This is a genomic window from Enterobacter sp. 5-4 (assembly GCF_000612205.1).
Taxonomy (GTDB): domain Bacteria; phylum Pseudomonadota; class Gammaproteobacteria; order Enterobacterales; family Enterobacteriaceae; genus Enterobacter; species Enterobacter roggenkampii.
The window spans coordinates 57,672-288,357 of record NZ_JFHW01000036.1; the positions used below are offsets into that span (position 1 = coordinate 57,672).

Sequence of the window (230,686 nt, forward strand, 5' to 3'; positions counted from 1 at the left end):
GTCTGGCTGTTTGAGCAACTGCTGGGTCCGGAAGGGCAGCAGGCCAATCCTGCGCTGGTGGAAAAATGGCTGGCGCACCTGCAGATGTCGCACAAGCTGGAACTTCAGGACGGCAAGATCCTTAACCTCAAACTCTCCAAAGGGCAGAAAAAACGCGTGGCGCTGCTGCTGGCGCTGGCGGAAGAGCGTGACATCATTCTGCTCGACGAGTGGGCGGCGGATCAGGACCCGCACTTCCGCCGCGAGTTTTATCAGGTGCTGCTGCCGCTGATGCAGGAGATGGGCAAAACCATTTTCGCCATCAGCCACGACGATCATTACTTTATTCACGCTGACCGCTTGCTGGAGATGCGCGACGGCAGGCTGAGCGAGCTGACCGGTGAAGCGCGCGATGCGGCCTCGCGTGACGCGGTGGCGCGAACGGCCTGATGCCCGTGTGCCGGGTGGCGGCTTCGCCTTACCCGGCCTGGGATTTTGTAGGCCCGTGCAGCGTAGCGCCGCCGGGCACAATGATTTGCACGATATGCCGCTTTTTTCTCCATCCCGGCCCGTTGTTTATTCTTATTTACATATCCTCGCGCTATGCTTAATACCAACTTATTTCATGGATTTATGATTGATGTCGGTATTAAAGAAAAACAGCGCCAGACAGCGTGACCAGGAACGTGCGCGACTGATCTGGCTTCTCACGACCGATAAAGCGGTCACGTCTACGCTATTAGGCAAACTGACCCTGGCTGAGCAATATGATGTCGGCACGTTAGCCGACGATATTGCTGAGGTAGGTGCGCTGGTTGCTCACTTACCCCCGCCGGATCTGGCGGACACCCTTGAAGCGCTTCCCTCGGAAGAGCGTCATGCCCTGTGGAGGCTGGTGCAGGATCACGAGCGCGGACAGGTGCTGCTTGAGGCCTCGGAAAACGTCTGGGACGACCTGATCGATGAGATGAGCGATCGGGACATCCTCGACGCCCTGCAAACGCTGGATATCGACGAACAGATTTACCTGGTTCAACACCTGCCGCGAAACCTGACCGGCCGCCTGCTGGCGTCACTGCCTGCCGATGAACGCGCGCGCGTGCGTCAGGTGATGCATTACGAGAAAAACAGCGTCGGCGCGATTATGGAGTTCGGCGTTATCACGGTGCGCCCGGACGTGACGCTCGGCACCGTGCAGCGCTATTTGCGCCGCCTGGGCAAAATGCCGGATAACACCGATAAGCTGTTTGTCACCTCCCGGGATAAAACCCTCCTCGGCGAACTGGAGCTGAAAACCATCCTGCTCAACAGCACCCAGCGGAAGGTGAGCGAGGTGATGGAAAACGAGCCGATGGTCTTCTCCCCGGAGGACGATGCGGAAAAAGCGGCGCGTACCTTCGAACGTGATGACCTCGTGAGTGCCGCCGTCGTGGACTCCGTCGGCAAACTGATGGGGCGTCTGACCATCGACGAGATCGTTGACGTCGTTTATGAAGAAACCGATAACGACCTGCGTGCGCTGGGGGGGATCAGCGCGGAAGATGACGTCCATGCTTCCGTCGGCAAGGCGGTGAAAACGCGCTGGGCGTGGCTGGCCATTAACCTGTGTACCGCGTTTATCGCCTCCCGCGTGATTGACGGCTTTGAACACACCATTTCGCAGCTGGTGGCGCTGGCCTCGCTGATGCCGATTGTGGCCGGGATTGGCGGCAATACCGGCAATCAGACTATCACGATGATTGTTCGCGCGCTGGCGCTGGAGAATATTCAGCCCGGCAACTTCGCCTTTCTGATCTTCAGAGAGATGGGCGTGGCGCTGATCAACGGCCTGGTGTGGGGCGGCATTATGGGCGGCATCACCTGGTGGCTGTATGACGATATGGCGTTAGGCGGCGTGATGATGCTGGCGATGGTGCTGAATCTGCTCGTGGCATCGATGATGGGCGTCATTATCCCGTTGACCATGACCAAACTGGGGCGCGACCCCGCGGTGGGGTCGAGCGTGATGATCACCGCCATCACCGATACCGGCGGTTTCTTTATTTTTCTTGGGCTGGCGACGATTTTTCTGCTTTAAGCCGACGCTTAATGCGGGCGGGAAGCAGCACCATGACGATAATCCCGCCCAGCACGCCAATCGCCAGATTGCCGGTTGATACCGTGGCGGCAACGGTCACCAGCATGACGACCGTTTCTGCAATCGGGGCCGTTTTCAGCGTGGCCGGCTGAAGGCTGTGCCAGCTGAAGGTTTTAACGGCGACGATGGCCATAATGCCCGCCAGCACCGCCATCGGGATGTTGGCCATCACGTCGCTGAGCGCCGTCACCAGGATCAGCAGCACGATGCCCGCAGCGAAGGTTGAAATTCGGCTTCGGCCTTTCCCCATCTCTACGTTAACGATGGTTTGTCCGATCATCGCGCAGCCCGCAATCCCACCGTAAAATCCGGCCAGAATATTGCCGACGCCTAATCCAATGCTTTCGCGGCGTTTACTTGACGGCGTCGCGGTCAGCTCATCCACCAGCTTTGCGGTCAGCAGGGATTCCAGCAGGCCGACAAACGCGATGCTCAACGCGCACGGCCAGATTATGCTCAGCGTCTGTAGATTGAGGGGGACCAGAAGTTCGCTAAGACCCGGCAAGCCGCCGCTCATGGCGCCTTCATCGCCCACGGTCGGCAGGTTTTGCCCGGTTGAAACGGTAAACAAGGTTAACAGCACAATCGCAATCAGTGGGGAAGGGATGCTTTTGAAATAGCGCGGCACCCACAGCACGATCAGTACCGTCAGCACGAACAGGCCTACAATCAGCGGGCTTCGGCTCCAGAAATGCGGAACCTGCGCAAAGAAAATCAATATCCCGAGGGCGTTAACAAACCCGGTCATGACCGACTGGGGAATAAAGCGCATCAGCCTGGCCATGCCCAGCACGCCAAACAGAATCTGAATTACGCCAGCCATGAGCACGGCGGGAAGAATGTACTGTACGCCGTGCTGATGCACCATGGGTCCAATAACCAGCGCCACGGAACCGGCCGCGGCCGTGACCATCGCCGGGCGACCACCCAGCACGGACAGGGCAAGACACAGCACCACGGAAGCGATCAGGCTGACCTTCGGGTCAACGCCCGCCACCACCGAAAATGAGATGACCTCGGGGATCAGCGCCAGGGCGGTAATCACGCCAGCCAGCGTTTCACGCGTCAGCTGTTTAGGGGAACGCAGCACGCTGGCGACACGGTTTTCGGGAGAGACAGCAGAATGGGGTAGGGACATAACGTTTCGCTGGTTAGGGCAGGCTTCCGTGCGCGCGATCACAAAACGCAACATACTAGCCAGTTAAACCGCGCTTTACCAGACGCTTCGATAATTCCTCACAAACAATCCATCATTAAATTTCACAATTACAATAATTTCGTAACCTTTAAACAATATTTAAAAGTTGTTACCGTGCCCCCGCAGCTTGTTTCACCTGCAATTTCCACGCATCAAGCACTTTTACACTAAGGCATAAATTATGAAAAAAATGACTGCCATGCTCTTTTCTCTGGCCGTGGGGCTTAACACCGTCTCTATGGCGGCGAAAGCTGACGCACCAAAAGAGCAGGAAACGGACGTCCTTTTAATCGGTGGCGGTATCATGAGCGCCACGCTGGGAACCTATCTGCAAGAACTGCAGCCGGACTGGTCAATGACCATGGTCGAGCGCCTTGATGGCGTGGCGCAGGAGAGTTCGAACGGCTGGAACAACGCCGGTACCGGCCATTCGGCACTCATGGAACTGAACTATACGCCGCAGAAAAAGGACGGTTCCATTAGTATCGAGAAGGCGGTAGAGATCAACGAGGCGTTCCAGGTATCTCGCCAGTTCTGGTCTCACCAGGTCAACAGCGGCGTACTGCACGACCCGCACTCTTTCATCAACACCGTACCGCACATGAGCTTTGTGTGGGGCGAGCAGAACGTCAACTTCCTGCGCGCGCGCTACGCCGCACTGCAGCAGAGCACGCTGTTCCGCGGAATGAAATACTCTGAAGACCACGCGCAGATTAAAGAGTGGGCTCCGCTGGTCATGGAAGGTCGTGACCCGAACCAGAAAGTGGCGGCGACCCGTACCGAAATTGGTACCGACGTCAACTACGGTGAAATTACCCGTCAGCTGGTGACGTCACTGAAGAAAAAAGAGAACTTCAACCTGCAGCTCAGCACCGAAGTGCGCGGTTTCAAGCGCAACGCGGATAACAGCTGGAGCGTGACCGTTGCCGATCTGAAAAACAACGAAGCCGAGCACGTCATCAAGGCGAAGTTTGTCTTTATCGGTGCGGGCGGTGCCGCGCTGAAACTGCTGCAGGAGTCCGGTATTCCGGAAGCGGATGACTACGCGGGCTTCCCGGTGGGCGGTCAGTTCCTGGTGTCCGATAACCCGGAAGTGGTGAATCGTCATCTGGCAAAAGTGTACGGTCAGGCTTCCGTGGGCGCGCCGCCAATGTCTGTTCCGCACATCGATACCCGTATGCTTGACGGCAAACGCGTGGTGCTGTTTGGCCCGTTCGCGACCTTCTCCACTAAATTCCTGAAAAACGGCTCCCTGTGGGATCTGCTCAGCGCAACCACCACCTCTAACGTCAAGCCGATGATGGACGTGGGGCTGGATAACTTCGATCTGGTGAAATACCTGATTAGCCAGGTGATGCTCTCTGACGACGACCGTTTCGAAGCGCTGAAAGAGTACTATCCTGAGGCGAAGAAAGAAGACTGGCGTCTGTGGCAGGCGGGTCAGCGCGTGCAGATCATCAAGCGCGATCCGAAAGAGGGTGGCGTGCTGCGTCTGGGCACCGAAGTGGTGAGCGATAAGGACGGCACCATCGCCGCGCTGCTGGGTGCGTCACCGGGTGCGTCTACCGCTGCGCCAATCATGCTGCACCTGATGGAAAAAGTGTTTAAAGATAAAGTCGCCAGTCCGGAATGGCAGGCGAAGCTGAAAACCATTATTCCATCCTACGGCACGAAGCTGAACGGTAACGTGAGCGCGACGGAGCAGGAGCTGGAATACACCAGCCGCGTACTGCAGCTGCAGTACATCAAACCGCAGGCTGCGGATGCTGCGCCAAAAGCGGAGCTGAAGCCTCAGCCGGAAAACAAACCGGTTGCGGATATCGCGCTGTAAGGTAAAAAAGCCGGGTGGCGCTGACGCCTACCCGGCCTATGTTCGGTGTTGTTTTGTAGGTCGGGTAAGGCGAAGCCGCCACCCGACTTAATTTCAACGTACGACAGCCTGCTCAATCTTCTCTTCAGCCTTCCACACGCGATACTTCACTTCCACATTTTCAGGCGTATAAACCACGATCGGCAACTTGCTGTTGTAGCGCAGCAGGCTGTTGTCGCCCAGATAGGCGGTCACAAATTTCTTCTCTTTCTTGCCATCCGGGCAGGACATCATGGTGGAGACCGGAGAGGTGACTTTATCAAAGACGTAGTAGTCGTAACCCCAGCCTTCCAGCGTTTTGCTTTCCAGCTGACCACCCAGACGATGCTGGTTGCAGTCCACTTCCAGCGTCTTGCCAATTAACAGCTCCACTTTGTAGTTCGCTTCATCCTGCTGAACCGGAAGCTGAATCACCTGACGCGTCATCCCTTTATCCGCTTTCGGATACGGGGCGACTTTTTCCAGCGGCTGCGCTTTAGGTGTTTCGCTGGCGAAAGCGCTGGTGCTGACGCACGCGGCGGCGATGAGTGCGATGGCAAATTTAGGTGCGTTTTTCATTGTCATTCCTTTATGTCAAAACGATCTTGCACAGGTTAACATAGCGACTGTGAATGATTGGTGTTATTTACTTACATTTTCAATATTAATAGCGTAATAAACCATATATTTGCCACTTAAGTGGAGATTTGTACTGGCGTGGAGTCCGGCAGGCGTTTGTGTTATTTTAGACCCTCTATAATGTTATTCATCTGTAAAAGGGAAGAGAGATGGTTCGTGCAAAACTGAAAACGCCTGAAGGCCGCAAGTTCCTCCTGGCGCTGCTGGTCGTGTTTATGATTGCTGCCGCGTGCGTGGGGCGTGCCACGATTGTTGGCGTCATCGAACAGTACAACATTCCTCTCTCTGCCTGGACAACCAGCATGTACGTCCTGCAGTCGGCGATGATCTTTGTCTACAGTCTGGTATTCACCGTTCTGCTGGCCATCCCGCTGGGCATTTTCTTCCTGGGCGGACGTGATAAACACTAGACGCCGATTTGCGATATCGAAGCCATCCTGCGGGGTGGCTTTTTTTATGCCTGATAATTTTTATTCGCCTTTCCAGGATATTCTGTTGAGAGCACCTTTGTTTACAGAAAGCAGGAGAGGCTTAATGCAATCCCGGTTTGCCACGCTCCGCCAGATCCCAAAAGGTGTCTGGGTGGTCGGTGGAGTAAGTATGTTGATGGATATCTCTTCGGAGATCATTCACAGCCTGCTGCCATTGTTTATGGTCACGACGCTGGGCGCCAGCGTCATTTTCATTGGTTTGATTGAAGGCCTGGCTGAGGCCACTGCGCTGTTTATCAAGGTGTTTTCCGGTGCCATCAGTGACTATCTGGGCAAGCGTAAAGGGCTGGCGGTTCTGGGCTACGGTCTTGGCGCGTTGAGTAAACCGTTGTTCGCTATCGCCTCTTCTTCCGGCATGATTCTGGGGGCACGCTTAATCGACCGGGTCGGGAAGGGGATCCGGGGAGCGCCGCGCGATGCGCTGGTTGCTGACGTTACGCCGCCGGAACTTCGCGGCGCGGCCTTTGGGCTGCGTCAGTCGATGGACACCATCGGCGCATTTCTCGGGCCGCTGCTGGCCGTAGGATTGATGCTGCTGTGGAACGATGATTTCCGCACGATTTTCTGGATCGCGGTGATCCCCGGCGTGCTCGCCGTGGCGCTGCTTTTCTTCGGCCTGCATGAGCCGAAAACGCCCGTCGAACATAAACGCACGAACCCCATCAAAAAAGAGAACCTCAGGCGTCTCGGGAAAGGCTGCTGGTGGGTTATTGGTCTGGGGGCCATCTTCACGCTCGCACGCTTCAGTGAAGCCTTTCTTGTTCTGCGCGCACAGCAGTCGGGGGTGCCGCTGGCGCTGATCCCGCTGGTGATGGTAGCCATGAATCTGCTCTATTTCCTCTCTGCCTATCCGTTTGGCAAGTTATCGGACCGGATGAGCCACACCCGGCTACTGCAGTGGGGTCTGGTGATGCTGATTGGAGCAGATATTGTGCTGGCGCTGAGCACCCACTGGGCTGGAATGCTTCTGGGCGTTGCGCTTTGGGGAGTGCATATGGGGATGACGCAGGGGCTGCTGGCGGCAATGATCGCAAAAACGGCGCCTGCGGATCTGCGCGGTACCGCCTACGGCATTTTTAGTCTGGTCAGCGGCGTGGGATTGTTAGTCGCCAGCCTGGGGGCAGGAGCCATCTGGGAAACGTTTGGGGCGGAATATACGTTTTATGCCGGGGCGGTGATTTGTCTGGTAACGCTTGTGTACCTGCGCAAAACGCCGGACGAGGCGAAATAAAAAACCAGCCATAAGAGGCTGGTTTTCAATGTATTTTTGGTCGGCACGAGAGGATTTGAACCTCCGACCCCCGACACCCCATGACGGTGCGCTACCAGGCTGCGCTACGTGCCGACGCATAGAAAGAATACTACTCGATTCCGTTTTGAATGCAAGGAAATCCGTCGCTAACTGGTTTATTATTAATCAGTTAGCGACAAAACGCTTCTCATCCGTCAGGACCTGCAGCAGCAGGCTCAGCTGCGGTTTCTGGTCTTTCAGCCGCTCACCCTGCAGGTTATACGTCTGATAATTCCCGTTGCTGTTCAGCACCAGCGTCAGCTTCGGCGTGGTCACCACCAGCGTATTATTCCCTGCTGCCGTAACCCAGTTATGGCGGCGCGCGGCGCTGAAGAGATCCTGGCCCTGCGAATACTCGTTTGCCGGCGTGCTGACGTGCAGCAGGCGTTGCATCAGGGTGGTCATCACATCTTTATGCTCGGTAAGCATAGTGATGCGCTGCGCCGGGGTGCCCGGCCAGTGGATGACCAGCGGAACCTGCAGGTTAGGGCGTGACCAGCTCATGCTCTTCGTCTCGTCACCTAACGGGACGCCATGGCCTGCCGTCACGATCACCACGGTGTTGTCCAGCTTGCCGGACTCACGTAGCGCGTCAAGCACGCGGGCAATCTGCGCATCAACATCACCCGCCGCGCGGCCGTAGCGGCGCGCGAAATCACTCTTGTTGCTGTTAGCAAGCGTTGTACCGTTAAAGGCAACCCATGAGAACCAGCGGTTATCTTCCTGGGCATAGCGCTGCAGCCAGTTTATCCATTGGCTGGCGGTCTGCGCATCGGACTGATTCTGTGCCGCCGGCAGTGAGAAATCAGACAGCAGCGCCTGGCGGTAGAGCGGGCTGTTAAAGCCATCGGATGAGAACAACCCTAACTGATAGCCCTGCTGATTCAGCCCGGTGATCAGCGCCGCAGGCGTGCGGGTAGAGAGTACGCCGTCCATGTATCCGGCTGAAATGCCATAGAAGAGGCCAAAGATGCCCGCGTCGGTTGTGTTACCGGAGCTCATGTGCTGAGTAAACGTGACGTTTTGACTCGCGAAATTGGCCAGGGCTGGCATCTGCTTCTCATAACGGGAATAGTTCAGGCCGTCGACGGTGATGAGCAGGACGTTTTGCCCGCGGCCCATATCGCGATAGCGCAGGTCGCTCAGAGGATACTGCACGCTGACGGCTTCCGGGTTACCCTGCTCGATAAGACGGCGCTGGTACTCCTGCGCATCAAGCAGGCCATGTTTCTCGAGGAAGCGACGGGCCGTCATCGGGTACGAGAGCGGCAGGTTCGCGCGCTGCATAGTAATAGGACGATAGAAGTTCGCATCCGCCCAGATATACATGATGTGCGAACTGATAAAGGAGACGAAGAAGAGCGCGGCGACGGGCTTCGCGTAATGGCGTCGGCGGGTCAGGCTACGCAGTTTTTGCCAGCTCCAGGTGGCAAACAGCATCTCAATCAACAGGATCACCGGGACGCTGATAAACATCAGCTGCCAGTCGCGGGCCGTTTCGTTCTGGTCGGGGTTAATCACCAGCTCCCAGACGATGGGGTTGAGATGCAGGTGGAAGCGGGTGAACACTTCACTGTCGATAAGCAGCAGCGTCATCCCCACAGTCGCAAGGATGGCGGACAAGAATCGCATCAGACGCTGCGACATGACGATAAACGTCAGGGGGAACAGGATCAGCAGATAGGTGGCGAAAACCAAAAAGCTAAAGTGACCGACAACGCTTATCCAGGAGTAGATACGCCCGGTGAGCGTTGTTGGCCAGTCTGCGACAAACAGATAACGACAGCCAATGACCGTCGCCAGCAGAATGTTGAACAGGGCAAACCAGTGCCCCCAGCTGACCATCTGGGAGACTTTTTCACGGTAGCGCTGACGATTCGTCACCATAAACTGTTGTTCGTATCCCTTAATGGGCCGGGTCGTTGCTGACGGACGACTGTAAAGCCTGGGCGAAAGATTTTGCGATCGCCTGACGCTGAGCCGGAGCAACGCTGGTGTTAATCAGGTTGGTGACCATATTTCCCAAAACCATCAGGGAGAGATCGGTCGGCGTTTTATGTTTTTCCAGTACGTTGACCAGCTCACTGAGCAGTTGTTCAACGTGTTCATCACTGTAGCGGGAATGTTGTGGCATAAATCAAAATCAGTTTGTTGATGAAAGGGCAACATATTACCGTAGCAACAGCTTTTTTTCCCCTTTTTTATCTGTTGTTGCACACATGTCCTGGTGGTGGTTGAATACCGCCCGGTCTAAAAGGAGAGTTTATCATGAGTCTGGAAATCAACCAGATTGCCCTGCACCAGCTTATCAAGCGCGATGAGCAAACCCTCGAAGTGGTGCTACGCGATTCGTTACTGGAACCTACGGCGACCGTTGTGGAGATGATGGCAGAGCTGCATCGCGTCTACAGCGCCAAAAATAAAGCCTATGGGCTGTTCAGCGAAGAGAGTGAACTGGCCGATAGCCTGCGCCTGCAGCGCCAGGGTGAAGAGGATTTCCTGGCGTTTAGCCGTGCGGCAACCGGGCGTCTGCGCGATGAGCTGGCAAAATATCCGTTCGCCGACGGCGGGATCGTGCTGTTCTGCCACTACCGCTACCTGGCGGTCGAGTACCTGCTGGTTACCGTGCTGAATAACTTAAGCAGCATGCGCGTGAACGAGCAGCTGGATATCAGCTCGACGCATTATCTGGATATCAACCATGCGGATATCGTGGCGCGTATTGATTTGACCGAGTGGGAAACCAACCCGGAGTCGACCCGCTACCTGACTTTCCTGAAGGGACGCGTGGGCCGCAAAGTGGCGGATTTCTTCATGGACTTCCTCGGTGCCAGTGAAGGGCTTAACGCCAAAGCGCAGAACAAAGGGCTGCTCCAGGCGGTTGACGATTTCACAGCCGAAGCGCAGCTTGATAAATCTGAGCGCCAGACGGTGCGCCAGCAGGTTTACAGCTACTGCAACGAACAGCTGCAGGCTGGGGAAGAGATTGAGCTGGAGTCGCTGTCAAAAGAGCTGGCGGGCGTCAGCGAAGTCAGCTTCCAGGAATTTACCGCAGAGAAGGGCTATGAGCTTGAAGAGAGCTTCCCGGCGGATCGCAGCACGCTGCGTCAGTTAACCAAGTTTGCCGGCAGCGGCGGCGGGTTAACCATCAACTTTGATGCGATGCTGCTGGGGGAACGTATCTTCTGGGATCCGGCCACCGATACGCTGACCATTAAGGGGACGCCGCCGAATCTGCGCGATCAGCTTCAGCGCCGCACCTCGGGCGGTAAATAACAGGCACAAAAAACCCCGCAGAAGCGGGGTTTTTTTCGACAGGTTTGCGATTACGCGCGAACGAAGTCGATGTGAGTCAGTTTTGGCTTGAACGCGTGACGCTGAACAGCCTGAACTTTCACTTTTTCTTCTTTACCGCCAACAACGATGGTCAGAACTTCGCTGTAGAATTCAGCTTTGGTCTGCAGGTTCCACAGTTTGTCGTGATCCAGTTCGATTGCAACTGGAGCAGCTTCGCCACCGTAAACGATAGCCGGGAACTTGTTAGCGGTACGCAGGCGGCGGCTCGCACCCTTACCCTGCACGTTACGTACTTCTGCTTCGATAGTGAACATTGATTTCTCTCTGTATTTAAAACCCTACTACAGGCGACCCAGCAGCAGGTGAGTGTTCTGCCTCACGGATGTGAAGCGGGCGGCATTTTATACTCAAATGCCCCTCACATCAATGAAAAGTCCCGCTAACCGCGCAATTCGTTGGCGCGACGGAAGCGACCTTCGTAGTCAAAGAGCTTCTCGCGCACCTGCCAGTACTGGCCTTTCTTACGGGCGACGACAAAATCCGGATGGCGCAACAGCACCTGCTGGCGCACGATATCGGCCACGGTGATCCAGCGCAGGGGCACGCCCGGGGTGCGGGTGTGCGGGCGAATAAACAGCTGTTCGAAGGCCGTTCGCTGGGCAGGCGTCTGGACCCGGAAGCGCTCGCTGACGTCCGCCCCGTCCTCGTCGTAATAGGTGATTTTCAACCATTCGCCTTTTTCATCGGCGCCGGGCTGTAGCGCCATGCCGGAACAGCGCAGCACCAGCGCATCTTTCAGCTTTAGCGCCGCTTTCAGCATGTCGTCCGGGTCAACCAGCACCGTGTCGCACTCCCGACAGCGGCGAGCGGCAATGTCATTTTCGGCGTTGCACTGCGGGCAGTTTTTGAAGCGGAAACGAAAATCGCACTGCTCGCGATGCCCTTCATCATCTTCAAACCAGCCCTGACAGCGGCGGCCAAAATGTTCGATCAGCGTGCCGTCGGCGGTGGTTTTGCCCCAGAAGGTGTTGGCAAACCCGCAGGCAGGGCAAAAGACCTGCACGGGCACGTTGTCGCTTTTTCCTTTTGGCGCGCCGACCTCAGGCGTATAGAGATCGTGCGGGTTACCGGCATAATCCAGAATCAGGCAGTCGGTTTTCCCCGGCGCCAGACGCAGGCCGCGGCCAACAATTTGCTGATACAGACTGACCGATTCGGTCGGGCGCAAGATAGCGATCAGGTCGACGTGCGGGGCGTCAAAGCCGGTAGTCAACACCGACACGTTAACCAGATAGCGGAACTGCTGGGCTTTAAAGGCCTCAATCAGGCGGTCGCGCTCCGGGCCGGGCGTCTCGCCGGTGATGAGCGCCGCGTCGCCGGAGGGCAGTAACCCGGTGATTTCGCGCGCGTGCTCAACGGTGGCGGCAAAGATCATCACCCCTTTACGCGTCGCGGCGAACTCCTCAATCTGGCTGATGATATGCGGCGTAATGCGCTTTTGCTTTTTCAGCTCCAGGTTAAGATCCGCTTCGCTGAATAACCCGTTGCTCTGCGCCTGCAGGCGGCTGAAATCGTACTGCACCACCGGCATATCCAGCCGTTCAGGTGGCGTCAGGTAGCCATGTTTAATCATGTAGCGCAGCGGAAGCTCGTAGATGCAGTCGCTAAACAGGGCCTTGTCATCGCCGCGCACCATGCCGTGATAATGGTAACGATAGATCCAGCCTTTACCCAGACGAAACGGGGTCGCCGTCAGGCCCAGCAGGCGCAGGTGAGGGTTCACGTCTTTCAGGTGCGTCAGGATTTGCTGATACTGGCTGTCGTCGTCATCGCTGATGCGGTGACACTCGTCGACAATCAGCAGCGAAAATTCGCTGCGAAACAGATCCAGATTGCGGGCCACCGACTGCACGCTGCCAAACACCACCTTGCCGTGGCTCTCTTTACGCTTTAGACCGGCGGCGAAAATGTCGGCTTCCAGTCCAAGTGCACAATACTTGGCATGGTTTTGCGCGACGAGCTCTTTAACGTGCGCCAGCACCAGCACGCGGCCACGGGCCAGACGCGCCAGTTCGGCAATGACCAGGCTTTTGCCTGCACCGGTCGGGAGCACAATCGCCGCCGGCTCGCGATGTTTACGGAACCAGGCGAGGGTGGCGTCAACGGCTTCCTGCTGATAGGGACGAAGTGTAAAAGTCATGGTGTCTCGGTTTCGTTATTCCGCACATATACCCGTCATACTTCAAGTTGCCTGTGCGTTGGCTGCACTCGTTCACCCCGGTCACTTACTTATGTAAGCTCCCGGGGATTCACTCCTTTGCCGCCTTCATGCAACTCGAATTATTTAGGGTATAGATAGTATGCCACGAAACTTTTTCCCTTGAGTGGCGCAACCAGACCATTATACTGAACCGTTCCAGACTGCTTCTATTTTCGGACCTGTTGTCCGACTTCCTGCACCATTAAGGCTAAAAAGATTTCATGCGACTTGATAAGTTTATCGCTCAGCAACTCGGCGTAAGCCGCGCTATTGCCGGGCGCGAAATTCGCGCCAGCCGCGTTACCGTGGATGGCGACATTGTGAGAGACAGCGCGTTCAAACTGCAACCTGACCATCAGGTGGAGTACGACGGCAATCCGCTGACCCAGCAGCACGGTCCTCGCTACTTCATGCTCAATAAGCCGGAAGGCTACGTCTGCTCAACGGACGATCCGGATCACCCGACGGTGCTCTATTTCCTCGACGAACCGGTGGCGCACAAGCTGCATGCCGCAGGCCGCCTCGACATCGACACCACCGGTCTGGTGCTGATGACCGACGACGGTCAGTGGTCGCATCGCATCACCTCTCCACGCCACCACTGCGAGAAAACCTATCTGGTCACGCTGGAGTCACCGGTGTCGGATGACACGGCTGAGCACTTCGCGAAAGGCGTGCAGCTGCATAATGAAAAAGATCTGACTAAACCGGCGGTGCTTGAAGTCATCACCCCGACGGAGGTCCGTCTGACCATCAGCGAAGGGCGCTACCATCAGGTGAAACGTATGTTTGCCGCGGTGGGGAACCACGTTGTTGGCCTGCATCGCGAACGGATTGGTGCGATTGAACTCGATCCCGACCTTGCGCCAGGCGAATACCGTCCGTTAACGGAAGAAGAGATCGCCAGCGTCGGTCTGCCTTCGCACTAATTTCAGGAGAACCCTGTGACCATCAGGCCACACTCGTCGTTCAAAATCGTCTTCATTCTTGGCCTGCTGGCCATGCTGATGCCGCTGTCTATTGATATGTACCTGCCCGCGCTGCCGGTCATTTCCGCGCAGTTTGGCGTCCCGGCGGGCAGCGCGCAGATGACGCTCAGCACCTATATTCTCGGCTTTGCCCTTGGCCAGCTGTTTTATGGCCCGATGGCGGACAGCCTTGGACGCAAGCCCGTCATTCTGGGCGGGACGCTGGTCTTTGCGGCCGCTGCGGTTGCCTGTGCGCTGGCCCAGACCATCGATCATCTGATTATCATGCGCTTCTTCCATGGTCTGGCGGCGGCAGCGGCAAGCGTGGTGATTAACGCCCTGATGCGCGATATCTACCCGAAGGAAGAGTTCTCCCGCATGATGTCGTTCGTGATGCTGGTGACGACGATTGCGCCGCTGGTGGCGCCAATGGCGGGTGGTGCGGTGCTGGTGTGGTTCAGCTGGCATGTGATTTTCTGGATCCTGGCCCTGGCCGCGCTGCTGGCCTCGGCAATGATCTTCTTCTTTATAGATGAAACGCTTCCCGTCGAGCGCCGCCAGAAGTTTCACATCCGTACCACCATCGGCAACTTTGCCTCGCTGTTTCGCCACAAGCGCGTGCTCAGCTATATGCTGGCAAGCGGGTTCAGCTTTGCCGGAATGTTCTCTTTCCTGAGCGCCGGGCCGTTTGTCTACATCGAGCTTAACCACGTGTCGCCGCAGCACTTCGGCTATTACTTTGCGCTTAACATCGTCTTCCTGTTCATCATGACCATCATCAACAGCCGCTTTGTCCGGCGGGTGGGGGCGCTGAACATGTTTCGCGCGGGGCTGTGGATCCAGTTTGTGATGGCGATCTGGCTGGTGGTGAGCGCGTTTCTGGGCGTGGGCTTCTGGGCGCTGGTGGTCGGCGTAGCGGCCTTTGTCGGCTGCGTGTCGATGGTGTCGTCCAATGCGATGGCGGTGATTCTGGATGAGTTCCCGCACATGGCGGGGACCGCCTCTTCCCTGGCGGGGACGTTCCGCTTCGGCATCGGCGCTATCGTTGGCGCGTTGCTTTCTATGGCCACCTTTACGACGGCATGGCCCATGCTGTGGGCGATGGCTTTTTGCGCAACCAGCTCGATACTCTTCTATCTTTACGCCAGTCGACCGCGAAAAGCGGCCCACTAAAACACAGAGAAGGCCCGGCAGGGCCTTTTTTGTTGATGCATATCAACCAAACCCCCGTTCGTTTATGCCGTGTTTGTTTATTTTATGTAAAATCTATTTGTGTAAAAAGTCACATCATTGTATTCAAAAAGGTTGAGTTAGATCGCAGAAACGGGTACATATAGCGCCGACGCGAGCCTGAATACCGATAAAAAAGTGCTGAATAGTGCAGGCTGGCGATGATGTGTTACTATAAATGTAAATAAATTGTGAAGTAAATTTTGCTTCCGGGGAACGAACGTGAATACATTACAACTTTCTATTGTCCATCGCTTGCCCCAGAGCTATCGCTGGTCGGCGGGTTTTGCTGGTTCGAAAGTTGAACCGATTCCGCAAAACGTCGCGGGCTGTGAAAACTGCCTGGTGGCGCTCAAGCTGCTGAGCCCGAGCGATGAAAATGCATGGCGGGTGATGGAGCGTCTCAGTCAGGCCCTGACGGATATCGAAGTGGACAGCTCCGTGCTGGAATGCGAAGGGGAGCCGTGCCTGTTTGTGAAAAGCCAGGACGAGTTTGCTGCCACCTGCCGCCTGAAAAATTTTGGCGTTGCTATTGCAGAGCCTTTCTCCGGCCAGTATCCATTCTGAGCGCTAGTCTGACGACAACAGCTGGCGCGTGTAGCGCTGCGTTGGCGCGTTAAATACGCGCTTGCACTCTCCCTGCTCGACCACCTCTCCCTGTCGCAACACAATCACCTGATGGCATAGCGCCCGCACCACCTGCAAATCATGGCTGATAAAGATATAGGCCAGCCGGTGCTTTTCCTGTAGCCCTTTAAGCAGCGCCAGGATCTGCGCCTGTACGGTCCTGTCCAGAGACGACGTCGGTTCATCCAGAATAATTAGCTCTGGTTTCAGGATCAGCGCGCGGGCAATGGCGATACGCTGGCGCTGCCCGCCGGAAAATTCCGCAGGATAGCGGTGGCGCGTCTCGGGATCTAAACCCACTTCAACCATTACCCGCATGACCTCCTGCTCGCGCTGCTGCGCGCTCAGGCCGGGCTGATGGACGCGCAGGCCCTCTTCGACAATCTGTAACACGCTGAGCCGCGGGTTAAGCGAGGAGTTGGGATCCTGAAAGACCACCTGCATGCGAGGACGTACGGGCAGCATCTGCCGCCGGTTCCAGCGGTGCAGCGGCATGCCGTCAAACAGAATTTCGCCCTGTGAGGCAATTAAGCGCAGCAGCGCCAGACCGGTGGTGCTTTTACCCGAGCCGGATTCGCCCACCAGCCCGAGGGATTCGCCCGGGCGCAGCGAGAAGCGGATATTTTTTAACACCGGGTTGCGATCGACAATGCGGCGCAGAATACCTTTGCGGATCGGGAACGAGACGGACAGATCCTCAACGCGCAGCAGCGGCGTGCTGTCAGCGTCGAGGGGAACCGGGTCGCCGGAGGGTTCGCTGTCGAGCAGGCGCTGCGTATAGGGGTGTTGCGGCGCGCTCAGCAGCGTGGACGCCGCATTCTGTTCAACACAGCGGCCGTTTTGCATCACCGCGACGCTGTCGGCCAGCTTTCTCACAATGCTCAGGTTGTGCGTGATAAACAGCAGGCTCATGTTTAGCTCGTCACGCAGGTCCCGCAGCAGCGTCAGTATTTGCGCCTGTACCGTCACGTCCAGCGCCGTTGTGGGCTCGTCGGCAATCAACAGCTCGGGGCGCGTCAGTAGCGCCATGGCGATCATCACGCGCTGGCGTTCGCCGCCGGAGAGCTGATGCGGAAAATCATTCAGCCGTTTGGCCGCATTGCGTATGCCTGTGCGTTCAAGACAATCCAGAATTTCTCCCCGCGCGGCCTCTTTGCGCATCCCACGGTGCAGGGAGAGCACTTCATAGAGCTGTTTTTCCAGGCTGTGCAGCGGGTTAAGCGACACCATCGGCTCCTGAAAGATCATCGCGATTTTGTTGCCGCGAATGCCGCGCAGGGTCTGTTCGTCGGCGTGCAGCAGCGAACGGCCGTGAAAAAGGATATCCCCTTGCGGGTAGCTCACCGGCGGAGAAGGCAGCAGCCGCAGGATGGAGAGTGCCGAAACGCTCTTGCCTGAACCCGACTCACCCACCAGGGCCAGCGTTTCACCGCGCTGGATCTGCAGCGTCAGGTCGCTGACCACGGTGCGCGTCTCGTCCTGTTTTGAAAAGGCAATCGACAGGTTATCAATACGGAGCAGGGGCTGGGTCATTTTAAACCGCCTTGTTCGGATCAAAGGCATCGCGCACGGCTTCGCCAATAAAAATCAGCAGCGACAGCAGCACGGCCACGGAAAGAAAGGCGGCGATGCCTAACCACGGCGCCTGCAGGTTGTTCTTGCCCTGCAGCAGCAGTTCGCCGAGCGACGGGGAACCCAACGGTAGCCCGAAACCGAGAAAATCCAGTGAGGTGAGGGTGGTGATGGAGCTGCACAGAATAAACGGCAGGAAGGTGAGCGTTGCCACCACGGCGTTGGGCAGCATATGGCGGAAGATGATCCCGCGGTCGCTCACGCCAAGCGCCTGCGCGGCACGAATATAGTCGAAATTACGGGTGCGCAGAAACTCGGCCCTGACCACACCGACAAGCGCCATCCAGCCGAACAGGACGGTAATGCCTAATAACCACCAGAAGTTGGGCTGTACGACGCTGGAAAGCAGGATGATCAGAAAGAGCGTCGGCACGCCTGACCAGACCTCAATCACCCGCTGGCCCCAGAGGTCAATTTTCCCGCCGTAGTAGCCCTGAATGGCACCCGCCACGACGCCCATCACGCTGGAGAAGATCGTCAGCATCAGCCCAAAGAGAAGCGAAATACGCGTGCCATACAGGATGCGCGCCAGCACGTCGCCGCCGTTTGCATCCGTTCCCAGCCAGTTTTGCGCGGAGGGCGGGGAAGGGAAGGGGGTCGTGGTGGCGAAGTTAATGCTGTTTGCGCCAAAACGCACCGGCGCCCAGAGCGCCCAGCCGTGCTGCTCAATCTGCTGGCGAAGCCACGGATCCTGATACTCCGCCGGCGTCGCAAACGGGCCGCCAAAGTCGCTTTCGTTGTAATTGGCGATGACCGGCACGTACCAGCGATCGTTAAAATGCACCAGCAGCGGTTTATCGTTAGCGATCAGTTCTGAAAACAGGCTTAAGACAAACAGCACGGCAAAAATCCACAGCGACCAGTAGCCGCGGCGGTTGTGGCGAAAGCGGGCCCAGCGGGCCTGGTTGACGGGGCTTAAACGCGGCATCATCGGCCCTCAAAATCGATTCGGGGATCGACCAGCGTATAGCTGATATCGCTGATGATATTCAGCAGCAGGCCAATCAGGGTGAAAATATAGAGCGTGCCGAACATTACCGGATAATCACGCGACACGGTGGCCTCATAGCCCAGCAGGCCCAGACCGTTAAGCGAGAACATCACCTCTATCAGCAGCGAGCCGGTAAAAAACATACTGATGAACGTGGCCGGAAATCCGGCGATCACCAGCAGCATGGCGTTGCGGAACACGTGCTTCCACATGATCTGCTTTTCGCTCACGCCTTTAGCGCGGGCCGTGACGACGTACTGTTTACGAATTTCATCGAGAAAGGCGTTTTTGGTCAACATGGTCAGGGCCGCAAACCCGCCAATGACCGTGGCCAGAACCGGCAGCGTGATATGCCAGAGGTAGTCGGTGATTTTCTGGTACCACGGCAGGGAGCTGAAATCGGCGGAGACGAGCCCCCGCAGCGGGAAGAGATCAAAATAACTGCCCCCGGCAAAAAAGACGATCAGCAGAACGGCGAACAGAAACGCCGGGATGGCATAGCCGATAATGATGAACGTGCTGCTCCAGATATCGAACCGGCTGCCGTTGTACACCGCTTTGCGGATCCCAAGCGGTATAGAGACCAGATAGATGATCAGCGTACCCCACAGCCCGAGCGTGATCGAAACCGGCAGGCTTTGCTTGATCAGCGTCAGCACTGACGCACTGCGAAACAGGCTATCGCCAAAATCAAAGCGGATGTAATCCCAGAGCATCTTGAAATAGCGCTCGTGAATCGGTTTATCAAAGCCGTAGCGGTGGGTGATCTCGGCGATCACCTCCGGATCCAGCCCGCGTCCGCCGCGGTAATGGCTTTCGCTGATATTCCCTACGCCGGTTCGCGCATGGCTGGCGCCCATCCCTTCACCGCCGCCGCCCGGCATGCCGCCGCTGTTGCCAAATTCTATGGCGGCAATGGCCTGATCGACCGGCCCACCGGGAGCGATTTGCACAATAAAAAAGTTAATCGTGATGATGGCCCACAGGGTGGGGATGACCAGCAGCAGACGGCGGAGAAGATAGGCACCCATGATAATTCCTTATCGCCGCTCAGCGGGAAGTCTGGCGGCTTTGTTAACGTCATACCACCAGGTGTCAAAGCCCAGAGAATAGACCGGGCGCACGGCAGGCACGGAGAACTTATCCCAGCGCGCAAGGCGATCTTCGCCCATATACCACATCGGCAGCATGTAGTAGTTCCAGGTTAAGACCCTGTCGAGGGCGCGCCCGAGCGGCACGAGCTTGTCTTTATCCCCCTGCGCCGCCACGATTTTCGCAATCAGCGCATCAATCGCCGGGCTTTTTACCCCCGGCGCATTGTACGAGGAGTCGATGTAGCTGGAGGCCCAGGAGATTTGCAGGTCCGAGCTAGGCCACGGCTGCGCGGGCCACAGGCGCTGCATCATGTCGTAATCACGGCTGCGCATGCGGCTGGTGATCTGCGCGTTATCAACCTGGCGAATGTTCATGGTCACGCCCAGCCGCTCAAGGTTGTGCTTAAACGGCAGCACCCACTGGTCGTTGCCCCCGGACGAGAGCAGCAGTTCAAAGCTGAGAGGCTTGCCCGTTTTGGCATCCACACGTTTTTGATTCTTCAGGTGCCAGCCTGCGTCATCCAGCAGCTTGCTGGCTTTGAGCAGGTTGTCGCGGTCGTAACCGTCACCCTTCGATGCGGGCGGCTGAAACACCGTTGTAAACACCTCTGGCGGTACCTCTGCTTTAAGGGGGGCCAGCAGAACCAGCTCGTCGGCTTTCGGATAATCGCGCGCGGCGTATTCGGTATTCTGAAAATAGCTGTTGGCGCGGCTATAAGCCCCGTAAAACATCGCTTTGTTCATCCACTCAAAATCAAAGGCCAGGGAGATGGCTTCCCGCACCCGGCGGTCATTAAATACCGGACGCTGAATATTAAACGCCAGCCAGCGGGTGTCCTGGGCAGATTCATTTTTGTGTTCGTCTTTGACGATATAGCCTTTGGCGAAATTTTTGCCGATATAGCGGGTCGCCCAGTTTTTGGCGCTGCTCTCGACGCGCAAATCGAATGCCCCGGCTTTGAACGCTTCAAACGCCACGTTATCGTCGAGGTAGTAATCATAGCGAAGGGTGTCGAAGTTCCAGCGTCCGCGGTTGACCGGCAGATTGGCCGCCCAATAGTCTTTGACGCGGGAATAAACGACATATTGCCCCATTCGCCAGTCGGTAATGCGGTAGGGGCCGCCAGCCAGAGGAGGCGTTGAAAGCGGGTCGCTCAGCTTATGATTTTTCCAGAACGATTCCGGCATCACCGGCAGCGAGAACAGGCTGAGCATATTCTCTTTGTTCGGTTCGTTCAGCTCAATGCGCACAGTGAGCGGCGCGATGGCTCTGACCGACGCGCCTTTATATACGATGCGGAACTGGGGGACGCCTTCGGTCATGAATTTATGGAAGGTGAACGCAACGTCGCTGGCCTTCACCGGTGTGCCATCGTGAAAACGTGCCCGCGGGTTCAGCGAGATTTCCGCCCAGGCGAAGTTATCGGCGTAACGCACGTTCTCGGCAATCAGCGGATAGTAGCTGCCGGGCTCGTCATCGGAGGTGACAAAGAGCGTATCGTAAAGCGATTCCGTACGCGCGGCCGCCACGCCGCGCAGGGCGTAGCGGTTGAAGTTGTCGAAGGTTCCCGTGGCGGAAAGCGTGACCTTACCGCCTTTTGGCGCGGCAGGGTTGACGTAATCGAAGTGCGTAAAATTGACCGCGTATTTCGGCTCGCCAATCACCGCGAAGGCGATATTCTCTTTGATGGTTTGCGCCTGGCTGGACAGGCTCGTGAATGCCAACATCAGCAACATAAAGCGCATAAGCATCTCGCGGCAGCTCCCTCTCTACAGACCGGCTCGGTTAAGCTGAATAATAAGTGACGTCACGGGCAATGTGAAATTAATCGCCTTCGGGCGAAATATCAGGCCGCCATTCGCGGAACTGCGCCAGCGGCATCGGGCGGCTAATCCAGTATCCCTGCAGGAAGTTAACGCCGTGTTCGCGCAGCCAGGCCGCCTGTTCCGGCGTCTCTACCCCTTCGGCGACGGTCGACATATTCAGTCGTCTTGCCAGCGTCAGAACGGCATCCAGCACCGGCGACGTCACGGTCTCGGTACCGATCGCATTAACAAAACCACGGTCGATTTTGAGATAGTCCATGGTGAAATGCTCAAGGTAAATCAGCGCGCTGTGGCCGGTACCAAAATCATCAATGGCGATTTCAAACCCTTCGTTATGCAGCCATTCGAAAAGGGTGTTGGCCTCCCGATGGTTGAGCATATCGCGCTCGGTAATTTCCAGCACGATCTGGAAGTAATCCGGCGGCAGCAGGGCTTTGAAGGTGCGCATATCGTCCTTGAAGCTTTCCGCATGCAGATGCCCCGGTGCAATGTTAATACCCACCTTTGCGCCCGGAGGTAACAGCGTTTGTAACACGGGCGCATCGTGAATGATAAGGTCAAAGAGATGCAGCGTCAGCGGGACAATCAGCTTCTGTGCTTCGGCAAAATTGATAAACGCGTCCGGCGGAATTTCCCCCATTGTCGGGTGTTTCCAGCGCATCAGGACTTCAAGCCCGGTCATCCTGAGCGATTTGGCATCGACGACGGGCTGATAAACCACATAAAACTGACCGCGCTTTATAGCGCTTAAAATTTCTTTACCCGGGTTGAGCCGAATGCTGAGGATGTAGTAGTTAAGCGATCCGGCACAAATCCCGCATACCAGCCCGAAGAACAGCGCGTAGAGAATTTCATCGCTGGTCCATGCGTCCGCATACAGGTTGATGGTCAGGGGGAGGTCTTTCAGCGTCGCCGTGCGGACCGGGATGTCATGCAAGTCGCGGGTATGAACCAGCGTGCTGGACCGCGTCGACAAGGCGTTATCGCCGATAATGATAGCGATACCCGCGAACTCGTCCTGGCGCTCAGTATAAAGCAGGTAAGGCGTCAGATTAATATTCACAGAAGTGAACACCCCGCCGTCCTTCACTAATGGGTTGCGGTACCAGATCGCAATCGCAGGTTCATCAGGCAGCATGGGGGTACCCGGAAGCAACGCCATATCGATCTGTTTATTGATGTTCAGCTCAGGTATGAGCGTCTCCATCGGGGCATTCATCGGGCCTGTTGCCGAGGAGCAGAATGCCATCTTGTCCCGGACCAGCAGGAAGGCGCGAACGTTAATGCTGAAGGCCGCGCGTGAGGTGAGTTCCTGGTTGACGTCCTGGCACGTGTTCAGCGTGAGAGGCTGGAGGACATTGACCGCTTTTTTTAGGTCTTCGAAATAGCTCCCCATGTAGGCGCTCACATCATTCACCAGGGTGTCGAATTTGACTTCCCGCTTGTGGTAACTCCACGAAAATTGCAGGGAACCCAGGAGCAGGGCGGTGATGAGACCCGTGATAATACTGAGGATCAGTATTTTACGATTACTGGAGAAGTAGCGGGTGAGCATAGACGTCGTGATTCCTGAAAAGCCGCTTGATGTATTCAGTGTAACGGGCAAAAAAAAACACTGCCGAAGCAGTGCTTTTTTTCATCATATCGCCAGCCAAGGGATAACCAACGATACAATAGTTATATTAACTGCGGGTCAGTACGCGGCGCGCTTCGTTATAACGCTTCTTCCAGTACGGTTCGTTCATGCTGGAAATGGTCACACCGCTGCTGGTGGAGGCATGTACGAACTGGTCATTACCAATGTAGATGCCAACATGTCGACCTGTAGACCCCGCGCGGAACAGAACTAAATCGCCGGTGCGCAGTTTGGTACGTGAAATCGACTTGCCCATCTCCTGCTGTTCATAGGTTGAACGCGGAAGATCTAACCCAAATTGCTCGCGGAACGTACGCTGTACAAAACCGGAACAATCAATACCTGTTTTCGTGCTGCCGCCAAGACGATAACGCACGCCTTTCCAGTCAGCATACTGGTCCATAATGCGGGATTTCACGTCCAGATTACGTACCATATTTTCAAATTCATCCTGAGAGGCTTGCAGTGAAGAGGAATCTTCCATTCCCACAACACGCGTCTCAGGATGCATATTCTTCGCGGTGTTCGATGTACTACATGCAGATAACAGTACCGCGACTGCTATCGCCGGGATCCCCCGCAAGATATATCTCAGAAACGGTTGAGATTTGACCATTTTGTTTATTTTCCCTTGAAGTCCTTAACGACAAATATCGTTATAAAAATGCCAAACGTGACGAGACTAATTATCTGTTCACATCGAGACAATTCTTTCTGGTCACATTTGTGGCATAGCGCACAAAATTATTCACCATCGAAATAATTATCCCTATGGGGCAAAACGAGTTCGAGATTAACCGATTGCCAGGGGTATTGCGAGTAAAAAAAGCCTTTTTTTTATAAGAAAATGTGATACAGAAAGTAAAAATCCGTAATTGCTTAAAATGCGGTCAGATCCGACGCGTGATCGCGCAATTGCTTCATTTTTATCATGAATGTGATGACAAGAATATGACAGAGGGAAAAGATCGTGGCGGGAAGGCTATCGGGGATCATGTCGATCCCTGATAGCTCACGTTAATTTAGGTTAGTTATTTGTTTAATTGTTGTTGCGCTCTACCGGGAAGATAGCGATCGAACAACGCTATTATCCTGTCGCTCAGCGGGGTCATTAAACACCACGGCAGCGCAATCAGCGCAACGGAGAGCGAACCGACAGCAATATCGGTGAACCAGTGAGCGCCAATCATTACGCGCGGGAAGGCAAAAACCACAAAAATAATCAGGGCTATGGCAAACGCTTTTCGGCCGAAATAGCGAAGCATGACTGCGGAAAAAATGAGCAGCATCATGCCGTGATCGCCGGGGAAACTGTCCTTCGACGCATCTTTTGTTGGAATATGCAGCAGCTCACTGACGCGATAAATATCGGTGAAAAAGAGCGTAGGGCTGGAACGCTTAACCGGAATTATCGCGGTAGCCAGCTGATTAATGACGACAGCAAACAGCAGCATTACCAGACCGATAATCAGAATACGCCGACGTCCCGCTTTATCCTCTTTCAGCCAGAAAGAGAGCATCAGGCAGCCCATGGCCAGCAGCGAGAAACCGTCGAAGGCGCGGTTGTTGGTGATGGCCACCAGCCACAGGAATGCGTCGCTCTTCACCAGCGCCTGGTTGAAGAAGTGAAAGATGCCAGAATCCAGGGGGAACCAGAAACCATGATTCGCCGGGATATACCAGGAGAAGAAAAGCGCCAGACCGGCGACATTAAGCAGTAATATCAGGGGAAATCGAGTTGTCATAACGTTCTGCATAGAGTGAAAACTGGGGCAACGTTAGCCGCCCGAACTTAAACGAATCCTCAACAGGCTGGACTGGAGGGCATTCCAGTCGGCGTTAACCGCACTAATTAACTCTATTCGGCTGTCAGGCGGCGCCACGTTCTGCGTTTCAATGAAGAAATCGTCGCCCTGGCGGTTGATCCGCACCAGTCCGTCCGGCGTGCGCATGATCCCTTTCACGCGATCGACGGGCGCAAGGCGGGCCCACTCCAGAATCCCGATAGTATCGAAAACGGTCTCAGCATCGAAAATCCATCCGCAGGCCTGGTATCCCTGGCCGCTGTTCAGGTTACGACGCCAGCGCTGGTGCTCCGGCAGGCTCAGGGCTGCCAGACCCTGCTTAACCGGATGGCTGTGCGCATGATCCGCGCTGGCAGGCAGCTCGGTGAGGTTCAGACGAGGCAGGTCAAGCAGGGTGCTATCAATATTCCCCTGGGTGGTCTGCACCCGCGTGCGATTGCCGCCAAAATGTTGCCACCACGCCTCCAGCGCGGCCTGGCTTTCAGGCGTGGCGCGATCTTCCTTGTTGGCGACGATAACGTCCGCCGAGGCGAGCTGATCGCGGAAGTTCTCGTTGGCCACCGCCTTGTCATCCAGAAGCTGACGCGGATCGAGCAGGCACAGTGTGGCGCGCAGATCGATCCACGGCTCGTAAACCGGGGCGGTCAGTAAATCGAGGATCTGCTTCGGGTGGCCCAGCCCGGTGGGCTCAATCAGCAGGCGGTCGGGTTTGCCCTGACGCAGCAGGGTATTGAGCCCCACCTGCATCGGCAGGCCATTGACGCAGCACATGCATCCGCCGGGGATCTCTTTAATCATCGCGCCGCTGGATGACAGTAACGCGCCGTCAATGCCCACCTCGCCAAATTCATTGACCAGCACGGCCCACTTCTCGGCCGGATCTTTATTCGCCAGCAGGTGGAGAATTGAGGTGGTTTTACCGCTGCCGAGAAAACCGGTGATGAGGTTGGTTTTGGTCACGTGCGCTCCGGATGAGAATGATGATGCGATAACACTGTTCTCTATCCTGGCGAAAAACGTGACCTGTGAGAAGGGGAAGGGCGAACGAAGGCTTTATCCGTTCGCGTTAAGCGCAACAATCGTTAAATATTTAACGTTTCGATAACAGCCTGACGTGCGCCGTGACGGGTGATGCGCTGATAGGCCTGGCTAACAGCCTCAACAAAAACACGATTGTGCGCGAGATCGTGACCAAACACTTCGCTCAGCCCCAGCAGCGCGGGGACGCGGTCGATGTCGCTGCTGGCGTTGACGATCGTGCGGATTTTATCGCTGAGGGGATCGCGAACGTCAATCGCGTTACCGCGCTCGTCGGTGCCGCTGACGTAGCGTATCCAGCCTGCCACGCCCAGGGCCAGCAGCGACCACGGCGTGTTTCGCTCAAGATGAACGCGGATCCCGTCCAGCATTCTTTGCGGAAGCTTCTGGCTACCGTCCATCGCGATTTGCCAGGTCCGATGCTGGAGGGCCGGGTTGGCAAAGCGTTCGATTAGGCTATCGGCATACGCGGTGAGGTCGACATCCTTAATCCGTAACGTGGGGGCCTGCTCGTTCAGCATCAGCCGACGGGCGGCTTCTCGGAACGCTGTGTCCTCCATGCATTCATTAATATGCGCGTAGCCGGCAAGATACCCGAGATACGCCAGGAAAGAGTGGCTGCCGTTGAGCATGCGTAATTTCATCTGCTCCCACGGCAGAACATCCTGCACCATCTGGACACCCGCCACTTCCCACTCGGGACGGCCGGCGACAAAATTATCTTCTATTACCCACTGAATGAACGGCTCGCAGCTGATGGCGCACGGATCTTCCACGCCGAGCGCGTCGGTGATTTCCGCCAGCGAGGCCTCCGTCGCGGCGGGAACAATCCTGTCGACCATCGTTCCGGGGAAGCTTACGTGGCTATCGATCCATTCAGATAACCCTGCGGAACGTTTTTGCGCCATGCCCAGCACGGCGTTTTTCACCACGTGCCCGTTGTCGGGGATATTGTCGCAGGAGAGCACGGTAAAGGCGGGCAGGCCGCGCTCGCGGCGGCGGTGGAGCGCTTCGACCAGGATCCCAGGGGCGGAATGTGGCTCTGAGGGGTTTTCAAGGTCTTGGACGATCCGGGGGTTATTCAGGTCGAGTTTCCCGGTCGCGGGATCGATGCAATAGCCTTTCTCTGTGATGGTGAGCGAGACAATCGCGACCTGAGGCTCGCAAAATTTCTCAATAATGGCGGGCAGGGAGTCCAGCTTTGCGTTCAGGCATTCATGGACGGCACCGACGATAATCGCCTCATTTCCTTCAGCCCCTTTTTCCAACACGGTGAACAGATGATCCTGCGCGCGCAGCTGGCTCATCAGCACGTCGCCGCTGAAGAGGCTAATCTCACAAATCCCCCAGTCGCCGCCTTTTTCATTCAGCACCCGATTTGTTAACAAGGCCTGGTGCGCACGGTGAAACGCGCCAAAGCCAAAGTGGACGATGCGGGAGCGCAGTTGCTGACGATCGTAGCGCGGTTGCTGAACCCGGGCAGGAAGGGCGGTGGAGGCAATTGTCTTCATGAGATACACCTGATTAACCATTAATTAACAATGCCAGTGTAAAGTTATATGACAGCAAATGAAATTGGTGAGCCGTAAATATCCCCGTTATGTGAGTTTGATCAATCAATGTGTGGCGGTGTATTGACCCTTCACGGCAAACATGTATGGTAGTCGTCATTACAGTAACGCATATTGGTATAACAACTTAAGAGGGTGAGGCAATGGAACAAACCTGGCGTTGGTACGGGCCGAACGATCCGGTTTCTCTTGATGATGTGCGTCAGGCTGGCGCAACGGGTGTCGTCACGGCGCTGCATCATATTCCTAACGGTCAGGTCTGGCCGGTAGAGGAAATACAGACGCGTCAGGCGCTGCTGGCGGAAAAGGGATTAACCTGGTCTGTGGTGGAAAGCATTCCGGTTCACGAAGACATCAAAACCCATTCCGGCGAGTATCAGACCTGGATTGCCAACTATCAGCAGAGCATCCGTAACCTCGCGGCCTGCGGTATTGATACCGTTTGCTACAACTTCATGCCCATTCTGGACTGGACGCGTACAGACCTCGAATATCAAATGCCGGACGGCTCAAAAGCGCTGCGTTTCGATCAGATTGCCTTTGCGGCATTCGAACTGCACATTCTGAAACGCCCTGGCGCAGAAGCGGATTACACCGCTGAAGAGCAGCAGCAGGCGCTCCAATGGTTCAATGCCGCCAGCGACGCGGATATCGAAAAGCTGACCCGTAATATTATTGCGGGCCTGCCGGGTGCCGAAGAGGGGTATACGCTGGATCAGTTCCGCGCCCGCCTGGCGGAGTACGGCAATATTGATAAGCAGCAGCTGCGTGAAAACATGGCGTATTTCCTGCGCGCAATTGTGCCGGTCGCGGAAGAGGTGGGGGTTCGCCTGGCGGTACATCCGGACGATCCCCCGCGTCCTATCCTCGGCCTGCCGCGTATCGTGTCTACGATTGAAGATATGCAGTGGCTGAAAGAGACGGTCGACAGCATCCACAACGGCTTTACCATGTGTACCGGCTCCTACGGTGTGCGGGCGGATAACGACCTGGTGCGGATGATTGAAACCTTCGGCGATCGCATCCACTTCACGCATCTGCGCGCGACCTGCCGTGAAGAGAATCCAAAAACCTTCCACGAGGCGGCGCACCTGGGCGGTGATGTGAATATGGTCGCGGTGGTAGACGCTATTCTGGCGGAAGAGGCGCGTCGCAAGCAGGCTGGCGATGTGCGTCCTATCCCGTTCCGTCCGGATCACGGACACCAGATGCTGGACGATCTGCGTAAGAAAACCAACCCGGGCTATTCGGCGATTGGCCGTCTTAAAGGGATGGCGGAAGTGCGCGGCGTTGAGCTGGCGCTGAAGATGACGAAGTATCCGGAGCTGCTGTAACCGGAATTGCCGGGTGGCGGCTTCGCCTTACCCAGCCTACAAAAACACAAAAACCGGCTTCTGGGCCGGTTTTTTCGTAGGTCGGGTAAGCGTAGCGCCACCCGACAAACGCCGCAATCAGTCAGCGCGACCCATATAGCGTTTTTCTTCGATATGGATGCGGATTTTCTCGCCAGCAGAAAGGTATTCCGGCACCTGCACAACCAGGCCGGTGGTCAGGGTAGCCGGTTTGTTGCGGGCACTGGCGGATGCGCCTTTGATGCCTGGTGCGGTTTCAACGATTTCCAGATCGACGGTCTGAGGCAGTTCCAGCGCCAACAGCACGCCGTCCCAGGTCAGAACCTGCATATCAGGCATACCGCCTTCCGGGATGAACAGCAGCTCTTCTTCAATCTGGTCTTTGGTGAAGATATACGGGGTGTAATCTTCTTTGTCCATGAACACATATTCGTTGCCGTCGATGTAGGAGAAATCAACATAGCGACGGGTCAGGGTCACGGTATCGACGATATCGTCACCTTTAAAGCGCTCTTCCACCTTCAGGCCGGTACGCACATCGGCGAAACGCATTTTGTACAGCGTAGCTGCACCACGGGCGCTTGGTGCCTGAATATCGATATCTTTCACAATCAGCAGTTTGCCGTTGTAATTCAGTACCATACCTTTCTTAATTTCGTTCGCTCTTGGCATTGCAGTAATCCTGTTTACGGGAGGTAAAAAATATCGCGCCAAATTACTCGCGCGCGGCCTTTCAGGCAAGAGGAATTCGTGGCTTTTGCTATCAATACACAAAAGGTGTTACTGTGCGCGCGATGCCCGACCGTACGGGCATTCGCCAGCGGAAGAGAGCATTTATGGATTGTCGTCCCGATTGTGGCGCGTGCTGTACTGCACCGTCCATTTCAAGCCCCATTCCAGGAATGCCCGAGGGCAAGCCTGCCAATACCCGCTGCGTTCAGCTCTCGGAAACGAACCTGTGCATGATCTTTGGCTCACCGTTGCGCCCGAAGGTCTGCTCCGGGCTTCAGCCCACGGCTGAAATGTGCGGCAGCACGCGAGAGCAGGCGATAACGTACCTTCTTGAGCTGGAAGCGCTCACCGCGCCTTAAACGTCTTTAATCCTCGCCAGGCAGCCAATCGTCAGCGTACACATCACCAGCGCAATCCAGAACACCGTGTGATAATTCCAGATTTCGGCCACGACACCGGCCATTGAACCGGCAATAATCCAGCCCACGCGGGTGGTATTAGTATAAAGGGTGGTGGCAGAGCCTGCCTGGCCCGGCATCAGATCCTGGAAATAAAGCATGCCTATCCCGGCGAGAATACCAATATAGATTGCGTTCAGGAGCTGTAACGCCAGCAATAGCCCAGGCGTATGTACCGTCAGCATGCCGAGATAGAACAGCAGACCGGCGACGGCGGCGATGCGCATTAAAAAACGCTTTCCGAAGCGCTTAGCGTAATAGCCCGCGATCAGCATGGTCGGGATCTCAAGCCCGGCTGCGGTGCCCATCATGATCCCCGCCAGCTTCTCCGGCAGGTGCAGTTCATTAATGATAAACAGCGGCATATTGATGATATAGAGGCTATTGGTGCCCCACATCAGCGTGCAGATCGCGAACAGGAGCAGGGCATCGCGGCGGTTACGGCGCGGCGCTTCCAGCACGCCCGTTGCCACCTTGGGCTCTTTGCGCATGGACGGCAGGAAGAACCACACCAGCGCGCCGCACGCCACAAACGCGACTGCCGCGCTCAGGTACATCACCGTAAAGCCAAAACCCATCGCCAGCCCGTAGGCCAGCGGCGGGCCAATCACCCACGCCAGCGACACCTGCGCACGCAGGACAGAGCTGAACATCACCGCTTCACGTCCGGTATGGTCGGCGTGTTCGCGGGCAAGCGCAAACAGCTGTGGGTTAGCCGTCGAGCCAAAGCTGCTCAGGAATACCCCGACGAAAAGCAGAATGAAGTAGTTGCGGTTCCAGGCAAAAAGAACGCAGGCCATGACCCCCAGCAGGCAGCAGAAAACGATCAGGCTTTTACGATCGCCTTTTCTGTCGGATCGCCCCGCCAGAAATTGACTGACCAGGATGCCGATGATGGCGCTTCCGGTAAAAAAGAAGCCAACCAGCGCCGGACGAACATGAACCTCATTGGTCAGAAATAAGCTCAGCGTCGGCGTCTGTAACGCACCGGCAATGCCCGTGAAAAATGCAACAATCAGGAAGGCCGCTGAGGTCAAGTCAAAGGGCTTCGGCGAGGCAGCCGCAGGGATGTTATGCATGTTTTATAATTAGCGAGTAGCAGAGAGGGGCGGAGTGTACGCCGTCAGCTAAAAAATAAACAGTGGGTGCGGTCAATGATGCCACGAAAAATCAAAATGGCATTTCAACTTGCCTCTCACGCTGCTGACCTTAGCTGAAACTGACTTGCTGAACTTCAGCAAAATTCAGCTCAATGAAGAAGAAATGTGCTGTATCTCTAAATTCTGATATCAGAAAGACGAGTTTACTTGCAAGGCACAGCAGAAAGCGCAAGACTTTTTGAAACGTTTCAGCGCTATCTTGTTTTAACAAACGGAGCAGGCTAGCGCATTTTTTCTCATTAAAGCTGAAACGATTCAAGTTCAGCAGGAGTGGAGAACCATGTTCCAGTTATCTGTTCAGGATATCCACCCGGGCGCTCAGGCCGGGGATAAAGAAGAGGCTATTCGCCAGGTTGCCGCTGCGCTTGTGCAGGCGGGTAACGTCGCGGACGGCTATGTCAACGGCATGCTGGCCCGCGAGCAGCAGACTTCAACCTTCCTCGGCAATGGCATTGCCATTCCGCACGGTACCACCGACACCCGCGATCAGGTGCTGAAAACCGGCGTTAAGGTGTATCAGTTCCCGCAGGGCGTGCTCTGGGGCGACGGTCAGGTGGCCTATGTGGCCATCGGTATCGCGGCCAGCAGCGATGAACATTTAGGTCTGTTGCGTCAGCTGACGCATGTCCTGAGCGATGACGCGGTGGCTGAACAGCTTAAATCCGCCACCACCGCGGAAGAGCTGCGCGCCTTGCTGATGGGCGAAAAACAGAGTGAAGCGCTGAAACTGGATAATGAAACGCTGACGCTGGATGTGGTTGCTTCCGATCTGGTGACGCTGCAGGCGCTGAACGCGGGTCGTCTGAAAGAAGCCGGCGCGGCGGATGCCACCTTTGTGACGCGCGTGATTAACGATAAGCCGTTGAATCTGGGTCAGGGCATCTGGCTGAACGACAGTGCTGAAGGCAACCTGCGCAGTGCGATTGCCGTGAGCCGTGCTGCCTCGGCGTTTGAGGTAGAAGGCGAGCGCGCAGCCATGCTGGTGACCGTCGCGATGGCTGATGAACAGCCGGTTTCCGTGCTGAAGCGTCTTGGCGATCTGCTGCTGAACAACAAAGCTGAAAAACTGCTGAACGCTGATGCGTCCACCGTGCTGGCACTGCTAACCAGTGATGATGCGCTGACGGATGACGTGCTAACCGCGGAGTTCGTGGTGCGTAACGAGCACGGCCTGCATGCCCGTCCGGGCACCATGCTGGTGAATACCATTAAACAATTCGAGAGTGAGATTACCGTGGCGAATCTTGACGGCACGGGCAAACCGGCCAACGGCCGTAGTCTGATGAAAGTGGTCGCGCTGGGCGTGAAGAAAGGCCACCGTCTGCGTTTCACCGCGCAGGGTGCCGATGCTGAACAGGCGCTGAAAGCGATTGGCGATGCCATCGCGGCGGGTCTGGGGGAGGGCGCATAATGAGCAGACGTGTTGCGACTATTACGCTGAACCCGGCTTATGACCTGGTGGGGTTTTGCCCGGAAATTGAGCGCGGCGAAGTTAACCTCGTGCGTACCACCGGCCTGCATGCTGCGGGCAAAGGGATTAACGTCGCGAAAGTGCTCAAGGATCTCGGTATCGATGTCACCGTGGGCGGATTCCTCGGTAAAGACAACCAGGATGGTTTCCAGCAGCTGTTCAGCGAGCTGGGCATTGCCAACCGTTTCCAGGTTGTTCAGGGCCGTACCCGTATCAACGTTAAGCTGACGGAGAAAGACGGTGAAGTGACCGATCTGAACTTCTCTGGCTTCGAAGTGACGCCGTCAGACTGGGAACGCTTTGTCAACGACTCGCTGACCTGGCTGGGCCAGTTCGACATGGTGTGCGTCAGCGGCAGCCTGCCGTCCGGCGTCAGCCCGGAAGCGTTTACCGACTGGATGACGCGCCTGCGCAGCCAGTGCCCATGCATTATTTTTGACAGCAGCCGTGACGCGCTGGTCGCGGGCCTGAAAGCCTCGCCGTGGCTGGTGAAGCCGAATCGCCGCGAACTGGAGATCTGGGCGGGCCGTAAGCTGCCAGAATTAAAAGATGTGATTGACGCTGCCCATGCGCTGCGCGAGCAGGGTATCGCTCACGTGGTGATCTCTCTTGGTGCAGAAGGCGCGTTGTGGGTTAACGCGTCTGGCGAATGGATCGCCAAACCGCCGTCAATGGAGGTTGTGAGTACCGTTGGCGCAGGGGATTCCATGGTTGGCGGACTGATTTATGGTCTGCTGATGCGGGAATCCAGTGAACATACTTTACGTCTTGCCACTGCCGTTGCTGCCCTGGCCGTCAGCCAGAGCAATGTCGGTATTACCGATCGTACCCAGTTAGCCGCGATGATGGCGCGCGTTGACTTAAAACCTTTTAACTAACAGCAGGAGAGGAATAATGAAAACGCTGCTGATCATTGACTCCGGTCTCGGACAGGCACGCGCCTATATGGCGAAGACCTTGCTGGGAGCGGCGGCGAACAAAGCACATCTCGAGATGACTGATAACCCGGGCGATGCCGAACTGGCCATTGTCCTGGGCGACAACATCCCGGCTGACAGCGCGCTGAACGGCAAAAAAGTGTGGCTGGGCGATATTAATCGCGCGGTGGCACATCCGGAACTGTTCCTGAGCGAAGCGAAAGGCCACGCGTCTGTCTACAGCGCGCCTGTCGCGACGGCACCGGCTGCGGCCACGGGCCCGAAACGCATTGTGGCGGTGACGGCCTGCCCGACGGGGGTGGCTCACACCTTTATGGCGGCTGAAGCCATTGAAACCGAAGCGAAAAAACGCGGCTGGTGGGTAAAAGTTGAAACGCGCGGCTCCGTCGGTGCCGGCAATGCCATCACCCCAGAGGAAGTGGCGGAGGCCGATCTGGTGATTGTGGCGGCAGATATCGAAGTGGACCTGGCGAAATTTGCCGGTAAGCCAATGTACCGCACCTCCACTGGCCTGGCGCTGAAAAAGACCGCGCAGGAGTTTGATAAAGCGCTGGTGGAAGCGAAGCCGTATCAGGCAACCGGCGCGCGCCAGACCGCGACGGAAGGGAAGAAAGAGTCAGCAGGCGCCTATCGCCACCTGCTGACCGGCGTGTCTTACATGCTGCCGATGGTGGTCGCGGGCGGTCTGTGTATCGCGCTCTCGTTCGCGTTTGGTATCACCGCGTTTAAAGAAGAAGGAACGCTGGCGGCAGCGCTGATGCAGATCGGCGGGGGCTCAGCCTTCGCCCTGATGGTGCCGGTACTGGCGGGCTTTATTGCCTTCTCCATTGCTGACCGCCCGGGTCTGACCCCGGGTCTTATCGGCGGTATGCTGGCCGTGAGCACCGGTTCCGGCTTTATCGGCGGTATCATCGCGGGCTTCCTCGCCGGTTACGTCGCGAAGCTGATTAGCTCGAAGCTGAAGCTGCCGCAGAGTATGGAAGCGCTGAAGCCGATCCTGATCATCCCGCTGATTTCCAGCCTGGTGGTCGGCCTGGCGATGATTTACCTGATTGGTAAGCCGGTTGCGGGCATCCTGGCGGGTCTGACCCACTGGCTGCAGACCATGGGCACCGCGAACGCGGTTCTGCTGGGTGCAATCCTCGGCGGCATGATGTGTACCGACATGGGGGGGCCTGTGAACAAAGCGGCGTATGCCTTTGGTGTGGGCCTGCTGAGTACCCAGACCTACGCGCCAATGGCGGCGATCATGGCGGCAGGCATGGTGCCTCCTCTGGCGCTCGGCCTGGCGACGATTATTGCCCGTCGTAAGTTCGATAAAGCGCAGCAGGAAGGTGGTAAAGCCGCGCTGGTGCTGGGTCTGTGCTTCATCACCGAAGGTGCGATTCCGTTCGCGGCGCGTGACCCAATGCGTGTGCTGCCGTGCTGTATCGCGGGTGGTGCGGTAACGGGTGCAATCTCCATGGCGATTGGCGCAAAACTGATGGCACCACACGGCGGTCTGTTCGTGCTGCTGATCCCTGGCGCCATCACCCCGGTACTGGGCTACCTGCTGGCGATTGTTGCCGGTACGCTGGTGGCGGGCCTCTCTTACGCGGTGCTGAAACGTCCGGAAGCGGAAGTTGTGGCGAAAGCAGCGTAAGCGGTAAGCAATAAAAAAGCCGGGTGCTAATGCAACCCGGCTTTTTTTATGCCGCCTGTTCAGCGGTTTGCTGTGCCTTCAGCCAGGCAATCTCTTCTGCCCAGATGTCCGGATTGATGGTTTCAAGCACCATCGGAATACCGTCGAAGCGGGCGTCCTGCATAATAAAGCGGAACGCATCGTGGCCAATGTTGCCTTCGCCCAGGCTGTGATGGCGGTCAACGCGGCTACCAAAGGCGCTTTTCGCATCGTTTAAGTGCATTCCACGCAGGTATTTAAAGCCCACAATGCGCTCGAACTCATCAAACGTGTTTTTTGTTGCCTCGGTGGTGCGCAGGTCATAACCGGCGGCAAACGCGTGGCAGGTATCAATGCACACGCCGACGCGGGATTTGTCCTCCACGCCGTCGATAATCGCCGCCAGATGTTCGAACTTAAAGCCGAGGTTGCTGCCCTGACCAGCGGTGTTCTCAATCACCGCCGTCACGCCTTTGGTTTTATCCAGAGTGATGTTGATGGACTCCGCAATGCGCGCCAGGCAGGCATCTTCGTCGATCTGCATCAGATGGCTGCCCGGATGGAAGTTCAGCAGCGTCAGCCCCAGCTGTTCGCAGCGTTGCACTTCATCCAGAAACGCCTCGCGGGATTTTTCCAGCGCTTCTTCAACCGGGTGACCGAGGTTGATCAGGTAGCTGTCGTGGGGGAGGATCTGGCCGGGCCCGTAGCGGTATTTCTCACAGGCGGCTTTGAAATCATCAATCACCTCAGCGGTGAGCGGTGCGGCGCGCCACTGGCGCTGATTTTTGGTGAACAGGGCGAAAGCGGTCGCCTCAATTTCGGCGGCACGAATGGCGGCATTCGCAAGGCCACCTGCAGCGCTAACGTGCGCTCCAACATATTTCATAAAGGGACTCCTGTTAACCCGAAATGCCTATGATAGCGGGTTAACAGGAGAAGGATGTAGTGGTTTATGCCATCAGGCTATGGACCGCGAGGTTAATTGCGCCACCGCCGACAATCAGCCAGATGAAGAGCACCAGCGCCATCAGCAGCGGTTTCGCACCGGCTTTTTTCAGCGCGCTGACGTGCGTGGTCACCCCCAGCGCCGCCATGGCCATCGCCAGCAGTACGGTATCCAGCGTCACCAGCATATCCACCACCGCTTTCGGCAGCAGGTGGAAGGAGTTAAAGATAGCGACCACGATGAACAGGATCGCAAACCACGGAATGGTGATTTTGCTCTTCTCGCTGCCGCCCGCCGGAGCCAGCTGTTTAACCCGTGCGGCCAGGAAAATCAGGAACGGCGCCAGCATCATCACGCGCAGCATTTTGGCAATCACCGCCGCGTTTTCAGCGTCCGGGTTAATGGCGTGTCCTGCTGCGACCACCTGGGCCACTTCGTGCATGGTCGAGCCGATATAGATGCCGTAGGTTTCCGGGCTAAACCAGTGGGCGACCAGCGGATACATGGCCGGGTAGAGGAAAATCGCCAGCGTACCGAAGATCACCACCGTCGCGACGGCAACCGTTACCTTGCTGGCTTCGGCTTTCACGACCGGCTCCGTTGCCAGCACCGCCGCTGCGCCACAGATACTGCTCCCGGCACCGATCAGCCAGCTGGTTTGCCTGTCCAGGCCAAACACTTTCTGACCGATAAAGCAGGCCAGTAAAAAGGTGCTGGTCAGGGTCAGAACGTCGATGGCGATCCCGCTCGCACCCACATCCGCAATCTGCGAAAAGGTGAGACGAAAGCCATAAAGAATGATCCCAAGACGCAGCAGATGCTGCTTGGCAAAGATTACGCCGCCGTCGCAGGATTTCCAGATATGTGGATAAACGGTGTTACCCACGACCATGCCGAGCAAAATGGCGAGCGTCAGCGCGCTGAAACCTGCGCCTGCGATGGCTGGGATGCTGCCGCCCCATAGCGCTATGGCGGTCACTGCGGCGCTGAGCGCAAGACCCGGCACGAAGTGCCACACTGTACGATGATGTTGTAAGGTGATTTCTGACATAACCTTCTCCTTTGTCTGGCTAAAGGTTACGGCGGTCTGGCTTAAAAATAAAATTGATTATATACTTATAATCAATCTATATAAGTGGTAAGTAACCATGCACATTACTTTGCGTCAGCTGGAAGTGTTTGCCGAGGTGCTGAAAAGCGGCTCGACGACCCAGGCGTCACAAATGCTGGCGCTCTCGCAGTCTGCGGTCAGCGCGGCGTTGACCGATCTTGAAGGACAGCTGGGCGTTCAGCTTTTCGACAGGGTAGGGAAGCGTCTGGTGGTCAACGAACACGGTCGTCTTCTTTATCCACGCGCGCTGGCGCTGCTGGAGCAGGCTATCGAAATCGAACAGCTGTTCCGCGAAGATAACGGCGCGATCCGCGTCTACGCCAGCAGCACCATCGGCAATTACATCCTGCCGGAGGTGATCGCCCGCTATCGTCGGGATTTCCCGACCCTGCCGCTGGAGATGAGCGTGGGCAATAGCCAGGACGTCATCAACGCGGTGATCGACTTCCGCGTGGATATCGGCCTCATCGAGGGGCCCTGCCACAACGTCGATATCATTGCCGAGCCCTGGCTGGAAGACGAGCTGGTGGTGTTTGCGTCCCCGGCCTCGTCGTTATTGCAGGGCGAGGTGACGCTGGAGCGGCTGGCGCAGGCGCAGTGGATCCTGCGCGAGCAGGGCTCCGGCACGCGTGAAATTGTCGATTACCTGCTGCTGTCCCATCTGCCGCATTTCCAGCTGGGGATGGAATTGGGAAACTCAGAGGCGATTAAGCACGCGGTGCGCCACGGGTTGGGTATCAGCTGTCTTTCCCGGCGCGTTATTGCCGAACAGCTGGAAACCGGATCGCTGGTGGAGATTCCCGTTCCGCTTCCGAAACTGGTGCGCACGCTGTGGTGCATTCATCATCGCCAGAAACACCTTTCCAGCTCCCTGCAGCGTTTTCTGCGCTATTGCGAAATCTGACAGCGTCCCTCACCCCAAAGGGGAGAGGGAAAAATTATGCTTTACTTATAATCCTGGCCGCGTCATGAAGCTCTCTTATAACTGAGTATTTCTGCCGGAAGGAACGCGGATCGTCTGCTACAATCGCGCCTCATTTATTAAATGGACAGCATTTTCATATGGTTTCAGAAATTAAAACCACAGAAGCGCCCACGCTACGTCGTGAACTCAAGGCGCGTCACCTGACGATGATCGCCATTGGCGGCTCCATCGGTACAGGTCTTTTCGTTGCCTCTGGCGCAACGATTTCGGCAGCCGGCCCGGGTGGGGCACTTTTCTCTTATATCCTGATTGGCCTGATGGTGTACTTCCTGATGACCAGTCTCGGCGAACTGGCCGCGTACATGCCGGTATCCGGTTCGTTCTCGACCTATGGTCAAAAATACGTTGAAGAAGGCTTCGGCTTCGCGCTGGGCTGGAACTACTGGTACAACTGGGCGGTCACCATCGCCGTTGACCTTGTCGCCGCACAGCTGGTGATGAACTGGTGGTTCCCGGATACGCCGGGCTGGATCTGGAGCGCCCTGTTCCTGGCCGTCATCTTCCTGCTGAACTACATCTCCGTGCGCGGTTTCGGCGAAGCGGAATACTGGTTCTCTTTGATCAAAGTGGCAACCGTCATCATCTTTATCGTCGTCGGTGTGGCGATGATCGTTGGTATTTTCAAAGGCGCTGAACCTGCGGGCTGGAGTAACTGGACAATAGGCGATGCGCCGTTTGCCGGTGGACTGTCGGCAATGATTGGCGTGGCAATGATTGTCGGCTTCTCTTTCCAGGGAACCGAGCTGATTGGCATTGCTGCCGGTGAGTCAGAGAACCCGGAGAAGAATATTCCGCGCGCGGTTCGTCAGGTCTTCTGGCGTATCCTGCTGTTCTATGTGTTCGCGATCCTGATTATCAGCCTGATCATTCCGTACACCGATCCAAGCCTGCTGCGTAATGACGTCAAAGACATTAGCGTCAGCCCGTTCACGCTGGTCTTCCAGCATGCCGGCCTGCTTTCAGCCGCAGCGGTGATGAACGCCGTTATCCTGACCGCCGTACTTTCTGCCGGTAACTCCGGGATGTACGCGTCCACCCGTATGCTCTACACGCTGGCATGCGACGGTAAAGCACCGCGTATTTTCGCGAAGCTGTCCCGTGGCGGCGTACCGCGCAACGCACTGTACGCCACAACGGTGATTGCCGGCCTGTGCTTCCTGACCTCTATGTTTGGCAACCAGACGGTGTACCTGTGGCTGCTTAACACCTCCGGGATGACGGGCTTTATTGCCTGGCTGGGGATTGCCATTAGCCACTATCGTTTCCGCCGTGGCTACGTCAAACAGGGTTATGACGTTAACCAGCTGCCGTATCGCTCAGGGTTCTTCCCGCTGGGTCCCATTTTCGCCTTCATTCTGTGCCTGATTATTACGCTGGGACAGAACTATGAAGCGTTCCTGGCGGACACCATTGACTGGGGCGCCGTCACGGCAACCTACATTGGTATTCCGCTGTTCCTCGTCATCTGGTTTGGCTACAAGCTGACGAAAGGAACACACTTCGTTCGCTACAGTGAAATGGAATTCCCGGAACGATTTAAACAATAATCGCACTTCCTCTCTCTTAGCCCGCTCGTTTGAGCGGGCTTTTTTATTCCCGCCCCCTGTAACAAAGATATATTTCTTAACAATTTAATTGATAATAATTATCGTTTGCTTTATCGTTATCAAAAATAAGCGTGTCACCGACCCACCGGAGATGTGGGCGGCAAGGAAGACGCTGTGAGCAATGATGATTTGATTGAGTTGTATTTACCTCATGGAGATATGGAATGTTTAGGTTGAATCCCTTCGTCAGGGGAGGACTTTGTGCGTCCGCAATGTCCCTGGCCCTGCCTGTTATCGCAGCGGAATCCGGCGACACAATGGTTGTCACGGCTTCCGCGACCGAGCAAAACCTGAAAGACGCACCGGCAAGCATCAGCGTGATTACCCAGGAAGATTTGCAGCGCAAACCCGTTCAGAACCTGAAAGATGTGTTACGGGATGTGCCGGGCGTGCAGCTCACGAGCGAAGGGGACAACCGTAAAGGGGTAAGTATTCGCGGGCTGGACAGCAGCTACACGCTGATCCTGATCGACGGCAAGCGCGTCAATTCCCGTAACGCAGTGTTCCGCCATAATGATTTCGACCTCAACTGGGTGCCGGTTGACGCCATCGAACGAATCGAAGTCGTGCGCGGGCCGATGTCCTCGCTTTATGGCTCCGATGCGCTGGGCGGCGTAGTGAACATTATCACCAAAAAAATCGGCCAGAAATGGACGGGCACCCTGAGCGCTGATTCCACAATTCAGGAACATCGCGATCGTGGTGATACGTACGACGGCCAGTTCTATACCAGCGGTCCGCTGGTGGACGGCCTGCTAGGGCTGAAAGCCTACGGTAGCCTCGCGAAGCGTGAGAAAGACGGTCAGCAGAAGTCCTCTACCACGGCGAGCGGTGAAACACCGCGCATTGAAGGCTTCACCAGCCGCGATGCGAATGTGGAGTTCGCCTGGACGCCGTCTGAAAATCACGACTTTACGGCGGGCTACGGTTTCGACCGACAGGATCGTGACTCGGATTCACTCGACAAAAACCGCCTTGAACGTCAGAACTACTCTCTCAGCCACAACGGCCGCTGGGGCGTCGGCAACAGCGAGCTGAAGGTTTACGGCGAGAAGGTGGATAACAAAAACCCGGGCAACAGCAATCCGATCACCTCCGAGAGCAACGCGGTAGACGGGAAATACGTGCTGCCGCTGGGCGACATCAACCAGCTGATGACCTTCGGCGGCGAATGGCGTCACGATAAGCTGAAGGATCCGGTCAACCTGACGGGCGGCTCCAGCAGCAGTACGTCGACAAGCCAGTATGCCCTGTTCCTGGAGGACGAGTGGCGTATTTTTGAACCTCTGGCGCTGACCACCGGCATCCGTATGGACGACCATGATACCTACGGCGACCACTGGAGCCCGCGCGCCTATCTGGTCTACAACGCGACCGATACCGTCACGGTGAAAGGGGGCTGGGCGACCGCGTTTAAAGCGCCGTCACTGCTGCAGCTGAGCCCGGACTGGGTCACCGGCTCGTGCCGCGGTGCCTGTGAGATTGTCGGTAACCCGGATCTGAAGCCGGAAACCAGCGAGAGCTTCGAATTCGGCCTGTACTACAGCGGGGAAGAGGGCTGGTTAGAGGGCGTGCAGGCCAGCGTGACCACCTTCCAGAATAACGTCGATGACCGCATCAGCATCAGCCGTACGGCCAATGCGAAGCAGGCGCAGAGCTACCCTAACTACGTTGGCCTGAATGCGGACGGTGAGCCGATATTCCGCTACTACAACGTCAACAAGGCGCGCATCCGCGGGGTGGAGACCGAGCTGAAATTCCCGCTGGCGGACGACTGGAAAGTGACGCTGAACTACACCTACAACGACGGTCGTGATATCAGCAACGGCGGCAACAAGCCGCTGTCCGATCTGCCGTTCCACACGGCCAACGGGACCGTTGACTGGAAGGCGACGCAGGACTGGTCGTTCTATGTTCAGGGCAACTACACCGGTGAGAAACGCGCGCTGACCAGCAGCGACCCAACGCCGGGTGGCTATGTTATCTGGAATACCGGCGCCGCGTGGCAGGCGACGAAAAGCGTGAAGCTGCGCGCGGGCGTGCAGAACCTGCTGGACAAAGATCTGAGCCGCGACGATTACAGCTACACGGAAGATGGCCGTCGCTACTTTGTCGGCGTGGATTATAAGTTCTGATTCAGCCATGTGCCGGGTGGCGGCTGCGCCTTACCCGGCCTACATAAGGGCACAGGCCCGTAGGCCCGGTAAGCGAAGCGCCACCGGGCAAAACAGGCGGTGCTTATGCAAATAAATGCTCCGCATGGAAGCGGAGATGATCCTCAATAAAGGACGCGATGAAATAATAGCTGTGATCGTATCCCGGCTGAATGCGCAGCGTCAGCGGCCAGTCTTTCTGGCGTGCCGCTTCTGCCAGCACCGCAGGCTGCAGCTGTCCGGCGAGGAACTGGTCCGCATCACCCTGATCGATAAGGGTGGGAATGGCTTCTTCAGCTTTGCTGGCCAGCATCAGCGCGCAGCTGTCCCATGCCTGCCATTTTTCCGCATCCTCACCCAGATAGTGTGTGAAGGCTTTCTGCCCCCACGGCACCTGCGTTGGGTTCACAATCGGTGCAAATGCCGACACGCTGACGTATTTCCCCGGATTTTTCAGCGCCATGATGAGCGCCCCGTGTCCGCCCATTGAGTGGCCGCTGATCGCGCAGCGCTCGCCAACCGCAAATTGCGACTGCACCAGCGCAGGAAGTTCATCGCGAAGGTAATCATACATGCGGTAGTGGCGCGCCCAGGGTTGCTCGGTCGCATTGAGATAAAACCCGGCGCCTTTGCCCAGGTCGTATCCGGCATCGTCGGCCACATCGTCGCCACGCGGGCTGGTGTCTGGCATCACCAGCGCAATGCCCAGCTCGGCGGCAATACGCTGCGCGCCGGCTTTGGTGGTGAAGTTTTCGTCGTTACAGGTCAGGCCGGAAAGCCAGAACAAAACCGGCGGGTTTTCCGTCGGCGGCAGGAAAATGCTGAACGTCATTGCACAGTTCAGAGAGGTGGAGTCGTGCCGCCAGCGCTGCTGTCGACCTTCAAAACAACGGTGCTCTTCGAGCAGTTCCATGCAGGGCTCCTTAATGAGAATGCGTATTCATAAAACCCATAATACAGCCTTTTCATTGACCTGTGAGTAACTTTCACTTTCGCGAGGCGGCGAGATGCTGCATCATAAATTTACTTTTCTTTAACAATTGGAGCGGTCATGGCGCTGCGTATTGCGCTCAGTGGGTTTGTCGTTCTGGTGGTGGCGATGGGGATAGGGCGCTTTGCCTTTACGCCTCAGGTGCCGCTGATGATTGCTGTCGGACAGCTTACGCTGACCAGCGCGGGTCTGGTGGCGGCGATGAATTATCTGGGCTATCTGGTGGGGGCGTGGGATGCGATGCGTGCGCACCGCTTCGTTGAAACGCGCCTCTGGCTGGGCATCACCGGCGCGGTGGCGCTGACGCTGCTCTCCGCGGCAGCGGATAACGCCGTCGTGCACGGCCTGCTGCGCTTCGTGATTGGCTGCATGAGCGGCTGGTCGATGGTACTCATTGCCGCCTGGACCAACGAACGGCTGGGGCAGCTGGGTAAACCGGGCCTGAGCGCTGCGGTGTTTGCCGGACCGGGGGCGGGCATTGCCCTGAGCGGGCTGCTCGCCGTCTATATTCAGGCGAAGTCCCTGTCGGCCGGGGCGGCATGGCAAATCTACGGCGTACTGGCGCTGGTGCTGATTGCCCTGGTGGCGCGCTACCTGCCGCGATCCGGGCAGCTCCATCGACCCGGCACCGCGCCGGAGCCGCTGGTGCTGACGGCGGATTTAACGCGTCTGGTCTGGAGCTACAGCCTGGCCGGGTTTGGCTATATCCTCCCGGCGACCTTCCTGTCGCAAATGGCGGCCGTGCGTTTTCCCGGCAGCCTGTTTGCCCAGTTTGTCTGGCCGATTTTTGGTCTCGCCGCCGTGGTGGGGATTGCGCTCAGTATTCTGTTACGCCATACCTCAACGGCTAACCGCAGGCTGGCGATCGTACTGTGGTTACAGGGCGCAGGCGTGCTGGCGGCCTGGCTGCTGCCGGGGATTGGCGGTTTGCTGACGGGTGGGCTGCTGGTGGGCGGCGGCTTTTTGTGTGCCGTGCAGCTCTCTCTTTTATACGGCCGCGAGCTGGCGCCAAACCACACGCGCTATATGGCAGGCCTGCTCACCACCGGGTATGCGATTGGGCAGTTGATTGGTCCGGTCACCTCGGCGTTATCAACCTGGCTTACCCACCGGCTGGAGCCCGCGCTGGGGCTGGCGGGCATTGCGCTGTTTGTTGGAGGAGCGCTTGTCTGGAATCGTCACGCTGAAAGGCAACAGCAATCGCAATAATTATCGTCGTGAATACTGGATTATGTGTGCCGCCTCACGCACAATGAACGCATACTTTTGCCACAACGAGGGCAAAAGACGCCACACCTGCAGGAGAACAAAATGTCATCACTCAGTAAAGAAGCTGCCCTGGTCCACGAAGCCCTGGTTGCGCGCGGTCTTGAAACGCCACTGCGTCCGCCCGTACAGGATTTGGACAATGAAACCCGCAAGCGTCTGATTGCCGGTCACATGACCGACATCATGGAGCTGCTGAATCTCGATCTGAGTGACGACAGTCTGATGGAGACGCCGCACCGCATCGCGAAAATGTACGTCGACGAAATTTTCTCCGGCCTGGATTACGCCAACTTCCCGAAAATCACCGTCATTGAAAACAAGATGAAAGTGGATGAGATGGTAACGGTCCGCGATATCACGCTGACCAGCACCTGCGAACACCATTTCGTGACCATCGACGGTAAAGCGACCGTGGCGTATATCCCTAAAGACACGGTGATTGGCCTGTCGAAGATCAACCGCATCGTGCAGTTCTTCGCTCAGCGTCCGCAGGTGCAGGAGCGCCTGACCCAGCAGATCCTGACCGCGCTGCAAACGCTGCTGGGCACCAATAACGTGGCCGTCTCTATCGACGCGGTTCACTACTGCGTGAAAGCGCGCGGCGTGCGCGATGCCACCAGTGCGACCACCACAACCTCGCTGGGCGGTCTGTTTAAATCGAGCCAGAATACCCGCCAGGAGTTCCTGCGCGCCGTACGTCACCACAACTAAGTCTGACAGGGCAGGGACCATGGAGCGAAACGTCACGCTCGATTTTGTTCGCGGCGTCGCCATTCTCGGTATCCTGCTGCTTAATATCACCGCCTTCGGTTTGCCGAAGGCGGCGTATCTCAATCCCGCGTGGTATGGCGACATCACCCGCAGTGATGCCTGGACCTGGGCAATACTCGATCTCTTTGCGCAGGTCAAATTCCTTACGCTCTTCGCCCTGCTGTTTGGCGCAGGCCTGCAGCTTCTCCTCAAACGCGGTACGCGCTGGATTCAGTCGCGCCTGACGCTGCTGGTTATCCTCGGTTTTATCCATGGCCTGTTCTTCTGGGACGGCGATATTCTTCTCGCGTATGGGTTAGTCGGGCTCATCTGCTGGCGCCTCATTCGCGATGCGCACAGCGTTAAAAGCCTGTTCAACACCGGCGTGATGCTCTATGTCATGGGGCTTGGGGTACTGCTGCTGCTGGGGATGATCTCCGGGGAGACGACGAATCGTGCCTGGATCCCGGATGCCGCTAACCTGCAGTACGAACAGTTCTGGAAGCTGAAGGGCGGTACGGAAGCGATAAGCAACCGCGCGGATATGCTGGGGGATAACCTCCTCGCGCTGGGCGCGCAATACGGCTGGCAGCTGGCGGGCATGATGCTGATGGGCGCGTCACTGATGCGCACCGGCTGGCTGAAAGGGGAATTCAGCCTGCGTCACTATCGTCGCACAGGCGCCGGTCTGGTGCTGCTCGGCGTGCTGATTAACCTCCCGGCGGTGATAGCGCAGTGGCATATCCACTGGGATTACCGCTGGTGCGCGTTCCTGCTCCAGGTGCCGCGTGAACTGAGCGCACCGTTCCAGACCATCGGCTACGCGGCGCTGATCTACGGCTTCTGGCCCTCGCTTTCTCGTCTGTGGATGGTCAGCGCTATCGCCTGCGTGGGACGCATGGCATTAAGCAATTACCTCCTGCAAACGCTGATCTGCACCACGCTTTTCTATCGCTTTGGCCTGTTTATGAAATTCGACCGACTTACGCTGCTGGCGTTTGTTATTCCGGTCTGGGCAGTAAACCTGGCGTTTTCTGTTCTCTGGCTACGCTATTTCCGCCAGGGACCGCTGGAGTGGGTATGGCGTCAGTTAACCGCACGTGCTTCAGGGATATCATTGAAAAATACATCCAGATAACGATCTGGATCACAATCATTAACAAAACGGATGTAAGCGTTTTCATGACTGTGAGCTTCTTCACGTAGTCCCCTTTCTCTCGCTGCCAAAATAGCCACCTTGCTAAACACAGGGGGTGTCTGTGAGTTGCTGCAATCCTTTGAAGGATGGTGAATATGATCACCATTCGTGACGTCGCCCGTCAGGCGGGCGTTTCTGTGGCTACCGTCTCACGCGTGCTCAACAATAGCGCGCTGGTCAGCCCTGAAACCCGAGAAACCGTAATGAAAGCCGTGACCCAGCTCGGGTACCGGCCAAATGCCAATGCCCAGGCGCTTGCGACGCAGGTCAGCGACACCATCGGCGTGGTGGTGATGGATGTCTCGGATGCCTTTTTCGGCGCACTGGTGAAAGCGGTCGATATGGTCGCCCAGCAGCATGAGAAATATGTCCTGATCGGCAATAGCTATCATGAGGCGGAAAAAGAACGCCATGCCATTGAAGTGCTGATCCGCCAGCGCTGTAATGCCTTGATTGTTCACTCAAAAGCCTTGAGCGATGAAGAGCTAACCGGATTGATGGAGCAGATCCCGGGCATGGTGCTGATCAACCGCATCGTCCCCGGCTATGCCCACCGCTGCGTCGGGCTGGATAACGTCAGCGGCGCCATGATGGCCACGAAAATGCTCATTAACAACGGGCATCAGCGGATCGGTTATCTGGCCTCCAGCCACGCGATTGAAGATGACGAACTGCGGCGCGAGGGGTGGCAAAACGCCCTGAAAGAGCATGGCATTACGCCATCCGAAAGCTGGGTGGGGACCGGCACGCCGGACATGCAGGGCGGTGAAGCGGCGATGGTAGAGCTGCTGGGCCGCAATCTGCAATTGTCTGCGGTGTTTGCCTATAACGACAGCATGGCGGCAGGCGCCCTGACCGCGCTGAAGGATAACGGCATTGCGGTGCCACAGCATTTATCACTCATTGGTTTCGATGATATTCCGATTGCCCGTTACACCGACCCGCAGCTGACAACCGTGCGTTACCCGATTGCCTCTATGGCGAAACTGGCGACTGAGCTGGCGTTACAGGGGGCCGCAGGCATGCTGGATCCGGGGGCAACACACTGTTTCATGCCGACTTTAGTGCGCCGCCACTCCGTCGCGGCCCGGCAAATTGTGGTTCCGATCACTAACTGATTACATGTGGTGATGTAACCGTTTTCAATCTGTGAGTAAATTCACAGTATCTTAACAAGGCGCTGACTATGATGTCAGCGTTTTAGGGGCTGAAACGCTATGTAACAGTGATTATTCACTTTCACTATAGCCAATGTGCCGCAAACAACGAATAAAACGCATTTCTGGAGCGTTACCGAACACGGAAGAGAGAAATTTTATAAGTGAACCTCGGCTGTCAGTAACGTTTTATTAACATCTGCCCGCCGCTCGTTATTCACAAGAACTACCCTGCATAAAAAAAACCGGAGATACCATGAATAAGAAGGTGTTGACCCTGTCTGCTGTAATGGCAAGCATGCTTTTTGGTGCAGCAGCGCACGCTGCGGATACCCGTATTGGTGTGACCATCTATAAATACGACGACAACTTCATGTCTGTTGTGCGTAAAGCGATTGAGAAAGATGCGAAAGCAGCGCCAGACGTTCAGCTGCTGATGAACGACTCCCAGAATGACCAGTCCAAACAGAACGACCAGATCGACGTTCTGCTGGCGAAAGGCGTGAAAGCCCTGGCCATCAACCTGGTTGACCCGGCTGCAGCAGGCACGGTTATTGAAAAAGCGCGCGGCCAGAACGTGCCGATCGTCTTCTTCAACAAAGAACCTTCCCGTAAGGCGCTGGATAGCTACGACAAAGCATATTACGTCGGTACCGACTCCAAAGAGTCCGGTATTATTCAGGGCGATCTGATCGCGAAACACTGGGCGGCGAACCCGAACTGGGACCTGAACAAAGACGGTCAGATTCAGTTCGTGCTGCTGAAAGGCGAACCTGGCCATCCGGATGCTGAAGCGCGTACCACCTACGTTATCAAAGAGCTGAACGACAAGGGCCTGAAAACCCAGCAACTGGCGTTAGATACCGCGATGTGGGATACCGCTCAGGCGAAAGATAAAATGGACGCGTGGCTGTCCGGCCCTAACGCCAACAAAATCGAAGTGGTTATCGCCAACAACGATGCGATGGCAATGGGTGCGGTAGAAGCGCTGAAAGCACACAACAAATCCTCTATCCCGGTATTCGGCGTAGATGCGCTGCCAGAAGCGCTGGCGCTGGTTAAATCCGGTGCGATGGCCGGTACCGTGCTGAACGATGCCAACAACCAGGCGAAAGCCACCTTCGACCTGGCGAAAAACCTGGCCGATGGCAAAGGTGCGGCAGATGGCACCAACTGGAAAATTGACAACAAAATCGTTCGCGTACCTTACGTGGGCGTAGACCAGTCCAACCTGGCTGAGTTTATCGGTAAATAAAAGAGTTAACTTGTCTTCACTGGGCGCAGCGAGTTGCGCCCTTTTATAACGCGATATGCGAGGCCAACAAGGTATAATTATGGTCAGCACAACAACTCAGTCATCCGGTGAATACCTGTTGGAAATGAGCGGTATCAACAAGTCATTTCCCGGCGTTAAGGCACTCGATAATGTTAATTTAAAAGTGCGTCCTCACTCTATTCATGCATTAATGGGGGAGAACGGTGCGGGTAAATCAACATTATTAAAATGTCTTTTTGGGATCTATCAAAAAGATTCTGGCAGCATTCTTTTTCAGGGGAAAGAGATCGATTTCCATTCAGCGAAAGAAGCACTGGAAAACGGTATCTCGATGGTTCACCAGGAATTAAACCTGGTGCTGCAGCGTTCAGTCATGGATAACATGTGGTTGGGGCGTTATCCCACCAAAGGTGTTTTTGTCGATCAGGACAAAATGTATCGCGACACCAAGGCGATTTTCGACGAGCTGGATATTGATATCGATCCGCGCGCCCGCGTGGGAACATTATCCGTCTCCCAGATGCAGATGATCGAAATTGCCAAAGCGTTCTCCTATGATGCGAAAATTGTCATCATGGACGAACCGACATCCTCATTAACGGAAAAAGAGGTTAACCACCTTTTTACCATTATTCGTAAGCTGAAAGATCGCGGCTGCGGCATTGTGTACATCTCCCACAAAATGGAAGAGATCTTCCAGCTGTGCGATGAGATCACTATCCTGCGCGACGGCCAGTGGATCGCCACGCAGCCGCTGGAAGGGCTGGACATGGACAAGATCATCGCCATGATGGTCGGCCGTTCCCTGAACCAGCGCTTCCCGGACAAAGAGAACAAGCCGGGCGAAGTGATCCTGGAAGTGCGCAACCTGACCTCGTTACGTCAGCCGTCTATCCGCGATGTCTCCTTCGACCTGCACAAGGGTGAAATCTTGGGGATTGCTGGCCTGGTGGGGGCAAAGCGTACCGATATCGTGGAAACCCTGTTTGGCATTCGTGAGAAAGCCGAAGGCACCATTACGCTGCACGGTAAGAAAATCAATAACCACAACGCCAACGAAGCCATTAATAATGGTTTTGCGCTGGTGACGGAAGAGCGTCGTTCGACCGGTATTTATGCTTATCTGGATATTAACTTTAACTCGTTAATTTCTAACATTCGCAATTACAAAAACAAAGTCGGGCTGCTGGATAATTCCCGCATGAAAAGCGATACCCAGTGGGTGATTGACTCCATGCGCGTGAAAACGCCAGGCCACCGCACCCAGATTGGTTCGCTGTCAGGCGGTAACCAGCAGAAAGTGATTATTGGCCGTTGGTTATTAACGCAGCCCGAAATCCTGATGCTGGATGAGCCGACCCGCGGTATTGACGTCGGCGCGAAGTTTGAAATTTATCAGCTGATTGCCGAGCTGGCGAAAAAGAATAAAGGGATCATTATTATTTCTTCCGAAATGCCGGAACTGTTAGGGATCACGGACCGTATTCTGGTTATGAGCAATGGTCTCGTCGCCGGTATTGTTGACACCAAAACGACAACGCAAAACGAAATTTTGCGTCTTGCGTCTTTGCACCTTTAAGATCAGGGGCTCCTCATGAGTGCGTTAAATAAAAAAAGTTTTCTCACTTACCTGAAAGAAGGCGGTATTTACGTTGTTCTTTTAGTCTTGCTGGCAATCATCATTTTCCAGGACCCTACGTTCTTAAGCCTGCTGAACCTGAGTAACATTCTGACCCAGTCCTCCGTGCGTATTATCATTGCGCTGGGCGTGGCGGGCCTGATCGTGACCCAGGGGACGGACCTTTCTGCCGGTCGTCAGGTGGGTCTGGCGGCGGTTATCGCGGCAACCCTGCTGCAGTCGATGGAAAACGCCAACAAGGTCTTCCCGGAAATGGCCACCATGCCGATTTTCGTGGTGATCCTGATTGTCTGCGCCATCGGTGCGGTGATTGGTCTGATCAACGGTATTATCATCGCCTACCTGAACGTGACGCCATTCATCACCACCCTGGGCACGATGATCATCGTTTACGGTATCAACTCCCTGTACTACGACTTCGTCGGTGCTTCGCCCATCTCGGGCTTTGACAGCGGCTTCTCGACCTTTACGCAAGGGTTTATCGCGCTGGGCAGCTTCCGCCTGTCGTATATCACCTTCTATGCGCTGATTGCGGTCGCCTTTGTCTGGATCCTGTGGAACAAAACGCGCTTTGGCAAAAACATCTTCGCTATCGGCGGTAACCCGGAAGCGGCGAAAGTCTCCGGCGTAAACGTTGCCCTGAACCTGCTCATCATCTATGCCCTGTCCGGGGTGTTCTACGCCTTCGGCGGGATGCTGGAAGCGGGCCGCATCGGCTCTGCAACGAACAACCTTGGCTTCATGTACGAGCTGGATGCGATCGCAGCCTGCGTGGTGGGCGGCGTCTCCTTCAGCGGCGGCGTGGGTACCGTACTCGGCGTGGTGACCGGTGTGATCATCTTCACCGTCATCAACTACGGGTTGACCTACATCGGCGTGAACCCGTACTGGCAGTACATCATCAAGGGCGCCATCATTATCTTCGCGGTTGCGCTGGATTCACTGAAGTACGCCCGTAAGAAGTAATCGTCACTCGCCATACCCGGCCCGCTCACCGAGCGGGCTTTTTTATGCCCTATGCCAGATGGGACTCCTCCTGCGTCACAATCCGCTCAAACCAGTCGAGTTCAGAAAGCTTGCAGGCGACCCACTGTTCGGAAAAGGCGTCGCCCAGGCTGTCGGTGAGATACTGACAGCGGGCAAAGGCCTCAATCGCCTCCTGCTGGAACAGCGGCAGTTCGGGTTGGTCGTGCTGCGGCTCAGGGAGATCCCCCTCGTCGATATGTTCCAGCCCGTACAGCATGCCTGTCAGGATAGTGGCTGTGACCAGATACGGATTCGCATCTGCCCCGGCCAGCCGGTACTCAATGCGACGGTTGCTCTCATCCGAGCAGGGAATACGCAAGGCGGCGGAGCGTGTGTTATAGCCCCAGGAGTTAAAGACGGGTTCCGTCAGGTTTTTACGCAGGCGACGAAACGCGTTGACCCCCGGCGCAAGAATGGCGACGGAGGCGGGCATCAGCGCCAGCTGGCCCGCTATGCACAAGCGCATCATACTGCTCAGCGCGTTCACCGGCGAGGCAAAAACGTTTTCGCCACGGCTATCGTTCAGGCTGAAATGGATGTGCAAACCGCTGCCGGAGAGCTGGCTGAACGGCTTAGCCATAAAATTGGCCTGAAGACCATGCTTTTCAGCGACATAGCGGGTCAGGCGGCGCAGGGCCAGCACGTTATCACAGACCTCTACGACGCGCTGGCTGTGCTTCAGGTTTAATTCGTACTGTCCGGGCTCGGCTTCCGCTACCACCCCTGACAGCGGGATGCGCTGCAGGTGCGCCAGCTGTTCCAGCTCGTCAAACAGCGCCGCGTGCGCCGACGAGGTATCCATATGAAAACAGCCATGATTTTGCGGATCGCGATCGCCCTGTCCCGTCAGATAGAACTCGATTTCCGGGGCAATCACCGGGAAGAGGCCGTGCTGGTGGAAGCGGGCCACGACGTTCTGCAGTATCGCGCGCGGCTCAAGCGGGCAGGGGTTACCGTCGCTGTCTTTCATCGTCAGCAGGATCTGCGCCGTGTGCTCTGGATCCTGCGGACAGGGACGCAAAGAGCCGGCGACAGGGACGCACAGCCGGTCGGGTTCATCATAAAGCGGGGCGGCGATGTTTCCCTTCTGATCCATTGAGTAGACGGAAAGCGGAAAATAACAGCCTTTTTCCAGGCTCAGCATGCTCTCTACCGAGAGGCGCTTGCCGCGCATCGTGCCGTTAATATCGTTCAGGTAAACGTCTACATGTTTCGTCTGCGGGTAACGTTCCAGATAATCGGCCACTTCCACGGCAACGTTGTGCTGCAGGGCGTCAATTTTTTCATCCAGCCAGAGGCCAGAATTAAGTGCGCCAGGGAGTGATAAGCCGGGAAAGTTAAAGTACGGGCGGAGACTTTTGAGGAAAAACGCATTCATTATCGAGTTCATAGTCATTCTTCAATGAAGCCGTAGCGGCAGTGAACTCAGCTTAAAAGAGCCGACGTAAAGGGGAGATAAAAAGCGTCAGGCCCGGCGTAAAGAAAGTATAAAGGCGGCTCTGTTATTTCTCTTTTTTCTGCATATCCAGCAGCTGCTCGGGCGTGACGGCCGGATAACCCTGCGCGTCTTCCGGCACTTCGTGCATCGCCGGAATCGGCACCAGCGGGCCTAAAAAGCGCGGTTCGCGCTTAAAGATATACAGATCGGCCAGGGCACCAAAGCGGGCGCCGAACTCGCGGACGCGCACGCTCAGCATATCTTTTGGCGACGGCACCGCGTAGCACTGCGCCTGAATGCCCATGTGCAGGGCGATAAACAGCGCGCGCTCGCAGTGGAAGCGCTGGGTGATGATGATGAAGTCGTTGGTGTCGAAGACTTTGCGCGTGCGGACGATGGAGTCCAGGGTGCGGAAGCCCGCGTAGTCGAGCACGATATCGGCAGGATCCACGCCCGCGGCAATCAGGTCCTTACGCATCGTCACCGGCTCGTTATAGCTTTGCAGGGCATTATCGCCGCTCAGCAGCAGGTAGTTCACCTTGCCGCTGTTGTAGGCGTTCAGCGCACCCTGAATGCGGTAACGGTAATACTGGTTGATGACGCCGGTGCGGTAGTACTTGGCGGTGCCGAGCACCACGCCAACCTGACGATAGGGCAGGTCCTGCAGGTCGTCAAAGATATAGGGGGCGGTTTTCCAGCTCATCCAGCGGTCGAGGCCGAGCACGATCAACAGCAGTATGCCGACCAGGACAGACAGGCTGTAAAAAACGCGCTTTAACATGCAGATGGCTCGTACCGAAGGTGAAATTTAACTCAGGCTACTTTACCCGCCTGGTTAGCGCAAGAAACAGCGACTCAACTGAGGGGTTTTTCAACAAACTGGCGGGCATTTCTGCCCGCCGGAAGGGTTACGCCAGCAGCACGCGGTCAATCGTTGTACAGCCCAGCGCTTTAAGCGTTGCGGCAGTGGCATCCCACTGAATCAGCGGCGCATCGGCAATTTCTGCCAGAATGGCGCGCTGAATGTCAGGATAATCATAGCCGTTCAGGCTCAGCAGGTTGAGTGCGCCCTGCAGCGGCGGCAGCGTTGGGTTAAACGCGGCGTTTTCCGCATAGCTGCCGGTGAAGATGCGGCCATCGCGACACTGCAGCGCCACGCCGCTCGGGGACGTGCTGTACGGCGTGTGGCTCTTGTTGGCGGCGGTAATCGCCGCCTGGCTCAGGTCATCGCCGGACAGGGCGAAACCGTGGTCCTGCTCGTCCATCAGCAGGGTTTTGATCTCCAGATCTTTCGGGCCAAACGCGTCAGGCAGGTAATCCGCCAGCGTGTGCGGCGCGCGACCCGGCAGATTGATGCGCAGCTGCAGCCCGCTGTTCAGCTCGTTCATAAACTGACGGCAGTGGCCGCACGGAGTGTAGTTAACGGTTATGGCGCTCAGGGCTTTTTCACCGCGCAGCCAGGCGTGGCTGATGGCGCTCTGCTCGGCGTGCACGGTCTGCTGCATGGTTGCGCCCAGGAACTCCATGTTGCCGCCGAAGTACCAGGTGCCGCTGACGCCGCGCGCAATGGCCCCGACGTTGAAGTGGGAGAGATCGGCTCGCGCGCAGGCGGCAGCCAGAGGAAGCAGTGCGAAAGCCAGCGCGTCTTCGTCCAGTCCCGTTGCCTGTTTCAGCATCGTGACCTGCTCCGCGGTCAGCAGGGCGGGGAAGTGCGCATCTGCCAGAACGGGAGCAAGGGCTGACTGCAAATTCTCTGCAAGCTGGGCGAAAGCAGCTTGAAAACGTGGGTGCATGGCGTTTGCCTCATAAAGGTTAATGGATCGGTAGTTTACGGAGCCGTCAGGGCTTTATATGTGATCCACATCTCATTATGTATGCAACTTATGAAATCAAAATGAAATTTGCGCGACGCATCGCAAATTTTAGCCCATCACTGCCAGAATCAGCGGGAAAATGAACGGGGCCAGCAGGGAGGTAATAATCCCGCAGATCACCAGCGCCAGGGAGCTAAACGCCCCTTCCTGATAATCCAGCTCCGCGCAGCGGGCAGTGCCCAGCGCGTGCGAGGCGGTGCCCATCGACAGCCCCCGTGCCGCCTTAGTATGAATACGCATCGCGTTCAGCAGGGTGTGGCCAAACACCGCGCCGAGAATACCGACGAAAATGACGCACATCGCGCTGATGGCCGGAATGCCGCCGAGGCTGCCCCCAACCGCCATCGCGATAGGCGTGGTCACCGATTTAGGCAGGATTGACGCCGCAATCTGTGGGGAAGCGCCCATCAGCAGCGCCACTGACGTGCCGGTGATCATCGCCACCAGGCTACCCACAAAACAGATGGTAATGATGGATTTCCAGCGGGCGCGGATCTGGTGCAGCTGCTCGTATAAAGGAAACGCCAGCGCCACGACGGCGGGTTGCAGCAGGTCGTTTAAGATTTTGCTGCCGGCAAAGTAGCGTTCGTAAGGAATGCCGGTGAGCAGCAGGAACGGAATTATCACCACCATCGCCACCAGCAGGGGGTTCAGCAAGGGCATTTTGAAACGCGCGGCAAGCTTACGTGCGGCGAAAAAGACTGCAAGGGTGAGCGGCAGGGACCACCAGATATTGTCCATCATTTTTTTGTTTTCTCCCCAATCACGTTACGTTCGCCATGCACCAGATGTGAACTCCAGCTCACCACCAGGAAAACCACCAGCGTACTCACCGCGCAGGAAACAACAATCGGGCCGAACTGGGCTTTGAGCAAATCAAAATACTGCATGACCCCGACGCCGATAGGCACGAAAAGCAGCGCCATATAGCGAATGAGGACGAAGCAGCCGGGATTGACCCACTTTGCAGGCAGGATTTGCAGCGCCAGCAGCACGAAGAGGATCAGCATGCCGATAATGCTGCCGGGAATGGTGATGGGCAGCAGCGACGCGATGAAAATCCCGGCATACAGGCAGGCGTAAATCAGGACGAATGCGCGCAGATATTGCCAGATAACGTTCAATGATTTGCTCATGGTGATAGTCCTTGCTGAAACGCATTCATCATACAATTAAACCTAAAAATGTGCCACGGATCACATCATGAATTTTGAGCATACCAGACATTCCGGAATGGAACGTCTGGTATCACCTTACTGGTGCAGGCTACAGTTTAGAGGAAAGGGGTTGCGCTGGCGAAGTAACGCGCCAGAGAAGGCATCAGCGTCAGGCGGTCAGCTTATCGAGAAAAGAAAACAGCACCTGGTTCATTTCGCGATAATCATGCGAGCGGAGTTTTTCCGCCGTTTCGACAAAACGGAATTCACCCGCACGGCGAAGGTCATTCTGCGAATGCTCAATCAGCAACTCTACCACCTCCGGCGTCAGCTCCATATGGCACTGGAAACCGTAAACCCGTTCGCTGTACTGCACGATCTGGCGGGGACAGCCCTCGCTGTAAGCCAGAACCTTAGCCTGCGGCGTCAACCCAGGCATGTCGTTATGCCAGTGACCGACGTTCAGCACGCTGCCAAAGCCCTCAAACAGCGGGTTCGCCTTGCCTGCATCTGTGAGCCTGACGGGAAATTTGCCGATCTCTTTTTCCGGGCTGTGGCAAAACGCGGCGCCCAGCGCTTCGCCGATAAGCTGTGAGCCCAGACAAACGCCTATCACCGTTTTACCTGCCTCTATCGCGCGGCTGATGAGTGCCTTTTCCGCCTGCGCATCAAACCAGGGGCATTCCTCACGCGTGGTGGCGGGGGACTGCGGGCCTCCCATGATGATAAGCAGGTCTGTGCCCCCCAGCTCCTCAGGTAACGAATCGCCCTGATACACTCTGGTATAGCTCAGACTGCAGCCGCGACTTTTCCCCCAGATTTCATAGGCGCCTGGCGCCTCGAAATGTTCATGAATAATAAAATGGATGTGCATTGCGTCTCTCTCTGGTTACGTGTACAAGCAGCATCATAAGAGGAAGGGGGGAATGTGAAATGCCAACCGTTATCGATAAAACGCCAATTCACGACGATGCTATCGGATGGTCAAGAGGGGCAATTCGCTATACGCGCGGCGAAGTCGATCCGCCTCACCAGCATTCGCAGGGACAACTTTTGTTTGCCATCAAAGGAGTCATGCTGGTCGAAACCGGCAGCCAACGCTGGGTCATACCGCCGCAGCGCGCGCTGTGGATCCCTCCCTTTCAGGAGCATACCTACAGCGTGTTATCCGCAACGGAGCTTCGCGCGGTCTGGTTTAGCCCGGCACTGATTTCGCAATGCGAACCTTTTAAGCGGAAAGACGAGGTTCACGTGATTATGGCCACAGCGTTGTTCAAAGAGCTGATTGCCGGGCTGTTCAGCGCGGAATACCGGCCGGCAAGCCAGCGCAGCATGGCCGTTTTGCTGCTCGACATCCTCAGCGAGACGCAGCAGATTTCTGCCGAACTGCCGATGCCCGTGGATGAGCGCTTACATCGCGTGGCCTGTGACCTCATTGCCAACAATCTCTGGGATCTCTCTCTGGAAAGGCTGGCGGAACGGGCCGCGATGTCTGAACGCACATTTTCACGTGCGTTTATCAACGATACCGGCTTTAGCTTCCGGGCCTGGCGACAGCGCGCAAGGATTTGTGCCTCGCTGGATCTTCTCGCCAACGGATACCCGGTTAAGCAGGTGGCCTGGATGCTGGGGTTTTCCGGCCCGGCGGCATTTGCGGCGGCGTTTCGCGCCATTGTTGGGGCAACGCCGGGTGACTTTCTGCCTGAACAGAAGCGCTTCCCAGCGATATAGAGAGCGGCTACTATAGCGCGTCTTTTTTCACAGGTACTGCTATGCGTGTTTTACTGGCCCCAATGGAAGGCGTGCTCGACTCCCTCGTGCGCGAGCTTCTGACCGAGGTGAACGACTACGATCTCTGCGTGACGGAGTTTTTGCGCGTGGTCGATATGCTGTTGCCGGTAAAATCCTTCTTCCGGCTTTGCCCCGAGCTGCACAACCAGAGCCGGACCTCTTCCGGCACGCTGGTGCGGATTCAGCTCCTCGGCCAGTATCCGGAATGGCTGGCGGAAAACGCCGCCCGCGCGGTTGAGCTGGGCTCTTACGGGGTGGATCTCAACTGCGGCTGTCCGTCTAAGCTGGTGAACGGCAGCGGCGGCGGGGCGACGTTGCTGAAAGATCCTGAGCTGATTTACCGCGGCGCGAAAGCCATGCGCGAGGCCGTGCCCGCGCATTTGCCGGTGACGGTAAAGGTTCGGCTGGGATGGGACAGCGATGCCCGACAGTTCGAGATTGCCGATGCGGTGCAGCAGGCCGGGGCCACCGAGCTGGTGGTGCATGGCCGCACTAAAGAAGATGGCTACAAAGCCGATCGCATAAACTGGCAGGCGATCGGTGAGATCCGCAAACGCCTCTCCATTCCGGTGATCGCCAACGGCGAAATATGGGATTACGAGAGCGCGCAGGCCTGTCTGCAGGCCACCGGCTGCGATGCGGTCATGATCGGCCGCGGCGCGCTGAATGTGCCCAACCTCAGCCGGGTGGTGAAATATAACGAACCGCGTATGCCGTGGGCAGATGTCGTCACGCTACTGCAAAAATACAGCCGTCTGGAAAAGCAGGGCGATACCGGTTTGTATCACGTCGCGCGTATTAAGCAGTGGCTGAGTTATTTACGCAAAGAGTACGAGGAAGCGCTGGGGTTATTTCAGGAGATTCGTACATTACAGACGTCGGCTGATATTGCCCGGGTGATTCAGTCCAAATAATAAGCGTTAAATTGCTCACACTTTTTTAAAACAGAAAACAGTTCAGGTTTTCAACGTGGCGCGACGGTGTTAAGGTGCCACTGTTTTCAACGCAGGATTGTGACTGGTTAACAGGCAAAACCTAAGCGTTCCACAGCATTTTCGCTGTGGGGCGCTTAGGTTTTTTTTTGCCTGTCATTTACGCAGGAGAGATATTTGGCTTAGCGCTTTTTAATGATTTTAAAAAAAGAAATAGCGACAGGAAATGGAAAAATTTCCTGCGGCCGGTTACGCACTCAATACTCAATCACAGGTTGTTATCATGGCATATAAAAATAAACTCTATGCGTTCGCCTTATTGGCGATATCCCCGCTGTCGATGGCGCAAGACTGGAACGGTACGGTATTAGGGTTTGAAGCTCCGCCGGAGCCTGTGCTGGGCGAAATGCTCGGCATACGTAAAATCCTTAACGATAACGGTTTTACCTATAACCTCGGATACCTGAATGAAATTGGCTGGAACGGCGGTGGCGGATATAACCACGACTCCCACGTGGCCTATATTGACCAGTTCGCGCTGACCTTCAACCAGGACCTGGAGCGCTGGACCGGTATCCCGGACGCGCGTATCGAGGGGAACATCGTCAACCGTAACCACAATGACGATCTCACCACCAAACGCGTGCAAGACCCGCGCGTCAACTTCAACGATCTGACCCAGGAGAGCTGGGGCGGGCAGTCGATTACCCGTCTGGGCTGGCTGACCTTTGCCCGCAGCTTTGACGACCGGCGTCTGACCTGGCGCATCGGGATGATGAACAAGGTGCAAACCTTCGATCAAATTATCCCTTGTGATTTCCAGCTGCTGTCCCAGTGCGGCGGGAAGTCAGCCAACTCGCTGACCTGGAACAACTGGAACGTACACACCTGGGGCACCACGCTTGCCTATAAACTCACGCCGACGCTGACCTTAAAAGGCGGTGTGATGGAGCAGAATCCGCAGGCCGCCAGCCGCAGCCATGCCTGGAGCTGGTCGACGAAGGGCAGCAAAGGGGTCTTACTGCCGGTTGAAATCGAAGCGCGTCCGCTGATTAACGGCCTGCCGGGCGCGTACAACCTGGGCGTGGTGTTTACCAACGCGCCGCAAACCGATCTCTATCGCGGCAAATCCGGCGGGGCGGGGGCGACGGACTCGGACGGATTCGATACCCACAGCCGGACCTGGTTCATGTACGCCGGGCTGAACCAGCAGCTTACTCAGCATCAGGATGACCCGAATCGCGGGTTGAGCACCTCGTTCAGCATGAGCCTTGCGGATCAGCGCAGTAACTACATGCACCAGGTTTACGCCGCCTCGCTGCGCTACCGCGGGCTGTTTGATGCCCGACCGGAAGACTGGATTGGCTTTGGCTTAACCTGGATTGATATGAGCAGCCAGTACGCGCGCAACCAGCGTTACCTGAACAGCCTGAGCGGCGTAAGCGATTATGACAATCCGGCATATCACCCGGTGCCGGGCCATTCCCTGAACGGCGAGTTTTACTACCGCTTTCGTCCGGTGTCATGGCTTGAACTGCAGCCTGGCATTCAGTACTGGCACCATCCCGGCGGGGTCAGTCGCACCCAGGATGCCTGGGTCACCGAGCTGAAAACGGTGGTGACCTTCTGATATCACGGTAGCAAGTTCGATCCGCGTCACGTTTCTGACGCGTGACGCATTGAGGCTACGAATGAAACTGTTAGAGTGCCAGAACTGGATTGTTACTGCTTAGGCAGGCAAAACCTGATTTTCTGGCATCTGCCGGAGGTCAGGTTTTTTTGTTTCTGGGGTTCAGATGAAAATCGCCAAGATACTCAATAATAACGTGGTGGTTGTTCAGGATGAGCGCGGGCGCGAACAGGTGGTGATGGGCCGTGGGCTGGCCTTTCAGAAGCGCGTCGGTGAAGCGCTGGATACCGCGCGGGTTGAAAAGGTGTTTGCGTTACAAAGCGATGAACTGGTGCGTCGGCTCGGCGAGCTGCTGAGTCAGATTCCGCTGGAGGTGATGACCACCTGCGACCGCATCATCGGGCTGGCGGCGCAGCGGCTGGGCAAGCTGCAGGAGAGCTTGTATATCACCCTCACCGATCACTGCTACTTTGCGATTGAGCGGCAGAAGAACGGGTTGGCCATCAAAAACGTGCTGCTGTGGGATATTAAACGGCTGTATCCGAAGGAGTTCGAATTAGGGCAGGAGGCGCGGGCCATTATCGCCAGACGCCTTAACGTCGAACTGGAGGAGGATGAGGCCGGTTTTATCGCGCTGCATCTGGTCACCGCGCAGCTTAACAGCGAAATGCCGGAGGTGATGCACGTGACGCGGGTGATGCAGGAGATCCTGCAGCTGGTGAAGTATCAGCTGCAGCTTGAGTATGACGAAGAGTCGCTCAGCTACCAGCGTTTCGTCACCCACCTGAAGTTTTTTGCCCAGCGGATGCTCAGCCGCACCGTGGTGGAAGATGACGATGTCTCGCTGCATACGGCAGTCAAAGACAACTACGCGAAGGCGTGGAAATGCGCCGAGAAAATTGCGCAGCACCTGAACAAAAGCTATCAGCGTGAGCTGACAACCGAAGAAATTATGTTCCTCGCCATTCATATCGAGCGGGTGAGAAAAGAGGGGCGTTAAGCCTCAAAACAGGATTGTTACTGCATCACGCAGGCAAAACCTGAGCGCGGCCTTCGTCAGAAGGTCGTTCTCGGGTTTTTTTATTTTTGTACTCAGTCAACAGGTGCCTGCGGGCATCGGATGTAAGGAAATCGAGATGGAATACCAGGCTTTAGCGAAGGATATTCTCGGCCACGTTGGCGGAAAAGAGAACATCGTCAGTCTTGTGCACTGCGCGACCCGGCTTCGCTTCAAACTGAAAGAGAATCAACGGGCGGATGCGGAAGGGCTCAAGAAAAATCCGGGCGTGATCATGGTGGTCGAAAGCGGCGGCCAGTTTCAGGTGGTGATTGGCAACCACGTTCACGACGTCTGGCAGGCTGTCCGCAATGAAGCAGGCCTGACCGACGACGCCCCTGTCGTGGAAGAGAAGGGCGAAAAGGGGAACCTGCTGGGCCGCCTGATTGATATCGTCTCCGGGATCTTTACCCCGTTTATCGGCATTCTGGCCGCGTCCGGTATTTTGAAGGGGCTGCTGGCGCTGGCCGTGGTCTGCGGCTGGCTCACGACCGAGAGCGGCACGTATAAAATCTGGTTTGCCGCCAGCGATGCGCTGTTTTTCTTCTTCCCGCTGGTGCTGGGCTATACCGCCGGGAAAAAGTTTGGCGGCAACCCGTTTATTACCATGGTGATCGGCGGGGCGCTCACCCATCCGGTGATGATTGCGGCATTTAACGCCAGCCAGCAGCCGGGGGCGGTATCGGAAGCCTTTTTGGGCATCCCCGTCACGTGGTTCAACTACAGCTCGTCGGTGATCCCGATTATTCTCGCCGCGTGGGTCAGCTGCTGGCTGGAAAAACAGAGCACCAGGCTGCTGCCTTCCTCGATGAAAAACTTCTTCGTGCCGCTGATCTGTCTGGGCGTGACCGTGCCGCTGACTTTCCTCGTTATCGGGCCGCTGGCGACCTGGCTGAGCCAGATGCTGGCGAACGGCTATCAGACTATTTACGTTCTGGCACCGTGGCTGGCGGGCGCGGCGATGGGCGCGCTGTGGCAGGTCTGCGTTATTTTTGGCCTGCACTGGGGGCTGGTGCCGCTGATGATCAACAACCTGGCGGTGCTGGGGCATGACTCCATGCTGCCCATGCTTTTGCCTGCGGTGTTTGGCCAGGTGGGGGCGGCGCTGGGCATTTTCCTGCGTACCCGCGATGCGCGTCAGAAAATGCTGGCCGGTTCATCCGTGACGGCAGGTATTTTTGGTATCACCGAACCCGCAGTGTATGGCGTAAACCTGCCGCTGCGCCGTCCGTTTATCTTTGGCTGCGTGGCTGGCGCTATCGGTGGGGCGATTGTCGGCTTCAGCGACACCCACGTTTACTCCTTCGGCTTCGCCAATATCTTTACCATCGCTCAGATGATTCCGCCGGGCGGCGTGGACGCCACGCTGTGGGGAGGCATTATCGGCACGGTGGTGGCGCTGGTGCTGAGCTGCGGCCTGACGCTGCTCGCCGGTATGCCAGGAAACACCGCGCCAGAAGGTGTGGTCTCCGCGGGCGAAAACGATGTGCTATCGCCGATGACCGGTACCGTTCTTGCTCTCGACCAGGTGCCGGATACCACGTTTGCCAGCGGCCTGCTGGGCAGCGGCGCCGCGATTATTCCCTCCGATAACAAAGTGGTTGCCCCGTTTGCCGGTGTGGTGGCTTCGCTGTTCCAGACCAAACACGCCATCGGCCTGCTCAGTAACAGCGGGATTGAAGTGTTGATCCACGTGGGTATCGACACCGTGAAGCTCGACGGCAGGCCGTTTACCGCCCATGTGAAGGTCGGTGACAAGGTGCAGCCCGGCGATCTGCTGCTGGAGTTTGACCGACAGGCGATTATCGATGCCGGATACGACCTGGCGACCCCGATTATTATCAGTAACAGCGACGAGTATCGCGAGGTGGCGACCGTGGCGGCAACGTCCGTCATTGCCGGTGCGCCGTTACTCAGCGTCAGTCATCAATAACAGGAGAACGTGATGAAAACTTTCCCGGACGATTTTTTATGGGGTGGCGCGGTTGCCGCGAATCAGGTAGAGGGTGCGTATCTGGAGGAGGGGAAAGGGCTGTCCACCTCTGACGTTCAGCCGCAGGGTGTCTTCGGCCCGGTAGTTGAGCGCGTCCCTGGGGACAGCGGCATCAAGGATGTCGCCATCGACTTCTATCATCGCTACCCGGAAGACATCAAGCTGTTCGCCGAGATGGGCTTTAGCTGCCTGCGCGTCTCCATTGCCTGGACCCGCATTTTTCCGAACGGTGACGAGCAGCAGCCGAACGAGGCGGGGCTGGCGTTTTACGACCGGTTGTTTGACGAGCTGGCCGCGCACAACATCACGCCGCTGGTGACGCTGTCGCACTATGAAATGCCGTGGGGGCTGGTGAAGCAGTACGGCGGGTGGGGCAGCCGTCAGACTATCGGCTTCTTTGAGCGCTATGCCCGTACCGTGTTTGCGCGCTACAAAGAGAAGGTCAAGCTGTGGCTGACCTTCAACGAGATCAATATGTCTCTGCACGCGCCGATGACCGGCGTCGGTCTGCCGGAAACCAGCAGCAAAGGGGAGGTGTACCAGGCGATCCACCACCAGCTGGTGGCCAGCGCGCTGGCGGTGAAGGCCTGCCATGAGATTATCCCGGATGCCAGAATCGGTAACATGCTGCTGGGCGGCCTGATGTATCCGCTGACCTGCAAGCCGGAAGATGTTCTGGAGACGCTGCAGGAAAACCGCGCGTGGCAATTCTTTGGCGACGTGCAGTGTCGCGGCGCCTACCCGGGCTATATGCAGCGCTTCTTCCGTGACAACGGCATTCAGCTTGAGGTTACGGATGCCGACCGCGAGGCGCTGAAATCTACCGTCGATTTTATCTCCTTCAGCTACTACATGACGGGCTGCGTCACCGCGGACGACGCCCTCAACCAGCAGGCGCGCGGCAACATCCTGAGCATGGTGCCAAACCCGCATCTGGCCAGTTCCGAATGGGGCTGGCAGATTGACCCCATCGGCCTGCGTACTCTGCTAAACGTGCTCTGGGATCGCTATCAGAAGCCGCTGTTTATCGTGGAAAATGGCCTCGGGGCGAAGGATAAACCGGACGCAGACGGCGTGGTGAAGGACGACTACCGCATCAGCTATCTCAACGATCACCTGGTGCAGGTGCGGGAAGCCATTGAAGACGGCGTTGAGGTGATGGGCTACACCAGCTGGGGGCCCATCGATCTGGTAAGCGCATCAAAAGCTGAACTCTCTAAGCGCTACGGCTTTATTTACGTCGATCGCGATGACAGCGGGAAAGGCACGCTGGCGCGCAGCCGTAAGAAAAGTTTCTACTGGTATAAAGAGGTTATTGCGACAAAAGGCGCTTCGCTGAAAGTTTAATAACGCGATCAACCTGACAGGGGATGTTCACCCTGTCGGGTTGATTATTTTTTATTTGCATAATTCAATTTAAATAATAATTGTGGTGAATATTTTTCCGTATATTTAAATCTATGACAATTTACGCATTGCCACGCATTACTAAAAAAATAAAGAGAATCAAGCGTAATTTGCGCCTTTATTTTTTGAGTTTATGGCGTCATGAAACGTTCTCTTATTTTATCTCTGAGTGCTCCCTTCGTTTTTATTCTGGCTGCCTGTGCGCCTGAACATGCCACGGTATCTCCCATTAAAACGCAAACCACGGCGGCGTCGGTGAATACGGTGCTGAATCATCAGGACTGGCCGAAAAATGAGTGGTGGAAAGCATATAACGATCCGGAACTTAACGGGCTTATTGCGAAAGCATTAAGCGATGCGCCGGATATGCAGATTGCCCGTCAGCGCATTACGCTTGCGGAAGCCCAGGCCAAAGCGGCTATGGCATCCGACGGTCCGCAGATTGATTTTTCAGCGGATGCCGAACGTCAGAAAATGTCCGCCGAGGGGCTGATGGGGCCCTTTGCCATTACCGACCCGGCTGCAGGGACAACCGGGCCGTGGTACACCAACGGCACCTTTGGCCTGACGGCAGGCTGGGATCTCGATCTGTGGGGAAAAAATCGCGCGCAGGTCGAAGCCCGGATTGGCAAAGTGAATGCGCAAAAAGCGGAGTTGGAGCAGACCCGTCAGCTGCTGGCCAGCAGCGTGGCGCGGCTCTACTGGGAGTGGCAAACGCAGGCCGCCGTGGGGGAGGTCCTCGCGCAGATTAAACATGAGCAGGACAATATTATCGGTGCCGATCGCGAGCTGTATCAACACGGGATCACCTCCTCCGTGGAGGGCGTTGAAACGGATATCAACGCCAGCAAAACCGAAGAGCAGCTGGCCGAAGTCAACGGGAAAATGAAAGCCATTGAGGCGCGCCTGGTCGCGCTGACGAACGCCTCCTCCGTGAAGCTGACGCGGCACGCTTTGCCAACGGTGGAAGCCTCGCTATCGTCGACGCTCGGCTATGAGCTGCTGGCACGCCGTCCGGATCTGCAGGAGGCGCACTGGTATATCGAAGCCTCCATGAGCGAAGTGGAGGCCGCCCGAGCGGCGTTTTATCCTGACGTGAACCTGATGGCGTTCTTACAGCAGGATGCCCTCCATCTGAGCGATCTGTTCCGTTCGTCCGCGCAGCAGATGGGCGTGACCGCCGGGCTGACGCTGCCGATTTTCGACAGCGGCAGGCTTAACGCCGGGCTGGATATCGCTCAGGCGCAGAACAACCTTTCAGTAGCCAACTACAACAAAGCGGTGGTAGAAGCCGTCAATCAGGTGGCACACACGGCCAGTGAAGTCGAAACGCTCATGGCGAAAAACAGCCACCAGCAGCAGGTTGAAAAAGATGCGGCACGGGTTGTAGCGCTGGCGCAGGCGCGTTTCAGCGCGGGGATCGTTGCGGGCTCCCGGGTCAGTGAAGCCAGAATACCGGCCCTCAAAGAGCACCTCGAAGGACTGCTGCTGAAGGGGCAGTATGTGGACGCCACGCTGCAGCTGACCTCCGCGCTGGGCGGTGGCTATCATCATGGCTAAAAAAGGTCATTAACTATACTTACCTCTTTGCAGTTTTTCAGGAGGTGAGTATGACCAGAGTAGCGATTGTGACCGCATCGGATTCCGGGATTGGGAAAACCACGGCCCTGATGCTGGCAGAGCGCGGGTTTGATATTGGCGTCACCTGGCACTCGGATGAGAAAGGGGCGCTGGAAACCTGCCGTGAAGTCGAAGCGCAGGGGCAGCGCGCGGAGGCTGTCCATCTTGATCTAAGCACGCTGCCGGAAGGCGCTGAGGCCATAGAGACGCTGATTGCGCGCTTTGGCCGGCTGGACGTGCTGGTCAATAATGCAGGGGCGATGACCAAAGCGCCGTTCCTCGAGATGCCGTTTGACGACTGGCGGAATATTTTCACCGTCGACGTGGACGGGGCGTTTCTCTGTTCACAGATAGCCGCAAGGCAGATGGTGAAGCAGGGGGAAGGGGGACGGATTGTGAACATCACCTCGGTGCATGAACACACGCCTCTGCCGCAAGCGAGTGCCTACACGGCGGCTAAACACGCGCTCGGCGGGTTAACCAAATCCATGGCGATGGAGCTGGTGAAGCACAACATTCTGGTGAACGCCGTCGCGCCGGGCGCGATTGCCACGCCGATGAACGACATGGACGACAGCGAAGTGAAGGAAGGCTCCATGCCGGAAATCCCGCTGGCAAGGCCGGGCCACACGAAAGAGATTGCCAGCCTGGTGGCGTGGCTGTGTAACAGCGACGCCAGCTATACAACAGGGCAATCGTTTATCGTCGACGGGGGCTTTATGCTGGCGAACCCGCAGTTTAAGCCGGAGGGATAGATTCCCCTCTCCCTGTGAGAGAGGGTATTTTTAGTTCCCTCTCCCTGTGGGAGAGGGTTAGGGTGAGGGCATCAGGCCGCACTCACTCCTCATCCCGCGTCTTTTCACGGTGCTTCAGCCACAGTCGCACCGCAATCACCGCCACAACCACCAGAATCAACCACGCCCAGTGCTTCAGGTGCTGGTCGAGATTATGCAGCCAGGGCGCAATCACTTCGCCCCCTACATAACCGAGCGTCGTAAAGATCAGCGCCCAGGCAATCGCGCCCACAATATTGAGCGGCAGAAAAATTTTGGGCGGCAGATGGCTGGCGCCAATCAGTATCGGCCCGATAATGCGAAAGCCATACATAAAGCGCGTGCCAATAACGAACAGGTAGGGATGACGTTGAATGAGCCGCTGAGCGCGGCGGATTTTCTTCTGATGCTTTGCGAAACGCTTGAGCAGCGTGGGCCCAAAGCGCAGCCCCAGAAAGTAGAGCAGCTGATCGCCTATCATCCCGCCCAGCGCGACCGCGGCAACAACCAGCGGGAACTTCAGTAACCCCTGATGCGCGGCGACGCCCCCTAACAGCGTGATGGTTTCACCTTCTGCCACGCTGCCGATGACCAGCGCGGCATAGCCATATTGCTCAATGAGTGCGTTAATATCCATTACGTAACGGTTTTCTCCCTCTGCGTGCCTCGTTTAATCATATACCCCTTGAATCAACGGCGGGGAAATCAACGGAAATTTCCCACTGTACATAAAATAATCTAAAGCCTGCATTATACTTAAGGTATCGCTGACGGGCCGACAACAAGGGGGCGCTATGAACCATGTCTGGGGACTTTTCTCCCATCCCGATCGTGAAATGCATGTCATTAAAAGTGAGAACGAAACGGTCTCGCATCATTACACGCACCACGTGCTGCTGATGGCCGCGGTGCCGGTAATATGCGCTTTTATCGGAACGACACAAATCGGCTGGAACTTCGGTGACGGCACCGTGGTTCAGCTTTCCTGGTTTACCGGACTCTATCTTGCCATCATCTTTTATGGCCTGATGCTGGCGGGGGTGGCGGTCATGGGGCGCGTCATTCACTGGATGGCGCGTAACTATCCGCAGCGTCCATCGCTGGCGCACTGTATGGTCTTTGCCGGGTATGTCGCGACCCCGCTGTTCTTAAGCGGTATTGTTGCGCTCTATCCACTGGTCTGGCTGTGCGCGCTGGTCGGTACCATTGCCCTCTTTTACACCGGTTATCTGCTGTATCTGGGGGTTCCTACCTTCCTGAATATCAATAAAGAAGAGGGGCTGAGCTTCTCGAGCTCAACGCTCGCCATCGGGGTGCTGGTGCTGGAGGCGCTCCTGGCGCTGACGGTGATTCTTTGGGGTTATGGATACCGTCTCTTCTGAGTTCACTGCATTGCTGGCGTAAATGCCAGCAATGCAGCATCCGTTCACGATTATCCTCTGGCGACAACGCCCGCTGACGGCTATGATGCCGAGGCCAGCCTGTGTTTATCTAACAACCCAGGCGGTGTACGTCATAACGTGCGTGAATAATTATCAGAAGTCTCACCATGCTGAAATTCCGAGTCTCTTTACTTAGCCTGGCGCTGTTGCTGGGTGCGTCCGCAGTCGTACCGGCCGTCGCCAAAACGCCCGCGGTGACCACCGCTGCTGCTCAGCCGCAAATTGCGTCCGGCAGCGCGATGATTGTCGATCTCAACACCAATAAGGTGATTTACGCCAGCCATCCGGACCTGGTGCGACCGATCGCCTCAATTACCAAATTAATGACCGCGATGGTGGTGCTTGATGCCCATCTGCCGCTGGACGAAAAACTGAAAGTGGATATCAGCCACACGCCGGAGATGAAGGGGATCTACTCCCGCGTGCGCCTGAACAGTGAGATCAGCCGTAAGAATATGCTGCTGCTGGCGCTGATGTCGTCTGAAAACCGCGCGGCGGCGAGCCTGGCGCACCACTATCCGGGCGGCTACGACGCGTTTATCCGCGCGATGAACGCGAAAGCCAAAGCGCTGGGGATGAACAATACGCACTATGTTGAACCGACGGGTCTGTCGATCAACAACGTCTCCACGGCGCGCGATCTGACGAAACTGCTGATTGCCAGCAAACAGTACCCGCTGATTGGTCAGCTCAGTACCACCCGTGAAGAGATGGCGACCTTTGCGAACCCGGCCTATACGCTGCCGTTCCGCAATACTAACCATCTGGTATACCGGGATAACTGGAATATTCAGCTAACGAAAACCGGCTTTACCAACGCGGCCGGACACTGTCTGGTGATGCGCACCGTATTTAACGGTAAGCCGGTGGCGCTGGTAGTGATGGATGCCTTCGGCAAATATACGCACTTCGCCGACGCGAGCCGCCTGCGTACCTGGATTGAAACAGGAAAAGTGCAGCCTGTCCCGGCGGCGGCATTGACGTATAAAAAGCAGAAAGCGGAGCAGATGGCGACGGCGCAGAACGACTGAGCCGTCTGTCAGCGCCGGGTGGCGGCTTTGCCTTACCCGGCCTACAAACACTAAAAACGGTAACCCAGGTTACCGTTTTGCGTTTATTCCGGCAGCGTCCAGTCACCATCGTTGAGCGGGCGCTGCATAATCACCGTATCCCGCCAGTCGCCTTTCTTGTAGCCTACGCTGCGCAGCTGACCGACAATCACGAAACCATGTTTTTTATGCAGACGTAACGAGCCGGCATTGTTATTGCCATCTCCTACCACGGCAATCATCTGCCGCCACGGCCCTTGCTCGCAGCGTGCGATCAGCGCATCCATCAGTGCCGTGCCAAAACCGCGCCCGGTGATGCTGGCATCCACGTAAATCGACTCTTCCAGGGTATAGCGGTAGGCGTGTCGCGGTCGGTAAGGGGTGGCATAGCAGTAGCCCACCACAATGCCGCGGTACAGCGCGATAAGCCACGGTAAACCGTTCTCCGCCACGCTTTTCATGCGATGACGCATTTCGTCAATAGTCGGGGGGACTTCTTCAAATGACGCGCGCCCGTGAAGCACATGCCAGGCATAGATCGCGGCAATGGCATGCACATCATCGGGACGGGCGTCGCGCACTTCCAGCTCGGTCTCGGATAAAACATCAATAGCCGACATGATGTGCCTGCTCCTCTTATCGAAGGCCGGAGAAACGTTTCTCCGGCGATAAGCGGTTACTCTATTACGATTAAGGAGCGCTTAACAATCTCTCAAATTTGGCTGTAGGAATTAATCAGACGTTTGCGTTATGTGCCGCTCCGCGTCTGCGCTCTCTTTCCAGTATTTCTTCCGCGTTGTTTTACCGATGCCGGGATTCATGCTGTTTGTAGGGTCATTCTCGCGATAAAACTGCTTAAGTGCGTCAGGGGCTTTATAAAGATGTCCGACGTTGTGTTCCGCAGGATATTGTGCGCCGCGTTCACGCAGAAGGGCGAGCATCTGCTCCTTCAGTTCGTGTGCATCGACCCCTTTCTTGACGATGTAATCCTGATGGAAGACATAGCACATAAAGTGGCCGTAATAGAGCTTGTGCACCAGCTTGCTGTCGATTTCCGGCGGCAGGTGTTCAAACCACTCGGTGTCGTTACGCCGCAGGGCGATATCGAGCGCCAGAATATCTTCCACCTCTTCGGAATGTACCGCCTGATATCGGATGGCGGCCCCTGCGGCGGCAAAGCGGTGCAGGAACGCTTTGCTGCCCTCTTCAGGCGTACAGGCAAAGAAATCCCCTTCGGCGGTTTTAAAGAATTCGGTCAGCCAGCTCTGCGCTTCGGCAATTCCGTCTCCGGCCATTTTCAGCAGCAGGTGATGTTCGTACCTGTCGCGCCAGGTTTTCATCCTCTCCGGCAGATGCGCTGGGAAAACGTTGCCCAGCTTCTGCATAAAGCGGTCGGTGAAGTGGGGTTTGAACAGCGACACTTTCTCCAGCATCGCGTCGGTACGGCCCTTCATGGTGAAGAAGAACGGCATTTTGTCGGTGCCGAGCTTGTCGATCATCAGAAACGTGTCTTTGCCGTAGCGCTCGGCGATGTCGTAAATGTCCCGGTGCATGTACTCGCCGGCCACCGGCAGGTGGGTGAATTCGCCCAGAATATGACGGCGGATTTCCGTCAGAACCTCAGGCTGGTTGGTGCCGATGTAGAATACCTGCTGCTTTTTCTCGGCCGGGAAGGTGTCCAGACGTACCGCAAAAACGGCCAGCTTGCCCGCGCAGCCGGAGGATTCAAACAGGCGATCCGGGTCGGCGTTATAGCGCGCCGGCGTATCGGCATTGATATCCCGCACGCGGGTCACGTAGTCGTGATCGTGCGCATGGCGACCGTCGTGCTGAACGTCTTCATCCTTCACGCGATCGTCGTCGAGCTTGCTGAGGATCTGTTCTGGCGTGACGCCGAGATCGATTCCCAGGTGGTTCACCAGCGTCAGCTTGCCGTTTTCGTCAATACGGGCAAACAGGGACATCTCGGTATAGGCGGGGCCGCGCTGCACCAGCGAGCCGCCGGAGTTATTGCAGATCCCACCGACCACCGAGGCGCCAATACAGGAGGAGCCGATCACCGAGTGCGGTTCGCGGCCCAGCGGCTTAAGCGCTTTTTCGAGGGAGTAGAGCGTCGTGCCGGGGAACGCGAGCACCTGCTCGCCTTTATCCAGCAGGTGCAGCTTGTCGAGGCGCAGGGTGCTGATAATCACGATGTCACGATCGTAATCGTTGCCGTTCGGCGTGGAGCCTTCGGTCAGGCCGGTGTTGGCCGCCTGCATTAAAATAATCTTGTCGGCGGCGACGCAGGCGCTCAGGACGCGCCACAGCTCCAGCAGCGTGCCGGGGAAAACCACCGCCAGCGCCTCGCCCTGACCGGAGCGGAAGCCCTTGCGGTAGCGGGCGGTTTTAGCCGGGTCGGTAAGCAGGTGAGAGGAGCCAACCAGGCGCGACAGTTCGTTAATAAAGGTTTTGTTATCGTCAGTTCGAACAGAAGACATCTTCCACTCCTTGTGGTGGGGCAAATTTCTCGCTGTAAAGCATAGCGCGATTAACTGTTAAGCGGTCGAGTATTCACGAGAAAAATCAGAGAATAACCCTGCAACGATCGGAGGGTTTGTGGCACACTGCGCTTTTCGCACGGTATGGCCGAGATCGTCCGGCGGTTATTGATGAGAGAGTAAAACGACATGAAATGGCTATGTTCTGTAGGTGTCGCCGTCAGCCTGGCGCTGCAACCTGCGCTGGCAGAGGATTTGTTTGGCAATCACCCGCTCACGCCTGAAGCGCGGGACGCGTTTGTCACGGAATTGCTCAAGAAAATGACGGTCGATGAGAAAATCGGCCAGCTGCGTCTGATCAGCGTCGGCCCGGATAATCCGAAAGAGGCCATCCGCGAGATGATCAAAGACGGGCAGGTAGGGGCCATCTTTAATACCGTCACCCGCCAGGATATCCGCAAGATGCAGGACCAGGTGATGGATCTCAGCCGCCTGAAAATTCCCCTGTTCTTTGCCTACGACGTGGTGCACGGCCAGCGTACCGTCTTCCCCATCAGCCTCGGCTTAGCGTCTTCCTTTAACCTCGACGCGGTGAAAACCGTCGGGCGCGTGTCGGCTTATGAAGCGGCGGACGACGGCCTGAACATGACCTGGGCACCCATGGTGGACGTCTCGCGCGATCCGCGCTGGGGCCGCGGCTCGGAAGGCTTTGGTGAAGATACGTATTTAACCTCCACGATGGGTAAAACCATGGTGGAAGCGATGCAGGGCAAAAGCCCGGCGGACCGCTACTCGGTGATGACCAGCGTCAAACACTTTGCGGCCTACGGCGCGGTAGAGGGCGGTAAAGAGTACAACACCGTCGACATGAGCCCGCAGCGCCTGTTCAACGACTACATGCCGCCGTACAAGGCAGGGCTGGATGCGGGCAGCGGCGCGGTGATGGTGGCGCTGAACTCGCTGAACGGCACGCCTGCAACCTCTGATTCCTGGCTGCTGAAAGACGTGCTGCGCGACCAGTGGGGCTTTAAGGGCATCACCGTTTCCGACCACGGCGCGATTAAAGAGCTGATCAAACACGGTACCGCCTCCGATCCGGAAGACGCGGTGCGCGTCGCGCTCAAGTCCGGCATCAACATGAGCATGAGCGACGAGTATTACAGCAAGTACCTGCCGGGGCTGGTGAAGAGCGGCAAGGTGACGATGGCGGAGCTGGACGATGCCACCCGTCACGTGCTGAACGTGAAATACGACATGGGGCTGTTTAACGATCCGTACAGCCACCTGGGTCCGAAAGACTCCGACCCGGCAGATACCAATGCCGAAAGCCGCCTGCACCGCAAAGAGGCGCGTGACGTGGCGCGCGAAAGCCTGGTGCTGCTGAAGAACCGCCTCGACACGCTGCCGCTGAAAAAATCCGGCACCATTGCCGTGGTGGGGCCGCTGGCCGACAGCAAGCGCGACGTCATGGGGAGCTGGTCTGCGGCGGGCGTGGCTGACCAGTCCGTGACCGTGCTGACCGGTATCAAGAGTGCCGTCGGTGAAAACGCCAAAGTGATTTACGCCAAAGGGGCGAACGTCACCAACGATAAAGACATCGTGACCTTCCTCAACCAGTACGAGGAAGCGGTGAAGGTCGATCCGCGCACGCCGAAGGAGATGATTGACGAGGCGGTGAACGCCGCGAAGCAGTCTGACGTCGTTGTTGCGGTCGTGGGTGAAGCGCAGGGTATGGCGCACGAAGCCTCCAGCCGTACCGATATCACCATTCCACAGAGCCAGCGCGATCTGATCGCCGCCCTGAAAGCCACCGGCAAGCCGCTGGTGCTGGTGCTGATGAACGGTCGTCCGCTGGCGCTGGTGAAGGAAGACCAGCAGGCTGACGCCATTCTGGAAACCTGGTTCGCCGGTACCGAAGGCGGTAACGCCATCGCCGACGTGCTGTTTGGCGATTACAACCCGTCGGGCAAGCTGCCGATGTCCTTCCCGCGCTCCGTCGGGCAGATCCCGGTGTACTACAGCCACCTGAACACCGGTCGCCCGTATAACGCCGACAAGCCGAACAAGTACACCTCTCGCTACTTCGACGAAGCTAACGGCCCGCTCTATCCGTTTGGTTACGGCCTGAGCTACACCACCTTCAAGGTCTCCGACGTGAAAATGTCGGCGCCGACCCTGAAGCGTGACGGCAACGTCACCGCCAGCGTTGAGGTGACCAACACCGGCAAGCGCGAAGGGGCTACGGTGATCCAGATGTACGTGCAGGATGTCACCGCGTCGATGAGCCGTCCGGTGAAACAACTGCGCGGCTTCGAGAAGGTCACGCTGAAGCCGGGGGAAACCAAAACCATCAGCTTCCCGATCGACGTGGATGCGCTGAAGTTCTGGAACCAGCAGATGAAATACGATGCGGAACCGGGCAAATTTAACGTCTTTATCGGCGTGGACTCCGCCCGCGTGAATAAAGGCGAGTTCGAGCTGCTGTAACCTTTTCCTCCTTTGCCTCCCCCCGTCCTGCGGGGGAGGCGTCTTACCTTATGCTAAAAAGGCATTTTGACGGTTAATTCCGCCGTTTTAAGCTACGCTTTTCTCTCAAGCCTCTGAAAAAGGCAGCAAAAAAATGAGGATAGCGGAATGACGATTGCAAAGGGGATGTTGGGATCTGCGGTGTTACTGGCGGCGCTGAGCCTGCCGTTACAGGCGGCGGAGCCGGTAAAAGTGGGTTCGAAGATCGATACCGAAGGCGCGCTGCTCGGCAATATTATTTTGCAGGTGCTGGAAAGCCACGGCGTGAAAACGGTCAATAAAGTCCAGCTCGGCACCACGCCCGTCGTGCGCGGCGCGATTACCTCCGGCGAGCTGGATATCTACCCGGAATACACCGGCAACGGCGCATTCTTCTTCAAAGATGAAAACGATCCGGCATGGAAAAACGCCAAAGCCGGGTATGAGAAAGTCAAAAAACTCGACGCGGAACAGAACAAACTGGTCTGGCTGACCCCGGCGCCGGCCAACAACACCTGGACTATCGCCGTGCGCAAGGACGTGGCGGAGAAAGGGAAGCTGACTACCCTGGCGGATCTCAGCCGCTACCTGAAAGAGAAGGGCGACTTTAAGCTTGCGGCGTCGGCGGAGTTTATCGAGCGTCCTGACGCGCTGCCCGCGTTTGAAAAAGCCTACGACTTCAAGCTCGACCAGGCGCAGCTTCTCTCGCTGGCGGGCGGGGATACCGCGGTGACCATCAAAGCGGCGGCACAGCAAACTTCCGGCGTTAACGCGGCCATGGCCTACGGTACCGACGGCCCGGTGGCGGCGCTTGGCCTGCAGACCCTGACCGATCCAAAAGGTGTACAGCCAATTTACGCGCCGACCCCGGTGGTGCGTGAGGCGGTGCTGAAAGCGTACCCGGACATTGCAGAATGGCTCAAACCGGTCTTCGAAAAGCTGGATGAAAAAACGCTGCAGCAGCTGAATGCCAGCATTGCCGTCGAGGGGCTGGATGCCAAAAAAGTGGCCGCCGACTTCCTGAAACAACAAGGGCTTGTGAAGTAACGGGAAAAGGCTGTGCCAATAAAATGTCATAACCGCGTCCTGCTGCTGCTGGTCTGCGTGGCCATCGCGGCGGTCGCGTTACCGTTTGTCAACGTTGCCCCAAACCGCCTGATGTCGGGGGAGGGAAAAGCGCTCTGGCAGGTCTGGTCGTTTACGCCGGGGTGGCTGGCGGCGGCGCTGGGCGCGTGGGTGATCCTGTCGCTCTGGCAGGGACGCCCGGCCCAGTGGCTGACGCTGCTTCTCTCTGAAGGGCTGTTTATTCTCCTGTTTTGGAGCGCCGGGCTGGCGGCGACGCATATGGCCTCGGCGGAAAGTCCGCTGGCGAGAACCACTATCGGCAGCGGCCTGTGGCTGTGGCTGGCGCTCTGCCTGCTGGCCTGCAGCGATGCGATTCGTCGACTCATCCCCAGCGCCATCTGGCGCTGGGTGCTCAATGCGCAGATATGGTGTATTCCTTTACTCCTGCTGTTCAGCGGTGAGCTGAACAACCTCTCGCTGTTAAAAGAGTACGCCAACCGTCAGGAGGTGTTTGATGATGCCCTCGCGCAGCACCTGACGATCCTCTTCGGTACGCTCTTTCCGGCGCTTCTGGTTGGGATCCCCCTTGGCATGTGGTGCTATCGCCATCCTTCACGCCAGGGCGGGGTTTTTGCCGTGCTCAATGTTATCCAGACCATTCCTTCCGTCGCGCTGTTTGGCCTGCTGATTGCGCCGCTGGCCGGGCTGGTGAAGTCGTTTCCGGCGCTGGGAATGCTGGGAATAGCCGGAACGGGATTAACGCCCGCGCTTATCGCGCTGGTGCTGTATGCCCTGCTGCCGCTGGTACGCGGCGTGGTCGCGGGCTTAGGCCAGGTCGCACCTGACGTGCTGGAAAGCGCCCATGCGATGGGAATGAGCGCGCGGCAGTGTTTCTGGAAAATTCAGCTGCCGCTGGCGCTGCCCCTGCTGTTGCGCAGCCTGAGGGTGGTGGCGGTCCAGACCGTCGGCATGGCGGTGATTGCGGCGCTGATTGGCGCGGGCGGCTTTGGCGCGCTGGTCTTCCAGGGGCTGCTGAGCAGTGCCCTGGATCTGGTGTTATTGGGCGTGGTGCCCACGATTGCGCTGGCGGTTGTCGTCGACGCACTGTTTGCCTTATGGCTCGCGCTGCTCGGGAGAAGAGCCAATGATTGAATTTCATGATGTCAGTAAAACCTTTGCCGGTCGCCCCGCGGCGAGCCACCTGAACCTGAACTTTGCCGAGGGGGCGTTTTCCGTGCTGATTGGCACCTCCGGGTCGGGCAAATCCACCACCCTGAAGATGATCAACCGGCTGGTTGAGCATGACAGCGGGCTGATTCGCTTTGCCGGGGAAGAGATCCGCAGCCTGCCGGTGCTGGAGTTGCGCCGTCGGATGGGCTATGCCATTCAGTCCATCGGCCTGTTTCCGCACTGGACGGTGGCGCAGAACATCGCCACCGTGCTGCAGCTGGAAAAATGGTCGCGGACGAAAATCGCCGAACGTGTTGATGAGCTGATGGCTCTGCTGGGGCTAGAGCCCGCGCTGCGCGACCGCTATCCGCACCAGCTTTCCGGCGGGCAGCAGCAGCGCGTGGGCGTGGCGCGTGCGCTGGCGGCCAACCCGCAGGTGCTGCTGATGGACGAACCCTTCGGCGCGCTGGATCCGGTCACGCGCGGGGCGCTGCAGGCGGAGATGACCCGCATTCACCGCATTCTCGGACGCACGATCGTACTCGTGACGCACGATATTGATGAAGCCCTGCGCCTGGCCGACCATCTGGTGCTGATGGATCATGGCGAAGTGGTGCAGCAGGGCTCGCCGCTTGAGCTGTTAACCTGGCCGAAGAACGACTTTGTGCGCGAGTTTTTTGGCCGCAGCGAGTTGGGCGTCAGGCTGCTCTCCCTGCGAACGGTGAGCGACTATATGCGTCGGGAGGCGGCGCCGGTGAGCGGCGAACCGCTGCAGGCGCAGATGAGCCTGCGGGATGCGCTCTCCGCGTTTGTCGCGCGCCAGTGCGAAGTATTGCCCGTTGCGGATGCCCGGGGCGCGCCGTGCGGCACCTTACACTTTCGCGATCTGCTGGCCGGGGAGGTGACGCGTGAAGGCACTGCGTGATCCGCTCCTCTGGCTGGTAGCGCTCTTTGTCGGCTTACTGTTTCTGATGCCCCACAGCGCGGCGCTGTTTAACAGTCTCTTTCCCGGGCTGCCGCGGCCGGTATATCAGCAGGAGAGCTTCATTAATCTCGCCCTGGCGCATCTCTGGCTGGTGGCGCTCTCAAGCGCCATCGCGGTTGTGCTGGGCGTGGGGGCGGGCATCGCGGTTACGCGGCCCGCAGGCCGGGAGTTTCGCCCGCTGGTGGAGACGATTGCGGCCATCGGACAGACGTTTCCCCCGGTGGCGGTGCTGGCGATAGCGGTGCCGGTGATGGGCTTTGGCCAACAGCCTGCCATCATTGCGCTGATTCTGTACGGCGTATTGCCGGTGCTGCAGGGCACGCTGGCGGGCCTCGCGGCGGTACCTGCGTCCGTGCTGAGCGTGGCGGAAGGGATGGGGATGAGTCGCGGTCAGCGGCTACGCAAGGTTGAACTGCCGCTAGCGGCACCGGTTATCATTGCCGGGATCCGCACGTCGGTCATCATTAACATCGGGACGGCGACCATTGCGTCGACGGTCGGCGCTAATACGCTGGGCACGCCGATCATTATCGGCTTAAGCGGGTTTAATACGGCGTATATTGTGCAGGGAGCGCTGCTGGTTGCGCTGGCGGCAATCGTCGTCGATCGCGCTTTTGAGCGGCTGGCGCTGTACCTCAGCCGACACCGCCGCGAACAATAAACGAGTACCCTGCCAGCATCACGCCGCCGATACCGCTTACGGCCATCAGGACAAAAAGGGTAATAATGGCCAGTTTGGTTGCCTTCATCATGTGCTCCTGTTGTTAACGGAACAATTATACGGTGAAGCGCAGCTGTTAATGAACCATTAAATGCCGTTATGGCTCATCCGGACCAAGGGAATAGACCGGGTAACCATTCTCACGCCATTCCGTCAGCAGCTGTTGCTGCGAGGCGGACGGCACTTCGCCACACCAGACCAGCAGGGTCTGGCCGTCGAAAAACTCAGGTCTGAGCTGCGCCAGCGAGTGCGCCAGAACATCCACGCGCCAGCCCTTCTGGGTGGCAATCCACGCTTCCAGCCACAGGCGGGTGGTATCGTGTACGTTCCAGCCGACAACCAGCGCATCTTTTCCGGCTTTGTTCTTCGCTGAGGCAAGGCAGACGGCAATGTAGTTGATCAGCACGCCGTCGAGCATGCTGAGCAGCGCCTGCAGGGTGGACTGCTGGCACTGCAGGCGTCGCCGGAGCGGAATGAAAAGATGGGAGATCAGCGTCTGCGCCGGGTAATCGCGACCCTGCTCTTTTATCCATCCACGCAGGCGCTGCAGGTTGCCCGCCTGCAGGAGCCGCAGCAGGGTTTCCTGTTGTTCGCGCCAGAGATGTTGCGTATCCGGGTCGTCGTGGCTCAGCAGGGACTTCACTTTCCCAACCTGCACGCCGTTGTCGATCCAGCTTTTGATTTCACGAATGCGGTCGATATCGTCATCATTAAAAAGGCGATGCCCACCGTCGGTCCTCTGCGGTTTGAGTAATCCATACCGTCGCTGCCACGCCCGTAGGGTAACGGGATTGATATCACAAAGGAGTGCCACTTCACCGATCGTGTAAAGCGCCATATTCGCCCCCTGGCTTACGCGTCCCCAGCTTAACTGTAGACCCACTTTGCCGAACCAGGAAGAATTGATTGTTTTTTACACAAAGAATGCGAAGCGTATGCGATATTCTGAAAAAGGTGTGATAACGGGCACGATTTTACGCTTTTTTGGGATGCTTCAAAGAAAGTTGAGCCGCATCCGTGTATGTTACGCGTTTTTTAGCGTGTGCGGTTTTGAGTATGTACGAGTTTAACCTGGTGCTGCTGTTGCTTCAGCAGATGTGCGTGTTTCTGGTCATTGCCTGGCTGATGAGCAAAACGCGCCTGTTTATCCCGCTGATGCAGGTCACCGTCCGTCTGCCGCACAAATTCCTCTGCTACGTCGTATTTTCCATATTCTGCATTATGGGGACCTGGTTTGGTCTTCATATCGAAGACTCTATTGCCAATACGCGCGCTATCGGCGCGGTGATGGGCGGGCTGCTCGGCGGTCCCGTCGTCGGGGGGCTTGTCGGTTTAACCGGGGGGCTGCATCGCTATTCCATGGGCGGGATGACGGCGCTGAGCTGTATGATCTCCACGATCGTTGAAGGGCTTCTCGGCGGTCTGGTGCACAGCTATATGATCAAGCGCGGTCGCCCGGACAAGGTATTTAGTCCGCTGACCGCCGGTGCCATTACCTTTGTGGCCGAAATGGCGCAGATGGCGATCATCCTGCTGATTGCCCGTCCGTTTGAGGATGCGCTGCACCTGGTCAGCAGCATTGCCGCTCCGATGATGGTGACCAATACCGTGGGCGCGGCGCTGTTTATGCGCATTCTGCTCGACAAGCGCGCCATGTTTGAGAAGTACACCTCGGCCTTTTCCGCCACGGCGCTGAAGGTTGCCGCCTCGACCGAAGGGATCCTGCGCCAGGGGTTCAACGAAGAGAACAGCATGAAGGTGGCCCAGGTGCTCTACAAGGAGCTGGATATCGGCGCGGTGGCGATAACCGATCGGGAAAAGCTGCTGGCTTTTACCGGTACGGGCGACGATCACCATCTGCCGGGCAAGCCGATCTCCTCAGCCTATACGCTGCGCGCCATCGAAACCGGCGAGGTGGTGTATGCCGACGGTAACGAAGTGCCTTACCGCTGTTCGCTGCATCCCCAGTGCAAGCTGGGCTCCACGCTGGTGATTCCGCTTCGCGGCGAGAATCAGCGGGTGATGGGCACCATCAAGCTGTATGAGGCGAAAAACCGTCTGTTCAGCTCCATCAACCGCACGCTGGGGGAGGGGATCGCCCAGCTGCTGTCCGCGCAAATCCTCGCCGGGCAGTATGAGCGGCAGAAAGCCCTGCTGACGCAGTCGGAGATTAAGCTGCTGCATGCCCAGGTCAATCCGCATTTCCTGTTCAACGCCCTCAATACGCTTAAAGCGGTGATCCGCCGCGACAGCGATCAGGCCGCCCAACTGGTGCAGTTTCTGTCAACCTTTTTCCGCAAGAACCTGAAGCGGCCGTCGGAGATCGTGACCCTCGCCGATGAGATTGAGCACGTGAATGCCTATCTGCAGATTGAGCAGGCGCGTTTCCAGTCGCGTCTGCAGGTGTCGCTCTCCGTGCCGGACGAGCTGGCGTATCAGCATCTTCCGGCCTTTACCCTGCAGCCGATTGTCGAAAACGCCATTAAGCACGGTACATCACAGCTGCTGGGAAGGGGCGAGATAACCATTGCCGCCAGCCGATTCAACCATCACCTGGTGCTGGATATTGAAGATAATGCCGGGCTTTATCAGCCTTCCGCCTCCGGCGGTTTAGGGATGAGCCTGGTGGATAAACGCCTGCGCGCCCATTTTGGCGACGACTGTGGCATTACCGTCGCCTGCGAGCCCGACCGATTTACCCGTATTACCGTACGACTGCCGCTGGAGGAAAACGCATGTTAAGAGTGCTGATTGTGGATGACGAGCCGCTGGCACGGGAAAACCTGCGCGTTCTGCTGCAGGAGCAGCCGGATGTTGAGATTGTGGGGGAATGCGCCAACGCCATTGAGGCTATCGGCGCGGTGCACAAGCTGCGCCCGGACGTGCTGTTCCTCGACATTCAGATGCCCCGCATCAGCGGGCTGGAGATGGTCGGCATGCTTGACCCGGAACATCGTCCCTACATCGTGTTTCTGACGGCGTTCGACGAATATGCCGTTAAGGCCTTTGAGGAGCATGCGTTTGATTATTTACTCAAGCCGATTGAAGAGAAGCGTCTGGATAAAACGCTCACCCGTTTACGCCAGGAGCGCACCGTGCAGGACGTCACGCTGCTGGCGGAGAACCAGCAGCCGCTGAAGTTTATCCCCTGCACCGGGCACAGCCGGATCTATCTTCTGCAGATGGATGATGTGGCCTTTGTCAGCAGCCGCCTGAGCGGGGTATTTGTTACCAGCGCGGAAGGGAACGAAGGGTTTACCGAGCTGACCCTGCGCACGCTGGAGAGCCGCACGCCGCTGATTCGCTGTCACCGCCAGTACCTGGTGAATATGGCGCATCTGAAGGAGATCCGCCTGGAAGATAACGGCCAGGCCGAGCTGGTGCTGCGCGCCGGGCAAACCGTCCCGGTCAGCCGCCGCTACCTGAAGAGTTTGAAAGAGGCGATTGGGCTGTAAAGCTGGTACACTGCGCGCCATTGCATCATCGACATTCGAAGGCTCTATGCTAAGTAACGATATTCTTCGTAGCCTGCGCTACACCCTGAAAGCGAACAATAACGATATGGTGCGCATTCTTGCGCTGTCCGACATGGAATCCACGTCTGCGAGTTTTGACACGTGGATGACCAAAGAAGACGAAGAGGGGTTTGTCCGCTGTCCTGATATCATTCTGTCGGGCTTCCTGAACGGCCTGATTTACGATAAGCGCGGCAAAGATCCGGCCGCGCCAGAGCTGGCGCTGGAGCGTCGGGTGAACAACAACACGGTGCTGAAAAAGCTGCGTATCGCGTTCTCGCTGAAAACGGACGATATCGTGGCGATCATGACCGAGCAAAAATTCCGCGTATCCGTGCCGGAAGTGACCGCCATGATGCGCGCACCGGATCATAAAAACTACCGCGAGTGCGGCGACCAGTTCCTGCGTAATTTCCTGCGCGGGCTGACCCACCGGGTGCATCACCCGAAGGCGTGATGTTTAGCCGGGTGGCGGCTTCGCCTTACCCGGCCTACAAAACCCGTAGGCCCGTGCAGGCGTAGCGCCGCCGGGCAAAAAAAAGCCGGAGATAATCTCCGGCTTTTTTGTTATTTCACCTGCTGGCCAGGCTTCGCGCCTTCGTCAGGGCTTAACAGGAAGATATCTTTCCCGCCAGGGCCTGCGGCCATCACCATACCCTCAGAGATGCCGAAGCGCATTTTGCGCGGCGCCAGGTTGGCGACCATCACGGTCTGACGGCCGATCAGCACCTGCGGGTCCGGATAGGCAGAACGGATGCCGGAGAAGACGTTGCGCTTCTCGCCGCCCAGATCCAGCGTCAGGCGCAGCAGCTTGTCAGAGCCGTCCACAAACTCCGCGTTCTCGATCAGCGCCACGCGCAGGTCGACTTTGGCGAAATCATCGAAGGTAATGGTTTCCTGAATCGGATCGTCCGCCAGCGGGCCGGTGACCGGTGCCGCAGCTGCCTTCACCTCTTCTTTAGAGGCTTCCACCAGGGCGTCAACCTGCTTCATCTCGATGCGGTTGTAAAGCGCTTTGAAGGTGTTGACCTTGTGGCCGAGCAGCGGCTGCTGAATAGCATCCCAGGTCAGTTCGGTGTTCAGGAACGCTTCAGCGCGGGCTGCCAGCTGCGGCAGAACCGGCTTAAGCCAGGTCATTAGCACGCGGAACATGTTCAGACCCATGGTGCAGATCGCCTGCAGGTCGGCGTCGCGGCCTTCCTGTTTCGCGACCACCCACGGAGCCTGTTCGTCCACATAGCGGTTGGCAACATCGGCCAGCGCCATGATTTCGCGAATCGCTTTACCGAATTCACGGCTTTCCCAGGCTTCGCCAACCGCAGCGGCGGCATCGGTGAAGGTTTTATACAGCACCGGATCGGCCAGTTCGGCAGAAAGCACGCCGTCAAAGCGCTTGGCGATAAAGCCCGCGTTACGGGACGCCAGGTTCACTACCTTGTTGACGATGTCCGCGTTTACGCGCTGCACGAAATCTTCCAGGTTCAGGTCGATATCGTCGATGCGGGAAGAGAGCTTCGCGGTGTAGTAGTAGCGCAGGCTGTCCGCGTCAAAGTGGTTCAGCCAGGTGCTGGCCTTGATGAACGTCCCGCGGGACTTGGACATCTTGGCACCGTTCACCGTCACGTAGCCGTGAACAAACAGGTTGGTTGGCTTGCGGAAGTTACTGCCTTCCAGCATGGCCGGCCAGAACAGGCTGTGGAAGTAAACGATGTCTTTGCCGATGAAGTGGTACAGCTCGGAGGTAGAGTCTTTCTTCCAGTATTCGTCGAAGCTGACGGTGTCGCCACGCTTGTCGCACAGGTTCTTGAAGGAGCCCATGTAGCCGATTGGCGCGTCCAGCCAGACGTAGAAGTATTTGCCCGGCGCGTTCGGGATTTCGAAGCCGAAATACGGCGCATCGCGGGAGATATCCCACTGCTGCAGGCCGGATTCGAACCACTCCTGCATCTTGTTCGCCACCTGCTCCTGCAGCGCGCCGCTGCGGGTCCACGCCTGCAGCATTTCGCTGAAGGACGGCAGGTCAAAGAAGAAGTGCTCGGAGTCACGCATCACAGGCGTGGCGCCGGAAACCACGGATTTCGGCTCGATAAGCTCGGTCGGGCTGTAGGTCGCGCCGCACACTTCGCAGTTATCGCCATACTGGTCCGGGGATTTACATTTCGGACAGGTGCCTTTGACGAAGCGGTCCGGCAGGAACATGCCTTTTTCCGGATCGTACAGCTGAGAGATGGTGCGGTTTTTGATAAAACCGTTCTCTTTCAGACGGGTGTAGATCAGCTCCGACAGCTCGCGGTTTTCGTCGCTGTGCGTGGAGTGATAGTTGTCATAGCTGATGTCAAAGCCAGCAAAATCGGTCTGATGCTCCTGACTCATTTCGGCAATCATCTGCTCCGGGGAGATCCCCAGCTGCTGCGCTTTCAGCATGATCGGCGTGCCGTGGGCATCGTCCGCACAGATGAAGTTAACCTCGTGGCCGCGCATTCGCTGGTAACGGACCCAGACATCAGCCTGGATATGCTCCAGCATGTGGCCGAGGTGGATTGAGCCGTTGGCGTACGGCAGTGCGCACGTTACCAGAATTTTCTTCGCGACTTGAGTCATAGTAGGCATTACTTCTTTTAACTGTGAAAAGGGTTTTTGATATTACCAAAAGGGGCATTATTAAGTAAGCACAAACCACGGCCTTTCAGGTAAACTTGTTCATCTAAGGTCTTATTCACAAGAACAAAGGAGTCGGGATGAGTTCTCAATCCCAGGCCAAATCACCGGAAGCCTTACGAGCAATGGTCGCCGGGACGCTGGCTAACTTTCAGCATCCAACCCTGAAGCACAATCTCACTACGCTGAAAGCGTTACACCACGTTGCCTGGCTGGACGACACGCTGCACGTTGAGCTGCAGATGCCGTTCGTCTGGACCAGCGCCTTTGACGCGCTGAAAGAGCAGACCAGCGCCGAGCTGCTGCGCATTACCGGCGCGAAGGCGATCGACTGGAAGCTGAGCCACAGCATCGCCACGCTGAAGCGCGTGAAAAACCAGCCTGGCGTCAACGGCGTGAAAAACATCATTGCCGTCAGCTCGGGCAAGGGCGGGGTGGGGAAATCCTCTACTGCCGTAAACCTGGCGCTGGCGCTGGCAGCGGAAGGGGCAAAGGTCGGTATTCTGGATGCCGACATCTACGGCCCGTCTATTCCAAACATGCTGGGCGCGGAAAACCAGCGTCCAACCTCACCGGACGGCACCCACATGGCGCCGATCATGGCGCACGGTCTGGCGACCAACTCCATCGGTTACCTGGTGACTGATGATAACGCCATGGTCTGGCGCGGCCCGATGGCCAGCAAAGCGCTGCTGCAGATGCTGCAGGAGACGATGTGGCCGGATCTGGATTATCTGGTGCTGGACATGCCGCCGGGGACCGGTGACATCCAGCTCACGCTGGCGCAGAACATTCCGGTGACGGGAGCCGTTGTGGTGACCACGCCGCAGGATATCGCGCTGATCGACGCCAAAAAAGGCATCGTGATGTTCGAGAAGGTGGAAGTGCCGGTGCTCGGTATCGTTGAGAACATGAGCATGCACATCTGCAGCAACTGCGGTCACCACGAACCTATCTTCGGTACGGGCGGGGCAGAAAAACTGGCTGCGAAGTATCACACCCAACTGCTGGGACAGATGCCGCTGCACATTACCCTGCGTGAAGATCTGGACAGCGGCAAGCCGACGGTCGTCAGCCGTCCGGACAGCGAATTTGCAGAGATGTATCGTCAGCTGGCGGGACGCGTTGCGGCGCAGCTTTACTGGCAGGGCGAAGTCATCCCGGGCGAAATCGCGTTCCGCGCGGTGTAATACCTCTTCGCTTAGTGCCGGGTGGCGGCTTCGCCTTACCCGGCCTACGAAATACGGTTTTGTAGGTCAGGTAAGCGAAGCGCCACCTGACTTTACCCAAGCCGATAGTGCATCAAATAATACTCTCCCTCCGGAGAATTCCCCGTCGCCTCAATGTGCCAGCCGTGCCGCTGGTAAAACGCGACAGCCCGCGCATTCTTCACCAGACACTTAAGCGAACCTGTACTGGTAAACGTCTTCTGCACCTGTTCCAGAAGCATTTTCCCGACGCCGTGGCTTTGATACTGTGGGTCAACAAAGAGGTTGTGCAGAAAATTATCGTTCGCCCAGACGGAGGCAAAGCCCAGGCGATGGCCGTTCTGCGTGGCAACCCAAATCACTTCGTCACGGGTGGCCGCGTCAAAGTCTTCAAGCTGCCAGTCTGAGCTGTCCAGCCATGGCCAGGCCTCACGCCGGGCGTGGAGAAAGAGCGTGCGCAGGAAAGGACGATCGCTTTCCTGCCAGGGGCGGATCAGAATGGTCTTAGCGGTGATAGAAAATATCTCCGTTATAGGCTTTGTAGATTTTGCCGTCCGCATCGCCGATCAGCACGTAGTTCTCGCCCATGTAGGTCCAGTGGGTTCCGGCATCCGGAGCCGGCAGGTTACGCAACTGGTACTGTTTGATGGTGTACTCCGGCGTTTGATACTGCGCCGGCGCCGTGTCGCCAATCTTGAATTTCGTGAAGTCAGCGATGAACTCTTGTTCTTCATAGGCCTTGATGCCGGAGGGTGCAGCGGCCGTTTGCGGGGCAGAGAATGCGGATCCCGCCAGAGACAGTAATACACCCAGAAGCAGCAGTTTACGCTTAGCCATTTTTTCTCCAGTGATATCGTTACAGATACTTTTCGTCTGCGGGACGTCGAAAGCGAAGCAGACAGTCCATTTTAAGTATCCACGCAGGGTATGTTTGAAAAAAAATGTAACAAAAGTGGACGGTTTTGTGTAGCCCAATTGCGTGATGCTTATCAGTATCGGGAATATTGTCGATGCATTATATTTTTAATATTTATCATTTCATTAATTAATTCTGAAAATAACTTTCCATATCAAAGTTAGAAAGCGAGGCGAATGCTTTCTCTCTGAAGAGCATTTAATATTGCCTCCGGATGAAGCGTGCTGACATCCGTTTTTTTAACCAGGTCGAGTATAGGATCTGTTTTTTAAAACGCGGGTGAGGTGTGTTTTATAAGGGCAGGAAGTTCATCTCTCATAAGCATAATTGATTACATTTCATGGGGTTGGATTGGGTCTTTTTACAGGCTTAACGATAAACGCAACGTTAAAAAGAAATATTTATATTAATGAAAAGTACAACTGCATTTTCGCTGTTATTTCTCAGTATTAGTCAGTTAACAGGGTGTGTTTTTTCACCTGGTCAGAACTTAAGTGTGTCAGGTAAGAAAGTTATTTCGGCGGAAGAGGCAAATTATCAGCTTGATAAGCGCGTGGAAATTTTTCCGCTGACGCCGGAGTGGATTGAAAAACTGCGCCCGCCCGTGTCGAAATCTCAGGCAAATCCTAATCTGGACAAGCAGATCAAAAACTGGGAATACCGTATTGGCGCAGGCGACATCCTGACGGTCACCGTCTGGGATCACCCTGAATTAACAACGCCCGCAGGACAATATCGTAGCGCGAGCGATACAGGCAACTGGGTCAACGCTGACGGTACGCTCTTTTATCCCTATGTCGGTAAACTGCGGGTGGCAGGAAAAACGGTTTCACAGGTACGTGAAGAGATTACGGCTCGACTGGATAGCGTCATTGAGAGTCCGCAGGTGGACGTCAGCGTAGCCTCCTTCCGTTCACAAAAAGCCTACGTCACCGGAGAGGTGGAAAAATCGGGTCAACAGCCGATAACCAATATTCCGCTGACGGTGATGGATGCGATTAACGCCGCGGGTGGGCTCTCGGCGGATGCCGACTGGCGTAACGTCGTGCTCACACACAATGGACAGGACGCCCACCTCTCACTCTATGCCCTGATGCAGCATGGCGATTTGACCCAAAATAAGCTGCTTTATCCTGGCGATATCCTGTTTGTTCCCCGGAACGACGCGCTGAAAGTGTTCGTAATGGGCGAGGTGGTGAAACAGAGCACCCTTAAGATGGATCGTAGCGGCATGACGTTGGCCGAGGCCCTGGGCAATGCCGGGGGGCTTAACCAAAATATGGCCGATGCAACCGGCATTTTTGTTATTCGCCAGGTATCGAAAAAAGGTGACACCGACAAAATCGCCAATATCTATCAGCTGAATGCGGAAGATGCTTCAGCCATGGTGCTGGGTACGGAATTCCAGCTTGAGCCGTATGACATTGTCTACGTCACCACGGCACCGCTATCGCGCTGGAATCGCGTGATCTCCCAACTGGTGCCCACCATCAGCGGCGTACATGACCTGACCGAAACCGTTCGTAACATCCGATCGTGGCCGTAGTCATGTTCCATTCAATCTTAGTGGTCTGCACCGGCAATATTTGCCGCTCACCCATTGGTGAGCGGCTATTGCGTCAGCAATTACCCGGCAGGCAGGTCACCTCTGCAGGTATTTTCGGACTAGAAGGACGCCCGGCGGATGCGAGTGCGCAGGCTGTGGCCTTGCGTCACGGCCTTTCGCTGGAGGGGCACGTTGCCCGAAGGGTGACGTGCAGTCTGTTGCAACAGTCCGACTTGATTCTGGTGATGGAGCCGGAACACCTTCGTTTTATTGCCACAATGGCCCCGGAGAACCGGGGAAAATCGCTGCTATTTGGACAATGGCTGGAAACCCAGGACATTCCCGACCCGTATCGCAAAAGCCGTGAAGCCTTTGAATATGTTTTCGGGCAATTGGGGAAAGCCAGTCAGGAATGGGCTCGTCGTTTGAGTTAACAAGGAATGAAGCCGTAATGTCGTCTTCTAAATCAGACAAATATAGTGCTGCGACACCGCAGAATAACGAAATGGATCTCATTCAGTTGCTTGCTGAGATGTTCGATCACCGGGTAATGATCGCGTGTGTTACGCTTCTGTTCACGGTATGTGCGGGGATCTACGCCTTCAGCGTCACGCCGGTTTATCAGGCTGATGCCCTGGTGCAGGTCGAAGCGAAGCAGGGCAACGCGCTGCTCAAGAACCTGACCTCGCTCAGATCCGATCTCTCACCCGATGTCGCTCCAGAACTTTTACTCCTTAAATCACGGATGGTCCTCGGACAGACCGTTGATCGGTTAGGGCTGACCTACGAGGTTAATAGGCGCTTGTTCCCCGTCATTGGAGCTTTCTGGGAGCATGTGCAGGGGCGCAACCCCGCTGAAATCACGATTGGCTCGCTGAATATTCCGTCTGTGGAGGGGGATCCACAAACGCTTTTACTCACTGTTCTCGAGCAAGGGCGATATCGTCTTGAGGGACAAACGCTTGAGGCAGAGGGCGTTGTTGGAAAAGCGCTACTTAAAGAGGGCGTCTCTCTTCTGGTGACCTCCCTCAATGCGGCTCCGGGAACCCAGTTTACCCTCAACATCGTTACCAGGCTTGAGGCGATCAACGCCATTCAGAGCAGACTGACGGTTGTGGAGTCGTCGAAACAGAGTGGAATGATCGCCTTAACGTTAACGGGTGACGATCCCGGCAAGACCGCTACGGTACTTAATACGATTGCCGAAAATTTTCTCAGCCAGAACATTGCGCGCCAGGAAGCTAAAGATTCCCGTAGCCTCACGTTCTTACAGGATCAGTTACCTAAAATCAGTCGCGAACTGGATGAAGCCGAGGCACGACTGAATGCTTATCGAGAGCAAAGCGATTCGGTCGATTTATCTCTTGAGGCAAAGTCGGTTCTTGATCAGGTAGTTAACGTGGAAAATCAGCTTAACGCGCTGACGTTTCGCGAGGCAGAGGTATCCCAGCTGTTCAAAAAGGACCATCCCACCTACCGTGCTTTACTGGAGAAAAAACAAACGCTTGAGCGGGAACGCGCGCGCCTGTATAGCCGCGTCTCCTCCATGCCATCCACGCAGCAGGAAATATTACGCCTGAGTCGTGATGTTGAATCCGGGCGCGCCGTATACATGCAGTTACTGACGCGTCAGCAAGAGCTGAGCATCTCGCGCTCCAGCGCTATCGGGAATGTGCGGATCATAGACCCGGCGGTGACGCAGCCGGCCCCTGTCAAACCGCGCAAAGCCCTCATCATTCTGTTTGGTATGATGATAGGGCTGCTCCTCTCTGCCGGAACGGTTTTAGTGCGTTCCGCCTTCAAGCGGGGCATTACCTCGTCAGAACAACTGGAAGAGTTCGGGATGCCGCTGCTGGTAACGCTTCCGCGCTCGGTATGGTTATGGAAAAAAACGCACCTGCGCAGGAGAAACCTGTTTACTTCCCACTGGAAGCACAGGATATCCAACGTGCCTTTCCTGCCCATTGACCGTCCGGCTGATACGTTTGTCGAGGCGATGCGTGGGCTGCGCACCAGTTTGCATTTTACCATGATGGATACCGCAAACCGGGTTGTCGTGGTGTCTGGCCCCACGCAGGACTGCGGAAAGACGCTGGTCAGTACTTCACTGGCGTCGATTGTGGCACAGGCCGGACAGCGGGTGCTGTTTATTGATGCGGATATGCGTAAAGGGTATGTCCACAATGTGTTCAGGCTGAACAATCATCGGGGGTTGTCCTGCGTGCTCGACGGAACCGTTGAGTGGCAGGAGGCGGTTCAACGCTTTGAGAAAGGCGGTTTTGATGTACTGACCTGCGGACCTCAACCTACGCATCCCGTTGACCTGCTCATGAGTGAACGCTTCCAGGATGTGATGGCGCAGATTGAAAAGCGGTATGACATCGTGATTATCGACACTCCACCTGTGCTTGCCGTGACGGATGCTTTGCTGATCGCCAGAGCAGCAGCCACTACGCTGCTGGTCGCCCGCTTTGGTAAAACCAGCGTGAAAGAGATCGAGACCAGCCTTAAGCGTATGGAACGGATGAACGTAAAGGTGAATGGCGTGATCCTCAATGACATTGTGAAATCGGCGGCGCTCTATTACAACTCGGGGTATAGCGCTTACGACTATGGCTATAACCGGGAGTAACCCTGGCGCGACATTTCTTTACAGCGTGATGGTGTATTGCCCGTTAAGATGACCTTCGTTAAAACACGAGGTCACAATGGATAACCGCAAAATCAATCGACTGCGCCGCTGGGCGCGGGAAGGGGTAATACTCGTTCTGCTGACGCTGGCCGTGGCGTGGGGAGTTGATCAATACCGAAAACCGACACTCCCCGCCAGTTTTAGTGCAACGCCGATGACGAGCATCGACGGAAAAATGCATGATATTGCGGCGCTCAGCCAGGAGCGTCCGCTGCTGATCTACGTCTGGGCGACCTGGTGCAGCATTTGCCGTTACACCACGCCTGCGGTTAATCAGCTGGCAGAAGAGGGCGGGAACGTGGTGAGTATCGCCATGCGCTCTGGTGATAACGCAAAGCTTGCACGCTGGGTTGACAAGAAACAGCTTAAAATGCCGGTGATAAACGATGAAAACGGTGCGCTGTCGCAGGCGTGGCAGGTGAGCGTGACGCCGACGTTAGTCATTGTATCGAAGGGGAACGTGGTCAGTACCACAACGGGCTGGACGAGCTACTGGGGATTAAAAATCAGGATGTGGTGGGCGGGCTTATAAGAATAACCCCTCTCCCGGCGGGAGAGGGGTTTTATATTACTTAGCCAGAACTTCCTGCGCGGTGCGCTCAACCAGAGACAGCAGGATTTTGATATCTTCCAGCGTCACGGTTGGGTTCAGCAGCGTCAGCTTCAGGCAGGTCACGCCGTTATGCTCGGTCACGCCGACGTTTGCACGGCCGGATTCCAGCAGCGCATCACCAATTTTCTGGTTCAGCAGGGCGATACCGGCATCATCTGCCTGCACCTCGCCACGGAAGCGGAACAGCACGCTTGCCAGCTGCGGCTGCATAACCAGTTCCAGCGCAGGCTGCGCTTTCACGTACGCCGCAACCTGCTGTGCCAGGGTCACGCCGTGATCGATGATCGCCGCGTATTGCTCCTGACCCAGCGCTTCCAGGCTCATCCACAGCTTCAGCGCGTCGAAACGACGGGTGGTCTGCAGAGATTTGGAGACCAGGTTCGGCACGCCGGCTTCTTCGTCGAACTCAGAGTTCAGGTAAGCCGCCTGATAGCGCATCAGCTCATAGTGGCGCGCTTCTTTCAGCAGGAACGCGCCGCAGCTGATGGTCTGGAAGAACTGCTTGTGGAAGTCCAGGGTGACGGAATCCACCAGCTCAATGCCGTCCAGGTAGTGACGATACTGCTCAGACATCAGCAGCGCGCCGCCCCAGGCCGCATCAACGTGTACCCAGATGTTCTGCTTCGCCGCCAGCTCAGCAATGGCGCGCAGCGGATCGATAGCACCGGCATCGGTGGTACCTGCCGTTGCGACGATCGCCAGAATCTGCTCGCCGTTCGCATTGCACTGTTCGATTTTCGCCGCCAGATCGGTCAGATCCATGCGGGAGAATTCGTCCGTTTTCACCTGCACCACGGACTGGTAGCCCAGACCCATCAGCGCCATGTTTTTCTGCACGGAGAAGTGCGCGTTTTCAGAGCACAGTACGCGGATCTTACGCAGATCGCCCACCAGACCGTCCTGCTGAACGGAGTGACCCTGACGCGCAAAGAACGCATCGCGCGCCAGCATCAGGCCCATCAGGTTGCTCTGGGTTCCGCCGCTGGTGAAGACACCGGCGTCGCCAGCCTGATAACCCACGCGGGTACGCAGCCACTCGATCAGTTTGATCTCGATGATGGTTGCGGACGGGCTTTGATCCCAGGAGTCCATACTCTGGTTAGTGGCGTTGATCAGCACTTCCGCCGCCTGGCTTACGACCAGGCTTGGGCAGTGCAGGTGCGCCACACACTGCGGGTGATGAACGGACAGGCTGTCTTTCAGGAAGAACTCCACGGCGCGTTCAATCGCCGCTTCGTTGCCCAGCCCTTTCGGGTTGAAATCCAGCTTAATACGGTCGCGCAGTTCCGCGACCGTTTTGCCCTGGTACATCTCAGGCTGTTTCAGCCACTGCATCACAGCCTGAGTGCTTTGTTCAATCGCCTGCTGGTAAGCTTCAATGCTCTGCGCAGAGGAGAACAAAATTGGGTTTGAATCAGACATCGTAATCAATAACTCCGGTTACGCCGGGCGAACGCCCGCAGCAAGCAGTGCCTGCTCAAATTTATCCAGGAAGATCTTCAGCTCTTCATCGCTGATCAGCAGAGAAGGCAGCAGACGCAGAACGATACCGTTACGACCACCGCGCTCCAGAATCAGACCGGCTTCGAAGCACTTCTTCTGAATCAGTGCAGACAGCTCGCCGTCGCCCGGGAAGCAGCCCATGTGGTCAGCGGCTTCGTGCGGCTTAACGATCTCAATACCGATCATCATGCCCAGACCGCGCACGTGGCCGATAACCGGATAACGTTTCGCCATCTCTTTCAGCTGGCCTTTCAGCCATTCGCCCTGTGCCGCCACTTTGCCTGCGATGTTCTGGTCTTTCAGGATTTTCAGCGTTGTCAGACCGGTTGCCATCGCCAGCTGGTTGCCGCGGAAGGTACCGGTGTGGTGACCTGGCGCCCATGCGTCGAACTGCTTTTTGATGCCGAGTACGGCCAGCGGCAGACCGCCACCGACGGCTTTAGACATCACGATGATGTCTGGCTCGATGCCCGCGTGTTCGAAGGCGAAGAATTTACCGGTACGGGCAAAGCCAGCCTGAACTTCGTCGAGGATCAGCAGAATGCCGTGTTCCTGAGTCACTTTACGGATGCGCTGCAGCCACTCAGCCGGAGCCGGGTTCACGCCGCCTTCGCCCTGAACCGCTTCCAGGATCACCGCAGCAGGTTTACGTACGCCGCTTTCAACGTCGTTGATCAGGTTATCGAAGTAGTAAGTCAGCGCTTTCACGCCCGCTTCACCACCGATACCCAGCGGGCAACGGTATTCGTGCGGGTAAGGCATGAACTGCACTTCTGGCATCATACCGTCTACCGCTTCTTTCGGAGACAGGTTGCCGGTCACGGACAGTGCGCCGTGGGTCATACCGTGGTAACCACCAGAGAAGCTGATGATACCGCTACGGCCGGTCACTTTTTTCGCCAGCTTCAGCGCTGCTTCAACGGCGTCAGCACCGGATGGACCGGTGAACTGCAGGCAGTACTCTTTGCCCTGACCAGGCAGCAGAGAGAGCAGGTATTCGGAAAACGCGTCTTTCAGAGGCGTAGTCAGATCCAGAGTATGTAACGGCAAGCCGCTGGTAATGACATTTTGGATGCTTTTCAGCACATCAGGATGGTTATGGCCAAGCGCAAGGGTCCCTGCACCTGCTAAACAGTCAAGGTATTCTTTATTATCTGCATCGGTGATCCACACGCCTTCTGCTTTAGTGATGGCTAAAGGCAGTTTGCGCGGATAACTCCTGACGTTAGATTCAAACTCGGCCTGACGGGCCAGATAGGTTTCGTTGCTTTTGTGGGCATCTACGGTGTCAATACGGACTTTATCCGTCATCATATCACTCCTACAACCGCCGCTTCGTTATGAGCCACGATTGAATAAAAAGTTAAAAAACAGAAGGGGCCTGAAAAAAACGCCGCCAATATAGAGCCTTTTGCCACGGGGCTCAATGGTTAATTTGTTTACTGTTTTGTGACACGTGTGTATAGCGAGGAAATATCCCCTTTTTTAAAATGAAAATTGTATTTTATGCCAAATAAAAACAGCGGGTTACAGGCTCTTTGCCCGGTGTGTAAAGTCGCAGAAAAGAGTGTGACAAATCGTGCCATTCAACGGCACAAAAGGGGGGAAGCTTTCCCTGTTTATCCGGCAGGTGCAGAAAACGGTGCTCACGTTGCCTGTGCAACGGAATCACGCAGTAAAAATGGACTTTCTACGCGCGTGGTTTCCTGATGTTCTTCACCGTTAATAATATGCAGGGCGCTCAGGCGACCAATTTCATAGTGCGGCAGTTGTACCGTCGTGAGAGGAGGAAGGAACAACTCCCCAATGCCCACCATATTGTCATAGCCGATCACCGCGACGTCGTCCGGTATACGAAGCCCTTGTCCCAGTAGCGTCTGGTACACCATAAACGCGATACGATCGTTACCGCAGATAACGGCGTCGAACCTGGGAATGCCATTCTGCATGTGCGCCAGCAACACGGCCGGAATGTCGCGATAGTGCTCATCGCCGAGTGCCATATAGCAGTGCTCCAGGCTGTCCGGATCGAGCCCCGCTTCACGGCATGCACGCTCCAGCCCCTGACGACGGCGGGTTGTGGCCAGATGCCCCTCAGGTAAATGCAGGCAGAGAGGGCGTCGATAACCCTCCGCGAGTAACGCCCGCACGGCGGTATATTGCCCCTGCTCATCATCGGGAATATAGCTGGCGACCTTTTCGCCGTCGCTTTCGCAGTTGGCCAGCACGCAGGGAAGGGTGAGGAGTTTGGCCGGGAGAGGAACCTGACGTAACCCCATGGTGGTGTAGATAATTCCGTCGGGCCGATGAGAGAGGAGAAGGTCGACAATGGCGTCCGGATTGTCATCGGTAAACATATTCATCACGAAGCTGTTCCAGCCGTGCATTCTGGCCGTTTCTTCAATAGACAACGTGATCTCCACCGAGAACGGCGTCGTCACCGTATCGAGCGCCAGTACCCCTATGGTTTTAGGCGAGGCATGCGCGCCGCGTATTTTCTTGGCGGACAGATCGGGCACGTAGCTGGTCTGCTCGATAGCCAGCTGAACGCGCGCCAGCGTTTCCGGCTTAAGGCGCTCCGGGCTGTTCAGCGCGCGGGAGACCGTCATCAGCGATACGTTAGCCAGCTTTGCGACGTCCTTCAGGGAAGCCATTGTCTTACTCCGTTAATGCTCTGCGTGAAAGGGTATACAACTAAGTCGCTGATGTAAAAGAAAGGCTGATGCCCAGGCCGGGTCATGTTTACCTCAGTGATGAATATTTGATCGCGATCTCATTCTCTTAATGTTAACGTTAACTTTCGTGATTAACATCTTAAATTTCAGCCAAACAGCATGAGAAAACGTAAATGTTAACGTTACCATTGCGTCATTACTCCAACATGAGAATGTCATGATGAAAACGCATCACTCTCACAGCTACCCTTTATTAAGCGCATTACTGTTTTTCTTTTTTGTCACGTGGTCATCTTCCGGCTCGTTGCTATCTATCTGGCTTCACCAGGAGGTGGGGTTAAAGGCAGGGGATACGGGGGTCATCTATGCCGTGCTGTCTGTCTCCGCGCTGTGCGCGCAAATCTGCTACGGCTTCATTCAGGACAAACTCGGCCTGCGAAAAAACCTGCTCTGGTTTCTGACCAGCCTGCTCATTCTTTCCGGTCCGGCCTTCCTGCTGTTTGGTTATCTGCTGCAGATTAACGTGTTACTCGGCAGTATTTTCGGCGGGATTTATATCGGGCTGACGTTTAACGGCGGGATTGGTGTACTGGAATCCTATACCGAGCGCGTGGCCCGCCAGAGTCAGTTTGAGTTTGGCAAGGCGAGGATGTGGGGATCCCTTGGCTGGGCGGTGGCAACCTTTTTTGCCGGTCTGCTGTTCAACATCAATCCGAAGCTGAACTTCGCGGTGGCGAGCTGCGCCGGGCTGGTGTTTTTTGTGTTGCTGGCGCGCCTAAGAGTCTCTTCCGCGCCGCACGCCATGCAGGAGGCGGTATCCGGCGGTAAGGTCACGCTGGAGGATGCCTTACGTCTGTTGACGCTGCCGCGCTTCTGGGCGCTGGTGTTTTTCGTTATTGGCACCTGTATTTACGGCGTTTACGACCAGCAGTTCCCGGTCTATTTCTCCTCACAGTTCCCGACGTTGCAGGAAGGAAACGCCATGTACGGCTATCTCAACTCCTTCCAGGTTTTCCTGGAAGCGGCGGGCATGTTCTGCGCCCCGTGGCTGGTGAATCGCCTCGGTGCGAAAAACGGCCTGATTTTCGCCGGAATGGTGATGGCGATGCGTATGGTGGCATCGGGTCTGGTTGAGGGGCCGGTATTGATCTCCATTACCAAGCTATTGCACGCGGTGGAGCTGCCCGTACTGCTGGTCTCCATCTTTAAATACAACAGCCTGCACTTTGATAAGCGGCTCTCTTCCACCCTCTATCTTGTGGGCTTTGCCTGTACAAGCTCGGTGATTGCCTCGGTGCTGTCGCCGCTGGCAGGTTACAGCTATGAGAAATACGGCTTTGCCCAGTCCTATCTCATCATGGGGCTACTGGTCTTCAGCACCACGTTTATCTCCATCTTCCTGTTGCGCTCGGGTAAGTCCTCTTCTGACCCGCTCATGCCGCAACCTTCCACCATCTGATCGAAAGAGTAGAGAAATGATGTATTCCATTACGAAAGCAGAACAGGAACTGCAGTCCAGACGCGAAGGGCTTAATCTGCGCTGGTATCCCCGTTACCACCTCGCAGCGCGCGCTGGCTGGATGAACGACCCGAATGGCCTGGTCTGGTTTGACGGCTGGTATCACGCCTTTTATCAACACCATCCGTATTCGACCCAGTGGGGGCCGATGCACTGGGGCCATGCGCGCAGCAAAGATTTAGTTCGCTGGGAGCACCTCCCGGTTGCGCTGGCCCCGGAAGGGCCAGACGACAAGGACGGCTGTTTTTCCGGCTCAGCGGTGGTGGATGGCGATACGCTGGCGCTGATTTACACCGGCCACAAATTCCACGGCGATCCCGGCGATGAGGCTAATCTCTACCAGGTTCAGTGCCTGGCAACCAGCCGTGACGGCATCCAGTTTGTGCGGCACGGGACAGTCATTGATACACCGCCCGGGCTGCATCACTTCCGCGATCCGAAGGTATGGCGTGAAGGGGCGTGGTGGTACATGGTCGTTGGCGCGCGCGAGGGGGATACGGGCCAGGTGCGTGTGTACCGGTCTGCCGATCTGCGCGAGTGGCACGACAGGGGCGTGCTCGCGGTGGCTGAAAAAGAGATGGGTTATATGTGGGAATGCCCGGACTTTTTCACTCTCAATGGTAAACGCGTGCTGATGTTCTCGCCTCAGGGACTGGCGGCAGACGGATTTAAACATCGCAATCTCTTCCAGAGCGGCTATCTGGTAGGCGAATGGCAGCCTGGTCAGCCCTTTGTGTGTGAAGGTGAATTTGTGGAGATGGACTACGGGCATGATTTCTACGCGCCGCAAAGTTTCCTGACGCCGGATGGCAGACGCATCGTTATCGGCTGGCTGGACATGTGGGAATCTCCGCTGCCGGAACAGGAGGATGGCTGGGCAGGTATGCTTTCTTTACCGCGCGAGCTGACGCTGAGTGCCGATAACCATCTGCAAATGCAGCCAGCCAGAGAAGTTGAAAGCCTGCGCGGGGCGTGGTTCCCCTGCCCGATAAGTACGCTTAATAACCAGCAGATGACGCTGGTGGAACACTGCGATGCGATGGAGGTCATTCTGCAGTGGGAGTGCGCCAACAGCAGCGCGGAGCAGTACGGCATTCGTCTTGGCGACGGGTTACGCCTTTATGTTGATGCGCAGATGCAGCGCCTGGTGCTGGAGCGAGACTATCCGCAGTATGGCCTGTGCGGGACCCGAAGCGTCGCGCTTAACCTGAGCAACGCGCTTAATCTGCGTTTGTTCTTTGATAGCTCCTCCGTGGAAGTGTTTGTTAACGAGGGTGAGGCGTGCCTCAGCAGTCGTATATATCCTGATGCCGACTGCAGCGAGCTCGCATTATTTGCCTGGGCGGGGGGCGCGTCGCTTATTCATGGCGGGGCGTGGCAGCTGGAGTAAATCTATTAACGAGCTAAAAAAAAGCCCCATAAACATGGGGCTACGTAAATATTATCAGGTGGTAGCGTCCTGCAAAGATCACATTTTTGATAATTGTGCGTTTACAACTCTCTCTTTTTCGACAACCAGCTGCATAATATAGCTACCCTTGTGCCATGAACCCTTATTTGGCTTCCAGCCTTTCGAAAGCAGATATTCAGCAGCATCAGAGACAGGCTTATTCATAACGTGATCCGCTTCACCTGATAACTTTTTTAAATCACCGCTTACTTTGGCTGCCTTGCTATCACAACGACCGGCAGCATCCATAACCTGCGTGCAGCCTTCAGGAAGGCGCCTGTGCGCTGACTGTGCAAGTTGAGCAGCATTCTCTAAAGCCTGTTTTTCAGCCGCAGCGTTAATGGCTGTGGTGCGGTTTTGCTCTGCACTATAACAAGCATCTTTACTCACTCCTTTGCTTTGACAATCAGCCATCCGTTGAGCTGGTGAGGAACACGCAGCAAGAGATAATATAGCCGCTACCATCATTAACTTTTTCATTATTGCCTCAGTAATTACAATTATAAATATAGGTGCCTAACATCAAGCCGATCCATATCCCTAATAAAATAAAAGTGAGATACAAAACAGCGGAAATAAAAATTTACTTTGTCATTTTTGTGCTAGCAGCAATGTATTGAGTTATAGCCAGCTAATTAAACTCAATGGTGAGTTTTTAGCTGATTGGCGATTTGCTGGCATTTTAATTTAATATTGTTAAATCACCATCCGTAAGATGCGGACGCCGCAACAATTTCATCACCGTTTGATGTACCTGATGTAGAGAGGGTAGCGGCTATATTCTCAGCGAACTTATGACGGTAACCGACTGCGTAACCTTGCGCATCTTTGAAGTTGGCAGCACCGACGGCAACCGCGTTATCTGTATCAACGTAATGCAAACCAGCAAGAGAAGCAGCGCCAGCGATACCAGCACGATATTCCTTGCGATCCTCATTCTGCTGATTCTCCAGAGAAGAGAACTTAGCGTTATTTTGACTCTCTAACGCAGTAATACGTGATTCATGATTCGCTAATTGTGCGCTGTGATTCTGAATCGTCGTTTCCTGCGTTTGCTGGCGTGACTGAACGTTAGCAACAGCAGCTTTGTTAGCAGCGGCTACCGTTTGTGCATCAACCGCTAAAGATTGCGCATAAGCGCCCGTATTAAATGCCTGAGTCGCTTTGTCAGAGGCATCCTGAAGGGCGTGATCTTGTCTACCCTGATCTGCGTTGAAAATGCTTTTATCTACCTTACTTGCAAGCGTTTGTGTATTAGCATCTGCTTTGCTGTTCGCATTAGTGGCGGTGATTTCGGCATGATCAGCAGCGGCTTTAGCGCCAGTAGCATCAGTAAGCGCTGTATCAGCTTTTGCACCAGCAAGCACAGCATCAGATTCAGCTTTATCTACTCTCGTGTTTGTATCAATGATTGCTTGTCCGTTAGTCATAACGCCTTGTAAAGCTGCGTCAGCTTTATCAGTTGCGCTTTTAATTGCATCATCACGCAATAAATTTTCATCTCGCATGTTGATAATATCAGTGCGATTTTTACCAATATCAACACGATTTGCTTCTTCACGATCTGCATTTTGTTGATTGATTTGGGTTTGAGTCCAGCCCAAAGAATCTACAACATCATCAGCACTGATCGTAGCCGCGAATGTTGCACCAGAAAACACAATACCAAATACAAAAATAGCGGTAGCTGATGTATTTAAACATTTCATATTAAAGCTCTCATCATCAATACAAGAAAAAATTAGGGCGCTATCCTGGCGGGAAGATACAACGTCTTGTTATATCTGTATTAATTCACGATTAACGTTGAAAATTTTGGTTTGATAACTTATTTCGTAACGTGCAGCAACTATCTATGAATGTGTAATTATAATTATTGATCTAAATCATAAATCGCATTAATAGCTAATTTAGTTCGCTGTAATAGAAAAGATATTATCTGTTAAATATCAATGGTATAAGTTTTTAGTTGGTTTGATTTTATGATATGTATGAAATAAAAACTCATTAATATTTTTTAAGTTTTCTGGCGAGGAAAGATGAAAAATAGGCGAAATAGTTAATGTCAGTTAATGGATCTCTCTCTCTGTTTTATTATTGAATCCATCTTGAGTTTTGAATGAAAGCAATGCTGAGCCTAACAGTAATCCTGCAGTTTTTTGCTAAAAATATTGTTGTTGAAAACTCAAGCGAAATGTATCTAGATATAAATTTATATGACTTAGTAACAGAATTGTTATACAAAATGGAGAGTCTGAAGGAGGGGCAGGGTAGCCCCATGTGTAAAGGTTTTTTTGCTATGCTTGTTTCTTTTCGTTCCAGGCATCGGAATGCAAGATATTGCCATCTTTATAAAGGTGAGTGATTTTCTCGTAGGCTAAAGAAATATCTTCCATATGGCCTGTACCCGTAGCCGTTCGGGTATCGTGCATTACAGGACTAAAGCTAACTACTTTCACACTTTCTAGTGTAATGGTGTAGTAAATTTCCTCTTGCCCACTGTAGTTGATACGATAGAAATTAAACTCAGCGCTTTTAAGAGTCTGCCCCGTTGCAACAGCTTTAAACAGATAGGGTGATGAACTGTCAATCTCTTTAGTGAAATTGAATGAGCAATGTTGCCGGCTTCCTGTCACTTTACCTGTTAAATTGTCTGTAGGAATGATCACGCTATGCTGTAAGCCACGCAGTTCTATGCTTCCATCACGTCCATGAACGTCACAAGATCCCATGATCTGAGATCCACCATCATCTTTTAAAATCAAATGCACTGGTACAGCCATTTTTAACGCTCCTTGCTGTTAGTCGTATAACCATCTTCCTGCTTTAGCCGATTCTGCAAACATCCTTACAGTAAGAGGTTTTGAGATTTGCTTTACTGGTTTATCAGTAAACCATCTTCTAAAGAACCACGTTCTAAACCACGGATAATATTTCTGATAATTCATTGCTGACATGTCAATATTAAAAAAACTGTCGTATTTATTAATGCAATAAATTAAATCATCATCGTCTGCATAATCTTGAAGAATATCATCAAGCTCTAACGGTATCAGCTTTCCTGTGAATGTACCTGACACAGGTAACTCTTTACGGAATAGCTCTAAAACTTCCTGATCTGTTACCATATGCGATCTTTCTCGTGTGCGATGGTGTTGTAGTCACGAACGGTTTTATAAACGATTTGACTAATATCGCTCGCTACTATAGCCCAACCAACAACAGGTAATCCACGCCCTACAAAAGCGCCCAGGTTAGTAACATATTTAGGCCTAAGTGTTGTTATGCTCGCTTCTGTAAGAGTTGGAAGTCTTACAGGTAATTCAGTGTTAAGAAGTTGGCGAAGGTATTTTGATGCTATTGACGTACCCGCTGTGGTTCCGTAAGGTTTACCTCTTGTTTTTAATAATGGCAGACCCAGAATAATACAGCTCATTGAAATAACATCTTTAATTCCGCCAAATTGATCATTAACTCTATCCAGTAAAATCCAAAAAAATAACTCTCCTGCAGTGATATTGCATACGCCACGATAGAAATATGTTCCATTTAATTCTTCAACTGTATCCATCAGTAACCCTTTAGTTTCAGGTAACATGTTGATTAATCGTACTGCGTGCAAGCACAAAGGGGAAGCTGTTTTTATGAAAAAGCACTTAAAATCAAAGTGCTGTTGGCTAAATGATAAAGGTTATGTGTGCAGGCTATACATTGAGACAGTCGCATACCAGCGAATTATATAAGGGAAAGAGAAGGGAATTCATTAGCTACTGCTCAATACCATCTATTAAAATGTTAATTATTTTCTTTTCTGTGAAGGATCTTTTAGTCGTTTAATTAAAAAGACAGAGAGTAATTGGGTGTCGTTGTTCTTTCTGAGTATTCGAAGTCTTTCGCTCCTGCCTTGCGTGAAGAATCATTATCCGAAAGAGTGGGCTTGCTTGAGCAAGCAACTTCCCCTAATCTGGCAAAAAGTAAGCTAATGCTTACCAAATGACTCGGGGTGCCCTTCTTTGTGAAGGCTGAGAAATACCCGTATTACCTGATCTGGATAATGCCAGCGTAGGGAAGTCAGATGCCTTCCGGGTCATCGCTTCTTCACGCAAGGCAGGAGCGAACCCATGCAGCCTGACCTGCTCGATTTACACGTTTTACACCACTTCCGAACCCGTTCTCCGCTGACCCACTGCATGACCAATGACGTCGTACAGACCTTTACGGCCAACGTTTTGCTGGCGCTTGGCGCATCCCCGGCGATGGTGATCGAGGCCGAAGAGGCCGAGCAGTTTGCCGCGATAGCCGATGCGCTGCTGGTTAACGTTGGCACGCTGACCGCGCTGCGCGCCCAGTCGATGCGTCGTGCGATTGAAAGTGCGGTAGCGGCAGGCAAACCCTGGACGCTGGACCCGGTTGCCGTGGGCGCCCTGGCGTTCCGCACCCGGTTTTGCCATCAAATCCTTGCCCTGAAACCGGCGGCCATTCGCGGCAATGCTTCCGAAATCCTTGCCCTCGCCGGGATGAGCGCGGGCGGGCGCGGCGTCGATACGACCGATACCACCGCCAGCGCGGTGCCTGCTGCCCAGGCGCTGGCCCGGCAGATCAATACGATTGTGGTGGTCACCGGCGAGGTGGACTACATCACGGACGGGCAACGTACCCGAACGGTAACCGGCGGTGACCCGCTGATGACGCGCGTGGTGGGCACCGGGTGCGCGCTCTCTGCCGTTGTGGCGGCGAGCTGCTCGCTGCCGGGTGACCGGCTGGATAACATCGCCGCCGCCTGCGGATGGATGAAGCGGGCCGGAACGGTGGCCGTTGCGCACTCGCGCGGCCCGGGCAGTTTTGCCAGCGCGTTCCTCGACGCGCTCTACACGCTGGAGGAGCAGGCATGAAGCGGATTAACGCCCTGACCATTGCCGGCACCGATCCCAGCGGCGGCGCGGGTATCCAGGCAGACCTGAAAACCTTCTCGGCGCTGGGCGCGTACGGCTGCTCGGTCATCACCGCGCTGGTGGCGCAAAACACGTGCGGCGTGCAGTCGGTCTACCGCATCGAGCCAGATTTTGTTGCCGCGCAGCTGGATTCGGTGTTCAGCGACGTGCGTATTGATACCACCAAGATCGGCATGCTGGCCGAAACGGACATTGTGGAAGCGGTGGCCGAACGGCTTAAGCGCTATCAGGTGCAAAACGTGGTGCTGGATACCGTCATGCTGGCAAAAAGCGGCGATCCGCTGCTCTCCGCCTCCGCCGTCGAGACGCTGCGCAATAAGCTGCTGCCGCAGGTAGCGCTCATCACGCCCAATCTTCCGGAAGCCGCCGCGCTGTTGGGCGCGCCGCACGCGCAAACGGAACGGGAAATGAAAGAGCAGGGCAATGCGCTGCTAGCGATGGGCTGCGGGGCGGTGCTGATGAAGGGCGGGCATCTTGATGATCCGGAAAGTCCGGACTGGCTCTTTACCCGCGACGGCGAAGTACGCTTTACCGCGCCGCGCGTGCAGACCAAAAATACCCACGGCACGGGCTGTACGCTCTCGGCCGCGCTGGCGGCGCTGCGCCCACGTCATGAAAGCTGGGCCGATACGGTTAGCGAAGCAAAAGCCTGGCTCTCGGCGGCGCTGGCAAAAGCCGATACTCTGGAAGTCGGTCACGGTATTGGGCCGGTACACCATTTTCATGCATGGTGGTAAGCCGTATACTGGCAGGATACATCACGCCTGAGAAAAACAGAGATGGAACAAGCGCATACCCGGTTAATCGCTCAACTGAATGAACGGATCGCCGCGCCCGACAACACGCCGCTGTACCTGAAGTTTGCCGAAACGGTAAAAAACGCGGTGCGCAGCGGGGTGCTGGAGCACGGGAATATTTTGCCCGGCGAGCGCGATCTGAGCCAGTTGACCGGGGTGTCGCGCATTACCGTGCGTAAAGCGATGCAGGCGCTGGAAGAAGAGGGCGTGGTGACGCGCGCCCGTGGCTATGGCACGCAAATCAACAATATCTTCGAATATTCGCTGAAAGAGGCGCGCGGTTTTTCCCAGCAGGTGGTGCTGCGCGGCAAGAAGCCGAATACGCTCTGGGTCAACAAGCGGGTGGTGAAGTGTCCGGAAGAGGTGGCCAACCACCTGTCGATCTCCCCGGACAGCGAGGTCTTTATGCTCAAGCGTATTCGCTATGTCGATGACGATGCGGTGTCGATTGAAGAGTCCTGGGTCCCCGTCGGGTTAATTCCCGACCCGGATGCGATTGGCATTTCGCTCTATGACTACTTCCGCAGTCAGAATATCTTCCCGCAGCGCACCCGCTCAAGGGTGAGCGCCCGCATGCCCGACAGCGAGTTTCAGGCGCACATTAAGATGGACGAAAAAATACCGGTGCTGGTGATCAAGCAGGTCGCGCTTGACCAGCAGCACCGGCCGATTGAGTACAGCATCAGCTACTGTCGCAGCGATCTATACGTCTTTGTGTGCGAGGAGTAGTGCCTCGCGCGTCGGGGCGCAATCCCCGCCGCGGTGGCTGACCACCCATGACGCCACGGCATTCCCCAGCAGAACGGCATCTGCCAGTGACCAACCCGCAGCCAGCCCGGCCAGCGTGCCGCCCGCGTGGCTGTCGCCTGCACCAATGGTATCCACAACCGTAGCCGGAAACGCCGGAACAACGCCCGAGGCGTCACCGTCATACCACGTAGCACCGTCTTTATCATGGCGCACAATCAGCGCGGCGCCGAAGCGCTGCTGCCACTCCGCACCGAGGTTTTCAGCCTCTACGCCCAGTCTTTCAGCCGCGAGCCCCGCTTCCTGACGATTGAGCGACACGATTGGCCTGCAGGCCATGATTCTCTCCATCAGCGCATCAGGAACATCCGCGATGCGTGGGCCGAAATCGATAAAGGCCGTCACGTCCTGTAATCCCTCCAGCCAGCCTGTCAGCAGCTCGCCGCACGGCGAGGCCAGCTGGTAGCCGGAGAGATAAACCAGGCTGTTTTGCGGAACGTGAAGCGCATCCAGCCAGCGCTGCTGCCACTGGTTTTCCACGCCGCTAAAGGACATAAAGGTGCGCTCGCCGTCAGGCTCCACCAGCGCCAGACACCAGCCGTTGTCGCCGGTTTCAGCCTCTACGGCGCTGTGCAGATCCTGCTTCGCCATGGCGTTGCGGATAATATCCGCCCACACGCCATGGCCGACGGGAAGGGCATTTTGCGCGGCGATCCCGAGGCGTTTCAGGGCGATGGCAATGTTCAGCGCGCAGCCGCCAATATTCACGCCCTGCTGCTTAAGTTCGATATCGCACCCGCGCCAGGGCAGGGCGTAGGCGTCGGCGATGACGTCAATCACCGCGGCGCCCAGCACCGTCACCGGGCGCGTGGCGTGCAGATTTTCGAGACGTTGGGCAAATGCCTTCATACGCCCTCCCTTTGCTCCCTGAAGTGCAGCAGTTTCTCGCAATAATGGCCGAAGTTAAGCTGGTTGACGGCGTCGAGTTCGGCTTTGAGCGCCGGATCAATCGCCTGCACGCCGTGGAGCGCGCCGCAGATGGCCGTCGCCATGGCGCCAATAGTGTCCGTATCACCGCCCAGATTGGCGCATAAGATGGCGCAGCGGTTCGGGTCGGTTCCTGCCAGTTCCACCATCGCAATGGCCGCCGGAACGGACTCAATGGTGCTGGTTCCCGCGCCAATCAGCTGATAAACCTGCTCGCTGGCGGACTCAATACCGTTGGCTTCCCGTACGGTCTTAAGCGCCAGCTCAATACGTGCCGCCAGCGACGCGCTGAAGGTGGTGGTTTTCATCTCCTGCGCATAGCGGGCGATCCCCGGCAGGGCATCAACGATGTTCTGCCAGCTTTCGCCGTCGATGGCGCGGGAAACCGCCCAGGCCATCACCACCGCGCCGGCAATCGCGAGGTCCGATTTATGGGTCGGGCTGGAGGCCTGCGCCACCTGTTCAACAAAGTGTTCCAGCCGCGTCGCCGGAAGGAGACAGCCCAACGGGGAGGCGCGCATCGCCGCCCCGTTGGTCACGCCGTTGTTTTCTAGCGCGCTGACCGGTTTCCCGTCACGAATCGCATTCAGCGCGATTTTGGAAGTGGGGCCAAGCACGTTCTTGTTGAACGCGTCGAAATCGAGCGCCCAGTTCAGGATATGCTTGCCGATAACGTCTGCGTTAATCTCCCCGTCGCACTCGATAATCGCATCGGCCAGGCACAGCGCCATTGAGGTATCGTCGGTGAACTCTGCCTGCCCGAAATAGCAGGCCGCGTTATTTTCTGCCGGGCCGGGTAAAAAGCGGTCGATCCAGCCGAAGTGCGCCTTGACGCGCTTTCTCGGCCACAGTTCCGACGGCATGCCCATCGCATCCCCTAATGCCTGCCCGTAAAGGGCACCGAGAATACGTTCTTGTTTCATTTAACTTCCCCTTGTGTCAGCGCGGCATCGCCATCAACCACCGCAATTGCAGCGATCTCTTTGTCCGATTCGCGGAAAAACAGCATAAACAGTACGGCAATCACGGCAATCATGATTGCGCCAAATGTCCACATTCCGGCCCAGTTGAAGGTCAGCCCATTCACCGGCTCTTTGTAGGCGAACATTTTTTCCATCATCACGCCGCCCAGGCGGTAACCCAGCAGGCTACCAAAGCCCTGACAGCAGAGCGTAATCAGGCCCTGCGCGGCGGTGCGCATATGCACCGGCGCTTTTTTATCCACGTAGATATACGCGGTGACGTAGTAGAAGTCGTAGCTCACGCCGTGCAGCAGAATGCCGAGAAACAGCAGGGCGTAGGTGAAGTATTGTTCCGCACCGCCGTAAATGAAGAACCCGTAGCGGATGGCGGCGGTAATCAGACCCAGCAGTAAGACCTTCTTAATACCAAAGCGTTTGGTAAAGAACGGCAGCGCCAGCATAAAGAAGATTTCAGAGAACTGGCCGAGCGTCATCCAGCCGGTGGCGTTTTTCATCCCCACTTCAGTGAGATAGCCGTTGGCGAAAATGTAGTAGAAGGCCAGCGGCATGGCGAACAGGAACGAGCAGAAAAAGAACACGAGGAAGTTTTTGTCGCGCAGCAGGATCAGCGCGTCCAGCCCCAGCATCACTTTGAAGTCCAGCTTGCCGGTACTTTTTGGCGGTGTGTTCGGCAGGAAGAGGGCAAACACGCCGAGCAGGGCGGAGCTGGCGGCGGTCATCAGCAGGGGAATATTGGTATCGGAGATATCGCTATAGCCCAGCATCTGCGGCAGGAAGCCGCACGCCAGCCCGGAGGCGATCCAGCCGATCGTACCCATCACGCGGATGCGCGGAAAATCGGCCTCGACGTCGTCCACGTTGGCGAAGGCAATGCTGTTGGTCAGCGCGATGGTGGGCATATAGGTCAGGGAGTAAACCAGCAGCAGCGGGAAGAAGGTGCTGAACTGGGTTTGCTGTGCCGCGAAGTACATCAGAATCGCGCCGGCAAACATCAGCACCGCCAGTACTTTCTGCGCGGCGAAGAAGCGGTCCGTCAGCGAGCCGACCAGAATTGGGGAGAGGATAGCGGCAATGGCGGTACAGGCATAAGACCAGCCGATTTCCCCGGCGGTAAAACCGCTTTTGCTCAGCCACAGCCACAGCGGCACAAACCACGCGCCCCAGATAAACCATTCAACAAACATCATGAATGACAGTTGGACTTTCGTTTTCATTTTTTAATCCTGCATGTCAGAGAGGGTACGCCTTTAACATACCATTCAATAATACCTTTTAAATACCTTTGTGGCGATTGTTTGATCAATGTAACAGTTTTGTTGTACATGAATCGAGCCAGCAGATTGTGCTGAAAAAAATTGCAAAGGGTGGAAAATCTGTTAAGTCGGTACCAGGCTTAGTCTGCCCATAAAAGATGGGACTGGATAAACGCACACCGACATGACGTCGAACTTACGGGAGTATCACATGACTGATATTGCGCAGTTGCTTGGCAAAGACGCCGACAGCCTTTTACAGCATCGTTGTATGACCATTCCAGCCGACCAGCTTTACCTGCCTGGTCATGACTACGTTGACCGCGTGATGGTCGATAACAACCGTCCGCCTGCCGTGCTAAGAAATATGCAGACGCTCTATAACACCGGGCGGCTCGGCGGCACCGGATATCTCTCTATTCTGCCGGTAGACCAGGGCGTTGAGCACTCGGCGGGCGCCTCCTTCGCGGCGAATCCGCTCTATTTCGATCCGAAGAACATTGTTGAGCTGGCAATTGAAGCGGGCTGTAACTGCGTGGCGTCCACCTACGGCGTGCTGGCCTCCGTCTCGCGTCGCTATGCCCACCGCATTCCGTTCCTCGTGAAGCTGAACCACAATGAAACCCTGAGCTACCCCACCGAATATGACCAGACGCTCTATGCCAGCGTCGAGCAGGCGTTCAATATGGGGGCGGTTGCCGTTGGGGCGACCATCTATTTCGGCTCAGAACAGTCTCGTCGTCAGATTGAAGAGATCTCTGCGGCGTTTGAGCGTGCGCACGAGCTGGGTATGGTGACCGTGCTGTGGGCGTACCTGCGCAACTCGGCGTTCAAAAAAGACGGCGTGGATTACCACGTGTCGGCCGATCTTACCGGCCAGGCGAACCATCTGGCGGCGACCATCGGCGCGGATATCGTGAAGCAGAAAATGGCCGAGAATAATGGCGGATATAAAGCAGTGAACTTTGGTTACACCGATGACCGCGTTTACAGCAAGCTGACCAGCGATAACCCGATCGACCTGGTGCGCTACCAGCTGGCGAACTGCTACATGGGCCGCGCAGGGCTGATTAACTCCGGTGGCGCGGCGGGCGGCGATACTGACCTGTCAGACGCGGTGCGTACGGCGGTTATCAACAAACGCGCGGGCGGCATGGGGCTGATCCTTGGCCGTAAGGCGTTTAAGAAATCGATGGCTGACGGCGTGAAGCTGATCAATGCGGTTCAGGACGTCTATCTGGACAGCAAAGTCACGATTGCCTGACCTGAGGGCGAAGCGTAGGCCGGGTAAGGCGTAGCCGCCACCCGGCAATACCATCAGCGCAAAAGCACACAGTCTGGCGGCAACCGACACTGCAGCGCGCCGGGCAACACCTCAATGCGGAACTGCGTCCCGCTGAGCGGTTCCCCGTCGAGGTTAAAGGTCATCCCGTGCGGGGCATTTACCTCAAACCATGCGGATTTCCCGTCAATGATATTCGGACTCTCTTCCGGCTGCGTCAGCGTGGTAAACAGCGCGGGCAGCAGGCCGTCACCCGTGAAAATCCGCAGCTGTAGCTGACCGTCATTGATCAGCGCCTCCGGGCACAGCTGCTGCCCGCCGCCGGCCTGACGACCATTACCGATGCCAATCACCAGCGCGTCGCCCTGCCACTGAAAATTCTCGCCGCGAATTTCGCAGCGGTCAGGCTTGAGGGTATCTATGCGCATCAGACCGTGGATCAGATACGACACGCCGCCCAGCGCCGCCTTGAGTTTTTCCGGCGTTTCGCTGGTGATGCGCGTGCCGAACCCGCCGGTGGCCATATTGATAAAGCAGGTTTTGTCATTCACCTGCGCAATATCTACCGCGGTCGCTTTACCGAGGATCGCCAGCTGAAGCGCTTTCTCTAACGCCTCGGGGATCCCGGCGCTGGTGGCAAAATCATTGGCGGTGCCGAGCGGTAAAATACCCATCACCGGGCGGTCTGCCGGGGGCAGGTCGATCAGCGCTGACGCGATCTCATTGATGGTGCCATCGCCGCCGCCGGAAATGATGGTCTCAACGCCAAGCCCGAGGGCTTCATTGATATAGCGTGCCGCGTCGCCTTTTTCCCATGTTACTCTTACGTGGATGCGCGCGCCGTCGTCACGCAAACCCTGAATGGCCTGACGCAGCAGATCGTTGCCTGCACTTTTGCCGTTGAGAATCAATAAACTGTCTGGATAGGTTGCCATCCGCGCTGCTCCCTTTTTTAGCGTTAGTAAGAGTGTATAGCAGAGAGGGGGAAAGCGGGTAAGAACAGGATGAATCTTGTGCGTACCCTGTGTTTTAAACTGTTCACTTACTCGCTATTTAATACCTTTTAAATCACAAACGATTTTATTTAATTTAACGAAGTTAGTAAAACCTACTATTATCAACCCACCTATTGTACTCAGTGCGACTATGAGTCCAGCGAGGATTTTTTTGCCGTTTGATTCAGATTGGATTGCGTCCTGCAACTCATTTCGTAGGTCAATGTCATTAGTAGTGATATAAATACATGCATCTTTAAGATGCTGAACGGATGTTACATCTTTGATGATTTTAAGGCATTCAAATTTGTTCCAAGAGTTATTATTCTTTTTATCATATACTCGGTATTTAGAAATATATAATTTTTCGCTATTGCTGACATTGTATGTGACATAACCTGCTTTCATGTATGGTGCATCGTAGAGGATGCCACAGGCGGTAAAAATGAACAAAACACCAAAAAATATTGTGCTAAAAGACTCCAGACGCATCGTTCTCTTGACGCCCACCGCGCCAAACCACCCGGTAAAACGCAATGTTGAACGTTCAATTTTTCCTTCGTTTAAAGCCCTAGATATTAATTTTGCATCGTCAGCAGAGGCAACTCTCACACCGTTTTTTAATCTGAATAATTGTTGGTTGTAAAGTTTTTCATCATACTCGACATATTCTTTATCAGAGTATTTAATGCGGAATAATTTTAAAATCATCCCAGTAAAGAAACTGATGCTAGGTAGCTTCATAAAAAATAATATCGCCAAAAATAATGCTATATAAATTTTGTAGTCACCAAGTGTTTCAAAAATATAGTTGCTCATCTCTCAGGTTCCTTTTTGATAAGTTCAATTAAAAAGCGTCAGTCATTTCACATGATTTCATATCTGGAGTATCAAACCACTTCTGATGTACGGGAGCGCTTTTGTGTCTGCAGCGCACCTGATGCGCAGGAGAGACCTGCGATACAAAAAAATAAGCCCGCGTAAGGGAGATTACGCAGGCTAAGGAGGTGGTTCCTGGTACAGCTAGCATTTATGGGTTATGTTTTTCAGCGGGGGGATAATACCCGTATTGAACGAAGCGGTATGTGATCCGATTCTAAGAATTATCCCAGCGCGAAAAAATTTCCCTGATTGACTATTTGCCGTGTGGGTTCCGGGTGCTTTCACCGTTGAAGTTACGCATCAGCAGTGCGAACTTCAGCTCCACTTCTTCCGGAACCGGCAGCCAGACGGTATGGCCGTCACCCGGCGCGACCTCAATCGCTTCGCCTTTGCCGTTTTCCAGATGCTCCAGCGTGAAGTTCATGTTGCCCTGCGGGGTCATCAGCTCCAGGCTGTCGCCTTTGGTAAACTTGTTTTTCACCGCCACGGCCGCCAGCGCGCCTTTGCGCTCGCCGGTGAAGTCTCCGACAAACTGCTGGCGCTCGGATACGGAGTAGCCGTGCTCGTAGTTCTGGTAGTCGTCGTGGGTATGACGGCGCAGGAAGCCTTCGGTATAGCCGCGATGCGCCAGACCTTCCAGAGTTTCCAGCAGGCTGGTATCGAACGGTTTACCGGCGGCCGCATCGTCGATGGCTTTACGATACACCTGTGCGGTACGCGCGCAGTAGTAATAGGATTTGGTGCGCCCTTCAATCTTCAGGGAGTGCACGCCCATCTGGGTCAGGCGCTCAACATGGGCGATGGCGCGCAGATCCTTCGAGTTCATGATGTAGGTGCCATGCTCGTCTTCAAAGGCGGTCATGTACTCGCCCGGACGTTTGGCTTCTTCAATCATAAACACGCTGTCGGTTGGCGCGCCGATGCCCAGCGTTGGCTCGACGTTAGTCACCGGGATCGGCTCATGCTTGTGGACGATGTTGCCGATGTCGTCCTCTTTGCCTTCCTGGACGTTATATTCCCAGCGGCAGGCGTTGGTGCAAGTGCCCTGGTTCGGGTCGCGCTTGTTGATATAGCCGGAGAGCAGGCAGCGGCCGGAGTAGGCCATGCACAGCGCGCCGTGAACGAAGATTTCAATTTCCATATCCGGCACCTGGGTGCGGATCTCTTCGATCTCTTCCAGCGAAAGCTCGCGGGACAGGATGACGCGGGTCAGCCCCATCTGCTTCCAGAATTTCACCGTCGCCCAGTTGACGGCGTTAGCCTGTACGGAGAGGTGGATATCCATCTCCGGGAAGTTCTCCCGAACCAGCATGATTAAACCCGGGTCCGACATGATCAGCGCGTCCGGCCCCATATCCACCACCGGCTTCAGGTCACGGATGAACGTTTTCAGCTTGGCGTTGTGCGGCGCGATGTTGACCACCACGTAGAATTTTTTACCCAGAGCGTGCGCCTCGTTGATGCCGAGCTGCAGGTTCTCGTGGTTGAATTCGTTGTTACGCACGCGCAGCGAGTAGCGCGGCTGGCCCGCATACACGGCGTCGGCGCCATAGGCGAAAGCGTAACGCATATTTTGCAGCGTTCCCGCCGGGGAAAGGAGTTCCGGTTTAAACATGTTTGTTCTCGTTCTGATGACAGGTCAGATCCGCATGCACCAAGTGCAGCGGTAAGGGGAGATCCCCCACATTAAGGGCGGGCATTGTAGCGCTGCGGGACAGGGAGGTAAAGTTATTGTGCCGGGTGGCGGTTTCGCCTTACCCGGCCTGGATTGACCAGCGGCTAACTAGGCAATCCTGCACGCATCCGCTTCCCAGCGATACCCAACGCCATACACCGCGCGGATAAACGACTGCTCGGCGTCCAGCGCCTCCAGCTTGCGGCGCAGGTTTTTGATGTGGCTGTCGATGGTGCGGTCAGTCACCACGCGGTAATCGTCGTACAGGTGGTTCAGCAGCTGTTCGCGGGAGAAGACTTTTCCCGGCTCGTGGGAGAGGGTTTTCAGCAGGCGGAACTCCGCAGGCGTCAGGTCCAGCAGCTTGCCGCGCCAGCTCGCCTGGAAGCGGCTTTCATCCACAATCAGCGGACTTTCGGCGTCCAGCACCTGAAGCTCGCGCTGCGGCCTGCAGCGGCGCAGAATGGTTTTCACGCGGGCGACCACTTCACGCGGGCTGTAAGGTTTGCAGATATAATCGTCCGCGCCGATTTCGAGCCCCAGCAGGCGGTCAATCTCTTCAATTTTGGCGGTGACCATGACGATCGGTACGTCGGAGAAGCGGCGAATTTCCCGGCACAGGGTCAGGCCATCAACGCCAGGCAGCATTAAATCCAGCAGGATCAGATCCGGCGGAGTCTGGCGCACGTACGGCAGCACCTGGTCGCCGTGGCCGATCAGTGACGGGGCATAGCTGGCCGCGCGTAAATAGTCGATCAGCAGCTGTCCCAGCTTGGGTTCGTCTTCGACGATCAAAATGCGCGGCGTGTTTTCGTCAATCGGTAACTCGGTCATACTTCTCTCGATAAATCCCGTTCCAGAGGTAACTCTACTGTAATGCTAACCCCGCCAAAAGGCGAATGGGCGGCGCGGATCGTGCCATTATGCGCCTCGACGATGTTAACGCAAATCGCCAGCCCCAGGCCGGAGCCGCCGCTGGCGCGGTTGCGGGAGCCTTCGGTACGGTAAAAGCGCTCGAACAGTTTTTCCAGCTGCGCGTCCTGCACGCCGGGGGCGGAATCGGCGAAGGTAAGGGCGAAGCGCCCGTTGTCCTGTCTGCCGGAAATCAGCAGCCCGCCGCCGCTGTCGGTGTAGCGCAGGCTGTTTTCCAGCAGGTTGTTGAACAGCTGCATCAGCCGATCTTTGTCGCCAAACACCACCGCGCTGTCCGGCAGGGAGAGGTCGATTTTCAGGTTGCGGCTGGCAAAGCGCTCGCGGAAGGCACCGCTCGCCACTTCCAGCACGTTAATGACGTCTACGGGCGCCTTCTGGTAGGCCAGCGCGCCTTCGTCGGACATGGAGAGCTGGTGGAGATCGTCCACCAGCTTGGTGAGCGTGCCCACCTCCGCCTGCAGGGAAGCCACCGATTCGGGCGTAAACTGGCGCACGCCGTCCTGAATGGCTTCGAGCTCGCCGCGCAGCACCGCCAGCGGCGTACGCAGCTCGTGTGAAATGTCGGCCATAAAGTCGCGGCGCATCTGCTGGTTCTTCTCCAGGGTGCTGGCGAGCTGGTTAAAGTCCTGCGCCAGCTTGCCCAGTTCGTCCTGGCTGCGGGTATCGACGCGGGTGGTGAAATCCCCCGCGGCCAGCTTGTGCGTGCCCTCCACCAGGCGTTTCACCGGGGCGAGCAGGCCGCGCGCCAGCGGGAAGGTGGCGAGCGCGGCGAGCAGCGTGGAGAGGGCGACAATCAGCCAGCTTGTGCGACGCTGCTGGCGGTCAAAGTTAATGTCGGTGTTGCGCGTCAGGCGCTCCACCGGCGAGGCGATAACCCAGCCGACGGTCGCGTTATTCACTTTAATCGCCCGACGGGTGCCGTCCGGCGGTATCGGCGCGCGCGGGCCAACCAGGGGGCGCATGTCCTGGTCGATCACCCAGAACTGGGTGCGCCAGCCGTGCGGCGGCATGCCCGGGCCCGGACGGTCGTCACCGGTATCGTGCTCCAGCGAGCGCAGGATCTGGAAAATAAAGCGGTCGTTATTGCGCAGAAAACGCCAGTTGCCGTGCTGGGCGTACTGTTCACTCAGCGCATCGCTTAAGCCCTGCAAACGCTGCTCATTGCCATGCTTGATGTAATCAATAAAGCCGCGCTCAAAGCTGACCCGCACCGCCCAGTGCATGGTGATCAGCAAAACGATACAGGTGGCAAAAATCGCCAGAAAGAGCTTGCCGGTAATACCCGGACGCCAGAATTTCATGAGCCACTCCTTTTGCCGCGCCTAATCACGACGTTCTTGCTGGTATCATCCGGCACGCGGGCGAAGATGAACGCGGGCAGGGCGATGATGACCGCCATGCTGAGGTAGGTATACATAAAGACCTGATGCGCCACCGGCGTGTCGACGCTGAGATGGTGCTGGCCGTACATGCCGAGCAGCAACCCCGCGATCGTCACGCCCACGCTCATGGAGAGCTGCATAATCATCGACAGCAGGCTGTTGCCGCTGCTCGCCAGATCGTCCGGCAGGTCCTTCAGCGTCAGGGTATTCATCGACGAGAAGCGCATGGAGTTGATGATCCCCTGGCAGAACAGCACCAGCGGCAGGACGTAGTACCAGCCCATCAGCGCCACGGCCATAAACAGCAGGCTGACCAGCGCCAGCCCCAGCGTGGCGGCCACCAGCACGTGACGGTAGCCAAAGCGGTTCACCACCTGCACCACCATGCGCTTCATCCCCATGCTGCCGAGCACCATTGGGATCATCATCAGGCCCGCGTGGAATGGCGAAAAGCCCATGCCAATTTGCAGAAAAACGGGCGTCATAAACGGCAGCATGCCGCTGCCGACGCGTCCGGCAAAGCTGCCGAACAGCCCGAGACGGTAGGTAGGGTTTTTAAACAAGTTCAGGCTGAACAGCGCCTGGTCATTCCCACGAGCAAGCCACAAATACCCTGCAATGGTGGAAATGCCGATAACCACCAGCAACCCGAGCATCAGGGTCGAAATTCCCAGCCCCTTTTGCCCGTCGAGTGCCAGGGTAAGCGTGGCCATGCCCGCCGCCAGCAGAATAAAGCCGAAGAAATCAAAGCGCCGGGTCTGCATTTTGTAGTTCGGCATCAGCGCCAGGGTGGCCATCGCGCCGATGATGCCTACCGGGAGATTGATTAAGAAGATCCAGTGCCAGGAGGCGTACTCCACCAGCATACCGCCCAGCGCAGGCCCAAGCAGCGGCCCCACCTGGCCGGGCAGGGTGACAAAGGTCATCGCCGCCATGTACTGCTCGCGCGGTACAATCTTCATCACCGTTAGTCGCCCAACGGGCACCATCATCGCCCCGCCGATGCCCTGCAGCACGCGCGCCATGACCAGCTGGTCGAGGGTGTTGGCCTGCGCGCAAAATAGCGAGCCGGTGGTAAACAGCACGATGGCGGTAAAGAAGATATTCCGCACGCCGACCTTATCGGCCAGCCAGCCGCTGGCGGGCAGCATCACGGCAACCGTCAGCACGTAGGAGACAATCACCATGTGCATATGCAGCGGGCTCTCCCCGAGGCTTTTCGCCATCGAGGGGAGGGCGGTGTTGACGATGGTCGTATCCAGCGACTGCATAAAGAAGCCGAAGGCGACTATCCATAATTGCCAGCGAACGTTGCTGGGAAGCTCTGTCATTTATCCTGTCACCGTAGTTCTGTTTTTACGCGAAAAGCGCAGCCGCAGGCGGTCGAAGAACAGATAGACCACCGGCGTGGTGTACAGCGTCAGCAGCTGGCTCATCACCAGGCCGCCGACAATGGTGATCCCCAGCGGCTGGCGCAGCTCTGAGCCGTCGCCGCCCGAGATCACCAGCGGCAGCGCGCCAAACAGCGCCGCCAGGGTGGTCATCATGATCGGACGGAAGCGCAGCAGGCAGGCCTGGAAGATGGCCTCTTGCGGCGAGAGGTCGCCGTTGCGCTGGGCGTCCAGCGCGAAGTCCACCATCATGATGGCGTTTTTCTTCACGATGCCGATCAGCAGCATGATCCCGATGAGCGCGATAAGGCTGAACGGCGCGCCGAACAGCTCCAGCGCCAGCAGTGCCCCCACGCCCGCCGACGGCAGCGTCGAGAGGATGGTCAGCGGGTGCACGTAGCTCTCATACAGCACGCCCAGCACAATATAGACCGTGGCGATGGCGGCCAGAATTAAAATCACCTGCGAGTTCATCGTCTCCTGGAATACCTGCGCGGTCCCGGCGAAGCTGCCGCGCACGGTGGACGGCACGCCAAGCTGGGTCATCGCGCGGTTGATTGCATCGCTGGCCTCAGACAGTGACGAACCGGCGGGCAGGTTAAAGGAGATGGTCGACGCCGCCGACAGCCCTTGGTGGTTCACCGACAGCGGCGCGTTGGCGGGCTGCCAGCTGGCAAAGTACGAGAGCGGAATCGCCTTGCCGTCGTTGTTAATCACAAACATTTTGTCCAGGGCGCTGATGTCCTGGGTGTAGCGCGGATCGACCTCCATCACCACCTTATACTGGTTCATCGGCTGGTAGATGGTGGAAATCTCGCGCTGGCCGAAGGCGTTATTCAGCAGGCTGTTGGCGGCTTCAACGTTGATGCCCAGCCGCGACATGGTTTCACGGTCATAGGTCAGGGCCATCTCGGCGCCGTTGTCCTGCTGATCGGAGTTCACGTCCGCCAGTTGGGGCAGGGCGGCCAGCGCCTTGCGGATCTTCGGCTCCCACTCGCGCAGGGCGGCTAAGTCGTCCGAGAGTAACGTGTACTGATAGCTGGCGTTCGCCTGTCGCCCACCGACGCGGATATCCTGAACGGCCATCAAAAACAGGTTGGCTCCGGGCTCTTTGGCGAGCTTCACCCGCAGGCGGTCAATCACCTGCTGGGCGGTTTCGTTGCGCTCGCCGCGCGGTTTGAGGGTAATAAACATCATCCCGCTATTGACGCGCGACCCGCCGGTAAAGCCAGTGACGTTATCCACGGCTTTGTCTTCCCGAATGATCTTCATAAAGTCCTGCAGCTTGCCGCGCATCGCCTGGAAGGAAATGCTCTGGTCCGCCTGAATGCCGCCCATCAGCACGCCGGTATCCTGCTCCGGGAAGAAGGTTTTCGGGATGGAAATATACAGCCACACGTTGAGCACGATGGTGCCGATCAGCACCAGGCCGACCAGCCTTGTGTGGTTCAGCACCCACTTCAGCGATTTGCCGTAGCCCTCCTGCATTGCCATCAGCACGCGGCCAAAGCCTTTGCGGCGCGGCTGCGAGTGCGGCTTGCTGCGCTTGAGCATCCAGCCGCACATCATTGGCGTCAGCGTCAGCGAGATAATCAGCGAGATGCCGATAGCCACCGAAAGGGTGACGGCAAATTCGCGCAGCAGCCTGCCCGGCAGCCCGCCCATCAGCAGCAGCGGCAGGAAGACCGCCACCAGCGACAGGCTCATGGAGAGTACCGTAAAGCCCACCTCGCGCGTGCCCTGCAGCGCGGCCTGCAGCGGTTTCACGCCCGCTTCCAGATGGCGGGAAATGTTTTCCAGCACCACGATGGCGTCATCCACCACGAAGCCGGTGGCAATCGTCAGGGCCATCAGCGACAGGTTGTTGAGGCTAAACCCGCACAGATACATGGCGGCAAAGGTACCGATCAGCGAGACCGGCACGGCCACCGCCGGGATCAGCGTCGCGCGGCCGGAGCGCAGGAACAGGAAGACCACCAGGATCACCAGCGCGACGGAGATCACCAGCGTTTGCTCCACCTCTTCCAGCGAGGCGCGAATGGTCGGGGAGCGATCCTGGGCAATTTGCAGATCGATTGCTGCCGGGATGGTCTCCTGCAGCTCCGGGAGACGGGCGCGAATGCTGTTCACTGTCTCGATAATGTTCGCTTCCGGCAGCTTGCGGATCATCAGCAGAATCGCCGGCTTGGCGTTGGTCATCCCGGCGTTGCGTACGTCCTGCACCGAGTCGGTGACGCTGGCCACGTCGCTTAAGCGCACCGCCGCGCCGTTGTTATAGTGAATAATGAGCGGCTGATATTCCGCCGCGGTTTTCAGCTCGTCGTTGGTGTGGATCTGCCAGCGGTGGCTGTTGTCCTCAATCGCCCCCTGCGGTTTGCGCACGTTGGCGTTGCTGATGGCGGAGCGCACGTCATCCAGCGACACGCCCTGGTTAAACAGCGCCTGCGGGTTTAACCCCACGCGCACCGCGGGCAGGGAACTCCCGCCGACGCTCACGTCCCCGACGCCGTTAATTTGAGAGATGGTCTGCGCCAGCTGGGTGGACGCAAAGTCGTACAGCTGCCCCTGCGAGTAGGTATCCGAGGTCAGCGTCAGGATCATGATCGGCGCATCGGACGGGTTGGCCTTGCGGTAGGTCGGGCGGCTCGGCATTCCGCTCGGCAGCAGGCTCTGTGCGGCGTTGATGGCCGCCTGCACGTCGCGCGCCGCGCCGTTGATATCCCGGTCGAAGCTGAATTCCAGAATAATGCGCGTGCTGCCCAGCGAGCTGCTGGAGGTCATCTCGTTGACCCCCGCAATCCGCCCGAGCGAACGCTCCAGCGGCGTGGCAACGGACGAGGCCATGGTTTCCGGCGAGGCGCCCGGCAGCGAGGCGCTGACCATGATCACCGGGAAGTCCACCTGCGGCAGGGGGGCCACCGGCAGCAGCCGGAAGCCCAGCACGCCGCAGAGGGTAATGGCGAGCGAGATTAAAATCGTCGCCACCGGGCGATAAATGAAGAGGGCGAAAAACTTCACTTATGCCTCCTCTTCACGTTTCGGGAAGCGGCTTTTGGTCCACAGCGCCAGGCGGTCAAACAGCAGGTAGATCACCGGCGTGGTGAACAGCGTCAGCACCTGGCTCACCAGCAGACCGCCGACCATGCCGATACCCAGCGGACGGCGCAGCTCCGCGCCGACGCCCGTGCTGAGCATCAGCGGCAGCGCGCCCAGCAGGGCGGCCAGCGTGGTCATCAGGATGGGGCGAAAACGCAGCAGGCAGGCCTGGAAAATCGCATCGCGCGGCGACATGCCCTGCTCGCGCTCGGCGGCCAGGGCGAAGTCGATCATCATGATGGCGTTTTTCTTCACGATCCCGATGAGCAGGATGATACCGATGATGGCAATCACGTCCAGCTCGCTGCCCGCCAGCATTAATGCCAGCAGTGCCCCCACGCCCGCCGTCGGCAGGGTAGAGAGGATGGTGATCGGGTGGATAAAGCTTTCGTACAGCACGCCGAGCACGATGTACATCGCCACGACCGCCGCCACGATCAGCCAGATGGTGTTGCCCAGCGCGGCCTGGAACGCCAGGGTGCTGCCCTGGAACTGGGTCTGAATATCAGCCGGGAAGCTTACCGCTTTTTCCGCCGCCTGAATGGCCTCCACCGCTTCACCCAGAGAGTAATTGTCCGGCACGTTAAAGGAGATGGTGGTGGACGGGAACTGATCCAGATGGTTAATCGACAGCGGGGTATAGCGTTCTTCCACCGTGGCAATCGCGCTCAGCGGCACAATGCCGCCGTCTTTGCTGGTCAGGCGCACCGAGTCCAGCCCCGCCAGGCCGGGCGTGTTCTCCGTGTTGTGCTCCAGCACCACGCGATACTGGTTCGCCTGGGTGTAGATGGTGGAGATCAGACGCTGACCGAAGGCGTTGTACAGGGCGTTATCCACGTCCGCCATGGTGATGCCCAGACGGCTGGCGGCGTCGCGGTTGACGTTCACATACGCCGCCAGCCCTTTGTCCTGCCAGTCGCTGCTGACGTCGGCGAGCTGCGGCAGGGTGTTAAGCTTGTCCACCAGCTGCGGCACCCAGGTGCTGAGCGCGTCCAGCGAGGTGGCCTGCAGCGTGAACTGGTACTGCGTGCGGCTGACCTGGGTATCGATGGTCAAATCCTGAATCGGCTGCAGGTAAAGCTCAACGCCCGGCACGCGGGCCACGGCGTTTTGCAGCCGCTCAATGACGGCGTTGACGCGATCGTCGCGCTCATCCAGCGGCTTAAGGTTGATCTGTAGACGCGCGCTATTCAGCGACGGATTGGTGCCGTCGACGCCCACGTAAGCGGTCAGGCTCTCTACCGCCGGATCCTTCATGATGATGTCAGATACCTGCTGCTGGCGCTGCGCCATATTGGCAAAAGAGACCGACTGTGGGGCCTGAAGCGTGCCCTGAATAATGCCGTTGTCCTGGATCGGGAAGAAGCCTTTCGGAATGAAAATCCACAGCATCACGCTGAGCGCCAGGGTTCCCAGCGCCACGCCGAGCGTGGCCCACGGGTGGTTAAGGACTTTCGCCAGCACGCGACCGTAGGCGGCAATAATGCGCTCGAACATGCGCTCGGAGGCGCGCGAGAAGCGGTTTTGCTTGCGCAGGGACTCATGGCTCAGCATGCGGGCGCACATCATCGGCGTCAGGGTCAGCGACACCACGGCGGAGATCAGAATGGCGACCGCCAGCGTCACGGCAAACTCGCGGAACAGACGCCCGACGATATCGCCCATAAACAGCAGCGGGATCAGCACCGCAATCAGCGAGAAGGTCAGCGAGATAATGGTAAAGCCGATTTCCCCTGCGCCCTTCAGCGCGGCGGCCAGCGGTTTTTCACCTTTCTCGATATAGCGCGAGATGTTCTCGATGACGACGATAGCGTCATCCACCACGAACCCGGTGGCGATGGTGAGCGCCATCAGCGTCAGGTTGTTGATCGAAAAATCGAGGAACACCATCACCGCAAAGGTGCCGACCAGCGAGAGCGGTACGGCGACGGCGGGAATAATGGTCGCCGGAACGTTGCGCAGGAACAGATAAATGATCATCACCACCAGCGCAATCGCCAGCATCAGCTCGAACTGGGTGTCGGTGACCGACGCGCGAATGTTGGTGGTACGGTCGGAAAGCACCTTCACGCTGACCGACTTCGGCAGGCTTTCGATCAGCTGCGGCAGCATGGTGCGGATGCTGTCGGCGGTTTCGATGATGTTTGCGCCCGGCTGGCGCTGCACGTTCATCACGATCGCCTGCTGCTTGTTGGCCCAGGCCCCCAGCCAGCTGTTTTCCGCGCCTTGTTCTACGGTCGCCACGTCGCCCAGACGCACCGGCGCGCCGTTCTGGTAGGCGATAATCAGCTGACGATATTCGTCGGCGGACTGCATCTGGTCGTTCGCCGAGAGCGTGACGGCGCGGGTTGGGCCGTCCAGCGAGCCCTTCGCCGAGTTGACGTTGGCATTGCTGATGGCGCTGCGGATGGTTTCGCTGGTGAGGCCCAGCGCGGCGATGGCCTGCGCGTTAAGCTTAACGCGCACCGCCGGGCGTTGTCCGCCCGCCAGGGTGACGAGGCCGACGCCGGAGACCTGAGAAATTTTCTGCGCCACGCGCGTTTCGACCATGTCTTCGACCTGGGTCATTGGCATGGCGGAGGACGTGACGGCCAGCGTCATGATCGGCGGATCCGCCGGGTTCACCTTGCTGTAGACCGGCGGGTTAGGCAGGTCTGACGGCAGCAGGTTGGTGGCGGCGTTGATGGCGGCCTGCACCTCCTGCTCGGCGACGTCCAGCGACAGCGTCAGCTGGAACTGCAGCGTCACGACGGATGCCCCGCCGGAGCTCTGGGAGGACATCTGTTTTAGCCCCGACATCTGGCCGAACTGACGCTCCAGCGGGGCGGTGATGGCGGACGTCACGACATCCGGGCTGGCGCCGGGATAGAGCGTCACCACCTGAATGGTGGGATAGTCCACCTCGGGCAGCGCCGAGACGGGCAGAAAGCGATAGCCGATAATCCCGGCGAGCAGGATCGCCACCATCAGCAGCGTGGTGGCGACAGGACGGAGGATAAACAGGCGTGACGGCCCACCTGTGGAGCCCGGCGGCAGCACCTGCATCAGGAGGTCGCTCCCTGTTTCGCCGGTTCCACCACTTCCACTTTGGCCCCTTCGGTCAGACGGTCAATGCCGTCGGTGACCACGCGGTCGCCTGCGGAAAGCCCGGCGCTGATGACCACCGTCTGGCTGTCCTGAATACCGGTTTTTACCAGGTGCTTGCTGACCTTATTGTCGCTGTTAAGCACCCAGACAAAGTTTCCTTCATTCCCCATCTGCAGCGCGGCGGTAGGGATCACCACCGCGTTTTCTTCGGTGGCGACCAGCATGCGCGCATTGACGAACTGGTTCGGGAAGAGGGCATCGTCCTGGTTATTAAAGCGCGCCTTCAGCTTGATGGTGCCGGTGGTGGTGTCGATCTGGTTATCCAGACTGAGCAGGGACCCTTCACTCAGCTTCTGCTTGTTGCTGCGGTCCCAGGCTTCCACCACCAGGCCTTTACCGGCTTTTTGCGCCTGCATGACGGTCGCGATATCGCTTTCCGGCAGGGTAAAGACTAAATCAATCGGGTGGGTCTGGGTGATCACCACGATGCCCGTGGTGTCGCCGCTGGAGATTTGGTTGCCGATATCGACCTGCTTCAGGCCGACGCGTCCGTCAATCGGCGCGGTGATGCGGCTCCAGTCCAGCTGCAGCTGGGCGCTGGCCACGGCGGCTTCGTCCGCTTTGATCGTGCCCTGCGTTTCACTGACCAGCGACTGCTGGGTATCAAGCTCCTGACGGGACACCAGGTTTGTTTTCACCAGCTGCTGGTAGCGGGCTAAATCGCGCCGGGCGTTGGCGAGGGTCGCGTTGTCTTTCGCGAGCTGTCCCTGCACCTGGGCAAGGGCGACCTTAAACTGGCTCGGGTCGATTTCCGCCAGCAGATCGCCCGCTTTGACCTGCTGACCTTCCTGGAAGTGGATCGCGATGAGCTGGCCGTCGACGCGGCTGCGCACCGTGGCGGTGTTGGCAGCGGTAATGGTCCCGAGACCGGTGAGATAGCGAGGAACGGCTCTATTCACCGCCGTCGCCGCCTGAACCGGTGCCAGCGCGCCACCGCGCATGCCGTGACGACCTCCACCCGTTGGGCGCTGGGTCTGGCTGGTGGCGCCGGCCGGTGCGGCGGTGTTCGCGGATTGACTGTGCCAGTACCAGGCGGCGGCAAGGGCCACCACAATGATGCCAGCGGCGATTGCCCAGCGGGATTTGTTACTGCCTTTCATCGTTATACGTTCTCATCCTGAATACTTCGGGGAATGATACTAGTTTAGTCAGGCAACACAGCGGAAAAATGGAGGAAATATGGAAGACTGTCGGGAATTGTCTGAGTGTTACCTATGTTCCCGGTCTGATCTGTCACCTATGTATCCGGTCATACACTTCGCTTACCCGGCCTACAAGGTAAATGCGAACGGCAACGGATGTTGCCGTTTTTGGTGTTTTGTGGGAGAGGGCACCAGACCGCACTACAACAACACACGTTTTGTAGGCCGGGTAAGGCGAAGCCGCCACCCGGCACAACTGCACTAGCTAAACATCACCTGCGCCCAGCGCGCCAGCCCTGCGGTAACGGAGCCAAAGTCATCGCCACCCGCGATAGGTATTCCCGGCAGCTGTTCGGCCAGCGCTTTCTTGATCAGCGGTGAACGAGCGCTACCGCCGGTCAGGTAAATCACGTCCGGCTTCTCTTTGCCGTTCTCCAGCGCGAGCTGCACCTGTTCCAGAATGCGCTGCAGCGGCTGGGCAAGCGCCGTCTCCAGCCCGTCCTGCGAAATGGCAGTGGCCAGTTCGTCACTGATAAACGGCAGGGAGACCGCATGTTCAGCGCGGTCGGACAGGGCAATTTTGCTCTCTTCCGCCGTACGCACCACGCGGTAGCTCAGACGCTGACGCCACACTTTATAGAGCAGGGCGACCTTTTCGCCGTCCTGGGCATCGCGCACCAGATCGTTAAGGAAGCGGCCGTTGGCGGTGCTGTAAAAATCACTCTGCGCAGGCACGTCGTTGATGGCAATCGCGTTCCACCACGGCAGGATCGGCAGGGCGATGCCTTTTTCGGTTTGCCCCCCCATGCCGAGCAGCGGCATCAGGCTCTTGAAGGCCAGGGCGATATCCAGATCGTTACCGCCCACGCGGCAGCCGCTGTGCCCGAGCAGGCTGTTTTCACGATCGCGACGGCGATGCCACTGCGGCCCCATCAGCAGCAGCGAGCAGTCCGTCGTGCCCCCGCCGATATCCACGACCAGTACGCGCTTCTCTTCCGTCAGCGTGGCTTCGAAGTCCAGCCCTGCGGCAACCGGCTCATACTGGAATACCACGTCGCGGAAGCCGGCGCGGTGCGCCGCGCGCTCCAGGATCCCCTGCGCCTGCTGGTTGGCCTCGTCGCCGCCCAGCCCCTGGAAGTTGATCGGGCGGCCAATCACCGCCTGGGTAATCGTATCGGAGACCTGCGTCTGCGCCTGCTGGCGAATATGCAGCATCATCGCGCACACCAGGTCTTCGAACAGCGCGACCTGCTGCGGCTTCAGGCCGCTGGCGCCGAGGAAGGATTTTGGCGACTTAACGAAATAGACCTCTTCGGGGTCTTCAATGTAGTGCCCGAGCGAGGAGAGGCCGAACTGCACGCTGGAGGGCGTAACGTCGATATCTTCCTCGCGGTTAAAGCTGACCGCCCGGCGCAGCAGCGCCTGGGTCTCCGCTGCCGTGGCCGGAACCTGATGGTGGCGAAACAGCCACTCGCTCACCGCTTCACGCGTCGGTGCGCAGAGCATAGACGGCAGCAGCGTGCTCTCTTTTTCCATTTTCAGGAGCCGTGGCTGCCCGTCTTGCATAATCGCAACCGAGCAGTTTGCCGTACCGTAGTCAAATCCAATAAACACGATGAATCCCCATGCCGGTGAGAAGGGGCGAGACTTTAACGAAATGTCTGCATGGCGACAACAGGAATATGAAAGCAAGGCAAAACAGGGTCTTTACGTTTATGCTGATAACACTAAAAAAGGAGCAACGATGTATACCCTCACCTGGCTTCCCCCTTATGACTGGCAGTGGATGTTTGGTTTTCTTGGCGCGCGCGCGGTAACGGGCATTGAAACCGTCACCAACGATTACTATGAGCGCAGTTTTGCCTGCGAGGGGCATCAGGGGATTTTCCGCGTGACGCCGGATATTGCCAGCCATACGCTGAGCGTGACGCTCAGCCCGGGGTTAATTCCGGTTGCGCAGGCGTGTCTTGAACGCATCGAACGCCTGTTCGATCTCCGCTGTAACCCGCAGCAAATAGCAGAAACGCTGGGTGAACTCGGTGCTGCAAGGCCAGGCTTGCGTTTACCGGGGGCGATGGATGCGTACGAGCAGGGCGTCCGGGCGATCCTCGGGCAGCTGGTGAGCGTGGCGATGGCGGCGAAGCTGGCGTCACGCGTGGTGGCGCTCTGTGGCGAACCGGTGGCGGATTGTCCGGGCTATCTCTGCTTCCCCACGCCCCAGGCGCTGGCGGCAGCGGACCCGCTGGCGCTGAAGGCGTTGGGTATGCCGCTAAAGCGCGCGGAGTCGCTGATTCATCTGGCGCAGTCGGTTATCGACGGAACGTTTCCGCTTTCCCCGCCCGCGAATACAGAAGAGGGGATGAAGGCGTTACAGCAGCGGCCGGGGATAGGGCGCTGGACGGCAAATTATCTGGCCCTGCGCGGCTGGCAGGCGAAAGATGTGTTTCTGCCGGATGATTACCTGATTAAACAGCGCTTCGCCGGAATGACGCCCGCGCAAATTCGTCGTTATGCCGAACGCTGGAAGCCGTGGCGCTCCTACGCGCTGCTGCACATCTGGTATACCGACGGCTGGGCACCGTCAGTTGATGGCGAAATAGCTGGTGTTGAGTAGAAGATCTAATGGCTGCGGCTCGGCGATAGTGTCACCAAAGATAAAATCGATGCCGATGCCGGAGAGCGTATCCATCATGATGGGCTGGTTACAGGGGCCCGCGATAGTTTTCATTCCCACACGCTGGGCGTGGCCCTGAACAATGGTCACCATCATCTCATCCATCAGATTGCCATACACGTTGGTTACCACCTCTGCATCCAGCATCAGATAGTCGGCCATATTCGCGGTCAGGTGGGTAAAGACGTTCATGTCGCGTCCCACCTGGCTGAAGATCACGCGGCAGCCCGCCTGGCGAAGCTTTTGCAGACCCCTGTGCAGGTTTTTATCCGGGTTGCACACCACATCGGCAGAGATAACCAGATGCAGCAGACGGCCCGGCATCGGGCTTTTATCCAGCAGGTCGAGCAGTTCATCGACCAGCGTCACGCTGGCTAAACCGGCCTCCGAGAGCGGCAGCGCCACGCCCATGCCTTTACTGGCGATCTGGGTGGCATAGGTGCGGAAAAATTCGCTAAAGATCCGTCTGTCGAGGGCGTGCAGAAGCTCAGGCTCCGCCAGACCCGAGCGGAAGGCATGCTCTTCCTGAACTTCGCCCTGGCTGGTCCACAGGCGTAACGACAGCAGCCAGAAATTACTGCTCTCCGGGATGCGCGGGGAGGCGACGCTGCGGGCAATCATCATCAGATGATTGTCTTTAATCATGTGCCACTGTTCATCAAGCGACATCATGCTGCGCGTGTGGTGATCCCGCTCCTGCTGGGGTTCATACACCGTCACCATGCCGCGCCCGCTGTTTTTTGAGGCGTAACAGGCAATGTCCGCCTGCGACATGATCTCCGATGCCTGATGGTTATTTTCATCAATCAGCGTGATGCCGGCGCTGGCGCCGATCCGGTGCAGGCGGCCTTCCCACATAAAGTGATAGTCGTTGATGGCATGAATCAGGCGACCGGCGATATAGCGCGCGCTTTCCAGGTTGCAGTCCGGTAACAGTAACCCGAACTCGTCCCCGCCCAGACGCGCCAGCACGTCGCTGGAGCGGAGCATGGTCAACATCAGGGAAGCCAGTTCCCGCAGCAGGGCATCACCCGCGGCGTGGCCAGCCGTGTCGTTGACGGCTTTGAAGCGATCGAGGTCGATAAACACCAGGGCATGGCGCTGGCGCGTTTCGCGAACGGTCTGCAAGAGCCGTTTGAGATGGTTTTCGAAGCTGACCCGGTTTGCCAGATGGGTCAGGGCATCGTGGGAGGCGCTGTAGCTTAGCTGGCGCAGCATTTTGCGCGACTCGGTGACGTCCTGAATGACGATCACCGAGCCAATATTCTGTCCATCCAGCGTGCTGAGCGGCGTAATGCTGTAGTGGATATCATAATTGCCGCCAGTACGGCAGTTCAGCACCACATCCTGATCGATATCGGAACGGGACATATCGCCGCTGTGAATATTCTCCATCAGCGGCCCTTTTTCACCGAAGGTAATGTGTAACACCTTCAGGATCGGCTGGCCGATAGCCTCGGTCTGCAGCCAGCCGCTCATTTTCTCCGCGACCGGGTTCATAAAGGTGACGTTCATGTTGATATCGGTGCACAGCACCGCTTCACCGATGGAGTCGAGGGTAATGTGCAGACGCTCTTTTTCCTGGAAGAGGGCCTCGTTAAGCTGCTTAACCTCGGTCATGTCCATGTTGATGCCGAGCAGCCGTTCAACTTCCCCCTGCTTATTGAGCACCCGGTTCGCCAGGGAGCGAATATGACGCACGCCTTCCTTCACGCGGATGCGGAATTCCAGCTTAAACGGCAGACGGGAAATCAGGGAGTCCCGCAGCACCTGCTCAGCGTGGACGCGATCCTCCGGCAGCATCGTGTCGTGCCAGAGCTGCCAGGTGGGCTTGATGTGCGGCGGTATTTCATAGAGCTCAAACATCCGCTTATCCCAACTGATAATGTCGGGTTCCAGATCCCATTCCCAGATGCCGATGCCCCCGGCTTCGTTAGCCAGCGTAATGCGCTCCATCAGGCGCTTATTGACCCACTCGGTCTGCTTCAGATCGTTAATGTCTTCAATCTGGGCAATAAAATAGAGCGGGGAGCCGTCGGCATGGCGCACCACGGAGACGGCAAGCAGCGCCCAGACCACTTCCCCGTCGCGGGTGTAATAGCGCTTTTCGAGGGAGTAGGTATTGATCTCGCCGTTGACCAGCTGTTCGAGCTGCTCGAGGTCGGTATTCAGATCTTCTGGCCAGGTGAGCTGCTGGAAGGTCAGCGACTGAAGCTCCGTCTGGCTGTAGCCGAGGAAATTGCACAGCGCCTTGTTAGCCTGAAGCCATTTGCCTTCAATGCTGACCAGCGCCATTCCGATGGCGGAATATTCCATCGCGTTACGAAAGCGCTCTTCGCTTTCGGTGATGTGTTTGCGTTCGGCGCGGAAGGCGTACATCACCATGGTCATCACGTTAGCGGGCAGGAGCAGCATCAGGAACGGCAGCCAGGGGGCGTTCAGCATCGGCCCGGCGTGCTGGGTGGTCAGCGCCAGAGGATTGCGGGCAATCATCAGCGACACCACCATCACGGTGACCAGAAACACCATGAACGCTTCCATCCGCGGCAGGCGCACGGCGCTCCACATCAGCAGAACGATCACGCAGGTGAAGGGCCACGGCAGCCAGGTGATGGCTGCCCAACTGAGGGCTAACGTCACGGCCAGCGTGGTCAGCGTTTCCAGCAGCAATCGCGGGTCACGGTGGCGCAGCAGATAATGCGGCTTAAATAACAGCCCCAGTGGCACCAGTGCCAGTGCGCCAATGGCTTCTGACAACACCCAGACGAAGAAATTACGCAGGGGCTCAGAGCCGGGTGCCAGCAGAGACACCAGAATGCCGCCCATCAGTGGCGGCACCAGCGCGCTGCCGATGGCCACGCGGATCCAGTCGTTCAGATTCTGCAGCGGGTTGTACCACGGGAGCCATTTACGCAGGAACAGCGCGCCGATAACGGCCTCAATGACGTTGACCGCAGGGTAGATGAGGCTGACCGACCCCCAGGAGAACAGCATCCATGAGGCCAGAATATTGCCGAACGAACAGGCCAGGGCAATGCCCGGCCACATTTTTCCGGCATGGCGGTAAAACGCCACCATCATAATGGCGGTGGGAAACCAGAGCGGGGCCAGCAGGGTGCCGAAGCGGGTGAGCTCCAGCGAAAATAAGGTAAAGATAAAGGTGACCAGGCCCAGACAGACAAGTCGTAATAAAGGATGTGGGGTGGTCACCAAAACCCGCTGGTATTGTTTATTCATTACCGCTTTATCCAGAGACGCCATGCCGTCAGGGAAGAAGATGTCCGAACGCGTGAATTTGATAATTTGGTTTATGCTAGTACAAACAATTTACAATTCATATGGTGACCGCTCAGAATTTGACAACACAGACTTATTAAATACTTACTCCGTGAAAAAAAACGGGTGAGCGGCGAAAAAATGCGCATTTAAATTTCATTCAGGGAATAACTCGTCACTTTTCGGTCAGTCTCGCAGAACCTGAGTATTCGACTGGTATCACGCCCGCGAAATCCCTATAATTGCCGCGTTTGACGCTCCGGCGTCGTCCTTCCTTTACATCCAGGTTAATCAGGTCGCTAAATTTATGACTGATAAGTCTCATCAGTGCGTCATTATAGGCATCGCCGGCGCATCGGCTTCAGGTAAAAGTCTAATTGCCAGTACGCTTTATCGCGAACTGCGTGAACAAGTAGGTGATGAGCATATCGGCGTCATTCCCGAAGACAGCTATTACAAAGATCAATCCCATCTGTCGATGGAAGAGCGCGTTAAAACGAACTATGACCACCCAAATGCGATGGATCACAGCCTGCTGTTCCAGCATTTAGAAGCGCTTAAGAGCGGCCAGGCGATCGAATTGCCCGTTTACAGTTACGTAGAACATACCCGCACCCAGGAAACGATCCGCATCGAGCCGAAAAAGGTCATTATCCTTGAAGGCATCCTGCTGCTGACCGACGCCCGCCTGCGTGAATCCATGAACTTCTCGATTTTCGTCGATACCCCGCTGGATATTTGCCTGATGCGCCGCATCAAGCGTGACGTTAATGAACGCGGCCGCTCAATGGACTCCGTGATGGCGCAATACCAGAAAACGGTCCGCCCGATGTTCCTGCAGTTTATTGAGCCCTCCAAACAATACGCCGATATCATCGTGCCGCGCGGGGGTAAAAACCGCATCGCGATCGATATCTTAAAAGCGAAAATCAGCCAGTTTTTTGAATAAGCCGCGTGAATTGTGTACCGTTCAGAGATAACCTGGTTTTACCCTGAGCGCTTACCGGCTCAGGGTACGATGCATGAAAGGAGAAAAAGGCATGCGTCTTTGTGATCGCGATATTGAAGCCTGGCTGGATGAAGGCCGTTTGTCTATTACCCCACGTCCACCTGTTGAGCGTATCAATGGGGTGACCGTCGATGTCCGGTTGGGGAATAAATTCCGCACCTTTAGCGGCCATACCGCACCGTTCATTGACCTCAGCGGACCGAAGGACGAAGTCAGCGCCGCGCTCGATCGCGTGATGAGTGACGAAATCGTAATCGAAGATGGCGAAGCCTTTTATCTGCATCCGGGTGAACTGGCGCTGGCGGTAACGTTTGAATCTGTCACCCTGCCTGCGGACCTCGTCGGCTGGCTTGACGGCCGTTCTTCGCTGGCCCGACTGGGACTGATGGTACACGTGACCGCGCACCGTATCGATCCAGGCTGGTCGGGCCGTATTGTGCTGGAATTCTTCAATGCCGGTAAATTGCCGCTGGCGCTTCGTCCGGGGATGATGATCGGCGCGTTAAGTTTTGAACCGCTGTCAGGCCCGGCAGACAGGCCGTATAACCGCCGTCAGGACGCAAAATATCGCGACCAGCAGGGTGCGGTTGCCAGCCGTATTGATAAAGACTGATCGTTAGTCCATTGAGGATGCCATGAGAAGAGTTCTGACAACGCTGATGATTTTGCTGGTGGTGCTGGTGGCTGGCCTTTCGGCGTTGGTTCTGCTGGTTAACCCTAACGACTTCCGCGCGTATATGGTGCGGCAGGTTGAAGCACGCAGTGGTTATCAACTGAAGCTGGACGGGCCGCTGCGCTGGCACGTCTGGCCGCAGCTCAGCATTCTCTCTGGCCGCATGTCGCTCACGGCGCCGGGGGCGTCCCAGCCGCTGGTGTCCGCAGACAACATGCGCCTTGATGTGGCGCTGATCCCGCTCATTTCCCATCAGCTGCAGGTGAATCAGGTGATGCTGAAAGGCGCGGTGATTCAGCTCACCCCGCAAACTGAAGCTGTGCGTGATGCCAACGCGCCGGTGGCACCGCGTGAAAATACCCTGCCTGATGAACCGTCTGATACTGGCTGGTCCTTTGATATTGGCAAACTGAAAGTGGCCGATAGCGTGCTGGTTTTCCAGCATGAGCACGAAGAGCTGGTCACCGTTCGCAACATTAATCTGCAGATGGAACAGGATGAGCACCATCTTGCATCGGTGGAATTCAGCGGGCGCGTGAACCGCGATCAGCGGGATTTGACGCTGTCGTTGAATGCTAAAGTGAATGCGTCAGACTATCCGCATCAGCTCACGGCGAACATCCAGCAGCTCAACTGGCAGCTGACGGGGGCCAATCTGCCCACCCAGGGGATCGCCGGTCAGGGAACGCTGCAGGCCGTGTGGCGTGAGGAACAAAAACAGCTGGAGCTGGATAATCTCAACCTGCAGGCAAACGACAGTAGCCTGAAGGGGCAGGCGAGCGTCACCTTTGAAGAGAAGCCGAAGTGGGTGCTGAATCTGCAATTTGACAAGCTCAACCTGGAAAACCTGTTGCCACCTCTGCCAGCCAGCGCCACGGACAGCGAGGCGACGCAGACGGGGCAAAGCCAGGCACCGGTATCACGTCCGGTTATTTCGTCGAATCTCGATCAACCTGACTATAACGCTCTGCGCGGATTCACGGCGGATATTCTGCTGAAAGCCACCAGCCTGCGCTGGCGCGGCATGGACTTTACCGACGTGAGCAGCCAGATGTTTAACCATAACGGTTTGCTGGTGATCTCCGAACTGAGCGGCAAGATGGGCGCAGGACACCTCTCACTGCCCGGCACGCTGGATGTCCGTAAAGACGTTGCCAGCGCCGAATTCCAGCCGCGTCTCGATAACGTTGAGATAGGCACCATCCTGACCGCGTTTAACTACCCGATCTCTCTGACGGGGCAGTTGACGCTGGCGGGTGATTTCTCCGGCACGAAAATTGATGCCGATGCTTTCCGCCGCGAGTGGCAAGGGCAGGCGCATCTTGATCTGAAAAACTCCCGTATGGAAGGGCTTAACTTCCAGCAACTGGTGCAGCAGGCGGTGGAGCGCAGCAGCGATGTGAAAGCCCAGGAGAGCTACGACAGTGCCACGCGCCTCGACAGCTTCACCACGGACCTGACGCTGAACAACGGACAACTCTCTCTCGACGGAATGCAGGGTACCTCTTCACTCTTATCAGTAACGGGCGAGGGTAAGCTGGATCTGGTCAAAGAGACGGCGGACACGCGCTTTAACGTGCGGGTACTTTCCGGCTGGCAGGGGGAAAGCAAGCTCATCGACTTCCTGAAAGAGACGCCGGTCCCATTGAGCGTATACGGCAAATGGCAGGCCCTGAATTACAGTCTGCAGGTGGATCAGATCCTGCGTAAGCATCTGCAGGATGAAGCGAAACGTCGACTCAGCGGCTGGGCGGATCGTAATAAAGATTCACAGGACGGCAAGGATGTGAAGAAGCTGCTGGATAAGCTTTGATGCCTGTTGCGCCGGGGGGGCTTCGCCTTACCCGGCCTACAAAAACCGAACACCGCAGGCCGGGTGAGCGAAACGCCACCCGGCTTTTTTACACCTCAAAATCCAGTTCTTCCTCTTCCCGCAGCGGTATCAGCTGAACCTTCTGCACGCGATGGTTTTCAATCTGGAGCGTTTTAAGCCGATAGTCGCCGACCTGAACCTCTTCCCCCGGCTGTGGGATACGCTGCAAATACTCCATCAGCAGACCGGCAATGGTGTGGTATTCCCGTTTATCATCCAGCGGCAGCGGCACATACTGCACCAGGTCTTCCAGCGGCATATGGCCGTTAGCCGTCCACGAGCCGTCGGCGTTTTTCTGAATGTCGTGGCGGGCGTCAATCTCATCCACCTCGTTTGGCAGATTACCGGCAATGGTTTCCATCACGTCGCTGAGCGTGACCAGCCCTTCCACCGAACCAAACTCATCCACCACAAAGGCAAAGTGGGTGCGCGCGTTACGGAATTGCTCAAGGGCGGAAAGCAACGGCAGCCCCTCCGGGAAGACCAGCGGCTGGCGAACCAGGGCGCGGAGATTGAGCGGCTCACCGTGGAGCTGCTGCTGGAGCAGATCAATGACGTGTACCACGCCCAATAGCTCCTCTTCCGCTTCCCCGCCGGTCACCACCACGCGGGTGTGCTGGTTTTTATCCAGCAGGGCGCGAATGTGCGCTTCCGGGGCCGTCAGGTCAATATGCTCAATGTCATGCCGCGACGTCATAATGCTGCTGACCGTACGCTGGTTCAGATTGAGCACTCGCTCAATCATCCGTCGTTCCTGCGGGTCAAAGATCTGCCCGTCGCTGTGGTCGGCCAGCATGGCGGAGGATTCGGCGTCCAGCTCCGCATCCTCTTTCTTGCCGCTTAACAGACGCATGACCGTGTCGGCTGTGCGCTGACGCAGAGTCTGATTGGCGGAAAGGAAGCGACGGCGGTTGAATATAGCCAGCTGGTTAAGCGCTTCAATCATGACGGAGAACCCGATGGCGGCATACAGGTAGCCTTTCGGAATATGGAAGCCAAAACCGTCGGCCACCAGGCTGAAGCCAATCATCAGCAGGAAGCTCAGGCAAAGGATAACGATGGTCGGGTGACTGTTCACGAAGCGGGTCAGTGCCTTGCTGGCCATGACCATCAGCGTGATGGCAATAATGACCGCGGCCATCATCACCGCAAGGTGGTCCACCATCCCGACGGCGGTGATCACCGAGTCCAGGGAGAAGACCGCATCCAGCACCACGATTTGCGCGACCACCGGCCAGAATTTTGCTCCGCGGCGCTGGGTCGGGTTCTCGCTGTCTTTGCCTTCCAGCCGCTCGTTGAGCTCCACGGTGGCTTTGAACAGCAGGAATAGCCCGCCGAAGAGCATGATCAGATCGCGGGCGCTAAAGCTCAGACCGTGAATGGAGAACAGAGGCTGAGTGAGCGTGACCAGCCAGGAAATAGAGGCCAGCAGCAGTAAGCGCATCACCATCGCCAGCAGCAGCCCCGTTACGCGCGCGCGATCGCGCTGGGAAGGGGGCAGTTTTTCAGCGAGGATGGCGATAAAAACCAGATTATCAATCCCGAGCACCAGCTCGATGACAACCAGCGTAACCAGCCCGGCCCAGATTGAGGGATCGGCAATCCATTCCATAGTAGTAGCAATACCTTCTTTAACATGACTAATGACACAATTCGATCATGGATAAAGCTGTGGGAAAATGCAATGTCAGTATGAGATTTCTCTCAATAATCATTAAATTAAAACTGGCGGGTATAATAGTTTTAATTTATACAGAAAATCTGTATTTATCCGAAATAACAAAATTAAGAAATATCGCATTAAAAGATGGTCAATCATAACGCTGTCAACATAAAGAAATTCTTAAAAATAAAGTGCATTTCTAAATAAATTCTTAAAAGTTGACGTTCGGAACCCGTTTTCTTGCCTGTTTTGGGATTAACTGTTACAAGATTATTAGCCTAAAAAAGGATATCTCCCGTTAAGGATTGATGTTTTTTTTGGGCGATTAACGAAATAGTGCCTGCGTATTTTGAATGCTTCATTTATTTCACCAGCAAAAAATTCTTGCGGTTTTTTGCCTGTAATTCATTGTGTTATAGCGTATTGGTAGCTGGAAGCCAAGGGCGGTAGCGTGCCTGAATCTGTGTGGGTGGGCCATGATTACGTTGTCAACAGTGACTGGCCAAATAGCGTTTTTTTTAGGAATGATGCCACTTATATTTTTATTTAATTAGCTACATTCTTAATGCATTTTAGATTCACACGTATTTAAATTGCACAGGATAATTACTCTGCCAAAGTGATAAATAATCAATGATGAACTCCAAAATGAAATTGATGCCATTATTGGTGTCTGTGACCTTGATGAGCGGTTGCACGGTCTTTCCCGGAAGCAATATGTCTACAATGGGCAAGGATGTGATCAAGCAACAGGATGCCGATTTTGATCTCGACAAAATGGTGAATGTTTATCCACTTACGCCTCGTCTGGTCGAACAATTACGCCCACGTCCAAACGTTGCCCAGCCAAATATGTCACTGGATCAGGAAATTGCTTCCTACCAGTATCGCGTAGGGCCTGGAGACGTCATTAACGTGACCGTCTGGGATCACCCCGAACTGACCACGCCAGCGGGCCAGTACCGCAGCTCAAGCGACACCGGTAACTGGGTGCAGTCAGATGGCACCATGTTCTATCCCTACATTGGTAAAGTCCATGTAGCAGGGAAAACGCTTGCCGAGATCCGCAGTGATATTACCGGCCGCTTAGCGCAGTACATCGCCGATCCGCAGGTGGACGTTAATATCGCCGCATTCCGCTCGCAAAAAGCCTATATCTCCGGCCAGGTGAACAAATCTGGTCAGCAGGCCATCACCAACGTTCCTCTGACCGTGCTGGACGCCATTAACGCCGCAGGCGGGTTAACCGACGGCGCCGACTGGCGCAACGTGGTACTGACCCACAACGGGAAAGAGCAGCGCATTTCGCTGCAGGCGCTGATGCAAAACGGCGATCTGACCCAGAACCGCCTGCTTTATCCGGGCGACATCCTCTATGTACCACGCAATGACGATCTCAAAGTCTTCGTGATGGGTGAAGTGAAGAAACAGAGCACCCTCAAGATGGACTTCAGCGGTATGACGCTGACCGAAGCGCTGGGCAATGCTGAGGGTATCGATCTGACGACCTCTAACGCGACCGGTATCTTCGTGATCCGTCCGCTGAAAGGTGAGGGCAGCGCGAAAGGCAAGATTGCCAACATCTACCAGCTGGATATGTCCGATGCGACCTCTCTGGTGATGGCGACGGAGTTCCGTCTCCAGCCATACGACGTGGTGTATGTCACTACCGCACCGGTTGCCCGCTGGAACCGTCTGATCAACCAGTTGCTGCCAACCATCAGTGGCGTTCGCTACATGACGGATACGGCGCGCGACATTCATACCTGGTAATCCGCGATGTTTAACAAAATTCTGGTGGTATGCGTGGGGAACATTTGCCGTTCCCCTACGGCTGAACGGTTGTTGAAACACTACCAGCCCGAACTGACCGTTGATTCGGCAGGGCTGGGTGCACTGGTCGGTAAAGGTGCCGATGAGCGCGCAATGAGCGTGGCGCGGGACCATCACCTCTCTCTCGACGGGCATGTTGCCCGCCAGGTCACTGGCCGCATGTGCCGTGAGTATGGCCTGATTCTGGCGATGGAAAAACGCCATATTCAAGCGCTGTGCGATATCGCTCCGGAGATGCGCGGTAAGGTGATGCTGTTTGGACACTGGGACAATGAACGTGAAATCCCCGATCCATATCGCAAAAGCCATGAGGCTTTCGAGGCGGTTTACACCTTACTTGACCAGTCTGCCCAACAGTGGGCGCAGGCACTGAAAGCTCAGCAGGGATAACAATGACAGAAAAAACAAAACCTTCTGCCGCCCCGACTTCGGGCAGTGATGAAATTGATATTGGGCGCCTGGTTGGCACGGTTATCGAGGCAAAGTGGTGGGTGCTGGGCATTACCGCCGTGTTTGCCGCGGCGGCCGTCGTCTATACGCTGTTCGCCACCCCTATCTACAGCGCCGATGCGCTGGTGCAGATCGAGCAGAATACCGGTAACTCGCTGGTGCAGGACATTGGCTCCGCGCTGGCGAACAAGCCGCCGGCCTCTGACGCTGAAATCCAGCTCATCCAGTCACGTCTGGTGCTGGGTAAAACGGTTCACGACCTTGGGCTCGATATCTCCGTCACCAAAAATACCTTCCCAATCTTTGGTGCGGGCTGGGATCGGCTGATGGGCAGAAGCAACGACACGGTGAAGGTCACTGACTTCGTACTGCCAAAAGGGGCAGCCGATCAGACCTTTACCCTGACGGTGCTTGGCCCGAAACAGTATCAGTTAACCAGCGACGCGGGCTTTAGCGCGCGCGGTGAAGTCGGACAGATGCTGAGCAAAGACGGCGTCAGCATGATGGTCAGTGCGATCAACGCCCAGGAGGGCGGGGAGTTTACCGTCACCAAATTCTCCACGCTGGGGATGATCAACAACCTGCAAAACAACCTGACCGTCACCGAAAACGGTAAGGACACCGGCGTGCTGAGCATGACCTTTACCGGGGAAGATAAGGATCAGATCCGCGACATCCTGAACAGCATTACCCGCAATTACCTTGAGCAGAACGTTGAGCGTAAGTCGGCTGAAGCGGCGAAAAGCCTGGCGTTCCTGTCGAAACAGCTCCCGGAAGTGCGCGCCCGCCTGGATGATGCCGAGAACAAGCTGAACGCCTACCGCCAGGATAAAGACTCTGTCGACCTGCCGCTGGAGGCGAAATCGGTCCTCGATTCGATGGTCAACATTGACGCTCAGCTCAACGAACTGACCTTCAAAGAGGCGGAGATCTCCAAGCTTTACACCAAACGTCACCCGGCTTACCGCACGCTGCTGGAGAAACGCCGCACGCTGGAAGAGGAGAAGGCGAAGCTCAATGACCGTGTGACCGCGATGCCGAAAACGCAGCAGGAGATCGTGCGTCTGACCCGCGACGTGGAGTCAGGACAGCAGGTTTACATGCAGCTGCTGAACAAGCAGCAGGAGCTGAAAATCACCGAGGCAAGCACCGTGGGTGACGTGCGCATCGTCGACCCGGCGATTACCCAGCCTGGCGTGCTGAAGCCGAAGAAAGCGCTGATCATTCTCGGCAGCATTATTCTCGGCCTGATGCTCTCCATCGTTGGCGTGCTGCTGCGTTCGCTGTTCAACCGCGGTATCGAAAGCCCGCAGGTGCTGGAAGAGAACGGTATCAACGTCTATGCCAGCATTCCGCTGTCTGAGTGGCAAAAATCCCGTGACAGCGTCAAAACCATCAAAGGCGTTAAGCGTTACAAACAGAGCCAGCTGCTGGCGGTGGGTAACCCAACCGACCTGGCGATTGAAGCGATACGCAGCCTGCGCACCAGTCTGCACTTCGCCATGATGCAGGCTAAAAACAACGTCCTGATGTTAACCGGCGTCAGCCCGTCAATCGGTAAAACCTTCGTCTGCGCCAACCTGGCGGCGGTCGTTAGCCAGACCAACAAGCGCGTGCTGCTGATCGACTGCGATATGCGCAAGGGCTACACCCACGAGCTGCTGGGCACCAATAACGTCAACGGTCTGTCGGAGATCCTGCTTGGCAAAGGTGACATCAGCCAGAGCGCAAAACCGACTACCGTGCCGAAATTTGACCTGATCCCACGTGGTCAGGTACCGCCTAACCCGTCCGAGCTGCTGATGAGCGAACGCTTTACCGAGCTGGTGGAGTGGGCGAGCAAAAACTACGACCTGGTGCTGATCGATACGCCGCCGATTCTGGCCGTGACCGACGCTGCCGTTGTGGGGCGCCATGCGGGTACGACGCTGATGGTGGCGCGTTACGCGGTGAATACGCTGAAAGAGGTGGAAACCAGCCTGAGCCGCTTCGAGCAGAACGGGATTGAGGTGAAAGGGGTGATCCTGAACTCCATCTTCCGCCGTGCGACCGGGTACCAGGATTACGGGTATTACGAGTACGAATATAAGTCTGACAGCAAATAACAATCCCCCTCACCCTAACCCTCTCCCGAGGGGCGGGGTGAGGGATCAGGGGAAGATCATGACCACACAACGCCCTTTAGTTTCAATCTATATGCCGACATGGAATCGTCAGCAGCTGGCGATCCGCGCAATCAAGTCGGTGTTACGTCAGGATTACGATAACTGGGAGCTGATCATCGTTGATGACTGCTCTTCCTCGTATGAACAGCTGCAAAAATTCGTGACTGACCTCAACGACCCGCGGGTGGTCTATACCCACAACGAGATTAACTCCGGCGCCTGCGCTGTACGAAATCAGGCGATTATGCAGGCCAAAGGTCAGTATCTGACCGGCATCGACGACGATGACGAATGGACGCCGAACCGCCTGTCTATTTTCCTGTCGCATAAAGAGCAGCTGGTCACGCACGCGTTCCTGTATGCCAACGACTATGTCTGTCAGGGCGAGGTGTACTCGCAGCCTGCCAGCCTGCCGCTCTATCCGAAATCACCGTACTCTCGATGCCTGTTCTACAAGCGCAACATCATTGGTAACCAGGTCTTCACCTGGGCGTGGCGCTTCAAGGAGTGCCTGTTCGATACCGAACTGAAGGCCGCGCAGGATTACGACATCTTCCTGCGGATGGTGGTGGAGTATGGCGAGCCGTGGAAAGTGGAAGAGGCCACGCAGATCCTGCACATCAACCACGGGGAGATGCAGATCACCTCGTCGCCGAAGAAGTTCTCGGGCTACTTCCATTTTTACCGCAAGCACAAGGACAAGTTTGACCGTGCCAGCCGTAAATATCAGCTCTTTACCCTCTATCAGATCCGCAATAAGCGCATGAACTGGCGCACGCTGCTGACGCTGTTGTCCATACGTAACGGCAAGCGCCTGGCTGATGGACTTCGGGGGAAATAATGTTTCTGGAAGATTGCCGCGCTAACAGCTGGAGCCTGCGCCCTTGCTGCATGGTTCTGGCGTACCGCATCGCGCATTTTTGCTCGGTGTGGCGTAAGAAAAATATCCTGAACAACATCTGGGCGGCCCCCGTGCTGGTGCTGTACCGCATCATTACCGAATGCTTTTTTGGCTATGAAATTCAGGCTGCTGCCACCATTGGCCGTCGCTTTACCATCCATCACGGCTATGCGGTGGTGATCAACAAGTTCGTGGTCGCCGGGGATGATTTCACCATCCGCCATGGGGTGACCATTGGCAACCGTGGGCCAGACAGCCTGGCCTGCCCGGTCATTGGCAACAACGTCGAGCTGGGCGCGAACGTGGTGATCATTGGCGACATTACGATTGGTAACAACGTCACGATTGGTGCGGGCAGCGTGGTGCTGGACACCATTCCGGATAACGCGCTGGTGGTGGGAGAAAAAGCCCGCGTGAAGGTGATTAAATGAATATTCTGCAATTTAACGTACGCCTCGCAGAAGGCGGAGCAGCAGGGGTGGCGCTGGATCTGCACCAGCGCGCGCTGCAAAAAGGACTTCAGTCTCGTTTTATTTATGGCTATGGCAAGGGCGGCAAGAAAAGCGTCAGTCACGATAACTTCCCGCAGGTGCACAAGCACACGCCGCGCCTGACCTCGATTGCCAATATCGCGCTGTTCCGTCTGTTTAACCGCGATCTGTTTGGCAACCTGAATACGCTTTATCGCACGGTGACCCGCACTACCGGCCCGGTTGTGCTGCATTTTCACGTGCTGCACAGCTACTGGCTCAATCTGGAAGAGGTGGTGGCGTTTTGTCAGAAGGTGCAGGCCCACAAGCCCGACACCCGCTTCGTCTGGACGCTGCACGATCACTGGAGCGTAACCGGCCGTTGCGCGTTTACCGACGGCTGCGAAGGCTGGAAAAACAACTGCCAGAAATGCCCGACGCTGAGCAACTATCCGCCGGTGAAGGTGGATCGCGCGCACAAGCTGGTGGCCGGAAAGCGTCAGCTTTTCCGCGACATGCTCTCGCTCGGGTGTACGTTTATCTCCCCGAGCCAGCACGTGGCCGATGCCTTCAACAGTCTGTACGGGGCAGGGCGCTGCCAGATTATTAACAACGGCATCGACGTGGCGACGGAAGCCATTCTCGCCGACCTGACGCCGGTGGCGCAAACCACGGGCAAACCGAAAATCGCTATCGTTGCGCATGACCTGCGTTACGACGGGAAAACCAACCAGCAGCTGGTGCGCGACATGATGGCGCTGGGTGACAAAATTGAGCTTCACACCTTCGGCAAATTTTCACCGTTCGAAGGGGCTAACGTGGTCAACCACGGGTTTGAAACCGATAAGCGCAAGCTGATGAGCGCGCTGAATGAAATGGATGCGCTGGTGTTCAGCTCCCGCGTGGATAACTACCCGCTGATCCTCTGTGAAGCGCTCTCCATCGGCGTGCCGGTGATTGCCACCCACAGCGATGCGGCACGTGAGGTGCTGGAAAAATCCGGCGGGAAAACTTTTGCGGAGCAGGAGGTTCTGCCGCTGGTGCAATTGCCGAAGGCGCAGATCGCTCAGGCCGTTTTTGGCACCGACCTGGAATCGTTCCGCAACCGCAGCCGCAAGGCCTACAGTGGACAACAGATGCTGGAGGAGTATGTCTCGTTCTATCAGAATCTGTAGTTATCTGCTGCTGCCGCTGATTTACCTGCTGGTCAACGTTAAGATTGCCCAGCTCGGCGAAAGCTTCCCGATAACCATCGTCACCTTCTTGCCCGTTCTGCTTCTGCTGTATGTCGATAAAATCAACCTGAAGAAGCTGATGATTGCCTTAGGGTTGGGTACGGGCCTGACGCTGTTTAACTATATCTTCGGCCAGTCGCTGGATGCCAGTAAATACGTCACCTCGACCATGCTGTTTGTTTATATTGTCATTATTATCGGCATGGTCTGGAGTATTCGCTTTAAAACGATTTCTCCGCACAATTATCGGAAAATCCTCAGGTTCTTTTATATTGCCGTTGCGTTAATTGTTATGCTTGCTGCTATGGAGATGGCGCAAATTATTCTTACCGGCGGCAGCAGCCTGATGGAGATAATTTCGAAATATCTCATTTACAGCAACAGCTATGTATTGAACTTCATCAAGTTCGGCGGGAAGCGTACCACGGCCCTCTATTTTGAACCGGCGTTTTTCGCTTTGGCGTTAATCTCAATTTGGCTCAGCATCAAACAGTTTGGTATCAAAACGCCTAAGACCGATGCTATGATTCTTGCAGGAATCGTTCTGTCTGGATCGTTCTCAGGGGTAATGACATTTATCCTGTTTTACCTGCTGGAATGGGCGTTTCAGTACCTGAACAAAGATGCGATTAAGAAAAAAATGCCGCTGGCGATTATCTCCCTGACGGTATTTATGGTGGGCGTGATATTTGCCTTCCCCTACATCTCAGAACGTCTGGGTGATTTGGGAACGGAAGGATCCTCATCCTATTATCGCATCATTGGACCGCTGGTGATGGTGGGTTATTCCTTAACCCATATTGATGGTGTAGTAAGATTCGGCTCACTTTACGAATATGTTGCATCATTCGGAATCTTTAACGGTGCGGATGTCGGTAAAACCATAGACAATGGTCTGTATCTGTTAATTATTTATTTTTCGTGGTTCGCCGTACTGTTGACGCTGTGGTATCTGTTTAAAGTTTTCAAAATGATGATTAACGCGTTTGGTGATAACCAGAACTTTCGCGTGCAACTTTATCTGTTTACGCCCGTGTCGCTGTTTTTTACCGGGTCAATATTTAGCCCGGAATATGCTTTCTTGATTGTCTGTCCGTTTATTCTGCGCAAGGCGCTTAATATTACGCACGTATGACGAAATGAGGTGATTTATGTTTCTTAGCGTCATTACTGTCGCTTTTCGTAATTACGAAGGGGTGGTAAAAACCTGGCGCTCGCTGCGCAACCTGGCGCGCGATCCAAGCCTCACCTTTGAGTGGATTGTGGTCGACGGCGGCTCGAACGATGGCACGGCAGAGTTTCTGGAAAAACTCAACGGTGAGTTCAACTTACGCTACATCAGCGAGAAAGATAAAGGCATCTACGATGCAATGAACAAAGGCATTAACATGGCGCAAGGCCGTTATGCCATCTTCCTGAATTCGGGTGATATCTTCCATGACGACGTGGCGCTGTTTGCCCGCCAGCTGGCGCGCCAGAAAGAGGACGCCATGTATATTGGCGATGCGCTGCTTGATTTTGGCGACGGACATAAAGTGTGCCGCAGCGCGAAGCCGGGCTGGTATATCTATCACAGCTTACCGGCCAGCCATCAGGCCATTTTCTTCCCGGTAAAAGGTCTGAAAAAACAGCCTTACGATTTGCAGTATAAAGTGTCATCCGATTATGCACTGGCCGCCAGTCTGTATAAGTCAGGTTACCCGTTCCGCCGAATTAAAGGGCTGGTATCTGAGTTTTCAATGGGTGGTGTGTCAACCTCGAATAATCTGGAATTGTGCCAGGATGCCAAAAACGTACAGCGTAAAATATTACGCGTGCCGGGATTCTGGGCGGAATTATCTTATTTTTTACGCGTGCGTACCACGAGTAAAACGAAAGCCTTATATAACAAAGCCTGAATATAAGGAAACGTAATGCAGGATCTGAACGGTTTCTCCGTACCGAAAGGTTTTCGGGGGGCGGGCGGTATTAAAGTGCAGCTATGGTGGGCGGTTCAGTCCACCCTATTTGCCTGGTCACCGCAAATACTGTACCGCTGGCGAGCATTTTTATTGCGTCTGTTTGGCGCAAAAATAGGAAAAAACGTAGTCATTCGTCCTTCGGTGAAAATTACCTATCCCTGGAAATTAACGCTTGGGGATTACGCCTGGGTAGGGGATGAGGCGGTGTTATATACCCTGGGCGAGATTACGATTGGCGCGAATTCGGTGGTTTCACAGAAATGTTATTTGTGCACCGGCAGCCACGACTTTATGAGTCAGCATTTTGATATTACCGCTTCGCCTATTGTGATCGGTGAAAAATGCTGGCTGGCAACGGATGTTTTTGTTGCACCGGGTGTTTCTGTTGGCGATGGCACGGTAGTCGGTGCCCGCAGCAGCGTTTTTAAATCGCTACCGGCAAATAAAATTTGTCGTGGCAACCCCGCAGTGGTGATACGCGAACGCGTTGAAACTGATTAAATTCATAAGTAGAGGAATATAAACATGTCTAAAGTCGCTCTCATCACCGGCGTTACCGGGCAGGATGGTTCTTACCTGGCAGAGTTACTGCTGGAAAAAGGTTATGAAGTACACGGTATTAAACGTCGTGCGTCTTCATTTAACACCGAACGTGTCGATCATATTTATCAGGATCCTCACGCGGCGAACCCGAAATTCCACCTGCACTACGGCGACCTGACCGATACCTCCAACCTGACCCGTATCCTGCAGGAAGTGCAGCCGGATGAAGTGTACAACCTGGGCGCGATGAGTCACGTTGCGGTCTCCTTCGAATCCCCGGAATACACCGCTGACGTGGACGCCATGGGTACCCTGCGTCTGCTGGAAGCGATCCGCTTCCTGGGTCTTGAGAAGAAAACCCGTTTCTACCAGGCATCCACCTCTGAGCTGTACGGCCTGGTGCAGGAAATCCCACAGAAAGAGACCACGCCGTTCTACCCACGTTCTCCGTACGCGGTAGCGAAACTGTACGCCTACTGGATCACCGTGAACTACCGTGAATCCTACGGCATGTACGCCTGTAACGGCATTCTGTTCAACCACGAATCTCCACGTCGCGGCGAAACCTTCGTAACCCGCAAAATCACCCGCGCTATTGCCAACATTGCGCAGGGTCTGGAATCGTGCCTGCACCTCGGCAACATGGACTCCCTGCGTGACTGGGGCCATGCCAAAGACTACGTGAAAATGCAGTGGATGATGCTGCAGCAGGAACAGCCAGAAGACTTCGTGATCGCCACCGGCGTGCAGTACTCCGTTCGTCAGTTCGTCGAAATGGCTGCCGCTCAATTGGGCATCAAGCTGCGCTTCGAAGGCACCGGCGTAGAAGAGAAGGGCATCGTGGTTTCCGTGACCGGCCACGACGCACCGGGCGTGAAGCCAGGCGACGTGATTGTGCAGGTTGACCCACGCTACTTCCGTCCTGCTGAAGTGGAAACCCTGCTGGGCGACCCAACCAAAGCGCACGAGAAGCTGGGCTGGAAACCAGAAACCACTCTGCAGGAGATGGTTTCCGAGATGGTAGCCAAAGATCTTGAAGCAGCGAAAAAACACTCCCTGCTCAAATCTCATGGCTACGAGGTTGCCATCGCGCTGGAGTCCTGAGAATGACAAAACAACGTATTTTTGTCGCCGGTCATCGCGGAATGGTGGGTTCCGCGATTGTTCGCCAGCTCGAACAGCGCGGTGACGTCGAAGTGGTTGTCCGCACGCGCGACGAGCTGAACCTGCTCGACAGCCGTGCGGTACAGGACTTCTTTGCGAACGAACGTATTGACCAGGTGTATCTGGCGGCGGCGAAGGTGGGCGGCATTGTTGCCAACAACACCTACCCGGCGGATTTCATCTACGAGAACATGATGATCGAGAGCAACATCATTCACGCGGCGCATCTGCACAACGTGAACAAGCTGCTGTTCCTCGGCTCATCCTGTATTTACCCGAAAATGGCAAAACAGCCGATCGCTGAAAGCGAGCTGCTGCAGGGCACGCTTGAAGCCACCAACGAGCCGTACGCGATTGCCAAAATTGCCGGGATCAAGCTGTGCGAGTCCTACAACCGTCAGTACAACCGCGACTATCGCTCGGTAATGCCGACCAACCTGTACGGACCGCACGACAACTTCCACCCGAGCAATTCGCACGTGATCCCGGCGCTGCTGCGCCGCTTCCACGAGGCGACCGCGGAGAACGCGCCGGATGTGGTGGTGTGGGGCAGCGGTACGCCGATGCGCGAATTCCTGCACGTGGACGACATGGCTGCGGCCAGCATTCACGTGATGGAGCTGGATCGCGAGGTGTGGCAGGAGAACACCGAGCCGATGCTGTCGCACATCAACGTGGGCACCGGCGTGGACTGCACCATTCGCGAGCTGGCGCAGACCATCGCGCAGGTGGTGGGCTACAAAGGCCGCGTGGTGTTTGACGCCACGAAACCGGACGGCACGCCGCGCAAACTGCTGGACGTGACCCGTCTGCATCAGCTGGGCTGGTATCACGAGGTGTCACTGGAGCAGGGGCTGGCCAGCACCTATCAGTGGTTCCTGGAAAACCAGCACCGCTTCCGGGGGTAACGATGTTTTTAAGTCAGGAAGATTTTGCCACGGTAGTGCGTTCCACTCCGCTCATCTCAATTGATTTGATCGTGGAGAACGAACGCGGCGAGTTCTTGCTGGGGAAACGAACCAACCGTCCTGCACAGGGCTTCTGGTTCGTGCCCGGCGGGCGCGTGCAAAAGGATGAGACGCTGACCGATGCGTTTGAGCGTCTCACTCTGGCGGAACTGGGCCTGCAGTTGCCGATGGCAGCGGGCCGGTTTTACGGGGTCTGGCAGCACTTCTATGACGATAACTTTTCGGGCACCGGGTTCTCCACGCACTACATCGTGCTGGGGTTCCGCCTGAAGGTGAGTGAGGCAGACCTGCGTCTGCCTGATTCTCAGCATGACGACTACCGCTGGCAGACGCTAGAGGCGCTGCTGGCGAGCGACAATGTGCATGACAACAGCCGTGCCTATTTCCTCGCTGAACGTCAGTCCGGGGTGCCGGGCTTATGAAGATCCTCGTATACGGAATCAACTACTCGCCGGAATTAACCGGTATCGGGAAATACACCGGCGAGATGGTCGAGTGGATGGCGAGCCAGGGACATGACGTGCGGGTCATTACCGCGCCGCCGTACTACCCGGAGTGGAAAGTAGGGGAGCGCTACTCCAGCTGGCGCTACCGTCGCGAAGAGGGTGCAGCGACCGTCTGGCGCTGCCCGCTGTATGTGCCTAAGCAGCCCTCGACGCTGAAGCGCTTGATTCATCTCGGCAGCTTTGCCCTGAGCAGCTTCTTCCCGCTGATGGCGCAGCGCCGCTGGAAGCCGGATCGCATTATCGGCGTGGTGCCGACGCTGTTTTGCACGCCGGGCATGCGCCTGCTGGGCAAACTCTCCGGCGCGCGCACCCTGCTGCACATTCAGGATTATGAAGTGGACGCCATGCTGGGCCTGGGGATGGCAGGCAAAAGCAAAGGCGGCAAGGTGGCGAAGCTCGCCAGCGCGTTTGAGCGCAGTGGCTTACACAACGTGGACTACGTCTCAACGATCTCGCGCTCCATGATGAACAAAGCGCAGGAGAAAGGTGTCCCGGCGGAGAAGGTGATCTTCTTCCCGAACTGGTCCGAAGTGGCGCGTTTTCGCGACGTGACTGAGCAAGACGCTCAGGCGCTGCGCGCGCAGCTCGGTTTGCCTGAAGATCAAAAAATCATTCTTTACTCAGGCAATATCGGCGAAAAGCAGGGGCTGGAGAGCGTGATCGAGGCGGCTCAACTGCTGAACGAACATCCATGGATGTTTGTGATTGTCGGGCAGGGCGGTGGAAAAGCGCGGCTGGAAAAAATGGTAAGCGTTCGCGGCCTGACCAACGTGAAATTCTTCCCGCTTCAGTCTTACGAGGCATTGCCTGCGCTGCTGAAGATGGGCGACTGCCATCTGGTGGTGCAAAAGCGCGGCGCGGCGGACGCGGTGCTGCCGTCCAAGCTGACCAACATTCTGGCCGTGGGCGGTAACGCGGTGATTACGGCCGAAGCCGAAACTGAATTAGGCCAGCTGTGTGACAGCTATCCGGGGATTGCGGTGTGCGTAGAGCCGGAATCGGTTCCGGCGCTGGTCACCGGCATTGAACAGGCACTTGCCATGCCAAAAGAGAACACGGTGGCACGTGAATATGCCGAACGCACGCTCGAGAAAGAGAACGTGCTGAGCCAATTTATTGCAGATATACGGGGATAAATCATGAGTCAAACCACTTTGTATCCGGTTGTGATGGCTGGTGGCTCTGGTAGCCGGTTGTGGCCGCTGTCCCGCGTGCTCTATCCAAAACAGTTCCTCTGCCTGAAAGGGGATCTCACCATGCTGCAGACGACGGTAAACCGTCTCCACGGCGTGGAGTGTGAAAGCCCGGTGGTGATCTGTAACGAACAGCACCGCTTTATTGTTGCCGAACAGCTGCGCCAGCTGAACAAACTCACAGAAAATATCATCCTGGAGCCTGCCGGACGCAATACCGCACCGGCTATCGCCCTGGCGGCGCTGGCGGCAAAACGCAGCAGCCCGGACTGTGACCCGCTGATGCTGGTGCTGGCGGCAGACCACGTGATCCAGCAGGAAGAGGCCTTCCGCGACGCGGTGCGTGCGGCCATTCCTTACGCTGAGCGCGGCAAGCTGGTGACCTTCGGCATCGTGCCGGATCTGCCGGAAACCGGCTACGGCTACATTCGTCGCGGCAACGTGATGCCGGGTGAAGGCGACAGCGTGGCGTTTGACGTGGCGCAGTTCGTTGAAAAACCGAATCTGGAAACCGCGCAGGCGTATGTCGCCAGCGGGGAATATTACTGGAACAGCGGGATGTTCCTGTTCCGCGCCGGACGCTATCTGGAAGAGCTGCGCAAATATCGCCCGGATATTCTGAGCGCCTGCGAGAAAGCGATGGCGGTGGTGGATCCGGATCTTGACTTCATCCGCGTGGATGAAGAGGCCTTCCTCGCCTGTCCGGAAGAGTCCATTGACTATGCGGTAATGGAACGCACGGCTGACGCCGTCGTGGTGCCGATGGATGCGGGCTGGAGCGATGTCGGCTCCTGGTCTTCCCTGTGGGAGATCAGCGCCCATACCCCGGAGGGTAACGTCCATCACGGTGATGTCATTAGCCATAAGACGGAAAACAGCTACGTCTACGCCGAGTCCGGCCTGGTCACCACGGTTGGGGTAAAAGATCTTGTTGTGGTTCAGACCAAAGACGCCGTGCTGATTGCCGACCGTAACGCCGTGCAGGACGTTAAAAAAGTGGTGGAGAAGATCAAGGCGGACGGACGCCACGAGCACCACATTCATCGCGAAGTCTACCGTCCGTGGGGCAAATATGACTCCATTGACGCCGGTGACCGCTATCAGGTGAAACGCATCACCGTGAAGCCGGGCGAGGGGCTGTCGGTGCAGATGCACCATCACCGCGCCGAGCACTGGGTGGTGGTCGCGGGTACCGCCAAAGTCACCATCGACGGTGAAGTGAAACTGCTGGGTGAAAACGAGTCCATCTATATTCCGCTGGGGGCGACGCACTGTCTGGAGAACCCGGGGAAAATTCCTCTCGACTTAATTGAGGTGCGCTCCGGCTCGTATCTGGAAGAGGACGATATCGTGCGCTTCCAGGACCGCTACGGGCGAGTGTAGCTCTCTGCATCATGCCCGGTGGCGCTGCGCTTACCGGGCCTACGAATGACAAAAAATTAATTTGGCCATTTAGTGGTCAGGACCGACTGTTGCCTGAAAAAGGGGTCATCATGGATAAATTAACCTGTTTTAAAGCCTACGATATTCGCGGCAAGCTGGGCGAAGAGCTGAATGAAGACATTGCGTGGCGCATTGGCCGCGCGTACGGCGAATACTTAAAACCGCAGACCATCGTGCTGGGCGGCGACGTGCGTCTGACCAGTGAATCCCTCAAGCTGGCGCTGGCGAAAGGGCTGCAGGACGCGGGCGTGGACGTGCTGGACATCGGTCTTTCCGGAACCGAAGAGATTTACTTTGCTACCTTCCACCTGGGCGTGGACGGCGGTATTGAAGTGACGGCCAGCCACAATCCGATGGATTACAACGGCATGAAGCTGGTGCGCAAGGGCGCCCGTCCTATCAGCGGCGACACCGGCCTGCGCGACGTGCAGCGTCTGGCGGAAGCCAACGATTTCCCGCCGGTGAACGAGGCGAAGCGCGGCAGCTACAAAAAAATCAACCTGCAGAAAGAGTACATCGACCACCTGCTGGGCTACATCAACGTGGCAAACCTGAAGCCGCTGAAGCTGGTGATTAACTCCGGCAACGGCGCGGCTGGCCCGGTGGTCGATGCCCTTGAAGCGCGCTTTAAAGCACTGAACGTGCCGGTGACCTTCGTCAAAGTGCACAACACCCCGGACGGCAACTTCCCGAACGGTATTCCTAACCCGCTGCTGCCGGAGTGCCGCGACGACACCCGCAACGCGGTGATTGAACACGGCGCGGACATGGGTATCGCCTTTGACGGCGATTTTGACCGCTGCTTCCTGTTCGACGAGAAAGGGCAGTTCATCGAGGGCTACTACATTGTCGGCCTGCTGGCGGAAGCGTTCCTCGAGAAAAACCCTGGCGCGAAGATCATTCATGACCCGCGCCTCTCCTGGAACACCGTCGACGTGGTTTCTGCCGCAGGCGGCACGCCGGTGATGTCCAAAACCGGTCACGCCTTCATCAAAGAGCGCATGCGCGAAGAAGACGCCATCTACGGCGGCGAGATGAGCGCCCACCACTACTTCCGCGACTTTGCCTACTGCGACAGCGGGATGATCCCGTGGCTGCTGGTGACTGAACTGCTGTGCCTGAAGGGGAAAACCCTGGGCGAGCTGGTGCGCGACCGTATGGCGGCGTTCCCGGCGAGCGGAGAGATCAACAGCAAGCTGGCACAGCCTGCCGAGGCGATTGCCCGCGTGGAGCGGCACTTTGCCATCCACGCGCTGGAAATTGACCGTACCGACGGCATCAGCATGGCGTTCCCGCAGTGGCGCTTTAACCTGCGCTCGTCCAATACCGAGCCGGTGGTGCGCCTGAACGTGGAGTCCCGCGCTGACACCGCGCTCATGGAAGCCCGAACGAAGGACATTCTGGCGCTGTTGAATCAGTAATAACTGCCCCTCCCGGTGGGAGGGGGAACCGAATACAGGAACAACGATGACGAATCTAAAAAAACGCGAACGAGCGAGAACGAATGCATCGTTAATCTCTATGGTGCAGCGTTTTTCTGATATCACCATCATGGTCGGTGGATTGTGGGCGGTGTGTCGGATCAGCGGGCTGCCGTTCTTATATATGCATCTGCTGATGGCCCTGATTGCGCTGGTCGTGTTTCAAATGATCGGCGGTATGACCGATTTCTACCGCTCGTGGCGCGGCGTCAAAATGACCACTGAACTGATGCTGCTGCTGCAGAACTGGACCCTGAGCCTGATCTTCAGCGCAGGCCTGGTGGCATTTAGCCATGATTTTGATAATCGCCTCGTGACCTATCTGAGCTGGTATCTGTTGACCAGCGTCGGCATGGTGGTGTGCCGTTCCCTGATCCGCTTTGGCGCGGGTTGGCTGCGCAACCGGGGCTATAACCGTCGCTTCGTGGCGGTGGCAGGCGATCTGCCGGTTGGGAAAGTGCTGCTCGACAGCTTCCGCAAAGAGCCATGGTTAGGCTTTGAAGTGGTCGGGATTTATCACGACGCAAAGCCTGGCGGCGTGCCTGCCGACTGGGCGGGCAACTACGATCAGCTGATTGACGATGCCAAAGCCGGCAAAATTCACAACGTCTACATCGCCATGCAGATGAAAGACGAATCCCGCATTAAGCAGCTGATGCGCGAGCTGGCGGATACCACCTGTTCAGTGATCCTGATCCCGGACGTGTTTACCTTCAACATTCTTCACTCCCGTATTGAAGAGGTGAACGGGGTGCCGGTCGTACCGCTGTACGACACGCCGCTGTCCGGTATTAACCGCGTGCTGAAGCGTCTGGAAGATATCGTGCTCTCTTCGCTGATTTTGCTGCTCATCTCCCCGGTGCTGTGCTGCATTGCCCTCGCGGTGAAGCTGAGCTCGCCAGGACCGGTTATCTTCCGTCAGACCCGCTACGGCATGGACGGTAAGCCGATTATGGTGTGGAAATTCCGCTCCATGAAGGTGATGGAGAACGACAAGGTCGTGACCCAGGCCACGCAGAACGATCCGCGCGTCACCCGCGTGGGGAACTTCCTGCGCCGCACCTCGCTGGACGAGCTGCCGCAGTTTATCAACGTCTTTACCGGCGGGATGTCGATTGTTGGCCCGCGTCCGCACGCGGTGGCGCACAACGAGCAGTACCGCTCGCTGATTGAAGGCTACATGCTGCGACATAAGGTGAAGCCGGGCATCACCGGCTGGGCGCAAATCAACGGCTGGCGCGGCGAAACCGACACGCTGGAAAAAATGGAAAAACGCATCGAGTTCGATCTGGAGTACATCCGCGAGTGGAGCCTCTGGTTCGATATCAAGATTGTTTTTCTAACCATTTTCAAAGGTTTCGTGAACAAAGCGGCGTACTAAGATGAGCTTACGTGAAAAAACCATCAGCGGCGCCAAGTGGTCAGCGATGGCGACCATCGTCATCATTGGCCTCGGCCTGGTGCAGATGACGGTGCTGGCGCGCATTATCGATAATCACCAGTTCGGCCTGTTGACTGTCTCGCTGGTGATTATTGCGCTGGCCGATACGCTGTCTGACTTTGGTATCGCCAACTCGATTATCCAGCGCAAAGAGATCAGCCATCTTGAGCTGACCACGCTCTACTGGCTGAACGTGGGGCTGGGGATTTTCGTGTTTGTGCTGGTGTTCCTGCTGAGCGATACCATCGCCAGCGTGCTGCACAACCCGGATCTCGCCCCGCTGATGCGTACGCTGTCGTTTGCATTCGTGGTGATCCCCCACGGGCAACAGTTCCGCGCGCTGATGCAGAAAGAGCTGGAGTTCAATAAGATCGGCATGATCGAGACCAGCGCCGTGCTGGCGGGCTTTACCTTTACCGTCGTGAGCGCCCATTTCTGGCCGCTGGCGATGACCGCCATCCTCGGTTACCTGGTGAACTCTGCCGTGCGCACGCTGCTGTTCGGCTACTTTGGGCGTAAAATTTACCGCCCGGGACTGCATTTCTCTCTTGCGTCCGTCTCGTCCAACCTGCGCTTTGGCGCGTGGCTGACGGCGGACAGCATTATCAACTACGTGAACACCAACCTTTCGACGCTGGTGCTGGCACGTATTCTCGGCGCGAGCGTGGCGGGGGGCTACAACCTGGCCTACAACGTCGCGGTGGTGCCGCCGATGAAGCTGAACCCAATAATCACCCGCGTGCTGTTCCCGGCGTTTGCCAAGATTCAGGACGACACCGAAAAGCTGCGCATTAACTTTTACAAGCTGCTTTCGGTAGTGGGGATCATCAACTTCCCGGTGCTGCTGGGGCTGATGGTGGTGTCCAGCAACTTCGTACCGCTGGTGTTTGGTGAGAAATGGAACGGCATCATCCCGATCCTGCAGCTGCTGTGCGTGGTAGGGCTGTTGCGCTCCGTGGGGAACCCGATTGGGTCCCTGCTGATGGCAAAAGCGCGCGTGGACATCAGCTTTAAGTTCAACGTGTTCAAAACCTTCCTGTTTATTCCGGCAATTATCGTCGGCGGGCACATGGCGGGCGCTATTGGCGTCACGCTGGGCTTCCTGCTGGTGCAGATCGTCAATACCGTTCTGAGCTACTTCATCATGATTAAACCGGTGCTGGGCTCAAGCTACCGTCAGTACATCCTGAGCCTGTGGCTGCCGTTCTATCTCTCATTGCCGACCCTGGCGGTGAGCTACGGCCTGGGCATTATCCTCAGCGGGCATCTGCCGCTGGCCGCGCTGCTGGCGGTGCAGGTTGCCGCGGGGGCGCTGGCATTTGGCGTGATGATCGTGCTGTCGCGCAATGCGCTGGTCGTTGAGATGAAGCGCCAGTTTTGCCGTAACGAAAAAATGAAAACGCTGCTTCGCGCAGGCTAGTTATTTAAGAGGCCATTATGAAATTATTAATTCTTGGCAACCATACCTGCGGCAACCGTGGCGACAGCGCCATCCTGCGCGGTTTACTGGATGCAATTAACACCCTTAAGCCTGAGACCGAAGTGGACGTGATGAGCCGTTATCCTGTCAGCTCATCCTGGTTACTGAACCGCCCGGTAATGGGCGATCCGCTCTACAGCCAGATGAAACAGCATAACAACGCCGCGGGCGTGATGGGCCGCGTGAAAAAAGTGCTGCGTCGTCGCTACCAGCATCAGGTGCTGCTTTCCCGCGTGACCGATACCGGCAAGCTGCGCAACATCGCCATCGCGCAGGGCTTTACCGACTTTGTTCGTCTGCTGTCCGGCTATGACGCCATTATTCAGGTCGGCGGTTCGTTCTTCGTCGATCTCTACGGCGTGCCGCAGTTTGAGCATGCGCTTTGTACGTTCATGGCGAAAAAGCCGCTGTTTATGATTGGCCACAGCGTCGGGCCTTTCCAGGATCCGCAGTTTAACCAGCTGGCGAACTATGTGTTTGGTCATTGCGACGCGCTGATCCTGCGCGAGTCGGTCAGCCTTGACATGATGAAGCGCAGCGAGATTGACACGTCGAAAGTTGAGCACGGCGTGGATACCGCCTGGCTGGTGGATCACCAGGACGACAGCTTCCAGCCGAGCTACGCGGTGCAGTACTGGCTCGGCGTTACGGCGAAACAGAAAACCGTCGCGATCACCCTGCGCGAGCTGGCGCCATTCGATAAACGTTTAGGCACGACGCAGGCGGCGTATGAGCAAGCGTTCGCCGACGTGGTGAACCGCGTGCTGGACAGCGGTTATCAGGTGCTGGCGCTGTCCACCTGTACCGGCATCGACAGCTACAACAAAGATGACCGCATGGTGGCGTTGAACCTGCGCAACCTGGTGAACGATCCGTCCCGCTATCACGTGGTGATGGACGAGCTGAACGACCTGGAAATGGGCAAGCTGCTCTCCGCCTGCGACCTGACGGTGGGTACGCGCCTGCACTCGGCCATTATCTCCATGAACTTTGGCACGCCAGCCATCGCTATTAACTACGAGCACAAGTCCGCGGGCATTATGCAGCAGCTCGGTATGCCGGAAATGGCCGTTGATATTCGTCATCTGCTGGATGGGTCGCTGGGTGCGATGGTGGGCGACACGCTCGGCCAGTTGCCTGCGATCAATGAACGTCTGGCGGTGGCGGTGAAAGCCGAGCGCGAGAAGGGCATTGGGATGGTGAAATCGGTACTCGATCGCGTACGGGAGGGGAAATGAAGGTTGGTTTCTTCTTACTGAAATTTCCGCTGTCGTCTGAGACCTTTGTTCTGAATCAAATCACCGCGTTTATTGATATGGGATATGACGTGGAGATTATCGCCCTGCAAAAGGGCGATACCCAAAACACCCATGCGGCGTATACCCAGTATGGGCTGGAGGCAAAAACCCGCTGGCTGCAGGACGAGCCGTCCGGGAAGCTGAGCAAGCTGCGCCACCGCGCCAGCCAGACCTTACGTGGGATCCATCGCGCGTCGACGTGGCGGGCGTTGAATGTTTCCCGCTATGGGTCGGAATCACGCAATTTAATTCTCTCGGCCATCTGCGGGCAAACGGCGCAGCCGTATCGTGCTGACGTGTTTATCGCCCACTTTGGCCCGGCAGGCGTGACCGCCGCGAAGTTACGCGAACTGGGCGTGATTGACGGTAAAATTGCGACCATTTTCCACGGTATCGACATCTCCAGCCGCGAAGTGCTGAACCATTATACGCCGGAGTACCAGCAGCTTTTCCGCCGCGGCGACATGATGCTGCCCATCAGCGAACTGTGGGCCGGACGCCTGAAAAGCATGGGCTGCCCGGGAGAGAAAATTGCCGTGTCGCGCATGGGCGTGGATTTAACGCGCTTTACCCGCCGTCCGGTGAAGGTGCCGGGCAAGCCGCTGCAGATCATCTCCGTCGCGCGTCTGACCGAGAAGAAAGGCCTGCATGTGGCGATTGAAGCCTGCCGCCAGCTGAAAGCGCGCGGGGTGGATTTCCACTACCGCATTCTCGGGATTGGGCCGTGGGAGCGTCGTCTGCGCACGCTGATCGAACAGTATCAGCTGGAAGATGTCGTAGAGATGCCGGGCTTCAAGCCGAGCCACGAGGTCAAGGCGATGCTCGATGAGGCAGATGTGTTCCTGCTGCCTTCCGTAACGGGAGCCGATGGCGATATGGAGGGCATTCCGGTGGCGCTGATGGAGGCGATGGCCGTCGGGATACCGGTGGTCTCGACCATTCACAGCGGGATCCCGGAGCTGATTAAGTCTGACCATTCCGGCTGGCTGGTGCCGGAGAATAATGCCATGGCGCTCGCCGATCGCTTAGCTGCCTTCAGCGATATCGACCAGCAGGCGCTGGAGCCCGTGCTCCATAATGCCCGACAAAAAGTTGAAGCCGATTTTAACCAGCAGGTGATTAACCGTCAGTTAGTCAGCCTGCTGCAAACGTTGTAACGCCGAGGATGTATGCTGAAAAAGATTACCCGACGCACCTTTGTCTCGTCTCTGTCCGTTCTGGCAGCTACGCCGCTGCTGTCGTCCCGCATTGCGCGGGCGGCGAGCGGAAGAACGGTCTCTGTTAATCAGTACAATAACAACGACTGGATCGCGGCCTTTAAGCAGGCGTTTAATGACGGGGACACGGTCATTGTCCCTGCCGGGCTGACCTGTGAAAACATCAACACGGGTATTTTCATTCCCGACGGTAAAACGCTGCTGATCCGCGGGGCGTTAACCGGCAATGGCCGCGGCCGCTTTGTTCTGCAGGAAGGCAGCAAAGTGATAGGGGAAGGCGAGGGACGGACAGAGAATATCACTCTCGATGTACGTGGCTCCGACTGCGTCATCAAAGGGCTGGCCATGAGCGGTTTTGGTCCTGTGACGCAAATCTACATCGGCGGTAAGAAACCGAGCGTGATGCGCAATCTGGTGATTGATAACATCAGCGTGAGTCAGGCCAACTACGCCATCCTGCGCCAGGGTTTCCACAACCAGGTGGACGGCGCCCGCATCACCAACAGCAAATTTAGCCATCTGCAGGGCGATGCGATCGAATGGAACGTTGCCATCAACGATCGCAATATCCTGATCTCCGACCATGTCATCGACAACATCAACTGCACTAACGGCAAGATCAACTGGGGCATCGGCATTGGCCTTGCCGGGAGCACCTACGACAACGACTACCCGGAAAAGCAAACCGTTAAGAACTTCGTGGTGGCCAACATCACCGGCAGCAACTGTCGCCAGCTGGTGCACGTGGAAAACGGGAAACACTTTGTTATCCGCAATATTAAAGCCAAAAATATCACCCCAGACTTCAGTAAAAAGGCGGGAATAGACAACGCCACGGTGGCGATTTATGGCTGTGATAATTTCATTATTGATAATGTCGACATGGTCAACAGCGCGGGAATGTTAATCGGCTATGGGGTCATAAAAGGCGATTATTTGTCCATCCCGCAGAACTTCAAGCTCAATAATATTCATCTCGATAACCGCCAGCTCGCCTATAAATTGCGCGGAATACAGATTTCATCCGGTAATGCGACGTCGTTTGTGGCGATTACCAATGTGGAAATGCAGCGCGCAACGCTGGAACTGCACAACAAGCCGCAGCATCTTTTCTTACGTAATATCAATGTGATGCAGGAAGCCGCCGTGGGTCCTGCCCTGAAGATCAACTTCGATCTGCGCAAAGATGTACGAGGTAAATTTATGGCGAAAGACGAAACGCTGCTTTCGCTGGCGAACATCAAAGCTGTGAACGAGAAGGGGCAAAGCTCGGTGGATATTGACCGGGTCGACCAGCAGGTGGTGAATGTGGAAAGACTGAACTTTGCGCTGCCGCACAGATAATCGACAATAATCTGTTTTAAGACGATTCCTGGCACATAAGCGCGATCGAATCAGATTACAACTACAGAAATATGTGATGCTAAGGCGTAACATTGCTTCAGGATTACGGCAAATCATGCTGGCGAAAACAGGTTTAAGAGCTATAATTCGTCAACCATTTTAAGGTGGAAGAAATAATGATTAATTTGAAAGCAGTCATTCCGGTAGCAGGCCTGGGCATGCATATGCTGCCCGCCACAAAAGCCATTCCTAAAGAGATGCTGCCGATCGTCGATAAGCCAATGATTCAGTACATTGTCGACGAGATTGTTGCTGCAGGGATCAAAGAAATCGTCCTAGTTACGCACTCATCCAAGAATGCGGTTGAAAACCACTTCGACACCTCTTACGAACTCGAAGCGTTGCTTGAGCAGCGCGTTAAGCGTCAGCTGCTGGCGGAAGTGCAGTCTATTTGTCCGCCGGGCGTGACCATCATGAACGTGCGTCAGGCGGAGCCGCTGGGTCTGGGACACTCTATTCTTTGTGCCCGTCCGGTGGTGGGGGATAACCCGTTCATCGTTGTGCTGCCGGATATCATTATTGATAACGCGTCTGCCGATCCGCTGCGATACAACCTGGCGGCAATGGTGGCACGTTTCAACGAAACGGGCCGTAGCCAGGTGCTGGCGAAGCGCATGAAAGGCGATCTCTCCGAGTACTCCGTAATTCAGACCAAAGAAGCGCTGGAAACGGAAGGGCAGGTGAGCCGCATCGTTGAGTTCATCGAAAAACCGGATCAGCCGCAGACGCTGGATTCGGACCTGATGGCAGTGGGGCGTTATGTTCTGAATGCCGATATCTGGGCGGAACTGGAAAAAACCGAGCCAGGCGCCTGGGATCGTATCCAGCTCACCGATGCGATTGCCGAGCTGGCGAAGAAGCAGTCTGTTGACGCGATGCTCATGACCGGCGAGAGCTATGACTGCGGTAAGAAAATGGGCTATATGCAGGCGTTCGTAAACTATGGGCTGCGCAACCTGAAGGAAGGGGCGAAGTTCAGAAACAGGATTGAGAAATTGCTGGCGAACGACTGATATTTTAGTCTCGATCTGAACAAACGGCAGTCATTATTTTGGTGTGTTGATTTCTAACCAAAATGATGACTGCCGTTTTTTTGTTATAAACTAAATGATTACATAGAGTTATCTGCATTAACTCTGGACCGCTTTGTAACGATTTGTGCTTGTTTCTGAGGTCGTTTAGGACGACAATTGACGCCAGTTTTTGTCTGTATCCAGACAAGGAAAATCATTTAATCAAACATCGCTCAGTGCACTGGTAGCTGTTAAGCCAGGGGCGGTAGCGTGTCTGTATTCTGAATTGAATATTGAACGAACAGTCGTGACCTATACAGTTTCTCGCGTTTCAGTTGGCTGCGCGGGGAAAAACATCAGATTGGGTAAGTAGGGGATGGCAATGAAAGTATTGGTGACGGGCGGAACCGGGTTTCTTGGTACTGCTTTAGTCCAAACGTTGAAATCATCAGGACACGAGGTGATATTAACAACGCGCAAGCAGGAGAACCCTGAAAAGGGTATTTATAACCTGGGGGATATTTCCGCCGATACCAATTGGGTAAATCTTGTTCAGGGATGCGACACAGTCATTCATACTGCGGGAAGAGCACATATCCTTAATGATGATGCACAGGATGCTTTAGCGGAATTTCGTCGCGTTAATCACGATGCGACCATGAAGTTAGCCTCAGATGCGGCGACCTGTGGTGTTAAGCATTTTATTTTCGTCAGTTCAATCGGTGTCAACGGTAATGCCACCTCGGGAGTTCCTTTTTCTGAAGCGTCAAAGCCCCGGCCAACATCTGATTATGCCATTTCTAAGCTCGAAGCTGAGCAAAGCCTGCTTAAAAACTTCGACGGAAGCGACATGGCGATCACGATTGTCCGTCCTGCATTAATATGTGGCGAAAATGCTCCTGGTAACATACAGCGTCTTTTGAAACTGGTGTCGAAGAAACTGCCGTTGCCATTTAAAAACGTAAAAAACAAGCGGGCGTTGGTGTCACTAGATAATGTCGTTAGTTTTATCTGTGAATGTGTGATTAATAAAAAATCAAAAAATCAACTCTATCTCCTTGCAGATGCAGAACGCCCCTCGACTGCAGATATGATTAATACCTTTTCTGCAGGTATGAACATTGAAGCGAGACTTATCTATTTCCCAACGTTCATCCTGAAAATATTGCTTTCAGCGGTGGGTAAAGGCGGAATTTACGATCAGTTATTTGGCGATCTGGAAGTTGATGCCACCAAATCTCGGGAGCATTTAAATTGGACGCCCCCGATAACGCTTTATGAAACGATGAGAAAGACGGCGAAGTACTATATCGAAGGTAATAAAGAATGATGAATTTTGGGATTGCGCTATTCGCTTTTTTAGTCTCATGCGTACTGACCTGGGGATTGCGGGGTTATGCCATAAAACATAATGTTATTGACCGTCCAAACCAGCGAAGTTCGCATTCTGTGCCGACCCCACGGGGGGGAGGGGTAGCGATCGTTCTGACGCTACTGGTTGCTTTAGCAGTATTTTATATTAACCGCACGCTTACGTTGGAGAGCTTCCTGGGTTTATTTATTCCTGGTATCATTGTTGCCATCATTGGTTTCCTTGACGATCATGGTCATATTGCGGCTCGATGGCGTCTGCTAATGCATTTCATGGCCGCTGCAATTGGCATCTATTTCCTGGGATCATTCCCTGTTATTACGCTGTTGGGTTACGATCTTTCATTATCCTGGATTGGTATGATTCTTGGATGTGTTTATCTGGTCTGGATGCTGAACCTGTATAATTTCATGGATGGGATTAATGGCTTAGCCAGCGCTGAGGCAATCACGTTTGCCGCATGTAGTGCGATGTTAATTGTTGTAAACCAGTACACGGATGCGCCTGGAAGTATTTTTCCGCTAACGCTTGCTCTTATCGGGGCCGCGGCTGGATTCATTGTCTGGAACTTCCCGAAAGCAAAAATCTTCATGGGCGACGCCGGGAGTGGTTTCCTCGGAATATCCATTGGACTGATGATTCTCCATATTGCCAAAGCTAATACGCATTTCTTTATTGCGGAATTATGTTTGCTGGGCATATTTATCGTCGATGCCACGACAACTTTGATGAGAAGGCTTGTGGCGGGTAAAAAGGTTTATGAAGCACATGCCAGTCACGGCTACCAAATCCTTGCCAGGAAATATGGAAGTCACGTTCCGGTGACAATGATGGCGATCGTTGTCAACCTGCTGTGGCTCTTTCCTATCGCTTTCCTTATTGCCTCAGCCAAAATTGATGGTGTCGTTGGGTTGATTATCGCCTGGCTTCCGCTTTTGGCTGTTGCCCTCAAATGCGGTGCAGGCGTTAAGGATAAAGAGAGCAACGTCAATGCATGATTTAATGATTCTAGGTGCAGGTGGCCACGGACGGACCCTGTACGAATTGGCGAGACTGCTGGGATATCAGGATATTGTTTTCCTTGATGATAATGCATCACCCATCATCGAAACTAATAAACACATCATTGGGAAAATCTCCGAGCTAAAGTTACATGTCAACGATGCGAGTCACATAGCTATTGGCATAGGTAATAATAATGTTAGAGAACAACTCTATCAGCAGCTTATCAGCTTAGGCATTGACCCCGTAACGCTCATTCATCCCCTTGCTTTTGTCAGTCCATCGGCGACGATTGCTGATGGCTCTGTCGTATTGGCGGGAGCAGTGGTTGGTGCCAACGCGAAATTAGGTGTGGGTACGATTGTAAATAGTCATTCGACGGTCGATCATGATTCTATTCTAGGCGATTTTGCCCACTTAGGGGTTGGTGTTCATCTCGCTGGAAGCGCTATCATAGGTAGGTCAGCGTTTCTGCAGGCGGGTACAGTGGGTGGGTATAATACAAAGGTAGACGATTACTCAGTATGTTCTGCTGGTACTATTTTATAAACTGAATGCAAGTTTTAACGAGGCGACCAGTTTTAAGTATGCTAAATTATTTAATATCTTTATCCAGACCGATAAAACGTATTATTACACTCTCGATAGATGTTATACTTCTATTAAGTGCATTTTGGTTTGCATTTTGGGTACGCATTGATTCTATGACTCCAATATTTAGTACGGAGCATTGGTTATTTATATTTTCAATAATTATCGTCACCCTGGCGATATTTGTTAAGCTAGGGCTTTATCGCGCCGTCATTCGCTATATTACTGCAAAAATATTACTAGTAGTTACAGTAGGGATGGTTATATCATCCATTTTGCTTATTATCGCAGCGTTTTATACTAATCTCTATTTACCGAGAACGATTCCATTCATTTATTTCTCATTCGGTTTACTGCTTATTGCCGGATCGCGGCTTGGTATGAGAATGTTGGTGAATCGCGGTTTAAATCTAGGAACGCGGGTAGTGATTTACGGTGCTGGTGCATCGGGTCGTCAGCTACTGCCGGCATTGAGCCAGATGGATGAATACTATCCTGTTGCTTTTGTCGATGACAACCGTGCTCTGCAAGGCCAGGTTATTCACGGCGTCAGCGTCTTCGCGCCGGAAAAACTGCCATGGTTGGTTGAGAAATACGAAGCGAAGAAAATTTTGCTTGCCATGCCAAGCGCCAGCCGAGCCAGAAAGAACGAAGTCATTAAAACGCTGGAAGGCTTACCATGCGAGGTGCTCTCCATTCCCGGAATGGTCGACCTGGTAGAAGGCAAGGCTCGAATTGATTCATTACGCAAAGTGGTTATCACAGATCTGCTGGGTCGCGATCCTGTTTCACCCATTCCGGAATTAATATCCCGTAATATCAACGGCAAAACGGTTATGGTTACTGGAGCTGGGGGATCTATTGGGTCTGAACTATGCCGACAGATAATTAAAAATAAGCCGAGCCAGCTTATTCTCTTCGAATTGTCTGAGTTCTCACTGTATTCGATCGATTCAGAACTTCGTAGTCTCAGTCTTAGTCAGGATTTTAAGGTTAAAATTTACCCAATCCTTGGTAATGTACAGGATAAAGAACATCTCGAAAGATTAATAAAAGCATTCAACGTTAATACAATTTATCACGCTGCCGCGTACAAGCATGTCCCACTGGTTGAATTCAACGTTCTTGATGGCGTACGGAATAACATTTTCGGTACGCTGAGCTGCGCTCAGGCCGCAGCGAGCAGCGGCGTAGAAAGCTTTGTTTTAATATCGACCGATAAAGCAGTTCGCCCTACAAATACGATGGGGGCAACTAAACGCATGGCCGAACTCGTGCTGCAGGCGCTGGCGAAAGAAACCGATAAAACCTGCTTCAGTATGGTTCGCTTTGGCAACGTGTTAGGTTCGTCAGGCTCTGTCGTACCGTTGTTTGAAAAACAGATAGCAGCAGGCGGTCCTGTGACGCTGACACATGAGAACATCACGCGCTACTTTATGACTATCCCTGAAGCGGCGCAATTGGTGATTCAGGCAGGCGCAATGGGAACGGGCGGTGATGTTTTTGTTCTGGACATGGGAGAACCCGTCAAGATAATCGATCTTGCACAGCGCATGATTACGTTGCAAGGCCTCACTGTTCGTGATGATAAAAACCCCTATGGTGATATTGCTATAAAAACGACGGGTCTGCGTCCAGGTGAGAAACTGTATGAAGAGTTGCTTATCGGCGACAACGTATCTGCGACACAGCACCCGCGCATCAGGACTGCTAACGAAGTGATGTTGCCGTGGAGTGAGATGAACATGATTCTTCACGATCTCGACAAAGCCTGCTGCGAGTTCGACTATGAAAGCGTGCGCGAGATACTCTTGCAGGCTCCTGCCGCATTCAATCCAACTGATGGTATTTGCGATTTACTTTGGAATAAAAAAGTGAGTTAAATGAGCGTATCGTCGTCTTTTTCCTCACTGTTTACTGGTCGTGAGAAAACAGGGGATTAGGACCTTCATCTTTTGTTTCAGAATACTTTTAGAGCGAAATAAACGTGAAAATACTGGTCACAGGTGGGGCTGGCTTTATTGGGTCTGCAGTTGTGCGACATATTATAAATCATACGCAGGACAGCGTTATAAATGTCGATAAACTGACCTACGCCGGTAACCTTGAAACGGTTGCCAGCGTAGCTCAGAGCAATCGTTATTATTTTGAACATGCTGATATTTGCGATAACGCTGCAATAGAACGTATTATGTCTTATCACCAACCTGATGCTGTGATGCATCTGGCGGCTGAGAGTCATGTCGATCGTTCAATAAATGGTCCTGCAGCCTTTATCGAGACTAATATTATCGGTACTTATGTGCTATTAGAAGCCAGCCGCAAATACTGGTCCGAGCTGAACGCAGAGAAAAAAAAGGCATTTCGTTTCCATCATATTTCTACAGATGAAGTGTATGGTGATCTTCCACACCCGGATGAAGTAGAAAAGAACACAGAACTACCGCTGTTTACTGAAAAAACCGCATATGCTCCGAGCAGTCCGTATTCTGCTTCAAAAGCTTCCAGTGATCATCTGGTCCGCGCATGGCTGCGAACCTACGACTTACCTACCATCGTAACCAACTGTTCAAACAACTACGGCCCATATCATTTCCCGGAAAAATTAATCCCGTTGGTAATTCTCAATGCACTGGAAGGTAAACCGCTTCCGGTGTATGGCAAAGGAGATCAAATTCGTGACTGGCTGTATGTTGAGGATCACGCCCGCGCTTTATATACAGTTGTGACGCAAGGTAAAATCGGTGAGACCTATAATATAGGTGGCCATAATGAACAGAGAAACCTTGATGTTGTGCATACCATTTGTGATCTGTTAGATGAAATTGTCCCAAAAAAAGTTTCTTATCGAAGACAAATAACATTCATAAAAGACCGACCTGGTCATGACCGTCGTTATGCAATTGATGCTAAAAAGATTAGCAAGGAACTGGGATGGAAACCACTGGAGACTTTCGAAAGTGGGATTCGTAAAACGGTTGAGTGGTTTCTCGCCAATAAACAGTGGCTAGAAAATGTTAAAAACAAAAATTACCACTCCTGGATAAAGCAGAATTACGGGGGTGACAAGTAATGAAGGGGATTATTTTAGCTGGAGGCTCAGGCACACGATTATATCCAATAACGATGGGCGTATCGAAACAATTACTGCCTGTTTATGATAAACCAATGATCTATTATCCGCTTTCAGTATTAATGTTGGCTGGAGTAAATGATATTTTAATTATTACTACACCAGAAGATCAGCCAGGATTTATACGTCTGCTCGGTGATGGTAATCAGTTTGGCATAAATATAAAATATGCAATCCAACCCAGCCCTGATGGTTTAGCTCAGGCATTTATCATTGGTGACAAATTTATTGGAAATGATACTGTTTGTTTGGTCCTTGGGGATAATATTTTCTTTGGTCAAGGCTTTACACCAAAACTAAAAACTGCCGCAAGCAGAAATAAGGGCGCTACAGTATTTGGTTATCAGGTTATGAATCCTGAGAGTTTTGGTGTCGTCGAATTTGATAAAAATTTTGCGGCGTTGAGTATTGAAGAAAAACCTGAAATACCTAGATCAAATTGGGCAGTAACAGGTCTCTATTTCTATGATAATAAAGTTATTGATATAGCTAAAAATATAGAGCCTTCATCGCGAGGTGAGCTTGAAATTACAACTGTGAATCAAGTTTATCTAGAAAATAAAATGTTGACTGTTGAATTGTTAGGTCGAGGGTTTGCTTGGCTTGATACAGGGACTCATGACAGTTTGATCGAGGCTGGAAGCTTTGTTGAGACGGTTCAAAAGCGTCAGGGTATGATGATTGCGTGCCTGGAGGAAATCGCCTGGAGAAATGGCTGGTTAAGCGATGAGGATCTAAATGTAAGAGCGAAGGTTTTAGGCAAAACTAACTATGGTGCATATTTGCTAAAATTGATTAATAGATAAAAATTTATCTATTTGATATTGTCTGGCATATTTAGCATTTATGTACCTTACATAATATAAGAAACAGATAGGTTGGATGATGAAGAGAATTTTATTTGTAACCGCACGCTATCCCTGGCCAATTATTACTGGAGATGCTCTACGTGCCTATAATCAAATAAAAGAGCTTTCGAAAGACAATTTAGTTGATGTTTTTTCTGTTGAAAGAGCAAACAGTTCAAGTGGTGGTGTCAATAGCTTTATAAATTTAAGTGATTCTGGTGGTTTATCTAAGCTTGATAAAATAAAAAATATAATTATAAATCGCGGCAAAACTGCGTTGCAATGTGCGATGTATAATGATAGGAAGTCTTGGGGAAAATTAAGGGATCTTTTGATTGCAAATGATTATGATATTATAATTTTTCAATTAGTTAGATTAGAATATCTTATATTCAAAACTATTTCTTTAAGGCAAGAACATTGTATCAAAGCATTAATTTATTGTGATTTTGTTGATGCTCTTTCATTAAATATGCAAAATAGAGCAGCAACAGAAAATTTTTTTATGAAGAAAATATGTGATTTCGAAAGTAAAAAACTATCTGTTGTTGAGAACAAAATATACGAAGCAATCGATGCAGGGTTTATAATCTCAGAAAGAGATGCTAATTATATAGGTAAAAACGATTTTAAAATTATACCCAATGGTGTGAGCATTCCTGTAATACACAGAAATTTTAAAAGTAGCGACGGTATAATAAATTTAGCCTTTTGGGGCAATATGAGCTATTATCCCAATGTTAAAGCTGCAATCTTTATAGCTAACTTATTTAATGATCTACCTAAAGGGAAATATAAACTCCATATTGTCGGTGCTCAACCATGTAAACAAGTTATGGCTTTGAATAAACCAAATGAAATTATCATTCATGGGTATGTTGATGATTTAAAAAATTTACTGGCGAATATGGATATAGCTGTATTCCCTATTTTCGACGGTTCCGGGCTTCAGAATAAAGTATTAGAAGCATTTGCATTGGGCCTTCCAGTAATAACTACAAATATAGTTCTTGATTCAATGCCAAAACTCAGTGAATATGCAATGGTTGCTAATAGCAAATCTGAATTTATCCGTGCCATTGAACTTTTTGAGCCTACAGAAGAGGGGATTAATAAAAATTCTCTCTGTGCGATAGAAGTATTGAAGAAAGATTATAACTGGAATCTTATAAACTGTGTGACAGGAATGAAATGAAAAAAGTATTGTTGTTCAATTTTTATAAGGGAATATTGTATAGAGGTATTCCAATCTATTCATCAAACTTAATTACAGCATTAGAAAAGAAAGAATGCATAGTTAATGAGTGGAGTTGTCCAAAATTCGCACATAAATTACCTCGGGCAATTATAGACTTACTCTTTGTTTTTTGTGAGCAATTTATTGTTCCAATTATAACTATTTTGGGGCGATATGATAAAGTCATATATCCTTATAACTCATGTTCTCTAATATCGTCTTTTTCGAAAAAGTCTCTATTAATAATTCATGATTTTATCCCAAATAAAAGAATTAAGACAAGACTGAGTATTTCTGCGTTATATATTGTACTGACTCAACGATTTCATGCTTTTTTGAGGAGAGATGTTGCTTTTGTCTCAGCAACAACAAAAAGAATTGGAATGAATGTTAAATGGTTAAAAGGTTGTAACGTTTATCTTTTCCCAAATTCCTTTTATCAACTAGAAGCTAAATTAATACAAAATAGCGCACAAAAATGCAATGAAAAATCCTCGAATGAAGAATCCTATGTAGTGCTAATTTCAGGAAATGGTTCTAATAAAGAATTTGACCATGCAATGCATTTATGGAAAACATGCAAATATGCTACTTCACACAAGCTTAAGATTATAGGATTAGGTTCTTACAGAGAATGGGCATTAAATATAACTAGGAAGTTAGAGATTGAAAATGTCCATGTTCTGCCAATTCTAACAGATGACGAATTATTATCGCAGTTACAGAACGCTTCAATGGTTTGGGCTCATTCGACACATGAAGGATTCGGAAGACCAGTTATTGAAGGCAGAATATGTGGGAAAAGTGTTTTAGCATCAAATATTTCTGCATTTAGAGAACATAGAGACGAAAGTGTTTATTTGTATGATGATGATTCTTTTTGTGAGAAATATCATTTGGCATATGTGAAAAGTGATACCACAGGCTATAAGATTAAGTATCATGTTATTTTAGAGGAAGAGATTGGAAAATGGCTACTAGCAAATTGATACCTATTATAATGGCTGGCGGCACAGGTAGTCGTTTATGGCCACTATCCCGTGAACTTTACCCAAAACAGTTCATACCGGTAAATGGGGATTACACGATGTTGCAATCAACCATCAAACGCCTGGATGGGCTTGACTGTAGTAATCCTATTGTTATTTGTAATGAAAAACACCGTTTTATCGTCGCAGAACAATTACTACAATTAAATAAATTAACTAAAAATATTATTCTTGAACCTGTAGGGCGAAATACAGCACCTGCAGTCGCACTTGCTGCGCTAGCAGCGAAAAAAAATAATACTGAAAGTAATCCATTATTACTGGTGCTTGCGGCCGATCATATTTTCGAGAAAGAAGAAGTTTTCCGAGAGGCAATCAGACAAGCAATTCCTTGCGCAAAACAAGGCAAACTTGTAACTTTTGGGATTGTTCCAGATAGAGCCGAGACTGGATATGGTTATATTATGCGAGGCGACAGTATTAGCCAGAAAGGGTGTAATGAAGCCTATAAGGTCTCAAAGTTTGTAGAAAAACCCGATCTTGATACAGCTAAATCCTATGTGGACAGCGGGGAATATTATTGGAATAGCGGTATGTTTCTTTTCCAGGTTGATAGCTATCTGGCAGAATTGAAAAAGTTCAGGCCAGATATTCTTGAGGCATGCGAAAACGCAATGAACGCTATCAATCCCGACCTTGATTTTACCCGTGTTGATGAGAAGTCATTCTTAGCTTGTCCGGATGAGTCGATTGACTATGCTGTGATGGAGAAAACGGGAGACGCCGTTGTGGTTCCAATGGATGCCGGGTGGAGCGACGTTGGTTCATGGTCATCATTGTGGGATATTAGCCCACATGATATCGATGGGAATGTCCATCGTGGTGATGTAGTGAGTTTTCGAACTAAAAATAGTTACATACATTCAGAATCCAGTCTTGTTGCCACTGTGGGCGTGAAAGACCTTATCATTGTACAGACTAAGGATGCAGTACTGATTGCTGATAGACATGCGGTTCAAGATGTTAAAAAGATAGTTGAGAAAATAAAGGCTGAGGGGCGTTTAGAACACCATAAACACCGCGAAGTTTTTCGTCCCTGGGGTAAATATGACTCAATTGATACTGGAGAACGCTATCAGGTTAAGCGTATTAGCGTAAAACCAGGTGAGGGGCTATCAGAACAAATGCATCATCACCGTTCTGAGCACTGGGTTATTGTATCTGGGACAGCGAAAGTAACAATAAACGGTGAAGAAAAGCTTCTGACTGAAAATGAATCCGTTTATATCCCACTTGGGATTGTACACTCTCTTGAAAACCCCGGAAAAATCATGCTTGAGCTGATCGAAGTGCGTTCTGGTTCCTATTTGGAAGAAGATGACATTATTCGTCTTTCAGATCGCTATGGACGAGTTTAGGAATTTTCACAGCAAATAAGTTTTATGAAAGTTTATGGTAATAATTTACCAACGATAGATGAGGAAAAAATGGGTAAATTGACTTGTTTCAAGGCATATGACATACGTGGCCGATTAGGTGATGAACTTAATAATAATATTGCAAAGCGAATCGGTCGAGCCTACGGTGAATATTTGAAACCTAACACGGTCGTATTAGGAGGCGATGTCCGCCTTACAAGTGAATCTCTAAAAATGTCCCTGGCCGAAGGGTTGCAGGACGCTGGAGTTGACGTCCTTGATATTGGAATGACAGGGACCGAAGAAATCTATTTCTCTACATTCCATCTCGGTGTTGACGGTGGAATTGAAGTAACAGCAAGTCATAATCCCATGGATTACAATGGAATGAAGTTAGTCCGCGAAGGAGCCCGACCTATCAGTGGTGATACAGGGCTGCGAGAGATACAACGTCTAGCTGAAGATAATCATTTTTCGCCAGTAGATCCCACGAAGCGCGGAAGTTATAAAAAAATAGATACCAAAAAAGAATATATTGATCATATCCTCAGCTATATCAAGCCTGAAAATATTAAGCCATTGAAACTTGTTATTAACTCAGGCAACGGAGCTGCAGGCCCGGTTATTGATGAGATCGAAAAACGTTTCAAGGAAATGCAAATTCCAGTTGAATTTGTGAAAATTCACAATAAGCCTGATGGGAATTTCCCGAATGGTATTCCAAACCCTCTTCTTCAGGAATGCCGTGCCGATACAAGCGAAGCCGTTATTCATCACAAGGCAGATATGGGAATTGCATTCGATGGTGATTTTGACAGATGTTTCCTGTTCGATAATGAAGGTAATTTTATTGAGGGTTATTACATTGTCGGGTTGCTTGCAGAATCTTTCCTCGAAAAGCAACCTGGCGCGCGCATCATACATGATCCCCGCCTTTCATGGAATACTATAGATGTGGTTCTGCAAGCAAAGGGTACTCCGGTTATGTCCAAAACCGGACATGCTTTTATAAAAGAACGCATGCGTTTGGAAGATGCAGTTTATGGTGGTGAAATGAGTGCCCATCATTATTTTCGTGACTTTGCTTACTGTGATAGTGGAATGATTCCTTGGCTACTTGTAGCCGAGTTGGTGTGTATTAAAAATAAAACATTGGCAGAACTTGTCCATGATCGAATCAAATCTTTCCCGGCCAGTGGAGAGATTAACAGTATCGTGCAAGATCAAGAAAAAGTGATTTCTGAAATACTTCAGTGTTATAAAAGTGATGCCTTGAAAATAGACTATACTGATGGAATCAGTATAGAATTTTCTGACTGGCGTTTTAATCTCCGAAGCTCAAACACAGAGCCTGTTATCCGCTTGAATGTGGAGTCACGAGGTAATACTGCTTTAATGGAGCTCAAAACAGAAGAGCTACTGAATAAAATTCGAGCATAGCTTGTGTTCTTTATGACGGGCACATGTAGTTGTGCCCTCCCTTGATATAATAGTTATATATTATCATTTATAATATCTGATGCTTTAATAATCGTGCATGTTGGGAAGTATACAATTTCTATGAATGAGAATAGTTTAATAAACAATCACTTTAAAATAAGTGTGCGCTCAGCGTTTATATATTTCCTGCTTACTTTTTCTTTAATGTTGATTTTTTTGACAGTATCTGCAAGTGCCACATTTTATGAAACTGTAGAGGACATTTTTGCGACTTTTTGCGCTATTATTTTATTTGGTGAAATGCTCTATTTCTATATGCATAGAGTGAAGTATATCTCTTTGCAATTGTTGTTTGCTTTTGTATTCTCTTTGATTATAGGTATTCCTTCTTTTTATCTGTATTTTTTTAAACAAGCTTCCAATGGTTTTGAATTGACTTGTATATGGGGTATGTTAATAAATATAATACTCTATCTCACACCTATTAAAAGTGTTCACAGGCAACAAACAAAAGCCATAAATGGTTTATTTAAAACGATATTTCTCATTGTAGGTGCCTGTCAGTTAATTAAAGTTGTTTTTTATTTAAAGTTTATATTATCTTCAGGCTTAGGTCATTTAGCCATTTATACAGAAAGTGAAGAATTACTTGCAAGCACGCCTTTTCTTATACGTGCTATCAGTGGTTTTTCATATATAATGGCTTTAGCGGTCTTTTATTATAAGTCATCGAAGAAATATAAGGTGTTTGCATTTATTTTGCTTGCATCAGATCTTGTAATCGGAATAAGAAATAAATTCTTTTTTGCTTTTATCTGTATTATAATTCTCTCATTGTATTCAAACAGGAGAAAAATAACAGCGATATTCGCCAGAATATCCAAAATCCAATATTTATTAATTGGGTTTGTCGGGTTTTCAGTAATTTCATACATCCGTGAAGGATATGAAGTCAATTTTATTAGTTATCTAGGGATTGTACTTGACTCTCTGTCGTCTACGCTCGCAGGTTTACAAAATGTATACTCTTTGCCCGATGAAAAAGGTTGGGCATTACTCAATCCGATTACAATAATATCTCAAGTGCTTCCTCTTAGTGGTTTTGGCTTCATAAGTGATGCTCAAATTTATCATGAATATTCAACAATAGTGTTTGGGAATATTACTAACGGAATAGCTTTGTCATCTTCTGGGCTTCTTGAAGCAAGTATTATTAGTTTACATTTCAGTTTGTTTGTTTATCTTGCCTATCTATTGATTATGATTTCGATAATCCAAAAAGGTTTGAATAGTAATTATGTTATTTTTAACTTTTTTGCTCTGGTTATGATGACTGGTTTCTTCTACTCTGTACGTGGAGAATTAGTTTTGCCATTTGCTTATGTTTTAAAATCATTACCAATAATATTAATTGCAAACCTGTTGATTCAACTAAAAAGTAGAAATTGAAAATGTTAAAAGATATTCTTAGTGATGGTATCTTTGCGCTCTTTAATAAGATAAGTTATTTTGGGGCAAAAACACTCGCTATTGTGTTGATCACTAGAGAGCTTGGTGTTGATACAGGAGGCTCATTTATATTTTTAATAGGTACGCTCGAGATATTAAGAGTTGTATCTGATTTTGGTGTGGATATTTTTGTAATCAAGAAATACTCGGATGTAGAAAATCCTATTAAATTATTAAAAAAGGTATTCTTTCAAAAAGTATCCATCGGAATATTTGTCTCAATATTGTTTTTTGTAATCTCTTATGCATTTGGATACGATAGGGATATATATATTCCTATCTCTTTGTCATTGTTTTTTGCGCTTCTCTTTAACCTATCTAATAGCTACTTCCAATCACAAAATTTAAATAAGGCTTTATCTCCTTCTATAGCGTTAGCACTGGTTCTAACTTTTTTAAGTTACGGTGTTCAATTTATTTTAAAAATCCCTTTTACTGCATGGGATTATTTGCTTGCAGAAGGTTTTTTTGTATCGGCAGTTACAATTCATCTATTTAGAAAAGTGGGTTGGAAAAGCATCCGAGCTGAAGGGAAAATTACCCTGAAAGATGTATTTGTCTTGTATCGGCATACTGTGAGTATAGGCCTTAACGCCATGGTGGTGATTATTTACAGTAGATTGGATAATATATATATAAAAAATATAGTCCCTGAAGGTTTAGCTGCGTATGGACAGATTTTTCGTCTCGTAGATCCATTAGTAATGGTTTCATCATTGTTTTCTACTGTGGCTTATGCGAAGTTTAGTCGCATGGATTTAAGAAGTTACGGAAATATCACTAAAGTATATCCCTTTATCTACATGATAGTTGGATATATAACGTTAAGTACAGTATGTTACTATGCGGTTCTATCTTTCTTTGGTCGGTACATAATACTTGATAATGAAAATAACAACATAATGATACTCGGGTTTCTATTAATTGCCGGAATCAAATGTATGAATGGTGCATTAACATCAATCATCCAATCTCAGGGATTGTATCGTTTTGGTCTATATATCGCATTAATCTGTATGTTTATAGCTATTCCACTAATGTATATACTGGTTCATCAGTATGGTACAATTGGTGCAATTTTTACAATAGCTTCGGTGGAACTTACAAGTATGATTTTATTAGCTGTAAGTATTGGGTTGTTAACAAAGAAAAAAATCTGACTTCTTATTTTCGAGATTTTAATTGCAATGATATGTCTTTATTTTGCTTTGTAATGACATAATGACATGTTTCCTTTAATTGGTGCCTGGTTGAATATAATTGCATGACTTACAATTTATTTGATATCTTTGTTGGTTTTGATGTGTAGGGTGTTAACCAATTAAAGTGAGTGCTATAATGAGCCGAAATGCAATCAATTGTTAGGAACTCTATTGTGCTGGAATATGTCATTGATTATTTGTAATTTATTTTCAACTAAACCCCAAAGATCAGAACATCTATTTCTTAATATGCATTTTGTGTCATTATTGTAAAAATGATATTGCAAACGCTTTCTCTTCTCAGAAATATAAGATAGAATTTAAAGATTGTGCTTGCTCAATAATAATGTTACCTGACAGGAGTATGTAATGTCCAAGCAACAGATCGGCGTCGTCGGTATGGCAGTGATGGGGCGCAACCTGGCGCTCAACATCGAAAGCCGTGGTTATACCGTCTCCGTTTTCAACCGCTCCCGTGATAAGACCGAAGAAGTGATTGCCGAGAACCCAGGCAAGAAACTGGTTCCTTTCTATACGGTTAAAGAGTTTGTTGAGTCTCTGGAAACGCCTCGTCGTATCCTGTTAATGGTGAAAGCAGGCGCAGGTACCGATGCAGCTATCGACTCCCTGAAGCCTTACCTCGAAAAAGGTGACATCATCATTGATGGCGGTAATACCTTCTTCCAGGACACCATTCGTCGTAACCGTGAACTGTCCGCTGAAGGTTTCAACTTCATCGGTACCGGTGTATCCGGTGGCGAAGAGGGCGCGCTGAAAGGCCCATCCATCATGCCTGGCGGCCAGAAAGAAGCATACGAACTGGTTGCGCCTATTCTGACCAAAATCGCTGCTGTTGCAGAAGATGGTGAGCCGTGCGTGACTTATATCGGTCCGGACGGTGCGGGTCACTATGTGAAAATGGTGCACAACGGTATTGAATACGGCGATATGCAGCTGATTGCTGAAGCCTACTCCTTGCTGAAAGGTGGCCTGAACCTTTCTAACGAAGAGCTTGCTGAAACCTTCACTGAATGGAATAAAGGCGAGCTGAACAGCTACCTGATCGACATCACCAAAGATATCTTCACGAAGAAAGATGAAGAGGGTAAATACCTGGTTGATGTGATTCTGGATGAAGCAGCAAACAAAGGTACCGGTAAATGGACCAGCCAGAGCTCTCTGGATCTGGGCGAACCGCTGTCTCTGATCACCGAATCTGTCTTTGCGCGTTACATCTCTTCACTGAAAGAGCAGCGCGTCGCGGCATCTAAAGTACTGTCTGGCCCACAGGCTAAACCAGCAGGTGATAAAGCCGAGTTCATTGAAAAAGTGCGTCGTGCACTGTACCTGGGTAAAATCGTTTCTTACGCGCAGGGCTTCTCTCAGCTGCGTGCGGCGTCAGACGAGAACAACTGGGATCTGAACTACGGTGAAATCGCGAAGATCTTCCGCGCGGGCTGTATCATTCGTGCGCAGTTCCTGCAGAAAATCACCGATGCCTATGCTGAAAACGCCGGAATCGCTAACCTGCTACTGGCACCGTACTTCAAGAAGATTGCGGACGAATATCAGCAGGCGCTGCGTGACGTGGTTGCCTACGCTGTCCAGAACGGTATCCCGGTTCCGACCTTCTCTGCGGCAGTAGCCTACTACGACAGTTACCGTGCGGCAGTTCTTCCTGCAAACCTGATTCAGGCCCAGCGTGACTACTTCGGTGCGCATACCTACAAGCGTACCGATAAAGAAGGCGTATTCCATACCGAATGGATGGAATAAGTTAACGCACTCGCTGTCATTAAAACCCGGAGCCTGTCTCCGGGTTTTTTTATGCAAAAACTGCCGCCTGTTACTCGAAGTAGTCTGAATCTCATCACTCCTCGCAGTGATTACTCCTGGTTTGCCTTGACAGCTCAGTTTGCCAGGAGGTACAAAGCCCAACAGTTATGTTTATCGCGATGGCCTGGGGGCCATCAGTACAGTTAACTTACAGAAGTCATTAGCGAATGAAAATTACAATCTCCGGAACAGGATACGTCGGTCTCTCTAACGGCATTCTGATTGCTCAGAATCATGAAGTGGTTGCGCTGGATATCGTGCAGGCCAAAGTTGACATGCTCAATCAGAAGAAATCGCCGATTGTCGATAAAGAAATCCAGGACTATCTCAGCAATAAACCGCTGAATTTCCGCGCCACGACTGATAAAGAAGATGCATACCGCGATGCGGATTACGTCATCATTGCGACGCCTACTGACTACGATCCTAAAACCAACTATTTCAACACCTCAACGGTAGAAGCGGTAATCAAAGACGTTATCGCGATCAACCCTAATGCGGTGATGGTGATTAAATCGACCATCCCTGTCGGTTTTACCAAATCCATTAAAGAAAAATTCGGTATTGATAATATCTTCTTCTCGCCGGAATTCCTGCGTGAGGGTAGAGCGCTTTACGATAACCTGCATCCTTCGCGTATCGTTATTGGCGAACGTTCTGAGCGCGCTGAACGTTTTGCTGCGTTGCTACAGGAAGGGGCCCTGAAGAAAGATATTCAGGTGCTGTTTACCGACTCCACTGAAGCTGAGGCGATCAAGCTCTTCGCGAATACCTATCTGGCGATGCGAGTGGCTTATTTTAATGAGCTCGACAGCTACGCAGAAAGCCTTGGACTGAATACTCGCCAGATTATTGAAGGGGTGTGCCTCGACCCGCGCATTGGCAATCACTACAACAACCCGTCATTTGGCTACGGTGGCTATTGCCTGCCAAAAGATACGAAGCAACTACTGGCAAACTATCAGGCGGTGCCGAATAACCTCATCTCGGCGATTGTTGATGCCAACCGTACGCGTAAAGACTTCATCTCCGATTCTATCCTTGCACGTCAGCCGAAAGTGGTCGGTGTGTACCGTCTGATCATGAAGAGTGGTTCCGATAACTTCCGTGCCTCTTCCATTCAGGGGATCATGAAGCGTATCAAGGCGAAAGGTGTTGAGGTTATTATCTATGAACCTGCCATGCCGGACGATCAGTTCTTCAATTCACGCGTGATCCGCGATCTGGATGCCTTCAAAAAGGAAGCGGATGTTATTATCTCGAACCGAATGGCCGAAGAACTGGCTGACGTCGCTGACAAAGTCTATACCCGCGATCTCTTCGGTAGTGATTAAGTCTTTTCGTGATAAAAAAACCCGGCTGATTTGCCGGGTTTTTTATTTTCAGACGTTGTAAAACTCTCGGTACCAGTCAACGAAGTTCTTTACTCCGTCTTTGACTGAGGTTTGCGGTTTAAAACCTATCACGTCATACAGTGCTTTAGTGTCGGCGCTGGTTTCCAGCACGTCTCCTGGCTGGAGAGGCAGCATGTTTTTCTCTGCTTGTTTACCCAGCGCGTCTTCAAGCGCGGTAATGTAATCCATCAGCTCGACTGGTGAACTGTTACCGATGTTGTAAACACGATAAGGCGCTGAACTGGTTGCCGGTGAGCCAGTCTCAACGGTCCAGTTTGGATCTGACTGAGGAATTATATCCTGCAGACGAATAATGGCTTCAGCGATATCATCAATATACGTAAAGTCGCGCTTCATCTTACCGTAGTTATAGACATCAATGCTTTTGCCTTCAATCATCGCCTTGGTAAACTTAAACAGCGCCATGTCCGGGCGTCCCCACGGACCGTATACGGTAAAGAAGCGCAGCCCAGTTGTCGGCAGGTTGTAGAGATGCGAATAGGTGTGCGACATCAGCTCATTGGCTTTTTTGGTCGCGGCATAAAGCGAAACCGGGTGATCCACGGAATCGTCAGTGGAGAAGGGCATCTTGCGGTTGAGGCCATATACGGAGCTGGATGAGGCATACAGCAGATGCTGAACGTTGTTATGGCGGCAGCCTTCCAGCACGTTGAGGTGGCCGATAAGGTTGGCGTCCGCGTACGCATGGGGGTTTTCCAGGGAGTAACGAACACCCGCTTGAGCGGCCAGATGAATCACACGATCAAACTTCTCAGCAGCGAAAAGCGCAGCCATGCCTTCACGGTCTGCTAACTCCAGCTTGTGAAAGGTGAAACGCTCTGATTTCAACAGTTCCAGGCGCGCCAGCTTAAGGCTTACATCGTAGTAGTCATTGAGGTTATCGATACCAACAACCAGATGCCCGGCCTCAAGGAGGCGTTTACTAACATTTGCACCGATAAAACCGGCTGCGCCCGTGACTAAAAATTTCATAGCTTCCCTCATAACCCTATTCTTACAGATGCCATAATGCATCGCATGGGGTCTATGATAGCGCGAAGGATGTAAGTTACATAACCCATCTTTCCGATATTACTCATCGGATTCTTATAGAAAAATCGACAGTATTCGATAAACTATGCAAACTTAATTATGGTACCCCTCTTTATGTGTTAGGGATTGTATGACGCAAATTAACAATAGTCAGGTTTCTTCAGGTAATGAACCTGAGCAAATTGATTTACTCGATCTGGTGTTACAGCTGTGGCGTGGGAAGTGGACAATAGCAATCTTTGTGGTTGTATTTATTGCCCTGGCGGTTGGATATCTTTCAGTTGCAAAGGAAAAATGGACCTCAAACGCGATTATTGCGCAACCTGATGCCGCGCAGATTGCAACCTATTCCAACGCATTGAACATTCTCTACGGCAGCGCTGCGCCGTCAATGCTTGATATTCAAACTCGCGCGATTGGCCGTTTTAACTCTTCATTCTCGGCATTATCTCAGGCGCTTGAAAATCAGGAGGAACCTGAGAAACTAACTATAGCGCCGGCTGTGACTGGACAGCCCCTCCCGCTCAGTATTTCCTATACCAGTACATCAGCAGAAGCTGCTCAGAAACAATTGGCACAGTTCATCCAGGAAGTAGATGAGCAAACGGCGAAAGAGCTTGCCGTAGACCTTAAAGACAATATCAAAGAGCAGATCAAAACCCTGAATGATTCCCTGCAAAACCAGGAGAAGGTCGCGCAGGAACAAAAAGATCTGCGTATCAAACAGATTGCTGAGGCACTGAAAAACGCTGAGGCAGCGAAAATTACTTCGCCACAGCTCCAGCAAACCCAGGATGTCACACAGGAAACATTATTCCTGCTTGGCAGCGAAGGGCTTAAATCGATGATTGACAACGAAGCATCGCGCCCACTGGTTTTCCCCACCGCCTATTATCAGACCAGGCGAAATCTCTTGGACATCCAGAATCTGAACGTAAACCCGGACACAATCCACGTCTATCGTTACGTTATGAAGCCGGATCTTCCTGTCCGCCGTGACAGCCCGAAAAAAGCCGTGATTCTGGTTCTCGCCGTGCTACTTGGCGGAATGATTGGTTCAGGTGTGGTACTTGGCCGTAACGCCTTACGAAACTACAAACCAAAAGCCTGATTTGCAGATTAAAAAAAACCGGGGATATACCCCGGTTTTTTTATTTGTGACGTTTGCGAAGGTTTTCTATCACCGCCGTCAAATCCAGCTCCTGATCCTGCAGCAGCACCAGCAGGTGATACATCAAGTCAGACGCTTCGTTCGTCAGCTCCTCGCGGTCATGCACGGTCGCGGCCAGTGCCGTCTCAACGCCTTCTTCACCCACCTTCTGCGCAATACGCTTGGTTCCGCTGGCGTACAGCTTCGCGGTATAAGAACTCTCCGGATCTGCCGATTTACGCTCCGCCAGCAGCTGCTCCAGTTGGTACAGGAACAGCCACTGGTGACTCGCCTCACCGAAGCAGCTGCTGGTGCCCTTATGGCAGGTCGGACCGATGGGGTTTGCCAGCACCAGCAGGGTGTCGTTATCGCAGTCCGGCGTAATGCTGACCACGTTCAGGAAATGGCCCGAGGTTTCGCCTTTGGTCCACAGGCGCTGTTTCGTGCGCGAGAAAAAGGTCACTTTGCCACTGTCGATCGTTTTCGCCAGCGCGTCCTGGTTCATATAGCCCAGCATCAGCACTTCGCCTGAGACGGCATGCTGGACAACTACCGGCAGTAATCCGTCCGTTTTTTTCCAGTCCAGCTGCGCCTGTTGTTGCTCTGTTAACATACCCTGATCTCCACGCCCTGGTCGGCCAGGTACGTTTTTAACTCACCAATATTAATAATCTGTTTGTGGAACACGGAAGCGGCCAGCGCGCCGTCCACGTTCGCATCGCGGAAGGCTTCGAGGAAATGTTCCATGGTGCCCGCGCCGCCGGAGGCAATCAGCGGAACGTGGCAGACCGCACGAACTTTTTTCAGCTGCTCGAGATCATACCCGTTACGCACGCCGTCCTGGTTCATCATGTTGAGGACAATCTCGCCCGCGCCACGCTTCTGCACTTCCTGCACCCAGTCGAGCGTTTCCCACTGCGTCACGCGCGTGCGGCTTTCATCCCCCGTGTACTGGTTGACGTGATACTTGCCCGTTGCGGCGTCATACCAGGTGTCGATCCCAACCACAATACACTGCACGCCAAAACGATCGGCGAGGCGGGTAATGAGCTCCGGGTCGGCCAGGGCAGGGGAGTTGATGGAAATCTTGTCGGCACCAAACGAGAGAATTTTGGCGGCGTCGTCGGCGGATTTAATCCCGCCCGCCACGCAGAACGGAATATCGATCACTTCCGCTACGCGCGCGACCCAGCTTTTGTCGACTACGCGGCCATCGCTGGACGCGGTAATATCGTAGAACACCAGTTCGTCTGCGCCTTCATCGGCATAGCGTTTTGCCAGCGGGACGATGTCGCCAATGATCTCGTGGTTGCGGAACTGCACGCCTTTCACGACCTGGCCGTCACGTACGTCCAGGCAAGGGATTATCCGTTTTGCCAGCATTGAATCGCCTCCGTCACCGTAAATTTACCTTCCAGCAGGGCCCGGCCCACAATCACGCCCTGTACGCCCGTTCCGCGCAGCGCGGCAATATCGTTTAAATCACCAATTCCGCCCGAAGACTGGAACGCTACCTGCGGATAACGCGCGCAGATCTCTTCATACAGCGAGACGTTGGAGCCCGCCAGCGTGCCGTCACGGGAGATGTCCGTGCACAGCACGTGCTTAAGGCCAACGGGCAGATACATCTCGACCAGCGCCTCCAGCGTCACGCCGGAGTTTTCCTGCCAGCCGCTGACCGCCACCTGCTTATTACCCTGTTCGTCAATGCGCACGTCCAGCGCCAGCACCAGCGCGTCGGCGCCAAAGCGGCGGAACCAGCCCTTCACCGTCTCAGGATCTTTGACGGCGGTTGAACCGACCACCACGCGCGCCACGCCCGCATCCAGCAGCGCGGCAACGTCATCTTCCGTACGCACGCCGCCGCCAACCTGTACCGGCACATCAACACCGGCAACCAGATTTTTAAGCAAAGGGATCTGGCGTTTTGCCGGGTCTTTCGCGCCCGTTAAATCCACCAGATGCAGCACCTGTGCACCCTGAGCGGCATACTCCTGCAGGCGCGGCAGCGGATCGTTTCCGTAGTCGCGCTGTTGACCGTAATCGCCCTGATGAAGACGGACAACCGTGCCGTCAATTAAATCTAACGCGGGAATAATCATCACATCTCCAGGAAGTTTTTCAGCAGCTGCGCGCCCGCGGCGCCCGAGCGCTCCGGGTGAAACTGTACGCCGAAGAAATTGTCTTTCTGCACGGCTGCGGTAAACGCCTCGCCGTAAGTGCACTGGGCGATGGTATTGACGTTCACCGGCATGGCGTAACTGTGCACGAAGTAAAAGTACGCACCGTCTTCAATGCCGCGAAACAGCCGGTCGCCCGCTTTGGCGTACACACGGTTCCAGCCCATATGCGGCAGAGGCAGACCGTGGTCGGTCATTTTCGGCACGTCTTCGTCGATAATGCCCAGCAGGTCAACGCCGTTGCTCTCTTCGCTGCGGCGGCCCAGGATCTGCATACCCAGGCAAATGCCCAGCACCGGTTGGGTACAGGCTTTGATCAGATCGACCAGCTCGCGCTCGCGAATCTGATCCATCGCCGCCTGCGCAGTGCCTACGCCCGGCAGAAATAACTTGTCGGCACGCAGCACCACGTCCGGGTCACGGCTAACCACCGGTTCGTAGCCGTGGCGGGTGATGGCCGACTTTACGGAGTTCAGGTTGGCGCATCCGGTATCCAGAATCACCACGTTCATTACAGCACTCCTTTTGATGAGGGCAGGGCGTCGCCTTCCACGCGAATTGCCTGGCGCAGCGTGCGGCCGAAGGCCTTGAAGAGACTCTCCACGCGGTGGTGGTCGTTCTTGCCTTTGGTCTTCAGGTGCAGCGTCAGGCCCATGGTGTAGGACAATGAACGGAAGAAGTGCTCCACCATTTCGGTGCTCAGATCGCCCACGCGCTGGTAATTGAAGTCTGCTTTGTATTCCAGATGCGGACGACCGGAGATATCCATCGCGCAGCGCGCCAGACACTCGTCCATCGGCAGGACAAAGCCAAAACGGTTGATGCCGCGTTTATCACCGAGCGCCAGCTTCAGGGCTTCACCCAGCGCCAGGCCGGTATCTTCCACGGTGTGGTGATCGTCAATATAGAGGTCGCCTTTTACCGCGATCTCCATGCGGAAACCGCCGTGGGTGGCAATCTGGTCCAGCATGTGGTCGAAGAAACCCACGCCGGTGTGGATCTTGCTGCCGCCTTCGCGGTCCAGCCAGACCTTCACATCAATTTGCGTCTCTTTGGTGTTGCGTTCAACGTGCGAGTAGCGGTCACGTTTTGTCAGCTGCTCGCCAATCATCGCCCAGTTAAGGTTGATGCGGTCATAGCGCAGCCCCGCGATGCCCATGTTCTCCGCCAGCGTAATATCGGTGATGCGATCGCCGATAACATAGCTGTTGGCCTTATCCAGCACATCCTCTGCCAGATAGCGCTCGACCAGCTTCACCTTTGGCTTCCGGCAGTCACACTCGTCGGCTGGCATGTGCGGGCAAATCAGCACTTCATCAAACACCACGCCCTGCGAGGTCAGCACCTGCATCATTAAATTATGCGGGCCGTCAAAGTCTGCCTGCGGGAAGCTGTCGGTACCCAGACCGTCCTGGTTGGTGATCATCACCAGCTTGTACCCGGCTTTTTGCAGCTTAAGCAGCACCGGGATCACGTCAGGTTCAAACGCCAGCTTGTCGAATCGGTCGACCTGAAAATCAGCTGGGGGCTCCGAAATAAGGGTGCCGTCACGATCGATGAAAAGGATCTTCTGGGTCATACTTTCTCCGCTTTCAGGGCGTCAATCACGCGCAGGCTCTCTGCACGGGTGCCGACGGTAATGCGCAGGCATCCGCTCAGAGAGGGTTGTTTATTCTGGTCTCGTAAGATAATGCCCTGATCCCATAAAGATTTAAATACGGCGCTGGAAGCGGTAAAGCGCACCAGGATGTAGTTGGTTTCTGAGTCGAATACCTGTTCCACGCACGGGATATCCTTCAGGGCGGTCACCAGGTACTGACGTTCCTCCAGGATTTGCGCCACGCGCTCGCGCATCGCGTTAATCCCCTGAGGCGTCAGCGCCTGTGCCGCAATATCGGCAACCGGCGTCGAGAGGGGGTACGGGGCGATCACCTTCAGCAGCAGGTCGATGACCTCTTTATTTGCCAGCGTGAATCCGCAGCGCAGACCCGCGAGAGCAAAGGCTTTTGACAGCGTACGCAGTACCACCAGGTGCGGGTACTCTTCCAGCCAGCCTGCCAGCGTCGCCTGCGGGCAGAACTCGATGTAGGCTTCGTCCGCGACCACCAGGGCTTTACCGCGCGTCATCTCCAGCAGGGTACGGATATCCTGCGGGTTAATAATCTGCCCGGTCGGGTTGTTTGGGCTACAGACAAACACCACTTTTACGCCGTCGAGATTGTCGGCAATCCCCTGCAGATCCAGCTGCCAGTTCTCCAGTGAGAGCACGTTGCGGCACGCCACCCCGAAGGTTTCCGCGCTGACGCTGTACATGCCGTAGGTCGGCTGGCAGTACATTACCGCGTCTTTGCCCGGCTCGCAGAAGGCGCGGATCAGCAGTTCAATGCCCTCATCCGCGCCGCGACTGACCAGCACCTGCTCTGGCTTCACGCCAGCGTACTGCGCGTAGTTCTCAATAACCGCCTTCGGCTGACACTCCGGATAGCGGTTCAGCGTCTGCTGCGACAGCTCAAACTGCACCGCCGTAGGATATTCGTTGGCGTTCAGCCAGACATCCCCTTTACCGCCCAGACGACGCGCAGACTGGTAAGGCGTCAGGCGACGGACATTTTCGCGGGCTAATTCTTCAATGTTCATGCTTGCTCCTTCAGGGCTGCAACGCGCAGCGTAACGGCGTTTTTGTGAGCGGTCAGGCGCTCGGCGGCGGCCAGGGTTTCAATGGTGGACGCCAGCGAGGCAAACCCTTCGCGGGAGAGCTCCTGCACGGTCATGCGTTTCTGGAAATCCGCCAGCCCCAGGCTGGAACAGGTTGAGGTATAGCCATACGTTGGCAGCACGTGGTTGGTGCCGGAGGCGTAATCGCCCGCGGATTCCGGTGACCAGTCGCCGAGGAACACCGAGCCCGCGCTGGTAATGCTGTCGACCAGATCGCGCGCATTGCGGGTCTGAATAATCAGGTGCTCCGGACCGTACTGGTTAGAAATGGCAATGCACTGCGCCAGATCGCGCGCCACAATCAGACGGCTGGCCGCTAACGCCTGGCGTGCCGTGTCGGCGCGGGGCAGGTCGGCAAGCTGACGCTCCACGGCTTCGCCCACGCGTTTCGCCATATCGGCATCCGGCGTCAGCAGGATAACCTGCGAGTCCGGGCCGTGTTCCGCCTGGGAAAGCAGGTCAGACGCGACGAAATCCGGCGTGGCGCCGCTGTCGGCAATCACCAGCACTTCAGACGGGCCGGCAGGCATATCGATGGCCGCGCCGTCCAGACGCTGGCTGACCTGACGCTTAGCCTCGGTCACATACGCATTGCCAGGGCCAAAGATTTTGTCGACCTTGGGAATGGATTCCGTGCCGAACGCCAGGGCGGATATCGCCTGCGCGCCGCCCACTTTATAGACCGCCTGCACGCCGCACAGCTTCGCCGCGTACAGGATCTCGTCGGCAATCGGTGGCGGCGAGCACAGCACCACTTTCTGACACCCGGCAATGCGTGCGGGAGTCGCCAGCATTAGCACGGTGGAGAAAAGCGGGGCAGAGCCGCCGGGAATATAGAGGCCGACGGACGCAACCGGGCGCGTCACCTGCTGGCAACGCACGCCGGGCAGGGTTTCGACATCCACGGTCTGCAGCTTTTGCGCGGTGTGGAAGGTATCAATGTTTTTCACCGCGACGGCCATCGCCTGCTTGATGTCATCCCCCAGGCGATTGCTGGCATCAATGATTTCCTGCTCGGTAACCTGCAATGCGCCGACGTCCGTCTTATCAAACTTCGCGCTGTATTCGCGCAACGCGTCATCGCCGCGGGCTTTGACGTTATCCAGGATCTCCGCCACGGTACGTGAGATGCTCTCGGAAGCGGAAATCGCCGGGCGCATCAGCAGCTCACGCTGCTGTGCGTCGCTACAGGTATTCCAGTCGATGATTGTGTTAAAGCTCATGGCCATTACTCCATCATCTTCTCAATCGGCAGCACCAGGATGGAGCTTGCGCCCAGCGCCTTCAGTTTTTCCATGGTTTCCCAGAACAGGGTTTCGCTGCTCACCATGTGCATCGCCACGCGCTGCTGATCGCCTGCCAGCGGCAGGATGGTTGGGCGCTCGGCGCCCGGCAGCAGGGCAATCACTTCATCCAGACGCTCGGTTGGGGCGTGCATCATGATGTATTTGGATTCACGCGCCTGAATCACGCCCTGAATACGGGTCAGCAGCTTGTCGATCAGCTGCTGCTTAGCGTCGGCCATCTCGCCGTCACGCTGGATCAGGCACGCTTTGGAGCGGTAGATCACCTCCACTTCGCGCAGACCGTTCGCTTCCAGCGTCGCGCCGGTAGAGACCAGGTCACAGATGGCGTCCGCCAGACCCGCACGCGGCGCCACTTCAACAGAACCGTTCAGCAGACAGGATTTAAACTGCACGCCTTTCTGATCCAGATAGCGCTTTAACAGGTGAGGGTAGGAGGTGGCGATACGTTTGCCGTTCAGCGCGGCCGGGCCGTCCCAGGCTTCATCAACCGGCGTCGCCAGCGACAGGCGGCAGCCGCCGAAGTCCAGACGACGCAGGGTGAAGTAACGCGGGTCTTCGCCCTGCGCGCGGCGGGTCAGCAGCTCTTCTTCCAGCACGTTTTCGCCGATGATGCCGAGGTCAACGACGCCATCCATGACCAGGCCGGGAATATCGTCATCACGCACGCGCAGAATGTCGATGGGCATGTTTTCAGCCAGAGCAATCAGGCGCTGGGTGTGCAGGTTGATTTTAATCCCGCAGCGGGCCAGCAGTTCGCGTGAATCGTCACTTAAACGGCCTGATTTTTGAATAGCTATGCGTAAACGTGAGTTATCTAACATTCTTTATTCCTCGTTAACCTGTTTTAACCTGTCTGAATTCGGTCCAAAAAAAAGCCCCCGGAAGAAGATCTTCCGGGGGCTTTTTCATGCGTTCATGCACCACTGGAAGATCCAAACGTCTTCCAGCACACATCGCCTGAAAGACTAGTCAGGATGATGGTGATGATGGTGGTGTTTAAATTGAACGCGTGTCATATAAATTCTCGATGAATGCTTATTCATTTGATGTCTTTTAACCTAAACCAGTTGTGCGACATATTGCAAGGGCTTTTTTTGATCATTAATTCATTTCATATTGATGCTATGAATTGTGTGTTCTGCCGGGCTGGCGTAGCCTTATGAAAGACGAGTGAGAGTCAGGAGAATTCGCATGAAAAAGGTCGCGATTGTCGGTTTAGGATGGCTGGGAATGCCGCTGGCGATGTCATTAGCCGCGAAAGGCTGGCAGGTGACCGGGAGCAAGACCACCCGAGATGGGGTCGAAGCGGCGCGCATGTGCGGTATTGAGGGCGTTGAACTGCGTCTGGAGCCGGAACTGGTGTGTGATGCGGACGATCTGGACACGCTGATGAACGTCGATGCGCTGGTGATTACGCTACCCGCGCGGCGCAGCGGCCCGGGTGAATCATTTTATCTGCAGGCGATGCAGGAGATAGTTGACAGCGCGCTGGCGCATCACGTACCGCGCATTATTTTTACCAGTTCGACGTCGGTCTATGGTGAGGTTGAGGGCGTAGTGAAAGAGAGTTCCGAGCGCCGTCCCGTTACCGCGAGCGGTCAGGTCCTGAAAGAGCTGGAAGACTGGCTGCACAATCTTCCCGGCACGCAGGTCGATATCGTTCGTCTGGCGGGGCTGGTGGGCCCTGGCCGCCATCCGGGACGCTTCTTTGCCGGAAAGACTGCGCCGGACGGCCAACATGGCGTGAATCTTGTCCATCTTGAGGATGTTATTGGCGCAATTGAGCTACTCTTACAGGCTCCGAAAGGCGGACACATCTATAATATATGTGCACCGACTCATCCGGCGCGCAGCACCTTTTACCCGCTGATGGCACGTCAGCTGGGCCTGGCTCCGCCGGTCTTTGGTGAGGCAAAAGATGGCAGTAAAGGCAAAATTGTTGATGGCAATCGCATTTGTCATGAGCTGGGGTTTGAGTATCAGTATCCCGATCCGCTGGTGATGCCCATGGAATAAGTTCCGCAGCGGAGACGATCGCACACCAGAAGGGGGCGACATGAAACCGCTGCTGGATGTTCTTATTATTCTGGATGCACTGGAAAAAGAGGGGAGCTTTGCCGCTGCGTCGGCAAAGCTCTACAAAACCCCTTCGGCCCTGAGCTATACCGTCCAAAAACTGGAAAGCGACCTCAATATCCAGATCCTCGATCGCTCCGGGCACCGCGCACGCTTTACCCGCACCGGACAGATGCTGCTGGAAAAAGGCCGCGAAGTCCTCCATACCGTTCGTGAACTCGAAAAACAGGCCGTCAAACTGCATCAGGGATGGGAAAACGAGCTGGTGATTGGGGTGGATGACACCTTTCCGTTCTCTCTCCTGACGCCGCTGATTGAAATGTTTTACCAACATCACAGCGTCACCCGGCTTATTTTCATCAACGGCGTGCTGGGCGGTTCCTGGGATGCCTTAACCCAGGGCAGGGCGGACATTTTTGTCGGTGCATTGCATGAGCCTCCCCAACTCAGTGAATTTGGTTTTGCCCGCCTTGGCGTGCTGGAGCAGGTATTTGCCGTGGCGCCTCATCATCCGCTGGCTCAGGAGCCCGAGCCGCTTAACCGCCGCGTGATTAAAGGCTACCGCGCGATTGTAGTGGGTGACAGCTCTCGCCCGGAATGTGCGGTCTCCTCGCAGCTGCTTGATGAGCAGGAAGCGATTACCGTTTTCGACTTTAAAACCAAGCTTGAGCTGCAAATTAGCGGTCTGGGCTGCGGCTATTTACCCCGCTATCTGGCGCAGCGCTTTATTGACAGCGGTGCGCTTGTTGAAAAACAGGTACTTGCTCAAAACAGCCATGAATCGGTGTGGGTGGGCTGGAATGAACAGACCGCCGGGCTGGCGAGTGCCTGGTGGCGGGACGAAATTTTAGCAAATAGTGCTATCGCTGCTGTATATGCTCAGGGCAGCGTCGAGAAATCAGCCAGTTAGCAAAAAGAAAATGACCCGGTGCGTTGCAAAGTATTGCCTTTTGTATCCGATGTGGGGCAAAATGCCGCCGCTGCAACCAAATGAATAATCGACGATATAAAAGGCGTCGGTTATTTTTTTTTGCATGTACGAAACGAAACTAAAAACCAAGAGGCCGGGCTTCGTACCGGATAGATATTTACTAAAATCCGACAGTTGTTGTCGCTGAGGAAGAAAGAAATGGGGCAATTTTTCGCTTACGTGGCGGTTATCACCGTAAAGGAGAATAACTATGTCGCATAACGCAACTCCAAACACCTCTCGCGTGGAATTACGTAAAACGCTTACGTTGATTCCGGTTGTTATGATGGGCCTGGCCTATATGCAACCGATGACGCTGTTTGATACATTCGGTATCGTATCAGGCCTCACAGACGGTCATGTGCCAACGGCATATGGCTTCGCGCTGATTGCGATCCTCTTTACCGCGCTGAGCTACGGTAAACTGGTGCGTCGCTATCCGTCTGCGGGTTCCGCCTACACCTATGCCCAGAAATCCATCAGCCCGACGGTTGGCTTTATGGTGGGCTGGTCTTCGCTGCTCGACTATCTGTTCGCGCCGATGATCAACATTCTGCTGGCAAAAATCTATTTTGAAGCGCTGGTGCCGTCGATTCCCTCGTGGATGTTCGTCGTGGCGCTGGTGGCCTTTATGACGGCCTTTAACCTGCGCAGCATCAAGTCTGTCGCCAACTTTAACTCCGTTATCGTTGTGCTTCAGGTTGTCCTGATTGCGGTTATTCTTGGCATGGTGATTTACGGCGTATTCCACGGCGAAGGCGCGGGCACCCTGGCGAGCAGCAAGCCGTTCTGGTCTGGTGATGCGCATGTTATCCCGATGATTACCGGGGCAACCATTCTGTGCTTCTCCTTTACCGGTTTTGACGGGATCAGCAACCTGTCTGAAGAAACCAAAGATGCAGAGCGCGTAATTCCTCGTGCCATCTTCCTGACGGCGCTGATTGGCGGTCTGATCTTTATTTTCTCGACCTATTTCCTGCAGCTGTACTTCCCGGATATCTCTCGCTTCAAGGATCCGGATGCGTCTCAGCCGGAAATTATGCTGTACGTGGCGGGTAAAGCGTTCCAGGTCGGCGCGCTGATCTTCTCCACCATCACCGTGCTGGCGTCCGGTATGGCCGCGCATGCAGGCGTTGCGCGTCTGATGTACGTAATGGGCCGCGATGGCGTATTCCCGAAAAGCTTCTTCGGCTACGTGCATCCAACCTGGCGTACCCCGGCGATGAACATTATCCTGGTCGGTGCGATCGCGCTTCTGGCGATTAACTTTGACCTGGTGATGGCAACGGCGCTGATTAACTTCGGTGCGCTGGTGGCGTTCACCTTTGTTAACCTGTCGGTTATCTCTCAGTTCTGGATCCGTGAAAAGCGTAACAAGACGCTGAAAGATCACTTCCAGTATCTGTTCCTGCCGATGTGCGGTGCCCTGACCGTGGGCGCGCTGTGGGTTAACCTGGAAGAGAGCTCAATGGTGCTTGGCCTGATTTGGGCGGGTATCGGTCTGGTTTACCTGGCCTGCGTCACGAAGAGCTTCCGTAACCCGGTTCCGCAGTACGAAGACGTCGCGTAAGACTGTGTCGGGTGGCGGCTATGCCTTACCCGACCTCCATAACCCGTAGGCCGGCGTAAGCGCCGCGGCACCGGGCAAAAAAAAGCCGGAGACATCGCCTCCGGCTTTTTTATACCCATCGATCAAACTATCTCTTGTGCGTACTGGAACAGGGATTTCAGCAGCGCCTGTTTCTCAGCATTCCCTTCATACTGGCCGTAAAGCATCTCCAGCTCCTGTGCATAGCTGTGCAGGTACTCTGGCGTAAACACGTTGCGACGATGCTGCAGCCAGCGTTCCTGCTCGGCTTCATCCAGCGTGCCGGGGTAATTACGCGCGCGGTAATTAAACATCAGCTTTTCGATGCGCTTATCGGCGAAGGTGATATCCAGCGCCGGTAAGTTGCGCGGCTCTGTTTGCAGAACGATATTCATGGCCGCGCGATCGGCATCGCTGAAGAAACCGTTATAGAGTTGGGCGTCCACGTTTTCAGACGGCACGAACGGCTCGGCTTCGGCAAAAATGGCCACGACTTTCTCGCGCACCTGCGGATTTTCACGCAGCACTTTGAGATTATCGAGGCAGTGCTGGCGGTTAATGCCCAGCCTGTCAGCATCTTCCGGGCGTAGCGTATTCGCCTGCGCCAGGACCGGACATTTATTGATATGCACCAGTTTGACCGGCACCGCCGGCAGATCGCCGAGCTCGTTTTTCGGGGTATAAAGCCGTTCGCGTAGGGTATCGCTGTCGAGTTCGAGCAGCGGTGAAATATCGCCCGCCAGGTCCACCATGATGACCGCATTACGGTTATCCGGGTGCCACGCCAGCGGCGCAACCCAGCTGGTATTGCCGCGCCAGGCGCCAAACATGCCGGAGATATGCACCAGGGGCTTCATCTGCGGTACGTCGATAAGGGTCATGAGCTTCTGCTTGCTTCGGTGGCTCAGCAGATATTCAAACAGCCGGGGCTGTGCGGTTTTCACCAGCTTCGCCATGGCAATGGTGGCATAGACGTCCGCCATCGCGTCGTGGGCATTGCTGTGCTCGATACCGTTGGCGCGCGTCAGGTGTTCCAGCCGGAAGCTGGTCAGCCCTTCCTCATTTTCCGGCCAGTGAATGCCCTCAGGACGCAGGGCGTAGCAGGCGCGCATGATGTCGAGTAAATCCCAGCGTGAATTGCGGTTCTGCCAGCTCCAGGCATAGGGATCGTAGAAGTTGCGATAGAAGATGTTGCGCGTCACTTCGTCATCGAAGCGGATGTTGTTGTAACCGACCACGCAGGTATTGGGAACGGTAAACAGGTCGTGGATGCGGCGGGCGAATTCTGCCTCGTTAACGCCTTTTTCCCGCGCTTCCTGAGGGGTGATCCCGGTGACCATCACCGCGCCGGGCTGAGGCAGGTAATCATCCGCGGGCTTGCAGTAAAAGACCTCAGGCTCGCCGATGATGTTGAATTCGTCGTCGGTACGGATGGCGGCAAACTGCGCCGGTCGGTCCAGCGCCGGATGCGTGCCAAAGGTTTCGTAGTCATGAAATAAAAAAGTCGGGCGAGCGGCAGAGTCAGACACCAGTAATACCATCCTGTTAAAAAATGACGTCACTATGGTAAACGATCGTGCGGGTCAGACCGAATAAAAAGCACCGCCGCGTCGCAAATTTGCGCGCCAGCTTCAGAGAAAAATCTGCGTTCTGTCACATTTTTTTGCAATTAAGCCAGGTAACGACATCAGAACTCCCGTAAAAAGGTCATCGATTTTTAATGACCTGAGGATATACCGTTGAAACGCCGTCTGTTTATTGCTGTTTCTTTACTCGCTTCGAGTGTCTCATCTGCTTTTGCGGCCGAACCACTGGATTTTTCGCCGCAGCCTCCGGCCATTCAGGCTGGCTCCTGGGTGCTGATGGATTACACGACTGGTCAGATTTTAACGGCGGGCAACGAACATCAACAACGTAATCCGGCGAGCCTGACCAAGCTGATGACGGGTTATGTGGTGGATCGGGCCATTGATAGCCACCGCATTACCCCGGATGACATCGTCACCGTAGGGCGCGATGCGTGGGCAAAAGGGAACCCGGTGTTTGACGGTTCGTCGCTGATGTTCCTGAAGGAGGGCGATCGCGTCACCGTGCGCGATCTGAGCCGCGGCCTGATTGTCGATTCCGGCAACGACGCCTGCGTGGCGCTGGCCGATCACGTGGCGGGCGGGCAGCCGCAGTTCGTGAAGATGATGAACGACTATGTGCAGAAGCTGAACCTGCGTGATACCCACTTCGAAACCGTCCACGGGCTGGACGCGCCGGGCCAGCATAGCTCGGCGTATGACCTGGCCGTTCTCTCCCGGGCCATTATCCACGGTGAGCCCGAGTTTTATCATATGTACAGCGAAAAGAGCCTGACCTGGAACGGGATCACCCAGCAGAACCGTAACGGCCTGCTGTGGGATAAGACCATGAACGTAGACGGGCTGAAAACGGGGCATACCTCGGGGGCCGGCTTTAACCTGATTGCGTCTGCTGTTGACGGTCAGCGTCGTTTGATTGCCGTTGTAATGGGAGCGGACAGCCCGAAAGGGCGTGAGGACCAGGCCCGAAAACTGCTGCACTGGGGGCAGCAGAATTTCGATACGGTGCAGATCCTGCATAACGGAAAAAAAGTGGGAACGGAGCGCATCTGGTACGGCGACAAGGAGCAGGTAAAACTGGGCACCGACCAGGACTTCTGGCTGGCCTTGCCGAAAGCGGAGGTGCCCAACATCAAAGCCAAATACGTGCTGGATAAAAAAGAGCTGGAAGCGCCGATTGCCGCGCATCAGCGTGTCGGGGAGATCCAGCTTTACGATCGCGACAAGGTGGTAGCCCACTGGCCGCTGGTCACGCTGGAAGCCGTTGATAAAGGCGGCCTGTTCTCTCGTCTGAGCGATTATCTGCATCACACGCTTTAACCGCCGATGAGCAGACTGGCAGGGTTGCGAGTCTGCTCACATAATAAACACTCCTCGTTTGCTGATAATGATAATCCAGTTTTATAGTGTATAAATATACAGTGATAAGCGGAGGCAGCATGGACTACAGCATTACGCAGCAACAGAAACGTAAGATTGCCGGTTTTCATTTGGTCGGTCCGTGGGAACACACGGTAAAACAGGGCTTTGAACAGCTGGTCATGTGGGTCGACGGGCGTCACATTGAGCCGCTGGAGTGGGTGGCGGTCTACTACGATAACCCCGATGAGGTCCCGGCCGAAAAACTGCGCTGCGATACGGCCGTTACCGTACCGGACGATTTTGTGATCCCGGAAAACAGCGAAGGCGTCATGATGACGGAAATCGCGGGAGGGGATTATGCCGTGGCGACGGCGCGTGTGGAAAACTATGACTTTGCCACGCCGTGGTATCAGTTCTTCAATTCCCTGCTGCAGGACAATAAGTATCAAATGGCGCTCAAACCCTGCTTCGAGCGCTACCTGAATGACGGCAACGCGGACGGCTACTGGGATATTGAAATGTATATCGCGGTTGAGCACAAACCGGTTTAGGCCTGCTGAATAAAGGGTTTTTCAGCCGGGACCGTTCCGCCCGGCTGAAAACACAGTACAATTGTGATTTGCCGTGTAGCTGGAGAGCGGGTGTGCGTCCCGACAAATCATTAACCCCTTTTGAAATTCGATTGTATAAACACTACCGCGTGATGCACGGGTGTCGCATCGCGCTGGCGTTCGTGTTGACGTTTGTCCTGGTCCGCTTGCTGGATGTTCCGGAAGGGACGTGGCCGCTGATCACGCTGGTGGTGGTGATGGGGCCCATCTCGTTTTGGGGCAACGTTGTCCCGCGCGCCTTCGAGCGTATTGGCGGGACCGTGTTAGGTTCGGCCCTGGGGCTAATCGCCCTGAAGCTGGAACTTATCTCGTTTCCGGTCATGCTGATATGGTGCGGTGCCGCCATGTTCCTGTGCGGCTGGCTGGCGTTGGGTAAGCGTCCTTATCAGGCGCTGCTGATTGGTATTACGCTTGCGGTGGTGGTCGGCGCACCCGCCGGGGATATGACCACGGCGCTGTGGCGAAGCGGGGATGTCATTCTGGGTTCACTGCTCGCCATGCTGTTTACCGGCATCTGGCCGCAGCGGGCTTTTCTGCACTGGCGTATCCAGATGGCCAACTATGTCACCGCGTTTAACCGCGTCTATCAGGCCGGTTTTTCCCCTAATCTGGTTGAACGCCCCCGGCTGGAAAAGCATCTGCAAACCATCCTCAACGACGTGGTCAAAATGCGCGGCCTGATCGCGCCCGCCAGCAAAGAGACCCATATTCAAAAAGCGATTTTCGAAGCCATCCAGACGGTAAGCCGCAACCTGGTGTGCATGCTTGAACTGCAAATCAACGCGCACTGGGCCTCTCGCCCGAGCCATCTGTTGATGCTTAACGCGCAGACCCTCAAAGAGACCCAGCAGATGACGCAGCAAACGCTGTTGACCATCGCTCATGCGCTCTACGAAGGTAACCCGCAGCCGATACTGGCAAACAGCGAGCGGCTGAATGAGATCGTTGCGGAGCTGAAGCAGTTAATCAATGAGCGGCAGGGCGATAACGTGGCGGAAACGCCCATTCATGGCTATGTCTGGCTGAGTATGGAACTGGCGCGACAACTTGAGCTGCTATCGCATCTGATTTGTCGGGCGCTGCGCAAATAAAACGCGGATGTGACGCCTGCTGCTTCGATTCAGCAGCAATTGGGGTTATGATAGGTTTAAACGATATACTCATTGTCATTCGCAGCCGCTGTCAGTAAGGTTATTGTTACAATGGTTGCTTTAACGAATCCGAATCTCACATTATCAGGGGTGTAAAAATGGAAACTACCAAGCCTTCGTTCCAGGATGTTCTGGAATTCGTCCGCCTGTTCCGCCGCAAAAACAAGCTGCAGCGTGAAATCCAGGACGTTGAGAAGAAGATCCGTGACAACCAGAAACGTGTTCTGCTGCTCGACAACCTGAGCGACTACATCAAGCCAGGCATGAGCGTTGAAGCTATTCAGGGCATTATCGCCAGCATGAAGAGCGACTATGAAGACCGTGTTGATGATTACATCATCAAAAACGCTGAACTGTCCAAAGAGCGTCGCGACATCTCTAAGAAGCTGAAAGTGATGGGCGAAATCAAAAACGGCGAAGCAAAAAGCGAGTAATCGCAGCGAATCGTGAAAAAGGCTCTCTGGTGACAGAGAGCCTTTTTTTATGACTCAGAACGTGGCTGTAGCTGATAAATCCAGGCTTGAACCTGCTTGCCTTCAGTGGTGGTCACCGTGACCTCAACCCGGTCATAGCCGTCTTCAAACTCATCCAGCATTTGCCAGTGTGCGGAAAGGTTATCAGAGATAAACAGATAGCCTTCGACGCGCGGTCCATCAGAGTGGAGGACAATCCCGGGAAAGTCTGCCGCCGCACCCCAGCCGCGTTCGTAGAACGTACCGGAGACGAAACCGGCCAGCCATTCACCGCCGATGTTTTCAAGGATATGCGCATTAGAATGGCCCGGGCGCAGCGTGCCGTAGACAAACAGAGCGTTCATTTTCCCTCATCCGCAAAGCAAAAAGCCTGCTTTAAAAGCAGGCTTTTTAAATTTGGCTCCTCTGACTGGACTCGAACCAGTGACATACGGATTAACAGTCCGCCGTTCTACCGACTGAACTACAGAGGAATCGTTGTGGAGGCTTATCTTAGCGGCGAAAAAACTTTTGTCAAACCTGATCTTAGGGAAAATCGACTGTTTGCTGATTCTGTCGTCAGTTTGTTGTAATTCCACACATCTTTTTTCAGGAAAATACTTTGCAGGATGAGCATTTCTCCCCCATCATTTGAAATGGAGTTTCAACTTTTCTCGCTAAGGTCCATTTTGAACGTCACTGCCTCCTTACGCCAGGCGATCGCGCGCACGCCATGGTATGCAAAACGTAAAAGCTATCGTGTCCTGTTCTGGCGTGAAATCACCCCTCTTGCTGTGCCTATCTTCCTGGAAAATACCTGCGTTCTGCTGATGGGGGTACTGAGCACCTTCCTGGTGAGCTGGCTGGGGAAAGAGGCGATGGCGGGGGTCGGGCTGGCGGACAGCTTTAACATGGTGGTGATGTCATTTTTTGCTGCCATCGATCTCGGGACGACGGTGGTGGTGGCTTTTAGCCTCGGCAAGCTCGATCCCAAACGTGCGCGCGAGGCAGCCCGCCAGTCGCTGATGATCATGACTGTCTTTTCGATTGTTCTGGCGGCGGTGATTCACTATTTCGGTAAAGAGATTATCGATTTTGTCGCCGGGGAAGCCACGAACGAGGTTAAAGACCTGGCGCTGACCTATCTGGAGATGACCGTCATCAGCTATCCGGCGGCGGCTATCGCCCTGATTGGCAGCGGCGCGCTGCGCGGGGCAGGTAACACCAAAATTCCGCTCCTGATCAACGGCGGAATGAATATCCTGAATATCATCATCAGCAGCGTGCTGATCTACGGCGTGTTCTCGTGGGACGGGCTGGGGTTCGTCGGCGCCGGACTGGGGCTAACCATTTCACGCTATATCGGTGCGGCGGCGATTATCGGCGTGCTGATGGCGGGGATTACTCCCTCGCTGCGCCTCACGCTGAAGAGCTATTTCCGCCCCTTTAACTTCGCCATTATCTGGGAAGTGATGGGGATCGGCATTCCCGCCAGTATTGAGTCGGTGCTGTTTAACGGCGGGAAGCTGCTGACGCAGATGTTTGTCGCCGGGATGGGCACCGACGTTATCGCCGGTAACTTCATCGCCTTTTCTATCGCCTCGCTGATTAACCTGCCGGGTAACGCGCTGGGTTCGGCCTCGACTATCATTACCGGGAAACGGCTCGGGAAAGGGCAGATCGGCCAGGCTGAGCGGCAGCTGCGCCACGTTTTCTGGCTGTCGACCATTGGACTGACCGTGATTGCCTGGGGAACGGCGCCGTTTGCCGGGCTGATGGCCTCGTTCTATACCCACGAAGAGGACGTTAAAGAGGTCGTTAAAATCCTCATCTGGCTCAATGCGGCCTTTATGCCCATCTGGGCGGCCTCATGGGTACTGCCAGCCGGGCTGAAGGGCGCGCGTGACGCCCGCTTTGCGATGTGGGTGTCGATGCTCGGCATGTGGGGATGTCGCGTTGTGGCGGGGTATACGCTCGGGGTGATGCTCGGATGGGGCGTGGTTGGCGTCTGGCTGGGTATGTTCCTGGACTGGGCCGTACGGGGCGCGCTGTTCTACTGGCGCATGGTCAGCGGGCGCTGGCTGTGGAAATACCCGCGGAAAAATGCCTGACAATTGCGCGAAGTGGAGAATAAATCGGCAATCGATCGGAAATATGCATTCTGCCTTTGACATCATGGGGGAGCATCGATAATATGCGCCCCGTTCACACGATTCCTCTGTAGTTCAGTCGGTAGAACGGCGGACTGTTAATCCGTATGTCACTGGTTCGAGTCCAGTCAGAGGAGCCAAATTTAAAAAGCCTGCTTTTAAAGCAGGCTTTTTGCTTTTCTGCGTCGGGTAGAATTGTCGGGTGGCGGCTTCGCCTTACCCGACCGACAAAAACCTCGAATCGTAGGCCGGGTAAGGCGAAGCCGCCACCCGGCAAAAGCCGCACTATCCGTTCACACGAACCGGTGCCGTCGCCTCTTCCAGCCACGAACGCGCATCGCTGTTCACCCGTGGTGACAGCGCCTCACGCACCTGCTGGTGATACGCATCCAGCCACGCTTTTTCCTGTTCGCTCAACAGATCCAGCTCGACCTGGCTTAAATCAATCGGGATCAGCGTCAGCGAGGCAAATTTACAGAATCCCGGACGGCTCTCCACAATCTCCACCTGGTTTTCAATGCGAATCCCGTGGCTATCGCCCAGATAGTAGCCAGGTTCAATCGTCATGATATTGCCCGCCACCAGCGGCCACGGGTTGACCTTTTTGGCGATGCGATGCGGATTCTCATGGATCAGAAGCTGATGCCCCACGCCATGCCCTGTGCCGTGATCGTAATCCAGCCCCATCTCCCACAGCGGACGACGCGCGAAGGCATCCAGCTGATGCCCCTGAGTGCCAGAGGGGAACTGCAGGGTAATGAGCGACAGAAAGCCTCTCAGCACGGCGGTGTAGTGCAGGCGCTGCTGCGGGTCGACCTTACCCCATGCCAGCGTGCGCGTGGCGTCGGTGGTGCCGTTAACGTACTGACCGCCGGAATCGTTCAGGTAAAAATGATCATGGCCGATGGGCTTGTTGCTGGCCTCGCTCGAATGATAGTGGCACATCGCCGCATTGCTCGAAGAGGCGGAGATGGTCGCAAAGCTTTGCTCGATAAACCCGGGCTGCTGTTTACGGAACGCGAGCTGCTGCGCCTGCACTTCCAGCTCGGTGAGCGGATTTCCTGCCGCCTCGCGCAGCGGCACTTCGCGGCTCAGCCAGGCCAGGAAGTTGACCCAGGCGGCACCGTCCTGGTGATGGCACGCGCGATACCCAGCCAGCTCGATCGGGTTTTTGGTGGCCTTCATCAGGGTGATGGGATCGGTTCGCCAGACAATCTCTCCCCGTGGTTCAATGGCAAAGCGCAGGGCGACCGGAGCGGAATCTGCATCAACCATCACCCGTTTGCCTGCAGCAATCTGCTGACAGCGTTCGATGAAGGCGTCCTGCGGCGCAATGGTAAACGCATCGCGCACCTCTTCAGGCAGGGCGCCGAGCTTGTTGTCGTTTACAAACCACTCAACGTGGCCGTCACGACTCAGCAGGGCAAATGAGAGCGGTACCGGACTGGTTGGGATATCTGAGCCCCTTACGTTGAGCAGCCATGCAATGTTATCCGGCAGCGTAACGGCCAGATAATCAGCATTGTTCGCGGCCAGCACGGCAGCGACGCGCTGACGTTTGTCCTGGCTGCTTTCACCGCTTACTTCAACCGGCATTTCACGAATAAGCCCCGCCGGTGCGGCAGGGCGATCGGTCCATAAGGCGTCAAACGGCGAAACCTTCAGCGGTACCAGCTTGCACGGCGTGGCGGACAGTTGCTCAAACTCCGTATTGGTCATCAGCAGTGCGTCAAAACCGATGCGCGTGCCTGCCTCCACGTTTTCTGTCAGCCATTCAGCCAGCGGCTCGTTGTGCAGGTGGTGAATTTCAATCTCGTCCAGATTCACCTGAACGCGGGCCTGCACCTGATAGCGCCCGTCGACGAACAGCAGCGCTTTATCCTTCAGTACCAGCGCGACGCCGGCAGAACCGTCAAAGCCCGTCAGCCAGGCCAGCTTTTCGTCGTAGGGCGCGCAGTATTCGCTCTGCCACGCATCCGCACGCGGGACGATCATCCCGTCGAGATGGCTGGCCTCAAGCCAGTGGCGCAGGGCAGAGAGCGGAGATGTGCTGGACATGGTTATTCCTTATCGTTATTAGCGGAACGGCGGCTCGTTGAAGGTGCGCAGCTTGCGGGAATGCAGTCTGTCACCTTCCGCCCGAAGCAGGTCGATGGCGCGAATGCCAATTTGCAGATGCTCTGAGATAGCCCCTTCATAGAAACGGTTGGCCTGGCCCGGCAGCTTAATTTCGCCGTGCAGCGGCTTATCGGAGACGCACAGCAGCGTGCCGTACGGGACGCGGAAGCGATAGCCCTGTGCGGCGATGGTGGCGCTCTCCATATCAATGGCCACCGCGCGGCTCAGGTTGAACCGCAGCGCGGAGGCTGAGTAACGCAGCTCCCAGTTGCGGTCATCCGTCGTGACGACCGTACCGGTGCGCAGGCGCTGCTTAACTTCTTCACCCGGCATGCCGCTGACCGCTTTGGTGGCGTCATACAGCGCGCGCTGCACTTCGGCGATGCTCGGGATTGGGATATCCGGCGGCAGCACCGCATCAAGCACATGGTCATCGCGCAGATAGGCGTGGGCGAGCACGTAGTCGCCAATCAGCTGGCTTTCACGCAGGCCGCCGCAGTGACCAATCATCAGCCACACGTCAGGGCGCAGTACCGCCAGATGGTCGCAGATGGTTTTGGCGTTCGAGGGGCCGACGCCAATGTTAATCAACGTAATGCCCTGACCGTCGGCGGTGATCAGGTGCCAGGCCGGCATCTGATGCTTTTTCCATGCCAGATCGGAGATGGCCTGCTCGGGGGCTTCGGTCTCTGCGGTGATCCAGATCCCGCCCGCGCAGGAGAGTGCAATATACGGGCTTTCCGGGTCGAGGATCTGGCTGCAGCCCCAGCGGACAAACTCGTCGACGTAGCGGGTGTAGTTGGTAAAGAGCACGAACGGCTGAAAATGTTCAGCGGGCGTACCGGTGTAGTGGCGCAGTCGCGCCAGGGAGAAATCGACCCGGCGGGCGTCAAAGTGCGACAGAGGAGAAAATTCTGCCGGGTGATAAATCCCGTCGGCGGTCTCATCGCCAATCTGCGACAGTTCCGTCGTCGGGAAGTGGCGGGTCAGCCCCGCGCTCATGGAGCGGTCAAGGGTTAACGCCGAACCGTCAATTACGTACGGGTACGGGATCTCATGCTGTGAAGGCTCCACGGCAATGTGCGCGCCGTAATCCTGGTACAGCAGCGTGAGCTGCTCTTCCAGATAGGGGCGGAACAGCGCAGGGCGGGTGACGGTGGTGCTGTAGCAGCCGGAGTGGGTAAAACGGGCATAGGCACGGGTTTTCGGTGTTGTGCTGGCGCTGCCGTCCCAGGTCACAGAGAGCGATGGATAAACAAAAAGGCCCTCGGTTCTGGCCTTTTGGTCGGGAAGTTTCCCTGTTTCGATATATTCGCTGATGGCGCTGCGCAGCGCATTGACGGACTGTTCATACAGCGCGTCGAGTTTTTCCAGCGCCTGAGCCGGGGTCAGGCTGGAGCCCTTATTATTCATCTCTGTCTCCTTGTTCCACAGGTGTGCGACTCTACCCGATAGTATGTCACACGCCTGTGAAACAAAAGGGCGATCAGGTGTGGCGGGGCTCTTTCATCACCAGCGCCGTCGCAGCAGAGAGCAGGCAACCGGCCAGCAGATAAATCGCCACGCTGTGCCAGTTTCCGCCGGAGAAGGTCACCAGCGCGGCGGCAATAAATGGCGTAAACCCGCCGCCGACCACGCTTGCAACCTGGTAACCCACGCCCGCGCCGCTGTAGCGGTAGCTGGCGCCGAACAGTTCGGTAAACATCGGCTGCTGGACGCAGACCACCATGTCGTGAGCGACGTTGGCGAGCATGATGGCGAAGAAGACAATCCAGAATATCGACTGCGCCTCCAGCGCCATAAAGAATGGCCAGGCGCTGAGGGTTCCCACCAGCGCCCCGGTGATATAGACGCGACGGCGGCCAAAGCGGTCCGCCAGCCAGGCGAAGCAGGGGATGGTCAGGCAGCTGATCCCGCCAACCACCAGACCGATATTCAGGAACAGTTCACGCGGCAGGCCGAGATTCTGCGTCGAGTAGTTCAGGGCAAACGCGGTGACGATATACATCGTCAGCAGTTCACACAGGCGCAGGGCAATAATTTTCAGAAAAGCGCCAGGATGCCGGACGAGTGCCTCCATGACCGGCAGCCTTTTTTTGACGGCCGGTTTTTCCTGCTGCTTTTCGAACTCTGCCGACTCCTCCATGCCGTTACGGATCCACAGCGCGGCGATGACCAGCACGATGCTGAAGATGAACGGAATGCGCCAGCCCCAGCTCAGGAACTGCTCGTCGGTGGTGAGCTGGCTGATCAAGGAGACCAGCCCGGTAGAAAGGAGCAGACCCACGCCGTATCCGATCTGCACGCCGCTGCTGTAAAACGCTTTCTTATTTTTGGGCGCGCTCTCAACGGATAGCAGCGCCGCGCCGCCCCATTCACCGCCCACGGCGAAGCCCTGAATCGCCCGTAATGTCACCAGCAATGCCGGTGCCCACCAGCCAATCGCGGAAAACGACGGGAGAATGCCAATCAGCGCCGTGGCGATCCCCATCATCCAGACGGTAAGCATCAGCATGCGCTTGCGGCCGAGGCGGTCGCCAAAGTGGCCGAAGATCACCCCGCCCAGCGGGCGAAACAGAAAACCGACGCCGAAGGTGGCAAACGCGGCGAGGGTGCCCATCGCGGGGCTGACCTGCGGAAAAAATTCGCGGTTAAACACCAGCGCGGCGGTAATGCCGTAGAGCAGAAAATCATACCAGTCGACGACGGCACCCGCGAAGCTGCCGAGTGCGGCGCGGCGGGCACGATTGAGCGAAGGTGTCTCCTCGTTGGGATGTGTGGAGGTGAGAGTGGAGTCCATAGTTGTCCTGTCTGCACTGATTTTTAATTATTGGTATAAGAAAAGGTCACTCACATAGCGGCCGTCATATAAACGGAACCTATGAGACTACCGCGACAGGGGGCCTGTGCAAACTGATTTTATTTCCTGATGGGTAATGCAAAACGGCTACGCTATGCTTACTAAAGAGCAAAGCGACTGAGGAAGGGAATATGTGTCGTAAAAAGGCGTTGGGCTGTCTTGCTGCGTTACTCATCAGCCAGAGCGTGCAGGCGGTGAGCTATCCTTTACCGCCGGCGGGCAGTCGCCTGGTGGGGAGCTCGCAGGTCATTACCGTGCCGGATCATAATACGTTACCGCTTGAGGCGTTTGCCGCGCAGTACGGGCAGGGGTTGAGCAATATGCTGGAAGCGAACCCGGGCGTGGATCCTTTTTTGCCCAAATCCGGCACCCGGCTGGTCATTCCCCAGCAGCTGATTTTGCCCGACACCGTTCGCGAGGGGATTGTCGTTAACGTGGCGGAAATGCGTCTCTACTATTACCCGCCGGGCAGCAATACCGTTGAAGTGCTGCCCATCGGCATCGGTCAGGCCGGGCGCGAAACCCCGCGTAACTGGGTAACGGCGGTTGAACGTAAGCAGGTGGGACCCACCTGGTCTCCGACGCCCAATACGCGCCGTGCCTATGCGGCAGAGGGAAAAACGCTGCCTGCCTTCGTGCCCGCCGGGCCGGATAACCCGATGGGGCTGTATGCAATCTATATCGGCAGGCTGTATGCCATACACGGCACAAACTCCAATTTCGGCATCGGGCTGCGGGTGAGCCAGGGCTGTATTCGTCTGCGCAATAACGACATCAAATACCTTTTCGATAATGTTCCCGTCGGCACTCGCGTACAGCTTATCGATCGGCCCGTTAAAGTTACCACGGAGCCGGACGGCAGCCGCTGGGTGGAGGTTCACGAGCCGTTATCACGTAACCGCGCGGAATTTGAATCGATCCGAAAAGTGCCGCTGCCGATATCGGCCGCGCTGCGGACAGAGTTGATCAACGAGGGTGCAGGTGCTGAGCTGGAACGGCGGTCGGGGATACCGGTGAAGCTCGGCAATTGAGGACATTCTCGCCGGGTGGCGGCGTTGCCTTACCCGGCCTACGATTCGAGGTTTTTGTCGGTCGGGTAAGGCGCAGCCGCCACCCGAAATTTTACCCGACGCAGAAAAGCAAAAAGCCTGCTTTAAAAGCAGGCTTTTCAAATTTGGCTCCTCTGACTGGACTCGAACCAGTGACATACGGATTAACAGTCCGCCGTTCTACCGACTGAACTACAGAGGAATCGTGTGAACGGGGCGCATATTATCGACCTGCGTCTCCCTTGTCAAAGGGTGGATCAACGCCTTTTGATCGTTTGCTGACAAAATCGGCAAAGTGGCGTTTTTGACAGCGGAATGCACCGCTTTGGTGCGGATATACCTCTAATGGGGCAGATCATAAACTGCTGTTTCGGTAATAAAACCCCCCTCCATGATTAGGTTTCCTTATTTTCAGGCGCTTAGCGCCCGATTCAGACCGCCTGGTAAAAGTGGCATTCATATTGCAAAACCTGTTCAACAACGACAGCCGGTTCCGGCACAGCATTTCGAACAGGGGGCAAAATGAACTTAAGACGACTGAAATACTTCGTAAAAATCGTCGATATCGGCAGCCTGACTCAAGCAGCAGAAGTGCTGCATATCGCGCAGCCTGCGCTGAGCCAGCAGGTGGCTACTCTGGAAGGCGAGATGGATCAGCAGCTGTTGATCCGCACCAAACGCGGCGTCACGCCAACGGAAGCCGGAAAAATTCTCTATACCCATGCGCGCACGATTCTGCGCCAGTGCGAGCAGGCGCAGCTGGCGGTGAATAACGTGGGCCAGACCCTGAGCGGACACGTTTCTATTGGCCTGGCGCCGGGAACGGCCGCGTCCTCTATTACCATGCCGCTGCTGCAGGCCGTTCGCGCTGAGCTGCCTGAAGTGCTGGTGTACCTGCACGAAAACAGCGGGTCTGTACTGAATGACAAACTGCTCAACGGCCAGTTGGACATGGCGGTCCTTTACGATCGCTCCCCGGTGGCCGGGATCACCAGCCAGCCGCTGCTGAAAGAAGATCTCTACCTCGTGGGCACCCGCGACTGTCCGGGCCAGAGTGTCGACCTTACCGCCGTGGCAGAGATGAACCTCTATCTGCCGCGCGACTACAGCGCCGTGCGCGTGCGCGTGGACGAAGCGTTCTCCCTGCGCCGTCTGACGGCCAAAATCATCGGCGAAATTGACTCGATCTCCACGCTGACCGCAGCCATTGCCAGCGGCATGGGCGTCACCGTGCTGCCGGAATCCGCCGCGCGTTCGCTGTGCAGCGCGGCAAACGGCTGGATGGCGCGGATCACCACGCCTTCCATGAGCCTGCCGCTCTCGCTGAACATGTCCGCACGCGGTTCGCTGTCGCCACAGGCGCAGGCGGTAAAAGAGATTCTGATGTCGCTGGTCAGCAAGCCATCGCTTGAGAACCGTGAGCTCCAGCTCGTGAGCTGATATTCCATAAAAGCATAAGATGCTGGTTTTTATTATTTGTTCTGCAGCTCGGCTGACTCTAACAATAGAGCTATGTCAGATGCGCCGGAGTGAATCGTGAATTTCCAGCAGCTTAAAATTATCCGTGAGGCGGCCAGGCGGGACTACAACCTGACCGAGGTCGCCAATATGCTTTATACCTCTCAGTCCGGCGTCAGCCGCCATATCCGCGAGCTGGAAGAGGAGCTGGGCATAGAGATCTTTATCCGTCGCGGCAAGCGGCTGCTCGGCATGACGGAGCCGGGTAAAGCATTGCTCACCATCGCTGAGCGGATCCTCAACGAGGCCAGCAACGTGCGTCGCCTGGCGGATCTCTTCACCAATGACGCCTCCGGCGTGCTTACCATTGCCACCACCCACACCCAGGCGCGCTACAGCCTGCCGCCGGTGATTAAAGCGTTCCGCGAACTTTTCCCTGACGTCCGTCTGGAGCTTATCCAGGGCACGCCGCAGGAAATTGAAGGGCTGCTGCAAAACGGTGGGGCGGATATCGGTATCGCCAGCGAACGCCTGAGCAACGACCCGCTGCTGGTGGCGTTCCCGTGGTTCCGCTGGTATCACAGCTTACTGCTCCCGGTCGATCATCCGCTGAATCAGGTCTCTCCCCTGACGCTGGAAGACGTTGCGAAATGGCCGCTCATTACTTATCGCCAGGGAATCACGGGACGCTCGCGCATAGATGAAGCCTTCAATCGTAAAGGGTTAACGCCCGACATCGTGCTGAGCGCGCAGGATTCAGACGTGATCAAAACCTACGTCGAACTGGGTCTGGGCATTGGGCTGGTGGCGGAACAGTCCAGCGGAGAACGCGAGGACGGGAACCTGGTGCGTCTTGACACGCGTCATCTGTTTGACGCCAACACCGTATGGCTTGGCCTGAAGCGCGGACAGCTGCAGCGTAACTATGTGTGGCGCTTTATCGAGCTCTGCAACGCCGGGCTGTCGGTGGATGAGATTAAACGCCAGGTGATGGAGCCGGAAGAAGTGGCGATTGATTATCAGATTTAGGTGCGGGTTTGCCCGGTGGCGCTGCGCTTACCGGGCTCTGCATTTAATTGAACGGATATTTTTTGAAGGCCGGCTGCGATTCGAATGATTCGGCAAACGCCTGAATCGTTCTAAAATCCGCTGCGTTAACGACCTGCGGGATCATCGACTGAATAAATGTCCAGACAACCGTGCTCGTGACGGCAACCTGATCGGGAACGGCGGTGGCGGGACGCCCCTCCAGTAAGGTATTCCATTCCCTGCAGGCCGCCAGCAGCTGGATTGTAATGCGTTCGACCCATGAAACGTGCTGCTTTTCCACCGGGCGCAGGTTGTGTTCATACACATTTTGCACCGCTTTTTCAGCGGCGGCGAGAATAAAGCCCAGCGTCTGAAGATCGTTTGCCTGCGCATCCGGCGAGACGGGCAGAAGTCTCCGCTCGGGGTCGGCCTGAGCCTCAAAATAATTCAGAATCAGCGAGGAATCCATCAGACGTATTCCGTTATCCAGAACCAACGTCGGGGCTTTTACCGCGGGGTTGATCCGGGAGAATGCGTTGAAGGTGCTAAAGACTGACAGCGGCTGGCTTTCAAACTCAACCCCATAAAGCTCAAGGGAGATCGCCACGCGCCGTACATAAGGTGAATCCATCATGCCAACAAGCTTAATCATCTTTCCCGTTTTCCTGTCTGTGTGAAAGAACGCGTCATTGAAAAGGATGACCCGACATTACAATACAATTTGCATGGCGAATATCTTCAGTATCTTACCGTAAGGGTTAGTATTACTGACATATGGTCAGGTTGCCGCTGTATATCCAGCGCAGATAAGAAAGTGCTTTCATGTCGGATTTTCCACCCATTGCCAGTTTGCGAAGCTTTGAAGCCGTCGCCCGTCTTGGCAGCGTGACGCTGGCGGCGAAAGAACTCCACGTTACCCATTCCGCTATCAGCCAGCAGATCAAAACGCTGGAGGAGATGGTGGGCGTAAAGCTGTTTATCCGTCAGGGGCGAGGAGTGCAGATCAACGAAGAAGGGCGGCTCTATGCCTTACAGGTACGCGAAGCGTTGAACCACATCGCGGATGCCACCCGGCTCGTGCAGGTGAAGCCGAGAAAGCAGGAGTTGACGCTGGCGATGGTGCCGTCATTTGGATGCCACTGGTTATTACCGCGTCTGGAACGCTTTCGGGCGAAGTATCCGCTTATTACCCTGCGGATCCAGGCCAGTCTGACGGTCACCAGCCTGCAGCAGGAAGGGATAGATATCGCGATACGGATGGGGCAGGGAAACTGGGAAGGGAGTGAAAGCCATTACCTTTTTTCCGATGAGCTTATTGTGGTGGCCGCACCGGGCTATAACGGGGGCGTGTTGCCCGCTACGCCAGCGGAGATTGCAAAGAGTCATATTATTTTCTCCATGGAGTCGTGGAAAACGTGGTGCGTGAATGCGGGGCTGGAGAAAGAGATCGTGCCTGGCGGTTTATGTATTAACGACTCCAATATCATTATCGAAGCCGTCCGGCTCGGGAAAGGTATCGCGCTGGAGCGTCGCTCTCTGGTTCAGGATGCCATCACCCGAGGTGAACTGGTCCAGCTAACCTCCATCACTGCGCCATATCCCTGGCCTTACTGGCTGGTGACGGCGCAGCCAAAGGAGGAGAAGCCGGAGGTGGGGTTTTTTGAGGCGTGGCTGGATGAGGAGGTGGCGGCCTGGCGGCGAGCGGTGAGTGCTGTGGAAAGTAACCAACCCTAATGAGCGAATCAGGGGCTGGTAGGGAGTGACTTATTATTGGAATTAGGGACATGCTGCTGCATCAATTCAACGATCCAATCAATAAAAACGCGCAGTCTGGCGTTGACGTGGCGGTTAGGCGGAAATGCCAGGTACAGGGGCATTGGCTTAATACGCCAATGTTCGAATAGCCGAATCAAGGAACCACAAGCCTGATGCGCTTCTGCCATATAGACCGGCAGCGCAATCACGCCTAACCCGGCTAATCCAGCTTCGAGGTAAGCATTGCCATCATCCACGGCAAGGACATAGCTGCCCGTGATTTCAATATGTTCACTCTCACTGCGCAGTACCAGAGGATCAATCTTACCGGTGCGCGAGGACAAGAACCCTACAATGCGATGGTCGGTGTTTTCCAGCTCTCGCGGGTGCGCAGGGGCGCCGAGGCGTTCCACATAGCTCGGTGCGACGTAAACGCCGATGTGCAAATCGCCGACGTGGCGTGCGATCAGGGACTGGTCGTTGATTTCGCCACCGCGCAGGACGCAATCCACGTTGTCGCCGATCAGATCCACCACCCGGTCGCTCACGCCCATATCGAACTGGATATCCGGGTAGCGTGCATGGAAAGCCGGTAGCGCCGGCACCAGGATGAGGCGGGCCAGCGGACTGGGCACGTCTACCCGTAGCCGTCCTCTGGGCGTCATCGTCGCGCTGGACAGGCTGTTTTCAGCATCTTCCATGTCTGCCAGCAGGCGGATGACGCGTTCGTAGTAGACCGCGCCATCGGGGGTCACACCGAGCCTGCGGGTGGTGCGATGGAGCAATTTGACGCGCAGGCGCGCTTCCAGCTGCTGAATGAGCTGCGTCACCGTGGTTTTGCTCATATGAAGCGTTTGGGCAGCCTTTGTGAAACTACCTGCCTCAACCACGCGAGCAAAGGCGCGCATCGCGTCGAAACGATCCATTCCTTATCCTCTCTTTTCACCGATTGTTTGGATATTACAAACAATGATGGACAAAGTCGCTTGTTTATCCGCCCGATCTGGTGCCTGTAAAGTGTCTGTATGTTCAACGGGCAGATTTCGCCCCATTGCAAAGGTACTAACATGACAACTCGCGAAGCCGTTTTTCCCTTCGGACGGCAGGCGCTCTATGAGCGCAATCGGTATTCGCCCGCCATCAAATCTAACGGCTTTCTGTTTGTTTCGGGGCAGGTTGGTAGCCGGGAGGATGGTTCGCCTGAAGAGGATATAAAAGCGCAGATCCGTCTGGCGTTTGATAACCTTAATGCTGTTCTCACGGCTGCGGGCTGCACGTTCGATGACGTGGTTGACGTTACCCTTTTTGTCGTCGATCCCGAGTCAAACCTCGACGCTATCTGGAGCATCCTGCCAGAATATTGGGGTGAAGCGCCTTACCCTACCTTGACCGGGATCGGCGTGACGTGGCTGTACGGATTCCAGTTTGAGATAAAGGTGATTGCCCGGCTGCCCTGAGCGTTACGGGTCCTTCCGCCAGTTGAAAGATAAGACAGGTCCCGTAGGTCGGGTAAGGCGAAGCCGCCACCCGACAATTTTACCCGACGCAGAAAAGCAAAAAGCCTGCTTCAAAAGCAGGCTTTTCAAATTTGGCTCCTCTGACTGGACTCGAACCAGTGACATACGGATTAACAGTCCGCCGTTCTACCGACTGAACTACAGAGGAATCGTGTGAACGAGGCGCATAGTAGCGACCTCAGTTCGCCTTGTCAAAGGGTGAAATCGCGCTTTTTTTTCGTTTGCCGACAATTTCAGCAAATCGCTGATTTTATAGTAAATTTGCTTCGAAATTACACAGCAAAATGCGCCGCCCGCAGGCGGCGCTCAGGATTAGAACAGAACGGAGTAGTTCAGACCAAACGTCCGCCCACGGCCTTTATAGGTATACAGACCCGGTGCACCGTAGGTTGGGCTATACAGCCCCGGCGCGCGCTGGCCCCAGGCGGTGGTGTAGTCTTTGTCCAGCAGGTTCTCCACGCTGAAGCTGACTTTACCCACCGGCAGGGCGTAGCTGCCCAGGAAGTCGACCGTGTTATAGCCATCGATCTTCTTGCCGTCGGCGTCAGAGACGTCAAAGGTCTGCGTGCTCTGCACGCGCAGGGTCCAGTCGCCCGGCGCCCAGTTGACCCACGCGCTGGCTTTCGACGGGCTGGCGCTGTCTACCGTCAGCTTCTCCCATTTCCCGTTTTCGCGAGTTTCCGACTTAATGGCGTTAAAGTTCGCGCCCGTGCTCCAGTCGCTGTCGGTGAAGAAGTAGTCCACCTGACCTTCCACCCCGTAGATACGACGCTTGTCGTCTTCCAGGTTAATGGTCATGTCCGTCTTGTTGATGGTGATGGTTTTATCCGAGAGCGAGTAATACGCCGCAACCTGGGTGCGCAGGTTATCCCCGGTGTAGCGCCAGCCCAGCTCATAAGCGTTGACCTTGATACCGTCCAGCTTCGAGTCGTTGACGTTGACGCTGTTCAGCAGGCGATAGTGACCGTTGCTGAGCTGATAGGTCCCGGAGCCGTAGTACTTCGCCAGGTCCGGGATTTCGAAGCCCTGGGAGAAGTTAAACCACACCTGCTGCTGTTCGGTCAGCCGACCGAGGATCCCGGCGTTAAACAGGAAGTTGTTGTAATCGGTTTTCCCGCCCGGCACCGCGTCGGCGGAGGTGGCTTTCCCGGTAGCGATGGCCTGCTGCTGGGTGTAACCGACAAAGTCGTCCACCTTGTTCTCGGTGTACTGGTAGCGCACGCCGCCGCTCAGGGTGATGGCGTCAATATCATAGCTGGCCTGCAGGAACGGGGCGAGGTTGGTGATGCTGTAGCCCGGGTAGCGGCCCACGTTGTAGGCGTTATCCAGCTCCATGCCGCCACTTGCCGCAGCTTTTTTCAGGTTGAAGAACTGCTGGTTGGCGTCGAAGGTTTCGTGGTCGGCATCCATACCCCAGGTCAGCGTCAAATCGTCCACCGGCTTGCTGTTCAGCGTCAGCTTGCCGCCGTAGAAATCGGTTTTCTGCTGCGACGCGCCGATGCTGGTGACCACGCCTTTGGTCAGGGTCGGGAACGGATAGTAGGTCAGGCTCTCGTCGCGATAGTAAATCTGCGCGACCAGATCCTGGCCCCAGAAGTCGGTATTGGAGTACTGCAGGTTAATCAGATGGCGCTCGGTACCCGGCACGCGGTCAGAATCGAGGTTACCTTTGTTGTACGCGGTCGCATCCCCCGTGACCGCCGAGAAGTTCTTCCCGAGATAGAGACCATGCTTGCCGTCGGACTCGCTCTTGTAGTACTGGGTCGTCAGCTGCAGCTGCTGATGATCGTCGATGTTGAGGGTGCCTGTGCCCATCACGTCGATACGGTCAGAATACTGTAAGCCGGTCTGGGTGTTATCAATGATCACCTCGTCGCCGTTGCCGTCATACCAGCCGCCGTAGCGCTGATACGACACCGACAGACGACCGGACGCGTGATCGTTGCCGCCGCTGACCGCTGCCGATACGTTCTCATCATGGTCGTTGTGGCTGTTAAACCCGCTTTTAGCCCCGGTCTGGAATTCGACTTCGGTCTCAGGCTGGCCTTTTTTGGTGACGATGTTCACCAGACCGCCGGTACTGCCGCCGCCGTAGAGTGACGTGGCGCCGGAGATAACCTCGATACGGTCAATGTTGAACGGATCGATAGAGTCGAGCTGGCGGCTGTCGCTGCGGGACGAGTTCAGGCGCACGCCGTCCACCATCACCATCATGGAGCGGCCGCGCAGGTTCATGCCGTAGTTGGTACGCCCCTGGCTGCTGACGTCCATGCCCGGAATCAGCTGCGCCAGCACTTCTTTAATCTCTTTCCCGCCCTGAACCTGCTGCTCAATTTCAGCCCGCTCAATGACCCAGGTGGTCTGCGCCATCTCCGCCACGCTGCGGTGCGCGCGGCTGGCGGAGACCACGATATTTTCTTCCTTTTGTTCTTCCGCCCACGCAGAGGTAGAAAGCATTGCAAGCAAGCAAGGATTTAAAACCCAAAGATGAGAACGTTTCATTGTTATGTTGACCCTGATTGTGTGTGTCAGTACTCGGAGGTTTTTGCTAATGATTTAAAAACCTGGCTGTTCTCCGGGCTGGTGGTGCTTCGCCAGTGGATAACGCCAGGGGTGGTAGCCAGCTCAAACGGCTCGTCGGCGTGCGCGCGATTCAGAATTCGCGCCGCGCGCCAGGCCATCAGGCTGAGCTGGGGTTCGGCAATGCCGAGACGGTGCATCCCGGCATTCACGGCAAACAGGCGGTTACTCTGCGGGCCGTCCCATTCGAGGGTGAAATCGTTGTTGATGCAGAAGGCTTCGTCCGTATCCAGATGCAGGCGGTGAGACAGCGGCGCCAGGAACGCAGGCTGCACGGCGCGATAGCCGGTGGCGAAAATCACAACGTCACTCTCCAGCTGCTCACGGCCGCCGTCGAGGTGATGCTGTATGCTCAGACGCTGTCCGTTTTCCAGGCGCGTCAGGGCCGTCACCGAGCGGGACGGCATCAGGTGCGCCCAGGGTTTTTCACGCAGCACTTCAAAGCGGTGGTACATGGCGCGGTAAATCGCCAGCAGGGACTCGGTGGTGATCCCGTCGGAGGTCATCTTCTGCTCGTGCAACATCTGACGACGCGCCTCTTCACCGAGCGTGGAGAAGCTGTCCACGTACTCCGGCGTGAAATACTCGTTAGCAAAGGCGGCTTCATCCAGCGCGTTGTAGTTGTTGCGCCGCGAGACCCAGTTCAGGCTCAGCGGCTGGCCCCATTCGCCGCGGAAAATATTCAGGAACAGGTCGGCGCCGCTCTGGCCGCCGCCGACAACGGTGACGCGCTTGCCCGCGAGATCCGGCGTGCGCAGCATCATCTCGCTGGCGTGGAAGCAGCTATCGTCCTGCGTCGTGACGCAGTCCGGCAGGTTGATCTGCTTACCGATCCCCACGCAGACGTGGCGCGCCAGGAAGCGATCGCGTTGGGTCACTACCTCAAACAGGCCGCTTTTCTCATCAAAGCTCACCTGCTGTACCTGCTGGCTGAAGGCGAGGTTGGTGAGGTTGTCCGCCGCCCAGCACAGGTAGTCGGCAAACTCTTCCCGTGAAACGGTGCGCTGCTCGGTGGTCAGGAAGCGGTAGAACTTTTTACGCTGCACCAGGTAGTTCAGGAAGCTGTGGCGGTTGGTCGGCTCCACGGCGCTGACCAGATCCTTCAGGAAGCTGGTCTGCATGTGGCAGTCCGGCACCATCATCCCCGGGTGCCAGGAAAAGTGCGGTTTGCGCTCAAGAAACAGCGAGCTAAAGCCGTCCAGCCCTTCTGCGAGGGCGGCGATGCTAAGGTTAAACGGGCCGATACCAATGCCGATGAAATCATAGGTTTTCATTGCGCGGACTCCCGGGAGGCCAGAAAAAGAGGGTTATCAAGGTCGGTGACGTAGTTCGGCAGCATGCGGCTGCCGCCGTCGTGTTCGGAGAAGGTCAGTTTGACCGGGTTGAGGATCACCCGAATAATTTGCGGCTTAAACAGGTCGAACGTCGCAAAGCGCTCGGCAAGCTCGGGGTGCGCGGCCATATAGCGGTGCAGAACGCCGGCGAGGATCTGATAGAAACGCGTTTCGCTGACGCCGCTTTGCAGCGTGAGGCGCGAGATAAAACGCAGCACCGTCACGAAGTTGCCGGTTTGCAGGTCATGGATGATGTAATCCGCGCTCAGGCGCGCCGTGACGGCCTTCACCTGTTTCGGCAGGCTTTCCGCCTGCGGGAAATCTTCATCCACCAGGCGCATATCGCCCTGGAAATCCTTCAGCAGGATGCGCTGCGGGATAGAGTTTTTCATCACCAGCGTCACGTTCTGGCCGTGGGCGATCAGCGCCACGCCGTAGCGGCAGAGCAGGTGATAGAACGGGATCACCGTTGCCTCAAACAGCTTTTCCAGCCACGCGTCGGCGCTTAGCCCGGAACGGTTGATCCACGCGTCAATCAGCGGGCGCCCGGCGTTATCGGTTTCCATCAGCGCCGCCAGCAGCACCGCCTGTTCGCCCTCCTGCAGATAGCAGGACGGGTTCTCGCGCCAGATCACCCCCAGCATCTCCTGATAGCGGTACGGCGCTTTCGGCAGCGCCGCATAGCCCGGATGCGACAGATATCCGGCGGCGGGTTCGCCAAGCACCTGTGCGCCAGAGCGGGCAAGCGTAGCGTCGGTGGCAAACTGCTGCTGCAGCCAGCGCGAGGCCAGCGGCCCGGCGGCAATGTATTTGCCCGGAATACCGCGATAGCAGGAGGTGTTGTAGATCGTCAGCGGAAGCTTAATGTCAAACGGCGCGCGACGGCTGGCGTTGGTGAGCGTGCGCAGGGACTGCTGCGCCAGGTACTCATCGCCAAACTCGCCCAGCTCAACCATCTCACCGCGCGCCAGCTGCGGCAGGAAATGAATGGCAATCTTCTGCTGCCACTGCCACGGGTGCAGCGGCACCGGCAGCCAGCTCTCGTCGAGGCCCAGCGCCTGCCAGCGGGCGTCAAAGCGGGCGCGCTCGGCGTTGTCCATGGCGCTCGCCAGCAGGGCGCTGATATCGCAATCGACGTCGCTGCTCCAGACCAGATGCTCCCGCTGAACGGCAACCCAGTGCAGACGAAAACGTCCGCGGTACTCCGGTGCGTACTGGCGCAGCGCGTCCAGCCCCCAGCCGCGGCGACCTTTGTTGAAAATAAACTTCGGGTGACCGCGCATCAGGCACTGTAATTCGTCCGGATCGAGGTGGATCAGCGCGTCCGCATCCAGCGCGTCACGCGCCTGCAGCAGCTGCATGTCGCCGCGCAGCGTGGCGTAGAGGTCCTCCATGTGCTCTGCCGTTTGCGCGTCGCTCATCTCCAGCACCGTCGCCAGCTGCAGCAGCGCGCTTTCCGCTTCGACGGCATCGCCGCTGGCGGTGGTCAGGCTGTCCGGGTCGATATGCAGCCAGCCCCAGATCCCGCGCGTGGCGCAAAACTGCCAGGACTCGTTGCCCATGGCGATGCGCCAGGCGTCCGACGAAACTGGCTCGGCGCGCAGGGTGCGCTCGTATTCCAGCTCGGCGAGGATCTTCGCCACCATCTCGCGGTTCACTTTTTCCCAGAGCACGTTCACAGGCCCACCTCGCTGAAGAAGCGGTGACGCTGGCTCATAATGAGGCGCGAGCGTTTATGCGGGAAGTCGAACTCTTTCACCGTGTCAAAACCGGCAGAGGAAAGGTGACGGAACAGGCGCTGGTTGTCGAAGCGCGGCTCGGCCACGATGCGCGTGGTGCGCGGTTCATCGAGATACAGGTAGTGGCTCAGACCGCGCAGCCAGCTGCGGATGTACTGCGCGCCGCGCCAGTTCTCTTCGCCCACCAGCATGTGCAGCCCGCGGTCAAACGGCTGCCAGCGGTAGTGGCGGCCAATGCGGTCTTCCGGTGCCCAGTAGAGTTCAAAATAGCCAAACGGTTGATCGTCGAAGCAGCCGATAACCGGGTAACAGTAGGGCGAGTCGAGCTGACGGCGCAGGTAGTTTTCCTGCTCGGCCTGCGGGCCCGCCATCTCCCAGAAGGCGTTCACGCGCGGGTTATTCATCCAGCGGGTAAAACGCTCGCCGTCCAGCGCCACGTCGGCCACGCGGAAGCTGAGGGTACGCTTAATTTGCGGATCGTAACGGCGATACACCTCACCCTGCGGGCGGCGAGGGCGCAGCGGGAAGTACAGTTGACGGCTCTCGTCAAACTGCATTCCGCCGCTCGCCTGCAGGCGTTCGCCCTTCAGCCACAGCGGCAATTGCCAGAAGGCGTCGCGCGCCAGATAATCACCGTGGGCCAGGCCAAACAGCGCCTGCGCCTGGGGTTCATCCTGCCAGTCCGCCCACGGCAACGTAATGCCGGTCAGCGCGGGGGCGGCCACAAACAGCTGATCCAGGGCTTCCACCAGCCAGCCGTCCGGGATCCCCTTCAGACGCTCCAGCACCGCGCTGCCGTCGAGACCCAACGCCAGCGGCAGGGCGCGATCCGTTGCGGTGCAGTGAAAGCCGTAGCCGGAATGGACGATATTCGCGATAGCCATCACGCCTTCTCCTTGTAGAACGGGTTGCTAAAGTCGAAATAGATCACCGCCGGATCGGCGATGGTGTTTTCATTGCGATCGTGCAGGTAGCAGAAGAAGTTGCCTTTGCAGTTCCAGGTCGGGCTGTCGAGCACGTAGTCGAGGCAGCGGGTCTGCTTCGCCGTGCGGCGCAGTTCTGCCAGCGCGTCGCGCACCCGGGACATCAGGCTCTCTTCGCTGTCGAAACCGGCGGCGGCGAGGGCGGCGGTGACGGCAAGGGTAGAGTTCAGCAGCAGGTAGTAAGGGAAGTAGCGCAGCAGCTGGCTCTCGCCGAAGCGGTTTTCCACCTCAGTTTCGCCAGCTTCTTTCAGCCACGTGTCAGCGCTTTCGGTCCACGCGCTGCCCTGGCAGTCGCGGTAGATCAGCCCGACCGGGAAATCCTGCTGCATCTCAACGAGGATATTTTGCTGGTGCGCCAGCAGGACCAGACCGTAGTCCGCCTCGGCGCTGAACAGCGGAAGTAACACGCGGTCGCAGTAGGCGTCCAGCCAGCAGCGGGCGGCCTGGGCGAGCGGGAGATCCAGACGCTGGCTCAGACGGCGCACCGCCGCGGCGAGCAGGCTGTCACCGCCGTCCGGCGCGGCCTGCGTCAGGCTCACCAGCACGTTGGTCTGGGTGTCTGGCGTTTCGAACAGCAGATTGACGCGCAGGGCCATCAGGCTCTCTTCCTGAATAGTGCCGCTTTCATCACGCAGTCCCGCCCAGCCGTCTTCCTGCATCACGCGCATGGTCGGGTAGCGTGCCTGTAAATCCTGCCAGCGTTCCGTTTTTGCCAGACGCGCCAGGCGCATGCCGCGCTTCACCTCTTTCACCGACAGCGTGCGCACGGAGTTGGTCAGGCGCACGCTGAGGGAGAACTTAATCATGTCGCTGTTGGTCTCGCTGTACAGCGAGCGGGAGGAGCTGGTGGGCAGCCACTGTGCGCCCGCTTCACCCAGGTCCTGCAACGAACCGTTTTCCGCCAGACGCTGGCACCAGTCCTGCTCCAGCAGATAGTCGGCCTGCCACGGGTGCATCGGCAGCAGCCAGCGGGTGTCGGTAAAGTGGCCGAGCAGCTCGGGCGCGCTCTGGGCCGCAAAGCGCAGCAGACGCTCACGCAGGGAGACGTTCAGGCTGTCGCCGGCAACGAGCGTGCTCTCAACGGCAAACCAGCGCAGCGGGAAGCGGGAGGCGAAATCGGGCAAATAGCGGCGCGCCTCGGCTTCGTTGAACGGCTCGTGAGACTTCGGTGCCGGGTGAAACGCATGGCCGACCAGCAGCGCCTGTTCCGCTTCGGCAAACGTCAGCGGCTTATCGCGCAGGGTTGCCCAACTGTGGCGTAAATCAATCGCCTGCCAGGTGTGGGCATGGCTTTCGAGAACGCGCTGCTTAAAACGCGCCAGCGTATCGGCATCCAGCGAGCCTTTTACGGACGGTTTTTCAAGAATTAAATCAACCAGTTGAGGGAAAGTGACGGCGTCACCCCTGTCGCTGTTGCTCTGAATCCGCGTTGCCGGGAAACGGTACTGATGATGCTGGGTGGGTGAGAAATAGCGTACCGGCACCCGAAGCGCCTGGGTTTGGGAAAGCGGGATATGGATCTCAGATAGCGCATCCGCATCGGTAGCGGGGAGATAGCGCCAGTCCTTCGTTTCACGCAACAGGGCGTTTAAAAAGCACTGGGCTGCAACGTCTGTACCGGCGGCGCGGAGCAGAGCACGCATAGATGTACCTCATTCCATGATTGATAATAATTCTCGTTATGATATTCATTCTGTTTACACTCGCAACCATTTTTGCAATATTTGTTTTCATAAACTTCATAATTTCCACACATTTATTGACACTATGTTCACATTCTTATGCGCGCTGACTCTGAAACCTTGACGGAAAACGTCACTTCAAAAGCTAACTGGCCCCTGGCGCTATCTGCGGGGTTACTCGGCATCGGGCAAAACGGCTTGCTGGTGATGCTCCCGCAGCTGGTCACCCTGACCGGGCTGTCTCTCTCTGTCTGGGCCGGGCTGTTGATATTTGGATCCATGCTCTTTTTACCGGCCTCGCCCTGGTGGGGGCGTCAGAGCGAGCGAAAGGGGTGTAAGTCCGTCATGCTAGCCTCGCTAAGCGGCTATCTGGCGAGTTTCGTCGTGATGTCCCTGGTGGTCTGGGGGATGGCGGCCGGAAGGCTGGATGCGGTCTGGGGGCTGGCGGGGCTTATTTTCTCGCGCCTGCTCTACGGGCTGACGGTCTCGGGGCTGGTGCCTGCGGCCCAGACGTGGGCGATTCAGCGTGCGGGGCTGGAGAAAAGAATGGCGGCGCTGGCGACGATAAGCTCCGGCCTCAGCTGCGGGCGTTTGCTCGGCCCGCCGCTGGCGGCGCTGATGCTCAGCGTTAATCCGGTGGCACCGCTCTGGCTGATGGCGGTTGCGCCGCTTATCGCCCTGCTGCTGGTGCTTCGCGAAGTCGCTGACCCGCCGCTGCCGCCGGTAGCCCACCAGGCAACCCGCCTGCAGGCCTCCATGCTGCCGTTCCTGCTGCTGGCGCTGCTGCTGGCGGCGCTGGTGAGCCTGATGCAGATTGGCCTGTCACCGCATCTTAGCCCGTTGCTGGACGGTAACGCCCGGGAGATCAGCCATCATGTCGCGCTCCTGCTGAGCCTGGCCGCGCTGGCCACGCTCGCGGCACAGTTTCTGGTGGTCCGCCCGCAGCATTTCAGCCCGGTGACATTGCTTTGCATCGCGGCGGTGCTGATGGTGGCCGGGCTTGGGCTGATGGCTGTCGCCGGTTTAGCGCTGTTCTACGTGGGGATTGTTACCACGTCACTCGGGGCGGCGATGGCCACGCCGGGCTACCAGCTGCTGCTGAACGATCGGCTAACCACGGGGAAAGGGGCGGGCGTCATCGCCACCAGCCACACGTTAGGCTACGGCGTCAGCGCGCTGATGGTGCCGGTCGTGACGCGCTTTTACGGGGAGCAGTCTTTAACGGTGGCCGCGTGGGGAATGGCATTGCTGTTTTTAGCCCTGAGCATAGGGGTATGGTCAACCGAGCGTACCCCTGCTGAAAAAGCTTAATGGACCTGGCGGGACGAATGCCCGCCGGACGCTTCATTCTGCCGCAGGCGCTGTAGCGGATCCTGCTGATAAAACTGGCAGAAACGTTGCCAGAGGGCCGGGAAACGGGGCGCGAAGAGCTCGGGCGCGCTGAAGAAGTACTCGGAGAGCACCGCAAAGCACTCAGCCGGGTCGGTTGCCGCATAGGCGTCAATGCTGGCCGCGCTTTCGCCCACCAGGTCTATTTCATCCTGGATGTTATCCATCGCCGCGTGCAGGTCGTGCTCCCAGCCCGCCACTTCGCGAAGCGGGATCCGCGGGACGCCGCTGGCGCGATCGCCGTTGCGGGTATCCAGCTTGTGCGCCACTTCATGGATAATCAGATTAAAACCGGAGGCGTCGAACGAGTCCTGAATATCGAGCCAGTTGAGGATAATCGGCCCTTGCTGCCAGCTTTGTCCGGACTGCACCACGCGCTGGTTATGCACCAGCCCAATATCGTCCTGCCATTCGTCATCCACCACGAACGGCGCAGGATAGATAAGCACTTCGTGGAAACCGTCCAGCCACTCAATGCCGAGTTCAAGCACCGGCAGACAGAAAAGCAGCGCGATGCGGGCGTTTTTCAGGGGATCGAGTTCAAACCCCTGCAGCGGCACCAGGCGCTTTTGCTGTAAAAAACGATCCGCCAGCTGAACCAGTTTCGATTGTTCATCCGGGTTTAGATTAGCCAGAACAGGGATCGTCAGGGCGTCATCCCATGGCAGCGCCACATCCCGGCCAGCCTCATTCGTTTTCCAGGGCCACTTTATCATCGCTTTGCTCGCAAACTCGTCACTTGAACAAAAATGGGAAAGTCAGATTCGGTTAAGATGCCAGAATATCGCCTGCTGCGACAAATCCAGCCTGAATAAACTATCATTTCGTACGTAGCGGTGGGTAGCGGTTTGCGGGCATCACCTTCATTTTGTGAAGTCTGTCGTAGCCTTTATCCGCAGGTGGCGTGAATAAATCAGTACGGTATTGAAAAGATGAGCGATTTCAAAGGTAACAAGCAGGACCTGCCCAGTCGACTGTGCGTGCACTGCCAGCGGCCCATGACGTGGCGCAAGAAATGGGCGAAATGCTGGAATGAGGTTAAATACTGTTCTGAGCGCTGTCGCAGGAGCCACCGTTGACCGAGCTACGTCTGATCCTGGGCGATCAGCTTAATCCGCATCACAGCTGGTTTGATACCTGCAGTCCGAACATCATTTACGTGATGCTGGAACTCCGGGCAGAAACCGCCTATGTGCTTCATCACGCCCAGAAAGTTATCGCTATCTTCGCCGCCATGCGCGCGTTTGCCTCTGCATTAAAGGAGAAGGGGCATCGGGTGAGGTATGTCCGGCTCTCTGATGACTCAAACCGCGGCGCGCTGGAAGACAATCTCAACGCGCTTGTCGCGCATTACGGCGCGGGCAGGGTGATATGGCAGGAGCCCGACGAATGGCGTCTTGATGCGCAGCTGCAGGCGTGGGCGAAGACGGTCTCCGTTGAAACGGCCTGCGTCAGCAGCGAGCATTTCTTCACCACTCGGGAACAGGTCAGCGCGTTTTTTGCGTCGCGCAAAAGCTGGCGAATGGAATACTTTTACCGGGAAATGCGCCGTCGGCACGGCGTCCTGTTGACGTCAGCAGGCGAGCCGGAAGGGGGGAAATGGAATTTCGATGCTGAAAACCGCAAGCGCTGGTCCGGCGAGCCTCCCGCGCCGGGGGACGCGCGTCCTTGCCACGATCGTTCCGCCTTATGGGCGGAGATCCAACGCTGCGGCGTAAAGACCTTCGGCGAACCGCAGGCCGACAATTTTCGCTGGCCGCTCAACCGTTCTGAAGCCAAAGCCAGGCTGGATGAATTTATCACGCACGTGCTCCCGCAGTTTGGAAACTGGCAGGACGCGATGCACACGGAGGAACCTTTTCTTTTCCATTCGTTAATTTCATTTGCGCTGAACACAAAGATGCTTAATCCGCGGGAAGTGGTTGCTGCCGCCCAGCAGGCGTGGCGTTTGGGCCACGCGCCGCTGCCTGCCGTCGAAGGGTTTATCCGGCAAATTCTCGGCTGGCGGGAGTATGTGCGCGGGATCTACTGGTCGCAGATGCCCGGCTATCGGGAACTGAATGCCTTAGACCAGCACGCCCCGCTGCCGGACTGGTTCTGGACGGGCAAGACGCAGATGCGCTGCCTGGCGCATGCCGTTGGGCAGTCGCTCACCGAGGCTTACGCCCACCATATCCAGCGCCTGATGGTCATTGGAAACTTTAGCCTGCTCAGCGGCCTGTCGCCGCAGGCGGTTCATGAATGGTATCTGGGCGTCTATATTGACGCCTTTGAGTGGGTGGAACTGCCCAATACCCTCGGCATGAGCCAGTTTGGCGATGGCGGGTTGCTGGCCAGTAAACCCTACGTCTCAAGCGCGTCATATATTCATAAGATGAGTAATTACTGTCAGGGGTGCCGGTATCAGCACAACCAGCGTACCGGAGAGCAGGCCTGCCCCTTCAATGCCCTTTACTGGGACTTCTTTGCGCGCAATCAGGCGCGTCTCGGTAACAATCCCCGCCTGGGCATTGTCTTTAAACAGCTTGCGGACATGACGGAAGAGGATCGGCAGGCCATTACCGACCGCGCCGGGTACGTCCGCCTGCATCTCAACGACCTCTGATCGGCATTTCAACGCCAGGCCGGTTGCGGCAGGTCAATAAGACGCTATTATTTTTGACTTTGTTGCGTATTCCCTGACAGGACATCCAGACGCCATGCCCGTGAATTTTGACCTTAACGATCTTTATGCTTTCAGAGCGTTAGTGGAATACGGTAACTTCCGTGTCGCCGCTGAATCTATCTGCTTATCCCAGTCGGCGCTGAGCCGCAGGATTGAAAAGCTGGAAGCCGCGCTGGGAAACAGGCTGTTCGATCGCACCACCCGCCGCGTGGCGCTGACGCTCTACGGACAAAACTTTGCCGAGCGCTCCGCGCAGCTGCTCGACAGCGTGGAGTCAATGCTGGCGGATGTCGATAAGGCCAGCGAAGAGCGGACGGGGCTGATCGCGGTTGCCGCGGTCCCTTCCGCGGCCTGTTACTTTATGCCCGACGTGATCCGGCGTTTTCAGTCCCGCTATCCGCGCGTTCGCATCAAGCTCATCGACAGCAGCGCGGGGAATGTGATTGACGCCGTGGCCCGCAGCCAGGCGGATTTCGGCATCTGCTTCGCAGGAAACCTGCCGTCTGAAATCGAATTTTTCCCGCTGGTGGAGGATGTCTACGTCGCGGCGTGCCGAAAGGATCACCCCGTGGCGCAGAAGAGTCACCTGACGTGGCAGGCGTTTTACCAGCAGGATTATATCTCCCTCGATAAAACGTCAGGTAACCGTAACCTGCTCGATCGGATGCTGGGGGATATAGTTCCCGGGCGCCCCAGCGTCTGCGAAACGCGTCACGTCACCACGATGCTCGGTATGGTAGAGGCGGGGATTGGCATCGCTGCCGTTCCCGCCATGTCAATGCCGACCTCTGAGCACACGCTGTTGACGCATCTGCCGCTGGTGGCGCCGGAAGTGAAACGCACCGTTGGGCTTATCCGGCGCCGGGGGCGCATCCAGTCTTACATTGCGGCTGAACTGGAAAAGCAGATCACCGAGCAGTATCGCCGGACGTAACGGGGATCATCCCCGTCTTCTCGATGACGGCGCGTGAGGGCGGTGAGGCGAGATAGGATAACAGCGCTTTCCCCTCGTCAGGATGTTCAGCGTGACGAGTGACCGCACCCGCGAAGCGCGTGATGTATTGCACATTGTCAGGGATTTTCCCGACAAAGGTGACGCCCTGAACCGGCAACAGCTCGCTAACCTGCTGGAAACCGACGGCGTATTTTCCTTTAGCCACTTCCGACGCGACCGGAATGCGCTCGACCATTGTCGCTTTATCGGCGACCTCCTTTTCAATGCCCAGCTTTTTGAACAGCCCCTGGCTGACGTACCTGCCGCTGGCGCTATCAGAGTAGGCGATGGAGCTGGCCTGCAGCAGCGTTTCACGCAGTTTCGCGTCGCTGCTGATATCCGGTATATCCGCTCCTTTTTTTACCACCATGCCAACGGGAGAGTCCGCAAGTTCCGTTCGCGAACCCGGCCGGGTCTGGCTGGCCTTTTCGAGCTTCTCCAGCGCATCACCCACCATAATCACCACGTCGGCCTTCTCGCCGCGCGCGAGCCGGTTTGGGATCGCCTGCGGCGTATTGCCCATTGAGGGGCCGGGGATGACCACAATTTTATCTCCGGTCTGACGTTCATACTCCGGCGCCAGCTTTTCCAGGGCGGCTTTGAAACCGCCGGAAATCATGACCTTCACGTCCTGCGCGCAGGCGCTCGCGCTCAGGAACATCAGCACCAGCGCGCTGGCGGTATAGCGAGACGTGCGTTTCATGCGGCCCCCTGTGACTTGACGGTATTTTGCAGCGACATCGCACGACGGCGGTAGAGGTAGAGCGTTGCCAGCAGGGCACATACCGCAGCGAAGCTCATCCAGTAGCCCGGCGAGGCTTTGTCACCGGTGTATTCAATCAGCGCGGTGGACATCACCGGGGTAAAGCCACCGAACACCGCCGTTGCCAGGCTGTAAGCCAGAGAGAACCCTGCTACGCGGACTTCAGCAGGCATAATTTCCGTCAGCGCCGGGATCATCGCGCCGTTATAGAGGCCGTAGAGGAAGGAGAGCCACAGCAGCACGCTCAGCATCATCGAGAAGCTGGGCGCGTTCGCCAGCAGCGTCAGGGCCGGGTAGCTGGTCGCCAGCGCCAGCAGGGTCATGGCAATCAGCACCGGCTTGCGGCCAAAACGGTCCGACAGGGCACCACCCACCGGCAGCCAGACGAAGTTAGAGATCGCCACCAGCAGCGTGACCAGCAGGCTGTCTGACGCGCTCAGCATCAGCACCTTTTTGCCAAAGGTGGGCGCATAAACGGTGATCAGATAAAAGGCCGTGGTGGTCATCGCCACCATCAGCATGCCCGCGACCACCACCTGCCAGTTCGCGAGCAGCGTTTTAAAGACCTGACGCATCTCCAGGTGATGGCGGCGCGCGCTGAACTCTTCCGTCTCCTCCAGCTTGCGGCGCAGGAAAAAGATAAACGGCACGATTAAACAGCCGAACAGGAACGGGATGCGCCAGCCCCATTCGCGGATGGCGCTCTCTTCCAGCAGCGCGTTCAGCGCAAAGCCCATTGCGGCGGCGACCATAATGGCGACCTGCTGGCTACCGGACTGCCAGCTGGTGTAAAACCCCTTGCGGCCCGGCGTGGCGATTTCCGCGAGATAGACCGACACGCCCCCAAGCTCCGCGCCGGCGGAAAAGCCCTGTAGCAGACGGCCCGTCAGCACCAGCAGCGGCGCCCAGAGACCAATACTTTGATAAGACGGGATCATCACGATCAGGAAGGTGCCTGCCGCCATAATGGAAAGCGTCACTATTAGCCCTTTGCGGCGGCCAACCTTGTCAATATAAGCCCCCAGCACAATGGCGCCGATTGGACGCATCAAAAAGCCCGCGCCGAAGACGGCAAAGGTCATCATCAGCGACGCAAATTCACTGCTCGCCGGGAAGAACGTGTGGGCGATGTAGGTGGCATAGAAGCCGAACAGAAAGAAATCGAATTGCTCAAGAAAGTTGCCGGACGTGACGCGAAGTATCGCGCCCGCCTTCGACCGTACGGTTGCAGGTGAGGTTGAGGAAAACATGGTTATCTCCAGTTTATTGTTGACGTTTTACGCGTCTGTTTCTGAAAACTGGATCAGGATGAGGAATTAGATAAGCGCAAATGCCGCATCGACTGATGCATTTCTTGCATGAATATAATCCGGCGAATAAATACCATTAATGGCAACAATAACTTAACAAAATGTTGGCTTTTTATTCACCAATATTCTGTAAGTCTCTGATATTGCGATTTTGTGATGTGGCGCAGAGGCGCGTTTCAGAATGAGCCGGGTAACCGCTTCATTACCCGGCGGAGGCCATTTAGCGCAGCGCCCTGGCAATCGCGCTAAACATCAGAGAGGCTTCCAGCGGCTGGGCGCTGAAGGACGGTTCCGCCTGCGGCCAGGTAGACCACTGGACGATGACCAGATTTTCCTTCGGGTTCACCACGATCATCTGTCCGAAAATGCCCAGCGCCCAGAGCGAACCTTTCAGCGAATCCTGTGCCGTCGGCTCTACGCCCGCGGCGTTGGCGGGCACTTCATTGTTCCACCACTGGTAGCCGTACAGCCCCTCGGGATGGCCGTCTGAGACCGAGCCTTTGGCCTTCGTCCAGTCTGACGACTGCCGGATCCAGTTTTCCGGCAGGATGGTCTTACCGTTCGGTAACGTACCGTTGTTCAGGATAAATTGCCCGAAGCGTCCCCAGTCCTCCAGCGTGGCGTTAAAGCCGTGCGCGCCGACGTCGTGCTGGCCTTTGCTGTAGGCATGCCACACGCCGTCGCTCGCCATGCCGTATGGCTGCCAGATGCTTTTCTCCAGATAGGCTGCGAGCGTCATGCCGGTGGCCCGCTCCAGCACGTCACCCAGCAGCCAGGCACCGCCCGAAGAGTAAGACCAGCTCTCTCCGGCCGGGTGCGCCCTGCGCAGCCCCTTCACTAGCTTGCGCACGCAGTCATAGGTACCCGGCTTCGCCTCGCACTCGGTGAGCTGCGCGAAGTCGGATTTAGGGTTGGTGTAATCCTCGTTCCAGGCCACGCCGGAGGTATGGGTGATCAGCTGCTTAAGCGTTACGCCGTCCCACGCGGTGCCTTTCAGGTCGGGTTCATACCGCGTGATCCGATCGTCGAGCGAGTGAATTTTTCCCTCTTTGAGGGCCACGCCCACCAGCGCCGATACCACCGATTTCCCAACCGAGCGCGAGGTCCAGAGCGTCGAGTCGGTATTGCCCTCTCCAAGATACTTCCAGGCGATTTTGCCGTCCTTCAGCACCAGCATGCCGCTGACGTTCTGCCGCTGGAGGTAGTCCTTAAGGCCGTAGCGCCTGCCGTTGACCTGATAGTGTGCGTCCGTGAGCGGCTTGTCCGACATTTCCAGCGGCACAGCGTTACCGTGGTGGAAAACATCCCCGGTGTAGTTGCGGTAGTCATTGCGAAAGCCCACCACGCGATCGGCCTGACTCCAGGTGAGCATCTTATGGGTGTCAGGCAGCGTGGTGTCGAAGGGGGCAGGGCAGGCGCTGAGGTCGGTGCCTTTACAGGCCGCCACTGCCGCAGGGGAGATCAGGGTGCTGAAGACAAGGCCCGCCAGCAGGGCATGGTTTACTTTTCTGTTTTTCATATCCGTCTCTTACAGGTTAAGAACGGCTTCAGTTTAAAAACCCCGGGGCTATAATAAAAAACGCGTAGTGGGGGAAAATCCCCCTAAAAAACAGAGGGAGCGTAGCGTGGCTGGACTGATTTACTCTTTTGCACAGCTCGAGGCATTTACCGCCGTGGCCGAGAATGGGAGCCTCAGTAAAGCCGCGGTGGCGCTGAAGAAGGACCGCACGACGCTTCGCGATCTGGTTGATTTTCTTGAGGATGGGTTGGGCTATGCGCTGTTTATTCGCGACGGCCGCACCCTGCGGCTCACGCCCGAAGGGGAACAGCTTCAGCGCCAGGCGCACCTCCTGATGCGGCAGGTAAAAGCCTTTGAGGCGTTTGCCAGAGAGGTGCCGCACGGTGCGACGCAGGACCTGACGCTGGTCTACGATCCTTTTACGCCCAGAGCCTTTCTTCACGGGGTGATTGCTGAAATGGCGGTGCGAAAAATCCGCCTCAGCCTTATCTGCGCCTCGCGGGATGAATCGGAACGGCTGCTGGCGAATAACGACGCGGATCTGGCCATCTGCCAGGCGCGCAACCGCAGCGTGGGCAACGACATGGAGTGGCGTGCCCTGGGGGCCATCGAGATGGATTTTTATGCCGCCAGCGGGCTGTTTGCGGACAGTGCTTCCCCTCTGTCGCTGCTCGATCTCTCCCTGGTACCTCAGCTCGTCATGCACCCCGCCTCGGACGAGCCGGTGGCGCGCCGCCTGCAGATTTCCGGGCATACCCTCTTTACCAATGAGCCGGAGATGCTGCGCGGTCTGCTGGAGCGCGGCTGCGGCTGGGGATTCTTACCGACGCATTTTCACGCCGGGCAGTGGCAAAACGTAAAAAGGCTGCACACCGAAGTGGGCAGCCAGGGGATTGGTCAGACGATGGTCACCATCTGGAAGCCGGGGAGCGACAAGCGCAGCACAATCGCTGAAACGCTGTCGCTCTTGCCGGACGTATGGAAGCACTCAGCGCTGTGAACAGCCTTTACACTGCGGGTTCTGGATCTGCTGGAAGAAATCGTTGCCTTTGTCATCCACCAGGATAAACGCCGGGAAGTTCTCGACCTCGATCTTCCAGATAGCTTCCATGCCCAGCTCAGGATACGCCACGCACTCCAGGCTCTTGATGCTGTTTTGCGCCAGCACCGCCGCCGGGCCGCCGATGCTGCCCAGGTAGAAGCCGCCGTGCTTATGGCAGGCGTCCGTCACCTGCTGGCTGCGGTTGCCTTTCGCCAGCATGATCATGCTCGCGCCGTGGGACTGCAGTAAGTCCACATACGAATCCATGCGCCCTGCCGTGGTTGGGCCGAGGGAGCCAGACGCGTAGCCTTCCGGCGTTTTGGCCGGGCCCGCGTAGTAAATCGGATGATCTTTGACGTACTGCGGCAGTTCTTCGCCGTTGTCGATCAGCTCTTTCAGCTTCGCGTGGGCGATGTCGCGCGCCACGATGATGGTTCCGTTCAGCGACAGGCGGGTAGAGACCGGGTGCGCGGAAAGCTGCGCCAGGATCTCATTCATCGGCTTGTTCAGGTTGATGCTGACCACGTCGCCTTCGCCCTGCTGGCGCAGCGATTCAGGAATGTACTGGCCCGGGTTGTGCTCCAGCTTCTCAATCCAGATCCCGTCGCGGTTGATTTTCGCTTTGATGTTGCGGTCCGCGGAGCAGGAGACCCCCATGCCGATAGGGCAGGAGGCGCCGTGGCGCGGCAGGCGGATCACGCGGATGTCGTGGGCGAAGTATTTACCGCCAAACTGCGCGCCGAGGCCGAGGTTCTGGGCTTCCTGGAGCAGCTCCTGTTCGAGCTGAACGTCGCGGAACGCCTGGCCGTGTTCGTTACCTTCCGTTGGCAGCGCGTCGTAGTAGCGCGTGGAGGCCAGCTTCACGGTTTTCAACGTGGCTTCCGCCGAGGTGCCGCCGATCACGAACGCGATATGGTACGGCGGGCAGGCCGCGGTACCGAGAGTGCGCATCTTCTCAACCAGATAGTTTTTCAGCTTCGCCGGGGTGATCAGCGCTTTGGTTTCCTGGTAGAGATAGGTTTTGTTGGCAGAGCCGCCGCCTTTTGCCATGCACAGGAATTTGTACTCATCGCCGTCCACGCTGTAGAGGTCAATCTGCGCCGGCAGGTTGGTGCCGGTGTTCACCTCTTTATACATATCCAGCGCCGCGTTCTGGGAGTAGCGCAGGTTGTCTTCAATGTAGGTGTTGTACACCCCCTGACTCAGGGCCGCTTCGTCACCGCCGCCGGTCCAGACGCGCTGGCCTTTTTTACCCATGATGATCGCCGTGCCGGTATCCTGGCAGGTTGGCAGCACGCCTTTAGCGGCGATTTCAGAGTTACGCAGGAACTGCAGGGCAACGTACTTATCGTTCTGGCTCGCTTCCGGGTCGTCAAGAATGGCGGCAACCTGCTTCTGGTGGGAAGGACGCAGCATAAATGCGGCGTCGTGGAAGGCCTGCTGCGCCAGCAGGGTCAGCGCTTCCGGCTCCACTTTCAGCACTTCCTGGCCTTCGAACTCGGCAACGGAAACGTGCTCTTTGGTCAGCAGATAGTATTCGGTGTCGTCGTGCGCCAGTGGGAAGGGGTTTTGATAAAAAAACGGTTTGTTTGACATAGCTTGCTCCAAAAAAATAAAACCGCCGGAGGAGAAGTCCGGCGGTCAGGAATCAGAACATCATGGACATCCACGGATAGCCAATCAGCAGCAGGGCCGCCAGGAAGATGGCACCGAAGATGGTGCCGAGGCGCCAGTAGTCTTTGGTTGGCAGGTAGCCGCTACCGTAGTAGATCGGGCTTGGGCCAGTGCCGTACGGGGTGATGATCCCCATCACGCCCAGCGAGGTCACCATCAGCAGAACGAACACTTCCATATTCATGCCCGGGATAGTGGAGGCGATGGTCAGCATCGCTGGCAGCAGCGCCGTGGTGTGCGCGGTGGTGCTGGCAAACAGGTAATGCAGCAGGTAGAACGCCAGCAGCAGCACGATGGTCGCTACGCCCGGAGAGATACCGCTCATCAGCAGACCGCCTTCTTTACCTAACCAGCTGATAAAGCCGGTAGAGGAGAGGCCATCCGCCAGCGCCACCAGGGTGGCGAACCAGACGAAGGTGTTCCACGCGGCTTTATTACCGGTGATGTCGTTCCACTCCAGCACGCCGGTCCACAGCATCAGGCCGACGATGAGCAGGGCAGCCATAGCCGGTTCAATCCACGCGGCGGCAAAGATCCACATCAGCAGCGCACAGCACACGAACACCAGCAGCAGGATTTCATTGCGGGACAGTTTGCCCAGTTTTTCCAGCTCACGGGTCGCCCACAGCGGCACTTCGTTGTTTACCTTCACTTCTGGTGGGTAGAACCAGTAGGCCAGCAGCGGCATGGTCAGAATCAGCAGGATACCCAGCGGCAGGAAGGCGAGGAACCAGGTCCCCCAGGAGATATCGATTCCAACCGTACTTTTCACCAGCGCCAGGGCCAGCAGGTTCGGCGCAAGTGCGGAGAGGAACATTGAGCTGGTGATACAGGCCGCGGTGATCGCCACCCACATCAGATACGAACCAATCTTACGCGCGCTTGGGTCGTTCGGTTTTGAACCGTACAGCGGCGGCAGGTTAGCGATGATCGGGTAGATGGTCCCGCCGCTGCGCGCGGTGTTGGACGGGGTGAACGGTGCCAGCAGCAGGTCAGCAAACGTAATCGCGTAACCGAGCGTCAGGCTGCGACGGCCGAGGTATTTCACCAGAATCAGCGCCAGACGGCGGCCGAAGCGGGTTTTGTCATAGCCTGCGGCGAACATA

196 protein-coding genes, 5 tRNA genes, 1 pseudogene, 1 riboswitch and 1 other annotated feature (2 of these 204 only partly in view) are annotated in these 230,686 nt (G+C 55.5%); of the genes and pseudogenes, 113 read left to right on the plus strand and 89 right to left on the minus strand.

Annotated features, from left to right (window positions below):
• Both AA74_RS0120345 and mgtE read left to right on the plus strand, forming a co-directional pair.
• A protein-coding gene (locus AA74_RS0120345; RefSeq protein ID WP_025913168.1) for a multidrug ABC transporter permease/ATP-binding protein crosses the window boundary here: on the plus strand, positions 1–429 show its end. 1,215 nt of this gene lie to the left of the window's left edge; the window shows 429 of its 1,644 coding nt (coding positions 1,216–1,644); the start codon falls outside the window, past its left edge; the stop codon is at positions 427–429.
• 190 nt (positions 430–619) lie between these two features.
• Positions 620–2,056 carry a magnesium transporter gene (gene mgtE / locus AA74_RS0120350; RefSeq protein ID WP_021241530.1) on the plus strand — a complete coding sequence of 479 codons (1,437 nt, stop codon included), beginning with the start codon at positions 620–622 and terminating at the stop codon, positions 2,054–2,056.
• On the opposite strand, the gene AA74_RS0120355 is transcribed toward mgtE, so the two are convergent.
• Positions 2,019–3,308 carry a SulP family inorganic anion transporter gene (locus AA74_RS0120355; RefSeq protein WP_025913169.1) on the minus strand — a complete coding sequence of 430 codons (1,290 nt, stop codon included), beginning with the start codon at positions 3,306–3,308 and terminating at the stop codon, positions 2,019–2,021. The two genes, mgtE and AA74_RS0120355, sit on opposite strands and share 38 nt — an antisense overlap.
• Before the next feature lie 187 nt (positions 3,309–3,495).
• Between AA74_RS0120355 and mqo the strand changes: the two genes are divergently transcribed.
• Positions 3,496–5,145 carry a malate dehydrogenase (quinone) gene (mqo, locus tag AA74_RS0120360; protein WP_023325740.1) on the plus strand — a complete coding sequence of 550 codons (1,650 nt, stop codon included), beginning with the start codon at positions 3,496–3,498 and terminating at the stop codon, positions 5,143–5,145.
• 93 nt (positions 5,146–5,238) lie between these two features.
• On the opposite strand, the gene eco is transcribed toward mqo, so the two are convergent.
• Complete coding sequence (eco, locus tag AA74_RS0120365) at positions 5,239–5,742, minus strand: serine protease inhibitor ecotin (RefSeq protein WP_025913171.1); 504 nt, start codon at positions 5,740–5,742, stop codon at positions 5,239–5,241.
• A 209-nt stretch (positions 5,743–5,951) separates the two neighbouring features.
• Here eco and AA74_RS0120370 point away from each other — a divergent pair, with 209 nt between their 5' ends.
• On the plus strand, positions 5,952–6,212 hold the full coding sequence (locus tag AA74_RS0120370) for a DUF2534 family protein (protein ID WP_010433451.1): 261 nt from the start codon (positions 5,952–5,954) through the stop codon (positions 6,210–6,212).
• A gap of 124 nt (positions 6,213–6,336) precedes the next feature.
• The gene (locus AA74_RS0120375) at positions 6,337–7,524 is read left to right on the plus strand and encodes an MFS transporter (protein WP_023294093.1); all 1,188 of its coding nucleotides are present in this window, start codon (positions 6,337–6,339) and stop codon (positions 7,522–7,524) included.
• A 37-nt stretch (positions 7,525–7,561) separates the two neighbouring features.
• Here the strand turns inward: AA74_RS0120375 and AA74_RS0120380 are convergent.
• From AA74_RS0120380 to AA74_RS0120390, 3 genes are all read right to left on the minus strand, one after another.
• Positions 7,562–7,638, minus strand: a tRNA-Pro gene (locus AA74_RS0120380).
• Positions 7,639–7,710: 72 nt separating this feature from the next.
• Positions 7,711–9,471: an LPS biosynthesis-modulating metalloenzyme YejM gene (gene yejM / locus AA74_RS0120385; protein ID WP_023294051.1), complete on the minus strand. Its 1,761-nt coding sequence runs from the start codon at positions 9,469–9,471 to the stop codon at positions 7,711–7,713.
• Positions 9,472–9,490: 19 nt separating this feature from the next.
• Entirely contained in the window at positions 9,491–9,718 is a 228-nt protein-coding gene (locus AA74_RS0120390) for a YejL family protein (RefSeq protein ID WP_008500958.1), read from the minus strand.
• Positions 9,719–9,852: 134 nt separating this feature from the next.
• Here AA74_RS0120390 and yejK point away from each other — a divergent pair, with 134 nt between their 5' ends.
• Positions 9,853–10,860 (plus strand): nucleoid-associated protein YejK, encoded by a 1,008-nt coding sequence (gene yejK, locus AA74_RS0120395; RefSeq protein WP_008500957.1) that lies wholly within the window; start codon positions 9,853–9,855, stop codon positions 10,858–10,860.
• A 50-nt stretch (positions 10,861–10,910) separates the two neighbouring features.
• Here yejK and rplY read toward each other — a convergent pair whose 3' ends face one another.
• Together rplY and AA74_RS0120405 are read right to left on the minus strand one after the other, a co-directional pair.
• Positions 10,911–11,195 (minus strand): 50S ribosomal protein L25, encoded by a 285-nt coding sequence (rplY, locus tag AA74_RS0120400; protein ID WP_008500956.1) that lies wholly within the window; start codon positions 11,193–11,195, stop codon positions 10,911–10,913.
• Between the two features lie 125 nt (positions 11,196–11,320).
• Complete coding sequence (locus tag AA74_RS0120405; RefSeq protein ID WP_025913173.1) at positions 11,321–13,081, minus strand: DEAD/DEAH box helicase; 1,761 nt, start codon at positions 13,079–13,081, stop codon at positions 11,321–11,323.
• A 281-nt stretch (positions 13,082–13,362) separates the two neighbouring features.
• Here AA74_RS0120405 and rsuA point away from each other — a divergent pair, with 281 nt between their 5' ends.
• The 3 genes from rsuA to AA74_RS0120420 all read left to right on the plus strand — a co-directional run bounded on the left by rsuA (position 13,363) and on the right by AA74_RS0120420 (position 15,906).
• The gene (gene rsuA, locus AA74_RS0120410) at positions 13,363–14,070 is read left to right on the plus strand and encodes a 16S rRNA pseudouridine(516) synthase RsuA (RefSeq protein WP_021241522.1); all 708 of its coding nucleotides are present in this window, start codon (positions 13,363–13,365) and stop codon (positions 14,068–14,070) included.
• 15 nt (positions 14,071–14,085) lie between these two features.
• Positions 14,086–15,282: a Bcr/CflA family multidrug efflux MFS transporter gene (locus AA74_RS0120415; protein ID WP_025913174.1), complete on the plus strand. Its 1,197-nt coding sequence runs from the start codon at positions 14,086–14,088 to the stop codon at positions 15,280–15,282.
• Between the two features lie 279 nt (positions 15,283–15,561).
• Complete coding sequence (locus AA74_RS0120420; protein WP_008500952.1) at positions 15,562–15,906, plus strand: YejG family protein; 345 nt, start codon at positions 15,562–15,564, stop codon at positions 15,904–15,906.
• A gap of 3 nt (positions 15,907–15,909) precedes the next feature.
• Here the strand turns inward: AA74_RS0120420 and yejF are convergent, their stop codons facing one another.
• The 9 genes from yejF to AA74_RS0120470 form a co-directional block, all read right to left on the minus strand.
• On the minus strand, positions 15,910–17,499 hold the full coding sequence (yejF, locus tag AA74_RS0120425; protein ID WP_025913175.1) for a microcin C ABC transporter ATP-binding protein YejF: 1,590 nt from the start codon (positions 17,497–17,499) through the stop codon (positions 15,910–15,912).
• 1 nt (position 17,500) lies between these two features.
• Positions 17,501–18,526, minus strand: a complete 1,026-nt coding sequence (locus tag AA74_RS0120430) for an ABC transporter permease (protein WP_025913176.1) — start codon at positions 18,524–18,526, stop codon at positions 17,501–17,503.
• Positions 18,526–19,620 (minus strand): microcin C ABC transporter permease YejB, encoded by a 1,095-nt coding sequence (locus tag AA74_RS0120435; protein ID WP_008500949.1) that lies wholly within the window; start codon positions 19,618–19,620, stop codon positions 18,526–18,528. Before AA74_RS0120435 ends, AA74_RS0120430 begins: the two co-directional genes overlap by 1 nt.
• Positions 19,621–19,629: 9 nt before the next feature.
• Positions 19,630–21,435 carry an extracellular solute-binding protein gene (locus tag AA74_RS0120440; protein WP_025913177.1) on the minus strand — a complete coding sequence of 602 codons (1,806 nt, stop codon included), beginning with the start codon at positions 21,433–21,435 and terminating at the stop codon, positions 19,630–19,632.
• Positions 21,436–21,508: 73 nt separating this feature from the next.
• On the minus strand, positions 21,509–23,065 hold the full coding sequence (locus AA74_RS0120445; protein ID WP_008500947.1) for a cyclic di-GMP phosphodiesterase: 1,557 nt from the start codon (positions 23,063–23,065) through the stop codon (positions 21,509–21,511).
• A 127-nt stretch (positions 23,066–23,192) separates the two neighbouring features.
• Positions 23,193–23,762 carry a bifunctional murein DD-endopeptidase/murein LD-carboxypeptidase gene (mepS, locus tag AA74_RS0120450; protein ID WP_008500946.1) on the minus strand — a complete coding sequence of 190 codons (570 nt, stop codon included), beginning with the start codon at positions 23,760–23,762 and terminating at the stop codon, positions 23,193–23,195.
• A gap of 415 nt (positions 23,763–24,177) precedes the next feature.
• Positions 24,178–24,891, minus strand: coding sequence for a phosphatase PAP2 family protein (locus AA74_RS0120460; protein ID WP_023618663.1), 714 nt, complete (start codon positions 24,889–24,891; stop codon positions 24,178–24,180).
• A 33-nt stretch (positions 24,892–24,924) separates the two neighbouring features.
• A complete protein-coding gene (locus AA74_RS0120465) occupies positions 24,925–25,911 on the minus strand; it encodes a GTP-binding protein (protein WP_008500943.1) in 987 nt (328 codons plus the stop codon).
• 122 nt (positions 25,912–26,033) lie between these two features.
• A complete protein-coding gene (locus AA74_RS0120470; RefSeq protein ID WP_025913179.1) occupies positions 26,034–27,500 on the minus strand; it encodes a mannitol dehydrogenase family protein in 1,467 nt (488 codons plus the stop codon).
• A gap of 203 nt (positions 27,501–27,703) precedes the next feature.
• Between AA74_RS0120470 and uxuA the strand changes: the two genes are divergently transcribed.
• Positions 27,704–28,894, plus strand: a complete 1,191-nt coding sequence (gene uxuA, locus AA74_RS0120475) for a mannonate dehydratase (protein ID WP_025913180.1) — start codon at positions 27,704–27,706, stop codon at positions 28,892–28,894.
• Between the two features lie 117 nt (positions 28,895–29,011).
• Here uxuA and yeiP read toward each other — a convergent pair whose 3' ends face one another.
• Positions 29,012–29,584: an elongation factor P-like protein YeiP gene (yeiP, locus tag AA74_RS0120480; RefSeq protein WP_008500940.1), complete on the minus strand. Its 573-nt coding sequence runs from the start codon at positions 29,582–29,584 to the stop codon at positions 29,012–29,014.
• 164 nt (positions 29,585–29,748) lie between these two features.
• Between yeiP and AA74_RS01000000122390 the strand changes: the two genes are divergently transcribed.
• A complete protein-coding gene (locus AA74_RS01000000122390; protein WP_021241515.1) occupies positions 29,749–30,003 on the plus strand; it encodes a YkgJ family cysteine cluster protein in 255 nt (84 codons plus the stop codon).
• Here AA74_RS01000000122390 and setB read toward each other — a convergent pair.
• The gene (gene setB, locus AA74_RS0120485) at positions 30,000–31,181 is read right to left on the minus strand and encodes a sugar efflux transporter SetB (protein ID WP_025913181.1); all 1,182 of its coding nucleotides are present in this window, start codon (positions 31,179–31,181) and stop codon (positions 30,000–30,002) included. The two genes, AA74_RS01000000122390 and setB, sit on opposite strands and share 4 nt — an antisense overlap.
• A gap of 361 nt (positions 31,182–31,542) precedes the next feature.
• Between setB and fruB the strand changes: the two genes are divergently transcribed.
• Genes fruB through fruA form a run of 3 tightly spaced genes read left to right on the plus strand, consistent with a single transcriptional unit; the run spans position 31,543 to position 35,313 of the window.
• Positions 31,543–32,673, plus strand: a complete 1,131-nt coding sequence (fruB, locus tag AA74_RS0120495; protein ID WP_008500937.1) for a fused PTS fructose transporter subunit IIA/HPr protein — start codon at positions 31,543–31,545, stop codon at positions 32,671–32,673.
• Complete coding sequence (gene fruK, locus AA74_RS0120500; RefSeq protein ID WP_008500936.1) at positions 32,673–33,611, plus strand: 1-phosphofructokinase; 939 nt, start codon at positions 32,673–32,675, stop codon at positions 33,609–33,611. Before fruB ends, fruK begins: the two co-directional genes overlap by 1 nt.
• 16 nt (positions 33,612–33,627) lie before the next feature.
• The gene (gene fruA, locus AA74_RS0120505; RefSeq protein WP_008500935.1) at positions 33,628–35,313 is read left to right on the plus strand and encodes a PTS fructose transporter subunit IIBC; all 1,686 of its coding nucleotides are present in this window, start codon (positions 33,628–33,630) and stop codon (positions 35,311–35,313) included.
• A 46-nt stretch (positions 35,314–35,359) separates the two neighbouring features.
• On the opposite strand, the gene nfo is transcribed toward fruA, so the two are convergent.
• Together nfo and AA74_RS0120515 are read right to left on the minus strand one after the other, a co-directional pair.
• Complete coding sequence (gene nfo, locus AA74_RS0120510; protein ID WP_023294038.1) at positions 35,360–36,217, minus strand: deoxyribonuclease IV; 858 nt, start codon at positions 36,215–36,217, stop codon at positions 35,360–35,362.
• A gap of 64 nt (positions 36,218–36,281) precedes the next feature.
• A complete protein-coding gene (locus AA74_RS0120515; RefSeq protein WP_025913182.1) occupies positions 36,282–37,328 on the minus strand; it encodes a YeiH family protein in 1,047 nt (348 codons plus the stop codon).
• Positions 37,329–37,425: 97 nt separating this feature from the next.
• Between AA74_RS0120515 and yieE the strand changes: the two genes are divergently transcribed.
• The 3 genes from yieE to cirA all read left to right on the plus strand — a co-directional run bounded on the left by yieE (position 37,426) and on the right by cirA (position 42,115).
• Positions 37,426–38,292, plus strand: a complete 867-nt coding sequence (yieE, locus tag AA74_RS0120520) for a DNA-binding transcriptional regulator YeiE (RefSeq protein ID WP_008500932.1) — start codon at positions 37,426–37,428, stop codon at positions 38,290–38,292.
• Between the two features lie 158 nt (positions 38,293–38,450).
• Positions 38,451–39,920 carry an amino acid permease gene (locus AA74_RS0120525; protein ID WP_008500931.1) on the plus strand — a complete coding sequence of 490 codons (1,470 nt, stop codon included), beginning with the start codon at positions 38,451–38,453 and terminating at the stop codon, positions 39,918–39,920.
• 224 nt (positions 39,921–40,144) lie between these two features.
• Positions 40,145–42,115 carry a catecholate siderophore receptor CirA gene (gene cirA / locus AA74_RS0120530; RefSeq protein ID WP_025913183.1) on the plus strand — a complete coding sequence of 657 codons (1,971 nt, stop codon included), beginning with the start codon at positions 40,145–40,147 and terminating at the stop codon, positions 42,113–42,115.
• 103 nt (positions 42,116–42,218) lie between these two features.
• On the opposite strand, the gene fghA is transcribed toward cirA, so the two are convergent.
• Entirely contained in the window at positions 42,219–43,046 is an 828-nt protein-coding gene (fghA, locus tag AA74_RS0120535) for an S-formylglutathione hydrolase (protein ID WP_021241508.1), read from the minus strand.
• Positions 43,047–43,184: 138 nt separating this feature from the next.
• Here fghA and AA74_RS0120540 point away from each other — a divergent pair, with 138 nt between their 5' ends.
• From AA74_RS0120540 to mglC, 7 genes are all read left to right on the plus strand, one after another.
• Complete coding sequence (locus AA74_RS0120540) at positions 43,185–44,333, plus strand: YbfB/YjiJ family MFS transporter (RefSeq protein WP_025913184.1); 1,149 nt, start codon at positions 43,185–43,187, stop codon at positions 44,331–44,333.
• A 102-nt stretch (positions 44,334–44,435) separates the two neighbouring features.
• On the plus strand, positions 44,436–45,104 hold the full coding sequence (gene folE / locus AA74_RS0120545) for a GTP cyclohydrolase I FolE (protein ID WP_008500927.1): 669 nt from the start codon (positions 44,436–44,438) through the stop codon (positions 45,102–45,104).
• Positions 45,105–45,123: 19 nt separating this feature from the next.
• Positions 45,124–46,281 carry a DUF418 domain-containing protein YeiB gene (gene yeiB, locus AA74_RS0120550; RefSeq protein WP_023344548.1) on the plus strand — a complete coding sequence of 386 codons (1,158 nt, stop codon included), beginning with the start codon at positions 45,124–45,126 and terminating at the stop codon, positions 46,279–46,281.
• Positions 46,282–46,436: 155 nt separating this feature from the next.
• Positions 46,437–47,459, plus strand: coding sequence for an HTH-type transcriptional regulator GalS (galS, locus tag AA74_RS0120555; protein ID WP_008500924.1), 1,023 nt, complete (start codon positions 46,437–46,439; stop codon positions 47,457–47,459).
• Positions 47,460–47,754: 295 nt separating this feature from the next.
• Positions 47,755–48,753: a galactose/glucose ABC transporter substrate-binding protein MglB gene (mglB, locus tag AA74_RS0120560; protein ID WP_008500923.1), complete on the plus strand. Its 999-nt coding sequence runs from the start codon at positions 47,755–47,757 to the stop codon at positions 48,751–48,753.
• 79 nt (positions 48,754–48,832) lie between these two features.
• Positions 48,833–50,353: a galactose/methyl galactoside ABC transporter ATP-binding protein MglA gene (gene mglA / locus AA74_RS0120565; RefSeq protein ID WP_008500922.1), complete on the plus strand. Its 1,521-nt coding sequence runs from the start codon at positions 48,833–48,835 to the stop codon at positions 50,351–50,353.
• Between the two features lie 15 nt (positions 50,354–50,368).
• Positions 50,369–51,379, plus strand: a complete 1,011-nt coding sequence (gene mglC / locus AA74_RS0120570; protein ID WP_008500921.1) for a galactose/methyl galactoside ABC transporter permease MglC — start codon at positions 50,369–50,371, stop codon at positions 51,377–51,379.
• Positions 51,380–51,428: 49 nt separating this feature from the next.
• On the opposite strand, the gene AA74_RS0120575 is transcribed toward mglC, so the two are convergent.
• The 6 genes from AA74_RS0120575 to AA74_RS0120600 form a co-directional block, all read right to left on the minus strand.
• Positions 51,429–52,817 carry a glutamine synthetase family protein gene (locus AA74_RS0120575; protein ID WP_025913185.1) on the minus strand — a complete coding sequence of 463 codons (1,389 nt, stop codon included), beginning with the start codon at positions 52,815–52,817 and terminating at the stop codon, positions 51,429–51,431.
• Between the two features lie 124 nt (positions 52,818–52,941).
• Positions 52,942–53,658, minus strand: a complete 717-nt coding sequence (sanA, locus tag AA74_RS0120580) for an outer membrane permeability protein SanA (RefSeq protein WP_008500918.1) — start codon at positions 53,656–53,658, stop codon at positions 52,942–52,944.
• A 127-nt stretch (positions 53,659–53,785) separates the two neighbouring features.
• Positions 53,786–54,670 carry a cytidine deaminase gene (cdd, locus tag AA74_RS0120585; RefSeq protein WP_025913187.1) on the minus strand — a complete coding sequence of 295 codons (885 nt, stop codon included), beginning with the start codon at positions 54,668–54,670 and terminating at the stop codon, positions 53,786–53,788.
• A gap of 129 nt (positions 54,671–54,799) precedes the next feature.
• Complete coding sequence (locus AA74_RS0120590) at positions 54,800–55,495, minus strand: CidB/LrgB family autolysis modulator (protein WP_008500916.1); 696 nt, start codon at positions 55,493–55,495, stop codon at positions 54,800–54,802.
• A complete protein-coding gene (locus tag AA74_RS0120595; RefSeq protein ID WP_025913190.1) occupies positions 55,492–55,887 on the minus strand; it encodes a CidA/LrgA family protein in 396 nt (131 codons plus the stop codon). Before AA74_RS0120595 ends, AA74_RS0120590 begins: the two co-directional genes overlap by 4 nt.
• Positions 55,888–56,077: 190 nt before the next feature.
• Positions 56,078–56,782 (minus strand): type 1 glutamine amidotransferase, encoded by a 705-nt coding sequence (locus tag AA74_RS0120600; protein ID WP_025913192.1) that lies wholly within the window; start codon positions 56,780–56,782, stop codon positions 56,078–56,080.
• Between the two features lie 59 nt (positions 56,783–56,841).
• Between AA74_RS0120600 and AA74_RS0120605 the strand changes: the two genes are divergently transcribed.
• The 8 genes and pseudogenes from AA74_RS0120605 (at position 56,842) to AA74_RS0120640 (ending at position 67,093) form a co-directional block, all read left to right on the plus strand.
• The gene (locus tag AA74_RS0120605; protein WP_025913194.1) at positions 56,842–57,639 is read left to right on the plus strand and encodes a helix-turn-helix domain-containing protein; all 798 of its coding nucleotides are present in this window, start codon (positions 56,842–56,844) and stop codon (positions 57,637–57,639) included.
• A 41-nt stretch (positions 57,640–57,680) separates the two neighbouring features.
• Positions 57,681–58,613: a tRNA dihydrouridine(16) synthase DusC gene (gene dusC, locus AA74_RS0120610; protein WP_025913197.1), complete on the plus strand. Its 933-nt coding sequence runs from the start codon at positions 57,681–57,683 to the stop codon at positions 58,611–58,613.
• A 358-nt stretch (positions 58,614–58,971) separates the two neighbouring features.
• Positions 58,972–60,261 carry a carbohydrate porin gene (locus AA74_RS0120615; RefSeq protein ID WP_371258293.1) on the plus strand — a complete coding sequence of 430 codons (1,290 nt, stop codon included), beginning with the start codon at positions 58,972–58,974 and terminating at the stop codon, positions 60,259–60,261.
• A gap of 166 nt (positions 60,262–60,427) precedes the next feature.
• Positions 60,428–61,261 (plus strand): BglG family transcription antiterminator LicT, encoded by an 834-nt coding sequence (gene licT, locus AA74_RS0120620; protein ID WP_025913201.1) that lies wholly within the window; start codon positions 60,428–60,430, stop codon positions 61,259–61,261.
• 24 nt (positions 61,262–61,285) lie between these two features.
• Positions 61,286–63,251 (plus strand): annotated as a pseudogene (bglF, locus tag AA74_RS0120625) (PTS beta-glucoside transporter subunit IIABC).
• 12 nt (positions 63,252–63,263) lie between these two features.
• Positions 63,264–64,658 carry a glycoside hydrolase family 1 protein gene (locus AA74_RS0120630; RefSeq protein ID WP_025913204.1) on the plus strand — a complete coding sequence of 465 codons (1,395 nt, stop codon included), beginning with the start codon at positions 63,264–63,266 and terminating at the stop codon, positions 64,656–64,658.
• A 201-nt stretch (positions 64,659–64,859) separates the two neighbouring features.
• The gene (mdtQ, locus tag AA74_RS0120635) at positions 64,860–66,278 is read left to right on the plus strand and encodes a multidrug resistance outer membrane protein MdtQ (RefSeq protein WP_025913206.1); all 1,419 of its coding nucleotides are present in this window, start codon (positions 64,860–64,862) and stop codon (positions 66,276–66,278) included.
• Between the two features lie 50 nt (positions 66,279–66,328).
• Positions 66,329–67,093, plus strand: coding sequence for an SDR family oxidoreductase (locus AA74_RS0120640; RefSeq protein WP_025913207.1), 765 nt, complete (start codon positions 66,329–66,331; stop codon positions 67,091–67,093).
• 82 nt (positions 67,094–67,175) lie between these two features.
• Here AA74_RS0120640 and AA74_RS0120645 read toward each other — a convergent pair whose 3' ends face one another.
• Positions 67,176–67,748 carry a DedA family protein gene (locus tag AA74_RS0120645; protein ID WP_008500905.1) on the minus strand — a complete coding sequence of 191 codons (573 nt, stop codon included), beginning with the start codon at positions 67,746–67,748 and terminating at the stop codon, positions 67,176–67,178.
• 157 nt (positions 67,749–67,905) lie between these two features.
• On the opposite strand from AA74_RS0120645, the gene AA74_RS0120650 reads away from it, so the two are divergent.
• Complete coding sequence (locus AA74_RS0120650; protein ID WP_025913210.1) at positions 67,906–68,493, plus strand: Yip1 family protein; 588 nt, start codon at positions 67,906–67,908, stop codon at positions 68,491–68,493.
• Positions 68,494–68,660: 167 nt separating this feature from the next.
• Complete coding sequence (gene pbpG, locus AA74_RS0120655) at positions 68,661–69,584, plus strand: D-alanyl-D-alanine endopeptidase (RefSeq protein ID WP_023293820.1); 924 nt, start codon at positions 68,661–68,663, stop codon at positions 69,582–69,584.
• Between the two features lie 83 nt (positions 69,585–69,667).
• Here the strand turns inward: pbpG and AA74_RS0120660 are convergent, their stop codons facing one another.
• Positions 69,668–70,222, minus strand: coding sequence for a GNAT family N-acetyltransferase (locus AA74_RS0120660; protein WP_008500902.1), 555 nt, complete (start codon positions 70,220–70,222; stop codon positions 69,668–69,670).
• 111 nt (positions 70,223–70,333) lie between these two features.
• Positions 70,334–72,082 carry a D-lactate dehydrogenase gene (gene dld, locus AA74_RS0120665; protein WP_023344538.1) on the minus strand — a complete coding sequence of 583 codons (1,749 nt, stop codon included), beginning with the start codon at positions 72,080–72,082 and terminating at the stop codon, positions 70,334–70,336.
• A gap of 189 nt (positions 72,083–72,271) precedes the next feature.
• On the opposite strand from dld, the gene bglX reads away from it, so the two are divergent.
• The 5 genes from bglX to AA74_RS0120690 all read left to right on the plus strand — a co-directional run bounded on the left by bglX (position 72,272) and on the right by AA74_RS0120690 (position 78,468).
• A complete protein-coding gene (bglX, locus tag AA74_RS0120670; RefSeq protein WP_025913211.1) occupies positions 72,272–74,569 on the plus strand; it encodes a beta-glucosidase BglX in 2,298 nt (765 codons plus the stop codon).
• A gap of 147 nt (positions 74,570–74,716) precedes the next feature.
• Positions 74,717–75,634 (plus strand): ABC transporter substrate-binding protein, encoded by a 918-nt coding sequence (locus AA74_RS0120675; RefSeq protein WP_021241490.1) that lies wholly within the window; start codon positions 74,717–74,719, stop codon positions 75,632–75,634.
• Positions 75,635–75,646: 12 nt separating this feature from the next.
• Positions 75,647–76,804 carry an ABC transporter permease gene (locus tag AA74_RS0120680; RefSeq protein ID WP_025913213.1) on the plus strand — a complete coding sequence of 386 codons (1,158 nt, stop codon included), beginning with the start codon at positions 75,647–75,649 and terminating at the stop codon, positions 76,802–76,804.
• Complete coding sequence (locus tag AA74_RS0120685) at positions 76,797–77,747, plus strand: ABC transporter ATP-binding protein (RefSeq protein ID WP_025913215.1); 951 nt, start codon at positions 76,797–76,799, stop codon at positions 77,745–77,747. The genes AA74_RS0120680 and AA74_RS0120685 overlap by 8 nt, the downstream gene beginning before the upstream one ends.
• Positions 77,731–78,468, plus strand: a complete 738-nt coding sequence (locus tag AA74_RS0120690) for an ABC transporter permease (protein ID WP_008500896.1) — start codon at positions 77,731–77,733, stop codon at positions 78,466–78,468. Before AA74_RS0120685 ends, AA74_RS0120690 begins: the two co-directional genes overlap by 17 nt.
• Here the strand turns inward: AA74_RS0120690 and AA74_RS1000000123305 are convergent.
• Both AA74_RS1000000123305 and mlrA read right to left on the minus strand, forming a co-directional pair.
• Complete coding sequence (locus AA74_RS1000000123305; RefSeq protein WP_008500895.1) at positions 78,443–78,556, minus strand: protein YohO; 114 nt, start codon at positions 78,554–78,556, stop codon at positions 78,443–78,445. The two genes, AA74_RS0120690 and AA74_RS1000000123305, sit on opposite strands and share 26 nt — an antisense overlap.
• A gap of 69 nt (positions 78,557–78,625) precedes the next feature.
• Positions 78,626–79,366: an HTH-type transcriptional regulator MlrA gene (mlrA, locus tag AA74_RS0120700; RefSeq protein WP_008500894.1), complete on the minus strand. Its 741-nt coding sequence runs from the start codon at positions 79,364–79,366 to the stop codon at positions 78,626–78,628.
• Between the two features lie 218 nt (positions 79,367–79,584).
• Between mlrA and AA74_RS0120705 the strand changes: the two genes are divergently transcribed.
• Genes AA74_RS0120705 through AA74_RS0120715 form a run of 3 tightly spaced genes read left to right on the plus strand, consistent with a single transcriptional unit; the run spans position 79,585 to position 82,500 of the window.
• Positions 79,585–81,270 carry a sensor histidine kinase gene (locus AA74_RS0120705; RefSeq protein ID WP_025913217.1) on the plus strand — a complete coding sequence of 562 codons (1,686 nt, stop codon included), beginning with the start codon at positions 79,585–79,587 and terminating at the stop codon, positions 81,268–81,270.
• Entirely contained in the window at positions 81,264–81,983 is a 720-nt protein-coding gene (btsR, locus tag AA74_RS0120710; RefSeq protein WP_023344533.1) for a two-component system response regulator BtsR, read from the plus strand. Before AA74_RS0120705 ends, btsR begins: the two co-directional genes overlap by 7 nt.
• Before the next feature lie 46 nt (positions 81,984–82,029).
• Entirely contained in the window at positions 82,030–82,500 is a 471-nt protein-coding gene (locus AA74_RS0120715) for a DUF1456 family protein (RefSeq protein ID WP_008500891.1), read from the plus strand.
• Positions 82,501–82,610: 110 nt separating this feature from the next.
• Here the strand turns inward: AA74_RS0120715 and metG are convergent, their stop codons facing one another.
• Complete coding sequence (metG, locus tag AA74_RS0120720; RefSeq protein ID WP_025913220.1) at positions 82,611–84,644, minus strand: methionine--tRNA ligase; 2,034 nt, start codon at positions 84,642–84,644, stop codon at positions 82,611–82,613.
• A 137-nt stretch (positions 84,645–84,781) separates the two neighbouring features.
• Here metG and apbC point away from each other — a divergent pair, with 137 nt between their 5' ends.
• On the plus strand, positions 84,782–85,891 hold the full coding sequence (gene apbC, locus AA74_RS0120725; RefSeq protein WP_008500889.1) for an iron-sulfur cluster carrier protein ApbC: 1,110 nt from the start codon (positions 84,782–84,784) through the stop codon (positions 85,889–85,891).
• Between the two features lie 92 nt (positions 85,892–85,983).
• Here apbC and AA74_RS0120730 read toward each other — a convergent pair whose 3' ends face one another.
• Both AA74_RS0120730 and AA74_RS0120735 read right to left on the minus strand, forming a co-directional pair.
• Positions 85,984–86,469 (minus strand): GNAT family N-acetyltransferase, encoded by a 486-nt coding sequence (locus AA74_RS0120730; RefSeq protein WP_025913221.1) that lies wholly within the window; start codon positions 86,467–86,469, stop codon positions 85,984–85,986.
• Entirely contained in the window at positions 86,414–86,746 is a 333-nt protein-coding gene (locus AA74_RS0120735; protein WP_008500887.1) for an RcnB family protein, read from the minus strand. The genes AA74_RS0120730 and AA74_RS0120735 overlap by 56 nt, the downstream gene beginning before the upstream one ends.
• Before the next feature lie 488 nt (positions 86,747–87,234).
• Here AA74_RS0120735 and AA74_RS0120740 point away from each other — a divergent pair, with 488 nt between their 5' ends.
• The 4 genes from AA74_RS0120740 (at position 87,235) to AA74_RS0120755 (ending at position 91,595) form a co-directional block, all read left to right on the plus strand.
• On the plus strand, positions 87,235–88,371 hold the full coding sequence (locus tag AA74_RS0120740) for a polysaccharide export protein (protein ID WP_008500886.1): 1,137 nt from the start codon (positions 87,235–87,237) through the stop codon (positions 88,369–88,371).
• 2 nt (positions 88,372–88,373) lie between these two features.
• Positions 88,374–88,805 (plus strand): protein-tyrosine-phosphatase, encoded by a 432-nt coding sequence (locus AA74_RS0120745; RefSeq protein WP_021241484.1) that lies wholly within the window; start codon positions 88,374–88,376, stop codon positions 88,803–88,805.
• Between the two features lie 17 nt (positions 88,806–88,822).
• A complete protein-coding gene (locus AA74_RS0120750) occupies positions 88,823–91,003 on the plus strand; it encodes a polysaccharide biosynthesis tyrosine autokinase (protein ID WP_025913222.1) in 2,181 nt (726 codons plus the stop codon).
• Between the two features lie 76 nt (positions 91,004–91,079).
• A complete protein-coding gene (locus tag AA74_RS0120755) occupies positions 91,080–91,595 on the plus strand; it encodes a protein disulfide oxidoreductase (RefSeq protein ID WP_023325651.1) in 516 nt (171 codons plus the stop codon).
• 36 nt (positions 91,596–91,631) lie between these two features.
• Here the strand turns inward: AA74_RS0120755 and AA74_RS0120760 are convergent, their stop codons facing one another.
• The 3 genes from AA74_RS0120760 to AA74_RS0120770 form a co-directional block, all read right to left on the minus strand.
• The gene (locus AA74_RS0120760) at positions 91,632–93,098 is read right to left on the minus strand and encodes an aspartate aminotransferase family protein (protein ID WP_023325650.1); all 1,467 of its coding nucleotides are present in this window, start codon (positions 93,096–93,098) and stop codon (positions 91,632–91,634) included.
• A gap of 18 nt (positions 93,099–93,116) precedes the next feature.
• On the minus strand, positions 93,117–94,493 hold the full coding sequence (locus AA74_RS0120765) for a diaminobutyrate--2-oxoglutarate transaminase (protein WP_014884533.1): 1,377 nt from the start codon (positions 94,491–94,493) through the stop codon (positions 93,117–93,119).
• 332 nt (positions 94,494–94,825) lie between these two features.
• Positions 94,826–95,833: a LacI family DNA-binding transcriptional regulator gene (locus AA74_RS0120770; protein ID WP_021241480.1), complete on the minus strand. Its 1,008-nt coding sequence runs from the start codon at positions 95,831–95,833 to the stop codon at positions 94,826–94,828.
• A 238-nt stretch (positions 95,834–96,071) separates the two neighbouring features.
• Here AA74_RS0120770 and AA74_RS0120775 point away from each other — a divergent pair, with 238 nt between their 5' ends.
• The gene (locus AA74_RS0120775; RefSeq protein ID WP_021241479.1) at positions 96,072–97,313 is read left to right on the plus strand and encodes an MFS transporter; all 1,242 of its coding nucleotides are present in this window, start codon (positions 96,072–96,074) and stop codon (positions 97,311–97,313) included.
• A 16-nt stretch (positions 97,314–97,329) separates the two neighbouring features.
• On the plus strand, positions 97,330–98,763 hold the full coding sequence (locus tag AA74_RS0120780) for a glycoside hydrolase family 32 protein (protein WP_025913224.1): 1,434 nt from the start codon (positions 97,330–97,332) through the stop codon (positions 98,761–98,763).
• Positions 98,764–98,841: 78 nt separating this feature from the next.
• Here AA74_RS0120780 and AA74_RS1000000123165 read toward each other — a convergent pair whose 3' ends face one another.
• The 5 genes from AA74_RS1000000123165 to AA74_RS1000000123170 form a co-directional block, all read right to left on the minus strand.
• Positions 98,842–99,303, minus strand: coding sequence for a hypothetical protein (locus AA74_RS1000000123165; protein WP_025913225.1), 462 nt, complete (start codon positions 99,301–99,303; stop codon positions 98,842–98,844).
• 221 nt (positions 99,304–99,524) lie between these two features.
• A complete protein-coding gene (locus AA74_RS0120790; protein ID WP_084832429.1) occupies positions 99,525–100,532 on the minus strand; it encodes a YadA C-terminal domain-containing protein in 1,008 nt (335 codons plus the stop codon).
• Between the two features lie 588 nt (positions 100,533–101,120).
• The gene (locus AA74_RS0120800) at positions 101,121–101,606 is read right to left on the minus strand and encodes a type VI secretion system tube protein TssD (protein ID WP_025913228.1); all 486 of its coding nucleotides are present in this window, start codon (positions 101,604–101,606) and stop codon (positions 101,121–101,123) included.
• An 18-nt stretch (positions 101,607–101,624) separates the two neighbouring features.
• Positions 101,625–101,951: a DUF1493 family protein gene (locus AA74_RS0120805; protein ID WP_025913229.1), complete on the minus strand. Its 327-nt coding sequence runs from the start codon at positions 101,949–101,951 to the stop codon at positions 101,625–101,627.
• Positions 101,945–102,394: an STM2901 family protein gene (locus tag AA74_RS1000000123170; RefSeq protein WP_071998375.1), complete on the minus strand. Its 450-nt coding sequence runs from the start codon at positions 102,392–102,394 to the stop codon at positions 101,945–101,947. The genes AA74_RS0120805 and AA74_RS1000000123170 overlap by 7 nt, the downstream gene beginning before the upstream one ends.
• A gap of 418 nt (positions 102,395–102,812) precedes the next feature.
• Positions 102,813–102,909, plus strand: a riboswitch (TPP riboswitch).
• A 35-nt stretch (positions 102,910–102,944) separates the two neighbouring features.
• On the opposite strand from AA74_RS1000000123170, the gene thiM reads away from it, so the two are divergent.
• The 3 genes from thiM to AA74_RS0120825 are packed head-to-tail and all read left to right on the plus strand — an operon-like array spanning position 102,945 to position 105,301.
• Entirely contained in the window at positions 102,945–103,715 is a 771-nt protein-coding gene (gene thiM / locus AA74_RS0120815) for a hydroxyethylthiazole kinase (RefSeq protein ID WP_025913230.1), read from the plus strand.
• Complete coding sequence (thiD, locus tag AA74_RS0120820; protein WP_008500874.1) at positions 103,712–104,512, plus strand: bifunctional hydroxymethylpyrimidine kinase/phosphomethylpyrimidine kinase; 801 nt, start codon at positions 103,712–103,714, stop codon at positions 104,510–104,512. The genes thiM and thiD overlap by 4 nt, the downstream gene beginning before the upstream one ends.
• Before the next feature lie 42 nt (positions 104,513–104,554).
• Positions 104,555–105,301 carry a GntR family transcriptional regulator gene (locus AA74_RS0120825; protein WP_025913231.1) on the plus strand — a complete coding sequence of 249 codons (747 nt, stop codon included), beginning with the start codon at positions 104,555–104,557 and terminating at the stop codon, positions 105,299–105,301.
• On the opposite strand, the gene AA74_RS0120830 is transcribed toward AA74_RS0120825, so the two are convergent.
• From AA74_RS0120830 to AA74_RS0120840, 3 genes are read right to left on the minus strand one after another with little or no spacing between them, the layout of a single operon-like run.
• Positions 105,275–106,228, minus strand: coding sequence for a PfkB family carbohydrate kinase (locus AA74_RS0120830; protein ID WP_025913232.1), 954 nt, complete (start codon positions 106,226–106,228; stop codon positions 105,275–105,277). The genes AA74_RS0120825 and AA74_RS0120830 overlap by 27 nt on opposite strands.
• Positions 106,225–107,229 carry an ADP-ribosylglycohydrolase family protein gene (locus AA74_RS0120835; protein WP_025913233.1) on the minus strand — a complete coding sequence of 335 codons (1,005 nt, stop codon included), beginning with the start codon at positions 107,227–107,229 and terminating at the stop codon, positions 106,225–106,227. The genes AA74_RS0120830 and AA74_RS0120835 overlap by 4 nt, the downstream gene beginning before the upstream one ends.
• Positions 107,226–108,503 (minus strand): nucleoside permease, encoded by a 1,278-nt coding sequence (locus AA74_RS0120840; protein ID WP_025913234.1) that lies wholly within the window; start codon positions 108,501–108,503, stop codon positions 107,226–107,228. Before AA74_RS0120840 ends, AA74_RS0120835 begins: the two co-directional genes overlap by 4 nt.
• Positions 108,504–108,753: 250 nt before the next feature.
• On the opposite strand from AA74_RS0120840, the gene fbaB reads away from it, so the two are divergent.
• Positions 108,754–109,806, plus strand: coding sequence for a class I fructose-bisphosphate aldolase (fbaB, locus tag AA74_RS0120845; RefSeq protein ID WP_008500869.1), 1,053 nt, complete (start codon positions 108,754–108,756; stop codon positions 109,804–109,806).
• A gap of 53 nt (positions 109,807–109,859) precedes the next feature.
• Here the strand turns inward: fbaB and yegS are convergent, their stop codons facing one another.
• From yegS to yegD, 10 genes are all read right to left on the minus strand, one after another.
• On the minus strand, positions 109,860–110,759 hold the full coding sequence (gene yegS / locus AA74_RS0120850; protein ID WP_025913236.1) for a lipid kinase YegS: 900 nt from the start codon (positions 110,757–110,759) through the stop codon (positions 109,860–109,862).
• Positions 110,760–110,873: 114 nt separating this feature from the next.
• Positions 110,874–111,638 carry a hypothetical protein gene (locus AA74_RS0120855; protein ID WP_025913237.1) on the minus strand — a complete coding sequence of 255 codons (765 nt, stop codon included), beginning with the start codon at positions 111,636–111,638 and terminating at the stop codon, positions 110,874–110,876.
• Positions 111,639–111,954: 316 nt separating this feature from the next.
• The gene (yegQ, locus tag AA74_RS0120860; RefSeq protein ID WP_008500866.1) at positions 111,955–113,316 is read right to left on the minus strand and encodes a tRNA 5-hydroxyuridine modification protein YegQ; all 1,362 of its coding nucleotides are present in this window, start codon (positions 113,314–113,316) and stop codon (positions 111,955–111,957) included.
• A 168-nt stretch (positions 113,317–113,484) separates the two neighbouring features.
• Positions 113,485–114,207: a two-component system response regulator BaeR gene (baeR, locus tag AA74_RS0120865; protein ID WP_008500865.1), complete on the minus strand. Its 723-nt coding sequence runs from the start codon at positions 114,205–114,207 to the stop codon at positions 113,485–113,487.
• A complete protein-coding gene (gene baeS, locus AA74_RS0120870) occupies positions 114,204–115,607 on the minus strand; it encodes a two-component system sensor histidine kinase BaeS (RefSeq protein WP_025913239.1) in 1,404 nt (467 codons plus the stop codon). Before baeS ends, baeR begins: the two co-directional genes overlap by 4 nt.
• Positions 115,604–117,019, minus strand: a complete 1,416-nt coding sequence (locus AA74_RS0120875; RefSeq protein ID WP_025913240.1) for an MFS transporter — start codon at positions 117,017–117,019, stop codon at positions 115,604–115,606. The genes baeS and AA74_RS0120875 overlap by 4 nt, the downstream gene beginning before the upstream one ends.
• The gene (gene mdtC, locus AA74_RS0120880; protein WP_025913241.1) at positions 117,020–120,097 is read right to left on the minus strand and encodes a multidrug efflux RND transporter permease subunit MdtC; all 3,078 of its coding nucleotides are present in this window, start codon (positions 120,095–120,097) and stop codon (positions 117,020–117,022) included.
• The gene (locus AA74_RS0120885) at positions 120,098–123,220 is read right to left on the minus strand and encodes an MdtB/MuxB family multidrug efflux RND transporter permease subunit (protein WP_025913242.1); all 3,123 of its coding nucleotides are present in this window, start codon (positions 123,218–123,220) and stop codon (positions 120,098–120,100) included.
• Positions 123,220–124,422 (minus strand): MdtA/MuxA family multidrug efflux RND transporter periplasmic adaptor subunit, encoded by a 1,203-nt coding sequence (locus AA74_RS0120890; protein ID WP_025913244.1) that lies wholly within the window; start codon positions 124,420–124,422, stop codon positions 123,220–123,222. The genes AA74_RS0120885 and AA74_RS0120890 overlap by 1 nt, the downstream gene beginning before the upstream one ends.
• A 303-nt stretch (positions 124,423–124,725) precedes the next feature.
• On the minus strand, positions 124,726–126,078 hold the full coding sequence (gene yegD, locus AA74_RS0120895) for a molecular chaperone (protein ID WP_023344513.1): 1,353 nt from the start codon (positions 126,076–126,078) through the stop codon (positions 124,726–124,728).
• Between the two features lie 130 nt (positions 126,079–126,208).
• On the opposite strand from yegD, the gene alkA reads away from it, so the two are divergent.
• On the plus strand, positions 126,209–127,078 hold the full coding sequence (gene alkA / locus AA74_RS0120900) for a DNA-3-methyladenine glycosylase 2 (protein ID WP_025913245.1): 870 nt from the start codon (positions 126,209–126,211) through the stop codon (positions 127,076–127,078).
• On the opposite strand, the gene AA74_RS0120905 is transcribed toward alkA, so the two are convergent.
• Entirely contained in the window at positions 127,046–130,375 is a 3,330-nt protein-coding gene (locus AA74_RS0120905; RefSeq protein WP_008500856.1) for a diguanylate cyclase, read from the minus strand. The genes alkA and AA74_RS0120905 overlap by 33 nt on opposite strands.
• 346 nt (positions 130,376–130,721) lie before the next feature.
• On the opposite strand from AA74_RS0120905, the gene udk reads away from it, so the two are divergent.
• The 3 genes from udk (at position 130,722) to asmA (ending at position 133,909) form a co-directional block, all read left to right on the plus strand.
• On the plus strand, positions 130,722–131,363 hold the full coding sequence (udk, locus tag AA74_RS0120910; protein WP_008500855.1) for a uridine kinase: 642 nt from the start codon (positions 130,722–130,724) through the stop codon (positions 131,361–131,363).
• A gap of 91 nt (positions 131,364–131,454) precedes the next feature.
• A complete protein-coding gene (gene dcd / locus AA74_RS0120915; RefSeq protein WP_008500854.1) occupies positions 131,455–132,036 on the plus strand; it encodes a dCTP deaminase in 582 nt (193 codons plus the stop codon).
• Between the two features lie 22 nt (positions 132,037–132,058).
• The gene (gene asmA / locus AA74_RS0120920; protein ID WP_025913247.1) at positions 132,059–133,909 is read left to right on the plus strand and encodes an outer membrane assembly protein AsmA; all 1,851 of its coding nucleotides are present in this window, start codon (positions 132,059–132,061) and stop codon (positions 133,907–133,909) included.
• Positions 133,910–133,997: 88 nt separating this feature from the next.
• Here the strand turns inward: asmA and AA74_RS0120925 are convergent, their stop codons facing one another.
• Positions 133,998–135,581, minus strand: a complete 1,584-nt coding sequence (locus tag AA74_RS0120925) for a TerC family protein (protein WP_008499412.1) — start codon at positions 135,579–135,581, stop codon at positions 133,998–134,000.
• A 684-nt stretch (positions 135,582–136,265) separates the two neighbouring features.
• Here AA74_RS0120925 and AA74_RS0120930 point away from each other — a divergent pair.
• The 35 genes from AA74_RS0120930 to ugd all read left to right on the plus strand — a co-directional run bounded on the left by AA74_RS0120930 (position 136,266) and on the right by ugd (position 177,709).
• Complete coding sequence (locus tag AA74_RS0120930) at positions 136,266–137,405, plus strand: polysaccharide export protein (protein WP_008499413.1); 1,140 nt, start codon at positions 136,266–136,268, stop codon at positions 137,403–137,405.
• Between the two features lie 6 nt (positions 137,406–137,411).
• Positions 137,412–137,855: a low molecular weight protein-tyrosine-phosphatase Wzb gene (gene wzb / locus AA74_RS0120935; RefSeq protein WP_025913248.1), complete on the plus strand. Its 444-nt coding sequence runs from the start codon at positions 137,412–137,414 to the stop codon at positions 137,853–137,855.
• 2 nt (positions 137,856–137,857) lie between these two features.
• Positions 137,858–140,020 carry a tyrosine-protein kinase Wzc gene (gene wzc, locus AA74_RS0120940; protein ID WP_008499415.1) on the plus strand — a complete coding sequence of 721 codons (2,163 nt, stop codon included), beginning with the start codon at positions 137,858–137,860 and terminating at the stop codon, positions 140,018–140,020.
• 58 nt (positions 140,021–140,078) lie between these two features.
• Positions 140,079–140,921 (plus strand): colanic acid biosynthesis glycosyltransferase WcaA, encoded by an 843-nt coding sequence (gene wcaA, locus AA74_RS0120945; RefSeq protein ID WP_025913249.1) that lies wholly within the window; start codon positions 140,079–140,081, stop codon positions 140,919–140,921.
• Positions 140,921–141,412, plus strand: coding sequence for a colanic acid biosynthesis acetyltransferase WcaB (wcaB, locus tag AA74_RS0120950; protein WP_008499417.1), 492 nt, complete (start codon positions 140,921–140,923; stop codon positions 141,410–141,412). Before wcaA ends, wcaB begins: the two co-directional genes overlap by 1 nt.
• Positions 141,409–142,626, plus strand: a complete 1,218-nt coding sequence (gene wcaC, locus AA74_RS0120955) for a colanic acid biosynthesis glycosyltransferase WcaC (RefSeq protein WP_023293848.1) — start codon at positions 141,409–141,411, stop codon at positions 142,624–142,626. Before wcaB ends, wcaC begins: the two co-directional genes overlap by 4 nt.
• Positions 142,601–143,821 carry a colanic acid polymerase WcaD gene (gene wcaD / locus AA74_RS0120960; RefSeq protein WP_025913250.1) on the plus strand — a complete coding sequence of 407 codons (1,221 nt, stop codon included), beginning with the start codon at positions 142,601–142,603 and terminating at the stop codon, positions 143,819–143,821. Before wcaC ends, wcaD begins: the two co-directional genes overlap by 26 nt.
• A 16-nt stretch (positions 143,822–143,837) precedes the next feature.
• A complete protein-coding gene (gene wcaE / locus AA74_RS0120965; RefSeq protein ID WP_008499420.1) occupies positions 143,838–144,584 on the plus strand; it encodes a colanic acid biosynthesis glycosyltransferase WcaE in 747 nt (248 codons plus the stop codon).
• A 15-nt stretch (positions 144,585–144,599) separates the two neighbouring features.
• Positions 144,600–145,148 carry a colanic acid biosynthesis acetyltransferase WcaF gene (gene wcaF, locus AA74_RS0120970; protein ID WP_025913252.1) on the plus strand — a complete coding sequence of 183 codons (549 nt, stop codon included), beginning with the start codon at positions 144,600–144,602 and terminating at the stop codon, positions 145,146–145,148.
• Between the two features lie 24 nt (positions 145,149–145,172).
• A complete protein-coding gene (gene gmd / locus AA74_RS0120975) occupies positions 145,173–146,294 on the plus strand; it encodes a GDP-mannose 4,6-dehydratase (RefSeq protein ID WP_003863514.1) in 1,122 nt (373 codons plus the stop codon).
• A 2-nt stretch (positions 146,295–146,296) separates the two neighbouring features.
• Positions 146,297–147,262: a GDP-L-fucose synthase gene (locus AA74_RS0120980; protein WP_013097874.1), complete on the plus strand. Its 966-nt coding sequence runs from the start codon at positions 146,297–146,299 to the stop codon at positions 147,260–147,262.
• 2 nt (positions 147,263–147,264) lie between these two features.
• Positions 147,265–147,744 carry a GDP-mannose mannosyl hydrolase gene (locus AA74_RS0120985; RefSeq protein WP_025913257.1) on the plus strand — a complete coding sequence of 160 codons (480 nt, stop codon included), beginning with the start codon at positions 147,265–147,267 and terminating at the stop codon, positions 147,742–147,744.
• Positions 147,741–148,964 carry a colanic acid biosynthesis fucosyltransferase WcaI gene (gene wcaI, locus AA74_RS0120990; RefSeq protein ID WP_025913259.1) on the plus strand — a complete coding sequence of 408 codons (1,224 nt, stop codon included), beginning with the start codon at positions 147,741–147,743 and terminating at the stop codon, positions 148,962–148,964. The genes AA74_RS0120985 and wcaI overlap by 4 nt, the downstream gene beginning before the upstream one ends.
• 3 nt (positions 148,965–148,967) lie before the next feature.
• Positions 148,968–150,404, plus strand: coding sequence for a mannose-1-phosphate guanyltransferase (gene cpsB, locus AA74_RS0120995; protein ID WP_025913261.1), 1,437 nt, complete (start codon positions 148,968–148,970; stop codon positions 150,402–150,404).
• Between the two features lie 110 nt (positions 150,405–150,514).
• On the plus strand, positions 150,515–151,885 hold the full coding sequence (gene cpsG, locus AA74_RS0121000; protein WP_025913262.1) for a colanic acid biosynthesis phosphomannomutase CpsG: 1,371 nt from the start codon (positions 150,515–150,517) through the stop codon (positions 151,883–151,885).
• Positions 151,886–151,931: 46 nt separating this feature from the next.
• On the plus strand, positions 151,932–153,326 hold the full coding sequence (gene wcaJ, locus AA74_RS0121005) for an undecaprenyl-phosphate glucose phosphotransferase (protein WP_008499429.1): 1,395 nt from the start codon (positions 151,932–151,934) through the stop codon (positions 153,324–153,326).
• A 1-nt stretch (position 153,327) separates the two neighbouring features.
• On the plus strand, positions 153,328–154,806 hold the full coding sequence (gene wzxC, locus AA74_RS0121010; protein WP_025913264.1) for a colanic acid undecaprenyl disphosphate flippase WzxC: 1,479 nt from the start codon (positions 153,328–153,330) through the stop codon (positions 154,804–154,806).
• Positions 154,807–154,823: 17 nt separating this feature from the next.
• Entirely contained in the window at positions 154,824–156,104 is a 1,281-nt protein-coding gene (gene wcaK / locus AA74_RS0121015; RefSeq protein ID WP_025913266.1) for a colanic acid biosynthesis pyruvyl transferase WcaK, read from the plus strand.
• Positions 156,101–157,321 carry a colanic acid biosynthesis glycosyltransferase WcaL gene (gene wcaL / locus AA74_RS0121020; protein ID WP_025913268.1) on the plus strand — a complete coding sequence of 407 codons (1,221 nt, stop codon included), beginning with the start codon at positions 156,101–156,103 and terminating at the stop codon, positions 157,319–157,321. The genes wcaK and wcaL overlap by 4 nt, the downstream gene beginning before the upstream one ends.
• Before the next feature lie 12 nt (positions 157,322–157,333).
• The gene (gene wcaM / locus AA74_RS0121025) at positions 157,334–158,725 is read left to right on the plus strand and encodes a colanic acid biosynthesis protein WcaM (protein WP_025913270.1); all 1,392 of its coding nucleotides are present in this window, start codon (positions 157,334–157,336) and stop codon (positions 158,723–158,725) included.
• A gap of 176 nt (positions 158,726–158,901) precedes the next feature.
• Positions 158,902–159,798: a GalU regulator GalF gene (gene galF, locus AA74_RS0121030; RefSeq protein ID WP_025913271.1), complete on the plus strand. Its 897-nt coding sequence runs from the start codon at positions 158,902–158,904 to the stop codon at positions 159,796–159,798.
• A 382-nt stretch (positions 159,799–160,180) separates the two neighbouring features.
• A complete protein-coding gene (locus AA74_RS0121035; RefSeq protein ID WP_025913272.1) occupies positions 160,181–161,128 on the plus strand; it encodes an NAD-dependent epimerase/dehydratase family protein in 948 nt (315 codons plus the stop codon).
• Positions 161,125–162,168 (plus strand): glycosyltransferase family 4 protein, encoded by a 1,044-nt coding sequence (locus AA74_RS0121040; protein ID WP_025913273.1) that lies wholly within the window; start codon positions 161,125–161,127, stop codon positions 162,166–162,168. Before AA74_RS0121035 ends, AA74_RS0121040 begins: the two co-directional genes overlap by 4 nt.
• The gene (locus AA74_RS0121045) at positions 162,161–162,721 is read left to right on the plus strand and encodes a sugar O-acyltransferase (RefSeq protein ID WP_025913275.1); all 561 of its coding nucleotides are present in this window, start codon (positions 162,161–162,163) and stop codon (positions 162,719–162,721) included. Before AA74_RS0121040 ends, AA74_RS0121045 begins: the two co-directional genes overlap by 8 nt.
• Before the next feature lie 155 nt (positions 162,722–162,876).
• Positions 162,877–164,646 (plus strand): polysaccharide biosynthesis protein, encoded by a 1,770-nt coding sequence (locus AA74_RS0121050; protein WP_371258291.1) that lies wholly within the window; start codon positions 162,877–162,879, stop codon positions 164,644–164,646.
• A gap of 104 nt (positions 164,647–164,750) precedes the next feature.
• Positions 164,751–165,836 (plus strand): dTDP-glucose 4,6-dehydratase, encoded by a 1,086-nt coding sequence (gene rfbB / locus AA74_RS0121055; RefSeq protein WP_025913279.1) that lies wholly within the window; start codon positions 164,751–164,753, stop codon positions 165,834–165,836.
• Positions 165,836–166,702: a glucose-1-phosphate thymidylyltransferase RfbA gene (gene rfbA / locus AA74_RS0121060; protein ID WP_025913281.1), complete on the plus strand. Its 867-nt coding sequence runs from the start codon at positions 165,836–165,838 to the stop codon at positions 166,700–166,702. The genes rfbB and rfbA overlap by 1 nt, the downstream gene beginning before the upstream one ends.
• 76 nt (positions 166,703–166,778) lie before the next feature.
• A complete protein-coding gene (locus AA74_RS0121065; RefSeq protein WP_025913282.1) occupies positions 166,779–167,939 on the plus strand; it encodes a glycosyltransferase family 4 protein in 1,161 nt (386 codons plus the stop codon).
• A complete protein-coding gene (locus tag AA74_RS1000000123175) occupies positions 167,936–168,970 on the plus strand; it encodes a glycosyltransferase (protein WP_071998376.1) in 1,035 nt (344 codons plus the stop codon). The genes AA74_RS0121065 and AA74_RS1000000123175 overlap by 4 nt, the downstream gene beginning before the upstream one ends.
• Positions 168,952–170,388, plus strand: a complete 1,437-nt coding sequence (gene cpsB, locus AA74_RS0121070) for a mannose-1-phosphate guanyltransferase (protein ID WP_025913283.1) — start codon at positions 168,952–168,954, stop codon at positions 170,386–170,388. Before AA74_RS1000000123175 ends, cpsB (AA74_RS0121070) begins: the two co-directional genes overlap by 19 nt.
• Positions 170,389–170,457: 69 nt before the next feature.
• Complete coding sequence (cpsG, locus tag AA74_RS0121075; RefSeq protein ID WP_025913285.1) at positions 170,458–171,828, plus strand: phosphomannomutase CpsG; 1,371 nt, start codon at positions 170,458–170,460, stop codon at positions 171,826–171,828.
• A 120-nt stretch (positions 171,829–171,948) separates the two neighbouring features.
• Complete coding sequence (locus tag AA74_RS01000000122405; RefSeq protein WP_071998377.1) at positions 171,949–173,277, plus strand: polymerase; 1,329 nt, start codon at positions 171,949–171,951, stop codon at positions 173,275–173,277.
• 2 nt (positions 173,278–173,279) lie between these two features.
• Positions 173,280–174,497 (plus strand): transporter, encoded by a 1,218-nt coding sequence (locus tag AA74_RS0121085; RefSeq protein WP_025913287.1) that lies wholly within the window; start codon positions 173,280–173,282, stop codon positions 174,495–174,497.
• A gap of 411 nt (positions 174,498–174,908) precedes the next feature.
• Positions 174,909–176,315, plus strand: coding sequence for an NADP-dependent phosphogluconate dehydrogenase (gndA, locus tag AA74_RS0121090; protein WP_025913289.1), 1,407 nt, complete (start codon positions 174,909–174,911; stop codon positions 176,313–176,315).
• Positions 176,316–176,542: 227 nt separating this feature from the next.
• Positions 176,543–177,709 (plus strand): UDP-glucose 6-dehydrogenase, encoded by a 1,167-nt coding sequence (gene ugd, locus AA74_RS0121095; protein ID WP_025913291.1) that lies wholly within the window; start codon positions 176,543–176,545, stop codon positions 177,707–177,709.
• 48 nt (positions 177,710–177,757) lie between these two features.
• Here the strand turns inward: ugd and AA74_RS0121100 are convergent, their stop codons facing one another.
• Positions 177,758–178,762: an NAD-dependent epimerase gene (locus AA74_RS0121100; protein WP_025913292.1), complete on the minus strand. Its 1,005-nt coding sequence runs from the start codon at positions 178,760–178,762 to the stop codon at positions 177,758–177,760.
• A 190-nt stretch (positions 178,763–178,952) separates the two neighbouring features.
• Between AA74_RS0121100 and wzzB the strand changes: the two genes are divergently transcribed.
• Complete coding sequence (wzzB, locus tag AA74_RS0121105; RefSeq protein ID WP_025913294.1) at positions 178,953–179,933, plus strand: LPS O-antigen chain length determinant protein WzzB; 981 nt, start codon at positions 178,953–178,955, stop codon at positions 179,931–179,933.
• Positions 179,934–179,973: 40 nt separating this feature from the next.
• Here the strand turns inward: wzzB and hisIE are convergent, their stop codons facing one another.
• The 9 genes from hisIE to hisL all read right to left on the minus strand — a co-directional run bounded on the left by hisIE (position 179,974) and on the right by hisL (position 187,190).
• Positions 179,974–180,585 (minus strand): bifunctional phosphoribosyl-AMP cyclohydrolase/phosphoribosyl-ATP diphosphatase HisIE, encoded by a 612-nt coding sequence (hisIE, locus tag AA74_RS0121110; protein ID WP_025913296.1) that lies wholly within the window; start codon positions 180,583–180,585, stop codon positions 179,974–179,976.
• Positions 180,579–181,355, minus strand: coding sequence for an imidazole glycerol phosphate synthase subunit HisF (gene hisF, locus AA74_RS0121115; RefSeq protein WP_023330862.1), 777 nt, complete (start codon positions 181,353–181,355; stop codon positions 180,579–180,581). The genes hisIE and hisF overlap by 7 nt, the downstream gene beginning before the upstream one ends.
• Positions 181,337–182,074 carry a 1-(5-phosphoribosyl)-5-[(5-phosphoribosylamino)methylideneamino]imidazole-4-carboxamide isomerase gene (gene hisA / locus AA74_RS0121120; RefSeq protein ID WP_025913300.1) on the minus strand — a complete coding sequence of 246 codons (738 nt, stop codon included), beginning with the start codon at positions 182,072–182,074 and terminating at the stop codon, positions 181,337–181,339. The genes hisF and hisA overlap by 19 nt, the downstream gene beginning before the upstream one ends.
• On the minus strand, positions 182,074–182,664 hold the full coding sequence (gene hisH / locus AA74_RS0121125; protein WP_021241433.1) for an imidazole glycerol phosphate synthase subunit HisH: 591 nt from the start codon (positions 182,662–182,664) through the stop codon (positions 182,074–182,076). Before hisH ends, hisA begins: the two co-directional genes overlap by 1 nt.
• Positions 182,664–183,731: a bifunctional histidinol-phosphatase/imidazoleglycerol-phosphate dehydratase HisB gene (hisB, locus tag AA74_RS0121130; RefSeq protein ID WP_008499456.1), complete on the minus strand. Its 1,068-nt coding sequence runs from the start codon at positions 183,729–183,731 to the stop codon at positions 182,664–182,666. The genes hisH and hisB overlap by 1 nt, the downstream gene beginning before the upstream one ends.
• On the minus strand, positions 183,728–184,789 hold the full coding sequence (gene hisC / locus AA74_RS0121135) for a histidinol-phosphate transaminase (protein ID WP_025913302.1): 1,062 nt from the start codon (positions 184,787–184,789) through the stop codon (positions 183,728–183,730). The genes hisB and hisC overlap by 4 nt, the downstream gene beginning before the upstream one ends.
• A complete protein-coding gene (gene hisD, locus AA74_RS0121140; protein ID WP_023616235.1) occupies positions 184,786–186,090 on the minus strand; it encodes a histidinol dehydrogenase in 1,305 nt (434 codons plus the stop codon). The genes hisC and hisD overlap by 4 nt, the downstream gene beginning before the upstream one ends.
• Positions 186,091–186,095: 5 nt before the next feature.
• Positions 186,096–186,995: an ATP phosphoribosyltransferase gene (gene hisG / locus AA74_RS0121145; protein ID WP_000886595.1), complete on the minus strand. Its 900-nt coding sequence runs from the start codon at positions 186,993–186,995 to the stop codon at positions 186,096–186,098.
• Between the two features lie 45 nt (positions 186,996–187,040).
• Positions 187,041–187,164 (minus strand) — a sequence feature (His leader region).
• Complete coding sequence (hisL, locus tag AA74_RS1000000123515) at positions 187,140–187,190, minus strand: his operon leader peptide (protein WP_001364200.1); 51 nt, start codon at positions 187,188–187,190, stop codon at positions 187,140–187,142. It overlaps the preceding feature by 25 nt.
• Before the next feature lie 175 nt (positions 187,191–187,365).
• Here hisL and AA74_RS0121150 point away from each other — a divergent pair, with 175 nt between their 5' ends.
• The 4 genes from AA74_RS0121150 to plaP all read left to right on the plus strand — a co-directional run bounded on the left by AA74_RS0121150 (position 187,366) and on the right by plaP (position 190,790).
• Positions 187,366–188,190, plus strand: coding sequence for an SDR family oxidoreductase (locus AA74_RS0121150; RefSeq protein WP_025913305.1), 825 nt, complete (start codon positions 187,366–187,368; stop codon positions 188,188–188,190).
• Between the two features lie 40 nt (positions 188,191–188,230).
• Positions 188,231–189,160 (plus strand): LysR substrate-binding domain-containing protein, encoded by a 930-nt coding sequence (locus AA74_RS0121155; RefSeq protein WP_021241428.1) that lies wholly within the window; start codon positions 188,231–188,233, stop codon positions 189,158–189,160.
• 219 nt (positions 189,161–189,379) lie between these two features.
• Positions 189,380–189,442, plus strand: coding sequence for a membrane protein YoeI (gene yoeI / locus AA74_RS1000000123520; RefSeq protein WP_099458931.1), 63 nt, complete (start codon positions 189,380–189,382; stop codon positions 189,440–189,442).
• The gene (gene plaP, locus AA74_RS0121160) at positions 189,432–190,790 is read left to right on the plus strand and encodes a putrescine/proton symporter PlaP (protein ID WP_008499462.1); all 1,359 of its coding nucleotides are present in this window, start codon (positions 189,432–189,434) and stop codon (positions 190,788–190,790) included. Before yoeI ends, plaP begins: the two co-directional genes overlap by 11 nt.
• A gap of 122 nt (positions 190,791–190,912) precedes the next feature.
• On the opposite strand, the gene sbcB is transcribed toward plaP, so the two are convergent.
• Positions 190,913–192,349: an exodeoxyribonuclease I gene (gene sbcB / locus AA74_RS0121165; protein ID WP_369796356.1), complete on the minus strand. Its 1,437-nt coding sequence runs from the start codon at positions 192,347–192,349 to the stop codon at positions 190,913–190,915.
• A gap of 198 nt (positions 192,350–192,547) precedes the next feature.
• Here sbcB and dacD point away from each other — a divergent pair, with 198 nt between their 5' ends.
• The 4 genes from dacD (at position 192,548) to AA74_RS0121185 (ending at position 195,952) form a co-directional block, all read left to right on the plus strand.
• Positions 192,548–193,714 (plus strand): serine-type D-Ala-D-Ala carboxypeptidase DacD, encoded by a 1,167-nt coding sequence (gene dacD, locus AA74_RS0121170; protein ID WP_008499464.1) that lies wholly within the window; start codon positions 192,548–192,550, stop codon positions 193,712–193,714.
• 119 nt (positions 193,715–193,833) lie between these two features.
• Positions 193,834–194,307, plus strand: coding sequence for a DNA gyrase inhibitor SbmC (gene sbmC, locus AA74_RS0121175; protein WP_008499465.1), 474 nt, complete (start codon positions 193,834–193,836; stop codon positions 194,305–194,307).
• A gap of 92 nt (positions 194,308–194,399) precedes the next feature.
• Positions 194,400–195,458 carry an FUSC family protein gene (locus AA74_RS0121180; RefSeq protein ID WP_025913309.1) on the plus strand — a complete coding sequence of 353 codons (1,059 nt, stop codon included), beginning with the start codon at positions 194,400–194,402 and terminating at the stop codon, positions 195,456–195,458.
• Positions 195,459–195,616: 158 nt separating this feature from the next.
• Positions 195,617–195,952, plus strand: coding sequence for a DUF496 family protein (locus AA74_RS0121185; RefSeq protein WP_008499467.1), 336 nt, complete (start codon positions 195,617–195,619; stop codon positions 195,950–195,952).
• A gap of 47 nt (positions 195,953–195,999) precedes the next feature.
• On the opposite strand, the gene AA74_RS0121190 is transcribed toward AA74_RS0121185, so the two are convergent.
• Positions 196,000–196,335, minus strand: coding sequence for a gamma-glutamylcyclotransferase family protein (locus AA74_RS0121190; protein ID WP_025913311.1), 336 nt, complete (start codon positions 196,333–196,335; stop codon positions 196,000–196,002).
• Between the two features lie 53 nt (positions 196,336–196,388).
• A tRNA-Asn gene (locus AA74_RS0121195) sits at positions 196,389–196,464 on the minus strand.
• Between the two features lie 162 nt (positions 196,465–196,626).
• Here AA74_RS0121195 and emmdR point away from each other — a divergent pair.
• Together emmdR and AA74_RS0121205 are read left to right on the plus strand one after the other, a co-directional pair.
• Positions 196,627–198,081, plus strand: a complete 1,455-nt coding sequence (gene emmdR / locus AA74_RS0121200; protein WP_021241423.1) for a multidrug efflux MATE transporter EmmdR — start codon at positions 196,627–196,629, stop codon at positions 198,079–198,081.
• A 103-nt stretch (positions 198,082–198,184) separates the two neighbouring features.
• Positions 198,185–198,260: transfer RNA gene (locus tag AA74_RS0121205), tRNA-Asn, on the plus strand.
• Between the two features lie 145 nt (positions 198,261–198,405).
• Here AA74_RS0121205 and AA74_RS0121210 read toward each other — a convergent pair.
• The 3 genes from AA74_RS0121210 to shiA form a co-directional block, all read right to left on the minus strand.
• Positions 198,406–200,178 (minus strand): aminopeptidase P family protein, encoded by a 1,773-nt coding sequence (locus AA74_RS0121210; protein WP_025913312.1) that lies wholly within the window; start codon positions 200,176–200,178, stop codon positions 198,406–198,408.
• A gap of 18 nt (positions 200,179–200,196) precedes the next feature.
• Positions 200,197–201,651, minus strand: coding sequence for an AMP nucleosidase (locus AA74_RS0121215; RefSeq protein ID WP_023325602.1), 1,455 nt, complete (start codon positions 201,649–201,651; stop codon positions 200,197–200,199).
• 73 nt (positions 201,652–201,724) lie between these two features.
• On the minus strand, positions 201,725–203,038 hold the full coding sequence (gene shiA / locus AA74_RS0121220; protein ID WP_025913314.1) for a shikimate transporter: 1,314 nt from the start codon (positions 203,036–203,038) through the stop codon (positions 201,725–201,727).
• Between the two features lie 191 nt (positions 203,039–203,229).
• Between shiA and ldtA the strand changes: the two genes are divergently transcribed.
• Positions 203,230–204,129, plus strand: coding sequence for a L,D-transpeptidase (gene ldtA, locus AA74_RS0121225; protein ID WP_025913316.1), 900 nt, complete (start codon positions 203,230–203,232; stop codon positions 204,127–204,129).
• Between the two features lie 144 nt (positions 204,130–204,273).
• On the opposite strand, the gene AA74_RS0121230 is transcribed toward ldtA, so the two are convergent.
• Positions 204,274–204,349: transfer RNA gene (locus AA74_RS0121230), tRNA-Asn, on the minus strand.
• Between the two features lie 320 nt (positions 204,350–204,669).
• On the opposite strand from AA74_RS0121230, the gene nac reads away from it, so the two are divergent.
• Positions 204,670–205,587, plus strand: coding sequence for a nitrogen assimilation transcriptional regulator NAC (nac, locus tag AA74_RS0121235; RefSeq protein ID WP_008499475.1), 918 nt, complete (start codon positions 204,670–204,672; stop codon positions 205,585–205,587).
• A gap of 96 nt (positions 205,588–205,683) precedes the next feature.
• Positions 205,684–206,634 (plus strand): HTH-type transcriptional regulator Cbl, encoded by a 951-nt coding sequence (gene cbl, locus AA74_RS0121240; protein WP_025913317.1) that lies wholly within the window; start codon positions 205,684–205,686, stop codon positions 206,632–206,634.
• A gap of 43 nt (positions 206,635–206,677) precedes the next feature.
• Here the strand turns inward: cbl and AA74_RS0121245 are convergent, their stop codons facing one another.
• Positions 206,678–207,286: a glutathione S-transferase family protein gene (locus AA74_RS0121245; protein WP_032667639.1), complete on the minus strand. Its 609-nt coding sequence runs from the start codon at positions 207,284–207,286 to the stop codon at positions 206,678–206,680.
• 170 nt (positions 207,287–207,456) lie between these two features.
• On the opposite strand from AA74_RS0121245, the gene AA74_RS0121250 reads away from it, so the two are divergent.
• A complete protein-coding gene (locus tag AA74_RS0121250; RefSeq protein WP_025913319.1) occupies positions 207,457–208,368 on the plus strand; it encodes a LysR substrate-binding domain-containing protein in 912 nt (303 codons plus the stop codon).
• Positions 208,369–208,376: 8 nt separating this feature from the next.
• On the opposite strand, the gene AA74_RS0121255 is transcribed toward AA74_RS0121250, so the two are convergent.
• A complete protein-coding gene (locus AA74_RS0121255) occupies positions 208,377–209,315 on the minus strand; it encodes a LysR family transcriptional regulator (RefSeq protein ID WP_025913320.1) in 939 nt (312 codons plus the stop codon).
• Between the two features lie 141 nt (positions 209,316–209,456).
• On the opposite strand from AA74_RS0121255, the gene AA74_RS0121260 reads away from it, so the two are divergent.
• Positions 209,457–209,846 (plus strand): RidA family protein, encoded by a 390-nt coding sequence (locus AA74_RS0121260; RefSeq protein ID WP_025913321.1) that lies wholly within the window; start codon positions 209,457–209,459, stop codon positions 209,844–209,846.
• A gap of 132 nt (positions 209,847–209,978) precedes the next feature.
• On the opposite strand, the gene AA74_RS0121265 is transcribed toward AA74_RS0121260, so the two are convergent.
• The 6 genes from AA74_RS0121265 to AA74_RS0121290 all read right to left on the minus strand — a co-directional run bounded on the left by AA74_RS0121265 (position 209,979) and on the right by AA74_RS0121290 (position 218,185).
• Positions 209,979–210,054, minus strand: a tRNA-Asn gene (locus tag AA74_RS0121265).
• Positions 210,055–210,218: 164 nt separating this feature from the next.
• Positions 210,219–212,408 (minus strand): TonB-dependent siderophore receptor, encoded by a 2,190-nt coding sequence (locus tag AA74_RS0121270; protein WP_025913322.1) that lies wholly within the window; start codon positions 212,406–212,408, stop codon positions 210,219–210,221.
• Positions 212,409–212,434: 26 nt separating this feature from the next.
• A complete protein-coding gene (locus tag AA74_RS0121275; RefSeq protein ID WP_021241410.1) occupies positions 212,435–213,760 on the minus strand; it encodes a lysine N(6)-hydroxylase/L-ornithine N(5)-oxygenase family protein in 1,326 nt (441 codons plus the stop codon).
• Positions 213,757–215,499 carry an IucA/IucC family siderophore biosynthesis protein gene (gene iucC / locus AA74_RS0121280; RefSeq protein WP_025913325.1) on the minus strand — a complete coding sequence of 581 codons (1,743 nt, stop codon included), beginning with the start codon at positions 215,497–215,499 and terminating at the stop codon, positions 213,757–213,759. The genes AA74_RS0121275 and iucC overlap by 4 nt, the downstream gene beginning before the upstream one ends.
• Positions 215,496–216,443 carry a GNAT family N-acetyltransferase gene (locus AA74_RS0121285; protein WP_025913326.1) on the minus strand — a complete coding sequence of 316 codons (948 nt, stop codon included), beginning with the start codon at positions 216,441–216,443 and terminating at the stop codon, positions 215,496–215,498. The genes iucC and AA74_RS0121285 overlap by 4 nt, the downstream gene beginning before the upstream one ends.
• Positions 216,443–218,185 carry an IucA/IucC family siderophore biosynthesis protein gene (locus AA74_RS0121290; protein ID WP_025913327.1) on the minus strand — a complete coding sequence of 581 codons (1,743 nt, stop codon included), beginning with the start codon at positions 218,183–218,185 and terminating at the stop codon, positions 216,443–216,445. The genes AA74_RS0121285 and AA74_RS0121290 overlap by 1 nt, the downstream gene beginning before the upstream one ends.
• Before the next feature lie 138 nt (positions 218,186–218,323).
• Between AA74_RS0121290 and AA74_RS0121295 the strand changes: the two genes are divergently transcribed.
• Positions 218,324–219,535, plus strand: coding sequence for an MFS transporter (locus AA74_RS0121295; RefSeq protein WP_025913328.1), 1,212 nt, complete (start codon positions 218,324–218,326; stop codon positions 219,533–219,535).
• Here AA74_RS0121295 and mtfA read toward each other — a convergent pair.
• On the minus strand, positions 219,532–220,329 hold the full coding sequence (gene mtfA / locus AA74_RS0121300; protein WP_023325586.1) for a DgsA anti-repressor MtfA: 798 nt from the start codon (positions 220,327–220,329) through the stop codon (positions 219,532–219,534). The two genes, AA74_RS0121295 and mtfA, sit on opposite strands and share 4 nt — an antisense overlap.
• Before the next feature lie 216 nt (positions 220,330–220,545).
• On the opposite strand from mtfA, the gene AA74_RS1000000123185 reads away from it, so the two are divergent.
• The 3 genes from AA74_RS1000000123185 (at position 220,546) to AA74_RS0121310 (ending at position 223,212) form a co-directional block, all read left to right on the plus strand.
• Entirely contained in the window at positions 220,546–220,692 is a 147-nt protein-coding gene (locus tag AA74_RS1000000123185) for a DUF2256 domain-containing protein (protein WP_071530926.1), read from the plus strand.
• Positions 220,689–222,218, plus strand: coding sequence for a cryptochrome/photolyase family protein (locus AA74_RS0121305; RefSeq protein WP_155267978.1), 1,530 nt, complete (start codon positions 220,689–220,691; stop codon positions 222,216–222,218). The genes AA74_RS1000000123185 and AA74_RS0121305 overlap by 4 nt, the downstream gene beginning before the upstream one ends.
• Positions 222,219–222,312: 94 nt before the next feature.
• Entirely contained in the window at positions 222,313–223,212 is a 900-nt protein-coding gene (locus tag AA74_RS0121310) for a LysR family transcriptional regulator (RefSeq protein ID WP_025913330.1), read from the plus strand.
• Here the strand turns inward: AA74_RS0121310 and AA74_RS0121315 are convergent.
• The 3 genes from AA74_RS0121315 to AA74_RS0121325 all read right to left on the minus strand — a co-directional run bounded on the left by AA74_RS0121315 (position 223,187) and on the right by AA74_RS0121325 (position 226,864).
• Positions 223,187–223,975, minus strand: a complete 789-nt coding sequence (locus AA74_RS0121315; protein ID WP_025913332.1) for a substrate-binding domain-containing protein — start codon at positions 223,973–223,975, stop codon at positions 223,187–223,189. The two genes, AA74_RS0121310 and AA74_RS0121315, sit on opposite strands and share 26 nt — an antisense overlap.
• Positions 223,972–225,285, minus strand: coding sequence for an MFS transporter (locus AA74_RS0121320; protein WP_025913333.1), 1,314 nt, complete (start codon positions 225,283–225,285; stop codon positions 223,972–223,974). Before AA74_RS0121320 ends, AA74_RS0121315 begins: the two co-directional genes overlap by 4 nt.
• 280 nt (positions 225,286–225,565) lie before the next feature.
• A complete protein-coding gene (locus tag AA74_RS0121325) occupies positions 225,566–226,864 on the minus strand; it encodes a serine hydrolase (protein WP_025913335.1) in 1,299 nt (432 codons plus the stop codon).
• Positions 226,865–226,970: 106 nt separating this feature from the next.
• On the opposite strand from AA74_RS0121325, the gene AA74_RS0121330 reads away from it, so the two are divergent.
• Complete coding sequence (locus tag AA74_RS0121330; RefSeq protein ID WP_008500290.1) at positions 226,971–227,864, plus strand: LysR family transcriptional regulator; 894 nt, start codon at positions 226,971–226,973, stop codon at positions 227,862–227,864.
• Here AA74_RS0121330 and fumA read toward each other — a convergent pair.
• Both fumA and AA74_RS0121340 read right to left on the minus strand, forming a co-directional pair.
• The gene (gene fumA / locus AA74_RS0121335; RefSeq protein WP_025913337.1) at positions 227,853–229,502 is read right to left on the minus strand and encodes a class I fumarate hydratase FumA; all 1,650 of its coding nucleotides are present in this window, start codon (positions 229,500–229,502) and stop codon (positions 227,853–227,855) included. The genes AA74_RS0121330 and fumA overlap by 12 nt on opposite strands.
• Positions 229,503–229,554: 52 nt before the next feature.
• Positions 229,555–230,686 carry the 3' portion of an anion permease gene (locus AA74_RS0121340; RefSeq protein WP_023325580.1) on the minus strand. It continues 377 nt past the right edge of the window, so 1,132 of the gene's 1,509 nt are visible here — the last part of the coding sequence; its start codon lies beyond the right edge, outside the window — the gene reads right to left on this strand; it ends in the stop codon at positions 229,555–229,557.

Coding starts and splice junctions, on each gene's coding strand:
- mgtE (WP_021241530.1), top strand. CDS start 620: ATGTCGGTATTAAAGAAAAACAGCGCCAGACAGCGTGACCAGGAACGT.
- AA74_RS0120355 (WP_025913169.1), bottom strand. CDS start 3,308: ATGTTGCGTTTTGTGATCGCGCGCACGGAAGCCTGCCCTAACCAGCGA.
- mqo (WP_023325740.1), top strand. CDS start 3,496: ATGAAAAAAATGACTGCCATGCTCTTTTCTCTGGCCGTGGGGCTTAAC.
- eco (WP_025913171.1), bottom strand. CDS start 5,742: ATGAAAAACGCACCTAAATTTGCCATCGCACTCATCGCCGCCGCGTGC.
- AA74_RS0120370 (WP_010433451.1), top strand. CDS start 5,952: ATGGTTCGTGCAAAACTGAAAACGCCTGAAGGCCGCAAGTTCCTCCTG.
- AA74_RS0120375 (WP_023294093.1), top strand. CDS start 6,337: ATGCAATCCCGGTTTGCCACGCTCCGCCAGATCCCAAAAGGTGTCTGG.
- yejM (WP_023294051.1), bottom strand. CDS start 9,471: ATGGTGACGAATCGTCAGCGCTACCGTGAAAAAGTCTCCCAGATGGTC.
- AA74_RS0120390 (WP_008500958.1), bottom strand. CDS start 9,718: ATGCCACAACATTCCCGCTACAGTGATGAACACGTTGAACAACTGCTC.
- yejK (WP_008500957.1), top strand. CDS start 9,853: ATGAGTCTGGAAATCAACCAGATTGCCCTGCACCAGCTTATCAAGCGC.
- rplY (WP_008500956.1), bottom strand. CDS start 11,195: ATGTTCACTATCGAAGCAGAAGTACGTAACGTGCAGGGTAAGGGTGCG.
- AA74_RS0120405 (WP_025913173.1), bottom strand. CDS start 13,081: ATGACTTTTACACTTCGTCCCTATCAGCAGGAAGCCGTTGACGCCACC.
- rsuA (WP_021241522.1), top strand. CDS start 13,363: ATGCGACTTGATAAGTTTATCGCTCAGCAACTCGGCGTAAGCCGCGCT.
- yejF (WP_025913175.1), bottom strand. CDS start 17,499: ATGACCCAGCCCCTGCTCCGTATTGATAACCTGTCGATTGCCTTTTCA.
- AA74_RS0120430 (WP_025913176.1), bottom strand. CDS start 18,526: ATGCCGCGTTTAAGCCCCGTCAACCAGGCCCGCTGGGCCCGCTTTCGC.
- AA74_RS0120435 (WP_008500949.1), bottom strand. CDS start 19,620: ATGGGTGCCTATCTTCTCCGCCGTCTGCTGCTGGTCATCCCCACCCTG.
- AA74_RS0120440 (WP_025913177.1), bottom strand. CDS start 21,435: ATGCTTATGCGCTTTATGTTGCTGATGTTGGCATTCACGAGCCTGTCC.
- AA74_RS0120445 (WP_008500947.1), bottom strand. CDS start 23,065: ATGCTCACCCGCTACTTCTCCAGTAATCGTAAAATACTGATCCTCAGT.
- mepS (WP_008500946.1), bottom strand. CDS start 23,762: ATGGTCAAATCTCAACCGTTTCTGAGATATATCTTGCGGGGGATCCCG.
- AA74_RS0120460 (WP_023618663.1), bottom strand. CDS start 24,891: ATGACAACTCGATTTCCCCTGATATTACTGCTTAATGTCGCCGGTCTG.
- AA74_RS0120470 (WP_025913179.1), bottom strand. CDS start 27,500: ATGAAGACAATTGCCTCCACCGCCCTTCCTGCCCGGGTTCAGCAACCG.
- uxuA (WP_025913180.1), top strand. CDS start 27,704: ATGGAACAAACCTGGCGTTGGTACGGGCCGAACGATCCGGTTTCTCTT.
- yeiP (WP_008500940.1), bottom strand. CDS start 29,584: ATGCCAAGAGCGAACGAAATTAAGAAAGGTATGGTACTGAATTACAAC.
- AA74_RS01000000122390 (WP_021241515.1), top strand. CDS start 29,749: ATGGATTGTCGTCCCGATTGTGGCGCGTGCTGTACTGCACCGTCCATT.
- setB (WP_025913181.1), bottom strand. CDS start 31,181: ATGCATAACATCCCTGCGGCTGCCTCGCCGAAGCCCTTTGACTTGACC.
- fruB (WP_008500937.1), top strand. CDS start 31,543: ATGTTCCAGTTATCTGTTCAGGATATCCACCCGGGCGCTCAGGCCGGG.
- fruK (WP_008500936.1), top strand. CDS start 32,673: ATGAGCAGACGTGTTGCGACTATTACGCTGAACCCGGCTTATGACCTG.
- fruA (WP_008500935.1), top strand. CDS start 33,628: ATGAAAACGCTGCTGATCATTGACTCCGGTCTCGGACAGGCACGCGCC.
- nfo (WP_023294038.1), bottom strand. CDS start 36,217: ATGAAATATGTTGGAGCGCACGTTAGCGCTGCAGGTGGCCTTGCGAAT.
- AA74_RS0120515 (WP_025913182.1), bottom strand. CDS start 37,328: ATGTCAGAAATCACCTTACAACATCATCGTACAGTGTGGCACTTCGTG.
- yieE (WP_008500932.1), top strand. CDS start 37,426: ATGCACATTACTTTGCGTCAGCTGGAAGTGTTTGCCGAGGTGCTGAAA.
- AA74_RS0120525 (WP_008500931.1), top strand. CDS start 38,451: ATGGTTTCAGAAATTAAAACCACAGAAGCGCCCACGCTACGTCGTGAA.
- cirA (WP_025913183.1), top strand. CDS start 40,145: ATGTTTAGGTTGAATCCCTTCGTCAGGGGAGGACTTTGTGCGTCCGCA.
- fghA (WP_021241508.1), bottom strand. CDS start 43,046: ATGGAACTGCTCGAAGAGCACCGTTGTTTTGAAGGTCGACAGCAGCGC.
- AA74_RS0120540 (WP_025913184.1), top strand. CDS start 43,185: ATGGCGCTGCGTATTGCGCTCAGTGGGTTTGTCGTTCTGGTGGTGGCG.
- folE (WP_008500927.1), top strand. CDS start 44,436: ATGTCATCACTCAGTAAAGAAGCTGCCCTGGTCCACGAAGCCCTGGTT.
- yeiB (WP_023344548.1), top strand. CDS start 45,124: ATGGAGCGAAACGTCACGCTCGATTTTGTTCGCGGCGTCGCCATTCTC.
- galS (WP_008500924.1), top strand. CDS start 46,437: ATGATCACCATTCGTGACGTCGCCCGTCAGGCGGGCGTTTCTGTGGCT.
- mglB (WP_008500923.1), top strand. CDS start 47,755: ATGAATAAGAAGGTGTTGACCCTGTCTGCTGTAATGGCAAGCATGCTT.
- mglA (WP_008500922.1), top strand. CDS start 48,833: ATGGTCAGCACAACAACTCAGTCATCCGGTGAATACCTGTTGGAAATG.
- mglC (WP_008500921.1), top strand. CDS start 50,369: ATGAGTGCGTTAAATAAAAAAAGTTTTCTCACTTACCTGAAAGAAGGC.
- AA74_RS0120575 (WP_025913185.1), bottom strand. CDS start 52,817: ATGAATGCGTTTTTCCTCAAAAGTCTCCGCCCGTACTTTAACTTTCCC.
- sanA (WP_008500918.1), bottom strand. CDS start 53,658: ATGTTAAAGCGCGTTTTTTACAGCCTGTCTGTCCTGGTCGGCATACTG.
- cdd (WP_025913187.1), bottom strand. CDS start 54,670: ATGCACCCACGTTTTCAAGCTGCTTTCGCCCAGCTTGCAGAGAATTTG.
- AA74_RS0120590 (WP_008500916.1), bottom strand. CDS start 55,495: ATGATGGACAATATCTGGTGGTCCCTGCCGCTCACCCTTGCAGTCTTT.
- AA74_RS0120595 (WP_025913190.1), bottom strand. CDS start 55,887: ATGAGCAAATCATTGAACGTTATCTGGCAATATCTGCGCGCATTCGTC.
- AA74_RS0120600 (WP_025913192.1), bottom strand. CDS start 56,782: ATGCACATCCATTTTATTATTCATGAACATTTCGAGGCGCCAGGCGCC.
- AA74_RS0120605 (WP_025913194.1), top strand. CDS start 56,842: ATGCCAACCGTTATCGATAAAACGCCAATTCACGACGATGCTATCGGA.
- dusC (WP_025913197.1), top strand. CDS start 57,681: ATGCGTGTTTTACTGGCCCCAATGGAAGGCGTGCTCGACTCCCTCGTG.
- AA74_RS0120615 (WP_371258293.1), top strand. CDS start 58,972: ATGGCGCAAGACTGGAACGGTACGGTATTAGGGTTTGAAGCTCCGCCG.
- licT (WP_025913201.1), top strand. CDS start 60,428: ATGAAAATCGCCAAGATACTCAATAATAACGTGGTGGTTGTTCAGGAT.
- AA74_RS0120630 (WP_025913204.1), top strand. CDS start 63,264: ATGAAAACTTTCCCGGACGATTTTTTATGGGGTGGCGCGGTTGCCGCG.
- mdtQ (WP_025913206.1), top strand. CDS start 64,860: ATGAAACGTTCTCTTATTTTATCTCTGAGTGCTCCCTTCGTTTTTATT.
- AA74_RS0120640 (WP_025913207.1), top strand. CDS start 66,329: ATGACCAGAGTAGCGATTGTGACCGCATCGGATTCCGGGATTGGGAAA.
- AA74_RS0120645 (WP_008500905.1), bottom strand. CDS start 67,748: ATGGATATTAACGCACTCATTGAGCAATATGGCTATGCCGCGCTGGTC.
- AA74_RS0120650 (WP_025913210.1), top strand. CDS start 67,906: ATGAACCATGTCTGGGGACTTTTCTCCCATCCCGATCGTGAAATGCAT.
- pbpG (WP_023293820.1), top strand. CDS start 68,661: ATGCTGAAATTCCGAGTCTCTTTACTTAGCCTGGCGCTGTTGCTGGGT.
- AA74_RS0120660 (WP_008500902.1), bottom strand. CDS start 70,222: ATGTCGGCTATTGATGTTTTATCCGAGACCGAGCTGGAAGTGCGCGAC.
- dld (WP_023344538.1), bottom strand. CDS start 72,082: ATGTCTTCTGTTCGAACTGACGATAACAAAACCTTTATTAACGAACTG.
- bglX (WP_025913211.1), top strand. CDS start 72,272: ATGAAATGGCTATGTTCTGTAGGTGTCGCCGTCAGCCTGGCGCTGCAA.
- AA74_RS0120675 (WP_021241490.1), top strand. CDS start 74,717: ATGACGATTGCAAAGGGGATGTTGGGATCTGCGGTGTTACTGGCGGCG.
- AA74_RS0120685 (WP_025913215.1), top strand. CDS start 76,797: ATGATTGAATTTCATGATGTCAGTAAAACCTTTGCCGGTCGCCCCGCG.
- AA74_RS1000000123305 (WP_008500895.1), bottom strand. CDS start 78,556: ATGAAGGCAACCAAACTGGCCATTATTACCCTTTTTGTCCTGATGGCC.
- mlrA (WP_008500894.1), bottom strand. CDS start 79,366: ATGGCGCTTTACACGATCGGTGAAGTGGCACTCCTTTGTGATATCAAT.
- AA74_RS0120705 (WP_025913217.1), top strand. CDS start 79,585: ATGTACGAGTTTAACCTGGTGCTGCTGTTGCTTCAGCAGATGTGCGTG.
- btsR (WP_023344533.1), top strand. CDS start 81,264: ATGTTAAGAGTGCTGATTGTGGATGACGAGCCGCTGGCACGGGAAAAC.
- AA74_RS0120715 (WP_008500891.1), top strand. CDS start 82,030: ATGCTAAGTAACGATATTCTTCGTAGCCTGCGCTACACCCTGAAAGCG.
- metG (WP_025913220.1), bottom strand. CDS start 84,644: ATGACTCAAGTCGCGAAGAAAATTCTGGTAACGTGCGCACTGCCGTAC.
- apbC (WP_008500889.1), top strand. CDS start 84,782: ATGAGTTCTCAATCCCAGGCCAAATCACCGGAAGCCTTACGAGCAATG.
- AA74_RS0120730 (WP_025913221.1), bottom strand. CDS start 86,469: ATGCGGACGGCAAAATCTACAAAGCCTATAACGGAGATATTTTCTATC.
- AA74_RS0120735 (WP_008500887.1), bottom strand. CDS start 86,746: ATGGCTAAGCGTAAACTGCTGCTTCTGGGTGTATTACTGTCTCTGGCG.
- AA74_RS0120740 (WP_008500886.1), top strand. CDS start 87,235: ATGAAAAGTACAACTGCATTTTCGCTGTTATTTCTCAGTATTAGTCAG.
- AA74_RS0120745 (WP_021241484.1), top strand. CDS start 88,374: ATGTTCCATTCAATCTTAGTGGTCTGCACCGGCAATATTTGCCGCTCA.
- AA74_RS0120750 (WP_025913222.1), top strand. CDS start 88,823: ATGTCGTCTTCTAAATCAGACAAATATAGTGCTGCGACACCGCAGAAT.
- AA74_RS0120755 (WP_023325651.1), top strand. CDS start 91,080: ATGGATAACCGCAAAATCAATCGACTGCGCCGCTGGGCGCGGGAAGGG.
- AA74_RS0120760 (WP_023325650.1), bottom strand. CDS start 93,098: ATGTCTGATTCAAACCCAATTTTGTTCTCCTCTGCGCAGAGCATTGAA.
- AA74_RS0120765 (WP_014884533.1), bottom strand. CDS start 94,493: ATGATGACGGATAAAGTCCGTATTGACACCGTAGATGCCCACAAAAGC.
- AA74_RS0120770 (WP_021241480.1), bottom strand. CDS start 95,833: ATGGCTTCCCTGAAGGACGTCGCAAAGCTGGCTAACGTATCGCTGATG.
- AA74_RS0120775 (WP_021241479.1), top strand. CDS start 96,072: ATGATGAAAACGCATCACTCTCACAGCTACCCTTTATTAAGCGCATTA.
- AA74_RS0120780 (WP_025913224.1), top strand. CDS start 97,330: ATGATGTATTCCATTACGAAAGCAGAACAGGAACTGCAGTCCAGACGC.
- AA74_RS1000000123165 (WP_025913225.1), bottom strand. CDS start 99,303: ATGAAAAAGTTAATGATGGTAGCGGCTATATTATCTCTTGCTGCGTGT.
- AA74_RS0120790 (WP_084832429.1), bottom strand. CDS start 100,532: ATGAAATGTTTAAATACATCAGCTACCGCTATTTTTGTATTTGGTATT.
- AA74_RS0120800 (WP_025913228.1), bottom strand. CDS start 101,606: ATGGCTGTACCAGTGCATTTGATTTTAAAAGATGATGGTGGATCTCAG.
- AA74_RS0120805 (WP_025913229.1), bottom strand. CDS start 101,951: ATGGTAACAGATCAGGAAGTTTTAGAGCTATTCCGTAAAGAGTTACCT.
- AA74_RS1000000123170 (WP_071998375.1), bottom strand. CDS start 102,394: ATGGATACAGTTGAAGAATTAAATGGAACATATTTCTATCGTGGCGTA.
- thiM (WP_025913230.1), top strand. CDS start 102,945: ATGCAGCCTGACCTGCTCGATTTACACGTTTTACACCACTTCCGAACC.
- thiD (WP_008500874.1), top strand. CDS start 103,712: ATGAAGCGGATTAACGCCCTGACCATTGCCGGCACCGATCCCAGCGGC.
- AA74_RS0120825 (WP_025913231.1), top strand. CDS start 104,555: ATGGAACAAGCGCATACCCGGTTAATCGCTCAACTGAATGAACGGATC.
- AA74_RS0120830 (WP_025913232.1), bottom strand. CDS start 106,228: ATGAAGGCATTTGCCCAACGTCTCGAAAATCTGCACGCCACGCGCCCG.
- AA74_RS0120835 (WP_025913233.1), bottom strand. CDS start 107,229: ATGAAACAAGAACGTATTCTCGGTGCCCTTTACGGGCAGGCATTAGGG.
- AA74_RS0120840 (WP_025913234.1), bottom strand. CDS start 108,503: ATGAAAACGAAAGTCCAACTGTCATTCATGATGTTTGTTGAATGGTTT.
- fbaB (WP_008500869.1), top strand. CDS start 108,754: ATGACTGATATTGCGCAGTTGCTTGGCAAAGACGCCGACAGCCTTTTA.
- yegS (WP_025913236.1), bottom strand. CDS start 110,759: ATGGCAACCTATCCAGACAGTTTATTGATTCTCAACGGCAAAAGTGCA.
- AA74_RS0120855 (WP_025913237.1), bottom strand. CDS start 111,638: ATGAGCAACTATATTTTTGAAACACTTGGTGACTACAAAATTTATATA.
- yegQ (WP_008500866.1), bottom strand. CDS start 113,316: ATGTTTAAACCGGAACTCCTTTCCCCGGCGGGAACGCTGCAAAATATG.
- baeR (WP_008500865.1), bottom strand. CDS start 114,207: ATGACCGAGTTACCGATTGACGAAAACACGCCGCGCATTTTGATCGTC.
- baeS (WP_025913239.1), bottom strand. CDS start 115,607: ATGAAATTCTGGCGTCCGGGTATTACCGGCAAGCTCTTTCTGGCGATT.
- AA74_RS0120875 (WP_025913240.1), bottom strand. CDS start 117,019: ATGACAGAGCTTCCCAGCAACGTTCGCTGGCAATTATGGATAGTCGCC.
- AA74_RS0120885 (WP_025913242.1), bottom strand. CDS start 123,220: ATGCAGGTGCTGCCGCCGGGCTCCACAGGTGGGCCGTCACGCCTGTTT.
- AA74_RS0120890 (WP_025913244.1), bottom strand. CDS start 124,422: ATGAAAGGCAGTAACAAATCCCGCTGGGCAATCGCCGCTGGCATCATT.
- alkA (WP_025913245.1), top strand. CDS start 126,209: ATGTATACCCTCACCTGGCTTCCCCCTTATGACTGGCAGTGGATGTTT.
- AA74_RS0120905 (WP_008500856.1), bottom strand. CDS start 130,375: ATGAATAAACAATACCAGCGGGTTTTGGTGACCACCCCACATCCTTTA.
- udk (WP_008500855.1), top strand. CDS start 130,722: ATGACTGATAAGTCTCATCAGTGCGTCATTATAGGCATCGCCGGCGCA.
- dcd (WP_008500854.1), top strand. CDS start 131,455: ATGCGTCTTTGTGATCGCGATATTGAAGCCTGGCTGGATGAAGGCCGT.
- asmA (WP_025913247.1), top strand. CDS start 132,059: ATGAGAAGAGTTCTGACAACGCTGATGATTTTGCTGGTGGTGCTGGTG.
- AA74_RS0120925 (WP_008499412.1), bottom strand. CDS start 135,581: ATGGAATGGATTGCCGATCCCTCAATCTGGGCCGGGCTGGTTACGCTG.
- AA74_RS0120930 (WP_008499413.1), top strand. CDS start 136,266: ATGATGAACTCCAAAATGAAATTGATGCCATTATTGGTGTCTGTGACC.
- wzb (WP_025913248.1), top strand. CDS start 137,412: ATGTTTAACAAAATTCTGGTGGTATGCGTGGGGAACATTTGCCGTTCC.
- wzc (WP_008499415.1), top strand. CDS start 137,858: ATGACAGAAAAAACAAAACCTTCTGCCGCCCCGACTTCGGGCAGTGAT.
- wcaA (WP_025913249.1), top strand. CDS start 140,079: ATGACCACACAACGCCCTTTAGTTTCAATCTATATGCCGACATGGAAT.
- wcaB (WP_008499417.1), top strand. CDS start 140,921: ATGTTTCTGGAAGATTGCCGCGCTAACAGCTGGAGCCTGCGCCCTTGC.
- wcaC (WP_023293848.1), top strand. CDS start 141,409: ATGAATATTCTGCAATTTAACGTACGCCTCGCAGAAGGCGGAGCAGCA.
- wcaD (WP_025913250.1), top strand. CDS start 142,601: ATGTCTCGTTCTATCAGAATCTGTAGTTATCTGCTGCTGCCGCTGATT.
- wcaE (WP_008499420.1), top strand. CDS start 143,838: ATGTTTCTTAGCGTCATTACTGTCGCTTTTCGTAATTACGAAGGGGTG.
- wcaF (WP_025913252.1), top strand. CDS start 144,600: ATGCAGGATCTGAACGGTTTCTCCGTACCGAAAGGTTTTCGGGGGGCG.
- gmd (WP_003863514.1), top strand. CDS start 145,173: ATGTCTAAAGTCGCTCTCATCACCGGCGTTACCGGGCAGGATGGTTCT.
- AA74_RS0120980 (WP_013097874.1), top strand. CDS start 146,297: ATGACAAAACAACGTATTTTTGTCGCCGGTCATCGCGGAATGGTGGGT.
- AA74_RS0120985 (WP_025913257.1), top strand. CDS start 147,265: ATGTTTTTAAGTCAGGAAGATTTTGCCACGGTAGTGCGTTCCACTCCG.
- wcaI (WP_025913259.1), top strand. CDS start 147,741: ATGAAGATCCTCGTATACGGAATCAACTACTCGCCGGAATTAACCGGT.
- cpsB (WP_025913261.1), top strand. CDS start 148,968: ATGAGTCAAACCACTTTGTATCCGGTTGTGATGGCTGGTGGCTCTGGT.
- cpsG (WP_025913262.1), top strand. CDS start 150,515: ATGGATAAATTAACCTGTTTTAAAGCCTACGATATTCGCGGCAAGCTG.
- wcaJ (WP_008499429.1), top strand. CDS start 151,932: ATGACGAATCTAAAAAAACGCGAACGAGCGAGAACGAATGCATCGTTA.
- wzxC (WP_025913264.1), top strand. CDS start 153,328: ATGAGCTTACGTGAAAAAACCATCAGCGGCGCCAAGTGGTCAGCGATG.
- wcaK (WP_025913266.1), top strand. CDS start 154,824: ATGAAATTATTAATTCTTGGCAACCATACCTGCGGCAACCGTGGCGAC.
- wcaL (WP_025913268.1), top strand. CDS start 156,101: ATGAAGGTTGGTTTCTTCTTACTGAAATTTCCGCTGTCGTCTGAGACC.
- wcaM (WP_025913270.1), top strand. CDS start 157,334: ATGCTGAAAAAGATTACCCGACGCACCTTTGTCTCGTCTCTGTCCGTT.
- galF (WP_025913271.1), top strand. CDS start 158,902: ATGATTAATTTGAAAGCAGTCATTCCGGTAGCAGGCCTGGGCATGCAT.
- AA74_RS0121035 (WP_025913272.1), top strand. CDS start 160,181: ATGAAAGTATTGGTGACGGGCGGAACCGGGTTTCTTGGTACTGCTTTA.
- AA74_RS0121040 (WP_025913273.1), top strand. CDS start 161,125: ATGATGAATTTTGGGATTGCGCTATTCGCTTTTTTAGTCTCATGCGTA.
- AA74_RS0121045 (WP_025913275.1), top strand. CDS start 162,161: ATGCATGATTTAATGATTCTAGGTGCAGGTGGCCACGGACGGACCCTG.
- AA74_RS0121050 (WP_371258291.1), top strand. CDS start 162,877: ATGACTCCAATATTTAGTACGGAGCATTGGTTATTTATATTTTCAATA.
- rfbA (WP_025913281.1), top strand. CDS start 165,836: ATGAAGGGGATTATTTTAGCTGGAGGCTCAGGCACACGATTATATCCA.
- AA74_RS0121065 (WP_025913282.1), top strand. CDS start 166,779: ATGATGAAGAGAATTTTATTTGTAACCGCACGCTATCCCTGGCCAATT.
- AA74_RS1000000123175 (WP_071998376.1), top strand. CDS start 167,936: ATGAAAAAAGTATTGTTGTTCAATTTTTATAAGGGAATATTGTATAGA.
- cpsB (WP_025913283.1), top strand. CDS start 168,952: ATGGCTACTAGCAAATTGATACCTATTATAATGGCTGGCGGCACAGGT.
- cpsG (WP_025913285.1), top strand. CDS start 170,458: ATGGGTAAATTGACTTGTTTCAAGGCATATGACATACGTGGCCGATTA.
- AA74_RS01000000122405 (WP_071998377.1), top strand. CDS start 171,949: ATGAATGAGAATAGTTTAATAAACAATCACTTTAAAATAAGTGTGCGC.
- AA74_RS0121085 (WP_025913287.1), top strand. CDS start 173,280: ATGTTAAAAGATATTCTTAGTGATGGTATCTTTGCGCTCTTTAATAAG.
- gndA (WP_025913289.1), top strand. CDS start 174,909: ATGTCCAAGCAACAGATCGGCGTCGTCGGTATGGCAGTGATGGGGCGC.
- ugd (WP_025913291.1), top strand. CDS start 176,543: ATGAAAATTACAATCTCCGGAACAGGATACGTCGGTCTCTCTAACGGC.
- AA74_RS0121100 (WP_025913292.1), bottom strand. CDS start 178,762: ATGAAATTTTTAGTCACGGGCGCAGCCGGTTTTATCGGTGCAAATGTT.
- wzzB (WP_025913294.1), top strand. CDS start 178,953: ATGACGCAAATTAACAATAGTCAGGTTTCTTCAGGTAATGAACCTGAG.
- hisIE (WP_025913296.1), bottom strand. CDS start 180,585: ATGTTAACAGAGCAACAACAGGCGCAGCTGGACTGGAAAAAAACGGAC.
- hisF (WP_023330862.1), bottom strand. CDS start 181,355: ATGCTGGCAAAACGGATAATCCCTTGCCTGGACGTACGTGACGGCCAG.
- hisA (WP_025913300.1), bottom strand. CDS start 182,074: ATGATTATTCCCGCGTTAGATTTAATTGACGGCACGGTTGTCCGTCTT.
- hisH (WP_021241433.1), bottom strand. CDS start 182,664: ATGAACGTGGTGATTCTGGATACCGGATGCGCCAACCTGAACTCCGTA.
- hisB (WP_008499456.1), bottom strand. CDS start 183,731: ATGACCCAGAAGATCCTTTTCATCGATCGTGACGGCACCCTTATTTCG.
- hisC (WP_025913302.1), bottom strand. CDS start 184,789: ATGAACATTGAAGAATTAGCCCGCGAAAATGTCCGTCGCCTGACGCCT.
- hisD (WP_023616235.1), bottom strand. CDS start 186,090: ATGAGCTTTAACACAATCATCGACTGGAATACCTGTAGCGACGCACAG.
- hisG (WP_000886595.1), bottom strand. CDS start 186,995: ATGTTAGATAACTCACGTTTACGCATAGCTATTCAAAAATCAGGCCGT.
- AA74_RS0121150 (WP_025913305.1), top strand. CDS start 187,366: ATGAAAAAGGTCGCGATTGTCGGTTTAGGATGGCTGGGAATGCCGCTG.
- AA74_RS0121155 (WP_021241428.1), top strand. CDS start 188,231: ATGAAACCGCTGCTGGATGTTCTTATTATTCTGGATGCACTGGAAAAA.
- plaP (WP_008499462.1), top strand. CDS start 189,432: ATGTCGCATAACGCAACTCCAAACACCTCTCGCGTGGAATTACGTAAA.
- sbcB (WP_369796356.1), bottom strand. CDS start 192,349: ATGGTATTACTGGTGTCTGACTCTGCCGCTCGCCCGACTTTTTTATTT.
- sbmC (WP_008499465.1), top strand. CDS start 193,834: ATGGACTACAGCATTACGCAGCAACAGAAACGTAAGATTGCCGGTTTT.
- AA74_RS0121185 (WP_008499467.1), top strand. CDS start 195,617: ATGGAAACTACCAAGCCTTCGTTCCAGGATGTTCTGGAATTCGTCCGC.
- AA74_RS0121190 (WP_025913311.1), bottom strand. CDS start 196,335: ATGAACGCTCTGTTTGTCTACGGCACGCTGCGCCCGGGCCATTCTAAT.
- emmdR (WP_021241423.1), top strand. CDS start 196,627: ATGGAGTTTCAACTTTTCTCGCTAAGGTCCATTTTGAACGTCACTGCC.
- AA74_RS0121210 (WP_025913312.1), bottom strand. CDS start 200,178: ATGTCCAGCACATCTCCGCTCTCTGCCCTGCGCCACTGGCTTGAGGCC.
- AA74_RS0121215 (WP_023325602.1), bottom strand. CDS start 201,651: ATGAATAATAAGGGCTCCAGCCTGACCCCGGCTCAGGCGCTGGAAAAA.
- shiA (WP_025913314.1), bottom strand. CDS start 203,038: ATGGACTCCACTCTCACCTCCACACATCCCAACGAGGAGACACCTTCG.
- ldtA (WP_025913316.1), top strand. CDS start 203,230: ATGTGTCGTAAAAAGGCGTTGGGCTGTCTTGCTGCGTTACTCATCAGC.
- nac (WP_008499475.1), top strand. CDS start 204,670: ATGAACTTAAGACGACTGAAATACTTCGTAAAAATCGTCGATATCGGC.
- AA74_RS0121245 (WP_032667639.1), bottom strand. CDS start 207,286: ATGATTAAGCTTGTTGGCATGATGGATTCACCTTATGTACGGCGCGTG.
- AA74_RS0121250 (WP_025913319.1), top strand. CDS start 207,457: ATGTCGGATTTTCCACCCATTGCCAGTTTGCGAAGCTTTGAAGCCGTC.
- AA74_RS0121255 (WP_025913320.1), bottom strand. CDS start 209,315: ATGGATCGTTTCGACGCGATGCGCGCCTTTGCTCGCGTGGTTGAGGCA.
- AA74_RS0121260 (WP_025913321.1), top strand. CDS start 209,457: ATGACAACTCGCGAAGCCGTTTTTCCCTTCGGACGGCAGGCGCTCTAT.
- AA74_RS0121270 (WP_025913322.1), bottom strand. CDS start 212,408: ATGAAACGTTCTCATCTTTGGGTTTTAAATCCTTGCTTGCTTGCAATG.
- AA74_RS0121275 (WP_021241410.1), bottom strand. CDS start 213,760: ATGAAAACCTATGATTTCATCGGCATTGGTATCGGCCCGTTTAACCTT.
- AA74_RS0121285 (WP_025913326.1), bottom strand. CDS start 216,443: ATGGCTATCGCGAATATCGTCCATTCCGGCTACGGCTTTCACTGCACC.
- AA74_RS0121290 (WP_025913327.1), bottom strand. CDS start 218,185: ATGCGTGCTCTGCTCCGCGCCGCCGGTACAGACGTTGCAGCCCAGTGC.
- AA74_RS0121295 (WP_025913328.1), top strand. CDS start 218,324: ATGCGCGCTGACTCTGAAACCTTGACGGAAAACGTCACTTCAAAAGCT.
- mtfA (WP_023325586.1), bottom strand. CDS start 220,329: ATGATAAAGTGGCCCTGGAAAACGAATGAGGCTGGCCGGGATGTGGCG.
- AA74_RS1000000123185 (WP_071530926.1), top strand. CDS start 220,546: ATGAGCGATTTCAAAGGTAACAAGCAGGACCTGCCCAGTCGACTGTGC.
- AA74_RS0121310 (WP_025913330.1), top strand. CDS start 222,313: ATGCCCGTGAATTTTGACCTTAACGATCTTTATGCTTTCAGAGCGTTA.
- AA74_RS0121315 (WP_025913332.1), bottom strand. CDS start 223,975: ATGAAACGCACGTCTCGCTATACCGCCAGCGCGCTGGTGCTGATGTTC.
- AA74_RS0121320 (WP_025913333.1), bottom strand. CDS start 225,285: ATGTTTTCCTCAACCTCACCTGCAACCGTACGGTCGAAGGCGGGCGCG.
- AA74_RS0121325 (WP_025913335.1), bottom strand. CDS start 226,864: ATGAAAAACAGAAAAGTAAACCATGCCCTGCTGGCGGGCCTTGTCTTC.
- fumA (WP_025913337.1), bottom strand. CDS start 229,502: ATGTCAAACAAACCGTTTTTTTATCAAAACCCCTTCCCACTGGCGCAC.